General features: G+C 50.9%; 193 protein-coding genes, 2 tRNA genes and 2 riboswitches (1 of these 197 only partly in view). Of the genes, 91 read left to right on the top strand and 104 right to left on the bottom strand.

The features are described from left to right. Nucleotides 1-31: 31 nt before the first annotated feature. Nucleotides 32-1,486 (bottom strand): MAC/perforin domain-containing protein, encoded by a 1,455-nt coding sequence (locus tag HF324_RS13010; RefSeq protein ID WP_168859953.1) that lies wholly within the window; start codon nucleotides 1,484-1,486, stop codon nucleotides 32-34. Between the two features lie 332 nt (nucleotides 1,487-1,818). On the opposite strand from HF324_RS13010, the gene HF324_RS13005 reads away from it, so the two are divergent. Next, nucleotides 1,819-2,922: a T9SS type B sorting domain-containing protein gene (locus HF324_RS13005; RefSeq protein WP_168859952.1), complete on the top strand. Its 1,104-nt coding sequence runs from the start codon at nucleotides 1,819-1,821 to the stop codon at nucleotides 2,920-2,922. On the opposite strand, the gene HF324_RS13000 is transcribed toward HF324_RS13005, so the two are convergent. Beyond that, entirely contained in the window at nucleotides 2,914-3,666 is a 753-nt protein-coding gene (locus tag HF324_RS13000; protein ID WP_168859951.1) for a sensor histidine kinase, read from the bottom strand. The genes HF324_RS13005 and HF324_RS13000 overlap by 9 nt on opposite strands. A 377-nt stretch (nucleotides 3,667-4,043) precedes the next feature. Here HF324_RS13000 and HF324_RS12995 point away from each other — a divergent pair, with 377 nt between their 5' ends. The 22 genes from HF324_RS12995 (at nucleotide 4,044) to HF324_RS12890 (ending at nucleotide 28,420) form a co-directional block, all read left to right on the top strand. Continuing rightward, nucleotides 4,044-4,763: a response regulator gene (locus HF324_RS12995; protein WP_168802875.1), complete on the top strand. Its 720-nt coding sequence runs from the start codon at nucleotides 4,044-4,046 to the stop codon at nucleotides 4,761-4,763. A gap of 127 nt (nucleotides 4,764-4,890) precedes the next feature. Then, complete coding sequence (locus HF324_RS12990; RefSeq protein ID WP_168859950.1) at nucleotides 4,891-5,697, top strand: polysaccharide biosynthesis/export family protein; 807 nt, start codon at nucleotides 4,891-4,893, stop codon at nucleotides 5,695-5,697. A gap of 3 nt (nucleotides 5,698-5,700) precedes the next feature. Continuing rightward, the gene (locus tag HF324_RS12985) at nucleotides 5,701-8,052 is read left to right on the top strand and encodes a GumC family protein (RefSeq protein ID WP_168859949.1); all 2,352 of its coding nucleotides are present in this window, start codon (nucleotides 5,701-5,703) and stop codon (nucleotides 8,050-8,052) included. A gap of 109 nt (nucleotides 8,053-8,161) precedes the next feature. Then, on the top strand, nucleotides 8,162-8,668 hold the full coding sequence (locus tag HF324_RS12980; protein WP_168802872.1) for a transcription termination/antitermination NusG family protein: 507 nt from the start codon (nucleotides 8,162-8,164) through the stop codon (nucleotides 8,666-8,668). Between the two features lie 19 nt (nucleotides 8,669-8,687). After that, nucleotides 8,688-9,422, top strand: coding sequence for a sugar phosphate nucleotidyltransferase (locus HF324_RS12975; RefSeq protein ID WP_168859948.1), 735 nt, complete (start codon nucleotides 8,688-8,690; stop codon nucleotides 9,420-9,422). Further along, nucleotides 9,398-9,709 carry a hypothetical protein gene (locus tag HF324_RS12970; RefSeq protein ID WP_220101367.1) on the top strand — a complete coding sequence of 104 codons (312 nt, stop codon included), beginning with the start codon at nucleotides 9,398-9,400 and terminating at the stop codon, nucleotides 9,707-9,709. The genes HF324_RS12975 and HF324_RS12970 overlap by 25 nt, the downstream gene beginning before the upstream one ends. A 16-nt stretch (nucleotides 9,710-9,725) precedes the next feature. Then, entirely contained in the window at nucleotides 9,726-10,670 is a 945-nt protein-coding gene (gene fcl / locus HF324_RS12965; protein WP_168802870.1) for a GDP-L-fucose synthase, read from the top strand. 11 nt (nucleotides 10,671-10,681) lie between these two features. Continuing rightward, nucleotides 10,682-12,028, top strand: coding sequence for a UDP-glucose dehydrogenase family protein (locus HF324_RS12960; protein WP_168802869.1), 1,347 nt, complete (start codon nucleotides 10,682-10,684; stop codon nucleotides 12,026-12,028). A gap of 56 nt (nucleotides 12,029-12,084) precedes the next feature. Further along, nucleotides 12,085-13,182, top strand: a complete 1,098-nt coding sequence (gene gmd, locus HF324_RS12955; RefSeq protein ID WP_168859946.1) for a GDP-mannose 4,6-dehydratase — start codon at nucleotides 12,085-12,087, stop codon at nucleotides 13,180-13,182. Nucleotides 13,183-13,192: 10 nt separating this feature from the next. Then, nucleotides 13,193-14,746 (top strand): lipopolysaccharide biosynthesis protein, encoded by a 1,554-nt coding sequence (locus tag HF324_RS12950; RefSeq protein WP_168802867.1) that lies wholly within the window; start codon nucleotides 13,193-13,195, stop codon nucleotides 14,744-14,746. A gap of 4 nt (nucleotides 14,747-14,750) precedes the next feature. After that, nucleotides 14,751-15,914 (top strand): glycosyltransferase family 4 protein, encoded by a 1,164-nt coding sequence (locus HF324_RS12945; RefSeq protein WP_168802866.1) that lies wholly within the window; start codon nucleotides 14,751-14,753, stop codon nucleotides 15,912-15,914. Then, entirely contained in the window at nucleotides 15,898-17,163 is a 1,266-nt protein-coding gene (locus HF324_RS12940) for an O-antigen ligase family protein (RefSeq protein WP_168802865.1), read from the top strand. The genes HF324_RS12945 and HF324_RS12940 overlap by 17 nt, the downstream gene beginning before the upstream one ends. A 19-nt stretch (nucleotides 17,164-17,182) precedes the next feature. Beyond that, complete coding sequence (locus tag HF324_RS12935) at nucleotides 17,183-18,328, top strand: glycosyltransferase family 4 protein (protein ID WP_168859945.1); 1,146 nt, start codon at nucleotides 17,183-17,185, stop codon at nucleotides 18,326-18,328. An 11-nt stretch (nucleotides 18,329-18,339) separates the two neighbouring features. Beyond that, nucleotides 18,340-19,266, top strand: a complete 927-nt coding sequence (locus HF324_RS12930; RefSeq protein ID WP_168802863.1) for a polysaccharide pyruvyl transferase family protein — start codon at nucleotides 18,340-18,342, stop codon at nucleotides 19,264-19,266. A gap of 2 nt (nucleotides 19,267-19,268) precedes the next feature. After that, on the top strand, nucleotides 19,269-20,627 hold the full coding sequence (locus HF324_RS12925) for a hypothetical protein (RefSeq protein ID WP_168802862.1): 1,359 nt from the start codon (nucleotides 19,269-19,271) through the stop codon (nucleotides 20,625-20,627). Continuing rightward, nucleotides 20,624-21,700 carry a glycosyltransferase gene (locus HF324_RS12920; RefSeq protein WP_168859944.1) on the top strand — a complete coding sequence of 359 codons (1,077 nt, stop codon included), beginning with the start codon at nucleotides 20,624-20,626 and terminating at the stop codon, nucleotides 21,698-21,700. Before HF324_RS12925 ends, HF324_RS12920 begins: the two co-directional genes overlap by 4 nt. Before the next feature lie 10 nt (nucleotides 21,701-21,710). Continuing rightward, nucleotides 21,711-22,841, top strand: coding sequence for an XrtY-associated glycosyltransferase XYAG1 (locus HF324_RS12915; protein ID WP_168802860.1), 1,131 nt, complete (start codon nucleotides 21,711-21,713; stop codon nucleotides 22,839-22,841). Beyond that, nucleotides 22,842-23,747, top strand: coding sequence for a glycosyltransferase family 2 protein (locus tag HF324_RS12910; RefSeq protein ID WP_168802859.1), 906 nt, complete (start codon nucleotides 22,842-22,844; stop codon nucleotides 23,745-23,747). Nucleotides 23,748-23,753: 6 nt separating this feature from the next. Continuing rightward, a complete protein-coding gene (locus HF324_RS12905) occupies nucleotides 23,754-24,335 on the top strand; it encodes a WcaF family extracellular polysaccharide biosynthesis acetyltransferase (RefSeq protein ID WP_168802858.1) in 582 nt (193 codons plus the stop codon). Then, complete coding sequence (locus tag HF324_RS12900) at nucleotides 24,332-25,765, top strand: capsule assembly Wzi family protein (RefSeq protein ID WP_168802857.1); 1,434 nt, start codon at nucleotides 24,332-24,334, stop codon at nucleotides 25,763-25,765. Before HF324_RS12905 ends, HF324_RS12900 begins: the two co-directional genes overlap by 4 nt. An 18-nt stretch (nucleotides 25,766-25,783) precedes the next feature. Further along, a complete protein-coding gene (locus HF324_RS12895) occupies nucleotides 25,784-27,007 on the top strand; it encodes a WcaI family glycosyltransferase (protein ID WP_168859943.1) in 1,224 nt (407 codons plus the stop codon). A gap of 27 nt (nucleotides 27,008-27,034) precedes the next feature. Next, complete coding sequence (locus HF324_RS12890; RefSeq protein WP_168802855.1) at nucleotides 27,035-28,420, top strand: undecaprenyl-phosphate glucose phosphotransferase; 1,386 nt, start codon at nucleotides 27,035-27,037, stop codon at nucleotides 28,418-28,420. A 10-nt stretch (nucleotides 28,421-28,430) separates the two neighbouring features. On the opposite strand, the gene HF324_RS33580 is transcribed toward HF324_RS12890, so the two are convergent. From HF324_RS33580 to HF324_RS12865, 3 genes are all read right to left on the bottom strand, one after another. Further along, on the bottom strand, nucleotides 28,431-33,158 hold the full coding sequence (locus HF324_RS33580) for a beta-L-arabinofuranosidase domain-containing protein (protein WP_258539508.1): 4,728 nt from the start codon (nucleotides 33,156-33,158) through the stop codon (nucleotides 28,431-28,433). A gap of 24 nt (nucleotides 33,159-33,182) precedes the next feature. Further along, the gene (locus HF324_RS33575) at nucleotides 33,183-36,341 is read right to left on the bottom strand and encodes an amino acid permease (RefSeq protein ID WP_246269523.1); all 3,159 of its coding nucleotides are present in this window, start codon (nucleotides 36,339-36,341) and stop codon (nucleotides 33,183-33,185) included. A gap of 191 nt (nucleotides 36,342-36,532) precedes the next feature. After that, nucleotides 36,533-38,461: a glycoside hydrolase family 97 protein gene (locus HF324_RS12865; RefSeq protein ID WP_168859942.1), complete on the bottom strand. Its 1,929-nt coding sequence runs from the start codon at nucleotides 38,459-38,461 to the stop codon at nucleotides 36,533-36,535. A 164-nt stretch (nucleotides 38,462-38,625) separates the two neighbouring features. Between HF324_RS12865 and HF324_RS12860 the strand changes: the two genes are divergently transcribed. Beyond that, nucleotides 38,626-39,486 carry a hypothetical protein gene (locus HF324_RS12860; RefSeq protein WP_168859941.1) on the top strand — a complete coding sequence of 287 codons (861 nt, stop codon included), beginning with the start codon at nucleotides 38,626-38,628 and terminating at the stop codon, nucleotides 39,484-39,486. Between the two features lie 86 nt (nucleotides 39,487-39,572). Then, a complete protein-coding gene (locus HF324_RS12855; protein ID WP_168802852.1) occupies nucleotides 39,573-39,989 on the top strand; it encodes a DUF6841 family protein in 417 nt (138 codons plus the stop codon). A gap of 102 nt (nucleotides 39,990-40,091) precedes the next feature. Here HF324_RS12855 and HF324_RS12850 read toward each other — a convergent pair whose 3' ends face one another. Further along, nucleotides 40,092-41,327 carry a cation:proton antiporter gene (locus tag HF324_RS12850; protein ID WP_168859940.1) on the bottom strand — a complete coding sequence of 412 codons (1,236 nt, stop codon included), beginning with the start codon at nucleotides 41,325-41,327 and terminating at the stop codon, nucleotides 40,092-40,094. A gap of 320 nt (nucleotides 41,328-41,647) precedes the next feature. Here HF324_RS12850 and HF324_RS12845 point away from each other — a divergent pair, with 320 nt between their 5' ends. From HF324_RS12845 to HF324_RS12825, 5 genes are all read left to right on the top strand, one after another. Then, complete coding sequence (locus HF324_RS12845) at nucleotides 41,648-42,229, top strand: RNA polymerase sigma factor (protein ID WP_168859939.1); 582 nt, start codon at nucleotides 41,648-41,650, stop codon at nucleotides 42,227-42,229. Nucleotides 42,230-42,322: 93 nt separating this feature from the next. After that, on the top strand, nucleotides 42,323-43,267 hold the full coding sequence (locus HF324_RS12840; RefSeq protein ID WP_168859938.1) for a FecR family protein: 945 nt from the start codon (nucleotides 42,323-42,325) through the stop codon (nucleotides 43,265-43,267). 210 nt (nucleotides 43,268-43,477) lie between these two features. Then, on the top strand, nucleotides 43,478-46,738 hold the full coding sequence (locus tag HF324_RS12835; RefSeq protein ID WP_168859937.1) for a TonB-dependent receptor: 3,261 nt from the start codon (nucleotides 43,478-43,480) through the stop codon (nucleotides 46,736-46,738). Between the two features lie 69 nt (nucleotides 46,739-46,807). Beyond that, nucleotides 46,808-48,301, top strand: coding sequence for a RagB/SusD family nutrient uptake outer membrane protein (locus HF324_RS12830; protein ID WP_168859936.1), 1,494 nt, complete (start codon nucleotides 46,808-46,810; stop codon nucleotides 48,299-48,301). An 18-nt stretch (nucleotides 48,302-48,319) separates the two neighbouring features. After that, a complete protein-coding gene (locus tag HF324_RS12825) occupies nucleotides 48,320-49,192 on the top strand; it encodes a glycerophosphodiester phosphodiesterase family protein (RefSeq protein ID WP_168859935.1) in 873 nt (290 codons plus the stop codon). A 68-nt stretch (nucleotides 49,193-49,260) separates the two neighbouring features. On the opposite strand, the gene HF324_RS12820 is transcribed toward HF324_RS12825, so the two are convergent. Beyond that, nucleotides 49,261-52,005, bottom strand: coding sequence for a glycoside hydrolase family 2 protein (locus HF324_RS12820; RefSeq protein ID WP_168859934.1), 2,745 nt, complete (start codon nucleotides 52,003-52,005; stop codon nucleotides 49,261-49,263). A 140-nt stretch (nucleotides 52,006-52,145) separates the two neighbouring features. Here HF324_RS12820 and HF324_RS12815 point away from each other — a divergent pair, with 140 nt between their 5' ends. Both HF324_RS12815 and HF324_RS12810 read left to right on the top strand, forming a co-directional pair. Further along, nucleotides 52,146-52,691, top strand: coding sequence for a BON domain-containing protein (locus HF324_RS12815; protein ID WP_220100737.1), 546 nt, complete (start codon nucleotides 52,146-52,148; stop codon nucleotides 52,689-52,691). A 27-nt stretch (nucleotides 52,692-52,718) separates the two neighbouring features. After that, nucleotides 52,719-53,138: an SH3 domain-containing protein gene (locus HF324_RS12810; RefSeq protein WP_168802844.1), complete on the top strand. Its 420-nt coding sequence runs from the start codon at nucleotides 52,719-52,721 to the stop codon at nucleotides 53,136-53,138. A gap of 589 nt (nucleotides 53,139-53,727) precedes the next feature. Here HF324_RS12810 and HF324_RS12805 read toward each other — a convergent pair. Then, nucleotides 53,728-53,811, bottom strand: a tRNA-Leu gene (locus HF324_RS12805). Between the two features lie 141 nt (nucleotides 53,812-53,952). On the opposite strand from HF324_RS12805, the gene HF324_RS12800 reads away from it, so the two are divergent. Then, nucleotides 53,953-55,164, top strand: coding sequence for an NAD(P)-dependent oxidoreductase (locus tag HF324_RS12800; protein WP_168802843.1), 1,212 nt, complete (start codon nucleotides 53,953-53,955; stop codon nucleotides 55,162-55,164). Here HF324_RS12800 and HF324_RS12795 read toward each other — a convergent pair. The 5 genes from HF324_RS12795 to HF324_RS12775 all read right to left on the bottom strand — a co-directional run bounded on the left by HF324_RS12795 (nucleotide 55,159) and on the right by HF324_RS12775 (nucleotide 60,895). Next, complete coding sequence (locus HF324_RS12795; protein WP_168859933.1) at nucleotides 55,159-55,824, bottom strand: tRNA1(Val) (adenine(37)-N6)-methyltransferase; 666 nt, start codon at nucleotides 55,822-55,824, stop codon at nucleotides 55,159-55,161. The genes HF324_RS12800 and HF324_RS12795 overlap by 6 nt on opposite strands. A gap of 63 nt (nucleotides 55,825-55,887) precedes the next feature. Then, nucleotides 55,888-58,014, bottom strand: a complete 2,127-nt coding sequence (locus tag HF324_RS12790; protein WP_168859932.1) for an alpha-L-fucosidase — start codon at nucleotides 58,012-58,014, stop codon at nucleotides 55,888-55,890. Between the two features lie 233 nt (nucleotides 58,015-58,247). Beyond that, a complete protein-coding gene (gene tsaD, locus HF324_RS12785; RefSeq protein ID WP_168802840.1) occupies nucleotides 58,248-59,252 on the bottom strand; it encodes a tRNA (adenosine(37)-N6)-threonylcarbamoyltransferase complex transferase subunit TsaD in 1,005 nt (334 codons plus the stop codon). 64 nt (nucleotides 59,253-59,316) lie between these two features. Next, nucleotides 59,317-59,616 (bottom strand): hypothetical protein, encoded by a 300-nt coding sequence (locus HF324_RS12780; protein WP_168802839.1) that lies wholly within the window; start codon nucleotides 59,614-59,616, stop codon nucleotides 59,317-59,319. A gap of 25 nt (nucleotides 59,617-59,641) precedes the next feature. Beyond that, the gene (locus tag HF324_RS12775) at nucleotides 59,642-60,895 is read right to left on the bottom strand and encodes an ABC transporter permease (RefSeq protein ID WP_168802838.1); all 1,254 of its coding nucleotides are present in this window, start codon (nucleotides 60,893-60,895) and stop codon (nucleotides 59,642-59,644) included. 102 nt (nucleotides 60,896-60,997) lie between these two features. Between HF324_RS12775 and HF324_RS12770 the strand changes: the two genes are divergently transcribed. Further along, nucleotides 60,998-62,581, top strand: a complete 1,584-nt coding sequence (locus HF324_RS12770) for a peptide chain release factor 3 (protein ID WP_168802837.1) — start codon at nucleotides 60,998-61,000, stop codon at nucleotides 62,579-62,581. A 105-nt stretch (nucleotides 62,582-62,686) separates the two neighbouring features. Here HF324_RS12770 and HF324_RS12765 read toward each other — a convergent pair whose 3' ends face one another. From HF324_RS12765 to HF324_RS12735, 7 genes are all read right to left on the bottom strand, one after another. Beyond that, the gene (locus HF324_RS12765) at nucleotides 62,687-63,178 is read right to left on the bottom strand and encodes a DUF6265 family protein (protein WP_168802836.1); all 492 of its coding nucleotides are present in this window, start codon (nucleotides 63,176-63,178) and stop codon (nucleotides 62,687-62,689) included. Further along, nucleotides 63,150-65,069, bottom strand: a complete 1,920-nt coding sequence (locus tag HF324_RS12760) for a menaquinone biosynthesis decarboxylase (RefSeq protein WP_168859931.1) — start codon at nucleotides 65,067-65,069, stop codon at nucleotides 63,150-63,152. The genes HF324_RS12765 and HF324_RS12760 overlap by 29 nt, the downstream gene beginning before the upstream one ends. Nucleotides 65,070-65,176: 107 nt before the next feature. Continuing rightward, entirely contained in the window at nucleotides 65,177-65,497 is a 321-nt protein-coding gene (locus HF324_RS12755; RefSeq protein ID WP_168802834.1) for a hypothetical protein, read from the bottom strand. A gap of 134 nt (nucleotides 65,498-65,631) precedes the next feature. Beyond that, on the bottom strand, nucleotides 65,632-65,916 hold the full coding sequence (locus tag HF324_RS12750) for a hypothetical protein (protein ID WP_168802833.1): 285 nt from the start codon (nucleotides 65,914-65,916) through the stop codon (nucleotides 65,632-65,634). Between the two features lie 269 nt (nucleotides 65,917-66,185). Then, on the bottom strand, nucleotides 66,186-67,049 hold the full coding sequence (porG, locus tag HF324_RS12745) for a type IX secretion system protein PorG (protein ID WP_168859930.1): 864 nt from the start codon (nucleotides 67,047-67,049) through the stop codon (nucleotides 66,186-66,188). 176 nt (nucleotides 67,050-67,225) lie between these two features. Beyond that, the gene (locus HF324_RS12740; protein WP_168802831.1) at nucleotides 67,226-67,573 is read right to left on the bottom strand and encodes a DsrE family protein; all 348 of its coding nucleotides are present in this window, start codon (nucleotides 67,571-67,573) and stop codon (nucleotides 67,226-67,228) included. 49 nt (nucleotides 67,574-67,622) lie between these two features. After that, complete coding sequence (locus HF324_RS12735) at nucleotides 67,623-67,979, bottom strand: hypothetical protein (RefSeq protein WP_168802830.1); 357 nt, start codon at nucleotides 67,977-67,979, stop codon at nucleotides 67,623-67,625. Nucleotides 67,980-68,351: 372 nt separating this feature from the next. Here HF324_RS12735 and HF324_RS12730 point away from each other — a divergent pair, with 372 nt between their 5' ends. Next, nucleotides 68,352-69,278: a helix-turn-helix transcriptional regulator gene (locus HF324_RS12730; protein WP_168802829.1), complete on the top strand. Its 927-nt coding sequence runs from the start codon at nucleotides 68,352-68,354 to the stop codon at nucleotides 69,276-69,278. A 280-nt stretch (nucleotides 69,279-69,558) separates the two neighbouring features. On the opposite strand, the gene HF324_RS12725 is transcribed toward HF324_RS12730, so the two are convergent. Beyond that, nucleotides 69,559-70,650, bottom strand: coding sequence for a family 20 glycosylhydrolase (locus tag HF324_RS12725; RefSeq protein WP_168802828.1), 1,092 nt, complete (start codon nucleotides 70,648-70,650; stop codon nucleotides 69,559-69,561). A gap of 129 nt (nucleotides 70,651-70,779) precedes the next feature. Here HF324_RS12725 and HF324_RS12720 point away from each other — a divergent pair, with 129 nt between their 5' ends. Further along, the gene (locus HF324_RS12720; RefSeq protein WP_168802827.1) at nucleotides 70,780-71,922 is read left to right on the top strand and encodes an AI-2E family transporter; all 1,143 of its coding nucleotides are present in this window, start codon (nucleotides 70,780-70,782) and stop codon (nucleotides 71,920-71,922) included. A gap of 69 nt (nucleotides 71,923-71,991) precedes the next feature. On the opposite strand, the gene HF324_RS12715 is transcribed toward HF324_RS12720, so the two are convergent. The 5 genes from HF324_RS12715 to HF324_RS12695 all read right to left on the bottom strand — a co-directional run bounded on the left by HF324_RS12715 (nucleotide 71,992) and on the right by HF324_RS12695 (nucleotide 79,681). Next, a complete protein-coding gene (locus HF324_RS12715; protein WP_168859929.1) occupies nucleotides 71,992-75,111 on the bottom strand; it encodes an efflux RND transporter permease subunit in 3,120 nt (1,039 codons plus the stop codon). Between the two features lie 18 nt (nucleotides 75,112-75,129). Continuing rightward, nucleotides 75,130-76,200: an efflux RND transporter periplasmic adaptor subunit gene (locus tag HF324_RS12710; protein WP_168859928.1), complete on the bottom strand. Its 1,071-nt coding sequence runs from the start codon at nucleotides 76,198-76,200 to the stop codon at nucleotides 75,130-75,132. Nucleotides 76,201-76,260: 60 nt separating this feature from the next. Further along, on the bottom strand, nucleotides 76,261-77,541 hold the full coding sequence (locus HF324_RS12705; protein ID WP_168859927.1) for a TolC family protein: 1,281 nt from the start codon (nucleotides 77,539-77,541) through the stop codon (nucleotides 76,261-76,263). Between the two features lie 71 nt (nucleotides 77,542-77,612). Beyond that, nucleotides 77,613-78,983, bottom strand: a complete 1,371-nt coding sequence (locus HF324_RS12700) for a sensor histidine kinase (RefSeq protein ID WP_168859926.1) — start codon at nucleotides 78,981-78,983, stop codon at nucleotides 77,613-77,615. A 2-nt stretch (nucleotides 78,984-78,985) separates the two neighbouring features. Continuing rightward, nucleotides 78,986-79,681: a response regulator transcription factor gene (locus tag HF324_RS12695; RefSeq protein ID WP_168859925.1), complete on the bottom strand. Its 696-nt coding sequence runs from the start codon at nucleotides 79,679-79,681 to the stop codon at nucleotides 78,986-78,988. 157 nt (nucleotides 79,682-79,838) lie between these two features. On the opposite strand from HF324_RS12695, the gene HF324_RS12690 reads away from it, so the two are divergent. The 3 genes from HF324_RS12690 to HF324_RS12680 all read left to right on the top strand — a co-directional run bounded on the left by HF324_RS12690 (nucleotide 79,839) and on the right by HF324_RS12680 (nucleotide 81,413). Next, entirely contained in the window at nucleotides 79,839-80,396 is a 558-nt protein-coding gene (locus HF324_RS12690) for a GNAT family N-acetyltransferase (RefSeq protein WP_168802821.1), read from the top strand. Between the two features lie 62 nt (nucleotides 80,397-80,458). Beyond that, nucleotides 80,459-80,962 (top strand): GNAT family N-acetyltransferase, encoded by a 504-nt coding sequence (locus tag HF324_RS12685; RefSeq protein ID WP_193114993.1) that lies wholly within the window; start codon nucleotides 80,459-80,461, stop codon nucleotides 80,960-80,962. Nucleotides 80,963-81,002: 40 nt separating this feature from the next. After that, nucleotides 81,003-81,413: an EamA family transporter gene (locus HF324_RS12680; RefSeq protein WP_168802820.1), complete on the top strand. Its 411-nt coding sequence runs from the start codon at nucleotides 81,003-81,005 to the stop codon at nucleotides 81,411-81,413. Between the two features lie 88 nt (nucleotides 81,414-81,501). On the opposite strand, the gene HF324_RS12675 is transcribed toward HF324_RS12680, so the two are convergent. Beyond that, nucleotides 81,502-82,155, bottom strand: a complete 654-nt coding sequence (locus tag HF324_RS12675; RefSeq protein ID WP_246269521.1) for a helix-turn-helix transcriptional regulator — start codon at nucleotides 82,153-82,155, stop codon at nucleotides 81,502-81,504. Nucleotides 82,156-82,292: 137 nt separating this feature from the next. Here HF324_RS12675 and HF324_RS12670 point away from each other — a divergent pair, with 137 nt between their 5' ends. The 15 genes from HF324_RS12670 to HF324_RS12600 all read left to right on the top strand — a co-directional run bounded on the left by HF324_RS12670 (nucleotide 82,293) and on the right by HF324_RS12600 (nucleotide 101,526). Further along, nucleotides 82,293-82,862: an NADPH-dependent FMN reductase gene (locus HF324_RS12670; protein ID WP_168802819.1), complete on the top strand. Its 570-nt coding sequence runs from the start codon at nucleotides 82,293-82,295 to the stop codon at nucleotides 82,860-82,862. Nucleotides 82,863-82,901: 39 nt separating this feature from the next. Beyond that, nucleotides 82,902-83,228: a HesB/IscA family protein gene (locus tag HF324_RS12665; protein ID WP_168802818.1), complete on the top strand. Its 327-nt coding sequence runs from the start codon at nucleotides 82,902-82,904 to the stop codon at nucleotides 83,226-83,228. A gap of 13 nt (nucleotides 83,229-83,241) precedes the next feature. Next, nucleotides 83,242-84,687 carry a Fe-S cluster assembly protein SufB gene (gene sufB / locus HF324_RS12660; protein ID WP_168802817.1) on the top strand — a complete coding sequence of 482 codons (1,446 nt, stop codon included), beginning with the start codon at nucleotides 83,242-83,244 and terminating at the stop codon, nucleotides 84,685-84,687. Between the two features lie 44 nt (nucleotides 84,688-84,731). Then, nucleotides 84,732-85,496, top strand: a complete 765-nt coding sequence (gene sufC, locus HF324_RS12655; protein WP_078670616.1) for a Fe-S cluster assembly ATPase SufC — start codon at nucleotides 84,732-84,734, stop codon at nucleotides 85,494-85,496. A 13-nt stretch (nucleotides 85,497-85,509) separates the two neighbouring features. After that, entirely contained in the window at nucleotides 85,510-86,820 is a 1,311-nt protein-coding gene (gene sufD, locus HF324_RS12650) for a Fe-S cluster assembly protein SufD (protein WP_168802816.1), read from the top strand. An 11-nt stretch (nucleotides 86,821-86,831) separates the two neighbouring features. Beyond that, nucleotides 86,832-88,079 carry an aminotransferase class V-fold PLP-dependent enzyme gene (locus tag HF324_RS12645; RefSeq protein ID WP_309475671.1) on the top strand — a complete coding sequence of 416 codons (1,248 nt, stop codon included), beginning with the start codon at nucleotides 86,832-86,834 and terminating at the stop codon, nucleotides 88,077-88,079. A 15-nt stretch (nucleotides 88,080-88,094) separates the two neighbouring features. Beyond that, the gene (locus HF324_RS12640; protein WP_168802815.1) at nucleotides 88,095-88,523 is read left to right on the top strand and encodes a SufE family protein; all 429 of its coding nucleotides are present in this window, start codon (nucleotides 88,095-88,097) and stop codon (nucleotides 88,521-88,523) included. Beyond that, complete coding sequence (locus HF324_RS12635; RefSeq protein ID WP_078670620.1) at nucleotides 88,520-88,831, top strand: DUF59 domain-containing protein; 312 nt, start codon at nucleotides 88,520-88,522, stop codon at nucleotides 88,829-88,831. The genes HF324_RS12640 and HF324_RS12635 overlap by 4 nt, the downstream gene beginning before the upstream one ends. A gap of 500 nt (nucleotides 88,832-89,331) precedes the next feature. After that, the gene (locus tag HF324_RS12630) at nucleotides 89,332-90,642 is read left to right on the top strand and encodes an SWIM zinc finger family protein (RefSeq protein ID WP_168859924.1); all 1,311 of its coding nucleotides are present in this window, start codon (nucleotides 89,332-89,334) and stop codon (nucleotides 90,640-90,642) included. A gap of 204 nt (nucleotides 90,643-90,846) precedes the next feature. Then, a complete protein-coding gene (locus HF324_RS12625; RefSeq protein ID WP_168802813.1) occupies nucleotides 90,847-92,313 on the top strand; it encodes a DUF5691 domain-containing protein in 1,467 nt (488 codons plus the stop codon). Nucleotides 92,314-92,326: 13 nt separating this feature from the next. Continuing rightward, nucleotides 92,327-93,406: an ATP-binding protein gene (locus HF324_RS12620; RefSeq protein ID WP_168859923.1), complete on the top strand. Its 1,080-nt coding sequence runs from the start codon at nucleotides 92,327-92,329 to the stop codon at nucleotides 93,404-93,406. Between the two features lie 15 nt (nucleotides 93,407-93,421). Continuing rightward, nucleotides 93,422-95,791, top strand: coding sequence for a DUF5682 family protein (locus tag HF324_RS12615; RefSeq protein ID WP_168859922.1), 2,370 nt, complete (start codon nucleotides 93,422-93,424; stop codon nucleotides 95,789-95,791). Continuing rightward, the gene (locus HF324_RS12610) at nucleotides 95,792-96,925 is read left to right on the top strand and encodes a VWA domain-containing protein (protein ID WP_168802810.1); all 1,134 of its coding nucleotides are present in this window, start codon (nucleotides 95,792-95,794) and stop codon (nucleotides 96,923-96,925) included. 18 nt (nucleotides 96,926-96,943) lie between these two features. Further along, the gene (locus HF324_RS12605) at nucleotides 96,944-99,871 is read left to right on the top strand and encodes a DUF4132 domain-containing protein (protein WP_168802809.1); all 2,928 of its coding nucleotides are present in this window, start codon (nucleotides 96,944-96,946) and stop codon (nucleotides 99,869-99,871) included. 68 nt (nucleotides 99,872-99,939) lie between these two features. Beyond that, nucleotides 99,940-101,526 (top strand): beta-N-acetylhexosaminidase, encoded by a 1,587-nt coding sequence (locus HF324_RS12600; protein WP_168802808.1) that lies wholly within the window; start codon nucleotides 99,940-99,942, stop codon nucleotides 101,524-101,526. Between the two features lie 107 nt (nucleotides 101,527-101,633). On the opposite strand, the gene HF324_RS12595 is transcribed toward HF324_RS12600, so the two are convergent. Together HF324_RS12595 and HF324_RS12590 are read right to left on the bottom strand one after the other, a co-directional pair. After that, nucleotides 101,634-102,269 carry a hypothetical protein gene (locus HF324_RS12595; protein ID WP_168802807.1) on the bottom strand — a complete coding sequence of 212 codons (636 nt, stop codon included), beginning with the start codon at nucleotides 102,267-102,269 and terminating at the stop codon, nucleotides 101,634-101,636. Between the two features lie 3 nt (nucleotides 102,270-102,272). Continuing rightward, nucleotides 102,273-102,449 carry a hypothetical protein gene (locus tag HF324_RS12590; protein WP_168859583.1) on the bottom strand — a complete coding sequence of 59 codons (177 nt, stop codon included), beginning with the start codon at nucleotides 102,447-102,449 and terminating at the stop codon, nucleotides 102,273-102,275. 277 nt (nucleotides 102,450-102,726) lie between these two features. Between HF324_RS12590 and HF324_RS12585 the strand changes: the two genes are divergently transcribed. Beyond that, nucleotides 102,727-103,005, top strand: coding sequence for a hypothetical protein (locus tag HF324_RS12585; RefSeq protein WP_168802806.1), 279 nt, complete (start codon nucleotides 102,727-102,729; stop codon nucleotides 103,003-103,005). 32 nt (nucleotides 103,006-103,037) lie between these two features. On the opposite strand, the gene HF324_RS12580 is transcribed toward HF324_RS12585, so the two are convergent. Genes HF324_RS12580 through HF324_RS12570 form a run of 3 tightly spaced genes read right to left on the bottom strand, consistent with a single transcriptional unit; the run spans nucleotide 103,038 to nucleotide 105,845 of the window. Further along, nucleotides 103,038-103,709 carry an MgtC/SapB family protein gene (locus tag HF324_RS12580; protein WP_168802805.1) on the bottom strand — a complete coding sequence of 224 codons (672 nt, stop codon included), beginning with the start codon at nucleotides 103,707-103,709 and terminating at the stop codon, nucleotides 103,038-103,040. Between the two features lie 49 nt (nucleotides 103,710-103,758). Further along, the gene (locus HF324_RS12575; RefSeq protein ID WP_168859921.1) at nucleotides 103,759-104,622 is read right to left on the bottom strand and encodes a pirin family protein; all 864 of its coding nucleotides are present in this window, start codon (nucleotides 104,620-104,622) and stop codon (nucleotides 103,759-103,761) included. 11 nt (nucleotides 104,623-104,633) lie between these two features. Further along, a complete protein-coding gene (locus tag HF324_RS12570) occupies nucleotides 104,634-105,845 on the bottom strand; it encodes a hemolysin family protein (protein WP_246269519.1) in 1,212 nt (403 codons plus the stop codon). A gap of 485 nt (nucleotides 105,846-106,330) precedes the next feature. Here HF324_RS12570 and HF324_RS12565 point away from each other — a divergent pair, with 485 nt between their 5' ends. Beyond that, nucleotides 106,331-107,311 (top strand): sulfite exporter TauE/SafE family protein, encoded by a 981-nt coding sequence (locus tag HF324_RS12565; protein WP_168802802.1) that lies wholly within the window; start codon nucleotides 106,331-106,333, stop codon nucleotides 107,309-107,311. Nucleotides 107,312-107,322: 11 nt separating this feature from the next. Here the strand turns inward: HF324_RS12565 and HF324_RS12560 are convergent, their stop codons facing one another. Beyond that, nucleotides 107,323-107,652: a NirD/YgiW/YdeI family stress tolerance protein gene (locus HF324_RS12560; RefSeq protein WP_168859920.1), complete on the bottom strand. Its 330-nt coding sequence runs from the start codon at nucleotides 107,650-107,652 to the stop codon at nucleotides 107,323-107,325. A gap of 147 nt (nucleotides 107,653-107,799) precedes the next feature. On the opposite strand from HF324_RS12560, the gene HF324_RS12555 reads away from it, so the two are divergent. Continuing rightward, nucleotides 107,800-109,011, top strand: a complete 1,212-nt coding sequence (locus tag HF324_RS12555) for a dicarboxylate/amino acid:cation symporter (RefSeq protein ID WP_168802800.1) — start codon at nucleotides 107,800-107,802, stop codon at nucleotides 109,009-109,011. Here the strand turns inward: HF324_RS12555 and HF324_RS12550 are convergent. The 3 genes from HF324_RS12550 to HF324_RS12540 form a co-directional block, all read right to left on the bottom strand. Then, the gene (locus tag HF324_RS12550) at nucleotides 108,962-110,140 is read right to left on the bottom strand and encodes a trans-sulfuration enzyme family protein (protein ID WP_168802799.1); all 1,179 of its coding nucleotides are present in this window, start codon (nucleotides 110,138-110,140) and stop codon (nucleotides 108,962-108,964) included. The two genes, HF324_RS12555 and HF324_RS12550, sit on opposite strands and share 50 nt — an antisense overlap. Before the next feature lie 181 nt (nucleotides 110,141-110,321). After that, a riboswitch (SAM riboswitch) is annotated at nucleotides 110,322-110,432 on the bottom strand. A 71-nt stretch (nucleotides 110,433-110,503) separates the two neighbouring features. Then, entirely contained in the window at nucleotides 110,504-111,424 is a 921-nt protein-coding gene (locus tag HF324_RS12545) for an NAD-dependent epimerase/dehydratase family protein (RefSeq protein ID WP_168802798.1), read from the bottom strand. Between the two features lie 61 nt (nucleotides 111,425-111,485). After that, nucleotides 111,486-112,709 carry a YdcF family protein gene (locus HF324_RS12540; protein ID WP_168859919.1) on the bottom strand — a complete coding sequence of 408 codons (1,224 nt, stop codon included), beginning with the start codon at nucleotides 112,707-112,709 and terminating at the stop codon, nucleotides 111,486-111,488. A 259-nt stretch (nucleotides 112,710-112,968) separates the two neighbouring features. On the opposite strand from HF324_RS12540, the gene HF324_RS12535 reads away from it, so the two are divergent. Together HF324_RS12535 and HF324_RS12530 are read left to right on the top strand one after the other, a co-directional pair. After that, nucleotides 112,969-115,095: an ATP-binding protein gene (locus HF324_RS12535; RefSeq protein ID WP_168859918.1), complete on the top strand. Its 2,127-nt coding sequence runs from the start codon at nucleotides 112,969-112,971 to the stop codon at nucleotides 115,093-115,095. A 39-nt stretch (nucleotides 115,096-115,134) separates the two neighbouring features. Then, nucleotides 115,135-115,821, top strand: a complete 687-nt coding sequence (locus tag HF324_RS12530; protein WP_168802795.1) for a uracil-DNA glycosylase family protein — start codon at nucleotides 115,135-115,137, stop codon at nucleotides 115,819-115,821. A gap of 9 nt (nucleotides 115,822-115,830) precedes the next feature. Here the strand turns inward: HF324_RS12530 and HF324_RS12525 are convergent, their stop codons facing one another. The 8 genes from HF324_RS12525 to HF324_RS12490 form a co-directional block, all read right to left on the bottom strand. Further along, nucleotides 115,831-116,157, bottom strand: a complete 327-nt coding sequence (locus HF324_RS12525; protein ID WP_168802794.1) for a hypothetical protein — start codon at nucleotides 116,155-116,157, stop codon at nucleotides 115,831-115,833. Nucleotides 116,158-116,351: 194 nt separating this feature from the next. Further along, nucleotides 116,352-116,825 carry a hypothetical protein gene (locus HF324_RS12520; RefSeq protein ID WP_168802793.1) on the bottom strand — a complete coding sequence of 158 codons (474 nt, stop codon included), beginning with the start codon at nucleotides 116,823-116,825 and terminating at the stop codon, nucleotides 116,352-116,354. Nucleotides 116,826-116,951: 126 nt separating this feature from the next. Beyond that, a complete protein-coding gene (locus tag HF324_RS12515) occupies nucleotides 116,952-117,230 on the bottom strand; it encodes a hypothetical protein (protein ID WP_168802792.1) in 279 nt (92 codons plus the stop codon). 1 nt (nucleotide 117,231) lies between these two features. Further along, nucleotides 117,232-117,876, bottom strand: coding sequence for a hypothetical protein (locus HF324_RS12510; protein WP_168859917.1), 645 nt, complete (start codon nucleotides 117,874-117,876; stop codon nucleotides 117,232-117,234). A gap of 13 nt (nucleotides 117,877-117,889) precedes the next feature. Then, entirely contained in the window at nucleotides 117,890-118,729 is an 840-nt protein-coding gene (locus tag HF324_RS12505; protein ID WP_168859916.1) for an NAD(P)H-binding protein, read from the bottom strand. Nucleotides 118,730-118,736: 7 nt separating this feature from the next. After that, nucleotides 118,737-119,672 (bottom strand): adenosylcobinamide-phosphate synthase CbiB, encoded by a 936-nt coding sequence (cbiB, locus tag HF324_RS12500; protein ID WP_168859915.1) that lies wholly within the window; start codon nucleotides 119,670-119,672, stop codon nucleotides 118,737-118,739. After that, nucleotides 119,657-120,679 carry a pyridoxal phosphate-dependent aminotransferase gene (locus HF324_RS12495; RefSeq protein WP_168802788.1) on the bottom strand — a complete coding sequence of 341 codons (1,023 nt, stop codon included), beginning with the start codon at nucleotides 120,677-120,679 and terminating at the stop codon, nucleotides 119,657-119,659. The genes cbiB and HF324_RS12495 overlap by 16 nt, the downstream gene beginning before the upstream one ends. After that, nucleotides 120,676-122,157 carry a cobyric acid synthase gene (locus HF324_RS12490; protein ID WP_168859914.1) on the bottom strand — a complete coding sequence of 494 codons (1,482 nt, stop codon included), beginning with the start codon at nucleotides 122,155-122,157 and terminating at the stop codon, nucleotides 120,676-120,678. Before HF324_RS12490 ends, HF324_RS12495 begins: the two co-directional genes overlap by 4 nt. A 53-nt stretch (nucleotides 122,158-122,210) precedes the next feature. Between HF324_RS12490 and HF324_RS12485 the strand changes: the two genes are divergently transcribed. Then, complete coding sequence (locus HF324_RS12485; protein WP_168859913.1) at nucleotides 122,211-123,512, top strand: cobyrinic acid a,c-diamide synthase CobB; 1,302 nt, start codon at nucleotides 122,211-122,213, stop codon at nucleotides 123,510-123,512. Here HF324_RS12485 and HF324_RS12480 read toward each other — a convergent pair whose 3' ends face one another. From HF324_RS12480 to HF324_RS12465, 4 genes are all read right to left on the bottom strand, one after another. Then, nucleotides 123,513-124,667: a hypothetical protein gene (locus HF324_RS12480; RefSeq protein ID WP_168802786.1), complete on the bottom strand. Its 1,155-nt coding sequence runs from the start codon at nucleotides 124,665-124,667 to the stop codon at nucleotides 123,513-123,515. It abuts the gene before it with no gap. Nucleotides 124,668-124,744: 77 nt separating this feature from the next. Continuing rightward, nucleotides 124,745-125,926, bottom strand: a complete 1,182-nt coding sequence (locus HF324_RS12475) for a hypothetical protein (protein WP_168802785.1) — start codon at nucleotides 125,924-125,926, stop codon at nucleotides 124,745-124,747. 93 nt (nucleotides 125,927-126,019) lie between these two features. Then, a complete protein-coding gene (locus HF324_RS12470) occupies nucleotides 126,020-128,641 on the bottom strand; it encodes a M1 family metallopeptidase (RefSeq protein ID WP_168859912.1) in 2,622 nt (873 codons plus the stop codon). 285 nt (nucleotides 128,642-128,926) lie between these two features. Beyond that, complete coding sequence (locus HF324_RS12465; protein ID WP_168802783.1) at nucleotides 128,927-129,493, bottom strand: HdeD family acid-resistance protein; 567 nt, start codon at nucleotides 129,491-129,493, stop codon at nucleotides 128,927-128,929. Nucleotides 129,494-129,727: 234 nt separating this feature from the next. On the opposite strand from HF324_RS12465, the gene HF324_RS12460 reads away from it, so the two are divergent. Further along, nucleotides 129,728-130,597 (top strand): acyl-CoA desaturase, encoded by an 870-nt coding sequence (locus tag HF324_RS12460; RefSeq protein ID WP_246269516.1) that lies wholly within the window; start codon nucleotides 129,728-129,730, stop codon nucleotides 130,595-130,597. 153 nt (nucleotides 130,598-130,750) lie between these two features. Then, nucleotides 130,751-131,752: an L-glyceraldehyde 3-phosphate reductase gene (mgrA, locus tag HF324_RS12455; protein ID WP_168859911.1), complete on the top strand. Its 1,002-nt coding sequence runs from the start codon at nucleotides 130,751-130,753 to the stop codon at nucleotides 131,750-131,752. A gap of 18 nt (nucleotides 131,753-131,770) precedes the next feature. Here mgrA and HF324_RS12450 read toward each other — a convergent pair whose 3' ends face one another. Next, nucleotides 131,771-132,844, bottom strand: a complete 1,074-nt coding sequence (locus HF324_RS12450) for an NADH:flavin oxidoreductase/NADH oxidase (protein ID WP_168802780.1) — start codon at nucleotides 132,842-132,844, stop codon at nucleotides 131,771-131,773. 119 nt (nucleotides 132,845-132,963) lie between these two features. Between HF324_RS12450 and HF324_RS12445 the strand changes: the two genes are divergently transcribed. Continuing rightward, complete coding sequence (locus tag HF324_RS12445) at nucleotides 132,964-133,680, top strand: phytanoyl-CoA dioxygenase family protein (protein WP_193114992.1); 717 nt, start codon at nucleotides 132,964-132,966, stop codon at nucleotides 133,678-133,680. Nucleotides 133,681-133,836: 156 nt separating this feature from the next. On the opposite strand, the gene HF324_RS12440 is transcribed toward HF324_RS12445, so the two are convergent. The 4 genes from HF324_RS12440 to HF324_RS12425 form a co-directional block, all read right to left on the bottom strand. Further along, nucleotides 133,837-135,642, bottom strand: a complete 1,806-nt coding sequence (locus HF324_RS12440; protein ID WP_168859910.1) for a RagB/SusD family nutrient uptake outer membrane protein — start codon at nucleotides 135,640-135,642, stop codon at nucleotides 133,837-133,839. A 28-nt stretch (nucleotides 135,643-135,670) separates the two neighbouring features. Beyond that, on the bottom strand, nucleotides 135,671-139,216 hold the full coding sequence (locus HF324_RS12435; RefSeq protein WP_168859909.1) for a SusC/RagA family TonB-linked outer membrane protein: 3,546 nt from the start codon (nucleotides 139,214-139,216) through the stop codon (nucleotides 135,671-135,673). A gap of 76 nt (nucleotides 139,217-139,292) precedes the next feature. Continuing rightward, nucleotides 139,293-140,309 carry a FecR family protein gene (locus HF324_RS12430; RefSeq protein ID WP_168802777.1) on the bottom strand — a complete coding sequence of 339 codons (1,017 nt, stop codon included), beginning with the start codon at nucleotides 140,307-140,309 and terminating at the stop codon, nucleotides 139,293-139,295. A gap of 66 nt (nucleotides 140,310-140,375) precedes the next feature. Continuing rightward, nucleotides 140,376-140,987 (bottom strand): RNA polymerase sigma factor, encoded by a 612-nt coding sequence (locus HF324_RS12425; RefSeq protein ID WP_168859908.1) that lies wholly within the window; start codon nucleotides 140,985-140,987, stop codon nucleotides 140,376-140,378. Nucleotides 140,988-141,087: 100 nt separating this feature from the next. Here HF324_RS12425 and HF324_RS12420 point away from each other — a divergent pair, with 100 nt between their 5' ends. Both HF324_RS12420 and HF324_RS12415 read left to right on the top strand, forming a co-directional pair. Further along, a complete protein-coding gene (locus tag HF324_RS12420; RefSeq protein ID WP_168802775.1) occupies nucleotides 141,088-141,255 on the top strand; it encodes a phosphatidate cytidylyltransferase in 168 nt (55 codons plus the stop codon). A 180-nt stretch (nucleotides 141,256-141,435) separates the two neighbouring features. Then, nucleotides 141,436-141,509 (top strand) — tRNA-Pro (locus HF324_RS12415). A 343-nt stretch (nucleotides 141,510-141,852) separates the two neighbouring features. Here the strand turns inward: HF324_RS12415 and HF324_RS12410 are convergent. The 17 genes from HF324_RS12410 to HF324_RS12330 all read right to left on the bottom strand — a co-directional run bounded on the left by HF324_RS12410 (nucleotide 141,853) and on the right by HF324_RS12330 (nucleotide 169,190). Next, nucleotides 141,853-143,316, bottom strand: coding sequence for a serine hydrolase (locus HF324_RS12410; RefSeq protein WP_220101306.1), 1,464 nt, complete (start codon nucleotides 143,314-143,316; stop codon nucleotides 141,853-141,855). Between the two features lie 141 nt (nucleotides 143,317-143,457). Next, on the bottom strand, nucleotides 143,458-144,297 hold the full coding sequence (nadC, locus tag HF324_RS12405; RefSeq protein WP_168859907.1) for a carboxylating nicotinate-nucleotide diphosphorylase: 840 nt from the start codon (nucleotides 144,295-144,297) through the stop codon (nucleotides 143,458-143,460). A gap of 769 nt (nucleotides 144,298-145,066) precedes the next feature. Further along, on the bottom strand, nucleotides 145,067-146,476 hold the full coding sequence (locus tag HF324_RS12400; RefSeq protein WP_168859906.1) for a TlpA disulfide reductase family protein: 1,410 nt from the start codon (nucleotides 146,474-146,476) through the stop codon (nucleotides 145,067-145,069). Beyond that, nucleotides 146,473-148,152, bottom strand: coding sequence for a S1 family peptidase (locus tag HF324_RS12395; protein ID WP_168859905.1), 1,680 nt, complete (start codon nucleotides 148,150-148,152; stop codon nucleotides 146,473-146,475). The genes HF324_RS12400 and HF324_RS12395 overlap by 4 nt, the downstream gene beginning before the upstream one ends. A 3-nt stretch (nucleotides 148,153-148,155) precedes the next feature. After that, nucleotides 148,156-149,337: a TlpA family protein disulfide reductase gene (locus tag HF324_RS12390; protein ID WP_168859904.1), complete on the bottom strand. Its 1,182-nt coding sequence runs from the start codon at nucleotides 149,335-149,337 to the stop codon at nucleotides 148,156-148,158. A 40-nt stretch (nucleotides 149,338-149,377) separates the two neighbouring features. Then, on the bottom strand, nucleotides 149,378-150,643 hold the full coding sequence (locus tag HF324_RS12385) for a TlpA disulfide reductase family protein (RefSeq protein WP_168859903.1): 1,266 nt from the start codon (nucleotides 150,641-150,643) through the stop codon (nucleotides 149,378-149,380). An 88-nt stretch (nucleotides 150,644-150,731) separates the two neighbouring features. Next, nucleotides 150,732-151,817, bottom strand: a complete 1,086-nt coding sequence (locus HF324_RS12380) for a TlpA disulfide reductase family protein (protein WP_168859902.1) — start codon at nucleotides 151,815-151,817, stop codon at nucleotides 150,732-150,734. Between the two features lie 62 nt (nucleotides 151,818-151,879). Further along, the gene (locus tag HF324_RS12375; RefSeq protein ID WP_168859901.1) at nucleotides 151,880-153,367 is read right to left on the bottom strand and encodes a RagB/SusD family nutrient uptake outer membrane protein; all 1,488 of its coding nucleotides are present in this window, start codon (nucleotides 153,365-153,367) and stop codon (nucleotides 151,880-151,882) included. 19 nt (nucleotides 153,368-153,386) lie between these two features. After that, nucleotides 153,387-156,875, bottom strand: a complete 3,489-nt coding sequence (locus HF324_RS12370) for a SusC/RagA family TonB-linked outer membrane protein (protein WP_168859900.1) — start codon at nucleotides 156,873-156,875, stop codon at nucleotides 153,387-153,389. Nucleotides 156,876-157,129: 254 nt separating this feature from the next. After that, nucleotides 157,130-158,047, bottom strand: a complete 918-nt coding sequence (locus tag HF324_RS12365) for a TlpA family protein disulfide reductase (RefSeq protein WP_168859899.1) — start codon at nucleotides 158,045-158,047, stop codon at nucleotides 157,130-157,132. 14 nt (nucleotides 158,048-158,061) lie between these two features. Beyond that, nucleotides 158,062-159,225: a FecR family protein gene (locus HF324_RS12360; protein WP_168859898.1), complete on the bottom strand. Its 1,164-nt coding sequence runs from the start codon at nucleotides 159,223-159,225 to the stop codon at nucleotides 158,062-158,064. A 165-nt stretch (nucleotides 159,226-159,390) separates the two neighbouring features. Continuing rightward, nucleotides 159,391-159,978 (bottom strand): RNA polymerase sigma-70 factor, encoded by a 588-nt coding sequence (locus HF324_RS12355; protein WP_168859897.1) that lies wholly within the window; start codon nucleotides 159,976-159,978, stop codon nucleotides 159,391-159,393. A gap of 735 nt (nucleotides 159,979-160,713) precedes the next feature. Further along, nucleotides 160,714-161,640, bottom strand: a complete 927-nt coding sequence (locus HF324_RS12350; protein WP_168859896.1) for a helix-turn-helix domain-containing protein — start codon at nucleotides 161,638-161,640, stop codon at nucleotides 160,714-160,716. A 12-nt stretch (nucleotides 161,641-161,652) separates the two neighbouring features. Then, nucleotides 161,653-162,579 carry an NAD(P)H-binding protein gene (locus tag HF324_RS12345; protein WP_168859895.1) on the bottom strand — a complete coding sequence of 309 codons (927 nt, stop codon included), beginning with the start codon at nucleotides 162,577-162,579 and terminating at the stop codon, nucleotides 161,653-161,655. 1 nt (nucleotide 162,580) lies between these two features. Beyond that, nucleotides 162,581-163,471: an SDR family oxidoreductase gene (locus tag HF324_RS12340; protein WP_168859894.1), complete on the bottom strand. Its 891-nt coding sequence runs from the start codon at nucleotides 163,469-163,471 to the stop codon at nucleotides 162,581-162,583. A 292-nt stretch (nucleotides 163,472-163,763) separates the two neighbouring features. Continuing rightward, on the bottom strand, nucleotides 163,764-167,558 hold the full coding sequence (locus tag HF324_RS12335) for an HYR-like domain-containing protein (protein ID WP_168859893.1): 3,795 nt from the start codon (nucleotides 167,556-167,558) through the stop codon (nucleotides 163,764-163,766). 813 nt (nucleotides 167,559-168,371) lie between these two features. Beyond that, on the bottom strand, nucleotides 168,372-169,190 hold the full coding sequence (locus tag HF324_RS12330; RefSeq protein WP_168802749.1) for an HAD-IIA family hydrolase: 819 nt from the start codon (nucleotides 169,188-169,190) through the stop codon (nucleotides 168,372-168,374). Between the two features lie 438 nt (nucleotides 169,191-169,628). Between HF324_RS12330 and HF324_RS12325 the strand changes: the two genes are divergently transcribed. After that, entirely contained in the window at nucleotides 169,629-173,060 is a 3,432-nt protein-coding gene (locus tag HF324_RS12325; protein WP_168859892.1) for a SusC/RagA family TonB-linked outer membrane protein, read from the top strand. 34 nt (nucleotides 173,061-173,094) lie between these two features. After that, on the top strand, nucleotides 173,095-174,786 hold the full coding sequence (locus tag HF324_RS12320; RefSeq protein WP_168859891.1) for a SusD/RagB family nutrient-binding outer membrane lipoprotein: 1,692 nt from the start codon (nucleotides 173,095-173,097) through the stop codon (nucleotides 174,784-174,786). A 101-nt stretch (nucleotides 174,787-174,887) separates the two neighbouring features. On the opposite strand, the gene HF324_RS12315 is transcribed toward HF324_RS12320, so the two are convergent. After that, the gene (locus HF324_RS12315) at nucleotides 174,888-175,649 is read right to left on the bottom strand and encodes an LOG family protein (protein WP_168859890.1); all 762 of its coding nucleotides are present in this window, start codon (nucleotides 175,647-175,649) and stop codon (nucleotides 174,888-174,890) included. 135 nt (nucleotides 175,650-175,784) lie between these two features. On the opposite strand from HF324_RS12315, the gene HF324_RS12310 reads away from it, so the two are divergent. Both HF324_RS12310 and HF324_RS12305 read left to right on the top strand, forming a co-directional pair. Next, a complete protein-coding gene (locus tag HF324_RS12310) occupies nucleotides 175,785-176,189 on the top strand; it encodes a hypothetical protein (protein ID WP_168859889.1) in 405 nt (134 codons plus the stop codon). Nucleotides 176,190-176,230: 41 nt separating this feature from the next. Beyond that, nucleotides 176,231-176,989: an SDR family oxidoreductase gene (locus HF324_RS12305; protein WP_168859888.1), complete on the top strand. Its 759-nt coding sequence runs from the start codon at nucleotides 176,231-176,233 to the stop codon at nucleotides 176,987-176,989. A gap of 12 nt (nucleotides 176,990-177,001) precedes the next feature. Here HF324_RS12305 and HF324_RS12300 read toward each other — a convergent pair whose 3' ends face one another. The 3 genes from HF324_RS12300 to HF324_RS12290 all read right to left on the bottom strand — a co-directional run bounded on the left by HF324_RS12300 (nucleotide 177,002) and on the right by HF324_RS12290 (nucleotide 179,500). After that, nucleotides 177,002-178,177 (bottom strand): epoxide hydrolase family protein, encoded by a 1,176-nt coding sequence (locus tag HF324_RS12300; protein WP_168859887.1) that lies wholly within the window; start codon nucleotides 178,175-178,177, stop codon nucleotides 177,002-177,004. A gap of 83 nt (nucleotides 178,178-178,260) precedes the next feature. Continuing rightward, nucleotides 178,261-178,779: a Crp/Fnr family transcriptional regulator gene (locus tag HF324_RS12295; RefSeq protein ID WP_168802740.1), complete on the bottom strand. Its 519-nt coding sequence runs from the start codon at nucleotides 178,777-178,779 to the stop codon at nucleotides 178,261-178,263. A 19-nt stretch (nucleotides 178,780-178,798) separates the two neighbouring features. Then, on the bottom strand, nucleotides 178,799-179,500 hold the full coding sequence (locus tag HF324_RS12290; protein WP_258539502.1) for a DUF1826 domain-containing protein: 702 nt from the start codon (nucleotides 179,498-179,500) through the stop codon (nucleotides 178,799-178,801). Nucleotides 179,501-179,635: 135 nt separating this feature from the next. Between HF324_RS12290 and HF324_RS12285 the strand changes: the two genes are divergently transcribed. Continuing rightward, on the top strand, nucleotides 179,636-180,589 hold the full coding sequence (locus tag HF324_RS12285) for a terpene synthase family protein (protein WP_168859886.1): 954 nt from the start codon (nucleotides 179,636-179,638) through the stop codon (nucleotides 180,587-180,589). A gap of 96 nt (nucleotides 180,590-180,685) precedes the next feature. On the opposite strand, the gene HF324_RS12280 is transcribed toward HF324_RS12285, so the two are convergent. The 4 genes from HF324_RS12280 to HF324_RS12265 all read right to left on the bottom strand — a co-directional run bounded on the left by HF324_RS12280 (nucleotide 180,686) and on the right by HF324_RS12265 (nucleotide 183,238). Further along, nucleotides 180,686-181,978, bottom strand: a complete 1,293-nt coding sequence (locus HF324_RS12280) for a DUF3108 domain-containing protein (RefSeq protein ID WP_192023249.1) — start codon at nucleotides 181,976-181,978, stop codon at nucleotides 180,686-180,688. Between the two features lie 221 nt (nucleotides 181,979-182,199). Then, complete coding sequence (locus tag HF324_RS12275) at nucleotides 182,200-182,394, bottom strand: hypothetical protein (RefSeq protein WP_168802738.1); 195 nt, start codon at nucleotides 182,392-182,394, stop codon at nucleotides 182,200-182,202. Between the two features lie 115 nt (nucleotides 182,395-182,509). Further along, nucleotides 182,510-182,698, bottom strand: coding sequence for a hypothetical protein (locus HF324_RS12270; protein ID WP_168802737.1), 189 nt, complete (start codon nucleotides 182,696-182,698; stop codon nucleotides 182,510-182,512). A 303-nt stretch (nucleotides 182,699-183,001) separates the two neighbouring features. Continuing rightward, nucleotides 183,002-183,238, bottom strand: coding sequence for an acyl carrier protein (locus HF324_RS12265; protein ID WP_168802736.1), 237 nt, complete (start codon nucleotides 183,236-183,238; stop codon nucleotides 183,002-183,004). 163 nt (nucleotides 183,239-183,401) lie between these two features. Here HF324_RS12265 and HF324_RS12260 point away from each other — a divergent pair, with 163 nt between their 5' ends. After that, nucleotides 183,402-183,758 (top strand): bleomycin resistance protein, encoded by a 357-nt coding sequence (locus HF324_RS12260; RefSeq protein WP_168802735.1) that lies wholly within the window; start codon nucleotides 183,402-183,404, stop codon nucleotides 183,756-183,758. 335 nt (nucleotides 183,759-184,093) lie between these two features. Here the strand turns inward: HF324_RS12260 and HF324_RS12255 are convergent, their stop codons facing one another. The 3 genes from HF324_RS12255 to HF324_RS12245 form a co-directional block, all read right to left on the bottom strand. Further along, nucleotides 184,094-185,017, bottom strand: coding sequence for a leucine-rich repeat domain-containing protein (locus HF324_RS12255; RefSeq protein ID WP_168859885.1), 924 nt, complete (start codon nucleotides 185,015-185,017; stop codon nucleotides 184,094-184,096). Nucleotides 185,018-185,043: 26 nt separating this feature from the next. Continuing rightward, on the bottom strand, nucleotides 185,044-189,186 hold the full coding sequence (locus HF324_RS12250) for an RHS repeat-associated core domain-containing protein (RefSeq protein WP_168859884.1): 4,143 nt from the start codon (nucleotides 189,184-189,186) through the stop codon (nucleotides 185,044-185,046). Between the two features lie 138 nt (nucleotides 189,187-189,324). Continuing rightward, nucleotides 189,325-189,972 (bottom strand): class I SAM-dependent methyltransferase, encoded by a 648-nt coding sequence (locus HF324_RS12245; protein WP_168802732.1) that lies wholly within the window; start codon nucleotides 189,970-189,972, stop codon nucleotides 189,325-189,327. A 282-nt stretch (nucleotides 189,973-190,254) separates the two neighbouring features. On the opposite strand from HF324_RS12245, the gene HF324_RS12240 reads away from it, so the two are divergent. The 4 genes from HF324_RS12240 (at nucleotide 190,255) to HF324_RS12225 (ending at nucleotide 192,960) form a co-directional block, all read left to right on the top strand. Then, nucleotides 190,255-190,725: a cupin domain-containing protein gene (locus tag HF324_RS12240; protein WP_168802731.1), complete on the top strand. Its 471-nt coding sequence runs from the start codon at nucleotides 190,255-190,257 to the stop codon at nucleotides 190,723-190,725. Nucleotides 190,726-190,776: 51 nt separating this feature from the next. Then, nucleotides 190,777-191,673: a dihydrodipicolinate synthase family protein gene (locus tag HF324_RS12235; RefSeq protein ID WP_168802730.1), complete on the top strand. Its 897-nt coding sequence runs from the start codon at nucleotides 190,777-190,779 to the stop codon at nucleotides 191,671-191,673. Between the two features lie 11 nt (nucleotides 191,674-191,684). Then, a complete protein-coding gene (locus HF324_RS12230) occupies nucleotides 191,685-192,011 on the top strand; it encodes a 2Fe-2S iron-sulfur cluster-binding protein (protein ID WP_168802729.1) in 327 nt (108 codons plus the stop codon). Nucleotides 192,012-192,219: 208 nt separating this feature from the next. Next, nucleotides 192,220-192,960, top strand: a complete 741-nt coding sequence (locus tag HF324_RS12225) for an alpha/beta fold hydrolase (protein WP_168859883.1) — start codon at nucleotides 192,220-192,222, stop codon at nucleotides 192,958-192,960. A gap of 9 nt (nucleotides 192,961-192,969) precedes the next feature. On the opposite strand, the gene HF324_RS12220 is transcribed toward HF324_RS12225, so the two are convergent. Next, nucleotides 192,970-194,346 carry a serine hydrolase domain-containing protein gene (locus HF324_RS12220; RefSeq protein WP_168859882.1) on the bottom strand — a complete coding sequence of 459 codons (1,377 nt, stop codon included), beginning with the start codon at nucleotides 194,344-194,346 and terminating at the stop codon, nucleotides 192,970-192,972. 166 nt (nucleotides 194,347-194,512) lie between these two features. Here HF324_RS12220 and HF324_RS12215 point away from each other — a divergent pair, with 166 nt between their 5' ends. The 5 genes from HF324_RS12215 to HF324_RS12195 all read left to right on the top strand — a co-directional run bounded on the left by HF324_RS12215 (nucleotide 194,513) and on the right by HF324_RS12195 (nucleotide 197,606). Continuing rightward, on the top strand, nucleotides 194,513-194,821 hold the full coding sequence (locus tag HF324_RS12215) for a hypothetical protein (RefSeq protein WP_168802726.1): 309 nt from the start codon (nucleotides 194,513-194,515) through the stop codon (nucleotides 194,819-194,821). A 175-nt stretch (nucleotides 194,822-194,996) separates the two neighbouring features. Then, on the top strand, nucleotides 194,997-195,941 hold the full coding sequence (locus tag HF324_RS12210; protein WP_168802725.1) for a hypothetical protein: 945 nt from the start codon (nucleotides 194,997-194,999) through the stop codon (nucleotides 195,939-195,941). Between the two features lie 9 nt (nucleotides 195,942-195,950). Beyond that, nucleotides 195,951-196,745, top strand: a complete 795-nt coding sequence (locus HF324_RS12205; RefSeq protein ID WP_246269513.1) for a helix-turn-helix domain-containing protein — start codon at nucleotides 195,951-195,953, stop codon at nucleotides 196,743-196,745. Between the two features lie 82 nt (nucleotides 196,746-196,827). Continuing rightward, nucleotides 196,828-197,247, top strand: coding sequence for a MauE/DoxX family redox-associated membrane protein (locus HF324_RS12200; RefSeq protein ID WP_168802724.1), 420 nt, complete (start codon nucleotides 196,828-196,830; stop codon nucleotides 197,245-197,247). Between the two features lie 2 nt (nucleotides 197,248-197,249). Beyond that, nucleotides 197,250-197,606, top strand: a complete 357-nt coding sequence (locus tag HF324_RS12195) for a cupin domain-containing protein (protein WP_168802723.1) — start codon at nucleotides 197,250-197,252, stop codon at nucleotides 197,604-197,606. A gap of 268 nt (nucleotides 197,607-197,874) precedes the next feature. Here the strand turns inward: HF324_RS12195 and HF324_RS12190 are convergent, their stop codons facing one another. The 5 genes from HF324_RS12190 to HF324_RS12175 are packed head-to-tail and all read right to left on the bottom strand — an operon-like array spanning nucleotide 197,875 to nucleotide 202,529. Continuing rightward, a complete protein-coding gene (locus HF324_RS12190; RefSeq protein ID WP_220101305.1) occupies nucleotides 197,875-198,987 on the bottom strand; it encodes an NAD(P)/FAD-dependent oxidoreductase in 1,113 nt (370 codons plus the stop codon). Next, complete coding sequence (locus HF324_RS33390) at nucleotides 198,921-199,124, bottom strand: FAD-dependent oxidoreductase (protein ID WP_220101304.1); 204 nt, start codon at nucleotides 199,122-199,124, stop codon at nucleotides 198,921-198,923. The genes HF324_RS12190 and HF324_RS33390 overlap by 67 nt, the downstream gene beginning before the upstream one ends. A gap of 9 nt (nucleotides 199,125-199,133) precedes the next feature. Then, complete coding sequence (locus HF324_RS12185; protein ID WP_168859881.1) at nucleotides 199,134-200,135, bottom strand: 4-hydroxyproline epimerase; 1,002 nt, start codon at nucleotides 200,133-200,135, stop codon at nucleotides 199,134-199,136. Nucleotides 200,136-200,177: 42 nt separating this feature from the next. After that, complete coding sequence (locus HF324_RS12180; protein WP_168859880.1) at nucleotides 200,178-201,605, bottom strand: aldehyde dehydrogenase (NADP(+)); 1,428 nt, start codon at nucleotides 201,603-201,605, stop codon at nucleotides 200,178-200,180. 9 nt (nucleotides 201,606-201,614) lie between these two features. Further along, a complete protein-coding gene (locus HF324_RS12175) occupies nucleotides 201,615-202,529 on the bottom strand; it encodes a dihydrodipicolinate synthase family protein (RefSeq protein ID WP_168802720.1) in 915 nt (304 codons plus the stop codon). A 200-nt stretch (nucleotides 202,530-202,729) separates the two neighbouring features. On the opposite strand from HF324_RS12175, the gene HF324_RS12170 reads away from it, so the two are divergent. Continuing rightward, entirely contained in the window at nucleotides 202,730-203,626 is an 897-nt protein-coding gene (locus HF324_RS12170) for an AraC family transcriptional regulator (RefSeq protein ID WP_168859879.1), read from the top strand. Nucleotides 203,627-203,708: 82 nt separating this feature from the next. Here HF324_RS12170 and HF324_RS12165 read toward each other — a convergent pair whose 3' ends face one another. From HF324_RS12165 to HF324_RS12150, 4 genes are all read right to left on the bottom strand, one after another. Beyond that, nucleotides 203,709-204,149: an Hsp20/alpha crystallin family protein gene (locus HF324_RS12165; protein WP_168802718.1), complete on the bottom strand. Its 441-nt coding sequence runs from the start codon at nucleotides 204,147-204,149 to the stop codon at nucleotides 203,709-203,711. A gap of 125 nt (nucleotides 204,150-204,274) precedes the next feature. Next, on the bottom strand, nucleotides 204,275-205,282 hold the full coding sequence (locus HF324_RS12160) for a zinc-dependent alcohol dehydrogenase family protein (RefSeq protein ID WP_220101303.1): 1,008 nt from the start codon (nucleotides 205,280-205,282) through the stop codon (nucleotides 204,275-204,277). A gap of 12 nt (nucleotides 205,283-205,294) precedes the next feature. Beyond that, a complete protein-coding gene (locus HF324_RS12155) occupies nucleotides 205,295-206,014 on the bottom strand; it encodes a polysaccharide deacetylase family protein (RefSeq protein WP_168859878.1) in 720 nt (239 codons plus the stop codon). 2 nt (nucleotides 206,015-206,016) lie between these two features. Then, nucleotides 206,017-207,063 carry a hypothetical protein gene (locus tag HF324_RS12150; RefSeq protein ID WP_168859877.1) on the bottom strand — a complete coding sequence of 349 codons (1,047 nt, stop codon included), beginning with the start codon at nucleotides 207,061-207,063 and terminating at the stop codon, nucleotides 206,017-206,019. Nucleotides 207,064-207,248: 185 nt separating this feature from the next. Here HF324_RS12150 and HF324_RS12145 point away from each other — a divergent pair, with 185 nt between their 5' ends. Both HF324_RS12145 and HF324_RS12140 read left to right on the top strand, forming a co-directional pair. After that, a complete protein-coding gene (locus tag HF324_RS12145; protein ID WP_168802715.1) occupies nucleotides 207,249-208,757 on the top strand; it encodes a DNA polymerase III in 1,509 nt (502 codons plus the stop codon). Nucleotides 208,758-208,856: 99 nt separating this feature from the next. Next, complete coding sequence (locus tag HF324_RS12140; protein WP_168802714.1) at nucleotides 208,857-209,477, top strand: succinate dehydrogenase/fumarate reductase transmembrane subunit; 621 nt, start codon at nucleotides 208,857-208,859, stop codon at nucleotides 209,475-209,477. On the opposite strand, the gene HF324_RS12135 is transcribed toward HF324_RS12140, so the two are convergent. Both HF324_RS12135 and HF324_RS12130 read right to left on the bottom strand, forming a co-directional pair. Next, on the bottom strand, nucleotides 209,474-210,298 hold the full coding sequence (locus HF324_RS12135; protein WP_168802713.1) for a sigma-70 family RNA polymerase sigma factor: 825 nt from the start codon (nucleotides 210,296-210,298) through the stop codon (nucleotides 209,474-209,476). The genes HF324_RS12140 and HF324_RS12135 overlap by 4 nt on opposite strands. After that, nucleotides 210,299-210,688 (bottom strand): winged helix-turn-helix transcriptional regulator, encoded by a 390-nt coding sequence (locus HF324_RS12130; protein WP_168802712.1) that lies wholly within the window; start codon nucleotides 210,686-210,688, stop codon nucleotides 210,299-210,301. Nucleotides 210,689-210,772: 84 nt separating this feature from the next. On the opposite strand from HF324_RS12130, the gene HF324_RS12125 reads away from it, so the two are divergent. Beyond that, nucleotides 210,773-212,194, top strand: coding sequence for an MFS transporter (locus tag HF324_RS12125; RefSeq protein ID WP_168859876.1), 1,422 nt, complete (start codon nucleotides 210,773-210,775; stop codon nucleotides 212,192-212,194). 13 nt (nucleotides 212,195-212,207) lie between these two features. On the opposite strand, the gene HF324_RS12120 is transcribed toward HF324_RS12125, so the two are convergent. The 3 genes from HF324_RS12120 to HF324_RS12110 are packed head-to-tail and all read right to left on the bottom strand — an operon-like array spanning nucleotide 212,208 to nucleotide 214,300. Continuing rightward, nucleotides 212,208-213,044, bottom strand: a complete 837-nt coding sequence (locus HF324_RS12120) for a putative universal stress family protein (protein ID WP_168802710.1) — start codon at nucleotides 213,042-213,044, stop codon at nucleotides 212,208-212,210. Nucleotides 213,045-213,063: 19 nt separating this feature from the next. After that, on the bottom strand, nucleotides 213,064-213,897 hold the full coding sequence (locus HF324_RS12115) for a universal stress protein (protein ID WP_168802709.1): 834 nt from the start codon (nucleotides 213,895-213,897) through the stop codon (nucleotides 213,064-213,066). A gap of 10 nt (nucleotides 213,898-213,907) precedes the next feature. Beyond that, nucleotides 213,908-214,300, bottom strand: coding sequence for a hypothetical protein (locus HF324_RS12110; protein ID WP_168802708.1), 393 nt, complete (start codon nucleotides 214,298-214,300; stop codon nucleotides 213,908-213,910). A 163-nt stretch (nucleotides 214,301-214,463) separates the two neighbouring features. On the opposite strand from HF324_RS12110, the gene HF324_RS12105 reads away from it, so the two are divergent. Together HF324_RS12105 and HF324_RS12100 are read left to right on the top strand one after the other, a co-directional pair. Further along, nucleotides 214,464-216,056 carry a PAS domain-containing sensor histidine kinase gene (locus tag HF324_RS12105; RefSeq protein ID WP_246269508.1) on the top strand — a complete coding sequence of 531 codons (1,593 nt, stop codon included), beginning with the start codon at nucleotides 214,464-214,466 and terminating at the stop codon, nucleotides 216,054-216,056. A gap of 4 nt (nucleotides 216,057-216,060) precedes the next feature. Continuing rightward, entirely contained in the window at nucleotides 216,061-217,119 is a 1,059-nt protein-coding gene (locus tag HF324_RS12100) for a response regulator (protein ID WP_168802707.1), read from the top strand. On the opposite strand, the gene HF324_RS12095 is transcribed toward HF324_RS12100, so the two are convergent. Next, a complete protein-coding gene (locus HF324_RS12095; protein ID WP_168859875.1) occupies nucleotides 217,116-217,493 on the bottom strand; it encodes a hypothetical protein in 378 nt (125 codons plus the stop codon). The two genes, HF324_RS12100 and HF324_RS12095, sit on opposite strands and share 4 nt — an antisense overlap. Nucleotides 217,494-217,651: 158 nt before the next feature. On the opposite strand from HF324_RS12095, the gene HF324_RS12090 reads away from it, so the two are divergent. Both HF324_RS12090 and HF324_RS12085 read left to right on the top strand, forming a co-directional pair. Beyond that, nucleotides 217,652-218,455 (top strand): hypothetical protein, encoded by an 804-nt coding sequence (locus HF324_RS12090; RefSeq protein ID WP_168859874.1) that lies wholly within the window; start codon nucleotides 217,652-217,654, stop codon nucleotides 218,453-218,455. Nucleotides 218,456-218,645: 190 nt separating this feature from the next. Beyond that, nucleotides 218,646-219,782 (top strand): glycoside hydrolase family 172 protein, encoded by a 1,137-nt coding sequence (locus HF324_RS12085; RefSeq protein WP_168802704.1) that lies wholly within the window; start codon nucleotides 218,646-218,648, stop codon nucleotides 219,780-219,782. A 132-nt stretch (nucleotides 219,783-219,914) separates the two neighbouring features. Here the strand turns inward: HF324_RS12085 and HF324_RS12080 are convergent, their stop codons facing one another. Then, nucleotides 219,915-221,021, bottom strand: coding sequence for an ABC transporter permease (locus tag HF324_RS12080; protein ID WP_168859873.1), 1,107 nt, complete (start codon nucleotides 221,019-221,021; stop codon nucleotides 219,915-219,917). Between the two features lie 98 nt (nucleotides 221,022-221,119). Here HF324_RS12080 and HF324_RS12075 point away from each other — a divergent pair, with 98 nt between their 5' ends. Then, complete coding sequence (locus tag HF324_RS12075; protein ID WP_168802702.1) at nucleotides 221,120-222,193, top strand: DUF2238 domain-containing protein; 1,074 nt, start codon at nucleotides 221,120-221,122, stop codon at nucleotides 222,191-222,193. Here HF324_RS12075 and HF324_RS12070 read toward each other — a convergent pair. Continuing rightward, the gene (locus tag HF324_RS12070) at nucleotides 222,159-222,893 is read right to left on the bottom strand and encodes a LuxR C-terminal-related transcriptional regulator (protein WP_168802701.1); all 735 of its coding nucleotides are present in this window, start codon (nucleotides 222,891-222,893) and stop codon (nucleotides 222,159-222,161) included. The two genes, HF324_RS12075 and HF324_RS12070, sit on opposite strands and share 35 nt — an antisense overlap. A gap of 592 nt (nucleotides 222,894-223,485) precedes the next feature. On the opposite strand from HF324_RS12070, the gene HF324_RS12065 reads away from it, so the two are divergent. Together HF324_RS12065 and HF324_RS12060 are read left to right on the top strand one after the other, a co-directional pair. Then, on the top strand, nucleotides 223,486-224,049 hold the full coding sequence (locus HF324_RS12065; protein WP_168802700.1) for an AAA family ATPase: 564 nt from the start codon (nucleotides 223,486-223,488) through the stop codon (nucleotides 224,047-224,049). 33 nt (nucleotides 224,050-224,082) lie between these two features. Continuing rightward, on the top strand, nucleotides 224,083-224,538 hold the full coding sequence (locus tag HF324_RS12060; RefSeq protein WP_168802699.1) for an NUDIX hydrolase: 456 nt from the start codon (nucleotides 224,083-224,085) through the stop codon (nucleotides 224,536-224,538). Nucleotides 224,539-224,592: 54 nt separating this feature from the next. Here the strand turns inward: HF324_RS12060 and HF324_RS12055 are convergent, their stop codons facing one another. From HF324_RS12055 to HF324_RS12035, 5 genes are all read right to left on the bottom strand, one after another. Beyond that, entirely contained in the window at nucleotides 224,593-225,522 is a 930-nt protein-coding gene (locus tag HF324_RS12055) for a PKD domain-containing protein (RefSeq protein WP_168802698.1), read from the bottom strand. 34 nt (nucleotides 225,523-225,556) lie between these two features. Next, entirely contained in the window at nucleotides 225,557-226,708 is a 1,152-nt protein-coding gene (locus tag HF324_RS12050) for a DUF5074 domain-containing protein (protein ID WP_168859872.1), read from the bottom strand. Between the two features lie 254 nt (nucleotides 226,709-226,962). Next, nucleotides 226,963-227,178, bottom strand: a riboswitch (cobalamin riboswitch). Between the two features lie 80 nt (nucleotides 227,179-227,258). Continuing rightward, entirely contained in the window at nucleotides 227,259-228,428 is a 1,170-nt protein-coding gene (locus HF324_RS12045) for a PKD domain-containing protein (protein ID WP_168859871.1), read from the bottom strand. Between the two features lie 12 nt (nucleotides 228,429-228,440). After that, nucleotides 228,441-229,592, bottom strand: a complete 1,152-nt coding sequence (locus HF324_RS12040; RefSeq protein ID WP_168859870.1) for a YncE family protein — start codon at nucleotides 229,590-229,592, stop codon at nucleotides 228,441-228,443. Nucleotides 229,593-229,597: 5 nt separating this feature from the next. Further along, nucleotides 229,598-230,686, bottom strand: the 3' portion of a protein-coding gene (locus tag HF324_RS12035; protein WP_258539498.1) for a TonB-dependent receptor. 909 nt of this gene lie beyond the right edge of the window; the window shows 1,089 of its 1,998 coding nt (coding positions 910-1,998); its start codon lies beyond the right edge, outside the window; the stop codon is at nucleotides 229,598-229,600.

Here is a 230,686-nt window from a genome sequence, read left to right as displayed (position 1 = left end):
CTTGTTCGTAATAGGATTGCTTCAATACGGCTTAACGGATGTAAGGCGTTTTGAAAGCGTAGAAAGCGACGCCAAGGTAAGTCCAGCCGTTCTGCTCATAAGGGTAATCATACCTGTTGATCGTATAGGTATGGTCGTTATTTCCCTGATGGTAGAACGCGTGTACCGGCAGGCTGCCGGCTACCTGTGTGGTGAAGGCGTAGAATGCAGGGCCAAAATACTGGAACCCGTTCTGCTCATAGGGCCAGTCGAACCGGTTGATGGTAAACACGTGGTTGTGATTGGTCGGATGATAGAACTCATGCACCGCCTGGCTTCCTTCTACCTGGGAGGTAAAAGCATGGAAGTTGTTACCAAGGTAAGTCCAGCCATTACCGGCATAGTCATAATTGGTCGGGTCGATGGTCATGGTATGGTTGTTACCGCCGTAGTGATAGTACACATGCACCGGATCAGTGCTGGTTTTCACCTGGTGATCGATGAGGTATTGAGTAACATAATCTTTCACCGCGGTTCTTTTTACCGGATCGGAGATCAGGTCGTAGATAGGTATCAGGCCGTTGAAGTTGATATCCACCAGCTCTGAGTTGGCCAGCGTTGCGCTGGACTGCCAGGCGGAAACATCAATCTTGGGAACGGTCTGGTTCGGGTTATCGCTCAGCACGATGGTACCGAAAAGCCCTTTGGTAGGATCGCCGCCAACAGTCTGGTAATACAGGCGCTGGTAGAAGTTTTTGCTGGAATAGCTGGAACTGGCCGCCCCCTGCACGTTTACGCTGAAGATGGAACCTGCAGCCACGTTCAGGCCCGCAGAAGCGGCGCGGAAGCGGTCTTCATTGCGTGTCTGCGACTGATACAGGAAATTCAGTTTGGCGCCCAGCAGGATGCCTGACATTACGTGTGTACCATAGCGGCTCACCAGCGCGGCTGGCGTACTGGCTACGATATCAGCCTTGAACGCAGGCGTCAGGTATTTCCTGAGCAGTGAAGTGTCGGCTGCGAATTTCAAGGTACGCTGCTTGATCAGGACGTTGTAGCTGCTGTACACAAATTTGGACGAATAAGCGCTGGAGTCGCTGAAAGCGCTCTTCAGGGTGGTAGAGAACATTTTCAGTTTAGCGGTTACTTCCAGCCGCAAAGACAAACTCTTCGTATAGTCTTCACAGTTAATACCAGAAACCAGTTGCTGGTCCTGTCCCTGTGTCTGGATGATCTCCACACGGCCTGGTTGTTCTGTGTTCAGGCGTGCAACGTCGATGATCTGGTAAGTGGCAGAGGTAGCGCTGGCATAGTTACCGGTGAGGTCGTAGCCAAAGCCCAGCAGGTTAAACTGCGGGTCTGCGAAGGACCTGAGTTCTGTAACGGATACGCCATTGAGCGCTTCCGGCTGCAATTGGTCATTTTGTGTGAACTGTTTGCTACAGGAAGTTAACAAGCTCCCCAGCAATGCAATTGCCGGCAGCATTGCGAGCTGTTTTTTGTTCATAGAGGGTGATGGTTTAGTGAGAAAAATACAATAGGTTATATTTTGAGTTCAGGTACTACGGGACACAACTATTGACAAATGGTTTCACATAGGCATACGGACGGTCACAAACGGATTTCTCCTTCGGGTTTTATCATATGGTCGCACAACCAAATATAATTAAAAACTTTATTTTTTACTTTAATTTTTTCAGGCCGCGCCGGTGTCCTGCAAACACCGGCACAGCAGATCGTCAGGCGTACATCATGGCCTGGCGCACGGTACACAAACTACTAGTTTGAGTATATGCTCCCATTACCATAACCGGTAATTTTGGGCAGCAAATCAGCGGTATGTTTTCAGGACACGGAATTGTTTATGGAATAGTTTTATACGGTTGTTTTTTCCTGACGTTTACTATCCGGTCGGAAGCACAGCATATAGCGATGGGTAATCCATCGATGGAAGGGCGGCCCGGCAAGGGAATCATACCTGCTCCCTGGTTTATTGCAGCAGGTACGCCTGATACGCAGCCAGGTATTTTGGGTATTCTGCAGCCGCCGTCGGCGGGCAACAGCTACATTGGCATACACAGCGGGAAAGAGTTCCTGGAAGGCTTCGGACAGGAATTACCGCAGTCACTGACGCCGCGCACCACCTATGTGTTGAGCTTTGATATGGCTTTTACAGCCTATTATCTTTATCCCGCCTGCTATGGCAACCTGGCGATCTATGGAGGCAACACGCCCGGAGATACCGCGGCTTTATTATGGTCGTCGGGCAGCTTTACGCATACGGACTGGCAGCGGTATCATGCCGTATTCAGCGCCAGTGCCGCATGGCGTTATATTTCCTTCTGGGCTTACCCTGTAGCCCCCTGTAACAAAAGCCAGTTCGGCATTGCATTGCTCATAGATCATTTCTCTGCGATAGATGAATTGATACTGCCTGTGGCAACAGCTACAGTAAAACCATGTAGCTGCGGAGAGGTAACAGATGGCCGTATCGTGCTGCATACCGCCGGTGGCGTGCCCCCCTTCCGGTACAGGCTGAATAAAGGAGCATGGCAGGCAGACAGTGTTTTTACACGCCTCGCAACCGGGCCATATACCGGTGAAATTATCGACAGCCATGGTTTTGGCGCCAGTATTGATACCGTTGTGACATCGCCGTGGAGAAACTGCCTGGTGGTGCTTCCTACGGCTTTCACGCCCAATAACGACGGACAAAATGATATTTTCCGGCCCAAAGTATACGATGACATTCATGACTACCAGCTACGGGTATACGACAGATGGGGCAACCTGGTATTTGCCAGTCAAACGCCTGGCACCGGATGGGACGGTACTTTCAGGGGATCACCCGCAGGCGCGCAGTCCTACGTATATATTTGTTCCTACACAGACAGCCGGCAGGAAACGCACCTTCAGAAGGGAAGCGTGCTGCTGCTACGCTGAATGCCCGCCAGGATTATTATCGGGCGCATAAGGAAATACAATCGTAAAAACGGTGCCGGCCGCGCCGCTGCTTACGGCAATAGTACCGTTGTTCGCCGTAACGAAACGCTTTACGATGGCCAGCCCCAGGCCAGTGCCTGCCCTGGTGCCCACATTCCTCCCTCGGAAGAATGGTGTAAACAAAAACGGTATATCCTTCTCCGGTATACCGATACCCTTGTCTTTCACTTTAATGTAAAGCCCCTTTTTCCCGTAATGCAAGCGCAGTAAAGGCCCCTGTCCCTGCGAGTATTTGAACGCATTCCCGACAAGATTGGTAAGGATGCCTGTCAGCTGACTTTGATCGATGTAAATATGACGGCGCGCCCCGGAAACCCGGATACTGAGTTGCCGCTTGTCAGCGCGCTGGTGGAAGTACTGATGTCTGACCATGCCGGCAAAAGCAACAACGTCCGTGGCTTCAGGGCGTGCCACCAGGCTGCCGGACACCATGCTGCCGCTGATGAGAATGTCATCCACCATGTTGGCCAGTAATGTTATCTCCTCTTTAATGCGGGATAAATTCCGCTGGTAAAAAGGTAACATCAATGCATCCAGTTCCATTTTTGTCTCCAGCAATTCTATAGAAGATGCGATGGCGGTAATCGGCGTTCTAAACTCATGTATGGCCATGGAGATGTATTCAGACCGCATTTCCTGTAATGATCTCTCCCGGGCCGCACGCCCGTTGATAGGTTCCCGCATACACTGGCTTTTCGGTTGATAGAAAAAAGGTTATTTCGAATGATATGGATTTAGTCGCACTAACAATATATGGATTGTTTTCAACAAAAAATTACATCTATTTATTTTTAATTCGAACAATGTATAATCTATACTATTAAAAATCAGCCAATTAATATAAAACTTTCATTAAATATTGATTTTTCAATAATCCCTATAAAGACATATATATTTTTTTATACTACAATTATAGTATAACAATAATGAAAAATATTATTTGTTTTTATTTAAAAAACAATTAGTTAAAATTTATCTCTAGCAGCCTATCAATTTTACGTTTATATTTATATCAAGATTATATAATTATACCATATCAACCGAAAACCTCCCTCCTTAGTATGCTTAACATTGGAATCATTGAAGACAATCATTTTCTTTTGAACAACTATCGTGAATTTCTTGAGGACTTTCAGGAGTGCAAAGTTGTGTTTGCCTGCCAAACGATAGAAGAATTTATGGCACTGTCGGTGACCTACCCGGACGTTGGGGTTATATTGGTGGACATCACCTTACCCGGCATGTCAGGTATTGAAGGAATAACAGAAGTGAAGCAGCGCTATCCTGAAGCCAAAGTGATCGTATTATCCGGCCACGACGGTAAACAATACATTATTGAATCCATTAAAAAAGGCGCCAGCGGCTATATTATTAAAACAAGCCGCCTGAGCGATATCTACCAGTCTGTAATGGACACCGTACAAAGCGGCGCTACCTTATCTCCCAGGGCAGCCCACATGCTGATCAGCCATCTTAACGAAAATCCGCTGGAAAGTATCAAGGACAAACTTACCCGCAGGGAATATGAATTGGTGCAATTACTAAAGGAAGGTTACTCATATAAGGAAATGGCGGAGCGCTTGTTCGTTACGGTGTTTACTGTGAACCAACACCTGAAAAAAGTATATCAGAAACTGAATGTTTCGTCCAAATCGGAATTGATTTCAAAAATCTGGTCAAATAATTTATCCGCTCTCGTTTCTTTTGGGATTATCTCCGGAAACTTTCTATATTTTTCTTTTAATGATATGTTGACTGGTTTTGCTGCCGGTCTACTTTAATGAGTAGTAACACTGCTGCCATAACAGCAATTTGTACTGTAGTAAGTAATTGATTGCGGGTCGTAACTGGAGTAATATTGTATGGAGCGGAACGGAGGGTGCAAGTGATGATGTTAAATGCCATATAATGATATTGAAAACCTGCTTAACCTGGATAGGATGGGGACTACTATGCTTCAATTGTTTGTTTACTTCCTGCACGTCAACCAAAAATGCTGTTTATTTCAGTGACGTAAAAGACACCGTACTATCACCGGTGGATGGAAACTTCGAACCGAGGATACAAAAGAATGATATACTGCAGATCAACGTGAGCAGCCTTAATCCGGAAGACGTTATCATCTATAATGTGTCCAACATGACTTCAGCGTCTGGCGCAGGAGGAGCGAATGCAGGAGCGGGCGCTATGCTGGGAGGCTTCCTGGTGAATGACCAGGGATTTATCCAATACCCGGTACTGGGACCTGTTAAAGTAGCCGGTCTTACTAAAAAAGCACTTACCGACTACCTGCACGACCAGCTCACAACACGCAAACTGCTGGTAGACCCGGTAGTGAGCATCCGGTTTCTGAACTATCGTGTCACCATACTGGGAGAAGTCAGCAAACCAACAGTAGTGAATGTTACCAACGAAAAAATATCCATACTGGAAGCGTTGGGAATGGCAGGCGATATAACGGTGTTCGGCAAACGAAACAACCTCCTGCTGATACGGGAGGTTGACCACGAACGGATCATCCGCCGCATCGATCTCAATGACAAACGCATCCTTAATTCTCCCTATTATTTTCTGCAATCCAACGATATACTATATGTGGAACCCAACAAGTCAAAGATAGCAACGGCCGACCGGTCCCGGCAAATATTGCCGATTGCGCTCAGCAGTTTGTCATTACTCGTTATTATCCTGGACCGTTTAGTTATCAATAAGTAGCATATGCAAAAGGTAAATGGAAATAAAACCCAGCCCGGTGATACGCCACAGAGCCTGCTAACGTTTATCCGTTCGCATTATCTGCCCTACTGGCCCCTGTTTGCAGTAGCGCTGGCGGCCGCCCTTGCAGGTGCGTTTCTGTATCTCCGCTATGCTACGCCACTGTATAAAATTTCCGGGGTACTGCTGGTACAGGAAGCATCGAACGGCCTTGGCGCCAGCGATATGCTGCAATCGCTCGACCTGATGGGCGGCAGCAAAACAATCATGGAAAATGAAATTGAGATACTGAAGTCGCGCACCTTAACAAAAGCGGTCATCCGAAATCTTAACTTATACGGAGAAGTAATAGAGAAAGGAAAAATAAGGGATGTGGTGCTTTATAAAGACAGTCCGCTGAAATTTACTTTCCTGGAACCGGAGGCCATACAAATGGCCACAACAGGCACCTGGCCGTTTTCCTATGACGAAGCTGCCAGGCAGGTAACTATCGACGGCAGCAAATATCGTGTAGGCGATACCGTACAAACACGATGGGGCAAACTGCTGATACGATCGCAGGGCAAACACGCGGATACGGCCGTCAGCTATTCCCTGCACCTGATGACGGAAAAACAGTGGATGCAGCTGTTACTGGCTACCATCAAAGTGACGCCCGCCGCCAAAGCCGGCAGCGTGGTAGACCTGGAGTATACCGATGCGGCACCGGACCGTGGCGAAGACATTGTAAATGAACTGATCCGGGTATATAACAAAGCGGCTGTGGAAGACAAAAACAGGACATCCGCCAATACCATGAACTTCGTGGAAGAAAGGCTGCGTATTGTAAGCGCCGAGCTGGGACAGGCAGAAACACAGGTGGAACGTTTTAAAACAACGGAAGGAATAGTGGACATCGGCGAACAGAGCAAATTGTTCCTGGCCAGCGTACAGGAAAATGACCGCAAGATCAGCGAAGCCAATATACAGTTGTCCATACTGGACGCTATCGAAAAATACGTTACCAGCCAACATCCTGCCGGTAATATCGTACCAGGCACCATCGGCCTAACCGATGCCGTACTGCTGGAACTGGTGGCCAAACTGTCAGAAACAGCATTGCAACTGGAACGGCTGCGTAAAACAACCGGAGAAAACAGTCCCCTGCTGGCCAGCCTGAACCGGCAGATGGAGCGGCTGAAGCCGGCCATCCTGGAGAATATCGGCAGCCTGCGCGCTAACCTGCAGGCCGGACTAACACGGCTGCAGGCAGAAAACAGCCGGAACATGAGCATTATACGCAGCGTGCCCGGAAAAGAAAAAGCTTTGCTGGAAGTCAGCCGGCAACAGGCCATCAAGAACAATATTTACACCTTCCTGCTGGAGAAACGCGAGGAGACAGCGCTGGCTTATGCCGCCGCTGTATCGGACAGCCGGATCGTAGACGCCGCCGAATCGGCCGCCTACCCCTTCAGCCCGCAGAAGCCGATGGTACTGGGCATTTCCGTGCTCGCCGCACTGGCCCTGGTAGTGGGGTTCGTTTCCCTCAAAGACATGATGAACCGGGAAGTGATGTTCCGTGCAGATATTGAAAAAGTAACGACCGCCCCTGTTGCTGCGGAGATTATGCATCACAACGGCAAAGATCCCGTGGTGATGAGCAACAACAGCCGGACTGCCATCGCGGAACAGTTCCGGGCCCTGCGAACCGCTTTGTCCTATATCGGGTTGAACGGTGACCGTAAAACACTCATGATCACCTCTTCCATTTCCGGGGAAGGCAAAAGCTTTATTTCAGTCAACCTCGCGATGAGCCTTTCGCTGGCAGGCAAAAAAGTGGCGCTGATGGAATTTGACCTCCGCAAACCCATGATCAGCAAAATGCTGCATATGCGCGCCAACCCGGGCATCAGCAACTACCTGGTAGGTACGGCGTCGTTGCAGGACGTTCTGCAGAAAGTAGGCGACAACGGATTTCTATACCTGCTATCGGCCGGCATCATGCCTCCCAACCCCAGCGAACTGATTCTCAACGGTCAACTGGAAAGCCTGTTGAACGAACTAAAAGAACGTTTCGATTACATCATTATCGACTCCGCCCCGGTAGGACTTGTAACAGACGCCAGGCTGATCGCCCCGTTCTGCGACGCCACCCTGTATGTGGTGCGCCATCAGCGTACCCCCAAGCACTACCTTAAACTGGTGGAAGAACTTTACCAAAACAGGGAACTGGGAAAACTGAATATTGTGTTCAATGGTATAAAACGGCAAGGTGTGGCCGGTTACGGATATGGGTCCGGATACGGCGACATTAACGGCTACGGCTACACTGAGCCGGTCAAAAAATCAGGCTGGTTCAAACGCAGCACAAAATAACGACTGGCATACCCGGTCATACTACATATACGATCAACGGGCAATCAAGGCCCCGTCCCGCCTTTATAAACTCCACACGAACTATCCGATCACCTTAAAACCGGCTCTTATGTTTAATGAACAACCATTAGCATGGTATGCGGTATATACCAGGGCTAAATGCGAAAAGAAAGTAGCTGATCTGCTCACCCGCAAAAAAGTGGAGCATTATTACCCCGTCAAACAGTTGGTCCGTGGCCGTAAGATCGTTGAGGCGCCCCTCTTCCCTTCTTACGTATTCGTTCACATCCCTGAAAGCAGAAGCTGGGTAGTGCGCGAAACGGAAAACGTGGTGAACTTCGTCTACTGGCTCGAGCAACCGGCCATTATCCCCGATCACGAAATCGCGCTGATCCGGCACTTCCTCCGGGACTATGAAGAGGTATCTGTAGAACATTTTCCCATACAGGCAGGCAGCGAAAGAACATCCTCCTCCGGCGGCAAGATCATACAACTCGGCAGCAGCCGGGTAAAAGCAGAGCTAAGCAGCCTGGGTTGTATGCTGGCAGCGCGCGTTCCCTCAAGGGAAGTAAGGGTGATCGCCGGAAACAAAACAGCCAACGGACATCATTACTGATTTAAACCAACGATACCTTATGATGCAGCATATCATTCTCTGTGGCGGTTCCGGCACCCGGCTATGGCCGCTGTCGAACCAGCAAACACCCAAGCAGTTACTCACCCTGTTCGACGGCTACAGTCTCCTCCAGCTGGCTTTCCGGCGAAACCGTTTTGCCTGCGACAAAGTAATGGCCATCGTCAACGAACAGCAGGCGGCCATCGTAAAGGAGCAGCTGGAACAGGCCGGCGCATCGGCACCGGTATGCCTAGCGGAACCCGTAGGCCGCAATACCGCCGCCGCCATCGCACTGGCTGCATTTGTGGCCGACCCGGACACTATTTTACTGATCACCCCTGCCGACCATCTCATCGGCACTCCCGACCGGTACGCGACCGCTATAGAAACCGCCGGCATACTGGCCGCGGGGAACTATATCGTTACCATCGGGCTGGTACCCACCTATCCGGAAACAGGGTTCGGCTACATCAGCTACTCCGGCCATGACGTGCTGCGGTTTGTGGAGAAGCCCGACCGCGTAGTGGCAGAGGCCATGCTGGCAGCAGGCGGATTCCTGTGGAACAGCGGCATCTTCTGCTGTAAAGCCCGCGTACTGCTGCAGGAACTGCAACAACATGCGCCCGCTGTATATGAAGCAGCAGCCGTTGCCGCCGCTGAATGGAAAAGCACCGGCGCCTTACGCAGAGAAACGATGGAAGCCATCCCCCGGACAGTTTCGATTATGCCGTGCTGGAAAAAAGCGGCATCGTAAAAGTAGTGCCCACAAAAATGGACTGGAGCGATGTAGGCAGCTATGAAGCGCTGGCGGACGCACTGTCGCGGCATTACCAATACCGTAACCACCAGGCGGTATTTATCGAAAGCGACCCGCATAAAAACATCGTGATCGGGAAAGACAAACTCGTAGCGCTGGTAGGCGTCGAAAACATGGTAGTAGTCAATACCGCCAGCGCTCTCCTCATCATGAAACGCGGCCGGGGCCAGGATATCAGGCAACTGCATCAGTGGGTAAGGGATAACCGCCCCGAATTACTTTAAACATCAACGAAAACATATGAAAGCAAATGATCCCGTGTATATAGCCGGCCACCGCGGCATGGTAGGCGGCGCCATCAAAAGAAAGCTGGAAACCCTGGGCTATCATAACATCATCACACGTAGCTCCGGCAGCCTTGACTTACGCAAACAGGAAGATGTGGACGCATTCTTTGCCGCTGAAAAACCCGCCTATGTATTCCTGGCCGCCGCCAAAGTAGGCGGCATCCACGCCAATAATACCTATCGGGCCGAGTTCCTCTACGACAACCTGATGATCGCCGCCAATGTGATACATGCAGCCTGGAAACATGGCGTCACCAAACTGATGTTCCTGGGCAGTTCGTGTATATATCCCCGTATGGCGCCGCAGCCTATCAAAGAAAGCTTTTTGCTGACAGGACTGCTGGAACCGACCAACGAGCCTTACGCCATCGCCAAAATTGCCGGCATCAAATTATGCGAGGCTTACCGCGATCAGTATGGCTGCAACTTTATCAGCGTAATGCCCACCAATCTCTTTGGTATTGGCGACAACTACCACCCTCAAAATGCCCATGTGCTGCCGGCACTGATCCGCCGCTTCCATGAAGCCAAAATGAATAATAAACCATCGGTCACCGTATGGGGAACGGGAACGCCCAAACGGGAATTCCTCTTCGCCGACGACCTCGCCGACGCCTGCGTATACCTCATGCAGCACTATAATGAAAAAGAACCGGTGAATATCGGCAAGGGAGAAGACCTGACCATTAAACAGCTGGCGGAGCACATCAGGGAAGTGGTTTGTTATAAGGGAGAAATAATATTCGACGCGGGCAAACCGGATGGCACGCCCCGCAAGCTGATGGACGTGTCCACGCTGCGCAGCCTGGGATGGAAACACAGCATCAGCCTCAAAGAAGGGCTGGTAATGGCCTACAGGGACTTCCTTCAGCAGGACCAGTTAAAATTACAAGCTTAAACACCAGTAGTATGAAAATAGTCATCGCGGGAACAGGATACGTTGGCCTGGTAACAGGAGCCTGCCTGGCAGAAGTAGGCACAGAAGTGGTTTGTGTTGATGTAGATGCGGCCAAAATAGCCCGTTTACAAAACGGCATCCTCCCTATCTACGAACCCGGCCTGCAGGAAATAGTAATGCGTAACCAGGAGAGCAGGCGGCTGTCCTTTACCACCAGTATGGCTGCGGCACTGCCCGGTGCGGAAGCCGTCTTCATTGCCGTAGGCACGCCGCCGGGAGAAGACGGCAGCGCCGACCTGCAGTATGTGCTGCAGGTAGCCAGCCAGATAGGCCAGCTGATGGACCAGTACCTGGTCATCGTTACCAAAAGCACCGTGCCGGTAGGTACCGCCGTCCATGTCAACCGCGCAGTGAAGGAAGCCTTATCCGCCCGGCATCGCATACTTGACTATGATGTAGCCTCCAACCCGGAATTCCTGAAAGAAGGCGCAGCGGTAAACGACTTCCTGAAACCGGACCGGATAGTCGTTGGCGTTAATACCGCGCGGGCCAGGCAAACGCTGGAACAACTATACCGTCCTTTCCTGCTCAACGGGCATCCTATCCTCTTTATGGACATCGCTTCTGCCGAAATGACCAAATATGCGGCCAATGCCATGCTGGCCACCAGGATATCCTACATGAACGATATCGCCAACCTGTGCGGGCTGGCAGGCGCTGACATCAACCAGGTACGCAAAGGCATAGGCAGCGATCCGAGAATTGGTAAACACTTCCTCTACCCCGGCATCGGCTATGGCGGGTCCTGCTTCCCGAAAGATGTAAAGGCCCTGCTGCAAACAGGCCGGGAATACGGCTACCAGCTTCGTATCCTCGATGCGGTGGAAGCCATTAATGAAGATCAGAAACAGCTGTTGTTCCGGAAAGTGCTCCGTCATTTTGACGGCGATATCAGCAACAAAAAATTCGCCGTATGGGGACTATCGTTCAAGCCCAACACAGACGACATGCGGGAGGCGCCGTCGCTCGTACTGATCCGCAGCCTGCTGGAAGCCGGGGCCACCGTCAGCGCATATGACCCGGTAGCCATGAAAGAAGCAGCGGCTTACCTCGGCAACAGCATCACCTTCGCGGACGACATGTACAGCGCCGCGGAAAACGCAGCAGCGGTATTGCTGGCCACAGAGTGGAATACGTTCCGCATGCCGGACTGGTTACGCCTTCGCAGCCTCATGCAATCTCCCCTGCTGTTCGACGGCCGCAATATTTATGATGACGTGCAGCTGGTCAAACTGGGCTTCACCTACTACGGTATCGGTAAATCGGCCGCTTCCACAATAGACGCACTGATGCGATAGCTGATACCCGCATGCCCATAACAACTATTTCTATCACCCACTAAAATTACGATTGTATGAAAGTAGCCCTGATAACAGGCATCACAGGCCAGGACGGCGCCTACCTCGCAGAACTGCTGCTCGAAAAAGGATATATGGTCCACGGCGTAAAACGGCGCGCCTCCCTGATCAATACAGAACGTATCGATCATTTATACCAGGATATGCACAGCGAAAATGTACGCTTTCGTTTACACTATGGTGATATGACCGACAGCACCAACCTGATCCGCATTATCCAGGAAACACAACCTGACGAAATTTACAACCTGGCCGCCATGAGCCACGTAAGGGTAAGCTTCGACACCCCTGAATACACCGCCAATGCCGACGGCATCGGCACCCTGCGGCTGCTGGAGGCGCTGCGCATCCTGAAAATGGAGAAGAAAACCCGCATCTACCAGGCCAGCACATCGGAGTTATATGGCCTCGTGCAGGAAGTGCCGCAACGCGAAACCACCCCCTTCTATCCCCGCAGCCCTTATGCCGTGGCTAAATTGTACGCCTACTGGATCACCGTTAACTACCGCGAAGCCTATGGCATGTACGCCTGCAACGGCATCCTGTTCAACCACGAAAGCCCGTTACGGGGAGAAACCTTTGTCACCCGCAAAATCACCAGGGGAGCGGCCGCAATCGCACTGGGCCTGCAGGACAAACTATACCTCGGCAACCTGGATGCCCAACGCGACTGGGGACACGCAAAAGATTATGTGGAAGCCATGTGGCGCATCCTGCAACAGGAACAACCCGACGACTACGTCATTGCCACCGGCATTACCACTACCGTACGCGAATTTGTACGTATGGCGTTCGCCGAACTGGGCATTACCGTCTCTTTCCAGGGCAGCGGCGCTGCGGAAACAGGTGTTGTTACCGCCTGCTCGAATGAAGTATATACGCTACCGTTAGGAAAAGAAGTGGTAGCCATCGACCCCCGCTATTTCCGCCCCACGGAAGTGGAACTGCTCATTGGCGACCCTACAAAATCCAAAACGGCCCTGGGCTGGGAGCCCGCCTACGATCTCCCTGCGCTGGTAAAGGAAATGATGGCCAGCGACGTGGAATTGTTTGCCAAAAAAGAAGTCACACAACTGGAACATTTAATCGGGTAAATCAGGGACCATGCAGGCTGCTAACAGGGTAATATTGAATACAGGCGCGCTTTACGGACGGATGCTCCTCACCGTTTTCATTTCGTTGTACGCCACCAGGCTGATACTGAACCAGCTGGGTGCGGCCGACTACGGGTTGTTTAACCTGATCGGCGGCGTGATCACTATGCTGTCGTTTCTCAATATTGCCATGACCATCAGCACGCAGCGGTATATGTCGTTCCACATCGGCACTAAAGACAGCCATAAACTAAAGATGGTATTCAACGCCAGCGTACTGCTGCATCTCATACTGGGCATAACGATGGTAGTGCTGTTTGAAGCAGCTGGCAGCTACCTGTTTGATCATGTGCTGAACTACCCGGCAGAACGGACCATGGCGGCTAAGCTTATCTACCAGTTCATGATCGTCAGCGCCTTTTTCACCATCATTTCGGTGCCCTGTGACGCCACATTGATAGCGCAGGAGAATATGGTCATGGTGGCAATACTGGGCGTCGTTGAATCCCTGGGGAAACTGCTGATCGCCATAGCACTGCAATACACCGGCCATGATAAACTGATCGTTTACGGCGCCATGATGGCATCGCTGACCATACTGCTGCTGCTGTTCAAACAGCTATACTGCGCTGTGAAGTACCCCGAGAGCAGGATCAGCATCAAACGGTATTTCGACCGGCACCTGCTGACAGAAATGTTCGCTTACGCAGGGTGGAACATGTTTGGCGCAGGCAGCGTGGTGGCGCGTAACCAGGGACTCGCCCTGGTGCTCAATGTTTTCTTTGGCGCTATCGTCAACGCTGCCTACGGTATCGCCAACCAGGTAAATGCACAGTTGAGCTACTTCTCCGTTACCCTGCTAAGGGCATTAAACCCGCAGATCATAAAAAGTGAAGGCAGCGGCGATCGCCCGCGGATGCTGCGCCTCGCCATGATCGCCAGCAAATTTTCGTTTTACCTGCTAAGCTTCTTCGCCGTTCCCATGATGATGGAAATGCCCTTTGTATTACAATGCTGGTTGAAGCAGGTGCCGGAATACACCGTCATGATGTGCCGCCTGATCGTCATTGCCACGCTCGTCAACCAGTTGTCCGCCGGCATACAGGTGGCCGTACAATCCGTTGGAAAGATCAGGAAATACCAGGTAGCTGTAAGCACCATCGTGTTGCTTAACCTGCCCGTCGCCTGGTTGCTGCTTTCGGCCGGCTACCCTCCTTCCGCCGTTTTGATCAGTACCATCGGCATAGAGGTGGTAAGCGGAACCTATCGCATGATGGCCGCACAAAAGCTCACCGGCCTCTCTCCGCGGATATATACAAAGCAGGTACTCCTCCGCGCCGTAGTGCCGGTACTGTTATCTGCGGCCATAGCAGGCATCCCCCAATGGTGCCTGCCCCAGGGATTTATCCGGCTGGGCGTCACCATGATAGTGGGCGCACTGGCCATGGGCATATGGATACGGCTGATAGGACTGACGCCGGAAGAGACTACAAAACTGGAACAATTGTTCAGCCGGGCGTTTTCAAAACTACAGGCAAGACTGATCGTATTAAAAGCGAACTAACAATATGCATATACTCTTCTTCACAGACATATCGCCTTTCCCACAAAACGGGGGAGAAAGAATCAGGAGTTATTACCTGATCAAAGCCCTGTCACAACTGGGATACGAGGTAATTGCCGTGGTGCGGAACGTGGAAAAAGCAGATCCGGCGCTTTATCGTCTCCCTCATGTCACGTTCCATACGTATGAAGTAAAAGATTTTGACCTGCTGACGCGCATTACCGGCAAGCAGTACTTCCAGCGCTCCCCCGTCATCATGGACATATTCCGGAAAATATGCCAAGAATACCCGATAGCTGCCGCTATCCTGGACTATGGCTATGTAGGCCATTACATCTCCTTCTTTTCTGCCCGGAACATCCCCGTGATACTGGGCACCCACAATGCGCAACCGATGATCACCTGGCAGCTGCCATCGGGCAGCCTGCCGGACAGGTTGCGCAAGCTGCAGCTCTTTAGCATGGAGAAACTGCACGAACGCCTCTACTTTAAAAAGGCAGCGGCCGTACTGGTAGTCAGCGATGACGACCGGGCCTATCATACCCGGTTCCTGCCGGAAAAAAAAGTATTCACCGTACCCAATTTCCTCGATCAGAAAGACTATCTCCTGTCGGGCAAAAAACAACAACGGGTGCTGGTAATGACGGCCAACTTTGGCGTATACATGAATTTTGCCGGCCTGAAATGGTTTATTGAAAATGTATGGGATAACGCGCTCGCCGCCAAATACGACCTGTGGCTCGTAGGCAGGGGTTCAAAGGAAGCGCTGAAACGCATCACCGGCAAAGAGGAATACCAGAATATTGTAGCCTTCGGCAAAGTAGACGATGTAAAATGGTATATCTCCGTGGCCGCCGCGGTCATCATCCCCCTGATACACGGTAGCGGCACCCGGTTAAAATGCCTGGAAGCCATGGCGCTCAGCACACCGGTCATCAGCACATCCAAAGGCGTGGAAGGCGTCAGGAGCAACCATTTCATCGTGGCCGACGGCCCCGCGGCCTTTAAACAGTCACTGCTCAGTTTCGACAGCAATACAGACAAAGGCGTCCTGCTGCAGAAAGATTTCCGGAAAGAATACAGTCTTGAGGTCAACAAGCAGCGCTTACAGCAGATTATTAACTACGCCGTGCGCGGTAAAATGACAACCCATGCTCAACCGGTTTAAGATAGCGCTATATACTTTGCTCAGCGGCGTGAATGTAGCACTGGTAGGACAGCTGAAACTGAATGAAATCATGGTGCTGCTCTCCGCCCCGTTTGTATTTGACATCCGCGACTTCAGGGCTTTCCCGATGTTCCGCAAAATCATTGTGGCACTGACAGCGTTGTTTGTTTTTCAGGCAATCACCGACTTGTTCATCGTGAACAGCACAGCTGAAAATTTCATGCGCGGATGGGCCGCCATTATCATGTCCATACTCTCTTTTCTCTTTCTGTTCAAAATAATGAAAGATGATACCGTTATCTTCTTCTTTCTGTGTATGACCCTCATAAAGAACATTATATGGACAGACGACAATGCAGACACGGACATGTCCTATTTCAAATTTAAAATGGTGCCCATCCTCTCCTACGGCGTATATGTCCTTTCCTTTTTATTGTACCGGAAAGGCCACTGGAAAGCTGTTCTGGCGCTGTTGCTCTCATACTGCCTGCTGTGTATCGCAAGGGACTCCCGCTCAACAGGGATGATCTTTTTCCTGGGCGCTATCATCATTTACTGTTTTAACAGCGGGATGCAACTCACCCGCGACCGGCTCCTGGTATTTGGCATAGCGGGGCTGCTGCTCTTCCAGTTTGCCTATGGATGTTATGTGAATGCCGTATTAAACCATGAGTGGGGCGGAGAACATGCATCTGAGCAAATAGAGCGCCTGGACAATCCCTACAACCCTTTGGAGCTGCTGATGACAGGCCGTGGTGAAACCTTTGCGGCACTGGCAGCCATCGGCGACGCCCCTTTGTTCGGCCATGGTTCCTGGGCGAAAGACGATAACCTCAAATATTACCGCATCCTGCTGCTCTACCAGAATGAAGAAATGAATGAGCAGCTGGCCACTTCCACCGACCACCTCATCCCCAGCCATTCGATTTTGCTGGGGGCCTGGGTCAACTGCGGGATCGGCGGATTCCTGGCGGTACTGGCAGTGTTTATCCTGCTGCTGAGGATGGGATTCTACCTGATAGGTAATGCCGCAGACACCGCATTGTACCCGGTGCTGGTACTGATGACCCTGGGAGTGATCTGGACCTTCCTTTTTTCACCGATACAGCAGCTGCGGTTCAATATCCCGGCAATCGGCGCTATCCTGCTGCGGGCATACTATGAATGCATCACGGAAAGAAATGAAGCAGCAGCTATGGAGCCTGCATCCCAAACAATGGCTTTCATCGCCCCGAAGGGGGAAATATAAACGGCAAAAAACAGGCACTATGAAAATATGCTTTATTACACTCGGCGACATTAAATCCATTGCCACCATGAAACGGGCCATCGGCATGGCCAACCCCCTCCTGTCCATCGGCTGGGAGGTGGCTATCATTGCACAGGACAGTGACGAGAACAGAAAACGCATTGCCATGGAATGCAGTGATGCCGTGCAGGTACATTACTATCCCGAAGGTACGGCAACAGCAGAAGTACGTATTAAAACAGCATTGGTAAATGAAATAGGCCCTGACTACATTGTCTTTTGCTCTTTTAGCTTCCGCAACCGGATCTTAAAAAACAAACTAAAACACAAGCCCGTCATACTCATTGAACACTCGGAATTACCCTCCGGCATCCCGGACAACAAGGGCCTGCGTAAATATGCCATGCTGGCGCTGGAACAGTGGTCGGTATTGTATGCCGACGGGCTATTATGCGCCAGTCAATACCTTTGTAAGACCTATACGAAAAAAGCCGCGCAGCTCTTCCGGAAGCAGTTACCCATACTCTACTCCCCCTATGCTTTCAACAACGACGTGGTGGAATCTCCCCGCGTCCGTTACCAGGAGTTAAAGGAAATGTATGCCGGTAAAACGCTGTTGCTCTATATGGGCACGCTTACCCGTAACTATGGGCTGTTTAGCATGTTGCAGGCCATGGAAATCATTTGCCGCGAACGTCCGGACACAACCCTGCTGCTGCTGGGACGGGGGCGCCACCAGGAAGAGGCCAGCGCTTTTGTGAAAGAGAAGGGATTGTCTTCACAGGTGCAGTTCCTGGGTTATACGCCGGAAGAGGAACTGAGCTCCTATTTCGCTGCCGCAGACGCCTTTATATCTCCACTCAACGATACCGTACAGGATTGGGCGCGTTGTCCCAGCAAAATCTATATGTACATACCTTTTAACAAACCTGTGTTTACCGGCAATATTGGCGAGCCTGCGGAGATATTCGGCAGGGATGGACATTATTTCGACAACCAGGCGCCGGCCTCACTGGCTGCGCTTATCAGCCGGCTGGCATCGGGGGAACTGAAGCCGGCGCCGGTGGATAAAGCGGCACATAGCTGGGAAAAGCGCGCCATTGATTTTACCGCATGGACCAACACCCACTACGCCTCTAAAGCCTTACCCATTGCTAACCTATAAATGATTGCAACGTGAATTATGTTTATTACAGAGATCCTAAAGGTAATTTCGGGGATGACCTGAACGGTTGGCTGTGGCCGCAGTTGTTTGGCGAGGGAAAAAATGACGATCCCGATGTGTTCCTCGGCATTGGCTCTATCCTGTACGATGGCTCTCCCCTGTTCCGCGACCTGGCAACACAGCGCAAAATTGTATTTGGCACCGGCGTCCGGCCCACCCATAAAACATTTCAGCTCAACAGCCGGTGGGATATCCGCTTTCTGAGAGGGCCGTTATCGGCCTATGCTTTCAACAACCAGTTTCCCTATATCGCCGATGCCGCTTATGCCATCCGTCAATTACCGGAGTTCAGCAGCCTGTTGCATCTGCCTAAAAAATACAAGGTGAGCGTAATGCCTTACTTCAAATCGGTACCTTTTTTCGATTGGGAAAGCCTCTGTTTCCGGTTGGGGTTCAACTACATCTCTCCACGCGCCGAAAAGGGCGTATTGTACACGCTGCAGGAGATAGCCGCTTCCCGGTATGTGATCACCGAAGCCATGCACGGCGCTATCCTGGCCGATGCATTGAGGGTCCCCTGGCACAGGTTTTTGTTATCCACCCCACATACAGAAGGCAGTGGCGTATCGGAGTTTAAATGGATGGATTGGCAGACGGCCATCCATCTCTATAATATCAACGCCACACCGGTAAAGCTATACCGTAAATCATTCCTCCATCAGAAAATAAAGTCGCTCTCCGGCAATCGTATCAGCGCGGAATTTCTCATCCCGGAGCGGGTAAAATCCGAGTTGCTGAAAACGCTGGAAAACATAGCAGAGTTCTATCTGTCGGAGGACGCCGTGATCAGGCGTATTGACGATAAAATTCATGACCAGACCGCATTATTGCGAAGCGAACAGTCCATAGATACATCCTCATTTATTACAACACATTAGTTATGCAAAGGGAATTCATTTTATCAGCCGGAGAGGGACATTTCTTTTTTGGATTTCATGACCTGGTAGCATGGAATGCTGCCGGCGATAAGCTATTGGCTTTGCAGGCGCCGGACATTACGGCGCCGCCGGACCCGCAGGTAGCATGCGGCATTGGCTATTTTGACGCCTCGAAGCAGTTTCACCGGCTGGGCAGCACCTATGCGTACAACTACCCGCAGGGCGCCCGGCAGCAGTGGATCGGCAGCACAGACACTTTTATTGTAAATGATCGCGTAGGAAATAAATGGGGCGCCCGGATCTATGATACGGGCGCCGGCCGCTGTGTATCCACATTACCATTGCCTGCACATGTGATTACAGACGAAGGCATTGCTTTTGGATTAGACTATGCGCGGTTATTCCGTGTTGGTGGATATGGTTATACCGGACTTCCAGACAAACAGGCGCATATCCATGCGCCTGTGGATTCCGGGATCACTAAACATAATATATATACCGGAGAACAGTCACTGTTGCTATCCGTGGCAGCAGTGGCTAACTACCGGATGAACCCATCGCTCGGGCAGCATCATTACATCACCCACCTGGTGCTGAACCCCTCACAAACAAGGGTGGCGTTTTTACACCGGTATAAGCTGAAAGACGGTGGTGAAACGACACGGCTGATGACCGTCGGCACAGACGGCAGCGGGCTCAGATGCCTGTCCACCGGTTTTCTCAGCCATTTCGACTGGAAAGATGACAACCATATCGCCATCTGGGGAAGGACCGGCAGCGGCATCGAAAAACTCCGCGGGTCATTGCTCTATAAAATGATGCCCGCCGGCCTGATCGCCAACGGTAAAAAAGTATTGAAGAAACTATTGTATACACGCGGGAAAGGCGCTAAAGCGGTAGCGCCCTTTAACTGGCTGCTGCTCGAAGATACGGACGATGCCATGCCCGCTATGCTGGCGAAAGACATTATCACGGAAGACGGGCATCCTATGTTTTGCCCGGCCGACCGGGATTGGATGATCTGCGACACCTACCCCGACCAGCAGGGCATCCGCACACTGTTTCTCTTTCGATACAGCACACAGCAGAAAACCACGCTGGGCACCTACCGGATGATCGATACCAAACCAGACTTACAGCTGGCCGATCGCCTGCTGCAGGGAGTAGATGAAGGCGTGTTAAAAGCATTTTCGCTGGAGCAGCTGGCCTTCACCAGAAGTGGCCTGCACTGCGATCTGCACCCGCGCTGGAAACGCGACGGCAGCATTGTGGCTTTCGACTCTATTCATGAGGGCAGCCGGCTGATCTATGGATATGATGTGAGCAGTATTATTCATGCCCATAAAAACATGCCGGTATGATAGCGATCGTACAACCACTGGTACCACATTACAGGGAACATTTCTTCAACCGCCTGCGGGAGCAGGCACCGTTTGACCTGTATTGCTATCACGGGACGAAAGCGCTGCAGCAACAAAACCTGGCTGCCGGCAGCACTTCCGTTAAACCGCTGTCAGCCTGGAACATAGGACCGTTTGTACTATACAACCCACTGCGGTTTTTTAAGTCGGACTACAAAGTACTGGTGCTGATGCTCAATTTCGCCCACCTGTCTACCTGGATCATCCTGCTGCTCAAACCATTCCTGAAACAAAAGGTGATCCTCTGGGGGCACGGCATATCCGTCAAACGATATGTACAGGAAGAGCAGCAACCCAGCCGGCTGCTGAAATGGATGATGCAGCTGGCCGACGCCACCTGGTTTTATACCCCCCGTGAAATGGAGCTGTGGCGCAGGATTATGCCCGGTTTAAATGCCGTAGCATTGAATAATACCATTTCAGAAGTAGAGCGGATCATACAACAGCCGGTCGCCGACAAGGCATCGCTACGAAAGAAATACGGCATTACCGCCGGCAGGGTATTGATTTACTGCGCCCGGTTTAACGAAGCTGGCAGGCGTATTGACCTCCTGTTAAAGCTCATCGCGGAAACCGATCCCGCAGCCTACAATTTTATCATTATCGGGGCGGGGAAATACAAACCTGACTTCCGGCCATACCCCCATGTGCTGGACTTTGGCGCGGTATACGACACTGCCACCAAACAGGAGCTGTTCGGACTGGCAGACCTCTACTTCCAGCCCGGATGGATCGGGCTGTCTGCCGTGGAAGCAATGGCTTATGGTAAGCCGGTATGCACATTCAGGCGCAGCGAAGCTGTATTGCAATGTGTAGAGTACAGCTATATCCGGGATGGCTATAACGGGTTGATTTTCGAAAACATGGACGAGTGCCTGTATATGCTGGACACTCTTTCGGACGAAGAAATTGCCGCCATGGGCGGGCAGGCCAGGGGATTTGTAAAAGACAACCTGACCATGACCACCATGGTGAATAACGCGGCGCACTCCCTGCACGCGATGGACCAATAATACTCATTTTATGAAGATACTTTTTATCGTTCCTTCTTATAAACCCGCCTATATATACGGTGGCCCCGTTGTCGTGATAGCCCGGCTGGCAGAGCAACTGACGCTGATGGGCCACCAGGTGGAAGTGTATACCACCACCGCCAATGGCGACAGGGAACTCGATATAGCGGCCAACAGCACCGTGATGATGGACGGCGTAAAAGTGACCTATTTCAAACGGATCACCGGCGACCATACCCACGTATCACCGGCGTTATGGAAGGCGGTGTGGACCAATGCCGGGCAGTTCGATAAAATACATATCCACTCGTGGTGGAATCTCCTGGTAATCGGAGCTTCCTTTATTTGTAAATGGAAAAAACTGAAACCATTGCTGTCGCCACATGGCATGTTCTGTGACTATGTGCTCACGGCCAGGAACAACCGTAGCAAACAACTGCTGCACAGAGCGATGGGCAAACGCCTGCTACGCAGCACCTATCTGCATGTTTCATCGGAACTGGAGTGGGCAGAGTGCCAGCAGGTGATCAAAGGCTGGGAAGGAGGACTGGTATTTAACCTTGTAGCGCTACCGGAAGGGAGTTATACCCGTACAGAAAACAGCGTGTTTACTATCAGCTTTTTATCGCGCATAGACCCGAAGAAGGGGCTCGATTTGCTGATCCTTGCGCTCTCCAGGGTATCTTTCCCTTACCGGTTGCTCATTGCCGGCACCGGCGACGACAAATATGTAAGAACGCTAAAGACGCTGATAGCTTCACTGGACATGAGCGGCAACGTTGAATGGGTAGGTTGGAAAGGCAGCGGGGACAAGTTTGATTTTCTGGCCGGTACCGATCTTTTCGCCCTCACCTCCCGCAACGAAAACTTTGCGATCGTGGTAATCGAAGCATTATATGCAGGCACCCCGGTACTGATCAGCGACCAGGTCGGACTGGCAGGTTATGTACGGGACCATGATATGGGCTGGGTGACATCGATCAGCACCACGGAGGCTATCAGCGATCAGCTCGAGGAGGCGTACCGCGATAAGCTCAGGCGGACGTACATCACCCGTAACGCGCCCGGACGAATCCGGGATGATTTTAATGATGCCCGGCTGGCATCATCTTATGTACAACTCTATAAAAAATACAATTAGATGGATTTGGCCGTAGTGATACTCACCTATAATGAATCGTTGCACCTGGCGCGCTGCCTCGAAAGCCTGCGGCAGATAGCCAACGCCATTTATGTCGTGGATGCTTTTTCCACAGACGATACGGTATCCATCGCGGAAAGCTACGGGGCAAGGGTCTTTCAGCGCAAATGGATCAACTACGCGGACCAGTTTCAATGGGCGCTGGACCATGCGGGCATTACCGCTTCGTGGGTAATGCGGATGGATGCGGACGAATACCTCGAACCTGGGCTGCAACAGGAAATAGCTACGCGCCTGGACACAATTGCCGGCGATATCACGGGAATATATATACGCCGGAAAGTGCTGTTTAAAGGAAAGTGGATCCGCTACGGAGGTTTTTATCCGCATACCCTGCTAAGGATCTGGCGCAACCGGGTGGGCAGCATCGAACAACGCTGGATGGACGAACACATCGTATTATCTGAAGGGAATACCATACGGTTTAATGAACATATCGTAGACGATAACCTGAACTCTATCCATTGGTGGGTAAACAAGCATAACAATTATGCGATCCGGGAGATGGTGGACCTGCTGAATATCCGTTACGGGTTCTGGCAAACAGACGACCGTTTGTTAAGAGCGCAGGGATCGCAGGCTAAACGCAAGCGGTTCCTGAAGGAAAAGGTGTATGCTGCACTATCGCCCGGGGCGCGGGCTTCAATGTATTTCCTTTTTCGCTATGTCCTGCGTTATGGCTTTCTGGACGGGTATAAAGGCTTTTTGTTTCATTTCATGCAGGGGTACTGGTATCGTTTGCTCGTGGACGTAAATGTACAGGAGTTTCAACAGAAGCTAAAAGGCAGCGAAACCAGGGAAGATGTTGTGGCACTGCTAAAACAAGATTATAACATTCATATCTGATATCACATGAAAACCAATCTTGCAGCTTTTAACACCGGCACCTACCATGCCGGTCCCAAATGGAAAGTGCTGGCCTGGTACTTTTGCAACTACTATGTGCTCAACAGCGCCCTCCCCTGGCCCTATGCGATGAAAAGGGGGCTGCTAAGGCTATTTGGCGCCACCATCGGCAAAGGGTTGGTGATTAAAACAAAAGTGCGGATCAAGTACCCCTGGCGGCTGACCATCGGTGACCATTGCTGGTTGGGAGAAGGCGTCTGGATAGACAACCTGGAAGATGTAACGCTGGGGGACGATGTCTGTATCTCCCAGGGCGCCCTGCTGCTGACGGGCAACCACGACTACAAACGGCCTGATTTCCCTTACCGGTTGGGAAAAATCCATATCGAAAGCGGGGCCTGGATTGGCGCTATGGCGGTAGTCTGCGCAGGCGTGACATGCGGCTCTCATAGCGTGCTGACCGTAAATGCCGTGGCATCAAGGGACTTACAGCCCTGGATGATTTATTCCGGTAATCCCGCGCTCCCCGTCCGTACCCGGGAAATGACATCTCATTCGGTCACCTTTCTAAATGCAGCGGCCATATGAAAATGAGCACTGCACTATTACTGCTGATCTGCGTGAGCTATGGTTTGCGGGCGCAGCAAAGGCTAACAGACTCGCTTAAAGTCCATGCCGGCGCAACAGGGACCATCGCTACCAAAGATTACATGCCGCTATGGCTGCTGTCCAACCGCTTTGGGACCATCAGCGACCGTAAAGGAGATGTGTCTGTACACGTGGGCTTCAGCAACCAGCAGGTATGGCAGGAACATTTCTATGTAAAGTATGGGCTCGATGTCTATAACAACAACCACGGGGGGCACACCTTTATCGAACAAGGTTACGTAAAAGCAGGATATAAAAACTGGGAGATCAGGGCGGGACGGTACGAAGAAATCATTGGAGAATCAGATCCGTTGCTGGGCAGCGGCTCCCTGGGCGTCAGCGGTAATGCGCTGCCCATCCCGAAGGTAGGGCTGGCGGTAACCAAATACACAAATGTCCCTTTCCTCAACGGCTGGCTGCAGTTCAAAGGCCTGATCAGCCACGGCTGGATGGGAGAAAAACAATTCATCAAAAATGCGTGGCTGCACGAAAAGAATTTTTATCTCCGTATCGGGAAAAACAAACTCAAACTATTTGGCGGCATACAACATTATGCCGTATGGGGAGGACACCGTAAAGACCTCCCTCCCATCACCCGCAGCTGGCAAGGATTTATGGACGTATTGCTGGTGAAAACAAAAGACGACGGCACCGTAGGTAACACGGCGATACAACCCAACAGACCGGGCGATCACCGGGGAGTCATTGAAGGCGGAATAGACTGGGAAAACGAACAACTGGCGCTGCACCTCTATCAGCAGACGCCCTTCGAATCGGGACAGGGCATCGATATCCGGAACATCGACCGGCTGCTGGGCATCGCCTTTACCAATAAAAAACCGCGCAGCTGGCTGAAAAAAATAACCGCAGAATTTATTTACACCAAACAGTCGAATGACTTTTATCTGCAACGGCTCAGGGAAAGCTACTATAACAATGGCGTGTACCTTACCGGTTGGGATTACCACGATCGCATTATTGGCACACCGCTGTTCATAGACAGAAACAGGGGACAACATTATTTCGCCGGCATCAAGCCGATGGACTGGGACCTGCCCAAAGATTCCCTCCGCGGGAAAGGCGGCAATATCATCAATAATCGTATCGTAGGCGGACATATCGGGCTGCAGTACCAACTCACGGCACAGCTGGCAGGCAGAACGCTGATCACTTATACAAAGAATTACGGTACTTATACCAACCCGGCACTTTTTACCCCGGCCAAAAGCCAGTGGTATATGCTGGAAGAAGTCCACTACGTGCTGCCCGGAAAAGGGATCACACTCACCGCAGCCGTAGCGGTAGACAAAGGCCAGCTGACCGATAACGCCGGGTTTATGATGGGGATACTGTGGAGCTGGAAGAAATAGGATCTAAATATAACGTATATGGCTAAACGCGTACTACTGATAGGCGGGAATTTTTCACCGGAGCCAACCGGCATCGGAAAATACAATGGTGAAATGATCAGCTGGCTGGCAAATAATGGTTATGACTGTACGGTTATCACCACCTATCCTTATTATCCGCAATGGGCGGTGCAGCCTCCCTATGACCGCATAAAAAAGCGGTTTAAAAAAGAAGTGGCCGGGAACATTACCATATACCGGTGCCCGCAGTATGTGCCAGCCACGCCTTCCGGCAAGAAGCGGATATTGCAGGACGCATCCTTCATTGCATCGGCCTTTATAAAAGTCCTGCAGCTGATAGGCGCCCGCAAATTTGACATCGTCATTACGGTAGCTCCTCCGTTCCACCTGGGCCTGCTGGCAGTGCTTTACAAAAAGTTGCGCGGCGCTGCCGTTGTATACCATGTGCAAGACCTGCAGATAGAGGCCGCCAGGGATTTAGCCATGATCCGGTCAAAACGCCTTATCAGCATGATGCTGAAACTGGAGCAACTGATCCTGCGCAATGCAGACCATGTAAGCAGCATCGCGGATGGCATGATCCGGAAAATAAGCGATAAGACCGGTAGGGAAGTCCTGCTGTTTCCCAACTGGGTGGACATAACAAAGTTTCATCCCTTAACGGACAGGGCGGCTTTGAAAGAAGCATTTGGGTTTTCGGCCACCGATAAAATTGTGTTGTATTCCGGTGCCATCGGCGAAAAGCAGGGACTGGAATCATTGCTGCACGCAGCGGCAACATGGCAACATCGCCCGGAGGTAAAATTTCTGATCTGTGGTTCCGGACCTTACAAGATCAAACTGGAACAGATGGCAGCACAAATGCAGTTAAAGAACACAATTTTCTTACCACTGCAGCCTGCAGAACAGTTCAATCGTTTCCTGAACATGGCCGACGTGCACCTGGTCATCCAAAAGTCACACGCCAGTGACCTGGTAATGCCGTCCAAACTCACTACCATACTGGCAGTAGGCGGCATAGCACTGATCACGGCCAATGCCGGCACCGGTTTGCATGAACTGGTACGCAGCCATAACATCGGTATACTAATAGACGCCGAAAACCAGGAAGCATTGCAGGCTGGTATTGGGAAGGCACTATGGGAAAACACGGCTGATATTGCGAGAAACGCTCGCGATTATGCAGCGGCCCACCTCTCCATTTCGGCCGTAATGACACGCTTTAAAGAACAGGTAGCATAGCTTTTTTATTGATCAACCATCTCTTTTATGTTGAACCGATATCTTAAAATTTGCAGCATCCAGTTGATCGTGCTGGACTTTATTTTCCTGAATGCGCTGTTTTTCCTCAGCAGCGCCTGGCTACAGCGATATGATCGCATGCAGGACATCAACGCAGACATTTTCCTTGTAGCGTCCAACCTCTCCTGGATGGTGGCGCTGTATACGACCGGCATCTATTTCCTGAGCCAGCAATTGTCGTTTGACCGTATCGCGCGAAAAACGGTACAGAGCATACTGTTGTATTTACTATTGTTGCTGCTGTTCCTGTTTCTCTCCAAACAACTGTACTCCCGCCTGTTCATTCTCATTTATTGTACAGGCTTTATCCTGATGGCGTTACTGGGCCGCTGGACTTTTTACCGGGTCACCAATCACATCATGCATCGCAGGGGGGTAGAGAAAAAAGTGGTGATCCTGGGATATAACGATCTCTCGAAAGAGCTGGCGGGCAAACTGCTGGAAGACAACAGCAACCTCAAATTCGAAGGTTATTTTGAAGAACACAGCAATGTGCATGAGCTGTCGTACTACCCGGTGATCGGCAACCTGGAAGCATGTGTACCTTATGCGCAGTCCAATAACATCCGCGAAATCTACTCTACCCTATCGCCCGAGAAATTTCCGTACCTGTATACCCTGGCCAGGGAAGCTGAATTGAACCTGATCCACTTCCGCTTTGTGCCGGACTTCAAGTTGTTTGTAAACCGGCAGATCTTCGTGGACTATTTCAATAATATCCCGATTATCTCGTTGCGCGCTGAGCCACTGGACGATATCGCCAACCGGATACGGAAACGGATATTTGATATTGTATTCAGCAGCTTGGTGATCATCTTCATCCTAAGCTGGCTGATTCCGTTGCTGGCGCTGCTGATCAGGCTGGAATCGGCAGGACCGGTATTCTTTATCCAGTATCGTACCGGCCGCAATAACCAGAATTTTCCCTGTTTGAAATTGCGCAGCATGCATGTGAACAAGGATGCTGATGCCAAACAGGCAACGCGGCACGACAGCCGCTTCACACGGATAGGCCGTATACTTCGTAAAACCAACCTGGACGAGATGCCGCAATTCCTCAATGTCTGGATGGGACATATGTCGATAGTAGGACCACGGCCCCATATGCTGCGTCATACCGAAGAATACTCCCGGGCGATACAACAGTATATGATCCGCCATTTCCTGAAACCAGGTATCACCGGCTGGGCACAGGTCAGCGGTTTGCGGGGGGAAATCACCGACGAATTACATCTGCGCAGGAGAATTGAGCATGACATATGGTACATGGAAAACTGGTCCCTGTACCTGGACCTCCGTATTATATTTTTAACGGTCCGGAATACCATCCGCGGAGAAGAAAATGCGTTTTGATGGCCGTCCGTCACTTCACCCGCCATTCCAGTATACCGGAAGAATTTTCGGCCGGCAGCTGCACCTCCATTTTAAGCGCGGATGTTTTCACCGGCTCAAACTGCACGGAGTTATACCCGTCTTTCGCAGTACCGTAGTTGCCGGTATTCTTTACCGGCAACCATTCTTCGCCTTTTTTGTAAAACAACTTCCAGGACGCCGGTACGCGGCAACCGCCGAAAGGACCGTCATCATACCAGTACACACCGGAAGAAGAAACAGTATATTCCTGGTCGAAATCGTACTGTACCCATTCCTGTGTACCTTGTTTGGGCCACCAGTGAAAATACGGAGCGCTGTTGTCTTTTGAAGACATCGGATCATACTGGTCGTTCAGCGCCACATACATTTTTTTGTTGGTAGCGGAAGCGCTGACCTTACTTTTTGAAGCGATGGAGGGCGCCGGTGTAGGGCGGGCAGCCGACGCTTCATAGGGGACCCATACCGTCATTTCGCCGGGACCGCGGTTAGCCCAGGCATAATACGGGATAGCCGTTACCGTTTGTACCGACTTTACCAGCGCATCCTTGTTTGCCTGCCGGCGGGACGACGTGCCTTTCATTTCCAGCACCGTAACCCCATTCAGCAGAGAAGGTTTGTAAACGGCCTTCACTGCTGCATTTTTATCCACCACGATATTCTGTACGGCGCCGTCTTTATTGTCCGGCCCTTCGAGGCAGTACACCAGCGGCCCCCGCTGTAATGCAAAACGTTTTTTGTCCGCTTCCACCATACTGTCGGCCATCAGCTTTTGGACGTCCATCGGGAAATCAAGGCTGATCTTGTCTCCTGCTTTCCAGGTGCGCTCCATGACGGCGTAGCCTTTCTCCATACGGTATTGCGCGGGTTGTCCGTTCAGGAGGATGCTGATCTTTTTCTGCTGTGTTCCGGGCGCGTCGAAGTATAGATCTCCCGGTATCGGCCTGTTGGCCGCCCAGCCCGGGATGCGGATATGCAACGCAAAAGCGGCAGCCCCGGAAGGAAGGATAGCGATGTCCGTCTTCCCGTCCCATGGATAGTTGGTCTGTTGGGTGACCGTCACCTTTCCGGCGGGCAATGTTATATCCGCTGTATTGCCCACAAAGAGGTTTACATACAGGTCATTCCCGTTCTGTCCGTAGATATATCCCGGCATAGAAGGCAGGAAGCGGGTCATATTGGAAATACAACAGGCGCAGCCAAACCAGGCGCTGCGCTGATACTGGCCCATGGAAGCCAGCGGGTTGGGATAAAAAAAGCGGTCGCCGCTGAGCGATACGCCACTGAGCAAGCCATTGTACAATGTGCGTTCCATTACATCGATGTATTTGGCGTCGCCATGCAGGAGGAACATACGGCTGTTCCAGTACACGTTGGCAATAGAGGCGCAGGTTTCTGCGTAGGCCGACATATTAGGCAGCTCGTACGCCTGCCCGAAAGCTTCCCCGTTGCCCGTAGCGCCGATGCCGCCGGTAACATATAATTTCTTCTCCACCACATCATGCCAGATATCATCGATAGCCGACAAATACTGCCGGTCGCCGGTCAGTGCTGCCACGTCGGCCATACCGGTATACATGTAGGCGGCTCTCACGGCATGTCCTACCGCCTCATGCTGCTCTATCACCTTTTTATACGACTGGTTGTATTCCCCGCTGTTAGGCTTACCGGGCCCGCGGACATCGAGGAAAAATTTAGCCAGGTCCAGGTACTCCTTCTTCCCGGTCACCCGGTACATTTTAGTGAGCCCGGTTTCCACGATCTGATGACCGGGAAAACGTTCTTCCCTGCCAAAGCCGAATACGCTGACCAGCAGGTCGGCATTTCTGATGGCGATGTCCAGCAGCGTTCTCTTGCCGGTGGCCTGGTAATGCGCTACCGCAGCTTCAAACAGATGGCCGGAATTATACAGTTCATGGCTCAGGTCTTCTTCCTTTTCCCAGCGCCTGGCGCCCATCCAGGTATGAGGATGGGAGGCGTTCATCGTCCGGAAAGTATACAGGTATCCGTCTTTTTCCTGTGCGGCGCCGATAATGCCGATCAGGGTATCCAGGTATTTTTCCAGTTCGGGGTTTTTCCGTACCTGCAAACCATAGGAAGCGCCTTCGATCACTTTGTACAGGTCGGTATCATCAAAGGTGTATTCCGTCATTTTATCATCGCGGAGCTTGCCGGACGCTCGTAGGAAATTGTCGATGCGCCCTGTTTTTTTGCATTGCTCCAGCGTATACGGAATAGACACTTCGGCATTCACTTTTATCTTGGGCGCCCAGAAGTTGTCGGAGACATGTACCTGCGTAAAAGGTACCGGCTGAATAGGATAATCCGTCTTCCCTTCTCCGGCCCCCGGGAAGGCGCCCCTGATCGTTCTTACGGGGCCGTATACGGGTCCGGCACTGTTGCCGGGATGGGCCTGCAGCTTTACGGTCACCGTTTGTTTACCACGGGTAACGGCCAACGGCAAAGGATAAACGATTTCATAGAACTTGCTGGCTTTATACTTGTTCAGATCTTCGGTGGCCACCTTTACGTTGTCGATAAAGATATCGAAAGCCCGGTAACGGTTGTCCATCCCCCAATAATTGCAAAGGAGGCTGTTCGCAGCGCTGCTGTCCACCTTCATAGTGAAAGTCATCGCTCCCCCATCGTCGGCCATACGCCATTTACGGCCGTGGTCTTCCCCGGTATTGGTTTTATCCGCAGTAAAATGATGGTCCCTTTCCGGCTGCATTTCGCCGGGGCGCAATATATCTACCGTACTGGCTTCTATCTCCTGTTGTCTTTTCTTCTCTGCGGCATAACGTTCCTGCTGTACCGCCCATTCCTGCGGTGTGAAAATGTCCCAGTAAACACTGTAGTGTTCATGCTGTACGGTGCTGAAGGGCACCAGTCGCAGCTCCTGCGGCTGGCCAGCCTTGCTGGTATGGAATACCAGCGGTTGCTGCGGATCGCGGGTAACCCATTGGGCAGCGTCCCGTTCCGGCGTTACCAGCACCGGGATACCGGTAACAGGGTCGGGCTCTTTTTCCCCGAGCGTGCCGGCCAGCACTACCGGCCCGTAAAGCAAAGCGATACGGCCGGGATTGTCCGGCATGGCCTCACTGTAGATGCCCATCGGCAGCTTCAGCGTCACCTGGTCGCCGTCCTTCCATGGGCGGTCCAGCGAAATATAACCATCTGCGCCGGCATGGACGTCTGTTTGTGGCTGACCGTTCACCAACACCTGCATTCCCTCTTTTACCCAGCGCGGCTTACGGATGCGCAGCGGGAAAGCAGCCGTTTTCTTCCGCGTGCGGATGGTGAACAGTACCTGGTCGTTCGCCGGCAGTTGCGTAGTCTGTTCTATGGTCAGGTCCCTATCGCGCCAGTGCAGACGGGAAGGAATGAACAGGTTCACATACAAACTGCCGTCCGCTCCTTCGAAATAAATACTTTCGCCGTATTTCACATGGTTCTCCATGCCGGAGCCTACGCAGCAGGTAAATGTATGGAGAGAATCACTGAACTCCTTGCGGGCGCCCATCCTCAGCGGAACAAAATAACACATCATGCCGTTCTGATGGTTTTGTGAAGCCAGGATATGGTTGTACAGTCCGCGTTCGTAATAATCCATCAGGTTAGCGGCGGGACGCAGCGCAAACAGGTGCCGCGTCAGCTTCAGCATATTGTACGTATTGCAGGTCTCCATGGTATTGTCGGTGAGCTGGTCGTTCAGTTTGTCCGCAGGTCCCAGGTATTCGTAGTTGCTGTTGCCACCCGGCGCATAGGAATGGTGGCTGGTCACGGTGTTCCAGAAGAAAGCCGCGATGGTGCTGTCCTGCCTGCTGCCGGTGAGTTCATAACGACGGATGCAGCCTATTACTTTTGGTATCTGTGTATTCGAATGTTTGCCGGGCAGCACGTCCAGCTGTGCGGCCAGGGAGTCCAGGATGCGCCGGTCGTGGAAGCGGAAGGACATGTCCAGGTATTTTTTTTCGGCAGTCAGCGCATAGGTATTGACCAGCACATCATTCATGCCGCCATACTCACACAACAGCATTTTTTGTATCAGTGAGTCCGGCAGATGATCAACGATGGTGCCGGTCCAGTCAGCCATTCCTTTTTCGATGGTCAGCGCCTTTTTATTATCGCAATAGAGATAGGCGTCCAGCAGGCCGGCCATAATTTTGTGTACGGTGTACCAGGGCGACCAGCCGCCGTTGAGGTCAAATCCGCGGGAACGGATATTGCCGGCCTTCACCTGCGCCCACAGGGTATCTTCTCCCGGGATAGCGCCCATGTAGCCGGTTTTGCGGTGCCGCTGGCATTCCTCCAGCTCCTGTACGATGTAATTAACCCGGTCCAGGAACCGTTTGTCGCCGGTGGCTCCGTAATGCATGGCGCAGGCCGACAGGTAATGCCCCAGCGTATGCCCGGCCAGGCCGGTGGATTCCCAGCCGCCATAACGTTCTCCTTTTGCTTTTAAGCCCGCATGATTGCGGAAATCTGCCAGCAGCCTGTCCGGCGATATGACCAGCAGGTATCCTGCATCCGCCTCCATGGCTTGTTTAAACGGGCCATCGAGCAGCTGTACGTCGCCCGGGCGGAAGGTATATGCGTGTACCGGTACGCCGGGGCTGACTTTTATCTTCGTATCATGACGGCCGGGCACATAAGACTGGGCAGAGAGAGGCACTGTTCCTGTACACAGCGCCAGCAAAGCAAAAAGTAATTTCTTCATAATAACTACGGTTAATAAACCAGGTCAGCGCCGGTAAAAGCGCCAGCTTGTTTTAAAATCTTTTTCTATCGTTTTACCGGTCAGCAACGCACGGATCAGTTCCACCGGTAACATATTTTCTTTCAGGACCGCGTCATGGAACTGGCGGTAACTCATCTTCCCGCTGTCCACCAGCTCCTGTTTCAATGCCATAAACTGAAGGCCGCCGATCATGTAGGCCACCTGGTACAACGGGCTGTAATCGCCGGCGAAAGAGCGGCGCACCTCTCCTTCCGCATTGGCCCGCTCGTGTCCTACCCTGTTGACCAGGAAGTCCACGCATTGCTGTGGTGTCCATTTGCCCAGGTGATAATTCAGGGAGAAGATAATGCGCGCGCAACGATGCATGCGCCAGAACAACATACCCACGCGGTCTTCCGGCGACCGGGCGAACTTCATGTCCCACAGCAGCATCTCCCAGTACAGCGCCCAGCCTTCTATCCAGAAAGGCGTTTCAAAATGGCGGTATGTTTTATACCGGCTGGTCATAAACTGTTGCAGGCCATGGCCGGCGATGAGCTCATGGTGCACGGTGGCGCGTGACAGGTGCGGGTTATTACCGCGCATGCTCATCAGCTTGTCAGCTTCGCTCATACTGTCTGTTGGATAAGAAATGCTCAGCTCCTCGCCGCCGGTAAAGAACGGGTTTACCAGCTGCCGCTCCGGCGTCATCATGATCATCCGCCACGTTTCTTCCGCCATGGGCGGGATCGTCAGCAGATCGTGTTCTTTCAGGAAATTAACGGATTCATGATATAATTTCATGATGGCCTCCGGCTGCCCGCCGGCAGGCACATAACTGTTTTTGATTTTCTCCAGCGCCTGTTTCCAGTCTTTCCCCAGGCCCATATCTGCCGCCGCTTTCAGCATTTCAGCATCACAATACGCGAATTCTTTGTTGGCGATGTCTATCAGTTCTTCCGGCGAATAAGGGACCATCTCATACTGCAGCTGCCGCACCAGCTCTTCACGGCCGATAGGGTGACCGGTGATACCGCTGCCATCATCTTTTCCGCCCGGCGCGGTGCTGATTTTTTTTGCCCACAGGGAGGCATAACTTTTCAGCGCGGTATCCAGTTCCCGGTAAGGGCCGGGCGCCCACCAGGAATATTGCGGATCATAGCCGTTGTAAAAAGTATGTACGCTTTCCAGCGCGGCCTGCAATCCCCGGGTGGTACCGGCGGCCCTGCGCAGCAGGTGAATGTCCGGCGAATGGTTTCCTTCCAGCTGCTTTTCTTTCTCCCGGATGAGGAGGGCCGCCCTGTGATACGCAGCCGCTACTGCGGCAGCATCCGGTCTTCCGCCTCTCCTTCTTGCCTTTTCAATGGTGTAAATATCACCGGCAAAGGGAAACCATGCATCCAGCTGACGGCACTGCTGTGTTTCTGTTTCCAGCAGGCGCAGTTGTTCCTGCAGTTCACGGCGGAACAGGATATAGTCTACCCGCGAACCAGGAGGCAGCGCATCAAAGTTCACTTCCTGCAATTGCCGCAGGTAGCCGGTATACAGCTGCTTTAAGCGTTCCCGGCGCTCAGGGGAGTTTTCAATAAAGTAATATCTTTCGAGATTTCCCTTGTCCGCATAGTACGGCACCATCAGGTTATTGATTTCGCTGGTTTGTTCGTACAGCGCATTTGTTGTTGTTTGTTGTGCCGTGGCGTGAGCGGAAATACCGCCGGAAACCGTTATCATGACTAAAATTTTTACCAGTTGACCGCTACCCGGAGCAGATACCTGTTGCAGACGCGCCTTCCGGTACCAGGCATACACCGGGATCCCCAGCAGCACGATCCCCAGCCCGGGCCAGGTATACAAAGGTTTGTACACCAGTAAAGCGAAGCAAATAACAGCGGCGCTGATGATGTACAACAGCGGCAGCCAGGGATAACCAAAAGCTTTGTAAGGGCGGGGAATGTCGGGCCGTTTGCGGCGTAACCGGAAAATACCCGCGATCGTGAGGATATAAAACAACAGTACTACAAAGATGACATACTCGAGCAGCTGTCCATAACGGCCGCTAAGGCAAAGCATGGACGCCCATATGCATTGCAGCCATAAGGCTTTCCCCGGAACGGCGTTTTTATTGAGCGATCCCAGCTGGCTGAAAAACAGGCCATCTTTTGCCATGCAATAGCATACCCTGGCGCCGGATAAAATCAGGCCGTTGTTACAGCCAAAAGTAGATACCATCAGCAGCACGGCGATGATCACCGTACCCTTTGCGCCGAAGATATACCGGGAGGCCGCCACCCCTACACGGTCGTTTTCAGCGAAAGCAATTTCCTGCAGCGGCATAACGCCGAGGTACATCAGGTTGGTAAGCACATAAATGGCTGTCACCATCAGCGTGCCCAGGAAGAGGCTCAGGCCGATGTTACGCTCCGGTCTTTTGATTTCACCGGCGATAAAGGTGACGTTGTTCCAGGAATCGCTGCTGAACAGGCTGCCCACCATACTGCCGGCGATAGCTCCCATGACGGTGAACCCGGCATATGGCAGCAGCTGTGAATGACCGGCCTCCAGTTTTCCCAGCGAAAACCCGCTTTGCCAGTTGGCGTTCCAGGTATGCTGGCTGGCAGTCATCAGCCCCACAACGATCAGCCCGATCAACGCCGCTATTTTGGTAAGCGTAAAAACCGTCTGGATGACTTTCCCTTCTTTGACACCCCTTGTGTTAATAAACGTCAGGAACACTATTAACAGGATGGCGGTGAGCTGTGCGGAAGAAATGGTGATAAACCCCAGATGGGCGACCACATTCTTCTCGCTTAAAGCTGGGAAAAGATAAGCGGAGAACTTCGCAAAAGCCACACCGACGGCGGCGATGGAGCCGGCTTGTATGATGGTGAGAAAACTCCATCCGAACAAAAACGCCGGCAGCGGACCAAAAGCTTCTTTCAGGTACACATACTGTCCGCCCGCTTTCGGGAACATGCCGCTCAGCTCCCCGTAACTCAGGGCGGCGGTAAGGGTTAGCAGGCCGGTAATGGTCCAGATGAGGACCAGCCAGCCCGCAGAGCCGGTGTTGCGGGTAATGTCCGCACTGACAATAAATATTCCCGAGCCGATCATTGAGCCGGCTACTACCATGGTGGCGTCGAGCAGACCGAATGAACGCCGGAAGGATTTTGGTTGATCTGACATAGATTATTTTTATCGGGCAACCCGGTTAGAAATGGTACCTCTCCTTCAAAAATATCCTAATCATTTTCAGCCTGGTTACCCGATTGTAGTTAATTGTTACCTTATTTTAACCTGTTCCGGCCAATATCTTCCTACAGGCTGGTACAAAAACGGCACAAATTAATGTCAAATTAACAATTACTAAAGATCATTTACTCCAATACCATCAGCAACCCGCCGGAGGCTTTGATTTCCACCGATTTTGCCTGGCTGACTTCTTCAATATTGAAAGAGAATGCGTCTTTTCCTTCTGTGATCAGCCGGCCTTTTGTTTTACCCAACACAGTGGGATCAATCAATACCTTTTGTGCCTGCGGCTGTGAATTGATGCCTGCGACATACCACCTGGTGCCCGCTCTCCTGGCCACGACCACGTACCTGCCGGGATAGCCGCCGAGGAACTTCACCTCGTCCCAGGCATCGGGTAGCGCTCTTAGCACCGATTTAACGGCTTCGTCAGTTTTTGACATGCCTTCCGGGGATTCTGCATAATGTTGTACGCCGGAAAGAAACAAAACAGACAATGCCAGCTGAAACGCATTGGTGGTTTTGCGTTGGGTGTTGGAGTGCACTTTATAAAGGTTGACAGGCGTATAATCCATCGGATCAAAAGCATTCCTGGTGAACGGCAGCATGGTGCAGATCTCTGCTTCCCTGTCTGCGTCGTTCTGACCGAAGGTCACGTTTTCAAAGCCTCTCACCGCCTCGGCAGTCAGCAGGTTCGGATAGGTACGCGCCCAGCCTCTCGGCAGCGTGGCGCCGTGGAAATTGACCATTAGCCCGTTGGCCGCGGCATCATTCAATATATCGATATAGTATTTTATCACTGACTGCCCGTCGCCCGCAAAAAAATCGATCTTCACGCCTTTAATGCCCATTTCGCTGATGCGGGCAAATTCTTTCATGCGGCTTTCGTGCGTCAGCAACAGGTTTTTAGGCGTATACTTTACCGTGTTCCAATCGCCTGCGGAGTTGTACCAGAGCCATAAAGCCACATTTTTGCTTTTTGCGTAATCAGCCAGCTTTTTTATGCCGGCGTAACCGATTTTCCGGTCCCAGTCCACATCTATCAGGCAGTATTGCCAATGCATATCCGCCGCCAGATCGATGTACCGCACCTGTTCATCATAGGTGATAAAATCATCCTTGGAACTGATCCAGCTCCAGGAAGCCTTGCCGGGTTTGACAAAGGACGTATTGGTAAGAACAGCGGGTTTTGCCAGGTCTGTGCCGGCGGTGGAAGTGATGATGGTTTCCAGCGAACCGATCGTCACCACCCGCCAGGGCGAGGAAAAGGGCAAGGTGCCATGTGGCAGGTAGTCTTTACCGGGAATTGTCTCCCGGGGGTCGGAAAACCCAACGGTAAAATGCCCGGGGGTAGCTTCCGATATTAATCGCGTAGCGCAGTAGTTGCTGTCCAGCCCCGATTCTGTCAGCAGCGCCCAGCTGTCGCCCACTTTGAACAGTGCCGGGTATACCCAGCCGGTTTTGTTCTCTCCCACCTTTTCAACAGGAACATCGGGGCGATAATGCTCTTCATAAGCAGGGTTAACGCTTTCCCATCCTGATCTCGCCACCTGCATGGGCTGCAGCCAGGTGGACGTACCTTCCGGGAAACTAAAACCGGTGTTTTCTTTTACTACCTGCCGGATGCCTGCCGGTTTACCGGTCAGCAGATACCTGAATGCCACCGCATCGTTGGACACCCTGAACACGACAGCCAACGGCGCATGCTGCTTATTGACATAATGCAACTCCCTTTGATAGGCTTTGTAGCTGACCATGGATTTTTTACCAAAGGCCAGCCGGTAGCTGTCATTGACCGGGCGGGCAGCAGAGACGGACACCAGGTTGAGCTGCCGCGTCCAGTCTGCATCCGCCAGCGTCAGACCGAGAGAGGAAGTGTCTATGACAATGGTGTTGCGATGCTTCACCAGGTAGCGGATATCCCCTTCCGCGCCGCTCCATACGGACACCTGTATTTGCTGGTCCGGACTGGAGATCTGCACGGCTTTCGACTGCGAAAAGGCTTGTGTAACGGAGAAGGTAAAGATAACGGGGACGATTTTTATCCAATTCATAATAAAACGATGCTTTAAAACGGTTCATAAACGTGGTACCGCTAAAGATAAATAATAAATGTCAATTTGACTATTATTAATTATAACCTACTGGTTTAGAAGCAGGAAGATCCGCGATGATGTTATTTCATTATCTTTAGCAACATAAATTTCGCAGCGACGATATGACACCCAAACAAATTGTGGCAGCAATGCTGTTGTTGATCAGCGCTTCCGCTTCCGCCCAGTTCACAGGATACTACACCGCCGAGTCCGTGGACGGCTCTAAAGAAAAGGCGCATTTTATCCTGGATGAAGCGGGACGGTTCTATGTTTTCATCGGGAACATGTATGTCGACGGCCAATGGAAGCCGGTCAATAAAAATAAGGTCAGCTTTGAGTTTGGGCAGCCGGACCTGGTCGACCTGTACGCATCCGCCGGAAACAGCCACGGCGGACAAATATGCTTCAGCGGTTTTGCCGATAAAGATGCCTTTGTACGGATAGGCCCCGGCGGTCCGGGAACGTCCTTCCGGCGGGTGTACCGGGAAGAGCCCAAATGCAGCTACAGCCTATACGAATACGTGAGGGTAAACCGGCAGGAATGTAACGACATCACTGTCGCGATAAAACTGCCTCCCGGCGGAAAAGACACCTCCGCTTATGTATATAGCTATCAAATCCCCGAAAAATACGATGAAATTTATCTCCTGGTAAACAACAACGCCTTCCCCCGGGGGCAACGGAATGTGAGCATTGAATACAAAGACGGACGCTACCTGCTGGGCAACATTGAGCTGCAAAAGCAACCCAACGCACCGTCATCGCTTCCGCAACTGCTGGTCACACGATACGAACAGTTAAACCAGGACAGGATTAAAGCCTTCCGAAAGGAACGATACGTTAAAAACGGCCCCGTCGAAAAAATAACACCTCAGAAAAGCCGTCAATCCATTGCCGTTGTGGACGAGCCTGTGATCAGCATCGCTTGTCCGGATGAAAACGCTTTCCCTCCGGTAACCCTTCCTCCGGGCAGGAAACAATAAGCAGCCTCCACTTTTACACCGGAAATGACACGGTTTTTGTGCCGCGTAATGGAGCCTGTTGGTAGTATTCACCCAAATTTTCAGCCATGGAAGACAGTAAAAACCTGAAAGCATTCTTTGAAAGATATGCTGCCGCGAACAACAACAATGACCTTAACAGCATTGCCGGTTTTTATGCGGAGAGCTTTATTGCCGCCGCGCCCCAGGGCAATGGCGCGTTTAAAAACGACGACAGCTTTATCCGTTGGCTGGAACAGGTGGAGCAGTTCAACCGGCAAACAGGGATGCGGCACCTGCAGGTCGTGAACATAAAAGAAATGCCTATCAGCACCGGCTATACGCAGGCGACGGTGACCTGGGGAGCGAAGTTTGAAAAGACGGGCGATGAACTGATTACCTTCGATATTTCCTATTTTCTTTATTTAACCGGTGGGCCGAAGATTATTATGTACATCTCTCATGAAGACCAGGAAGTGGTGATGAGACAAAAAGGATTATTGTAAAAAATCACATTCCCCTGCAAATATTTTAAAACCGGAACTGATATCGGTTACTTTTCTCTTCCAGGGATAATCTTCCTAATCTCCTCCCAGATTATCCGGATGCTATCTGTTTAGCCGTTTGATCAACTTACCGATGGTGAATCCCTGAACAAGAATAGAAAACAGGACAACGATAAACGTAACCGGAACAATAACACCCTTATACTGGTTTGCCGGCAGCGAGAGCGCCAGGGCAATGGAAATGCCCCCTCTCAGGCCTCCCCAGGTCATTATGGCCAATGTTTTTGTGCCAAGCTGTTTTTTAAACCTGAACGCAACAGCAGGGATATAAAGCGAGATAAACCGGGCCAGGATTAATAATATGGTAGCCAGTATTCCGATGACCAGGTATTGCGTTTCAAAAGTCACCACCACTATCTCCAGGCCGATCAACATGAATAAAATCGCATTCAGGATTTCATCCGTCACCTCCCAGAATTTACCTAAATAATCCCGCGTAACATCACTCATGGCAAGCGCCTTCCCCCTGTTTCCGGTCATAATGCCGGCTACTACCATGGCCAGCGGCCCCGAAACATGGATATAGTGACAAAAGCTGTAGCCTCCCATCACCATCGCTATAGAAATAAGGATTTCTGTCTGAAAATGATCAATGGATTTCATCAGTTTATATCCGGCAAAACCGATAACCAGCCCCGCAAGGATGCCACCTACTGCCTCCTCCAAAAAGAGCAACCCAATATCGCCGGCACCAAAATTTTCCACACCTACTGCCGCTATCTGCAGCAAAGTAGCAAATATCACCACACCTATGCCATCATTAAAAAGGGACTCTCCGACAATATTTGTTTCAATCGTTTTGGACAGATTGGCCTTGGTTAATATCCCCATAACGGCTATCGGATCTGTAGGTGAGATCAGTGCACCAAAGAGCAGACAGTATATCATGGGTACGGGCTGCTGAAATAACAGCATTAACCCGTAGAGCGCGGCGCCCACCAGCATGGTGGAAACCAGTGTACCTACTACTGCAAAGACAGTAATACTCCTGGCTGACTTTCGCAAGTCAGCTACGTTAACATGAAGCGATCCGGCGAATAAAAGAAAACTCAACAAAATCCCCAGCAGGAATTCAGAGAAGTCGATCAATGCCAGTTTATCTTTTACAATTGTGCTGAAACCTGAAGAAAAATGTCCGGTGACAATTACTCCCAGCGACGCCATCGTGCCCATCAGCATCAGGCTGATGCCCGAAGGAAGTTTGATAAACTTAACGTTTATGTAAGAGAAGAAAGCTGCCAGCGTGATGAGCACCGAAAAAAGGATAAACAATTCCATGTCCTGCAGATTAGACTTTTAGTTAGCGATATAGGGTACGTTGTTTTTGCTATAGCAGAAAAAACAGTGTTTACATTTGCCATTCCCGGATGAGCAATACACCCTTGACAAACCATACTACTATCCTTTCCGGACCAGCGAATTTACAAAGCTTTTGCCAGAAGGAAGAATCTGCATCCGGGCTTCTGCGTGCATCGGCAGCTTTCCCCTTAAAACCCGAAAAATAGCCTGCTGCTTACAATTATTTAATATACAATGTCTGCAGGCCGCATTACCTTTGACCGGTACACCAGACTGCCAGTCTGCCTAAAAAGGCCTGTATGCATCCATCCACTTATACCAACCAGCTCGATAACCTGAGTGACGAAGCCTTGTTGGAGCAGTTCCGTCAGGGCAGCGCCGCTGCGTTTGAAGAACTATATAAGCGGTTCTGGGGAGTGCTCTATCTCCAGGCATACCGTATATTAATACACGAAGAAGATGCACAGGATATTGTGCAGGAAGTATTTACCACCCTGTGGACCAAAGGCAGAAGCATTGAGCTCTCCGGCTCCCTGGCAGCCTATTTATACGTAGCTACACGGAACAGGGTACTGAATATGCTGGCCTCCAAACGCACCTACCGTCACCACCTGTCTTCCCTGAAACAGTCCCTCTCCGCTGCTGATAACAATTCCCTGCAGTACATCACAGAAAAAGAAATTACGGTCCGCATGGAGCGGGAAATAAACGCCTTGCCCGCCAAAATGCGGGAAGTATTTGAGTTAAGCCGGAAATCGGCGCTTACCCATAAAGAAATAGCCCATCAGCTGCAATTGTCGCAGGAAACCGTCAAGAAACAAATCAGCAACGCCATTCGTACGCTCCGGCATAAAATGGCCCATTTCTCGCTTTTTTGCTGATCCGCCGTTAATTTTAAAATAATCTGCCGGCATCTACCCCTCTTTTTATTTTCATCTGTCTTATAGAAAAGGTACATGCCTTTTAATATGCCTATGCATGACATCAAAAAGCTGCTGAAAAAATATGTCGCCGGAAAATGTACGCCGGAAGAACAACGGTTGATAGAACAATGGTATCAGCAGGAAAGCGATGCCAGCAAAGCAGATACGTCCGGACTCCCTTTTGAGCACCTGGAAAAAAACATATGGCAAAAGGTGCAGCAACAAACAGCAGCGCCAGCAAAACGGGTGGCCATGCACCGGTATACGTTGCTCAGGATAGCAGCATTGCTGCTGCTGATAGCAGGCGCCGGTACGCTGATGTGGATGCGCCGGCCCGTCCGGGAAAACTGGCAGGAAGTATTTGCCCCGAAAACACAATCCCTGCAGCTGGTACTCGACGATGGCACACGGGTATGGCTAAACGCAGGCGGCGGAATGCGGTACCCCGCCCATTTCACAGGCGCAGACAGAAAGATAGAACTCCTGTCCGGCGAAATGTGCCTGGATGTAAAACAGGACCCGGCACACCCGTTTATGGTAAAATCAGAACAGATCAACATCCGGGTACTCGGTACGGTGTTTAATGTGCGCCATTACCCGCAACGGAATTTCCTCCAGGTAACCGTACAGCAGGGAAAAGTGGCTGTCCCGCTGGCCGGAAAGGAAGTCGTGCTGCTGCCTGATGAACAGGTAACCGTCCACACCGGCTCAGCTGCATTCAGCAAAGCCTCGGTAGACGGAACAGCCATAAACGGATGGACCACCGGCAAATTCCTGTTTAACAATGAAAGACTGGACGTAATCGCACTATCGCTCGAAAACAGGTACGGTATACAGATATCCTTTGCTGACAGCAGCCTCGCAGCCTATCGGATTACCGCCGGTATTGAGACGACGGATTCCCTGTCAGATGTACTGGATATGCTTTGCCTGGCGAATAAACTAAACTGCACCGCTAATGGCCAACATATTATTTTCCGAAAACAAATACACTAAAACCACCGCCTATGCCAGTTACATGAACTCATTAAAAAAGCCGGGGGAGGTAACCCCACCGGCCCGCTCCAGGAAAAAGATCAATGCGTAACGCCAATCACTTATTGATCTCTCCTGCTGGATTTTATTAACGATCTGATCAATTATTAAAACCCGTATAAAGGTATGAAAATTTATACCAGGATCCTTGCGTCCCTAACCCAACAGGCAATGAAAAAGGGAAGCAGGCTGTTTTTCCTTATGCTCATGTGCTCCCAGTTGTTGCTGGGCGCAGCTTCCAATGGCCAGTCGCCAGCCGGTGATGAAACCATCGACTACACTTTCTCCGGGCAATCGCTCAAAGAAGCGTTTGCCGTTATCCAGCAAAAAACAAACTACCTGTTTGTTTACAATGAACAGTTGATAGCACCTTACAAAGCAGGAAACCTGCAGGTAAGGCAGCAAACAGTGGCATGGACAGTCAACGAGTTGCTCCGTAATACCCGGCTGACTTATAAAATACAAAACAATAAAATAATCATCCTGGAAAAAGCGTCCGCGCCTCCTGCCCCCACGGTTTCCCCTGCCGCTCCTGCGGAAAAGATAAAAGGTAAAGTCACCGATGAAAAGGGTACGCCCCTACCCGGTGTAACCGTCGCCGTTAAAAACGCCGGCAGGGGCAACATCACCAACGATGAAGGCATCTTCTCCGTAGACGCCGCCGCTGGTGATGTACTGGTCTTTTCTATGTCCGGGTATATTCGCCGGGAGATAAGCATTTCCTCCGGCCAGCTGCCGGCGATCGTACTCCGGGAAGATGTAAAAGGACTGGAAGAAGTAGTGGTAGTAGGATATGGCACCCAAAAGAAACGGGATATCACCGGTTCCGTGTCCTCTGTAAAAGCACGTGACATTGCAGAACAACCTACTACCAACGCCGCGCAGGCATTGAAGGGCAAGGTGGCGGGCCTGGATGTGTTCAGCAGTGGCAATGAGCCCGGCGCCGGCGCCAATATACTGCTACGCGGCCAGCGTTCCATTAAAAACGACAACAGCCCGCTGATCGTATTGGATGGCATACCGATGGTCGGTGGTTTCAATGAAATCAACCCCAATGATATCGCTTCCATAGAAGTATTAAAAGACGCTTCCTCTACCGCCATCTATGGCTCCCGTGCCGCCAACGGCGTATTGATCATCACCACAAAAAGAGGTAAAGCAGGCAAAACAAATGTTGCCTATGACGCCTACTACGGTGTTACTGCCATCACCAGGAAACTGGACCTGATGAATGGAGAGCAGTTTGCCCAACTTCGCAGGGAAGCCGCCAGAACGGCCAATCCCAACAACAGTTATCCGGCTGACGCCACCCTCTTCGATGATATTGCACTGCGCTCCCTCGCGCTGGGACGGTCCACCGACTGGCAGGACCTTATTTATCATAACGGCGCCAAACAAAACCACCAGTTGTCGCTTACGGGCGGCAAGGAAAAAACGCAATTCGCCGTTTCCTTTAACTATTTCAGGGAAAAAGGGATTATAGACAAAACGGATTTTACACGGGGAGCCTTGCGTATTAACCTCGATCACCAGGTGAATAGTAGCATCAGGATGGGCGTATCCACCCTGGCCAGCATGTCTGCACAGAATATAACAGACAATACAGTATTCGACAACGCCCTGCGCTTAAACCCGCTGGGGATCCCTTACGACAGCACGGGTAAACTGTTGTTCCGTCCCAATAACGATGAAGGACAGCGGGTAAACCCATTAATGATTATCCAAAACACCATCAACCAGCGATATAAAACGCGCGTATTTGCCAGCATGTACGGAGAATGGGACATCTTCAGAGACCTCACCTACCGTTTGAATATAGGGCCGGAAATGGAAGCATCCAAAGAAGGCTACTTCAAAGGCGCCGAAACGGATGATAACCAGGGAGGAAATGCCACCGCGGGTTTGAGCAATTCAGATATGTTCTCTATAACGGTAGAGAATATACTGAAATACACCAAACAATTGTCAAAATCGCAACGGCTGGGCATCACCTTATTGCAAAGCTCCCAGCAGCAAACAGTCAACAGTTCCGGGATCAAAGCCAACAAGTTGCCTTATGAAACCCAAAGTTACCACAACCTGGAAACGGCAGGCGAAGTAACCGGTATCACCAGCGACTACCGCAAATCACTGTTACTGTCCTACATGGCTCGTATCAATTACGATTATAAAAACCGGTACCTTCTCACGATCACCGGCAGAGCAGACGGCTCCTCCGTTTTTGCCGCCGGCCATAAATGGGGGTACTTCCCTTCCGCCGCCGTCGCCTGGCGCATCGATGCCGAACCATTTATGCAGTCGCTGCGCAAAATAAACACCTTAAAACTGCGGCTCAGCTACGGCAGCACCGGCTTTAACGGCATTCTTCCCTATGGCACTTTCAGTACGCTCAAAAAAAGCAGCTATGCTTTTGGAGAAACAGGGATGAATGGCTTTCAACCCGCCACCATCGCCAATCCTAATCTCAAATGGGAATCTACTACCTCCCTGAATGCCGGGATCGATTTCGGCTTTTTCAATGACCGTATTACCGGTACCGTTGAACATTATATTGCCAACACCAAAAACATCCTGCTGAAAAGAAGTATCCCCGGCAGCAGCGGTTATACGGAAGTACTGCAAAACATCGGCGCTACCCGCAACAGCGGATGGGAAGTAACCCTGTCGACCGTAAACATCAATAACGACAACGGTTTTCAATGGACTACCGACCTGAATTTCTCTGCCAACAAGAACCAGATCGTTCAGCTGTACGGAGACGGAAAAGACGATGTCGGCAACCAATGGTTTATCGGTCAGCCGATCAAAGTGTTTTATGATTACAGGAAAACAGGCATCTGGCAAACCAGCGAGGCGGCCACAGCGAAGGAATATGGCACCAAACCCGGACAAATAAAACTGCTGGACAAAAACGGAGATAAGCAATACAGTGACCAGGACCGCATGATCCTCGGTTCTGAGTTTCCCGGATGGATTGGGGGTATGGCCAACCGCTTCTCCTATAAGGGGCTGGAGTTAAACATCGTCATCAATACCCGTCAGCACTACCTGATCTATTCCCGGTGGTTTGAAAATAACAACCGGCTGGCCGGCAGGTATAACAACATCCATGCAGACTACTGGACACCGGAAAATCCTGCCAATGACAATCCCCGTCCCGATAAAAACCAGGAAAGCGTATACCTCGGTTCAACGCTCGCCTATAAAGATGCCAGCTTCATAAGAGTAAAAAACCTGGCGTTGGCTTACTCGCTTCCGCCATTGTGGTTGCAGCGGGCTGCCATCAAAACCTTAAAAATCACCCTGAGCGCCGAAAATCCATTTACGATCACCCACTACAAAGGCCAGGACCCGGAATTTGAATCAGACGGTACCCGCGCCATGTACCCTACGGTAAAAATGTATGCCATCGGCCTCAATGCTGCTTTCTAATGATTAAAAAAACAGGTTATGTTATTTATTAAACCGCTTCATATAATTACTGCCATATCTCTTAGCTGCTTGTTTTTCACGTCCTGCAGCCTGGATGAAAAAGATCTGTACAAACCGGTGCCGGAAGCTATCTACAGCACTCCTGCCGGCATTGCCAACGGCGTTACCGGGGTGTACAGCAAACTGAGAGGACTATACGGCTCTCAGAAGGGATTTACCGTCACCACCATGGGCACCGATCTTTTCCAGCACGGAAAAGACGGAGGATATAAGTTCATGGACGACTATTCCTCCGCGCTCAACCCCGCTGACGACTATCTGAATGCTATATGGAACGATTGTTATGCAGGCATTAATGCTGCCAACACCGTCCTTGACAGGATAGACCAGGTGGCGATGGATGATAAGCTCAAAAACCAGTATAAGGCAGAAACACGTTTTTTACGGGCGCATTACTACTACTGGCTGACGCTCCAATTTGGGGACGTGGTGTATTCCGCCCATGAAACCAAAGGCGTGGTAACAGATGCCGGCAGAACTGCCAAAGAAGACATCTGGAAAAAGATGCTGGAAGATACACAGTATGCCGTCGATCAACTGGGCTGGACATCTCCGGAGTACGGGCGCATTACCAAAGGCGCTGCCCTTCATCAGCTGGCAAAAATTAAACTGCTGCTGAAAGATAATGACGGTGCTGCCGCCGCTGCGATAAAAGTAATTAACGAAGGTCCTTATCAGCTGGTAAAGACTTACAGCGGGGTATTTGATTACAACAATCAGCGAAATACAGAAATTGTATTCGCCGTACAATACCTCAACAACGCCCTGTTTAATGACGATGGTAACCAGGGGCATGCCTTCTTTACGCCTGCCTATGATCAGTACCCGGGTTTAAAACGCGACCTGGAACAAGGCGGACGCCCTTACACCCGTTTCAGGCCTACTGCTTTTTTCCGGGAGCTGTTCGATCAGAATGATGCCCGTTTTGACGTCACCTTCCGCTATACCTGGACCTACAACAATACCGCTACACTACCGCCCGGAAAAAAGACAGGTGACACCGTAGTATGGCAACTCTCACCCGGCGTCACTTCTGTGATTGCCCCGAACAATGACAACATGCACTGGGGCATCAAAAAACATGACGATCCTACCCGTGCCAGCGTACAGGCGCTCAACGGGTTCCGCGATTTTTTTGTGTACCGCTTTTCAGAAACGTACCTGCTGGCTGCCGAAGCATTGATACTGGCCGGAAAACCCAATGATGCACTGCCCTATTTCAATGCTGTCAGGACCAGGGCCGCCAAACCAGGCAAACAGTTGCCGGAGGTGACCGCCGCACAGCTGAACATAGACCAGCTCCTCGATGAACGCGCACGGGAACTGGGCGGGGAAGGTATGCGATGGATGGACCTTGCCCGCACCGGTAAGCTGATAGAGAGAGTGAAGAAGTACAATCCCAATGCGGTGAACATCAAAGACCATCATGTATTACGCCCTATCCCGCAAGCGCAGATAGATCTGTCCACCGTTAACTTCCCTCAGAACAAGGGATATTTTTAATTTAAAAAACACGCATCAATGAAACGCAGTCTCTTTATTGCACTGATATTTTGCAGCATCCGGGGCACCCTTCAGGCGCAAACACCGCCACCTTCACCTGAAAAAATTGATCTTATATTAGAAGACTTCACCCAACACCCGGAGCGGATACTGGTGACCGCTCACCGGTTAGCCCACACCAACTACCCGGAAAATTCCCTGGGCGCCCTTCAAGAGGCGATCAGGCAGGGTATTGATATCGCGGAACTGGACATACGGCTCACCAAAGACAGCGTACTGGTGCTCATGCATGATAAAACCATTACCCGCACCACGGGGCGGAAAGGAAATGTCAGCAGCTATACCTACGCAGAACTGCAGCAGTTTCCATTGCTGCACAACGGTCAACCGACAACTGAGAGGATCCCCTCTTTCAAAGATGCACTATTACTGGCGAAAGGTCAGATTATGATAGATGTGGACTTCAAAGCCGATAGTGAAGAAGCTGCGCGGATCGCCTATGAACTGATAAGATCTACCGGTACCACACGGCAGGTCCTCTTCTTCATCTATGACTACAAGGACGCCACTTTTCTGCGCCGTCTTGATAAACAGGTGCCCGTCATGCCCCGGGCGCATGATGCCACAGAAACGGCTGCCATCCTTAAGATGGACAAGTTTCCCGTTGTACATGTGGACGAGTCTTTTACAGACAGCCTGATGAACAATATCCGCAAAGCAGGATCACGAGTATGGATCAACGCGCTGGGCGATTTTGATGCCATGGAGAGAGTGGCCGAAAATACCGGCTTCGACCTGTTGCTCTCAAAGTATAAATATGCGAATGTTATACAGACCGATTTACCGGAGATGCTGCTGCGGTATTTAAGAAAAAAGGGACTACATCAGTAATAACAGCCAGGGCTTCATCCGCTATTGTCAGAAGAAGCCCTGGCTGTTACAATTTAAGACGTGCTCTTTCACGGTAAATCAATCCAGACAGTACCCTTTACAGGGGTATAATTCAGCATCAGGTTATTTTGACTTTCAGGTCCCATTTGCGCTGCATTCTGAAACTTGGTACCAATAGGAGCAATAGCGCTCAGAAAGCCAATATCCCCCTCAGGAAAGGCCGGATGGGTGTTGTTATTAGATGCGCCTTTGGGTGCCTGTGGCCTGAATACCTGTAAAAACGTACCGGCATTGCCGGTATAAAAAGTAACAGGTTGTTCCGTGGTATGAAACGTAGCCTGGTATACATTGGCATGATACCCTTTAAACTCGGGGTACACCCAGCTTTCACCTGTTACCGTATTATTATAGGCTTTATACCAGCTGCCAAATAAATTTCCGTGTAACCGGTTTTTCCATACGCGGTAGGGACCATCACCCTGCCACGACAGCCCTGTTACCTTTTCCTCCGGATAGCGGAAGGTGATCCCGCTAAAAGCAGCTTCTCCTTTAAAACTGTAGCTATAATCCAGTTTTACCGGCACGCCCGGCTGGAAAGTCCATTTTACCTGCAGGAAGCCATTGCCCTCATACCGCGCCCAAACAAAAAATCCGCTGGAATCGGCACCTGACCTGAACTCTTTTAATTGTTGAGGAATCCCCGCCAGCACCGGGCCGCCGCTTAAAGATATCTTTCCTTTAGGCGTAAGTATCTGTAATAACAGCCCGCTGGTACGACTGAAATAATAGACACCCTTGCCATTATCTACTGCAAGCGTATCGTTTCCTGATACCACATTCATCTTGCCGACTGGCGCCGAAAACTGTCGTACTACATCGGCTGGCGATTGCAGAGGCCAGCTACGGGTAATAATTTCACGCCCATGATGATCCCAGGCTGTAACCTGTAAAGCATCTGCCTCCTGCCAGCCGGCAGGCAACTGTAATGACAAAAAACCTTTCGTGTGTGGCGCCAGATCGGGTGGGTTGATCGTACCGGTGGCCAGCGTGTCTGTTTTTTCTTTTCTACCGGCTGACGGGAACCGCAGCAATTGCCAACCGAATCGGCATTGGGCCAGTGACGTATAGTCATAGCGGTTCTCGACAGGAACAAGGCCGTTAAAGCTGGTGGTGATAGCGGACAAGGTTATATGTACCGGCGACCAGATTTCCCGGATGGTATAAAAACTCCCTTCTTTTTCACGGTGTGGGCCCAGAATTCCATCGGGGGCATGGTTGCCATCGGTATCCATCAACCCGTTTTTATCGGTACGCACCAGACCTTCATCGGCAAACGCCCAGAGAAAACCACCTGCCCCACGAGGGTGCAGCAGCATGCGTTGCCAGAAATCAGCCAGCCCTGCTCCCATACCTCCGTCATACAGGCCATGCATAAACTCCGTTGGCAAATAAATGTCCTGGTCATATAAACTTGCATTGACCAGGTAATTAAAGTCAGGATAATGTTTGGTATCCACGCCATTGTACCTTTCCCAGGGGTGCAATACCGGACGTTTTTGTGGGTCATACTTTGCATAATCGCCATCCAGCGTCCTGTTAAAGCCACCTTCATTACCATTATCCCACGCAATTACTGAAGGATGATTAACATCCCGTTCCACTAATTCCTTTACGAGTTTGCGCCCTACGATGGTGTCGTATGCTGCCTGCCACCCGGTCAGTTCATCCAGCACAAATAACCCCAGCGAATCGCAGACATCCAGAAAATGCACATCCGGCGGGTAATGAGACATTCTCACCGCATTCATGTTCATATCCTTCATGAGATTTACGTCCTGGATGCTGATAGCTTTGCTAAGCGTTCTCCCTGTTTCGGGCCAGGCACTGTGCCGGTTAACACCTTTAAAAATAACTTTCACATCATTTACATATATACCATCGTGTGGTCTGATTTCAATAGTACGGAAACCAAAGGGCTGTGTGATACGGTGAATGGTTTGGTTGCCCTTTTTTATTTCTATCACCGCCTGATAACGATTGGGCGCTTCTGCGCTCCAGGTGGCCGGATGGTCAACAGATTGTGTAATAGTGTATGCATTGGTGTTATTCCCCGGCACAGCTACTGCTTCCTTCACGGCTTTACCGGCCATCGTCTGTACCTGTGCGCTGATCGTATACTCCCCGGACAGCGCGGTCGTATAGGCGTGTACGGTAAACTGACCTTTTGCCGTAGCATCGATCGCCACGCGATCGATATGCACTAGTGGTTTTACCTCCAGGAACACAGGCCGGTAAATGCCGCCCAACACCCAGAAATCGCCGTTGCGCTCAGCGTTGTTGACACCCGCATTCGCCGACATCTTGTTTACTTTCACTTCCAGCAGGTTACTGCCGTTATGCAACAATTTGCTGATGTCATATCTGAAACGGTAAAAACCACCCTGATGTACCGGTCCCGCAAGTTTACCGTTTATCTTCACTTCGGCGTCTGTCATCACCCCTTCAAAAACAATATCCACCCGTCTTTCACGCCAGTTCTCCGGTGCGGTGAACCGGTAGCGGTACAGACCGTACTCGTCCGTCTTCACCTTGTCGTGGCCATAGTTGTAGCTGCCAAACCCCTGCTGCTCCCAGTTGGACGGAACGGCAATAGTCGTCCACTGCCCCTTGCGCTGCCCTCCGGAACAATAAAAGTCCCATGTTACCGTATGATCTTTGTCCGTACCCGAGAGGTATTGATATTGGTTTTCCTGAGCCGTGGCTGTCTGCAGGCAAAGAATACCCGTAAACAGCAATAGAAGTCTTGCTGACATAAGTGGAATTTTAAAATGATGCTAAAAATAGAAAAAGAAATGAGGATTTAACATGTCTGATAACCGGATTATCAGATATCGACCACTCATAGTGTCTTTAATGTTAAATCATAAGTATTTGACCGCGTCTTTATTGCAGTATGAAAAAAGATACTTATCTTTTAATGAAATTTATCAACTTTAAAACAGCAGACATTATGAAACTCAGGTATCTGACAACTTCCGCCATGGCAATTGGGCTATTTTTCATGATTGCTTGTAAAAGCAAACCGAAAGATTCGGAAATCATGAAGACTGCCAGTACCGCAGTTCAATCTATTCCCGGAGTAACTGCCGATGTAAAAGAAGGAGTAGTAACATTATCCGGTACAGTAAGTACTGAAGAAGAAAAAGCATCTGCTGAAAATGCAGTTAAGTCTGTAAAAGATGTTAAGAGCGTAGTGAATAACATCACGGTGACGCCTCCTCCTCCACCTGCAGCCCCTGTAGCAGTAACGGCAGACGATTCCCTCAAAACAGCAGTAGCTGATGTGGTAAAAGATTTCCCTGGCGTAAAAGTAGAAGTAAAAGATGGCGTATTAACGGTTACCGGCGAAGAGAAAGCAGCTCGTTGGAAAACCTTAAAGATGGCATTAGATGCATTACATCCTAAAAAGGTAGATGCAAAAGGTCTGAAAATAAAATAAGTCATTCCATTTTAAACTAGCATATTTATGGCATTACAGGATAAATACAAAGATTTGCTGGATACAGCGAAAGCATCCGGCGTTTCAGATCTGCAAGTGGCAGAACTGGATGGCGTATTGCACATTAATGGCACTGCTCCCAGCGGCGATGTTAAAGATAAACTTTGGAATATCTACGGACAGATAGATCCGAACTTTCTTACCGGAGATGTTGTAATGGATATTGAGGTAGCTACCGCAGTAGCCGGAGCTAAAGTGAAAGTAATCACTGAATCAACCAATCTCAATATTCGCAAAGGGCCGGGAACAGATCAGCCAATCGTTGGAAAGGCTGCACATAATGAAATCGTTACACTCATCAGTAAAATGAATGAGCAATGGTGGTTAATTCGTACAGATGGCGGTGCTGAGGGGTATTCTTATGCGCAATATTTACAACCTGTCTGATGACTATCCAAAAGAACAAAAATGTGATTTTGAAAAGTTGACGGTTAAATAATTATCCCGGTTGTCTTTGGCGACCGGGATTTTTCGTTTCATGTACACATTCAGGCGTCTTAAAGCTGAGTGCCGGATGTGGTCTTTTGCTGTTATAAACTCTGATGGCCTGCCCGAAGTTGCAATTTACAATTGCACCCGCAGCACAAGAGCAAGATGCCGGTCATAACGGCATATAACCGGCATTTTCATTAACCTGGTATAATGCCGCCTACTCCGTAGCCGGAGGAGCGTAAGAACAATCGGGTGCTGATTCGCAACCGGCAGGAGTAGCGCAGTCACCCACAACATGACCTGCATGTTGCCTTTAACCGCTATAGCAGAAAGAGTGATCACGGGCAGAGTTATTAACGCCTGCATCCATAACAGGAAAATAGTCAGCGAAAAAGCCGCGCAAAAAAAATGGCTGTCAGTATAATCCATTCACTAATACAAAGCCGCATCTATTCAGTGGAATATGGGCAAGGAAGGGTACCGGCACTTCGGCCAAACAAAAAAGGCCCTCTTCCGAGAGCCTTTTCCTTTTGGTAGTTTCTTGTGCCCAGAACAGGAATCGAACCTGCACTCCGTTGCCGAAACAAGATTTTGAGTCTAGCGCGTCTACCAATTCCGCCATCTGGGCAATCTTTTTCAAGACCTTTTCCGCGTCAAGCGGGATGCAAATGTAGAAAAACTTTTTTTAATCCACAAAATATATTTTTAAAAATATGTTCGTGTAATCCGCCCGGTTACAACGGCATTAAAAATTACAGTAAATTCAAAGATGGAAAAAAGGATTTCAATAGGGCTCATCCGCGAAGAGAAACAACCACACGACAACCGCGTGGCTTTCACTCCCCGGCAGTGCCAGTGGATCATGGAACATTACCCCCAGGTGGAAGTACTGGTACAACCCTCACCGCACCGCTGTTTCAGGGATGAAGAATACCGGAAAGCGGGCATCACGCTGCAGGAAGACCTCAGCGGCTGCGCGCTGCTGCTCGGTATCAAAGAGGTGCCGCCGGAGTTCCTGGTCGCGGGCAAGACCTACCTTTTTTTCAGCCACACCAAGAAAAAACAACCGCACAACCGACATATGCTGCAGGTGATCCTGGAAAAAAACATCACGCTGATCGATTACGAATGCCTCGTACATCCGGACGGACAGCGCATCCTCGGCTTCGGCTTCTTCGCCGGCGTAGTCGGCGCCCATAACGGACTGCTGGCCCTCGGCAGGAAAACAAACGCCTTCTCCTTCAAACCGGTACATACCTGCCACGATTTCCAGGAACTGATCACGCATTATTTTGGCGTGAAACTGCCACCGATGAAAATTGTGGTGACCGGCTCCGGCCGCGTGGCCGCGGGCGTGCTGGAGATCATGGGACTGCTCGGCATCAAGTATATCCCGCCGGAAGAGTACCTGGTCAACCAATACGCGTACCCCGTTTACACGCAACTGAAAGCGGGTGAACTGTACCTGCGGAAAAACGACAAGACCTATAGCCGTGCCGATTTCCACGCACATCCGGAAGCCTATGAATGCCGCTTCCTCCCCTATGTCACCGTCAGCGATGTGCTGATGAACGGCATCTACTGGGACCATAACATCCCTCCCCTGTTCAACGCGGCTGACCTTAAAAAAGAGAACTTCCGCATCAAAGTGATCGCGGATATCACCGACGACACCAATGGCTCCGTTCCCTGCAACCTGGGCGACAGTACCATCGACGACCCGGTGTACGGCGTCGTCAAAGAAACGATGGAACAAACAGCCCCCTATCTCCCGGATACGGTAGACATGATGTGCGTCAGCAATCTGCCCAACGAACTGCCCCGGGATGCTTCCCAGTACTTCGGCGACCAGATCATGAAATATGTTTTTGAGGAACTACTGAAAGAACACAGCACCATGATCGAAAAGGCGACCATCGCGGCCGGAGGCACGCTCACTCAGCATTATGCGTACCTGGAAGATTATGTACACCCGCTATAACTTCAGGTAATAGGGCCGTAACAACGCTTCAAAAGCAGGAGTGTAACGGTTGTTTTCATCGTAAACAGACAATTCAGAAGTATCGGTATCACCCGCGGTTTTGCTGAAAATGCCCACCGCACGGAAATACCCGTGTCTCACACTCTGTTTCACCATCAATACTTTCCGGAGATGATAGCCTTTTGCGGATGCCAGCCCCCGGAAGACTTCAAACTCCACATAAGGCAACAACACCGAACACTCCCCTCCCGGCGCCAACTGCCGGTCTATCACGGTCAACAGCTCCCCGTACCCCAGGTTGGTGGCATGCATGGCCTGGTCCTTCTGCGCGTGACCGCTCTTTAACGCCGCTTCATAAAAAGGCGGGTTGGTAATAATAAAATCGTACGGCGTACCCTCCGGCATTTTTCGTATATCCTGCTGCGTTAGCACCAGCCGGTCGGCCCACGGCGAGGCCTGAAAATTGGCAGCCGCCTGCGTCGCAGCGGCAGGGTCCAACTCCACGGCGGTAACGGGCACGGATACCTGCTGCGCCAGCATCAGGCTCAGCAGCCCTGTACCGGCGCCGATGTCCAGTATAGCCGACACCGTTATAGCGCCGGAAGCCAGGTACTGCGCCGTGAAAGCGCCCTGTATGCACGCATCGGTACACACCTTCATAGCGCAGTGCTCCTGGTCTACATTAAATTGTTTGAATCGGAAATAGCTATTCCCCATATGGTATTACTCCATCACAATTGATAAATTAGGCATCCGCAGGTTACGGTGTACGGACACCGGCTTCGCCTGCCTCACTTCCACCGCCTGCTCACGGCCACTACCGGTCAACTGCTGTGGCAGCGGCTGCACATACATCTCCTGCGGCACCTGGCGGTGAATACCCCACGAAGATGTTTTGGCAAAACGGCTGTAATATTTCACCACCAGCTGGTTCTTACCAGCTTTCAGCGGCAACAGCAACACTTCCTGCTGCGTACCGGCCCGCTCAGGATTGTTATACACTACCTGCTCTTCGCCGTTCAGATATACGGCAATCCCGTCGCCACTGGTAAACCCTACCAGGTAGTCGCCGGCAGTAGGCGCAGTGACCTCCTGCAATACATACCACCCCAGGTTACGATCGCCGGGCATCGTGTAAACGGAATCGTTCTTCCAGTCTGTACGCAGCTCCCAGGGCTTATTGGCCCGGGCAGACAACGGCTTTGTTACGTCAATATTTTTCAGGTCGCCATGTTTGCCGTCAATAGCAGACCAGTAAGGACCGGAATAATACATCGGTCCCCATTGCAGTTGCGCTGCATTGTTGTGGAGCGCTTTCACCGTACCGCTGTTCAACACCACTTCCTGCACCACGCCATTCAGCGTCAGCTGGAGGGTCTTACCCCGCTCCGCTGCGCTGTACACCACGCTCATACGGGCAGGACTCGCAGTCGTGAAAGCCCAGCGGTCGCCCACCTCGCTGCGGTAATAACTGTCATAGTCGATACCGGAGAAGCTGTACAACGGAACGGCGTTATGCCTGTTCAGCACCACCGGATTTTTCAACAGATGCAACGGTGTTATGTGCACACCACCTTTACAGCTCAGCGCCAGCACCTGTACAGACTGCGGCGGCAACTGAAAACCGGCGGGCAACTGGATCGTGGTGTTCCCGTTGCGGCTACTCACTTTGCAGGACAGCTTTTTGTTGCCGTCCAGCAGCTGCACCTGCGTCACGGGACTGGTCAGCCCCGGCAATACGATCGTACCTTCAGCGGGCTGTTGCAACAAGTGCAGGTATAATTTGCCGGGTTTGGTGGTCACCTCGCCCCAGGCGAACGTGGTATCGAAAGGATTGGCATGCGCACCGTAAATAGCTTCGCCGTTATGTTGCAACCACTGGCCGTTGCGCAGCAGCACGTCTTTTTCAAATTCCACCACGGAACCATCGCCGCGCGGACCGATGTTCAACAGGTAATTACCACCGCGGCTCACCACTTTGATCAGGCCCAACAACTTTTCGTGCGCTTTTTCAGCAGCAGGGCCATGCTCCTGCCAGGAACGGTAACCCCATGTTTCATCATATACCGAGGCAGGCGTTTGCCACGCGGAAGCAATCTTATAATCGGGGTACTGGTTGTCGCCCATCACACAAAAATCACCGGCGTCATTGCCCAACCGGCCGCTCACCATACAGCCAGGCTGCAGTCTATGTACAATATCTGCCAACTCCCGGCTCTGGTCGGCCGTCAGAGAGCCCATGTCAAACCAGATCTCCGATACCGGACCGTAATTGGTCATCAGCTCTGTCACCTGCTTTTTATTGAATTGATGATGCTCCGGTGTAATAGGATCGCTGTTGCTGCTGGAGATCGGGTATGCCTGCGGAAAATGCCAGTCTATCAGCGAGAAATATAATCCGAACTTCAACCCGTGGCGGTGACAGGCATCCGCGAGCTCTTTCAGCACGTCGCGGTGAAACGGCGTAGCATCGACAACGTTATAGTCCGTATAACGGGAATGGAACATGCAAAAACCGTCATGGTGCTTGGAAGTCATCACCACCGATTTCATGCCCGCCGCTTTCGCCAGCAACACAATGGAGTCGGCGTTCCATTGCGCAGGATTGAACCGTTTGGCCACGTCGCCGTATACGTCGCTGTAAATACCGGCGTGCGACTGTATCTGTTCACTGTACCCGCGGGTAACCGGCTTACCTTCCCATACGCCTCCCAGCGTGGAATAAATCGCGCCCCAGTGGATAAACATCGAGTACTTCTGGTTTTTCCAGCTGTGCTGCAATACAGTGTCCTGCGCATAACCGGCTACCGTCAGGGATAATGCCCACAATAAAATGCTGATCTTCTTCATATAACGAACGTGTACTTTTAAAAACCTTCTTCTCCTCTTCCCGCTGCCTGCAAAGCCTTTTCCTCCGCCTCCTTCTCCGTTTCAGTCTAAAGCTAAATCGTTTAACGCACACGGAGGGATACCATCTTCTCTTTTTTTAGTGGTAAATAAACACCGGCTTCCTGTACGGCACAACGGCACGTACCGGCATTGCTGTGCGGGCAGGACATATCCGGTCAACGGACAACGGGAGCTCAGAAGGCAGCCCTTGCAGTAGGCACTGCGTCCAGCGCGGTAAAGGCGCCGGCCAGGTACTTATAGTACGCTGTAATGGCGATCATGCCCGCATTATCGGTGCAATATTCGAATTTAGGAATAAAGGTGCGCCAGCCGTATTTTTCGCCGTATTCCTGTAAGGCTTTCCGCAAACCACTGTTGGCGCTCACACCGCCGGCAATGGCGACATCCCGGATACCCGTTTCCTGGGTGGCTTTCAGCACCTTGTTGAGCAGGATACTGATAATACGCTGTTGGATAGATGCACAGATATCCGGCAGGTTCTTTTCAATGAACGCCGGGTCCTGCTGCTGGTTTTCCTGGAGAAAATAAAGGATGGCCGTCTTCAGGCCGCTGAAACTGAAGTTCAGCTCAGGGATACGCGGTTCGGGGAATTTAAACCGGCCGGGATCGCCCGTTTGGGCATATTTATCAATCAACGGGCCGCCGGGATAGGGCAGTCCCAGTAACTTCGCGCTCTTGTCAAACGCTTCGCCTGCAGCATCGTCGAGGGTTTCGCCGATTACCCGCATGCTCAGCGGACTTTCGCACAGTACGATCTGGGTATGTCCGCCGGAAACCGTCAGGCAGAGAAAAGGAAAGTCAGGTTTGGGATCATCGATGAAATTGGCCAGCACATGCGCCTGCATATGATGCACGCCGATCAGCGGCTTGTTAAGGGCCATAGCCATGGATTTGGCAAAACAGCTACCTACCAGCAGGGAGCCAATCAGGCCGGGCGACTGGGTAAAGGCGATGGCGCTCAGCTCCTCCGGCTTCACCCCTGCGGTCCGCAGGGCGATATCCACTACCGGCACTATGTTCTCCTGGTGCGCACGGGAGGCCAGCTCCGGGATCACCCCACCGTATTGTTCATGTATTTTCTGATTCGCTATATGGTTGGAGAGGATCTTTCCGTCTACCAGCACGGCTGCACCGGTATCATCACAGGAAGATTCTATCGCTAATATTTTCACTGACATAAGCGGCAAAAATAAACAAAAAAGGCGGGAATACTCCCGCCTCTTCGCATATACTTACTATCCATTATTTCGTTTCCTCAATGCATTCTATGCGCACTATCCGGCCACTCATACAGGTCGATGCCCGGTCTTTCAGCTCCATAAAATCGAACCTTACCGCCTGCCCCGCCTTCAGGGTAAACCCCGGAACGGCAAACTCTGCCGGCTGCAATAAAACGCCACCTTTCATCTCGATCATCAGCCCGCAGCCGTCAATACCGCTCAGATCCTTTACCACACCGGCATACCGGCAGCTACTGGCCGGCGGCGACGTCTTGCACGCTGCAAATATAAACAGAACCGCGCATAGGCACACTGTTTTCATACCAGATTATTTGAGGGGATGTTCTTTAATTACTCCTGATGGCCACCACCGGGTCCAGTTTGCTGGCAGACCAGGCCGGTATAAAGCCGGCAAGGACCCCGACCACCGCAGAAATAGACAGTCCCAGGATAACATTGTTCATAGACAGGTACATCTGGAACGTACTTGCCAAATTTATGACAACTGTACAGAGATATACCAGCACCAGCCCCAAAGATCCCCCGATAAGGCACAAAACAACAGCCTCCATGAGAAATTCGGCCAGGATAATACCCCTTCTGGCGCCAATGGCTTTTTTCAGCCCGATAATCCCGGTCCGCTCTTTTACGGATACGAACATAATATTGGCAATCCCAAAGGCGCCCACGATCAGCGCGAAAACGGCAATGAAAAAGCCGCCCACGTTGATGGCGCCGAAGATGGAGTTCAGGCCCTCGCTGGCTGAACTGATCTCATTAAGGGCAAAATCGTCTTCCTCCCGCGGCTTCAGCCGGTGCGACGCACGTAAAGTGCCCCGCAGCTCGTCTTTCAGCTGGTCCATAGACACATTGGCCCGCGCCTTCACCTGGATATAAGGGTCCGCATACCGCCGCTCGTCCACCAGCGTACGGGCAAACCGGTACGGCAACATGATCGCATTATCGTAGTTCGGCCCGCCGATCATACTCTCCCCTTTCTTCTTCAATACCCCTATGACCTTTACTTCACGTCCCATCACCCGCACTACCTTACCCAGGGCCTGCTCCGGCGTCCGGAAAAGACCGTCCCAGATAGTAGCACCCAGGATAGCCACATTGGTGCCGCCGTTACTTTCCGTATTGGCAAAGAAGCGCCCCTGCACGATCGCCATCTGCTGTATCTTGTCAAAATCATTGCTGACAGCCATCATCGTCACCCCTTCCATATAATCATCCCCATATTCTACCTTCTTGCCGGAAACATCGAAATTAAATGCAACATAACTGGCGCTCTGCACCTTGTCCTGGATAATCCGGAAATCCTTGTACTCCGGCACCGGCCGGTTCATATATTTCCACCACGGGTACTCCCCGCTACCACCCCATGGCCATTTCTGGACGTAAATAACGTCGTCCCCCAAAGCGGCAAGATCGCTCCGGATATTCCTCTCCAGGCTGTTGGTAAGCGTAAAAACGGTAATAATGCAGAAAATGCCAATAGTGACGCCCAAAAGCGACAAAAAAGTACGCAGCTTGTTCACCCGCAACTCGTCAATCGCCATCTTCAAACTGGTCAGTAATATTTTAAGGGTAGCAATCATATTCCAAATTTAACGGATTTATAGGCACGCTCCTCGCCAATAAACACGAAATATAGCCGGAAAAAAAATTTAGTTACCTTTGCAGCCATTTTTTGGTTCTATATGAAGTACGCTAACGAAATAAATAAAAGAAAATCCTTTGCTATCATCGCCCACCCGGATGCCGGTAAAACCACGCTGACAGAGAAATTCCTCCTGTTCGGCGGCGCTATCCAGACAGCCGGCGCGGTGAAATCCAATAAAATCAAGAAGCACACCACTTCCGACTTCATGGAAATTGAACGGCAAAGAGGTATCTCCGTGGCCACTTCCGTTATGACCTTCGAATATCGCGATATCCTGGTCAACCTCCTCGATACCCCCGGTCACAAGGACTTTGCGGAAGACACCTACCGTACCCTCACCGCAGTGGACAGCGTGGTACTGGTGATCGACTGCGTAAAAGGGGTGGAAGAACAAACCGAAAGACTCATGGAAGTATGCCGCATGCGCGACACCCCCGTGATCATCTTCGTCAATAAAATGGACCGCGACGGTAAATATCCCTTCGACCTGCTCGATGAACTGGAAGAAAAACTGAGCATCCGCGTAAGGCCCCTCAGCTGGCCCATCAACATGGGCAAAGACTTCAAAGGAGTATACAACCTGTACGACAAAAGCTTCGTGGCCTTCCAGCCCAATAAAAAAGCGACCGACGAAGACGTGGTGGCCCTCCCCGACCTCACCAGCAGCTTCGTGGACGAACACTTCGACGCCAAAGACGCCGCACAGCTGCGTGGCGACGTGGAACTGATCGAAGGCGTTTACGATGCGTTCAATAATGAAGAGTACCTGCAGGGCAAACTCGCCCCGGTGTTCTTCGGCAGCGCTGTCAACAACTTCGGAGTGAAAGACCTCCTCGACACCTTCGTGGAAATAGCCCCCACTCCGCGCAACCGCGAATCCAGCACCCGGGAAATCGACGTGCACGAAGATAAGTTCAGCGGCTTCGTCTTTAAGATCCACGCTAACCTGGACCCACGCCACCGTGACCGTATCGCCTTCCTGCGCGTATGCTCCGGTAAATTCGAAAGAAACAAATTCTATCATCACGTGCGCCTCGATAAGGACGTGCGCTTCAGCAATCCCTACAGCTTCCTGGCCCGTGAGAAAAATATCGTGGACGATGCCTACCCCGGCGACGTGGTAGGGCTGTTCGATACCGGCAACTTCAAAATCGGCGACACCCTCACCGAAGGCGAAAACTTCTATATCACCGGTATCCCCAGCTTCTCGCCCGAACTGTTTAAGGAGCTGGTCAACAAAGACCCGATGAAGACCAAACAGCTCGAAAAAGGTATCCGCCAGCTGACAGACGAAGGCGTTGCCCAGCTGTTTACCCAGCACGGCGGCAACCGTAAAATCATCGGCTGCGTAGGCGATCTCCAGTTCGAGGTAATCCAATACCGCCTGCTGCAGGAATATGGCGCCGCAGCCCAGTTCAACTCGCTGCCGTTCTATAAAGCCTGCTGGATCACCGGCCCTAAAGACAAAATCGACGAATTCATCCGCTTCAAATCCGCCAACATCGTGGAAGACAAAGACGGACACCTCGTATACCTGGCCCAGTCAGAATGGTACCTCAATACCGAAAGGACCAACAACCCGGACATACAGTTCAACTTTACTTCTGAAATTCACAAATAATTACGAATTACGAATTTAAAAAGCGAAGACCTGAGCCAATGATATATCGCTCAGGTCTTCGCTTTTATCTCCTCTTATCAATTCGTAATTCGTAATTATTTAAAGTTATTCAGTCCGCCGGTACGGGAAAAGATACTCCTCGATCGTTCCGTCGCGTTCTCCCACTACTTTCGCGTCCAGGTGCTCCTCGTCCGTGAAACGGTAGGTCACCTTCTGCGGGAAATCATTCGTCGTGTCTTCCGCTACAAAACCCACCGCCTTCAGCACCCGTACCTTCAGCCGGATCGGCGTAGTCTCCGTACGGCCTTCATAAACGGGGATGAAAAAGATATCGCTGCCCTGGCGTACCAGCTCAACAGACTGCTGCAAGGTGGTGTCCGTGCCGTTCACCCGCCATGTCCTGCCGGTCCAGGTAGAGTCATTGGTGCGGGACCAGGTCTCCAGCACAGAGCCCAGTTTGGTCTTCATTTTCCAGGTGCCGGCCAGTTTGTCCAGCAGCCGGAAATCGGCAGGGCGTACCTGCGCGGCAGCGGAAATACTGCCTGTCAACAGCAGCAACAGCACAAGGCTATTGCTCCACCACTGCTTCTTCGCCATATATCTGATGTTTGTATTTGAGAGAAGGAGAAGCCACAAAAGGTCCTATTTGCAGTTCCTTCCAGAGGCTGTCTACTTTACGGATAGTCGCATCGTCCGCCACGATAATATTGGGCCAGTCTCGCTCGAAGTTATCCAGCAGCCTTGTTTTCAGCGTGCCATCCATGCCAATGGCGCCAATGTAGCGGCCATTTCCTGCCGGCTGGCGCACCACAAAGCTGTCGCGTTTCGGGTCCATATTATTGCAGAAGCGCCACAGGGCGGAGGCCAGGTCGGTCACGTCCACCGTATGTTCCACATACAGCACCATCTTAATCCCTGCCAGCGCCGGCAGGGTATACAGCTGCTCGTTCAGCTCCCTTACATGGAACGGCCGGTTCTTCTGCACCGATACCAGGATACAGGGGATGTCTATGGACAGCAGGCTGCCGTTGATCCCTTTTATTTCGGGGAATTGCTGCATGATAGCGGCCCCGTCCAGCGTTTTAGGTGCTGGCGCCTCCTGGTAAGTATTGTCGGTTTCCTCCTCGTACTTGCGGGTACCATCGATACACATCTTACCTCCAAAGCCCATTTTGGAGCAGGAGTGGTCCAGCACGTCCATAGGGCCCTGGCTCAGGTAAATATCTGTAGCCGGGTTGAGATTGCGGAATACATACTGTGCCAGTTTTTTATAGTCGGTGATGCTTTCGCCTTCGTCGCTTACCACGAGGATTTTGTTAAACATCATCTGCCCGGCGCCCCACATGGCGTTCATCACTTTCTGCGCCTGTCCGGCATAGTCTTTTTTGATCTGTGAGATCACCAGGTTGTGAAACACCCCTTCCACGGGCATTTCCATGTCTATAATTTCCGGCACCAACGTCATTTTGATGGGCGCCAGGAAAATACGTTCCGTCGCTTTACCGATCCAGGCGTCTTCCTGCGGCGGAATGCCTACTATCGTGGACGGGTATACGGCGTCTTTACGGTGGGTAATGGCCGTCACATGAAAACGCGGATACCAGTCGGCCAGCGAGTAGTAGCCGGTATGATCTCCGAAAGGCCCTTCCCAGATCAGCTCTTCACCGGGGTCTACATATCCTTCTATCACAAAGTCGGCATCTGCGGGCACTTCTATCTCCGGTTGACTGATACATTTCACCAGTTCCACTTTTTTCTTGCGAAGGAAACCGGCGAGCATGTATTCATCCACGTTTTCCGGTAGCGGAGCGGTGGCAGAGTAGGTATACACCGGGTCGCCCCCCAGGACTACGGCCACGGGCATACGTTTGTTCAACTTCTTATACTCCATGAAGTGTTTGGCGGAAACCTTATGTTTATGCCAGTGCATACCGGTCATATCTTTTTCGAACACCTGCATGCGGTACATGCCTACGTTGCGGCTGCCGGTCAGGGGATCTTTGGTATGGATCACCGGGAGGGTAATGAAAGGACCGCCGTCTTTAGGCCAGCAGGTCAGCACCGGCAGCTTGCCGAGGTCGGGATTGGCCATCACCACTTCCTGGCAGGCGCCTTTCCCACCGACTACCTTCGGCATCCAGGAGGCAAATTGTCCCAGTTTAGGCAGCATGGCCAGCTTATCGAGGATGCTTTCTTTAGGCTTGGACAGCAGCTTAAACAGCGCTTCAATCTCTTTCGATACGTCATCCAGTTCCTGCACGCCCAATGCCATGCACATCCGTTTGTAGCTGCCCATGGAATTGATCAGCACCGGAAAATCGTAACCGGTATTTTCAAACAGCAGGGCTTTGCCCCCGCCGGGCATTTTACTTACCCTGTCGGTGATTTCCGCTATTTCGAGCTTCGGGTCCACATAAGTGCTGATGCGCAGCAGTTCGCCTTCCTGTTCCAGCTTCTCTATAAAATGCCTGAGATTTTTATATGCCATTGTTAATTTATCTAATAACCAATGAACAAAAGTAAACATCCCGCGCCGCAATAAAAAATGCCCCCCGGAATAAACCGGGAGGCATCTCATTTATCTGTTCTCAGTTATCAATTGACGATCGTAACGCCGGCATGGAACACAGCTCTGGGCCGCGGGGCGTAGTAAGGTCTTGGTGGTGGCGGCGGCGGAACGGGCACAGGCACCGGGTAGTAAGCCGGTTCTGCATATACCACCCTTCTTCTCGGACGGTAGTAGTCATCGCGGCAATCCCTGTCTCTCCAGTATCTCTTTTCCCATTTGTCATAATGTTTATTGTGACCATATCCATGGCCATGCCCATGTCCTCTTCCGCGGTCCCAGCCTCTCTGGGCGTAGGTAGTAGCTACGGTACCACCCAACAGCAGCATCATCAGCAGTACTTTTTTCATGTTTCTTGGTTTTTGTTAAGATTGGTTGGCAAATAAATGTTGTAGTGTGTTACATGATATACAGTGTAACGACGGAATTAGCCGCATATTGGGCGCCAGGATATCCGGCGTAGCTGTACCTGTGTTTATGATGTTTATATTTCCTGTAGTGTTTCCGGTGAGGCGGCATCGGTGGACGCGGCGGTCGTGGTGGCCGGTGTACATGATGCGGGGGCCTTGGTGGTCTCGGCGGCAACGGTGGCCGTGGCGGTAAAGGCGGATGCGGAAGATGTCTTGGAGGTGGCGGCGGAAGCGGCGGAGCCGGTGGCCGGTGCTGTGCGGAAAGGTGGATCGTTCCTGCCAGCATCAACACAACCGTCGCATATATTATCTTGTTCTTCATGACACTTCGATTTGACCTTTACAACAGGAGAATGCATACCAGCTTATTTTACAATTCTGTGTTTCATTACTCTCTCCGCGATTTCTGAACTCTTCTTCAGCTACTTTAAGCTGGTTTTTGCGATTCTTTACCTGTTTAAACAGATAAAACCAACAACTATGCCAATAATCCCAATCCCTTTACCACAAAAGAAATCCCGGCTTTATAGGGCCGGGATACAGTTTATAAATGGACTTTATTGGGGGTTGAAAGTCGGGAGAAAGAAAACAAACTTTATGCCATAACTCACTATGATGGCCATCGCCGTTACCGTAATATCGGGCACCTGGTGGCTTTTACCTTGCCCCAGCCGCTGCCACCGCCGAGGCGGTAGGTAATGGTAAAGCCAGAGAAACCATACCAGTCCTTGTATTTTTTGGATCCGCGAATAGACCCGTCTGGCGGATAGGCGTTAGGCGTCTGTTTGCCGGCCAATTCATCGCCGCGATAAGCCATATCCACGGCTTTCTGTCCCCGATAAGCCAGCAATGTGTTTTGGTCCACGTAATTAGTACTCACGTCGTCGAGATAGTCGGTGGTGGTGGGTCGCAGCCCTATTTCAAACCCGAGGGTCCATTTGTCGTTCAGAATAGCTTTCACCCCTGCCCCCATTGGGAAAGACCAGGCAAAGAGGTCATAAGGCTGCCGCTGCGGATACTGGGGAAGCCCCTGCCCTTCCGTGCCCAGAGGACGTAAACGCACTTTGTTACCGGATATGTCTTTGGCAGTAGGATCAAATCCAAAACCACCCACACCGATAAACACAAAAGGGGTAAATCCTTTTTCATCGAGGTCCAGGAAATTGATCTCGGCAATCAGGCTGCCTTCGAAAACATTGCTTTTGAAGCTCAGGTTACGGGCGACAAGACTGGCCTCTGTATTAGTACTGTCAGCGGCGGCAACAATCCCCCAGGTAAAACCGGCCCTCAACGTAAGGTAACGGTTAATGTCTTTTCTCACCAACAGGCCCAGTGCCGGCCGGGTGTATTTCAGGTCTACCTTCTGTTGAACAAGATCACCGCTGTAGTTGGAAATACCGGCAAAAGCACCTACATGCCAATCCTGCGCGAAGCTAAAAAAGGGTACTGCCATGGATAACAACAGTATTCCGGCAAATTTTCTGAATTTCAAAGTATTTTGGTTTTAAGAGGTTAGTCCTGCTCTATTTAACGTTCTAATTAACAGTTTTATTTGGTGGGCCCAACGCAAAAAAAGTCTGCGCCCTCAAATCAACCGTTAAAGATGTAAAAATAAACTAATAAACCAATTAAGTAATACGCTGTGAAAAACTAATAAGGAAAAACAGGCTAACATCGGATATAAGCCCAGCCCTCCGCCTGCCGCTCCACCAGGTGGGCCACCGCTGCAGGCACTACTTCCACGAAGGGCAACAGCTGGTCCATCTTCAGCTGTTTGCCATTGATCGTATTCTGGCAAATCAGCCAGCCCACCGACCGGGCGTGCAGGTCTTTTACGGTGCCGGCAAAAGGATTACCGGCAGTAAACAATAGCGGATAGGCGTCGCCATGCACGGCCACCTCCACGGTTATACGGGACTGCCGGTCATGATAATACTGTAACAGGTTGTGAAGCTGGCCCAATAAAGCCTTCTGTGCCTCCGATGCAGCCGAAGTGATCTGAAAAATAACTTGCATGTTAACAAACCTACTGAAATACAGGTAAATACAAACAAAAAATACCCGGTTATATTTCCGGGATATCCTCCTCTTCCGGGAAAGGGTTGCCGGAAGGACTACCGCCCTGCGAAACATCGGCCCGCTGCTGCAAAGCCTTGTACCGGCGGGATGCTTCGCGCAACTGAAAGACCAGCGTGGCAGAACGGACCTCCTGCTGATGCAGGCTCACCTCCGCCAACAGCAAAGCTTTACGCTGACGCACCATTACCATCCAGCATATCAGTAACAAGGCACCCACCAGCAAAAACAAAGGCAACAGTATAAAAAGCGCCAGGGTAGTGCCATCACCGGCAGCCTGCGACGGTGCTGTGCCTTCCCGGATAGTATCCCGGCCGGCACAACCCCATAACAGGATCGGCAACATAAAGTATCGGATGGAAATAACGCGTTGCAATGTCTTTTAATCGTGGTTACCTGGCATTAGCCTATCGCTAAAATTATCAAATCAGCCGGATAAAAACTTGTCCAATCTGGCTTTTTTTACACCCCCTGGGCGGGTAAAAATCAGGGGCATCCAATCGCAAAAAACCCACATATGATTAAAATAAATTCATTTTTCTGATTATACATCCCTGGTTATCAACCCGTAATTTTTTTTCTCAAAAAAACAAACAGGTTACCACCAAAAAAAATTAATTTGGAAGATAACTTTAATACATCCGTGCCTATTTTTTTCAAGGACAAATGATAAGGACGAAGCGAATTACCCATCCCGTGAAGTAACCAAAAATCGAGTATGTCAAAATCTGCTGTTATCACCAAACAACAACTGGAACATCTTGCCCTGCAGGGAATGTCCTATGCTGACGACCACGTCGGCGACACCTTCAGCATCAAAGACGTGTCCGACCGTCTTGGTATCTCTTATTCCTATTTCTATCACAACTTCGCCGATTACATGGGAGAGCCGTTCTGGCATTATGTAAAACGTCACCGCCTGGAACTGTCCGCCGGCCTGCTGCGCCATAGCGGCCACTCTATCGGCGTCATCAGCGACCTATGCGGATACGCTACCACAGCGGCCTTCAGCAAGGCTTTCAAACAGCACTTCAAAGAAAGCCCCAAAGAGTTCCGCCGCATACCCGAACTACCCAACGAAAAAAGGACCATCCAGATCATTGAAACCATCACCACCACCACCGGCACAGACATCTTCGGAAATTTCTTCCGGTACGACCGCGGCGAAAGAGTACAACTGCCCGACTCCGTACTGTACTACACCCTGCTGTCCCGCGGCCAGAACCCGATCGGTGAAATGATCGCCAAAATGAACCAGTATTACAACGCCATCAGCAAAATACTGGGACAGATAGAAATCGCTACCGCTAAAATCATCACCGGCACCCTCGATTCCGTACCGGTGACCGACTACGAAAAAATATCCATCTACGCCGGCCTCAGCATACCGCTGCATGCCGCCGCCGCCCACCAGCATATGGAAACCAACTACGGTTACCTGATGCGCAAACGCATCCCCGGCGGCACCTACCTGCGGCTGCCCGTCCCCATGGACTTTGCCACCGCCGGTATCCCCATGTATAACTTCATTAATCAGAATTGCAAAGAAGGTAATTTCAAAATGAGCGGCAATCACTTCTTTATGGTACTTAACGGCACCACCGCCTGCGAAATTTATATCCCGCTGCTGCGGAAACATTATTAATCCAGGTTCCCGGGGCTCACGCCCCGGGCTACAATGTTGTTCAATTCCTTTAACAGCAGGGTGTGTGATTAAACGCACAGGGCTTGCCTCATTGGCAAGTCCTGTGCGTTTTCATTTTGAGAGATATACTTTTCCTGCTTCAGGATACTTTTTACTTTCTAAAACATCTTTCCTATTTTAAAAGACAGCTTTCTGCTTTTTTTTTTAGACAGCCTTCTGCTTTTTTAAAGATAGCTTTCTGCTTTTTTAAAGACAGCCTTCTGCTTTTTGAAGACCCGTTCTACTTCTTAAAGACAGCGCGGAAACAGTTGGCGCTAGTATTCACAGTGTCTGCCTGCTGCTTACCACGGCCATAGAATTCATCAAGGAAATGACCGGCATCAGACCATACCGTCTGCATCATCCCCTGGTAACGGGGTTTCATCTCCGGTGTAGCGGAACTACGGAAATCATACATGTCTTCCAGCTGCGCCACGGCATTATCGGGCTTGCGCCACGGACAGGTAATCACCTGCAGTCCCTTGGAGGCGAAATAAACCGGCGACTTGTCAGGACGCTCATAGTGCCAGTCGCAGATCATAATGTCTTTCGGCACAAGATCAATAGCGCGGTGGGTATTGTTCATACTCGCCTCCCACATGCCCATACCGGTGGTTTTGCCATCCAGCAGACGGTCGCCCCAGATCCATAACGTACGGCCTTTCTGCGCCAGATGGTTACGGACCTTCCATACCTCGCCGGCATACAGCTCCGCCTTGTCACGGCCCCCGCAACGCGGACATTTGTCCTCCCCAAGATAAAACACCTCATCCATACCGGCATGAAATGCTGTCGCTTCAAAAGCGTCCATCACCTCATCTACCAGCTCAAACACCACTTTGTGCACTCCCGGATGCAGCGGGCAATAGCTTTTGCAATACAGGCCGTCGGCATTAGGCCACTCATATTTGGCCGGCATCTTCACCCAGGGCGTTTCATCAAAATCAGGATATACCTTCAGCAGGTTCATCGTAGTGCCGGCCCACGACTGATGCCCCAGCAGATTGATCTGCGGAATCAGCTGAATGTGATGCTGCCGGCACACCTGCACCAGCTCCTTCACCTGCGCTTTGGTCAGCGCGCCAGGATCACGCAGCTCAGGATGAGAGGTATACTCATAGTTGAAATCCACCCGCAACACCAGTGTGTTAATATGCCGCGGTGCAAGCTCTTCCCGGATGAATTTCAGAAAGGGAGCCAGACCGGCACCAGTAGGCGCCGCAATACAAAAGCCGCGCACAGGCAAGGTATCTTTCGGTAAGGCATTGGAAGAAGATGGGTACAGTACAGCGCTGCCCAGCAGCAGCAATAGCATGGTCAATAGTTTTTTCATAAAGGGCAATTTTCCAACGTTTCAGACAAAATAACAAATGCATCGCTTTTTCTATAGTGAAATCCGGCATTAGATAATTTTACATGCAAAAACATATGATTTTTAATAAATTTGGCTAAAAGCAAATCCATGACCGAGTTTAAGCTCCCTTTTAATGCGCGGCTTACGTTTACCCTGTTATCGCTTATTTTACTGGTATACATCGCCCATACGGCCAGCAGCATCATCATCCCGCTGCTGTTTGCGTTCCTCATCTCCATCATGCTGCTGCCGGTAACCCATTTCCTGGAAAAACGCAAATTTCCCCGGGGATTGGCCGCCGCCGTTGCCGTACTGCTGTTTATCATCGTTATCCTGTTGATCATGCTCCTGATGGGCACCCAGATGCAGGCCTTCATTGCAGACTTCCCCCAGCTGGAAAAGAAATTGCTGGACACCGTCACCTCCCTGCAGGAATGGATCGACCACAAATTCCATATCAGCTCCAACGCCCAACTCAGCTACCTGCAAAAGGCTGCGCTGGGAACACTCGGAACAGCTACCAGCTTCATCAGCCAGACCTTCCTCTCCCTGTCTTCCCTCATCGTGTTTATCGTGTTTGTACTGCTGTATTCTTTCTTCATGCTGTTTTACCGTAAACTGCTGGTGACTTTTCTCGTCAGGCTCTTCCAGGAAAAACACCGCGACACGCTCCTCGATGTGCTCGCCCGCACCCGCTACATCATCAAAAGCTACGTCGGCGGCCTGATGATCGAAATGGTGGTAGTGGCCGTTCTCAATACCGCCGTATTCCTGATACTCGGCATCAAATACGCGATACTGCTGGGCGTGATGGCCGCTATCTTCAACATCATCCCCTACATCGGTATCTTCACCGCCCTCATCATCAGCATGCTGGTCACGCTGACTACGGGCACGCCTATATCAGCGCTGCAGGTAGGCATCGCACTCTTCCTGATCCACCTGCTGGACAGCAACGTGCTCCTGCCCCGCATCGTTGGCTCCAAAGTGAAAATCAATGCACTGGTAACCATCGTTGGCGTAGTCATGGGCAATATGCTATGGGGAATACCCGGCATGTTCCTCGCCATTCCCATCATCGCCATCATTAAAATCGTTTGTGAGAGCGTAGATTACATGAACCCATGGGCCATCCTCCTGGGAGACGAACAAGAGGAGAAAACCGCGAAGGTGAACCAGATTGCCGAACAAAAAGGCCAGCCCGGTGTAGACGATATCGCAGAAAGCCCTTCATCGCCCGAAAAAAAATAAATACTTAAAAAGCCGCGGGAGACAAACGCTCCGCGGCTTTTTTCATTTATAAAACAACCAACTCAACTGCTACGCTCCGGCTTTCCTCAGCGTCCTGCGATATACCCAGTAAAACACGATCGGGAATATAAACAGGTTGAACAACGTATCGGTGATCAAACCGCCGATCACCACACGCGCCAGGGGCCGCGCTGTCTCCGCCCCGATACCATGGCTCATCGCAGCAGGCAACAACCCGATAGCCGCCATCATCGCCGTCATGATCACAGGCCGTATCCGCGACTCCACGCCCTCACGTATGGCCACTGCCAATGAGGCATCGGAATAGGGATGTATGCTCCGGATATTCGTCTTGAATTTCGTCAGCAAAATCACGCCGTTTTGCACACAGATGCCAAACAACGCAATAAACCCGATACCCGCGGAAATACTGAAATTGACACCGGTGAGCCACAACGAAAATATACCGCCGATAATGGCAAACGGTACATTGTTCAACACCAGCAAAGCGTCTTTCATCCGTCCGAAGAGAATAAAGAGAAACAGGAAAATCAACAACAGGCTAATGGGCACCACCTGCATCAGCCGTTGGGTGGCCCTTTGCTGGTTCTCGAAATCGCCGGCCCACTCCAGGAAGTAATTTTTCGGCAACGCCACCTGCGCATTTACCTTCTCCCGCGCTTCTGCAATGGTACTGCCCAGGTCACGGCCGCGAACGGAAAACTTGATCGCACCGTAACGCTGGTGCTTGTCCCGGTAAATCATACTGGGCCCTACAATATGACTGATCTCCGCAATTTCCTTCAGCGGAATTTTGTTGCCCCGCAAAGTAGGGATCGTCAGGTTGCCAATGGCGACCTCATTCTCCCTGAAGCTCTCAGGGTAACGGATACGCAGGTCAAAATTCTTTTCGCCTTCATATATTTTGGTAGCCGCTTTACCACCTATCGCCATTTCTATCACGGAGTTGGCATCCTCCGTAGTAACGCCATAGAGCGCCATCTTCTGTTGATTCAGGTTGATGCGCAGCTCCGGCTGGCCAATATTGCGCAGGATACCCAGGTCCTCAATGCCCCTGACGGTTTTGAGGATTTTCTCTATCTGCTCTTCGTGCTTTTCCACTGTCTTAAAATCATCGCCAAAGAGCTTCACCACAATGGAACCTTTCACCCCTGAGACAGCCTCCTCCACATTGTCCATGATAGGCTGCGAGAAATTAAGCGTTACGCCGGGCGTACCGTCCAGCTTCGCATTCATCCGGTGAATCAGTTCTTCTTTGGAGATCCCGCTCTTCCACTGGTCCTGCGGATAGATGTCCACATGAAACTCGATATTATAAAAGCCCGTAGCATCGGTGCCATCATTGGGACGGCCTGTTTGTGACATTACCTGTCTTACTTCAGGGAACGTCAAAATTTTCCTGCGCATTTCATCAGCCACTTTCACCGATTCCTCCAGGGAAGTGCTCAGCGGGCCCGTGGCCCGGATATAGATAGCGCCTTCATTGAGCTGCGGCAGGAACTCCGTTCCCAGGAACCGGAAGCAGTACAGGCCGGCAACCAGCACGATCATAGAAAAGATAAATACTACCCGGCGGTGATGAAATGTATAGTTAAAGATGCGGGAAGTGGAACGGTGTATAAAGGCAAGGAAGAAATTATGCTTCTCTTTCACATTTTTGCGCAGCAACACGCTCGCCATAGCGGGCACCAGCGTAAATGTCAGTATCAGCGCTCCCAGCAGCGCAAAGCCCAGTGTCCATGCCAGCGGAGAGAACATTTTTCCCTCCACTTTTTCAAAAGTGAAAATGGGCAGCAAGCCGGTGATGATGATCAGCTTGGCGAAGAAAATACCTTTACCGTTTTCCATGCAGGCTTTACGGATCATACCCAGCTTGCTCTGGCGGTTGAACCGCTCCATGCCCACCTGGTGCGCTTTCCTGTCCAGCATCACAAAGATTCCTTCCATCATCACCACGGCGCCGTCTATAATGATACCAAAGTCGATAGCGCCCATCGACAGCAGGTTGGCGCTCATCCCCTTTAACTTCAGGCAGATGAAAGCAAACAGCAATGACAGCGGTATCACCACGGAAACAATTATGGTCGTACGCCAGTCGGCCATGAAAATGAAAACAATCACCGTAACGAAGATGATGCCTTCGATCATATTGTGCAGCACCGTATGCGTGGAGAAATCGATGAGGTCTTCCCGGTTATAGAAGGTCTTGATCTTCACATCATCCGGCAGGATGCGGGTATTCAGCGTGGCTATCTTTTTTTTCAGTTCCACGATCACGTTGGCGGGGTTCTCTCCTTTGCGCATCACCACAATCCCTTCCACCACATCGTGATCACTGTCACGGCCCACCTGCCCCAGGCGGGGCAATGCAGCGATGGACACATCGGCCACGTCCTTTACGAGGATAGGCGTACCACCGATATGGTCCACGATCACATTTTTAATTTCCTCAACGTTGTTCAGCACGCCAATGCCGCGTACCACGTATGCCTGGGCATTTTTTACGATCACATCACCGCCTACGTTGATATTACTCTTGGAGAGCGCCTGGAACATTTCCTGCGCGGTAATGTCGTATTGTACGGCCTTGTCCGGGTTCATGGTCACCTGGTAAATTTTCACTTCGCCGCCGAAACTCACAATGTCGGCCACACCGGGTACGGCCAGCAGGTTACGTTCCACCACCCAGTCCTGCAGCGTCTTCAGCTGTTCGATATTGAGTTTGCTGCTCTCCAGCGTGTAACGGTAAATCTCCCCGGTAGGCCCGTAGGGCGGCTGGATCTCCGGTTCTACGCCATCGGGCAGGCTGGCCGAAGCGATGTTGTTATTGATCTGCTGCCGGGCAAACGTGTCATCCACCTCGTCGTCGAAGATCACTTTCACGACAGACAACCCGAACAGGGACGACGAGCGGATATGCGTTTTTTTCTGCGCCCGGTTCATGGCTATTTCGATGGGACGGGTCACAAATTTCTCCACCTCTTCAGCACTGCGGCCCTGCCATTGGGTGATGATGGTCACCGTGGTATTGGTCACATCCGGGAAAGCGTCCACCCCTATCTGTTTGAAGCTGACATAGCCCGCCACGGCCATAATGCCTGCAGCAAAAAAGATGAAATATTTATTCTTCAGGGAAAAAGCAAGTAGCTGCTTAATGAATCTGTTCATAATGCTGGCCTTTAGGGTTTACTGCTGGTCGGTCAGTGTGTCATAAATAAATACCTGGCGGGAAGCGACGATACGTTCCCCTTCTTTTAACCCGGAGGCGATATAGGTACGGTTATCCACTGTTCTGGCGATTTGTATTTCGCGGATGGCTACGCCAGGCCTGGCTGTTGTCAGCACCAGCACATAGTATTTATCATGGTCAAAGATGATACCGCGGGAAGGGATGCTCACCATGTTGAAGTCTGCGTGGCGTTTGGCTTTGGCGCGCACAAACATCTCCGGTTTCAGGAAATAGCCGGGATTGTCCACTACCACCCGGGCTTTCATCACCTTGGTCTCGGGGTCCAGTACGTTGTAGATCTTGTCTATTCTGCCGATAAAGGTTTTATCGGGATACGAAAGGGTGGACATCTCCACCGGATCGCCCTCCCGGATACCGGAAATATCGGATTCAAAGATATTGATCATGGCCCAGACGTCTTTCAGATCGGCCACTACAAAAATGGGATCGGAGTTGTCCGGCCGCCACTGCATACTTTCGGCTGCCCGTTTGCTGATTACGAACCCGGGCACCGGCGCTTTCACCATGTAGCTGGTCTGATGCGCGCCGCCGTTGATCTCCAGTACGGCGCTGGATTTGTTGTAAGCCGCAACGGCCTTATCGTAGTTGCTTTTGGCTTCCTCATAGTCCTTCTGCGAGTTCAACCCGCTTTTGTAGAAAGACTCCGCCACTTCCATGTTGCGTTTGGCGGTAGCCATATCGCTGGCGGTTATACGCTGATCCGCGGTAAAGCCTGCCATTTCAGGGCTTTTGATCACGGCGAGCACCTGGCCTTTCTGAACAAAATCGCCGGAATGCACTTTCACTTCGCTGACGATACCGCTGACCATCGGGAAGATACGGGCGGTTTTGTCTTCGTTTTCACTGATCTTTCCGGTCAGCAGCATTTCGTTATCGGCGGAGACGGTGGTGGCAGTATCCACCACCAGCGTGCGTAGCAGCGAATCACTGAGTACCCAGCGGGCCGTCTGTTCAGGAGCCGCTTTGCTGCCGCAGCCGGTGAGGATAATGCCCTGAATGGTTATCATAAAAACAGCTGCAGGTATATAAAGCTTTTTAATGTATTGCATGATGCTGGTGTAATTGGATCAAAGATGAAAGATGGAGGCCCCGGTAGCGAAGTTGATTTGCTCCAGCGCATTGAGTCGGTCGTATTTAAGCTCATTCATTTTAAGCACGTTATTACGGTAGGCGTCGTACAGGTCTATGAACTCCAGTAACCCGAGATGATGCAGCCCGTAATTTTTTTCCACTTCGTGCATCATGGCGGTGTATTCTTTTTCAAACCCCGGATCGAAATCCTGCAACAGCTTTTCCGTTTTCAGCGCCTGTTGCAGACTGTTCATAACATCATGCTCCAGCTGGTCCTGTGTGCCGTTGAGCTGCAGCTTGCTGTTTTCCAGTTCGGCTTTGGCCATTTTAATATTGCCCTGGTTACGGTTAAAGAAAGGCAGCGGCATAGAGAGGTTAAGGCCGTTGTAATTTCTTTCGAAGTTGCCCTGCTTATCATAGGAGAAACCCAGCTGTACATCGGGCACGGCGAGTGACCGTTGCAGGCGGAGGTTCATATGGTTGTACTGCACATTTTCCAGCGCTATTTTAAGATCGTAACGGTTGGCTTTAGCGGTATCCAGCAGGGCCTGATACGACAGGGCGCCTGCTGACAGCTGTGGCAAAGGGTCCGGCAGCTGCGGCTGAATACTGACGGTGGCGGGCACACGTATCAGCAGCGCCAGGTCGGACTGCGTCTGCTGAATATCCTTTTCCAGTTCCAGCGCGTCGTGCTGCAGGTCGTACAGCAAAGATCTGATACGGATGATCTCTTTGGGAGCGATATTGCCCAGGGCCTTCTGCTGTTCGAATACTTTGACGATCTGCTGCAGGAAAGCGATCTGGCGGCCGAAAGTTTGGAGGGACCGCTGTTTGTAGTAGAGATCATAGAAATTGTCGTGCAGGGAAAAACGGAGGGTGCGCAGCAGATCGAAGAACTGGTATTCCGTCATCCGTACGCTGCTTTGCGCCAGCTTTACCGCTTTGTTGCGCTGACCGGCAATCTTGAACAGCTGCTGTACCTGCAGCGTGTTTTGTCCTTCGTAGGAGAAATCGAACCACTTTTTGGTGGTATGGTTATACAGTACATTTTCAACGGTCACCTGGGGATTGTCCCACAGGCGGGCGGTGAGCACGGCTGCTTTGGCCGCATCGATGTTGAATTTCTGCGCCAGCAGCGGGATGTTTTTCTGAAGGAGCTGCGTTTCGGCCGCCGGCAGGGTAAGTTTGAGGGTATCCAACGGCTGCGCATGCACGCAGCAGCTCCATAGGACGCCCATCAGTACAGGGAAGGCTTGTAAGGCTAGTCTGATCGTCATACAACTTTAATTTTCGTTGCAAAGATGACGACAGGCTATTAGGCACTCATTAGAACGATGTTAAAACCAAATTAGATTTTGGCAGTTGTGGGGAAAAAGATGTTAAAGGTGGTGCCTTCTCCCGGCACACTGCTGACGGCAATGGTAGCCTGATGGAGCTGAAAGATACGCTGGGCCATGGCCAGACCGATACCATATCCTGAAAACGTATAGGCGTTACCGGCACGGTAAAGCGGCAGGAATATTTTGTCCAGTTCATCGGGAGCGATGCCGATGCCTTTATCGCTGACGGAGATAACAATGCAGTCAGCATCGTAGCTCAGGCGGAGGCTCACAGGCTGGTTATACGAAAACTTGAAGGCGTTGCGGACAACGTTCTGTAATGCCAGCATCAGCAGCGGGCGGTTGCCGCGGATAGCCAGCCGGGAAGCGTCATCGGGCAGGTTGCTCATGACTACGTCTGCCTGATGGGAAGGGGTTTTATATTGCCAGTGTTCCCGGATCTCCCACAACAGTTCGTCGAGCCGTATCTGTTCGGTATTGGCCGGGGTAAGGATCACGTCTACGCGGGTGAGCTGTAGGAGCCCGTCGGTGATCAGTTTCAGTTTCTCCGACTCGTCCAGCACGGTGCCCAGCGTGGAGATGTATTCCGCTTTGTCGCGCTCCCGGTGCAGGGTGACTTCTATCTCACCGATGATCGTTGTCAGCGGCGTTCTTAGTTCATGAGAGGCGTTGGACACGAAGGAACGCTGCATTTCAAAAGCCTGTTCCAGGTGTTGCAGCAGTTCATTAAAATTACCGGCCAGTTCGTCGATTTCATCTTTGTTGCGTCCTTGTTCCACGCGCATGTGCAGGTTGTTGGAACGTATTTTTTTCACCTGCCTGTTGATGCTTTGGATGGGCTGCAGCGCTTTGCTGGCAAACCATTGGCCCAGGAGGAAAGTAACGATCAGCGATACGCAGAGCATGATGATCAGTATCAGCGCGAGATATTGCAGTTGCTGTTCGCCTGCTTTGTTACGGGCCGTCACGATCACCACAAAGTCGCCCTGGTTGTCCGGGTAGAACATGCCCACGCCATACTTTTCCTTGAAAGTAAAGCGGTAGGTACCGGATTTGCGGATGGTGTTCAACAGGGAGAGCGGCCAACTGTACTTTATTTTCTCCAGGAAAACGGGCTGGTCTTCCTGGTCGTAGATGTTGCTGGATTCATCGGGGATGCTCTGGCGGTAGCTTTTTTCTATCTCGATGAATTTCTTTTTGGTCAGTTCATCTTTTTCGAGATACACCTGGGCGGTGACCAGCGCCCTTACCTGCAGCAGTTTATAGAAGCTGTTCCGGATATACTGGGCGGACAGCAGGTATATCAGGATGAACACACCGGTAAGAATGATACCGGTGATGAGGGTAAACTGAAGCGATAATCGGTGTCTTATCTTCATAGCTATGGCTGCCAGGTGCTTTTAACTTTCATGACGTATCCCATGCCGACTACAGTATGGATCAGCTTTTCACCGCTGAAGCCTTTTTCGATTTTATTACGGAGATAGTTGACATATACATCGATGGTATTGGTGCCGGTATCGAATTCCAGTCCCCATACCGCCTCAGCGATGAGCGCGCGGGACAGCACTTTGCCGGTATTTTTCAACAGCAGTTCCAGCAGGGCGTATTCTTTGGCGGTGAGCGTGATCTCCTGCCCCTCCCTGCTGGCGGTTTTAGACGTTGTGTCCAGCCGCAGGTCCGCCAGCGTGAGTATTTCTTTTTCCTGTTTGAAATTGTTCTTACGGCGCGACAGGGCGTTGACGCGGGCCACCAGCTCGGAGAAATGAAAAGGTTTGGCGAGATAATCGTCGGCGCCGGCGTTGAGGCCGTCTACAATGTCATGGGTGGCGCTCAGGGCCGTGAGCATCAGTACCGGGGCGGTGACGTCGCGCATGCGGAGGTGTTTGCAAATAGTGAGACCGTTAATGCCCGGCAGCATGATGTCGAGTATGATCAGGTCATAGTCCTGCTCCAGTGCGGCTTGCTGGCCCTGCAGGCCGTCCGTGTGCACGTCCACCTGGTGGTGATGTTCTTCCAGTCCTCTCTTAATAAAGGCGCCTACTTTGGATTCGTCTTCTACAACCAATATTTTCATACTTGAGGTATTATCGTACTATGATCTGTGCAAAAGTAGGAATGTTTCTTTTGGCGGGCATTAAAGCGAGATTAAAACATTCAATTTGAAAATTTAAAAATTTAAAAATTTTCAAATTGGTTTAGTTTTGCAACAACCTAAAAACAGGCACCGTATCATGCAACAACCCATCCTAAGCACAGCACAGCTGGTGCTCCGTCCGATTACAGAAAAAGATACCGCTGCCTTGTTCTCCCTCTTTTCCAATGAAGAAGTGACCCGGTACATGGATATTGACGCCTTTTCCAATATTACAGAAGCGACCCAGATCATTACCTTTTTCCGTGAACGCTGGGAAAAACAGGAAGGGATGCGCTGGGCCATCACCTTTAAAGATAAAGATGAACTCATAGGTACCTGCGGGTTTCATCACTGGAATAAAACACATTATAAGATAGAGCTGGGATATGATCTGCAACCGGCATACTGGGGCAGGGGCATAATGACAGAGGCGATCCCGCTGGCGTTGAAGTTCGTGTACCAGGAGCTGCAGTTCAATCGTGTGGAAGCGTTCGTGGACCCGTTGAATGCCGCGTCTTCCCGTTTACTGGGGCGGCTGGGCTTCCGTCATGAGGGGATGCTGCGCGATGCTTTCTTTGAAAAGGGAAAATTTGTGGATGCGGACCTGTACAGTTTACTCCGCCGGGAATATGACCGGGAGACTATCTGGCAGTAATTTATTTTTATCAGACATATGACCGGGAGACTATCTGGCAGTAATTTATTTTTATCAGACATATGATGCATTTGCAGTACCGGGATGCGGTCCCGGAGGATTTACCACAGATTGTCGCTATTTACAACAGCACCATTGCCGGCAGGATGGTGACGGCCGACACTTCACCGGTAACGGTGGAGAGCCGGGAGGCGTGGTTCCGGGCGCACAATCCGGAGCGCCGTCCTTTGTGGATGGTATATGATGGCGCTGAGCTGGTGGGGTGGATCAGTTTCTCTTCTTTTTATGGCCGGCCGGCATATGACGGCACGGTGGAGGTGAGCATTTACCTGGCGGAAAGCGCCCGTGGCAAGGGCTACGGAAAGGCGGTGCTGCAGCATGCCATCGATATGGCGCCGCAGTATGCGATACACACCTTGCTGGGATTTATTTTCGCGCACAATGTCCCCAGCCTGAAGCTGTTTGAGGCCAAAGGCTTTACGGAGTGGGCGCATCTCCCCGATGTGGCTGTACTGGACGGGCATGCCCGGACATTAAAAATCCTGGGACTTAAAGTCACTACGTAATCTTCCCGTCATCATTCGTAATTCGTAATTCGTAATTGTTATGTGGTGGATATATGCATTGTTATCGGCCGCTTTTGCTGCGTTGACAGCGATTTTTGCCAAGATAGGGGTGGCGGGCGTGCCTTCCAACCTGGCCACGGCTATCCGTACCATTATTATTTTGCTGGTGGCGTGGGGGATTGTGCTGGCGAGGGGAGAATATAAAGGGGTGACGCTTACGCGGCATACGCTGGTGTTCCTGGTGTTGTCCGGGCTGGCGACCGGTTTTTCCTGGATCTTTTATTTTAAGGCGTTACAGGTGGGCAAGGTGTCGCAGGTAGCGCCGGTAGACAAGCTGAGTGTAGCGTTGACGATCATCCTGGCGGCTGTTTTCCTGCACGAGGCGATCACCTGGAAAACGGCGATCGGGGCCCTGCTGATTATTTCGGGCACCCTGACACTGATCATTTAGTTATTTGGGTATTTGTGTATTGGGTTATTTTTTTTAATTGCAAAATGACTATTATAATGCAGTACTAAATAACAAAATAGCTAAATAATCAAATAGCTAAATGTGCCGGTTTGATTTTGTAAACACAGCGGCGGGCGCCATTGATGATATGGTCGAGGCGGGTCACCTGCACTTCTTCGCCGATGACGCTGATGAAGGTGTTCATCTCTGAAGTACAGATATTGTCGCAGGTAGCGGCGGCGCAGCAGATCGGGCAGTGGTTTTCGATGAAGAGGAAGATATCGCCTTCTTTTCTCCATTCTGCCAGGTAGCCTTCACCGGTGCGGATGGCCGCGAAGGCGGTCAGCCTGTTTTCGATACCGGTAACGCCTGCCAGGGCGGTATTATATTTTTCCTGTTGGTTCTTTTCGCGGGCGAGGATGACGTTGGCCAGTGCTTCCGGCCCCAGTACCGTTTTAATGGTCTGGATGATGTCTACCGTGAGTTCGGTATGGCTGTCCGGGAAGCGGGCGTTGCCAAGCGGGGTCAGGCTCCATATTTGCATGGGCCGGCCGACGCCTTTAGAGATACTTTCAAACTGCAACAAACCCTCTTCAGCCAGCTTTACCAGCTGCAGGCGGGCTCCTTCCGTGGTGATACCCAATTCACCCGCCAGTTCGGCAGCAGACAGGGGGCCCTTGGTCTTGATGAGCATCAAAAACCTGTCAGCGGCATTTTTGGTTCGTGTTGGATATTTTTCCAAGTTATTACTTGTTTTATTGTAAATGTCGTAATTTTGTGGGAGCTAAAAAAAAGAAATTTGGGATTTAGATGATTTTGGGTCCATTTTCGTCACCATTAAATCTCATAATCTTTTAAATCTCTAAATCTTAGGTATTAATGAACGTACTCATATTTAATGGCGCCACTGACACCCGCCCCGAAGCTACCTCTAATAGGCTGGCAGCTTACCTGTCAGATGCCTTAACAGAGAAGGGGTTACCGACCGAGATTTTCAGCCTGGCCGAAAAGCAGATCCCTTTCTTTTCGATGGCCGAAGCAGCTAAAAAGCCGGAGAGTGTGGCAGCTATGTGTGAGTCGTTCTGTAAAGCGGACCTTCAGATCTGGATGACGCCATTATATCATGGCAGCATGACAGGGGCCATGAAGAACAGCCTGGACTGGCTGGAGCTGACAAGCAAACACCAACGGCCATATTTAACCGGAAAGGTTGTAGCTTTGCTCTCCTGGGCCGACGGCACACAGGCCATGCAGGGGATCAACGCCATGGACGCCGTGGCTAAAGCATTGAGAGCCTGGGTACTGCCCTACTCTCTGCCTGTCCTGAAAAATAATCTTTATGACCCGCAGACCAGCGGGTTTACTGCATTTTATAAAACCAAGCTGGATATGATGGTTTCCCTGCTCTGCGCTGCCCAGTCACATGTGACAGCCGGGACAGCGAACTGAACCACTAATACAGCCGTATCAATCTAAAAATTCTGAATTATGATAACCGTTTCAGAAAAAGCAGGAGCATATATTAAGACGCTGATGGAGAACGAACATCATGCCCCCGGTACTTTTGTAAGAGTAGGCGTGAAAGGCGGTGGTTGCTCCGGCCTTGAATATGTGATGAAGTTTGAGACAGAAGAACAGGAAGGAGACCAGGTATTTGAAGACAAAGGCGTAAAGGTAGTCGTACAGATGAAAAGCCTGCTTTACCTGTATGGTACAGAACTGGACTACTCCGACGGCCTCAATGGCAAAGGCCTTTTCTTCAACAACCCGAATGCAACGAGAACATGCAGCTGCGGCGAAAGCTTCGCGGTATAAATATCAAAATCGTATGATGAACAGTAACGAAATAATAGATGATATAGCCAATAAGGAGTACGAGTTTGGCTTTACCACCGATATTGAAATGGATATCGCTCCTCCGGGGCTGAATGAAGATATCATCCGCTTTATTTCCGCTAAAAAGAATGAACCGGAATGGCTGCTGGAATGGCGTCTGAAAGGTTTTGCCGCCTTTAAGAAAATGCAGTTCCCCACCTGGCAGCACTTTGAAATGCCGGAGCTGGACCTGCAGGCCCTCTCCTATTATGCCGCGCCGAAAAAGAAAAAACAACTGAACAGCCTCGATGAAGTGGACCCGGAACTGCTGGCCACTTTTGAAAAGCTGGGTATTCCGCTCAACGAGCAGAAGGCCCTGGCCGGTGTGGCCGTTGACGCCGTATTTGACAGCGTGTCCGTAGCCACCACCTTCAAAGGCAAACTGAAAGAAATGGGCGTTATCTTCTGCTCTTTCGGTGAAGCGGTACAGGAATATCCTGACCTGGTAAAAAAATACCTCGGTACAGTAGTGCCGCACTCTGACAACATTTTTGCCGCGCTGAACTCCGCTGTGTTTTCTGACGGCTCTTTCACCTATATCCCGAAAGGCGTACGCTGCCCGATGGAACTGAGCACTTACTTCCGCATCAACGCCCAGAACACCGGTCAGTTCGAACGTACGCTGATCATCGCCGACGAAGGCAGCTATGTAAGCTACCTCGAAGGCTGTACCGCTCCCATGCGCGATGAAAACCAGCTGCACGCCGCAGTCGTGGAACTCGTTGCCCTGGACCACGCGGAAATCAAATACTCTACCGTACAGAACTGGTACCCCGGCGATAAAGACGGTAAAGGCGGTATCTACAACTTCGTGACCAAAAGAGGTATCTGTAAAGGCAATGCCAGCAAGATCTCCTGGACACAGGTAGAAACCGGCTCGGCCATCACCTGGAAATATCCCAGCGTGATCCTGCAGGGCGACTACTCTGAAGGTGAATTCTACTCCGTAGCGGTAGTACGCAACAAACAGATTGCAGACACCGGTACCAAAATCCACCACATCGGTAAAGGTACCAAAAGCCGTATCATCTCCAAAGGCATCTCCGCCGGCAGAGGCGATAACAGTTACCGCGGACTGGTAGCCGTTGGCCCCCGTGCCGACAACGCCCGTAACTTTACCCAGTGCGACTCCCTGCTGATCGGCAACGATTGCGGCTCCCACACTTTCCCGTATATCGAATCCCGCAATAAAACCGCGATGATCGAACACGAAGCCACCACCTCCAAAATCGGGGAAGACCAGATCTTCTATCTGAACGCCCGTGGCATCGATACGGAAAAAGCCGTAGCCCTGATCGTAAACGGTTACGTGAAGGAAGTGCTCAACCAGCTCCCCATGGAATTTGCCGTGGAAGCACAGAAACTATTATCTATCACACTTGAAGGAAGCGTTGGATAATTCGCTTATCCAATTAACTACATACAGAACGAAATAAAACAATCATGCTGACGATTAAAAATCTGCACGCAGAAGTAGAAGGGAAACAAATTCTGAAAGGCATTAACCTCGAAATAGGTAAAGGCGAAACACATGCCATCATGGGCCCCAACGGCTCCGGCAAAAGCTCGCTGGCCTCCGTGCTCGCAGGCCGTGATAACTATACTGTTACCGAAGGGGAAGTATGGTTCAACGGTAAAAACCTGCTGGACCTGTCTCCCGAAGACCGCGCGCGTGAAGGCGTATTCCTGGCTTTTCAATACCCTGTTGAAATTCCGGGCGTATCCAACCTGAACTTTCTGAAAACAGCCCTCAATGAAATCAGGACCTATAAAGGACTGCCTACCATTGAAGGCCGTGACTTCCTGAAACTGACCAAAGAGAAGCAGCAGCTGGTAGACTTTAACGCCAACCTGATGAACCGCTCCCTGAATGAAGGTTTCAGCGGTGGTGAAAAGAAACGCAACGAAATATTCCAACTGGCAATGCTCGACCCGCAGCTGGCCATCCTGGACGAAACAGACTCCGGTCTGGACATCGACGCGCTGCGTATCGTTTCCAACGGCGTTAACAAACTCCGCGACGCAGAAAAATCTTTCGTAGTCATCACCCACTACCAGCGTCTGCTGGAGTACATCGTGCCTGACTTTGTACACGTACTGTACAACGGCCGTATCATCAAAACCGGCACCAAGGAACTGGCCCTGGAACTGGAAGAAAGAGGCTACGACTGGCTGAAGGAAGAGTTACATTTGAAAGAATCAGTATAAGAAGCATACAATTATGACGAGTGATATTACATTGCCTTTTTACCAGGCGTTAACTACCGATGTGAACGCATTATCGGCCTGCCAGGCGCAGGACGAATTGCAGGGCATCCGCCAGGAGGCTTTGGACCGCTTCTCTGTGATGGGCCTTCCTACCCTGAAAACAGAAGCATGGCGTTATTCCAATATACAACGCTACCTCAAGGAGTTCCCTTATGAGCTGTTGTACGCCACCACTACCGTACCTGCCTCCGTGATAGCCCAGGCGGCTGTACCGGAACTGGACTGCTACCGCATTGTGCTGGTCAACGGCCACCTGCAGGCAGACCTCTCTGAACTGCCCGCCGGCAAAGGCATCACTATCGGCGCACTCAGCGCCCATACGCAGGCCCCGGGTTTCACCAGGTGGTTCAACAAACAGCACCACCTCGCCCAGGAGTCGCTGGCCACCCTCAATACCGCCCTCTTCGCAGACGGACTGTATATTGAACTGGCCGCCAATACGGTTATCGACAAACCGGTACATATCGTTCATGTATACACCGCCGCACAGCATGCCTTCATTCAGCCCCGCCACCTGTGGGTACTGAACAGAAATGCTGCCGCTACCATCATTCAAAGCTCCATCCATCCGGACACCAACGCCACGGCTTTCGCCAACAGCGTACTGGAAACCGTGATAGAGGAAAATGCGGAACTGTGGCATTACAATATCCAGCAGGGCGACCAGCACTTCCGCGAAGTGCACACCACCGCCGCCCAGCAACAGGCCAACAGCCGTTACCATCACTTCAATTTCACCCTGCCCGGCACCCCGTTCACCCGCAACAACCTGAGCGTGGCCCTCAATGGCAGCTATACGGAAACGAACCTGAACGGCCTGTACATTGCCAACGGCAGCCAGCATGTAGACAACCATACTTTTATGGACCACATCATGCCGAACTGCAACAGCAATGAACTGTACAAAGGAGTACTGCTCGACAGCGCCAACGGCGTTTTCACCGGCAGGATCCTGGTACACCAGGAAGCGCAGAAAACCAACGCCTTCCAGCAGAATAATAACCTGCTGCTGGGCGCCAAATCAGATATCAACTCCCAACCGCAGCTGGAAATTTACGCCGACGACGTAAAATGCAGCCACGGTTTCACCGCCGGCCAGTTCAGCGAAGAATCCATGTTCTACCTGCGCTCCCGCGGTATCGGGGAAGATGCTGCCAAAGCACTGATGGTAAATGCCTTCTCCCATGATATTACAGACGAAGTGAAGGTGCCCGCCCTGCAACATTACCTGCAGGAACAGATTGCCGCCATCATGAACAACTAATTACCGATCCAATGGAACATATTGCTAACATAGAAACCGCAGCCCTGGACGTAAAGCAGATCAGGAAGGATTTCCCTATCCTGCAGGAACTGGTGCACGGCAAACCGCTGGTATACCTCGATAACGGGGCTACCACGCAGAAGCCGCTGACGGTCATAGAAACAGAAGCCCGGTATTACGAAGAATATAACAGCAATGTGCACCGCGGCGTTCACCACCTGAGCCAGGAAGCCACCAACGCCTACGAGAAAGCCCGCGAAATTGTAGCCGGCTTTATCAATGCAGCGCATACCCATGAGGTCATCTTCACCAAAGGCACCACCGACGGGATCAACCTGGTGGCCAACACCATGGGCCGCCGTTTCCTGAAGGAAGGCGACAGCGTGATCATCTCCGCCATGGAACACCACTCCAACATCGTGCCCTGGCAGATCGCCTGCGAGGAAAGCGGCGCCACCCTGAAAGTGATCCCCATCAATGAAAAGGGAGAACTGAAAATGGACGCGTTCTCCGCCCTGCTGGACGATACGGTGAAAATGGTAGCAGTGACTTATGTTTCCAATACGATGGGTACCATCAACCCGGTAGAAGACATCATCGCACAGGCACATGCCCGTAACATCCCCGTACTGCTGGACGCCGCACAGGCCATCCAGCATATGACGATCGACGTGCAGGCCCTGCAGGTGGATTTCCTCGTTTTCTCCGGACATAAAATTTACGGTCCCACCGGCATCGGCGTACTGTACGGTACCACCGAATGGCTGAACAAACTGCCTCCCTACCAGGGCGGCGGCGATATGATCAAGACCGTTACTTTTGCTAAAACGATCTATAACGAACTGCCCTATAAATTCGAAGCAGGCACCCCGCACATCGCAGGCGCCATCGGTTTAGGGGCAGCGATCCGCTACCTGCAGCAGACAGGCCCCGACAAAATCCAGCAGTGGGAAGAACAACTGCAGGCTTATGCGCTGGAACAACTGCGGCAGATAGAAGGTATCCGCTTCATCGGCGATGCCGCCCGCAGAAGCGGCGCCATCTCCTTCCTGGTACACGACATTCACCCGTTTGACTTAGGTGAACTGCTGGACCAGCAAGGGATTGCGGTGAGAACAGGACACCACTGCTGCGAACCGCTGATGGATGAGTTTAAAATCCCCGGCACCGTTCGTGCATCGCTCACCTTCTACAATACAAAGGAGGATATCGATAAACTGGTAGCCGGCATCAAACGGGCCGTGTCCATGTTGCGGTAAAAGGAGACTACTATTATGACGATTAACGAAAGACAGGATGAAATAAAGTCCGACTTTGAAGTAATGAGCAACTGGGAGGATAAGTACGAATACATTATCCAGCTGGGCAAAGATCTGCCGCTCATTGCCGAAGAATACAAGACGCCGGAAAACCTGATCAAAGGCTGCCAGTCACGCGTGTGGCTGCACACCGAACTCAGAGACGGCAAACTGTATTTCACCGCCGACAGCGACGCCGTGATCACCAAAGGGCTGGTAAGCCTCATGATCTACGTGCTCTCCGGACATACGCCCAAGGAGATCGCCTCCGCGGACATCTATTTTATCAATGACATCGGCCTGAGCAGCCATCTCTCGCCCACCCGCTCCAACGGGTTGCTGAGCATGCTCAAACAGATGAAACTTTATGCAGTAGCCTACCAGGCAAAAACAAACCAGTCATGAGCGAAGAAGCATTAAGGGAAAAGATAGAAGAACAGCTGAAAACCGTATACGACCCGGAAATCCCTGTCAACATCTGGGAACTGGGACTGGTATATGCTATCAAGATCAAGGAAAACAACCGCATTGGCATTGATATGACCCTCACCGCTCCCGGATGCCCGGTAGCCGGCGATATCATCCGCGAAGTGGATGAGAAGGTCCGTAACATCGAAGGCGTATCCGACGTAGATGTGCACCTTACCTTCGATCCGCCATGGACGAAAGAAATGATGAGCGAAGAAGCCAAACTTGAACTGGGTTTTCTTTAAACCTGAATAAATATTTGCTGAAAACGTCCCGCCCCCGGGGCGTTTTTTTTATTTTCTGAGATCAGGTTTCGGTTTCCCCTACCCGACAATCGGGGGTGTTCCCCTCCACGATCCCGCCTGCCCGGTTCTCCCGGATTCCCGGTTTTTAGTTTCCTGCTTCCGGTCTTCCGTATCCCAGCTGCTGTTTCTATCTGTTTTTATTTATTACACAATGTTAATTTAACATCTGAAGTAATTAATAATCAGACAGTTACAAAATTTTAATCTACCGTATAAATAACAAGGTCCACCGATTTACTTTTTCGGTAAAACCTTATTTTTAGGCCGGAAAATGTGGCGTTACTATATACATTGCGTAGTATTCACCGATATTTGACTTTTATTTTATGAAATTATTTAATTTGTAGCATTGTTCATCAACAGCTACTTTAGCGATTTTTGATGCCATGCCACGGATTAGATAAATGAGCCAATAACCAAATAATAAAATAACTAAATAATTGGACCTAACGGAAGAACAGGTGCTGGCGATGGCACCCGATGAATCGTCCCGCAAAGCGGGAAAAGAGCTGGCCAAACCGGCCAAATGGGTCAGCAAGGGCTTCAGTGAAGCTGCGCTGTGGGGCGAATGCCAGGGCAGCGGCAGCAAACCCTATCAGACACAGGTAGACATCAGCGCCATGGCTTTCCGTTGCAGTTGCCCCAGCCGCAAGTTCCCCTGTAAGCACGGCGTGGGCCTTTTATTATACTACGCCCGGGAGAAAGCCTCCTTCACCCGGCAGGAGCAACCGGCATGGGTAACAGAATGGATCAGCAAACGCACGGAGAAAGCAGAAAAGAAAGCGCAGCAAGCCACCGACGCCAAACCGGTGGACGAGGCCGCACAAAATAAACGGCAGGAGGCGCGGCACCGCAAAGTAAGCGACGGACTGGACGAACTTCTCCGGTGGATAAAAGACCTGGTGAGGAACGGCCTGATCGGTTTGCCTGACAAAGGCGCCGACATGTGCGAAAACATGGCCCGCCGCATGGTGGACGCGCAGGCGTCCGGCCTGGCAGCCATACTCCGCGAAATGGCGGAAATCAGCTACTACAGCGACGGCTGGCAGACCGCTTTTATGGACCAGCTGCTGCGGCTCTACCTGGCCGCAAAAGCTTATCACCACCAGGAGCAGCTGGATCCTGCCCTTCAGCAGGATATCCGGTCGCTCATCGGTTACTCCCAGTCACAGGAAGAACTTAAAGCACAAAACGGCATCACGGACACCTGGCTGGTACTCGGCAAAAAGAGCACCGAAGACGACCGGCTGATCACCGAACGGTACTGGCTATACGGGCTTACCACCCGCCGGCCGGCACTGGTGCTGCAGTTTACCATCCGCCATCAGCCACAGGTACAACTGATGCCCGCCCCCGGCAGCTGTATCCGGGCCGAACTGGTCTACTACCCTTCTGCCGCGCCCATGCGGGCACTGATCAAAACGCAGCAGGCCGCGCCGGCAGATCATCAGTTCCGCGGATACGCCGGCTGGTCAGAAGTACTGACCGCTCAAACACAGGTCAGCAGCCGGCTGCCGCTCTATAACGACCAGGTATATACGATCGGGGCCCTTACGCCGGTACAGCGCAACGGGCAGTGGTGGCTGCGCGACGAGCAACAGCAGGAAATGCAGCTAAAGCCCGATTTCAGAAGCCTCTGGAAACTGCTGGCCCTCAGCGGCGGCTCCCCCCTGCCAATGGCTGTCATCGGCCGCGAAACACAGTATGAGCCTATCGGCGTATGGTATCAGCAGGAATATAAAGTGCTGTAAACTGACGAATACCAGTATAGGCGTGACCGTTATAAGACGCCCGGACAGACAACAGACCGGCCGTCTCCCGGAAGAAAAGGCTTCAGGACAACCGGCGCCATAACAGGCAAAGCCCGTCAAAGGCACGCCCTGCCGGGAAAAGCCCGTCCGTCTCCCGGAAACAAAAAGACAACCGGCCCTTTAACAACTTTTAAGTAAACGACGATGCAGTCCTGGAACGACATCATAAACATAGCCCTGCTGGGCACGGCCAAAAAACAGCCGGACACCAACAGCCTCCCCGGTCCCCTGCAGGCTGCAGCCGGCACCGTGCTGGCAGCGCCGGGGACAGACCGGGAAGAGCAGTTCCTGCAACTCGCCTCTCTTGTATTTAACTACCGGCAAAGCGGCGCCATGGCCACGGCCGGCGGTCCCTCCACCATGACGGTATGCCCGCCGGAGACCAAAGCCTATTGCAGCGCAACCGCCATCCAGGCGCTCCATCATACGCTGGACAGCGAAAACATCCCGCTGCTGACCCTCTGGATGGAACTCTGCACCCGTCACCAACAGGTGCTTCCCCCGGAATACCTGCCTCGTATCCTGGAAAATGCCAGCCGGCATAAATCCCTGCGTAACCTCGCAGCAGCCTGCTGCGGTAAACGCGGCGAATGGCTGGCGCAGTTCAACCGGGAGTGGAACTTCTCCGTTGCCGCCGACACCACCGAAGAAATGTGGGAGAACGGCACCACCGCCCAACGCCTGGAAGCCCTGACCCGCATCCGCCTGGAGCAGCCGGCTGAAGCCCGTGCCCTCCTGCAGGCCACCTGGCCGCAGGAAAGCGCCGCCGTAAAAGCAGAACTGCTCAGCGCCCTCTCCACCGGCATCGGCCTGGAAGACGCCCCCTGGCTGGAAACACTGCTCAACGAAAAAAGTAAACAGGTAAAAGAAGCAGCCCTCACCCTGCTGAAGAAAATTCCCGGCAGCAGCCTGCATGAACAATACCGGCAAATACTGGAAAATTCCATCCGGACAGACAAAGGCAAAATAACGGTAACAGCCGCCATTCCGCCGGACACGGAGATCTTTAAAACCGGTATCGATAAACTCAGCAACAACGCCCGCATCTCTGACGATGAATATATCCTGTCACAACTGGTGGCACTCGTACACCCAAGGATGTGGGAAGAACATTTTAACGCCTCCTTTGAAGAAGTGGCAGACCTGTTCCATCAGCAGCAATCGCTGAAACCTTTTGTGCCCTCGCTGGTACAGGCCATCAGCTGGTTTGCAGATGAAAAACGCGCACTCTCCATGGTGCAGCACAGCGATACCTTCCACATGACGTTGCTGCCGCTGTTGCCCGCCGATCAGCAGGACACCTATATCCTGCAGCATTTCGACGCCCACGCCAACCTGGTGATGAACTACGTAGGACAACTGCAACAGGTATGGAGCGAGGAACTGGCCATGAAGATCCTCCGCTTCTGTGCTAAAAACCCTTACACCTATTCACAGCGGACGATGGGCGATTTTATCACGCTCATCCCCTCTTCCGTGAAATCAGCACTGGATGAGATCTCTGCGGAAAACGAGAACTACCAGACCTATTGGAAATCCATCTCCATGCACCTGGTGGGACTTTTACAGATCAAAACATTCATACAACAATCATTTACAAAAAACAGTTAAATTACGATATACCATGTCTGACACCTTACGCCAACACGCAGAGGCACTCTACGCCACCGAACTGGAAGAGCTGAAAAAACAGGACAGCGGCAAACGGCCCCATAACTGGCTGATGTCGCCGCAAGCCGTGGTGACTTACCTGATCGGCGGTAAACTGAAAAACGGATTTGAGGTGAGCCCTAAATACATTGGCAGCAAAAGACTGATGGAAATTGCTGTCGCCACCCTGGCCACCGACCGCGCCCTGCTGTTGTACGGACTGCCCGGCACGGCCAAAAGCTGGGTCAGCGAACACCTCGCCGCCGCCATCAGCGGCGATTCCACCCGCATTGTACAAGGTACCGCCGGCACCAGCGAAGAGAGCATCCGCTATGGCTGGAACTACGCCCGCCTGCTGGCAGAAGGCCCTTCCCGCCAGGCGCTGGTGGAAACGCCGGTCATGCGCGCCATGCAGGAAGGTAAAATCGCCCGTATTGAAGAGCTGACGCGTATCGGCGCCGACGTGCAGGACACGCTGATCACCATCCTCTCTGAAAAAACACTGCCCATCCCGGAACTGAACAGCGAGGTACAGGCGGCCAAAGGCTTCAACCTGATTGCCACGGCCAACAACCGCGACAAAGGCGTCAACGACCTGTCCAGTGCATTGAAACGCCGTTTTAATACCGTGATACTGCCCGTTCCCGGCACCATGGAAGAAGAGATCGACATCGTAAAGAGAAGAGTGGAAAGCTTTGAGAAAGTGATGGAGCTGCCCGCCGAAAAACCCGCGCTGGAAGAAATACGCCGCATTGTCACCATCTTCCGCGAACTGCGCAACGGGGTGACGGAAGACGGCAAAACAAAAATCAAATCGCCCGGAGGCACGCTCAGCACCGCTGAAGCCATCTCCGTTGTCAATAATGGTTTAACCCTCGCCGCTTACTTCGGCGACGGCCGCCTCACCGCCGCCGACCTCGCCGCCGGTATCATCGGCGCCGTAGTGAAAGACCCGGTGCAGGATAAACTGGTGTGGCAGGAATACCTGGAGACTGTTGTCAAAACCCGCGATGAGTGGAAAGATGTATACCGTGCCTGCCGCGATTTGCAATAACCTAACCGTGTAATCATGTCTGTTCATATACTTGGAATCCGGCACCATGGGCCCGGCTCTGCCAGGAACGTCAAAAACTTCCTGGAAGCGCTGCAACCCGATATTGTGCTGGTGGAAGGCCCGCCGGAAGCTGACAGCATCCTTTCGTGGGCCGGCCATGAAGCGCTGAAACCACCGGTGGCCATACTGGTGTACCAGCCCGATAACCCGCAGCACTCCTGCTTTTACCCATTCGCCGAATACTCCCCCGAATGGCAGGCTATCGGCTATGCCCAACGGCAGCATATCCCCGTACGGTTTATGGACCTGCCGCTCACACATGTTTTTGCCATCGGGAAAGAAAAACAAGCCGCCGCAGGCCTGCAGCAACAGGAAGCAGCGGAACAACCCTCCGCGGAAACAGATGACCCCGCGCCGGAAATAACCAACGCCAAAGTCCGCTCCCTCCCCGGAGGACCCGACCTGGTAGCCGTAGCCGACAGCGATGATGAAGACCTGCCGGTCCAACAACTCGTCCCGGCCGCCTTCCGGCATGATCCCATCGCCTACCTCGCCCATGCCGCAGGGCATGACGACGGCGAAAGATGGTGGGAGCATATGTTCGAATACCGTCAACAGGACGACCAGATATTTGAGGCCGTGAGCGACGCCATGGGCGCCCTGCGCGACGAACTACCCTCCCGCGATAGCCGCATGGAACGGCTGCGCGAAGCCTGGATGCGCAAAATGATACGGCAGGCGGAAAAAGAAATGCATACCCGCATTGCGGTGATATGCGGCGCCTGGCACGCGCCTGCCCTGAAAAATATGCCCACGCAGAAAGCAGACAACGACCTGCTGAAAGGACTGCCAAAAGTTAAAATTGATTGTACCTGGATACCCTGGACGTATAGCCGTTTGAGTTACGACAGCGGCTATGGCGCCGGTGTGCCTTCTCCCGGATGGTACCAGCATGTATGGGACCATCCCGCCGACGACGGTACCCGCTGGATGGCGCTGGTAGCCAAACTGTTCCGCGAGCAGCAGAAAGACACCTCCGTTGCCCATGTGCTGGAAGCCGTACGGCTGGCCAACGCACTGGCATCGCTGCGGCAATACTCCAGGCCCGGCCTCGAAGAACTCAACGAGGCCACCCTCAGCGTATTGTGCAACGGGGAAGATGTGCTGATGCAACTGATACAGGACGAACTGATCGTCAGCAACCGCATCGGGCAGGTGCCTTCCGACATCCCTAAACCACCACTGCAGGCCGACATCGAGCGGCTGCAGAAAAAGCTGCGGCTGCCGCAGACAGCGGATTTTAAAGACTATGTGCTCGACCTCCGTAAAGACACAGACCTGGACCGCAGTATCTTCCTGCACCGGCTGGAACTGCTGGGCATCCGCTGGGGCGACCGGCAGCAAACCTCCGGCAAAGGCACCTTTAAGGAACAATGGCGCCTGCAGTGGGACCCGTCATTTTCTGTAGACATCATTGAAAAAGGCAGCTGGGGCAATACCGTACTTGAAGCGGCGACACAATATATCCTGGACGTATCCGGTAAAACAGCGACCCTCCGGGAAGTTTGCCGGATGCTGGAATCCGCACTGCCGGCAGAACTGCCCAAAGTGGTGGACGCCCTCATATTGCGGATCAACAACCTCGCCGCCGCCGCGGGCGATGTGCTGCAACTGCTGGAAGTAATACCATCGCTGGTCAACATCACCCGCTATGGCAACGTGCGTAAAACAGACGCAGACCTGGTGCTGAACATCGTGGAAAGCATGATCAGCCGGGTATGTATCAGTTTACCCGCCGCATGCACCGCTGTGGGAGAAGACGCCGCGCTGGAACTGCTGGAACAGTTTCAGGCCATGAACGATGCCATCAACCTGTTACAGCACGCCCACCTGACCACCGCATGGACAGACACCTTACAGGCCATTTCGGCCAACAGCCAGTCGGCCCCGGTGATCGCCGGGTATGCCTCCCGCCTGCTGTTCGACTTTAAGATACTGAACAGCGAAATGCTTTTCAACCGCTTCAGTATAGCCATGTCCGTAGCCAACGCACCCGCCGTGGCCGCCGCATGGCTGGAAGGCTTCCTCAAAGGCAGCGGTACCCTCCTGCTGCTGGACGATACCCTCTGGCAGATGGTATGCAGTTGGGTAGGACAGTTGGAAAATGATATTTTCATGCAGATATTGCCGTTATTACGCCGCACCTTTTCTAACTTTACCGCCCCGGAAAGAAAAAAGCTGGGGGAAAAAGTGAGGAAAGGAACCGATGGCGGTCCGGCGCCAACCACCGTGGCCAACGGCATAGACGATACACGGGCAGCCCTCGGCATCCCGGTGGTGATGAAGATGTTGGGATTTTTTCACCCTGAAAACCAGGCAGAATAAATGGAAGAAAATATACGACGATGGCGGCTGATCCTGGGAGGCGATAATAATGACGGTACAGCTTTTACCCTCAACAAAACCGACCTTCAGGTAGACAAAACGCTGGAAGCCCTTTACGACAGCAACCGCAGGGGCGGGCTGGGCGCCTCATCGCCCAACGTCAGCCGCTGGCTGGGCGACATCCGCAGTTATTTCCCGTCCTCCGTAGTACAGGTGATGCAGAAAGACGCCCTCAAACGGCTGGACCTCACCTCCATGCTGCTGGAGAAGGAAATGCTGCAAAACGTAGAACCCGACGTACACCTGGTCGCCACCCTGATGACCCTCAGCCGCGTGATCCCGGAAAAAACCAAAGACACCGCCAGGCAGGTGGTGAAAAAAGTGGTGGACGAACTGCTCAAAAAGCTGTCGCAGCCCATGCAACAAGCCATTACCGGCAGTCTTAACCGGAGCATCCGCAACCGGCGGCCCCGTCACCAGGAAATCAACTGGGACCTGACCATCCGGAAAAACCTACAGCACTATCAACCGGAATATAAAACCGTTATACCAGAGACGCTGATCGGTTACGGCCGTAAGAGGTCTGCGCTGAAAGACGTGGTGTTATGCCTTGACCAGAGCGGGTCTATGGGCACCTCTGTGGTCTACTCCGGCATCTTCGGCGCAGTGATGGCTTCTATCCCTGCCGTACAAACGAAAATGGTGGTGTTTGACACCGCGGTGGCCGACCTGACCGAAGAGCTGCAGGACCCGGTGGAATTGCTGTTTGGCGTACAGCTGGGCGGCGGCACCGACATCCATCTGGCGCTGCAGTACTGTCAGCAGCTGATTACCCGGCCGGCGGATACCGTGCTGGTAGTCATTACCGACCTGTTCGAAGGCGGCGATGAAGCCGGCATGCGCAAGCGCTTTACCGACCTGGCCGCCAGCGGCGTACAGGTAGTGGTGTTACTGGCGCTGAATGATGAAGGCGCACCCTCATATGATCATGAAAATGCACAGTTCCTTGCTACGCTGGGTATCCCGGTATTTGCCTGCACACCCGACAAATTTCCGGATATGATGGCCATGGCGCTGAGCAAACAGGACATCGCTCAATGGGCTGCCAGAGAGGAAATCGTCCTGAAAAAATAAAGAACCTATTTAAGCCTTATGCCATATACTAAGGAAACTATACTACCTTTTATCGAACGACAGCAACAGCTTTATGAAGACGGCGGCCAATCCGGGCTGCTGCAGGACGGGGTAGCTTTCCTTACCGGGCAAACCATTCACCCGCCGGTATGCACCGATGCAACGGCCGCCCGCGAAATGGGCGTCTTTGTACAGCTGCTGAAACTACCCGACCAATGGGATGACAACGACCGGCTGGTATTACAATTGCTGGCCGATCCCCTCGTCTGGCAGCATTGCCGGGAACGTTTCCTGCAACGCGTGGTGCCCATGCTGGACACACCAGGTTCCGCATCGGCCATCGTACTGCGCTTCAGCTACTTCACCAACTACCTGCAGCAGAGAGGCTGCACCACCGAAGAAATCGGTTCTATCCTGATCGTCTACTCCGGCGATGGCAACAATTTCGACCTGACGCCGCTGAAATTCACACCGCTGCGCAAATTCTTGCAGGACCTGATCAAAAGCGCCGAGTGGCCTACCGTAGATGCCTACCTGCGTACCTGGAGGGAACACGGCTGGAACTCCCTCTTCTTCCGGCTCCTGTCCAAAGGACACCCGGACCGCGAAATGGAGTACCTGGAGCATATCCTTCACCAGCCTGACAAGGGGTTTGTCAACGTGGAGCTGTCGCGGGTATTGCTGCAGCTCAACCCGGACAAATACCGGCCGCTGATAGAAAGGTCTGTCGCCCATCTGGCCACTTTGCCGGATTATACGGCGCAACTGTGTGGTTACTACCTGCTGGCACAATATCAACCGGAACAATATGACCCGCTGCTGCTGACAGCAGCCTACGCCTACCTGCAGGAACACAACAACAGCTTTACCAGCCAGGACTTCCGACAGCAGCAGGCCGCTATGGGCGGCGCAACGCGGCTGCCGGCGCCCGATGTGATGGCGGTAGCGCAACTGCTCCGCCAGGACCGGCAACAGGCGCTCTCCTGTCTCGACACCTATGTAGACGAGCGGAAGTACCTGCACCCGGAGGTGTTCCAGCTCGTACAGCAGGAGCTGGGCAACCAGTCCGTTCCCCTGTTGCTCAAAGCCATCGACAACGATTACGAAGCCAAACATATTTTCCCGCTGCTCACGCAGCTGGACGACTCCCTGTATGCCGAAAGGCTCTGGGATTTCACCCTGCACAAACTGAAGTCGGTACGTACCCTCGTAGCCGTTATACTGGCAGACCATCCGCAGGCACTGGAACGTGCAGGTGCGCTATTGCAGCATAAAAAAGCAGAACAGCGGCTCACCGCCGTGCAGATACTCTGCAGGCTCAATACGCCCGAAGCCAAACAGCTGCTGCAACAGGCCCTCCAGCAGGAAATCAACGACGACGCCCGCGACCTGATGCTGGAAACACTCGGCCAGACGTTAGCAGAAGACGACGATGTCCTCACAGCCCAACAGCTGGTGACTTTCGCGAAAAAGCGATTCAAGCTTTCCCGTCCCCTTGAAAAATGGCTGGACGACAGCGCGCTGCCGCCGGCATACCTGGTCAACGGCACCGCGCTGACCCAGGATATGAAGCGTTTTCTCCTTTACCGCATGTCGCGTGTAAACGATTTCCGTCCCGATATCGAAGCGCGGCCGCTCCTGCGGCTGATAGACCGCTCCCGCAGCGGCGAATTCGCCATGCACCTCTTTCAACTGTACCTGTCGCGCAACGGCGACGCCAAAGCAAAATACCTGCTGGCACTGGCCGGCCTTACCGGTGACGATGCGCTGGCGGCAACGCTGGAGCAGGCCGTCATCCAATGGATCAGTGAAAAAAGGCTCCGCATGGCCGAACACGGCGTTGGCGCACTGGCGCTGCACGGAAGCAAACAGGCCCTGCAAACAGTGGAGTACCTGTCCCGCAAATACCGCGTCCGCAAAGCCAACATCGGAGCGGCCGCGTTAGCCGGTATGCAGTACGCCGCCGCAGAACTGGGCATTACCATGCACGAGCTGGGCGACCGCATCGTGCCTGACTTTGGCTTTAAAGGCATGTTCCTGCCGTTTGAAGTAAAAGGAGATATCTATCAACTGTATATCGATCAGCAGTTCAAACCGGCTGTTATCAATAACAGACAAAGGAAACTGAAATCCATCCCGGTGGCCACCCCGGCCCATACCAAAGAGGCTATCAAACAGCTGGGCAAGGCCATTGCCGAAACCGTGAAGCTACAGACCGCCAGGCTGGAACATTTTCTCGTAGTACAGCGCAAATGGGAACCCGCGCAATGGCAACAATGCTTCCTGCAGCATCCCATTATGTTCGTATATGCCACCCGGTTACTCTGGGCTCTGTATGATGCACAGGACCAGCTGATTACCGGGTTCCAGTGCCACGATGCCAACCGCCTGACGGACCTTCACGGCCAACCTGTAACGATTCCCGCCGGCGCTTCCATCCGCGTGCTTCATCCGCTGTACCTCAGCAGCGAAGCGCTTGCCCAATGGAAACAACGCTTTGCCGAAGATGGCATCGAAGCCGTGTTTCCGCAGCTGGACAGGCCCGTGGCGGCCATTCCGCCGCAGCAGGCCGATACTACGCTCGTACATGATTTTGAAGACATCGCGCTTGAAAGCACCCTGCTCAATAAACACATGGAACAGAAAGGCTGGAAGCTCAGTGAAGGCAGCGACGGCAAATACGTATACGCCTATCACAAAACAGATGACGAAAACCAGCTGGAAGTGATCGTGGAAATGAGCAGCATCTACAAAGAAGAAGGTTTCCGGTACAAACTGGGCACCCTCTATTTCGTAGACAAAACCAAGATGCGGCAGCGCTGGTCCAGAAATCCGGATAAAGAAACGGACGACTGCCTCCTGCCCCTAGGACATGTACCGCCCGTGTTCTATTCCGAGGCGATCACCGATATCGCGGTTTCACGGCAAAAGGTAGAAGTGGCCTGAGGCATTTAAATATGATATTTTTTTTGTATTTTATCGCTCGTTAGATTTGTGAACAATAAAATACATATATGCTCAGATTTCAATCCATGGTTATCAGCAGTTGCCTGTTGCTGGCCGTGACTGCCAAAAGGTTGCACGCACAACGCCTTATACCGCAACCAACGCAGGTAACCACCACCACCGGCGTTTTCAAACTCTCCGGTACTACTGCCATCGTCGGTGGCAAAAGTGCCGGAGAGGCTAAATACCTCCAGGAAGCCCTTAACGACCGTACCCAACTGAAGCTTCCGTTACAACCTGCCGCTCAGCACAACTATATCCGTTTATCACTGGACGAAAAGCTGGACTCTACCCTGGGTAAGGAAGGCTACCTCCTGAAAGTCACCCCTGCCGGAGCCACCATCACCGCCGCTACCAATGCCGGCGTGTTTTATGGCATCCAGTCCCTGCAACAGCTGATCGGTTACAAAGACAATGCTTACGTGATTGCCGGCGTTGAGATAAACGACAAACCGCGCTTTGGCTGGAGGTCTTTTATGCTCGATGAAGGGCGCCATTTCAAAGGAGCGGCAGCCGTAAAAAAACTGCTGGATGAAATGGCCTTCCTGAAAATGAACACGTTCCACTGGCATCTGACAGACGACCAGGGCTGGCGCATTGAAATCAAAAAGTATCCCCTGCTGACCAAAGTGGGCAGCCACCGCGACTCTACGCAGACCGGCAGCTGGAACAGTACCACCTACGACGGCAAACCGCATGACGGCTTTTATACGCAGGAACAGATCCGCGATATCATCGCCTATGCAGCGGCCCGTCATATTACCGTTGTCCCCGAGATAGAGATGCCCGGCCACTCTGCCGCAGCCATCGCGGCCTACCCCTGGCTGGGCACCAAACAAACACCTATCAGGGTCCCGGGGAAATTCGGCGTACACTATGACGTATACAATGTAGCCGATGCGAAAGTAGTCTCTTTCCTGCACGATGTGCTGGATGAAGTGATGCAGCTCTTCCCTTCCAAAGTTGTCCATATCGGGGGTGATGAAGTCAAATACGACCAATGGAAGGCCGACGCCAACGTGCAGGCATATATGAAAGCACATCAGCTGGCGACTCCGGCCGACCTGCAGATTTATTTCACCAACAGCATCTCTGCCTACCTTGCCGGTAAACAGCGCCGGATGATGGGATGGAATGAGATCATGGGCGCCAAACTCCATGAGTACAATGACAGCAAAGACGCAGGCACCACACAACTGGCCCCCGGTACGGTTGTACAGTTCTGGAAAGGAGAACTGAAACTGATCAACGATGCCGTATCAAAAGGATACGATGTGGTCAACTCCTACCATGCCGCCACCTACCTCGATTACAACTACGAACAGATACCACTGGAAAGAGCATATAGCTTCGACCCCATCCCCGCCGGGCTGGATGCCAAATATCATAGTAAAATCCTGGGTATGGGCTGCCAGATGTGGGGAGAATGGATCCCTGATGAAGTGTCTATGGAAGAGAGAGTATATCCCCGCATTGCAGCATACGCGGAAGACGGCTGGACATTGCCCGTCAACAAGAATTTCAAAGCATTTGAGAAAGCGTTGCAAACCTTTTATGCCCGCTGGAGCAATAAAGGAATCGTTTATCACAGATAACTGGAATTTGGGGATTTACGGATTTACGGATTTTGGGATTTTGGGAATGATCAAATAAATGTGTCCCCAAAATTCCAAAATCCGTAAATCCCTAAATCCCCAAATAATTATTGGGTTTTCAGCGTATAGCCGTTACCGGATTTTACCAGCTTGTACCGGATGGTTTTACGTGTATCCGTTGTCAGCGTGTTGCGCTGGCCTTCTTCAAAAGCGGGGTATGTACGTACCAGCTCATTATGCTGAACATAAAAGGAATCCCTTCCCTGGTAGTCTTTGACATTTAGGGTGTCAATCTCACTGGTATTAATTTTCAGCGCTCCTTTCTTTTGGATGACGAGGCCGTATACTCTTCCGTTCAGGGCGGCGCCGCCTGAAGTACTAAAGACATACACCTCGGGCTGACCGTCTTTGTCGAGATCTGCCATTGCTACCCCACCGACGTTTCCCTTGATATCATTTTCAATGATGGTATCCATCCGGGTAGAATCTTTAATGGTGCCGATGCCTACATACAAATTGCGCAGTGTGGCATCTCCCCGGGTGGAGATGCTGAAGCGGTAATCTTTATACGTTGTATCCAGCTTAAAAGTAGGCCTGTCTTCCCTTGGCGCAGGCGTGGGCGCTCTGGTGGTGTCGTTCGCCTGGTCCTGCTGATTGGCCTTTTGTTCTGTCATTTGGTTACAGGCGGCGAAGCCGGCGGCTAAACAGCCATATGCCAGCCAATATTTTATATGCTTCAACATACTTTATTTTTTGTGTTTGACCGATTTGTGTTCCTTTCGATTATGGGTGGTATCTGAACCTTTAAAATCCTGCTCTTCATTTTTACGGCTGTCGAGGTTATCGCGGATTTCAGGTTTGGGCAGTTTGCTCAAAGGCATCTGCTTGCTCTGATGGGTGTTTTCACTTCTTGTACTTTTCATAAACCAGTATTTTGAGGTGAGTAATACAGGAAGGGTCACAAATGCAGTGCCTTAGTAGCGTATTGGCGACTGACAGCGGTTTTACAGCTCCGCCATTGTCTCGGCGGTTCCCCTGAATGACGGTCAAAATCCACACTATGGGCCGGACCGGTCCCTGTAATCATGTTTGGGTTTGCTTGTCACAACAGGTCATTCTCAATAGCTTATCGTCATCCTTTGGGGGATTATAAATTTCAGCATGATATTGGTCACCTGTTTTCAGACAAAAACAGATTTTATGAAGAACCTTCCTGCTACAATCGGACTCATGATCGTATTGTTTGTATTCTTTCTGTTCCAGGGCAACGCTGACCGCACCGTACAGGCTAATCCCATGAACCAGGATGAGCTGGTGGCACAGGCCGGGTACCAGGAGCTGCGGCAGGACACCCTTCCGCCTAAGATGAGGGATACTATCAGTCCTGCGCGAAAAGCGAAGAAAGAGAAGAAAGAGATGAAGAAAGACATGAAAAAACATCACCGGGATAGCACCTACAAAAAGGACTCGATCATGTAACGTACTTTCGCCCTGACAATGTCAGGGCTTTTTTATGCGCTCCAGGAAACTTCCTTCACACCGTTGTCTGCCTGAATATCCGCTACCAGGGCGGCAAGGGTGGCTTTATCCAGGTTTTTGAAACGAATACTCAGCAGGAAGAGGGTATCTGTCTGTTCAATATTACAGGCGGTGATGGTGAATGTGTTGTTGTTGAAAAGCTTGTCGATCAGTTCTACCGATTTACTTCTTTCGTAGGTGACGATGCGGATGCTTTTGTGTTCAAAGCGGGAGAGAAATCTTTTTTCGATGGGTTGCAATGCCCAAAGGATAATCAGTGCGATCATGGTGGCGATCAGTGCCGCGAAATACATCCCGCCGCCGGTGGCCAGTCCGATAGCGGCTACCGTCCAGAGCCCTGCGGCAGTGGTAAGCCCCCTGATGACCCCTTCTTTCAGAAATAGGATAGTGCCTGCGCCGATGAAGCCGATGCCGCTGATGACCTGCGCCGCTACCCTGGAGGGGTCCAGTACTACGTCCGGCCTGCCAAGAATATCTTCAAAACCATAGGCGGACACCATCATGGTGAGAGCAGCGCCTACGCACACCATCATATGGGTACGTAAACCGGCAGCCCAGTCTTTACGTTCCCGTTCCAGCCCTATCATACCGCCGAACACTGCGGCAAGCGCAAGCCTTAACAGTATTTCCGTCCATGGGATCATACTGTTAAAGTTAGTGCATTATTCTGTAACGAGAATGGCTGTACGTTAATTACGCTTCCAGGGTACCGAAGAGCCCATTTTTATAATCCGCGATCGCCTGGTCCACTTCTGTGGCCGTGTTCATGACAAAGTTGTCTTTCGCCGCCACCGGCTCGTTGATCGGTTCAGCGCAGAGATAAAGGATGCGGGCCGTTTCACTGCAGGAGATCTGTATGTCTTCAGCGGCGTCTTCTTTGTCGAAGATCACGAGGTGATAACCATTAACCGCCGTGCCGTTGACCGTGAGTTGTCCGTCCACCACGTACAGCAGTGTCCAGTATCCCGGCGTAGCTTTGAGGGTGACAGTCTTCCCGGCGTTAATGTTGCCCCAGATGGCGATGATGGGGGTGAAGTTTTGCAGCGGACCGGTTTTACCTTCGTAGTCACCGCTGACGAGCGACAGCTGCACCCCGTCGGCCTGCGCCACGGGCGGCATATCTGCGCCTTTTACATATTGATAGTAGGGATCGTCGCCTTTGCGGGCGGCGGGTGCATTGAACCATAACTGCAGCAGTTCATAGTTGCCGCCTTTACGGAGAAAATCTTCGGAGGGGCCTTCGCTGTGGAGGATGCCTTTACCGGCGAACATCCACTGCACATCGCCGGCGGTAACGGTCATGGCGTTGCCTGCGTTGTCGCGATGATAGCCCTGTCCCTGCAGCATGAAGGTCACCGGCGCAAACCCGCGATGCGGATGCGGGTGCAGCCGTTCCGCCGGAGCGCCCGGCTCATAGTATTTTGCCGGCATATGGTGCAGCACAATAAAAGGGCTGGCAAAGCGGAACTGCATGGAAGGCAGCGGTTGTCTTACTACTTCGGTGTCGGTGATGTGTTTTTCCCGGCCTTCGATGACGTGCAGGATTTTCTTTTCCATATGGCAATCTTTTATCGGATCAACTTTAAACGCGCTTTTTCAACTGAGCTACGGAACATCTTGAGAATCAACACTTCATAATCTTCCATTACCAATACTTCGCCTTCTTTAGGGATGTTACCGTGGATATAGTTGATTAAACCGGAGAGCGTCTCATAATGTTCGCTTTCCGGCAGCGGTACCGGCAGCAGTTCATTAATATCTGCGATGTATTCGTGGGCATCCACCAGGTAGGTGTTTTCGTCCTTTTTCTCTACGATGGGCGTTTCCTGGTCATGTTCGTCCTGGATATCGCCTACCAGTTCCTCCAGGATGTCTTCCATGGTCACGATACCTTCCGTATCGCCGAATTCGTTGGTCACCACGGCCATTTGCAGGCGCTGGCTCTGGAAAGTACGGAGCAGGTCCTTGATTTTCATGCTATCCGGCACGTAGAAGCAGGGTTTGAGGATATCCTGTATGTTGGTCAGCGTTTTTTCGAGGACGCCTTTAACGAGGTCTTTGGTATAAATAACCCCTTTCAGTTCATCGAGGGTATTGCTGTATACCGGGTAACGGGAATAGCCGTCTTTGATCACCTGGTCTATCAGTTCCTCGAAGGGTTTGGTGATATCGAGCGCAGAAATGTCTTTCCGGTGGGTCAGAATTTCTTTTACGCGGCTGTCGTCGAATTCAAACACGTTCTGGATAAGTTCGCGTTCGGTTTCCTCGATGGCGCCTCCTTCCTGGCTCTCCGAGATGATGAGTTTCAGTTCCTCTTCAGAATGGATTTCTGACTCGCCTGCCGGCGCCAGGCCGATCAGCCGGAGGATACTGTTGGCCAGGCCGTTGAGCAGCCAGATAAACGGCCGGAAAATCACGAAAAAGAACCGCAGCGGCAGGGCTACCGTCAGCGTGGTAGGCAGCGGTTTGCGGATGGCCATCGATTTGGGGGCCAGTTCACCGAAAACGATGTGCAGTATGGTGATGGTGAGAAAAGCGACCGGAACGGCGATATTATGCGCCGTACTTTCCGCCATCCGGATATGGAGGGTGTCCATCAGGCGGAGTATCAGGGTAGTTACCACAGACTCTCCCACCCAGCCGAGGCCGAGGGAGGCGAGGGTAATGCCCAGCTGTGTGGCCGCCAGATAGCCGTCGAGATTGCCCAGGATGTGTTTGGCCGCTGCTGTGGCCCTGTTCAGGCCGCCTTTGCTGTTGATCTGTGAAGAACGTACTTTCACGATGGCAAATTCCGCCGCTACAAAAAATCCATTTAATAAAACTAGAAAACAAGTCAGAAAAACCTGCAAAAGCATGAATGTGGTAATTGGTTCGCAACCCCAAATATAGGTAAATCAATTTTTATGCGTCTGTTTTTCTCGCAAAGCATGGAGTTCCCGCCAGTTCTCGCAAAGCACGCAAAGGAGCAAAGAGCGCAAAGATTTTTTAAGATTAAATAAGAAAGCAAAGGAGCGGAGATCAAATTTGGTCTATCTTGCTTTAGTCTATATTGCTTTGGTCTATCTTGCTTTGGTCTCTTTGGTCTTCGCTCCTTTGCTTTCTCTGCTCGCTTATATTGTTCTTTGCGCTCTTTGCTCCTTTGCGTGCTTTGCGAGAACTGGCGGGAACTGACGAGAACCGGTGGCAAAAAAATTTTCGAAATAGTCTACTAATTTCATAGAGTTTATGTATTTTGTGAAGAATTTGGCTGGCATATTTTTTTTAAATGGAGAAAGAAACAACTTCACTGGTCACCACGGTGCCTGCGGAAGAAGCGGCATTGAAGCCCTTGCTGGTTGGCGGGGCGGTGACAGGCGGCGATACTGCCGCCGCGGTTAAAAAGCAGCGATGGATTTACTGGTTAACGGGCATTCTGCTCCTGGTGGTCACACTGGTCCTGGTATGGTACCTGGTGCCGGAGTTCAGGGTGCATGTGGAAGATGTGCCGCCCACCTTTTATTATTTCCTGGCAGCAGGCTTCCTGTTTGCCATGATCGATGGGGCGATCGGCATGTCGTACGGTATTACCTCCACCACCTTCTCCCTCAGCATGGGCATCCCGCCTGCTTCAGCCAGCACGGCGGTGCATATTTCGGAGATCCTCAGCAACGGCATCGCCGGATGGATGCACTTCAAAATGGGCAATGTCAACAAAAAGCTGTTTAAAATCCTGATCATTCCCGGTATCACCGGTGCTGTGATCGGCGCCTACCTCCTCTCCTCCCTCGAGCATTATTCGATGTATACCAAACCGGTAGTGTCGCTGTACACCCTGATCCTGGGCTCCGTGATCTTCAAAAGGGCGATTCAGGCGCAGCGTGCGCGGAAAACCGGGAAGAAAATAAAGCGTATCGGGTTACTGGGCTTTGGCGGTGGCTTCATCGACGCCATCGGCGGCGGCGGATGGGGGTCCATCGTGTTGTCTTCGCTGATTGCCGGCGGCAGGCATCCGCGTTTTTCACTCGGCACGGTAAAGGCTACCCGTTTTTTTATCGCCATGCTCAGCTCTCTCACCTTTGTGGCGGCCCTCTCCCATGTTCACTGGGATGCGGTGCTTGGACTGGTGATCGGCAGCGCGGTGGCATCGCCTATCGCAGCCAGGGTGTCCAATAAAATTTCTGCCAAAACCATTATGATGGCCGTATCGCTTATCGTGATCGCCGCCAGCATCAAGAGTATCTACACCTTTGTATTTAAGATATTGTAATCAGCATCTGTCTAATCATGCGTTACAGGCCGGTTAGCCGTCAGGGTGACCGGCCTGTTTATTTCATATTGCACCAGCGCTTCCACGATCACCTCTTCCCGGTCGCTGAAAGGCTTGCCCGGCAGGTACTTATCGGCGATGTCCACCCGTATCTCCGCCGTGCGGTCTTCCAGCAGATAAGTGGACTTACCGACCTTGCCGGTAATATATCCCCGGATCTTTACCGTTACGCTGTCTGTCGTCAGCTGGCGCGCATATTTCAGGACTTCTCCTACGGTATAGTATTTTTTCTGCGCCGAAAAACACAACGGTAATAATAAACCCAGTAACAAACATTTCATATGGTCGATGTTGGTTTGATAGTGTAACAATCAAAAGGGAGAAAAGGTTACACGTATAGGCGCCGGCGTTGTGACAAACTGCTGAAATTCATATTTAAATAATATGAGTGAAATGTACTAGCTTTCGGGGGTAATAAATTTCCTTTTATGGAAGTCCTCAAAAACTACCGTGGTATATTCTGGCTGCTGGGCGGAATTATCGCCGGTTCCGTCGCCGGACTGCTATTGGGTCCCCGTGTGGAGATCATCAAACCTGTCGGTGATATTTTTCTGAACCTTTTGTTTACCGCTGTCATACCGCTGGTATTTTTTGCCATTGCCTCCGCTATCGCGCATATCGACGCATCGCACCGGCTGGGCAGGGTGTTGGGCGTGATGTCGCTCGTATTTCTGAGTACGCTGCTTATCGCCGCTTTCCTGACTATCGTTGCCGTATGGGTATTTCCTATTCATCAAAAAGTGGTGCTGGCACCGATTGCCGAACCCGGCAGCACCGGAACTTTCGGGGACCAGCTCACCCGCCTGCTCACTGTCAGCGAGTTTTATGAATTGCTTTCCCGCAGGAACATGCTGCCGTTTATTATCTTTTCTGTATTAACCGGGATGGCCGCCATGCGGGCGGGAGAACGGGGTGCCTCTTTCCGGCGGTTCCTGCATTCGGGCAACGAGGTAATGAAAGACCTGCTGACATTACTCATGAAGGCGGCCCCGCTGGGGCTCGGCGCTTATTTCGCCTACCAGGTGGGCACTGTGGGACCACAACTGTTCGGTACCTACGCCCATTCACTGGGTATCTATTATGGTTTCGGTACTATTTATTTCCTGGTCGGTTTCAGCTTCTACGCCTTTGTAGCCGGTGGTTTCAAAGGAATAAAGATCTTCTGGAAAAACAACATCATTCCCACCCTTACCGCTGTGGGCACCGGCAGCAGTATCGCTACTATCCCGGCCAACCTCGAAGCGGTACACAAAATGGGCGTGCCTGCGTCTGTAGGCAATGTGGTGGTGCCGTTAGGCGCCACGTTGCACAAAGATGGCTCCAGCATCAGTTCCATCATCAAGATGGCGGTGGTTTTCGCTATGTTCGGCAAAGGGTTCGACAGTGTCAACGTCATCGTCATGGCGCTGGGCATTACCGTCATTGTCAGCATCGTGGAAGGCGGTATTCCCAATGGCGGTTACATCGGTGAACTGCTGGTGATGTCTGTATATGGTTTTCCACCGGAAGCGCTCCCGCCGCTGATGGTCATCGGCACGCTGGTAGACCCGCTGGCCACCATCCTGAACGCGACGGGAGACAACGTGGCCGCTATGCTGGTAAACCGGTTTCTGCCAAAGCGGCCTGCGGTAAGTGTTTGAAGGCCTGCTCCAGATCGGCGAGCAGGTCGTTCGCTTCTTCAAGACCTATCGATAAACGTATCAGGCTGTCGCTCACACCGGCAGCTTTTCTTTTTTCCGCCGGAATGGATTTATGCGTCATGGTAGCGGGATGACTAAGCAGGCTTTTAATACCGCCCAGGCTCTCCGCCAGCTTAAAGTAACGGGTGTGGGTGACAAAAGCCGTGGCGGCTTCCGCGTTGTCGTCTTTCAGGGTAAAAGAGATGATGCCGCCGAAACCTTTGCTTTGCTGTTTCGCCAGTGCGTGACCAGGATGTGAAGGCAGGCCGGGATAAAACACCCTGTCCACCGCCGGATGCTGTTCCAGGTATTCAGCGATCACCTGCGCCGTGGCCACATGCTGGCGGATGCGCAGATGCAATGTTTCGATGCCGCGTATCAGCAGGAAGCTGTCGAATGGCGACAGGATGGCGCCACAGGCATTCTGATAGAACTTAATCTCCTCTCCCAGTTGCGGTGTTTTGGAGACTACTACGCCGGCAATCAGGTCACTGTGCCCGCCGAGGTATTTGGTGGCGCTGTGGACCACCAGATCTGCGCCGAGGGCCAGCGGCTGCTGCAATACAGGCGATGCGAAGGTATTGTCCACACAAAGCAGACAGTTGCTCGCTTTGGCGATGCGGCTGATAGCCGCGATATCGGAGATCTTCAGCGTAGGATTGGTGGGCGTTTCCAGCCATATCAGGCGGGTATTGGGCGTAATGGCCTGGAATACCGCCTGTGTATCGGAGGTGTCCACATAGTGTACTTTAATACCGAATTTCTCGTACACCTTATGAAAGAGACGGAAAGCGCCGCCATAGATATCATCTACCGCAACAATTTCATCTCCGGCTTTCAGCAGTTTGATAACTGCGTCTATGGCTGCCAGACCGCTGGCAAACGCAGATGCGGCCGCTCCGCCTTCAAGGCCGGCAATGATTTTTTCTGCTGTTTCGCGGGTGGGGTTGTTGGACCGGGCATAGTCATATCCTTTGTTAACGCCGGGAGCATCCTGTACAAAAGTGGATGTCTGGTAGATGGGAACAGCGATAGCGCCTGTTTGCGGATCTACGGGAATAGAATGGATCAGTGATGTGATGGTGCTCATCTTTACTTGTTTTTTAATTTGATGAAAAAATGAATAAACAAGTTCTTATGCAGCGCCAATCAATTTCGGGATTTGGGTATTTTGGAATTTAGGGATTTAAAAAAAATGCAGCGAAGAAATGGTACTCTTCGCTGCATTTTAAATATCTAAATATGAAAATCAATAAATCTCTAAATGTAGATACTTATCTTTCCCGGTTTCGCCGGGATGGATGCAGCACCTTTCATCAGTGCCCTGATGAAGGTTGCTAAGGTATCGTCGGGCCATTTCCCTCCTCCTTTCTTGATAAGCGATTGAAAGAACTGGTGCAAAGATAGGACACAAATTCAAACTGCCAAATTTATTTCCTACAAATTTTGTAGACTATTGATATTCCAGGGTGAGCCTCACCCCTTCTTCGTATGAAGTGGGTTTTACATTAAAGTGTTGTTCGAATTTGGATGAATCAAAGATATAGGGGTAGTTATTTTGATACAGCATCTCTCCCAGTTCCCGGATGGTGGTATCGAACAAACCGGTAAGGCCGATCAGGAATCCGTTCAGCTTCATATACTTCGGCTTTACGCCCATCTGTGCAGCGATGAGCGCCATATACCCTTTCCCGTCCGGAGCCGGATTGCTGGTGGGCAGGTGCCATACCTGGTTGAACGAGGATTCATCCTGGGAAAGCAGGTAAAGTCCTCTGCCTGCATCTGGGGTGAAGGTGTAGCTGTGCGTGACGTTATCTTTCCCGAGCCACATGGCGGAACTGTTTTTGCGGAATTTATCGATGATCAGCAGGTTGAGGAAGCCGGTCTTATCCGCGCCGGGGCCGTAGAAATCCGCTGCCCTTGCGATGGTAGCGGTAAGGCGGCCGGCTTTTACCTCGTCCATCAGCTGGGTAGCGATGGCGGCGCGGATCTTTCCTTTTTTGCTGACGGGGTGATAGGACTCAGATTCTTTCATGGGCCCGTTGACTAACCCGTAGGGGTATACGTTATCGAAGAAAATCAGTTTCGCGCCTTCCGCTTTGCAGGCATCGATGACGTTGGTCATGATGCGGGGCCAAAGGGCGCCCCAAACCTTATGGTCATATTTCAGGCCGGCGGTGAGGAAGACTACTTTGGCGCCGGTTACGGCGCGGCGGGTTTGGGCGGCGTCCGTAATATCGGCAGCCACCAGGTCGGTGATACCGGCAACAGCTTGCGGGGAGCGGCTTACCAGGCGTACCTGTTTTCCGTTTTTTACCAGTTCTTTTGCCAGTTCGTTAGCGATTACGCCACCGGCGCCGAGGATAGTGTACATGTTGTGTGTTTTATGAACAGGAAGAAAGACGATTTACCATAGCACATATTGTATATCACGATCACGGATCGAGGGGATCCATGGAATTGGCCTGCAGCGATTGCAGGTCCGGCATAAAAGAGAGATAGTACAGGTCGGCCTGCTGTATGTCAACCGCCGGCTGGTAGTTCAGTTCCTCTTCACAGCGTTTGCCGAACACCGGGCTGCTCACATAATAGAGTTGCATCGCATCTGAAACGCACAGCATCCGTTTTTGCAGGGGCATGCCGCTTTTCCAGGCGATGCGGACGGCATTGCGCACATTGGTGGTGGTATGCCGGGCATGGGGTTCCACGATGATGGCGTTTGCCGGTACTTTCAGTTCATCGACCATATATTTCTTCATCTCTACGGCTTCTGCATAAGGCGTTCCGAACGGATGCACATGTCCTCCGGAGACGATGATAAACGGCGCGCTCCCTTTCCGGTACATCTCCGCCCCGATACGGCAGCGGTTTTTGCCGGCGTCGCTGATAGGATCGTTGTTACCCGGACCGGCGCCGGGGATGAGCAATGCAGAGTAGGTGTATTTGTCCCAGTTGACCGACTTCACTTTCGCATAGGCGCCGGCGTTAGTTTCTTCCAGGGGCATGTACCGGGCGCACTCATCGTGTTTGTTGAGCAGCAGCAGCCCGATCGCCACCTCCAGCGACGACTGGAAAAACAACGGGGCACGTGTTTTTTTCCGGGTGCTCAACAGCTGCGTCAGCGAGTCCTTATAAGCCGGGCTTTCTACGTAAAAGGCGGCTGAATCTATTTTAGGGTACCGGAACCCTTTATTGGTCGTATAGGCGTTGAGGATATAGTTCACGCCACGGGCGGCATCCTGCCAGGCTTTTGTCAGCAGCGTGCTGTCGGGGCTGGCGGCATACAGTTGGAAAAAACCGGAGCGGCGCATGTGCTGCAGGAGGACACCCATTTCCCGGGGGTGTTGCTGCAGCAATTGCGTCCAGCGGGTGCTGAACCGGGCGACCGTTGCGTCGTCAAACCGGAGGTCTTCCGGTGTGCGGGACGACCGGAGCTTTCCGCGGAAGATATTGTTCCAGCGTTGCTGGACAGTGTCTTTCACCAGGAGGTCACTGACCGCCGGCAGTTGTTCCAACAGGGTAAACAGGTAAAAGTTCCTGTTTACGATGATGTTCTTTGCATTCAGCTGGCGGTAACCGGGATCCGGTGCAGGGGATTGAGCAGCAGCAGTCAGTATGCCGGAGCAAATCAGGGCTATGATCCAGAGATAGTACTTCATATCGTCCACGAAAGTGTTATTGATGCAGAATAGAGGGCAATGTACAAATTACCTTTAAATAACATTTACTTGAATATAGAATTTAAAAAACGAATAATACATACATAATAATAATATATATAACATTTGTATTCAAAACACATACCCATCAACATATTCACTATAAGTGGCTTTTACCAGCGATACGGAAAATGAGTTAATTTCACATCGCCGGAGAGTGACATTGACTCTTTCGTGCCAACTACCAATCCATGCAATAATGTACAACGCCCACGAAAGAAAAAGTTTTTTCCGGTTCGCAGTCGTCATCCTGATGGTAATCATCCTGGTTACTTTCTTTATGATTATTGTGCTGCGCAAGCGGGCTTCCGACCAGTTGAGTGCGGGTGTGAGGGACCTTGTGGCCACCAAAACGGACGCGGGGCATATTGACCAGGCCGTGCAATTGTTATATGCAGCTGACAATGATTTCCGTTTTTACACCCTTACTTACGATCCGGCTTATCTCCACTCGTACGTAGCTTCCCTGGAGGCGGTGAGTTCTCATATTGATACTGCTATCGGCACAGTCTCCAAACAGAAACAAGTGCAGGAGCTGCTGGCAGACAAGGAAGCGAAGACACAGTTGTTTCTCCATACCCGGCTGTATGTGGACTCCCTGCTGCAACTGTCGCAGCAATGGGATACTACCGCCACGCCGGTCGTGATACAGGAACTGAAAAAGATAAAACTGCCGCAGCGGGAACAGATAGATACCATTATCACTTCCTCGTCTTCCACGGTAAAACCTAAAAAGAAACTGCTGGGCCGCATCAAGGACGCCATTTCCAACAAGGCGGCGGTGCAGACCAACCAGGAAATAAAGGTCATCAAACGGGATGCCGGCGGCGACAGCCAGGGCACCGTGATTTCTGCGGCAGACCTGAAGCGGATGCAACAGAGTTACCAGCAGTTCATGCGGCAGGCGGCGCAGAGTCATGCCAATCTTAACCGTAAAGAATATGCGCTGGTAATGGCCAATCAAAGGTTATTCAACGCCCTTCAGCAGGTGCTGGCCAATCTGCGGAAAAACATGGTGGCGGAAACGGACAAGAAACGGTCCCTGTTGAGCCAGAACATCGGCAACTCCCTTTACACCATGGACCGGCACACCTATTGGGAAATTCCTTTATTGTTATTATTGACCGGTATCATCATTTATGGTATCATCCGGTTGTACCGGTATGATCTCGCCCTGCTTCGTTCCAAGCAGCAGGCGGAGAAATTCGCGCGGCAGAAGAGTGAATTTGCCTCTACCATGAGCCACGAAATACGGACGCCGATCCACTCCCTGCTGGGTTATACCAGCCAGCTGGAGCGGGAGCAGCCCGGGGAGACTTCCGCCGCTATCCGCAATTCCGCAGAGATGCTGTTGTCGGTGGTTAATAATGTACTGGATTACACACAGATGGAGAGCGGCAAACCTTCGCTGAAGCAGGAGAAATTCTCACCCCGTATCGCCATCGAAGAGGTCTGCAGAAGTTTGCAGGTGCAGGCCAATATCAAATCGCTCCGATTGCAGCCGTGTATTTACTTCCCCACCACACAAATGGTGTACGGAGATGCGTTCCGGCTGAAGCAGGTGCTGATCAACCTGGTCGCCAATGCCATTAAATACACCAGCAAGGGGGAAGTGACGGTTACGGCTTACCTGCGTGACGGCGAGCTGTTGCAGGTGTCTGTCAAAGATACCGGCAGCGGTATCCCTGCAGACGTCCTCCCTACCCTGTTTGACGCGTTTACGCAAGGCAGCAACGGTATTGCCAAAGGCAGCGGCCTCGGGCTGTATATTGCCAAAAAAATTATCGATCTTCATGACGGAAAAATTGAAGTGAAGAGTACTCCCGGAAAAGGCACTACGTTCAATTTTGAAATAAGGTATCCCGCTGTTGTACAAACACCCGGTACCATAAAAATTACCATGCCCGTGAACAACACTACCGAATCCCCTGACACCCCAGCCACACCTGCACAGATCAAACTGCTGGTGGTGGAAGACAGTGTGCTGAACCAAAAACTGCTGGCCTTGCTGCTGGACAGGCTTGGGATCTCACATGTCATCACCGGTTCCGCCGAAGAGGCGCTGACCATCTATTCCCGCGAATCTTTCGATATGGTCCTGACAGACATCGATCTTCCCGGGATGGACGGTATCGCGCTGACACAACAGATACGGCAGCTGCCGGACAAGAAAAAGGCCGGCGTCACCATCATCGCTATCACCGGTAATATACTGGACGATGATGTGGCCAGCTATATGAACAGCGGTCTGAATGACTACATCATGAAACCATACCGCGAAGAGGACATCCTTGAAAAAATCGCCGCACACGGCCTGCTGGTATAAACTTCAGGATATTCCCGGTTTCTGTTATATCTTGAGCGAATGACATTTGCAGACCAGATCATCGATTTTAATAAAAACCTTGTATTCAGCGGACGCCTGCCCGCCGGTATCCGCATTATGAACCCGTTCCGCGAAAACCCGGAGATCAACGGGATCATGGAGCAGTTTTATAAGAAATATTACGACGATCATTCCCGCCGCCGGATGATACTGGGCATTAATCCCGGCCGCCTTGGCTCCGGCGCTACGGGCGTGCCCTTCACCGACACCAAACGGATGGCCGAAAAATGCGGCATCAACATACAGGGGTTTAAAAGCCATGAGCCTTCATCGGTATTTGTTTACGACGTGATAGACGCCTATGGCGGCGTGAAAAAGTTCTATCATCAGTTTTACATCAGCGCCGTATGCCCGCTCGGCTTCACCAAACTGCAACCCGGCGGTAAAGAGATCAACTACAACTATTACGACAGCCCGGCACTGACGAAAGCCGTCACCCCTTTCATTATAGAAAACCTCCGCACACAGCTTGCCTGGGACATCGACACTTCCATATGCTACGTGATGGGCACCGGCAAAAATGCCGCTTTCTTCGAAGCCCTGAACAAAAAAGAACAGTTCTTCGAAAAGGTGGTCCCACTGGAGCATCCCAGGTTTGTGATGCAGTATAAGAGTAAGACAAAGGAGACGTATGTAGATAAGTATCTTACCGCCTTCGAACTGTAATGGACAGGATTATAGCTTTTCAAGACGGCAGTCCCACACTCTTTTGGCAGGCTCCAACTGCCCGGTTTCTTTTTCGGTGCTTTTTTCGGGCAAAACGCCGGTAATCTTGTACAGGCTTCCCTCTTCGCGCTGGATACGGTCGCCCGGCTGCGGACAACCGTCGTCTTTGAACTGTACGGTGGCCATAATGCCGAAAGAGGTATAACTGTTTATTTTCAGGATGCTGGCTGGCCGCACCGGGGTCAGCATACGGCTTCTTTTGCGGGCATTGCTTTTGTACTGGAGGTACAGCAACCATAGGGACAAGGCGATAATGCCTATGAATAGCAGGTTCACGGCTACGTTTAGGTTTAGAGTTTAGGTAAATCAGAGAAATGGCTGTCGTTGGCATTAAACAGCTATACAATTTAATGTTTTTAGCTGACAAAAAAACACGCGGCCGGGACGAACGGCAAAATAAAAAAGCCCACTGCGAAAAGCAGCAGGCCCGATTGATTCCATGTAACAATGTGGACAATGTTCGCAGCTTATTAACCGCGCCTTACCGGTGTTAGCGGCGGCGTGCGGAAGGGTACCCATTCCGCGATTTTCCCGATGTCTTCCCGGATGATGCACAAGACACTGTCCAACGCCTCAAAACGAAGATCTACCACGCTAAAGCGCATGTCTACTTTGGCTTCCAGTGAACCCACTTTCTTTTCCAGTGAATTCATGCGAAGCTCCATCGTTCCCATGCGATTTTCCAGTGAACCCATATGCCCTTCCAGTGAGCACATACGGACTTCCAGTGAACTGACGTTAGTCTCCAGTGAGTTGACGTGAGCTGCCAGTGAACTGACGTTAGTCTCCAGTGAGTTGACGTGAGCTGCCAGTGAACTGACGTTAGTCTCCAGTGAGCTGACGTTAGTCTCCAGCGTGCCGATCTGCGTTTCCAATGCGTTAAACCTGCGATCGAATTTTTCATCCAGGACATCCAGTTTGGTTAAAATCAGCTGTAACTCCATGATCAAAAAATTATTATTGTTTCGCTAAATTAAAGCATCTTTTTACACCAACCATCAAATGACAGAAATCCGATCACGCTGATAATAAATCTATCAAAACCCCTTACACAGCAGCATTTCCAAAGATTATCCCAACAGATAATAATACCCAAACGCAACACCACCCAATAAAAAAGAAAGGAGTCCTACCGAAATCAGACAACGAAAAATCAAGGGATATTTCCGGTAAAAAAGGGGACTGATCATCGCATAAAAGAAAGCGCTCCAGAGGAGCGAAGCTCCCAGCCACCAGTTATGCAGCAAGGGAATGGGGTCCTGAAAGCTGAACGTCAGCAATGCCGTCACGAACAGCGGGAACACGGCGATCACGCCTGAGCAACATATTTTTCTGACTAATGATACCATGTTATTGCAGGAGTTTTTGTGCGGCCGTCCTCGTTATCATCATATCGGCGTCCTTGCCGGGTGGAAAAAGCAGCCGACCGACGGCCTGCTTTTCGAGTTCGTTTTCGACAACAACACATCGGTAAGAGCGGTAAAGGCTCATACTGTCATGATATAGCTGACGGCTATCAGAAAGCAACAAAGTATGATTGTCCTCATTAAGCCAGACATGTGGCAAGGCAGTCCTGTAGTCTCTTTCGGACACCTTTCCGCTTCGGAGGTTAATGATATATAATGATAATCCATTGGATACATGATTGATCAGGGGCAGCAGTAACAAGCTATCCCCTATCAGACCGGCCGGGGCAGCGGTATATCCGTTCTTATGCAAAACCGCTATTCCCTCCGCAGGAAATGCCACACCGGTGTACAACGGATACCGGAACCCCACATGACGGTGCATCGTATCTGTGGGTAGTTGGTACGTTAACGTTATACTGTCTTTTCCTGCGGTCGCAGTAAGCCACAATCCGTTGTAAGAGAAAGATAAGCTATCCGGAGAAACAGGCGCCACGCTGTCAGCAGCAGACTTTGTCTGAACTGGAACCGGCGGGTGACCGCAACTTGCCGCCAGACAATAGCAGAGCAGGTACAGGGATTTTTTCATCTGTCTAAAATACTCATTTTCCCATTCCCCACACATCAAATATCCTCAACGGATCATCGTAGATAAACGTATAGCCGAGCCGTTGTTTCAGCTTGTCGGAATTCACCGTTTTGAAGGGCAGTGCGGCAACCGGTTGTTTCTCCGGCAGCGGCAGGCCAAACGCCCGGGCAGCGGCGCTGTAATACTCGTAGCGGAACGGATGACCGGTGGCGCAGGCGTTAAAGACTTCGCCCCAGACATCTTCTTCTATGAGCCGGCAAATGATGGCGATAGCATCGTCCCGGTGTGTGACGTTCATCGGCACATCGTTGTTACGGCGCGGGGACTGTAATATTTCCGCTGTGGGCACGCGGTCGTAACCGATCAGGCCACCAAAGCGCAGTATGGTAGTACGGAAAACCGGGGATTGCAGCAGCACTTGCTCCACCTCCCGCAAAGCAGCGCCATTAGGTGTATCGGGCATGACCGAATTCGTTTCTGTGACTTCCCCGTTGACATCGGCATATACCGATGTGGAACTTACGAAAAGTACCTTTTTAACGGCGGTGGTCTCCAGCTTTTCCCGCAGCGCACGGACCTCCTGTATATGTGCCTGTACCTCCCTCTCCCTGTTACGCGGCGGTACATTGACAACCAGCACATCGGCATCCCAGAAGGCATCAGGCGCTTCCGGGCGTACCTCGTTTAACACCACCACATACCCCTCAATTCCTGCTGCCTTCAACTCTTCCACGCCTCCGGCAGATGTACGGGCGCCCTTCACGGCATGTCCCCTGCGTTGCAGCTCCAGTGCCAGCGGCTTGCCCAACCAGCCGCAGCTTAAAATGCTTATTTTCTGAAAAGGTTGCTTCATATCAGCTTTAGATAATAAAAAAGGCTATCAGACCTGTCATCAATACCATCAACAGCGTAGCTGCATGGTTAACATACCGGACTTTCCGGAAGTCGGTATGCGCAATATCACGGGCCTGTTCGCCAATGTAAGGCTTCACTACCACACGGCCGTGGTAGGTATTGGGGCCACCGAAACGGCAATCAAGGATACCGGCCAGTGCGGCTTCCGGATATCCTGCATTGGGACTGGCATGCGCGTGGCCAAAACGCAGCACATACCATACCGCCCGGCCGCTGCCCGTCACCATGACCATCAGCAATGCGGTCAGCCTTGCCGGGATAAAATTGGCCACATCGTCCAGCCGGGCAGCCACCCTGCCGAAATACAGGTACTGGTCATTCTTATAGCCGATCATGGAATCGAGGGTGTTGATCATTTTGTACAACATCATCCCCGGCACTCCCAGCAATGCATAATAAAATAACGGAGCAATGACGCCGTCGCTCAGGTTTTCAGACATCGACTCCATTACGGCGGTGCGTATTTGTCCGGGCGACAAGGCGGAGGTATCACGCCCTACGATCCAGGAAAGACGTTTACGCCCGGCTTCCACGCCCTGCTGCTGCAGCGTATCAAATACTTCGCCGCCCTCCTGCAACAGGCTCCTGTTGGCCAATGCAAAAAATACCATCCCCGATGCAAACAGTACCTGCATCCATGGCCATGGCGCCAACAGATGTTGCGCGGCATAAAAAAAGAAAAAGACAGCGATGCATAAGCCGGCAGTCATCAGCGCTCCTTTCCACAGCCGTCCTTTTCCGTGATTAAGCCGATGGGTGAAGAAAGCAATCAGCCTCCCGTAATATTTTACCGGATGCGGCCAGCTTCTGGGATCTCCCAGCAGCAGGTCCAGCATATAGCCTAACCATAACGGCAACACGAATCTTACGAAAGGGTCCATTTACGGAGCGCTGTTAATAATAACGTATTATCTTCCCGGTTGCGGCAGGCGATCCGGCAATGTCCCTGTTCCAGCCCGTAGAAATTGGACGCATCCCGGATAAGGATGCCGTAGTTGTTGACCAGCCACAACTTCAGCGCCGCAGCGGTCCCTGTCAGCGTTTCAAACAGAAAATAGTGGGTATGCGTAGGATACACCCTGAACTCAGGCATTTTCCGCACGCCTTCCCACAGCTGGTAAGTATCCGCCAGCAACGCATCCACGGGCACCTCAAACTCCGCCGGATGGTCCATGATATAATGCCCGGCTTCCAGCGCCAGGCTGTTGACCGACCAGGGCATACGGAAGGCCCTTACCTTGTCGAGCAATGCTTTCTGCCCTGCCAGGTAACCCAGCCGCAGTCCGGGGATGCAGCAGGACTTTGTCAGCGACCGCAGGACCAGCACGTTGGGCAGCCGGTGCAGATGCGGCAACAGGCTGTCGGCGTTGCGGGTAAATTCTATATAAGCTTCATCGATGATAAAAGTGCTGCGGCTGTTGAACTGTACCAGCTGCAGCAATGTTTCTTCGTTCATCGCCTGGGCGGTAGGATTGTTGGGATTACAGAGAAATACCAGGTCTGTGATAAAACGGGTATCCGGCTCCAGTTTCTCCCGGAAAAAATAACTCACCTCGTGCCCGTGCAGTTTACAGGCATCAGTGTATTCGGCGAATGTGGGCACTACCACCGTAGTAGTGGCGCCGCGGAAAGCCTGTGCCACCAGGTAGATGGCTTCCGTGCCGCCGTTGGTGACCATCACCATCCCCGGCGTCAGTTCCGTACGCTGCTCAATCTGCCGTTGAAGCTTGCCCCCTTCCGGGTCCGGATAATGGCCGGCGTCGCGGATATGGGCTGCAACATGCTGCGCCAGTTTCTCCTGCATGCCGCCATAATATACATTGGAGCTGAAATCAGCCACAATGGGGCGGTCAAACAGATAAGCATCATCTCCGTGTCCTTGTATCATAAGCGAATAGCGTTGTAGACCGCGTCCATGTCCAGGTGTTGCCGGATATGGGCGGCCAGTTTATCGTATTGGGCTGACCGGAAGGCCTTATAGTCGAAACCTGCTGCCGCGCTGAGTTGCTTACCGCACGCCGACAACAGGTCGTCCAGTACGGTGGTATTGTCCAGGATGCCGTGCAGGTAAGTGCCCCAGCATTTGTCGTGCAACAGGTAACCGTCGGGTGTGCCATCGTCCAGTATCGTGAGGGGCGACGGTGTTTCGCATTCCGTCACGCCCATGTGTATCTCGTAGCCTTCACCGGTACCGGTATGCTGCCGGTAAGTGAAGCGGCGTTGCCGGGTGACTTTTTCGCGGGTAAGGACCGTCGACACCGGGAGTATTCCCAGGCCCGGCATACTGCCCGGCTCCCCTTCCACCCCGTATGGGTCTGCAATGGAACTTCCCATCATCTGATAGCCGCCGCAGATGCCGATCACCACTTTACCCCGTTTATGCGCTTCCGTGATAGCCCGGGCTGTTCCGTTGTTTTTGATCGCCACCAGGTCGGCCAGCGTGTTCTTGCTGCCGGGGATGATCACAATATCCGCTTCCATTATCTCCGCCGGGTTATCGGTATAAAACAGGTTGACCCGCTCATCTTTCTCCAGCACATTAAAATCGGTAAAATTCGACATATGCCGGAGCAGCACCACGGCGACATTGATCCGTCCTTCCGTGAGCCTTTTTTGTTTGAGGGACAGGGCCACCGAATCTTCTTCTTCGATATGAATATCGTGATAATAGGGCAATACCCCTGTTACCGGCACGCCAGTAATAGCTTCCAGTTGCCGGCGGCCATCTTCAAAAAGACGGATATCGCCACGGAATTTGTTGACGATAATGCCTTTGACGAGCGCTTTCTCTTCCGGCGGCAGTAACGCGAGGGTGCCATATACGCTGCCGAACACGCCGCCTCTGTCGATGTCCGCGATGAGGTATACCGCCGCGCCGGCGTGCAGCGCTATCCGCATATTGGTGATGTCGCGCTGGCGCAGGTTCAGTTCAGAGATACTGCCGGCCCCTTCCATCACTACCGGGTGGTAGCGTGCCGACAGGCGGTCGAAGGATGCTTTTATTTCTTCGAACAACTGCCTTTTGTCGTCCTGCATGAAATACTCCCATGCCGTTTGATTCCCTGCCGGCCTGCCATGCAGCACCAGCTGGGAAGTCTGGTCATTGGTCGGTTTCAGCAGCACCGGGTTCATATCGGTATGACAGGGCACGCCTGCCGCTTCAGCCTGCACCGCCTGCGCACGGCCTATCTCGAGGCCATCGGGCGTAGCATAGCTGTTGAGCGACATATTCTGTGCTTTAAAAGGCGCAGGGTGGTATCCATCCTGTTTGAAGATACGGCAGAACCCTGCCGCGATCACGCTTTTCCCCACATCAGAAGCAGTGCCGACGAACATCACCGGCCGGAGTTGTTTCCTGGTATCCATAACATCAAGTGGCAACGAAGATATTAACTTTCACAAACTTATCTTTGTCGGGCATGAAACCACAGTTCCTCATTGCCGCGCCTCACAGCGGCGCCGGTAAAACGACCGTCACCCTTGCTTTGCTGCGGGCGTTGGAGCGCAGCGGCCGACGGGTACAACCTTTCAAATGCGGTCCGGATTACCTGGACCCGAAACATCATACGCTGGCTGCCGGGCAGGAGAGCGTCAACCTCGACGCCTTTATGATGACGGCGCAGCACCTGCCGGAGGTGTACCAGCGGTACACGCAGCAGGCAGACGTCAGCATTATCGAAGGGGTGATGGGACTGTTCGACGGCGCCCGGAAGATGGAAGGCAGCAGCGCCGCGCTCGCCGCTCTGCTGGATGTTCCGGTGATACTGGTGGTCGATGCGCAGGCGATGGCTTACTCTGCCGCCGCCCTGTTATACGGCTACAAACACTTTTTCCCGGACATCACGCTGGCCGGCGTCATTTTCAATTTCGTGAATGCTCCTGCCCACTATCGTATACTGGAAGAAGCCGCCGCCGATGCCGGTGTGCCGGTACTGGGCTACCTGCCGGAACGGGCGGATATCCGGATTCCCTCCCGCCATCTCGGATTACACATTTCCGCGGAAACGGATTACAACGCTATTATCGACGCGGCAGCCGGTCATCTCAGTGCGCATATCGATATAGAACGGTTACTGCAACAGACGCTGCGCCCGGTAGCCACACCGGTGACCGGGGCTGCCGGCTCCTCCGGCGTGCTACGGATCGCGATCGCAAAAGACGAGGCTTTTAATTTTACCTACCGGGAAAATATCGCCGCATTATCACAGCTGGGCGTTATTCATTATTTCAGTCCGCTCACCGATACTACGCTGCCTCCCGCCGACCTCCTGTACTTTCCCGGCGGCTACCCGGAGCTGCACCTCCCGCAACTGGCTGCCAACACCGGCTTATTACAACAGCTACGGCAGTACGAAGGACGGATACTGGCCGAATGCGGCGGCATGATGTATCTCGGCGAAAATATCGTCGATGAAACCGGACACCCCTGGAACATGGCGGGCCTGTTGCCCGTCAGCACCAGTATGCAACAGCCGGCACTCACAATCGGCTACCGCGAGGTCCATATCGGAGACGTCATTTTCAAGGGGCATGAATTTCACTATTCTCATTATGTGAAGGCGCCAGACATCACCGATCCGGCTATACGCGTATGGAACGCGCGGCAGGAAGTCATTCCGGGAACAGTGTTTCACACGCCGCGTTTACTGGCAGGCTATATGCATTTTTATTGGGGAGATAATGTGGCAGGGTTACAACGGGTGCTGGGATTACCCGGATGATTATTCTCTTTTCAATACCCCCGGCGTATACCAGGGCACTCCCAACGCCCCCTGGTGCAATTCCATTTTTACCACTTCACCGACGGCAGTTGCCTCGTACTTCTTCTTTTTAACCGCAATAGACACCGCGGATTTCACCGGCCCCCACGGCCTCACCATCAAAAAATAGCTGGTCATCCTTCGTTTGCTGATTCTTTTGTCGTAAACGGTTGTTTCAAATACTTGCGGAGGGCTATGATCGAAGAAAGTATTCAGGTAAACAAGCGAACTATAAGATGCCGGGATAAAGAAAACCAGAAAGCCAATGACGGCCCATAATTTCCTCAAGAAGATCGTTTTCCAGTGCCGGATAGCGAAAACAACAACTAAGGTAAACACACCGGTGATGATCAAGGCAACTTTGAGCAAAACCCATTGCTCCAGGCTGAATACCGGTACGCCAAATACAAATAAACCGATGGCACAAAATGCAATGGTCAATGCAACACTGGGCAGGGTTGTTCTTTTCCGTTCATCCAGAATAATCAGCAAGCCTTTATGATATTCCAGCGCCGCTACCGTGACCGGCAACAAAAGCATAAGCAGCAAAGGCAACCACGGCAGATATCGGCCCATAAAGATACTCAGCAACATCAGCACGAAAGCAGTTCCGTTCAACAGCCATGCAGTATTTCTGGCCATCCTCAGCTCATGCTGAAGATAAACATCTGTCGGCAATACCTCCTCCTCCTTCGATTGTTCCGTCAGGTCGGGATAACGGGCCATGATCCATCGTGCCAGGCTATCATAGTTCACCCGCCTGGTGGCAATTTTGAATTTTCGTTTAGCGCTGCCTGCAGGCAGCAGCACCAAGCGACCTGCTTCCAACCGGTAGCCTCTCACCTCCTGCCACAGCAGTTCCCGGCGAAACAGAAAAGACCGGTAACGGAGACCTTTTTCATCGGAAGAAACTACAGACAATATTTCACTGATAACATAGAACACCACCGCGATACAAGGTATCATACCGATAAATCCCCAGAGGGTATCTTCCCGCGACTGGACTCCGGCCACGATGGTTACGCCAATCGTCGTCAGGGGTATCAGGGCAAACGGGGATATCAAACACAAAATAAAGATGCGGAAGCCGCGGCTGTAGGTATATACTTGCTGCATAAAGGGTTAATACAATAAAAACTGACGGCAAACATAAGCAAAAAAGACGAATAAGTGCTGTTATACGGCAGCAACGATCAATAATGTGACGGCATCAATGGCCGGTACCATGGCAGCCCCAAAGCCCCCTGGTGCAGTTCCATCCTTATCGTATCGTTGATCGCGGCCGCATCGTATTTTCTCTTCCCGACAGAAATTGACCTCCCTGATTTTTCCGGCCCCCATGGTAACACCACCAGGTAGTAACTGGTGAATTCCCCTGTGCTGATCCTTTTCCCGGAAACAGTTGTTTCAAAAAACTGTGGCGTACTACGATCGAAGAACGTATTCAGATATACGATTGACCCGAAGGAGGCCGGGATAAAAAAAATCAAAAAGCTGATGATCCCCCAGATCTTATTGCCGACAGAGATTTTCATACGCCGCGAAGAGAAAACAACCAGTAAAGTGAATACCGCAGTAACCCCCAAAGCGTCCAGCCATAATGTGTGCAGCCGGAGGCTGTAGACATGGGCACCAACAGCAAACAGTCCCGCTGCTGCAAACAACACCGCCAGTAAAACGGCAGGCAGTGTTCCGTCCTTTTTGTTTTCCGAAACGATGAGCCACCCTTTGTGATATACCAACGCTGCCGGTATGGCCGTCAGCACCACAATCAGCAGTAACGGTACCCAGGGCAGCGTAGTGGTAAAGGGTAAAGGACGAAAAAAAGGCAAACAGGCTACCATTAATGCGAAAGCCGCGAAGTTAAATCCTCTGGCTGTATACCTGGCCATTCTTATTTTATGGGGATAGTCAGGATCTGCCTGGTACGCCGCCAGGCGGACGGCGTCCGTTACTTTATCGCTCAGATCAGGATAACGGGCCATGATCCAGTCGCTTATTTTGTAGCAATGACGGCGCTGGCCGGATACCCTTACCTTCTTTTTACCTTTAAAAGCGGGCATGAGTATCAGTGTCCCTTCTTTCCACCGGTACCCTCTTATCTCATCCCACAAAAGTTCCCGCTTATATAAAAAAGACCGGTAGCGTATGCCGTCACCATCCGACGTTACCACAGACAACATCTCGTTGATACAGTAAAGCACTAAAAGGACACCGGGCAGGATGCTAACAAACGCAATAAAAGCCTCCTGCAAAGACTTAATACCATAGATGATAATAGCATAGAAGGCCATCAGGGGCATCGCGGCAACCGGTGCCATCAAACAAAAAACAAAGATGCGGAAACCGCGGCTGTAGGTATAGTGTTCCTGCATATTGGGTTACTACAATAAAAATCCGGCAACAAACATAAGGAAAAAAGCGTTCCCCTATGCCCGTTACCGGACCTTATCTTGTAAGCAGCGCGTTTATTGTTTAAATACGTCGTCGCTGACGTTGCTGTTGATCACCGCTTTCACCACTTTTACATCGGTATCGAAGCCGCCGGCGGTGGTACGGTACCGGAACGGTATCTGTACGCCGCTGACATCGCGGTATTCGAGGTAGTCAATAACAGCGTTTTTGCCAGGAGATCCTTCCTGCCCGCTGAGCGTGGCAGCACGTACTTTCAGACCTGTTTTGATGCTGTAGTAGTTTTTGAGCAGGCTGCCATCGGGCGTGGCGATGGTCAGCACGTAGGTCTCTTCATCATTGACCTGTTCTGTCAGGGGCGCCAGTTCCATCTTTACGGCATCCGGCGATTCCAGGAAAGTGAGTTCGGGGAAGAGCAGGTTTCTTTCTTTCAGCATGCTTTTTTCCGGGGCTGTCAGGGGTGTTTCGCGGCCCATCTGCCACAGCCTTACGGAGTCGCCGTTGATGATCAGTTTATGCACTACGCCGTTGATAGCCGGTACATTTACCGCCTGCCAGACCTTGCCGGGCATTTTATTGATCAGTTTAAGTTCCACTTCAGTGCCCTGTGCTTCTCCCTGTGCATCCACAGACAGATCTTTGACGTCCTTCAGTTTTTCTTTGCCGCCGATCGCGTCCACGTAACGGCTCAGGACAGTAGTGGCGGTCGTTCCTGCCGGCACCGGTTTACCGGTTTCTGCTTTCCAGCTGTTATTGGCGGGGTTTACGTCCGGCATTTCGCCCTGGGGATCGATCACAACGCTGGCCAGTTTTACTGTGGACGGGTGGTGATAGGCCCAGGTAGACCCACGCTGCCAGATTTCCACCGGCAGGCGTACGGTATCGCGCTGACCGTTTTCATCGCGGATGGCCAGTACCACCGGCATGGGCAGCTGCTCCAGGTTCTGCAGCGTGATGATAGCTCCATTCGCCGGATCGTTGCCTTTATAGCTCACACTTTTAACCGCCTGGTCCAGTTTCCAGGTGTTGAAGAACCATCCGCGCCAGAACCACGCCAGGTCCTCTCCTGCCGCGTTCTCCATGGAGCGGAAAAAGTCCCACGGCGTGGGATGTTTAAAGGCCCAGCGTTTAATATATTCTTTGAAGGCGTAGTCAAAACGCTCGGGGCCCAGTATGTGGTCCCGCAGCAATTTCAGGCCCATGGCCGGCTTATAATAGGCAGCGATGCCGTTGTAACGGAGGCCGATCACGTCCGGCGTATTCATGATAGCTTCCGCATTGGAGCCGAATATCATGGGTGCTGCACGTTGTGCCGATTGATCGGAGTTGAATTCTCCTTTGTTGAATGCTGCCGCGGCGATACCATTGATAAAGGTGTTGAAGCCTTCATCCATCCAGGCATACTTACGTTCGTTGGAACCCACGATCATGGGGAACCAGTTATGTCCGAATTCGTGGCTGGTAACGCCCCACAGTCCGCCTTTGGAAGATTTCCAGGAGCAGAACACGATACCGGGATATTCCATGCCGCCTACTATGCCGGCCACGTTGGTAGCTACAGGATAGGTGTAGGGATACCATTGCCGGGAATAGTGTTCGATGCTTCCTTTGACAAACTCGGTGGAGCGGCGCCATGCGTTGGGAGCAGATGATTCCGCCGGATATACCGACTGCGCGAGCGCTGTTTTTCCGCCGGGCAGGTTCATGCGGGCGGCGTCCCAGATAAAGGCGCCGGATGCAGCCCAGGCCACATCGCGGGATTCTTTGCACACAAAATGCCAGGTGCGGTTACCTTTCACGGCTGCATGATGAAACTCGGTAGTGTCGCGGATCATTACAGTAGCGTCGCTGTTGCGCGCCTTCGCTATCCTTGCCGCTTCCGTGGCGTTGAGCACCTGTGCTTCATTGACCAGCGAGCCGGAACCTGCTACCACCATGTTGGCCGGCGCGGTAATGGTGTAGTCGAAGTTGCCATATTCCAGGTAAAACTCTGACGCGCCCAGGTAAGGAATATTGTTCCAGCCCAGCACATCGTCATATACCGCCATCCGGGGGTACCACTGGGCAATTTCGTATATCCATCCGTGACGGGTGTTCAGCCTGCCGGTACGATCGGTGCCGTATTCGGGTATGGTGTAGCTGTAGTCTATTTTAAGCTGCAGGCTGCCGCCGGGTTTCATGGCGTCTGTCAGCCGTACCTGCATACGGGTATCGTCTACCAGGTAATTGGCCGCACTGCTTTTTCCGTTGCTCACCACCTCAACTGACTTCAGCTCAAACCCATTGGAATAGCTGCGGTTGGCAAAGCGATCGCCGGTAGCGGCTACCGTAGCCGTGCCGCGGGAATCCTTACGGTACACGTTCTGGTCCATCTGCAACCAAAGGAAAGGCAGACGGTCGGGGCTGTTGTTTTTATAGGTGATTACTACGGTGCCGGATACCCGGTGTTGCAGGGTATCGAGGGTGACCGCTATCTTGTAGTCAGCCGCATTTTGCCAGTATTTAGGCCCGGGTTGCCCGCCCGCGCTCCTATACTCATTTCCGTTGGCCGGATAAAATAAAGGGGAAAATGCCTCGTGATGGTCATACCGGGAAACCGGTGTGTTCTGTGACAGGCCTGACTGTGCTATCCCGCACAGTAACAGGGAAGCCAGCGAATAAAGCTTGCGTAGTTTCATCTGGTAGCGATAAATTAGATTTTGTGGTCTCTAAATATACAGCGTTTTACCGGGTTTAACCTTTACGGATTTTGACCATTATCCAATTAAATCAGGCCGGCAGAGCGGTATATCCGTCATCGCCAGCCTTTTACCAGGAAAACAAAGCAGGTTATGGCCGCGTCGGCACATGAGCAAACGCAGGCGGAGAACCAGGCCCCCGTCTTTTCGTTTCACGGAATTAACGGAAACGGCTATACTGCCGGATATCCGGCCCCCGTACTTTTCGTTGCTGTCAGGAAACAGCTACTGAAATAATTTCTTTACATGTTTCAACCGGAAAGCGAAAATAATGCTCAATACGCCGGTCACCCAGAAGGCGGCGGCCATTACACCCAGAATGGTAGCCACGCCCAATGCGGGATTGTCGAGGATCACAATGGAGATCATAATCAGCAGGATACCGCCCAACAATACCCAGCCCCAGTTGGGGACCTTGTCTGTGCTGAGCGCTATGGCGAACACAATCAGGCTGATGCCTTTGAACATGAACCAGAAGCCCAGGAAAATAGGGATGACGGCCATACTGATGGCGGGATACAACATGAGGATAAAGCCCACTACGAGGTCGATAATACCGGAGGCCAGCGACCATCCCCAGCCATGCATGGACCTTCGGTTACCGGTAGCGAAAATGATCTCAAAAATGCCTGTCACAAACAGGGTTACACTGAAAAAGATACTGAGCAACACGTAGCTGCTGAATGGATTACTGAAAACAATGAAGCCCGCAATGATAAAGATGATGCCGTTGAGCAGATAAAGCCACCAATACTTTACATTGCTGCGGATAGCTGACAGGACCTGTGACATATATTAGTTTTATTTAAATGGTGTAAAATACTTATAACACAATGAGTATGTATAAGTTGGTTAACAGTTATCTGCCTAAAAAGTTCAGGATGAGGAAGGAAGGAATCGCCGGTGAAATGCCCTAACTTTGTCAAAATGATTTAAATCATAATTTTAATAGACCACGGAAACTATATTTGCAGAATGAATAAGGCGATCAAGCAAGACAGAAAATCACCAAACTGGTGGCATCAAGTGGACTTTCTGGGAATTCACGCGGTTCCCCTGCTGGCTTTCTTTACCGGCACCACTGCTTTTGACTGGATACTGTGCGGCGTATTGTACGTAGTGCGCATGTTTTTTGTGACGGCCGGTTATCACCGGTATTTTTCTCATCGCGCTTTTAAAACGTCGCGATTTTTTCAATTCATCCTTGCGGGCGGAGCACAGAGCAGCTTACAGAAAGGTGCGCTCTGGTGGTCAGCCAATCACCGTATTCACCACAAACACAGTGATACGCCGGACGACCCTCACTCTGCCAACATCTATGGTATCTGGTACGCCCACATCGGCTGGATCATGGGCCCTGAATACAAACCTACCCGTTTTGACCTGATCAAAGACCACAAAGCGAAAGAATTGTTCTGGCTCAACAAATGGCATATGGTGCCTGCCGTTATACTGGCGATCGCGGTATATTTCGTGGGCAACAAAGTAAACGGCACCGGATGGTTCGACTGGACAGCGGGTCTTTCTACCCTGCTGATCGGTTTCTTCCTGAGCACCGTTATCCTGTATCACGGTACTTTCACCATCAACTCCCTGATGCACAAAATCGGCAACCAGCGTTATTATACCGGCGACCAGTCCCGCAACAGCCTCATTCTGGCGCTGATCACCCTGGGAGAAGGATGGCATAACAACCACCACTACTACCAGAGCGCTGCCCGCCAGGGCTTCTACTGGTGGGAAATCGACATCAGCTACTATGTGATCAAAACACTGGGCTGGCTGGGCATTGTATGGGATATCCGTCCTGTACCGTCCAAAGTACAGAACAGCAATAAGCTGAAAGATATCAAAGAAGGACGTGTAGCCGTGCCCGAAGCACAATTGCAGGATTAATTACGAATTACGAATTTCTTAAGCGAAGACCTGAGCGAATCATCGGCTCAGGTCTTCGCTTTTATGGTTCAGAAATTAATCTCCCATATTAATTCGTAATTCGTAATTCATTCCTGATTTATTATCTTGTTTGCCGGAAAAAAATCACCCTCCATGCAATATACACCCGCTACTGACAGATATGACGCCATGACGTACAACCGTTGCGGCAAAAGCGGCCTGCAACTGCCGGCCATATCACTTGGCCTGTGGCACAACTTCGGCTCCATCGACAACTATGAAAATGGCCGCAGCATCATCCGCCGGGCTTTTGACAAAGGAATCACCCATTTTGACCTTGCCAACAACTATGGCCCGGTGCCAGGCAGTGCTGAAGAGAACTTCGGACGTATCCTACGGCAGGATTTCACCGGGCATCTGCGCGACGAGCTGGTGATCTCCACCAAGGCGGGCTACCTGATGTGGCCCGGCCCATATGGCGACAAAGGCTCCCGTAAATATCTCGTCTCCAGCTTAGACCAGAGCCTCCGTCGTATGGGGCTGGAATATGTAGACATTTTCTATTCCCACCGCCCCGATCCGGAAACACCCATAGAAGAAACCATGGGCGCGCTGCACAGCATCGTGCAACAAGGGAAAGCGCTCTATGTGGGCCTTTCCAACTACACCGCAGAACAGACAAAAGAGGCCGTCGCCGTACTGAAATCACTGGGTACGCCCTGCCTGATCCATCAACCTAAATACAGCATGTTTGAAAGGTGGGTAGAAAACGGTCTGCTTGATGTGCTGGAGACTAACGGTATCGGCTGTATTCCGTTCTCTCCGCTGGCACAGGGCCTGCTCACCGACCGCTATCTGAACGGTATTCCTGCAGGGTCACGCGCCAGCAAGCCCAGTGGCTTCCTGCAGGAAAATGAAGTATCTGAGGAGAAGATCGCTAAAATCAGCCAGCTCAACAGCCTCGCGCAGGAGCGCGGACAGTCCCTTGCCCAGATGGCGCTGGCCTGGATACTGAAAGACAAACGTATCACCACGGTATTGATCGGCGCGAGTTCCGTCGCCCAGCTGGACAACAACCTGGATACGCTGAAGAACGTGTCTTTCACCGCTGAAGAACTGGAGAAAATCGAAAATATCCTGCACGGCCGGGGCTAACGCCCCGGGCCGCAGGCCTTACCCGCGGGGTTTTGCTCTTTCATATTGTACCGGCCATTTCACGCTGGTATCGCCCAGCTGATGTGCCGCCCGTAAAGGAAAATAAGGATCGCGCAGCAGTTCACGCGCCAGCAGCACTATGTCTGCCCGTCCCTGTTCAATAACAGATTCTGCTTCCTGCGCCGTGGTAATCAGCCCTACCGCGCCGGTCGCTATCTTTGCTTCTTTTTTGATTTTCTCCGCGAAAGGCACCTGGTATAACGGTCCGACGCTAATTTTCTGATGCGGCACCAGTCCGCCGGACGAACAATCGATCAGGTCCACTTCCTCCTCTCTGAGCAAGGCCGCCAACCGGGCAGACTGCTCCGGGTCCCAGCCGCCGGGCGCCCAGTCAGTTGCAGAAATGCGCACCAGCAGCGGCAGTTCCGCAGGCCACACCGCCCGCACCGATTCTACTGTCTGTAACAGCAACCGTATCCTGTTTTCAAAACTTCCGCCATATTCGTCGGTCCGCTGGTTGCTCAGCGGCGACAGAAAACTGTGCAGCAGGTAACCATGCGCCGCATGTATCTCCACAACTTTAAAACCGGCCTGCAGCGCCCTGGCGGCCGCTTTCCTGAAGTCGTTCAGCACATCCAGTATTCCTTCCTGCGTGAGGGCTACCGGCATCGGATATACGTCGTTGAACGGAATAGCACTGGGGCCGTATACTTCCCATCCGCCATTCTCCGGCGCCACTTTACCGCTTCCCTCCCATGGCCTTAATGTGCTGGCTTTTCTGCCGGCATGCGCCAGTTGTATGCCCGGCACGGCGCCCTGCGCAGCTACAAATGTTGTGATGCGCTGCAGCATGGAAATATGTTCATCTTTCCAGATGCCAAGGTCCTGGGGGGAAATACGGCCTTCAGGAGATACGGCCGCTGCTTCTGTCAGCACCAGGCCGGCACCGCCTACCGCCCGGCTGCCCAGATGTACCAGGTGCCAGTCGTTGGCAAAGCCATCCTCCGAAGAATACTCACACATGGGAGAAACAGCGATGCGGTTACGCAGCGTAACGGTCCTCAGCTGCAACGGACTAAATAAATGCGCCATGGGCTCTCGATTTAACAATTTAAAAATAAGGTATTCTTCCCGAACAGCCATCTTACCAGGTATGGCTAATTCACCGGGCAAATGAAGCAACATTCAACAAATAACGCCTACATTTGAAGATGATACCGAATATCGAAATGCACCGGCAACAGCTCGCCACACAGGGATACACTGTGCTGGAAAACGTGTTTTCCGGCGATGAAGTACAGGCCATCCTGCACCTGATATCACAGGCAGATATGAGCCAGGCCGTATTCCGCAAAACGGCCGACCTGTTTGCCATCCGGCAGTTCCTGCAATCGGTGCCGCATGTGCGGCCTGCTATCTTTACACCAGCGCTGACCTACCTTATTCATACGTTGTTCGGAGAGGATTATGTGCCGGTGAAATCCATCTACTTTGATAAACCCGGACAATCCAACTGGTTTGTGGCCTGGCATCAGGACCTCACCATTTCTGTGAAGGAACGGCTACCGGTGGAAGGTTTCGGACCGTGGACCGTCAAACAAAACCAGTTTGCCGTACAGCCTCCGTTGTGGCTGCTGGAGAATATCTATACCATCCGTCTTCATCTCGATGATACCGACGCGCAGAACGGTGCGCTGAAAGTAATCCCGGGCACGCATTTACAGGGCATTGTCCGTCCGGATACCCTTTCCCCGCAGGAAACACCGGAAGTCAGCTGCGGCGTTAAAAGCGGCGGGATCATGATCATGCGGCCATTGCTGATGCATGCGTCTTCCCGCAGCACCAGCGGCTCCAACCGCCGCGTGGTACATATGGAATTTTCCAATCGTAGTCTGCCCGGCGGGCTAAGCTGGTCAGAAAATATTTAGGAATTCTTTGATTTACGGATTTCGGGATTTCAGGGATACCTGAAAAAAAGATAAAAACAAAAGGTCGAAGCAATGTGTATCGCTTCGACCTTTGTTTGTTTTATGCGCCTTTTAATTCCGGAAATTCCAAAATCCGTAAATCAAAAAATCCGCAAATCAATATCCGGGATTTTGTTGCAGTTGTGATATGCCGTTTTTCACGCTCAGGTCTATCTGGCGCTGTGGGATCGGATAGTATTTGTTCCTTGCCGAGAAGTTGCCGGTGGCAATATCTGAGGTAACCGTTTTCTCATAAGCGAAGTAGCGGTTAATTTCGGTCTGTGCCAGTCCCCATCTTACCAGGTCGAAGAAACGATGTCCTTCCATGGCCAGCTCCAGTTTACGTTCGAACCGGATGGCTTTCAGGGCATAGTCTTTCCCGCCGCCGGCAAAGGCTCCGGCGGGGTACGGGCTGACGTGGTAATTAGCCGCAGGTTCTTCGGTATTGCCTCCCATCGGGTCTTCAGGATCGATATATTGCTTCACCCACCCTACCGGGTTGGCGGCCCGTTCTCTGACCATATTTACGTATGTCTGCGCTTTTTCGAGGCTACCGGCATTGGCCTGGCATTCGGCGGCCATCAGCAGTACGTCAGCATAGCGTATCAGCACGTAGTTGATCGCATTACCGGGCGCCCAGGAGTTGCCGTCGTAGAATTTGTCCTGGTTCACCTGCATGTATACGTTTTTGAGTGCGGCGTACGGACCGGCGGATTGCTGGTTACGTACCCATGCCATACCGGGATGCAGGCCCCAGTCGAGGAAAGGAATGCCTCTGCGGCCTACGGTCCAGTCGAGGCGCGGGTCCAGGTAGCCGTTATCCGGTGTGAAGGCAACGGTATCAGGCACGCCCATATCATTTTTAACCGGATGCAGGTTAAAATCATCGAGATAAGGCAGGCCTTTATCGGTGGTGCGGAAAGAGTTCACCAGGTCCTGGGAAGGCTGATAGAAGCCGCAGCAGCTGAAGGGGCCGTTGTACGGATAGTTCAGCATCTGTCCCTGGTTGGCGTTGCCGGTACCGCCGGAACCGTCGTTGGCGCTGTATTGTATGGAGAATACGGCCTCTTTGTTGTTTTCCGTGAAAGCGTCGAAGTTATCATGGAAATGTTCCATGAGGCCGAACTTCACGCCTTTGGCGGTGACGCCGGAGCTGATCACGTCTTCCAGCAGCGGCATGGCTGCGGCAAACTTGCTTTGGTAGAGCAATGTTTTAGCGAGGTAAGCCACTGCAGCCCATTTATTGGCACGTCCTATCTCCTTCTGTGTTTCAGGCAGATGATCAGCGGCATACTTAAAATCCGCCTCAATCATCGGCCAGATATCTTTATCATTCGGCAGTTTAAAATCGTCTACGATCAGTTTCTGGTAGCTGGTGGAGTTTTCATCCACCCAGGGTACGTTATTGAACAGTTTCTTCAGGTCGGAGTAGTAATGTCCGCGCAGGAAGCGGGCTTCCCCGGCTATCACCTGTTTTTCCGCATCTGTCATGTCTTTTACGTTGGCGAGTACGTGCAGCGTGAAGTTACAGCGGCGGATACCTTCATAGTTTACCCGCCATTTATCGTTGAAGAAGCCGTTGCTCGAGTTGGCGGCGAAGGTGACGATCTGGAGGATGGAAGCGGCGTCGCTGGGGTCGCTGCCTTTGTGGGCATCGCCGCCGGCCACGCTGCCGTAGATCCAGTTGTCCGGAGATACAGCATAACCGCTGCCGCCGGAGAGGTTGATCATGTCATCGTTGTAATCCTGTCCGTCGAGCGCGGCATAAGCGCCTATGAGCAGGGTGTTGACGCCTTTTTTATTGGTCAGGGCTTCTTCCTGTAAGGTAGATTGTGGCTGACGCTCGAGGAAACTCTTGCTGCAGCCTGCTAGTAGCAGTACGGTGAAAGAAGCGCCCAGTGCTATATGATACAATGTTTTCATGGTCCTGTTTTTTTAGAATGAGCAACGATTAAAAGGCCAGGTTCACCCCGATGAGGAACTGGCGCTGGTTGGGATAAGCGCCTTCATCCACGCCGAAGTCGGTGATATTGGAACCACCGATTTCAGGATCTATACCGGAGTATTTGGTGATGGTGAACAGGTTGGCCGCCTGGACATATACCCGGAACTTCTGTACGTGTAGCCGTGACAGTGAACCAGCGGGCAATGTATAACCGAGTGTTACGTTTTTAGCACGCAGGTAGGCGCCATTTTCCACCATGTAAGAGTTGGGGACGCCTTGTGTGCTGACAGAGCCGTCCACTTCCTGGATAGGCGCTTTAGCGTTCTGGTGGTCGGGACGCCAGGAGTCATACAGGGCAGTTTTGCTTTTGGCGCTTTCAAAAGATGAATAGAAATCGCGCCACCAGCGTACGTTATTCCAGATCTGGTTGCCGTGGGTACCGAAGAGGAAGATATTGAAATCGAAGTGCTGGTAGTTTACGCCGATGTTGATACCGTAGGTGAAGTCCGGGTTGGGATTACCGAGGAAGGTGCGGTCATCCGGCGTGATGCGGCCGTCGCCGTTGACATCTTTATAGCGGAAGCGGCCCATACCGGCGCCTTCCTGGTAGAAAGCTTCCGGATCGTTGGTGGCTTTTTTCACTTTATCATCGGCGTCGGTCACTTCTTTGGCGCTGTTCCAGAAGCCATCGATCTGGTAGCCGAAGAAGGAGGAAACCGGCTGTCCTACCGCATTGCGGATGATGTTGCTGCCATCGAAGCGGCGGCTGTCGCCGTCGAAGTAGTCTACTCCGTCGGCGATTTTCATGATTTCGTTTTTGTAGGTGGTGAGTGTACCGGTGACGTTCAGTTTCAGTTTTTTGCTGAACTGTTTATGCCAACCGACGGAAAAATCGAAGCCATGATTTTTCATCTGCGCGATGTTGACAAAGGGCTGTGCGGCGGTGCCGGCGAGGCCCGGCAGTTCGGGATCGTAGAGCAGGTCTTTGATATCCTTGCGGTAATAGTCGAATGAGAAGTCCAGTTCACCTTTGAACAGGGAAGCGTCCAGGCCGATGTTGGCGTTGACGTCGCTCTCCCATTTAGCGTCGGGGTTGCCGATCTGCATACCTGCGAAACCCGCGTTAAGGCCGTTGTTGGTGCCTGCGAGATCGTAGTAGGTGGCGCTGCGTTTGCCGCCGTAGAGGAAGTAACCGTTGTTGACGCTGAGATTGAGCTGGTTGCCCATGATACCCCAGCCGCCGCGGATTTTGAGGTCGGTGATCCAGGTGAGCTGTTTCATGAAGGCTTCTTCGGAGAGGCGCCAGCCGGCGGTTATTGCCGGGAACCAGCCGAAGCGGTTGTTGATGAATTTGGAGGAACCGTCGCGGCGTATGGTAGCGCTGACGAGGTATTTATCGCGGAAGGAGTAGTCTACCCTGCCGAGGAGCGAGTAGAGCCCTTCCTGTGCGCGGCTGCTGTAGTTGGTTTGCGTGCCGGTACCGGTGCTGAGGTCCGGGAAGTTGGGATCGAACGTAAAGTAGTCTTTGGTGGTCCCGCCAACGGAGCGGCTACGGCTGTCGAATGCTTCCGTGCCGGCCAGTATTTTCAGGTCGTGGGTATTGTTGAAGCGCTGATGATAGGTGAGCGTATTGGTCCAGGTCCAGCTGTGACCGTTGTTGGAGCCTTCCGAGTAGGAGTTGGAGGTGTTGTTCTCTTTGTTCTCGTACTGCGGGTAGGTGAAGGAGTGGGACCACCCGGAATAGATCTCACCACCGAAGCTGGTGCGGAAGGTGAGGTATTTCAGGAAGTCCACTTCTCCGTAGATGTTACCAAACAAACGGGTGTTAAGGCCTTTGTTGTTTCTGGTGCGAGCCTGCATTGCTACCGGGTTCTGGGCGTCTCCGAGGGCATCGCCCCAGGAGCCAGCAAAATTGCCCATAATGTCGTACACCGGTATGATGCTTTGTTCGCGCATGGCGTGGCCGATGGCCGCGTCGGAGCTGTTAATTTCCACAGCAGGGTTTTCCGTCATCGAAAAAGCGAGATTTTCCCCCACTCTGATGTGATCAGTGATGTTGTACTGGGTATTGGAGCGGATCGTATATCTTTTCAGATAGGTGTTCAGCAGCGTACCCTGTTGATTAAAATAATTGAGGGAAAAGAGGTAATTGCCGCGATCCCCGCCACCGCTTACCGCGACGTTGTGGCTGGTGATGGGGGCCGGGCGGAAGACTTCGTGATACCAGTCAGTCCCGGCCTTGTTGGCACGTACAATACGGTGAAAGTTGTTATAATCGTTTTGATCAGTAAAGTTGGGATTCACATAATATTTGGAGGGGTCGGTGTCGGGATCTCCTTCCATGCCGCCGTCGGGCGTGATATAGTCCGGGATGACCGGTGCGTTGCCGTTACCATATTGAGGGGTATGCGGATTAAGGCCGGAGTTGGTGTAGGCCATCCAGCGGAGCTGAGCCTGTTCGGTGGGATTGAGGGTGTTCCAGACGTTGCCTTTTTTCGGGTATTGGCGGCCGTAGTATCCGTCGTAGTGGACAGATATTTTACCGGAGCCTCTGCGGGTGGTGATGACGATCACGCCGTTGGAAGCCCGGGCGCCGTAGATGGAGGCGGCGCCTGCATCTTTCAGTACCTGCAGGCTGGCCACATCGTTGGGGTTGAGGTCGGCGATGTCTGTCGTAGGAACGCCGTCTACCACATACAGCGGGGAGTTGGAGCCGAAGGTGTTTATACCGCGGATCCGGATCTGGGGTGCTTCCCCTGGTTGACCGGAGCCGATGACCGTTACCCCGGAGGCCTGTCCCTGCAGCTGTTCTGTTACCTGTGCGGTGGGCTGGCGGTTCAGTTGTTCGATGTTGACCACTGCTACCGCGCCGGTGAGGTCTTTTTTCTTCTGGGTGGTGTAGCCGGTGACCACAATTTCATTGAGCGCGCTGGCGCCTTCTTTGAGGACGAAGTTCACCAGCTGCCTATCGCCGACGGCTACACGCTGTGACTCAAAGCCGATGAAAGTCACTTCCAGCTGATCGTCGCTTCTGCCGGGGACGGAAATGGAATAGACGCCGTCAGCGTTGGTGACGGTGCCGATGCTGGTGCCGGGTACTTTTACGGTAACGCCGGCGATGGGGTTTCCCTTTTCATCTTTCACCGTGCCTTTCACCGGGCGCTGCTGCACAGGGGCTGAGGAGGCGGCGGGTGCGGTGGCCGCCGGCTTTTCGGTGATCATGTAAAAGTGTTCCCTCAGCTTTTCGAAATGCAGGTTAAATGGCGCCAGTGCTTTATGCAGCGCTTCTTCCGGTGTCTGGCAGCTGGTGACGGACAGTTGTACCCGTTTACTTTTTACCAGGTTGCTTTTGTAAGCGATAGATACATTAAAACGTTCTTCTATCAGGTGCAGCACATCTTTCAGGGAAGATTCGTCGGGTTGGTCCATGTTCCCGGGATGCAGGGGGACCGTCCGGTTGCTTCCTGCGGCCAGAGCCGGGGCCGCAACCGATTGAAACAGGAAATACAGGGCTAAAGAGGGCAGTAGCGCCACACGTAAACCTCTCTTCATGTGAACAGGTTTTGACGATTAATATAATTATGAGACTTTGGTTGCTGTAAAAGGTGGCCTGCCTTTTACGCGGGTATTATTTCTTTTGAATCCAGACTTCGTCGCCTTTTTGGTTGAATTTCATTCGGAAAACCTTCTCCAGCTGAACCAGCATGGTATCAGCATTATAGATGATGGGCATGGAGCCCGACACTTTATATTTCAGCAGCTGGGTATCCGGAACGATGATGGTTTTACCGAACACCTGTTGCATGAAGGTAGCGGCATCGGCGAGGGAATAGTCTTCCATGACGAGGCGGCCGGTATGCCAGGACACATACTGATCGGCATTGACGCTGCTTTTGGTGAAATCGCCGTCCTGTTTGTTGTACCGTACGATGTCTCCCGGTTGCAGGGCGAGAGACGTATTACGGCCTTCAATGCTAAGCTGTATTTTCCCTTGTTGCAATACCACCACCACTTCTTTTCCGGCGCTGTTGACATTAAACTGTGTGCCCAGTACTTCCACATGAACGTTGTCATAGGTATGCACAATAAATTTCCGGTGGGACGCCGTGTGTTTTACATGAAAAAAAGCTTCACCGTCGATCCATACTTCCCGGTGTTTGCCCGTGGAGGCGTATAACAGGCGGGAATTGGCGTTGAGCGTTACTTCCGAACTGTCGGGCAGCAGGAATGTTTTCACCTCTCCGAGGCGGGTATGGGAGCTGAGAATGGTATTTTTCGGCGCAGCTTTCCACCAGTACCATCCGCCGGCGATCAGCATGCCCAGCAGCAGGGCGGCCGCGTATTTCCACAGTTGCCGCCAGTTGGTGCGGGCGGGCTCCTGTGAGGATGGCGCCTCCCCTTCCAGCCCGCCGCAGATAGCCTCCCACAGCGCTTCCTTCTGCCCTGTTGAGAGCTGAAACGATGTGAAACTGATGCCTTGCAGCAGTTGCCGCGCTTCGCGGACATCGTTTTCCTTTTCAGGGTGCTGTTCGAGCCATCGTTCCCAGAACACGTTCCGGGTGGCCGGTTGCAGTACCCATTGCTGGAAATCTTCGTCCAGGGCAAAGTCACGGGCGGTGTAGGATGAATAATCTTTACGGGCCAAGTAGCGGTCTTTTTACTAAAGAGCAGGTAACGGGTCTTTTCTCATCATTTTTTGGAAAGATTTTTTTCATCTTCCTAAAAACAGCAACAGCAGCGGGAAAGGGAGGTTCTTTTTGAGGATAGCGATGGCTTTGGAGATGGTGTTGTACACGGAATCCACCTGCATGGACATGATACCGGCGACTTCATTATAACCGAGGTTCTGGTAGAAGCGGAGATAGATGGCCTCCCGTTGCCGGCGGGTAAGGTTGCCCAGGGCGGCCTGGAGTAATTTTTTTTGTTCAGCCGCAGTCTCTTCGAGTATCAGTTTATTCTCCTGCGGAGTGGTGAACTCGAATTCGAATCCCTCCCAGGAGTCGCGGTATTGCCATCGGCGGTCGCGCTGCAGGGAACGAAGCAGGCGGCGGCGCAGGCTGCTGATCAGGTAATAGCGGATATGCTGTACCTGCGGGCTCAGGTGTTCCCTGGTAAGCCAGAGGTCCTGGAACAGGTCCTGGATGTTGTCGTTCACCCTTTCATGATCGCGGCAGAAATGCATGCCGTAATGATAGAGGTGGTCAACATGGGTTTCATATATTTCGGCGAAGGCGTGGCGATCTCCCTCCAGTAGTCGTCCCCAAAGTGAGGAATGGGAAGGCACCACTTTGAGGTCTGTTCGTACTGCTTTCCCTGTGTTCATAACAATTTTGGTTGAGTTGGATAAAGCTGTGCAATTATTCTGACAAATACAAATATTTTTTGGTACGGGATGTGTATCGCGTTCATTTAAAAATACATCCATGAAAAAGCTCTCTTATCTTCTGTTAGTAATGATCGCCATATCGATGGCCAGCTGTGAAGTGGTTGGTGGTATCTTTAAGGCCGGCGTATGGACCGGTATCTTTATCGTGGCGCTGGTAGTAGGATTAATTATTTATTTCATCACGAGGGGTTCGCGGAGAGACTGATTATCAGTCAGGAATGAATAAATCTGCGTTTAATATTCGTTATTCCTACATTGTTTTGCAAAGACAACCAAGTAGTTAAACCAACTTTTTTTGAAAAAAAGTGTGGCAATATTTTTTTAATTCAAATAATTACCTACTTTTGCATCCCCGTCAAACGGGAAACACACCGGAAAAAAGTTTCGGGACGTAGCGCAGCCCGGTAGCGCACTTGCATGGGGTGCAAGGGGTCGCTAGTTCGAATCTAGTCGTCCCGACTATACAAATGAAGCACTTACATATTATTGTAAGTGCTTTTTTTTGTTTTCAGTACCCTCCCAGTAACCTCCAGCCCATTTTGGAAGCCTTATGAGAGTAGTTTTCAGTATAATTGGATGGGAAATCATTGGCAGACCTACATGTGAAGCAATCCAATCAGTGTATATATTTCCGTAACATCTTTTATCTGGATACTACTCAGCGCTTCAATTTGCGGAAGGCGATATGAGAAACCCCTAAACGTCATTCACCAATTAATTCTGAGCTATCAACAGGCACTAGGCGATCTGCGGCTTGTCGCTGAGTTAGGTGCTTTGTTGAAAGGGCGGCTGGACAAATGGCTTATTCACCAGATCTGAGCTTTTTTATATGTTGGTCTGCATTCTTATTTTGAGGATCCAGTTTCAGAGACTGTTCATAATTTTTAATAGCGAGTTGAGAATCGCCCAGCTCTTCACAGATCTCGCCCAGGCTATCAAATGCATTGGCGCTTGCGGGATACAAATAAACATTCAGCTTAAATATTTCCAGCGCCTCAGCGATCCTTTTTTGTGAGATCAACTTATATCCCCAGCTATTTATTTCTTTCTCCATTGCAGTAAAGCCACTCTTTGTTTTCTTCAGTTTCTTTACTTCTTCTATGGCATTTTTGTATCCCACCTTATCCAAGGTAACTTTTAACGATCTTAGGGATGCTGAAAGGCCAAAACCATTCGCTTCTTTCATATCCGGAATAAACAATCCGGCGAGTTCGTCAATGAATACATCCGGCGTCGCCCCAGATAGATTTGTAAGCACGATAATGGAAAGATTATCATTGGGGTATACAAATACAGCCGAACGATTACCACCAACGGGTGCCAGAGCCGGATGATCTGTTCTTTTAACAACCGGCCAGCCTGCGGCATATCCATTAAGCAAGCTGCTAAAACCAGCTGTTTCGCCTGTATTCAGTACTGCAGGTGTCCAGAGTGTCCGAAGGCTTTCCGTTTTTTTTAATAACTGCATACTTTGTAAAGCAATGATCCAATCTGCCAGTTCTTTTGCTGTTGAGCTCATTCCGGCAGCAGTTTGCAAGAAAGGCGGAAACGAAAAGAACATATTCCTGAGTTGACCTTTTTGATATTGGTAACTACAAGCTGCATGGGCTACAATGTTCTTTGTAGCACCAAAACCTGATTGTATGGTCTTCGGCATACCTACTTTTTCCAATTGTTCTTTGGTAATGAACTCCTGGAACGACATACCGCTTAATTTATCGATAATGCGGCCGAGAAGTAAATAATTGGTTTGGTTATAGCTAAATTTCTCTCCAGCCTTAAACTCATTGGGCATTCGAAGTATGGCATTCCAGGCTTCTTCCGGATCGCCGCTTATTAAAACGGATTCTTCTTCATTTACAATATCCGGGATGCCCGAAATATGCGACAAGAGTTGCTGAACCGTTAATGACTTCCATGTGTCAGGCAGGTCAGTAAGGTATTCAGAAATGGGTGCATCCAATTTTAGTTTCCCGGCTTCCAGCAATTGGATAATAGCAACACCCGTAAATGCCTTCGTGATTGAATTAATAGTAAAAACAGTTTTGTCGCTTACCGGGATTGAGTCCTGCAGATTTGCCAGTCCATAATTACCCGTTTTAATAATTTTTCCATGTTTTACAATCGCTAGTTGTAATCCGGGAATTCTGCGCTCCTGCATCTGGTTTTGAAGAAAAGAATCAATACTGTCTACCTGCCCCACAGCACTAACCTTACAAGAGAAAATCAGCAATGCTATAAGGCCAGCCTTCAACATGCTAGTCATAATGGATGAATTTCCTCCAAGAAAACATTTTTTTACCATGCTATTTATATTACAATGATGCGACAATTAAAGGGTATAATTACCACTTCTGCCTGTGTATGCCCAATTTTGGGTTGATGGTGAATACAAGGAGCTTCTTCATCATACCAATTGAGCTTTTAAACTGAGGTCCATGCTCACGGCATGATTTATAATAGCGCCGCAAGATACATAGTCTACACCAGTACGGGCGTATGAAATAATATTGTCGAGATTGATGCCGCCCGATGCTTCTGTTTCGTACCTGCCGCTGATCAGCTTAATTGCTTCTTCTACCATCTCGGGCGAGTAGTTATCGAGCATGATGCGGTGTACATTGCCTACGGCAAGCACACGGCGCACATCATCCAGGTTGCGGGTTTCCACTTCTATTTTCAGGTCGAGATTGTTGGCCGCCAGGTACTCGTTGGTTTTTTGTATGGCTGGCTCAATGCCTCCGCAGAAATCGATATGATTGTCTTTCAGCATGATCATATCGTACAGTCCCATGCGGAGGTTGTAACCACCACCAATGCGCACCGCCTGCTTCTCGTATTCGCGGAACAGCGGGGTAGTTTTGCGGGTATCGAGTATTTTGGTTTTGTAGCCATTTATCTTATCAGCATACCTATTGGTAAGGGTGGCAATACCGCTCATGCGCTGCATGCAATTCAGCACCAGGCGTTCGGCCTTTAGTATGGTGTGCACACTCGATTCAACGGTAAATGCGGTTTCGCCGTTGTCCACCGCATCGCCGTCCTTTTTAAAAAGGGTAAATTTTGCGCTTTCTTCCAGGTGATGGAAAATTTCCTGTGCCAACTGCATACCTGCCAGTATGCCCTTTTCCTTTATTTTGAGTGCAGCTTTGCCTTTTGCATCGGCCGGGATGGATGCCAGCGTAGAGTAATCGCCGCTGCCCACATCTTCCAGCAATGCTGCGGCAATGAATTCTTGTGTTGTCATGCGCTTTATTATTCCGGATGCGAAATTAGTAAATGCCAGTCTACTGATAATAATTGATCTAATTGCAAAGACTTTAAATAAATCAGAGATTAAGCCAATTATGCTGAGGAATTCGGCAGAAAGTTGTTTATAGGTAAAGAGAAACCATTGCCAGCTTGAAAATCAACAGCAAACTGCGGCAGCTGACGGGGTAACAGCAGCATGTCGCCCATCCAATGGTGACCCTACCTATGATGATCCAAAGGCCGGTTGCATAACCCGCCCAGGTCCTGGAGCTACTAAGTACACAGGCAGATGTTGGACCGTCTGTCGAATTGCTTAAATAACATTCTAGCCGCAGTCTGTTGTTTCCGTTAAGCAAACGCTATTATTATCTATATTCAAGATAATTTTAGATCCAATCAATCACAGTTAGACTATCCAGGCTATACTACTCTATCCTTTTGTCATTCCTCCAGTACCCTCTCAGTACCCTCCAAAGATAGGCCAAAGTAGTTTAAAACAACTTAAATTAACAAATTAAATATTATGTAAACAGCTATAATATAAGAATATTATTGCTAAATTGGCTTATTTTAAATTCATTACAGTTCGCATGGGGTGCAAGGGTCGCTAGTTCGAATCTAGTCGTCCCGACTTCACAAAAAAGCACTTACATATAATTGTAAGTGCTTTTTTGTTTTTAGTACCCTCCTGCTCATTTTATGGCGCTTTTTCCGGAGCGGATGAGCTATCTCTTTTTCGCCGACTGTATTAAGTTTGGTCATAGCTATTTGCGGGCCATTTCAACCATCTGTACAACTTCTTCTGCCGCGACCTCAGCCTTCCCGTCAAATCCTGATACTTTAAACCTGATCCTTCCCTTACCATCAATGATAAATTTGGCTGGGATCCCATCAATTTTGAAAGCATCTGCAGCTGCACTCTGCTTGGTGTCTGGATTTCTTGGATCCAAATACAAATCGAAGGTATAGTTGCGACTGGCCAGAAATTTTTTGCCGTCATTCAACAAATCCGGTACGTTATTCCAGGTATAAATGAAAAGAAATTTTACATCCGGGTCATTAATATAGCGGTTTGCAGCCATCTGCATAGCCGGGAATGACTCCACACATGGACCACACCAGGTTGCCCAAAAATCCAACACAATGGTTTTGCCTTTAAAATCCGCCAGCGAAACTTTTTTCCCGTTCACATCTGTTACCGTAAAATCAGGTGCCGCTTCATGAACCATCATTGAAGAAATATTTGCCCTGATTTTTTTGATAAATGTATTTTTCAACCCCTCGACGTAGGCATCCGCATCCTTATCGGGGTTTAGCTTTGTATAACCTTTTTTGACCTGGTCGATGTACTTCTGCTCGAACTTCCCTCCCTCTACCGCTTTTGCCAATATGGGTAAAGCCTGTACGTAGTCACCTTTCAGGCTGGACAGAAAAGCATAGTTTTCAATCAGTTCCTCGTCCTTTTTCTTAATGTTATGATAAGCTTCCGCAGTATAACGGAAGGCTTCTTCATTTTTTCCGGCTTTAAAGAGTAGCTTACCATAGAGGTTAATAAAATTATCATACGCAGATTTGGGATCTATTTTCCGCGGCCCATTTAAGGCTGTCATATCTTTCATTTTTTTGGCACTTTCCAATTCGCCGGAGGCAAACTCCAGGGCCTTTGTATTATTTATTGCAGCCATTTCCTCAGTGGCCGCTAGTAAGGCCTGTAACCGAAATCCCGGATCGTCAATGGAGTTCAGATATTGCAGTATTTTCGCAGTATTCATCTCATTAGCGTACATATTGGCCACAAAGCTTTTCTCCAAATCTAAATTGACATTAGGGTAATCTTTGATCATGTTTTGCAGATGAGCTTCTATGTCCTCCACTCCTTTGAACTTAAGAAAGGAAGTGATTCTCGCCATTTGGGCGTTTTTACTTTGGGGATACTTTTGAAGCAGCATCCTGGTGACCGCATCTTTTTTAACTTCATTTTTATCATAATACTGGATCAATGTCCACAAGTCCTGATCGGAACCATTTTCCAACGCTTTTATCTTCTGGTTAAGGAGCGTCTTATCTTTTGTATGCTTTAATGAGGCTAATGCAGAATTTGTATCTTTTTTGCTTTGTTGTGCCACTGTGCTCAAGCAGCTGAGCATCAGTACAGTAAAAACTATTTTTTTCATTTGCTATTTGTTAATGTTTTTAAAAATTGTGAGAGTGTGGCTACGGGCATTAGCAGCGTTGAAGTGCGACTTCGCCGGGCAATATTTACACCATAGAAATTGCCTTCGCTGTCAAATACCGGACTCCCGCATTCAGTTGCTTTAATGGCTGCATCATGGACCAATACATTCCTGAAACCGTCTGAACGGGCACTCCTTCCGCCTGGATATGCGTAAGAAGCATGGCTCTCTGTCGGCTGACCTTCAAGGTAAACGCTCAACTGCATGGGCTTACCTTTTCTGACGATGTTCATAGAAATTGAATCGGCCGCCAGATACTTAGCAAATTCCCGATCATAATCTGCCGCCGTATTCACCGCAACACCATTGATTTTAATAACCTGGTCCTTTTGCCTCAGCAATGAAGCCCCGCCTGCACTATTTTTGTCAATTCGCCTGATGGTTATTTTTCCATCCTGATAAGCTGCACGCGCACCCAGATAACCCTGACTCGCATTTAAAGGCACATCAACATAGGTGGCGCTGAGCACCCCAATTTTAATTGAATCGTTAGCTATAGCCGAGAGGAGTATCTTACCCAGATCGCCTTGCTTCAGGACCGGATCTTTAGCGTCAGTTGCTAACCTGATCCCACCTCCCACCTTTCCGGATACACTTAACAGTACAAGGTCATTCTCTTTATCTCTTTTTAGAATCTGAGCGACCACGGTGCTATTGCCTGTTTTAACCCTGGGGTTGTTTCCAACCATAGAACTCTTACTGACAATATAGGTAGCCCCGTTGAAACCAAGCAGGGTCCCCTGAATCGATAATTGTTGCGTCCCACGGCTACTCCTCAGCATCACCACGCTTTTTCGGTTTTGCACTGAAATTCCGGCCACCTCTTCCAATGAAGGAACGGTTGGTATCAGTATGGAAGACGCTGCGGCTGGAAACTCGTCGGCGGCAGGAAATTCTGTATAATCTTTGGCAACATTCAGTGCTGTCCAGTATTTAAGAAAATGATCAGCCGGAACATCATAATTTTGATCCTCCTTTTCCTTGATCCAGCTGTGTACCCCCACCACCCGTCCTTGCGCATCAAACAAAGGACCGCCGGAATCACCAGGTTCCATTTTAGCTGAAGACTCAATAAAACCGTCGCTCATATCTATATCAGAGATTCGCCCGAAGCGGACATTTGGCGTTTGCTTAAAAAACGCACCTGGATAGGAGATGCTCACTACCGGCTGGTTTATTTTTAACTCCTGGCTGGGCGCCATCCTGGAGAAAGGCCATTTTCCAGGCTTCAGGATTTTGACCATTGCCATATCATAATCTTTTTCCCCATCCTGTAATCCGATCCGGCCCAGGCCAACGGCGATATGTTTGCTCCCATCCGGAAATGATACCCTATAAATTTGGTTGGGCATTGCGGCATGTGATACAGTCAGAATGTGCCCTTCAGCAGAAACCACTACTCCTGTGAAGCCACTTGTCTCATCAATGTCCTTTTGAACCTGATTTTTTAACGTGTCCCATTCGATGATGTAAACGCTGCTTGCCATTGCCTTGTCAACCACATTCGCTATGAGCTTTTCAATGTTTCCAGCTGCTGGATTAGGTTGCGCGCTACAGCTTGTGAGAACAAAACAAAACAGGCTGATTAAACTCAGTTGTAAACCCTTTAACATCATCCATCAAGATTTTGCTTTGGCAAGTTCCACCATAGCTTTCAACTTATAAAATTCCTTGTCATCCGAACCGGCATAACCTATTCCTGTTTGAGTGATGTTTCCCTTCGCATCAATGATAAATTTCTGAGGAGTACCCAATGCGCCCAGCGCTTTGAAAATTGTTTCATCCTGATCAAATAACACATCCAGTTTGTACCCTTTCTTTTCCATAAAGGGTTTCACGATCTCCGGGCTTTCCCCCTCATTGATCACAAACAACTGGAAAGGTCCCTCACCATACAAGTCGATCACACGCTCGAATGCCGGAAATGCGGCAACGCATGGTTTGCAAGCTGTACTCCAAAAATCAATTACCACAATTTTACCCTTGTAATCAGTTAACTTAATGGTCTTGCCATTCAAATCTGTTAAAGAGACATCCGGTACAGGTTTAGTATCGGCCATCCAGGCTTCGGCGACTTCCTTTGCAATTTTTTGATAGGCTTCCTCCTGTAGTGAACTGATAAATTTGTCCATCCCGGCTGTGCTGCCTTTTACCTTCTGGTAGGCCAACTTTAAACTGGTAATTGTTTTTGGCGTGGAGACGGCCGTACGCACCGCGTTAGACAAGGTATCAAATGCCTGTTGATGTTGGCCAGCTGCCATTAAGATTAAACTCAGACGGTTCAGGTAATTGGCATTGGAATTTCTGAAGTAAGGCATTTTCCTGAACATGGCATTTTTATCCGACTTTTTGATATTCTCCATCGCGATAGCCAAGTTGCCAAGTTTGGCATTGGCCAGGGCATTCACTTCAAGCAAAATCTCCTGTCGGTCAAAGTTATCATCGTGTCTTTTGAGCGCGATTTCGCCCAAAACCTGTTCTGAGATTTGCTGTACCCATTCAATATGCTGATCATCGTCGACCCAGGATTCAAGCAGGTTAGAAAGTTCAAACAATTGAATGCTCGTAAATTTGGGATTGGTGTTCTTGTAGAAATGATATTTATCTATATTCCCTTTCCTCAGCCAGTCGACTGCCAACTGCGCACGATATTCACCATACGACGCTGGCTTTGCCGGGTCAGCAGGATATTTTGAGCGGAGTTCATTATAGAACCGTTCCTGGTCCTCAACGTTTACAAGGGCATTAAATTTTTTAGCATTCTCCTTTTGCGACTTCTGCCCGTATACATACGTGGACATCAGTATCATCATTACAACTAATATTCTCATATCCTTTCGACTAACTACGTGCTTTTATGATTTCGACCATGGCTTTCAGCTTATAGTATTCCCGGTCGGTAGACCCGGCATAACCGGTGGCGAAGAACCTGATATTCCCCATCGGATCAAACACGATTTTAGTTGGCGTTGCGCGAACATCGTATCCCTTATTCTCTTCATCCCTTAAGACGTCAAGTCTGACGGGTTTCTGTGCAGCAAAAGCCTTAACGGTCTGGTCGTTCTCAAACAAGTTCACAACGAACAACTGGAATTCATCTTTCCTGTAATCAGCAACCACTTTCTCAAATCCGGCGAAAGCCGCAACGCAGGGCGTACACAGGGTGGTCCAAAAATCCAGCGCAAGGATCTTTCCCTTTTGATCGCCGAGATCAACCATTTTTCCCTCGAGGTTATTCATAGTGACCCCGTGAACGGGTTTTGTAGCACGGAAGGTGGTCAATTTTTTTCTGGCATCGTTTGGATCAGGAATGATTCCATCCAGGGTCTGTCGTGCAGACGTCACATAGGACTTCTCAACTTCTTTATAGTATTTTTGGTAAGCTTCCCTTTTCAGTGATTGGAGCTCATCTTCAAATCCGTCCTCCGTTCCTTTTACTTTTTTAAATGCTTCTTTAAATGTATCCACCATATACGGGTTGCTCTCGGCCTCTCTAAAAGCTTTGACGAGGATATCGTAGGCTTGTTGATCCTCTCCCGCAGCCAACTTTACGATAGCCAGGCGATTCAAATAATTCGATTGAGAATCCTTGAAATACTTAATTAGCCGGTCCGCACTTCCTTTATCAGCATCTGACCTGGCTATCTGTTTTTTGGCCACATCTACATGGCCCAGCCTGGCATTGGCAGCCGCGTTTACCTCCAACAATACGCAAGTCCTTTCTGTGCCGGCGTCGTTTAATAGTTCCTGGGAAATTTGCGCGGCGTCCTCATACTGCCGTTTTTCATCAAGCAGTTTCTCTACGGCGTAAGATAGATAAAGCGCCTGGCGGAAAGAAAATTTCGGCTTGGTCGCTTTATAAAACCTATAACGTTCTACATTCCCTTTCGCCAACCACATATAAGCCAGTTCCGCCCGAAGATCATTTAAGGCAGTAGGTGTCAGGTTTTCAGCAGGCTCTTTAAGAACTTCATTGTATTTTTTTTCCTGGTCTTCAACCCTCTCTATCAACATGAACTCATTGATCCCGTATTTGTTTTTTTTTGCAGTCTGTTGTGCCCAGCCAGTGCTGGAAATCATCAAAAGCAAAAAGACTATTTTTTTCATCAGTATATATTTTTTTAAATTATTATGAAGACATCATAGGCATATTCATTGCCGTTTGTAAGCTGGTATGCCTATGATGGTTTCATATTTATTTGATTAATGCTGCCAGGCGGTCATGGAGCTCACCGCCTCTAAGGTCTTTACCCACAATTTTGCCGTTGGGATCGATCAATACATTGGAGGGTATACTAGAGATCTCGTAGGCCTTTGCAGCCTTACCTTGGTCAGCCTTAAAGTCGCAAACCTGCCTCCAGGGCAACTTATCTTCCTTGATGGCTTTTAACCACAACTTTCTGTCAGTATCCAGCGAAATACCCAATACTTTAAACCCCTTGTCCTTATACTTTTCGTAGGCGGCTAAAACATTGGGGTTCTCCTGACGACAAGGCACGCACCAGCTGGCCCAAAAATCAACCAAAACATAGTTGCCCCTGTAAGCACTTAAGGAAACTGGCTTACCTTGTGTATCATTAATGGTAAAGTCAGGAGCCTCGACATTACCGCTTACAAGATCTCTTGCCTTGTCCAATTTCGGTTTCCATTTCAGCACCTTCTCAGATTGCTGCATGCGCTTGCTCAATCCATCATACATCGGTCCGACAAGGTCAGGATTAATAGCTGCCTGGGTAAAAATATCTAATAGATCAACGCTGACGTAACTGTCGGGATAGTTACGGATCACATCCCTGGCTGCATCCGCAACAAGCGCTATACCGTCCGTGTTTTCATCTGCAGCTTTTGATCGTTTGCTAACCTCACTCCCATAATACTGCCATGCTTTTTGTTCATTTCCCCCACCCGCATAGGACGCCATTCCTTCACGATCGAAGGTTACATTGATGTCCCCGTCAAGGTAAAATAAGCCCACATTTTTCATGTTTCCACCTTCGTCTGATGATTTTTGCCGATCCGGCTTCGCCTTAGAACGCGGCATGATTAAGTTGAGCTCAGCAAGTTGAGGCCTTCCGATCTTACCGCTGAACCCAAATTGTCCATTTGTGATCAGCGCGGTGTCCGATTTATATTCCCCTCCTTTATCATCAGGCGGGTAAGACATGACCGCTTTAACTGCCTGATGGCCAGTTGGCAACTGTCCTTCAATATGATAAGTGGTTTGTGCATTTGACAACACTGGCAACATACAAACTGCTGCCCAGATCATTAGTCTATTCATATCGCTGTTGAATTTCAAATTGCTGCCTATGTCGGCAGCAATTTGTTTATTGTTATTTTATGCTATGGATTTTCTTCTAAACCTTTGTTTTCATTAAGCATCCGCTCTCCAAATTTAAGGGCGAACCTTTCAGGCTTAAGTTGATACGTAGCCGTCACTACGCCGTTCGGACCGTAAATCCGGTGTGTAAAATCAATGTGATTGCTGTATACCGGGTCGACAGAAAGACGACGCATATCCAGCCAGCGTAAACCAGTGATGGCGAATTCGCGAATGCGTTCATCCAAAATAAATTTTACAAGCGCTTGTTGGCTTGCAGCAATGCCGGAAGGAACAACGGCGGCTGGGCCAGCAATTCGTTTGGTGCGCAAAACCTCCAAATCGGTTACTGCCCCGGCCAGGTCATTTGACCTAGCCTTACACTCTGCACGCATTAAATATAAATCAGGTAGCGAGGGGCCTACATTTATTCCGTCAAAGAAATTTGTATTCCGGCGTCTCATTCCCAGTGGATATGCTGTAGTCGTAGACAACTTGTAAGGAGAATACAAGTTTAGACGGCTGTCAGTTGGAGCATATAAGGCAGCGGTTTGCGGACTAAAAACAAATGCATTAACAGCTTGAAATTGAAACCAACCTGCATTGATATTATAAATAATTTCTGTATTGTTGGCTGCAATAGGGACATTGGACAGACCTAAAGGGCCTTCCGGAAACCAGGATCCTGCTGCACCTGGATTTTTGGGGTCCAGAACCACTGTATAATCATACAGTTTCATAGGAATCTGAGCCTTTTGAACCTCTACAAACGCGGCGTCAAGATGTGTCTTGGCTGCGGCGAAATTATTCATCGTCATATAAACCCTTGAGAGGTAAAATTCTGCAGCCAATCTGGAGATCTTGCGGCGATGGGTAAGCGCACCCAAATCAGGCAAAGATTCAGTTAAATCACTTATTACCAGATCATATCCTGCCTGCAAAGTACCTCTTTTAAAATCCTTTTGATTTACATCTGCTACAGTAAGGTTTGGGATACCCAAATCGGTGCCTGCAGTAGCAGCATTATAGGGTTTGGTGAAATCGGATAAGAACATGAAGTTACATATTGCCCGCCCCACCCTGGCTTCAGCGAGCAATGCACGTTTCTGTCCTTCGCTTCCGCCTTTAGAATCCATAACTTCATTAATGACTTTATTAAAAAGATAAAGTTTCCTGATATAGTTTGTTTCCCCTGTAATCTCGCTGGGCAAGTCAGCAGCATTATATACCCGCGCTTCATACCTGAACAAACGTTGCTGCCGAAGCAAATCAGTGCCATTCAGGTTATTAAAATCAGGTTGCAATGCTGCCATCTCATCGCCCTGATATACACCTGCCGTGAACTCGGTTGCCAAATAATTGGCATTCAATAGTTTCTCATAGTCGGCTGTGGTGATAGCAATCGCCTGACCTTTAGGTACAATTTCCAGGAACTCACGTTTACAGGATACCGAAATTAGCAGTACCGTCACCGCGAATGAACCGAAAATGTATTTTCCAAAAATTTTCATATCTGACTTTATTTGATAATTAAAAACTAATGTGTGCACCCAGACTGATTGTTCCCTGAGCGTCCCGTGTCGTTCCTAAAAATTCCGGATCTATGCCGTTTTTATTGGCTGTCCATAACAATAAATTATTCACCTGGAACCGGAAGGAAACACCCTGTGCAAGAATTGATTTTACCAACGTTTGTGGAAGGCTATAGGACAAAGTGATGTCGCGGAGTTTGATATATGCTCCGTTTAAGGCGTATCGCTGAGACTGATTAAAGTAACCGATATTGCGGGCACTTGCCAGGTCACCCGAAGGTACATATCTTGGTATATCGGTTCTTTGCTCATCACCCGGGACCTTCCAGCGGTTCAAAAATTCCAATGGCAGCCCATTGGTACCGAGAATGGATTCATTTGTTGCGGGATTGCTGTTGTTGGTGATGGTATAACCTCCGCTGTAAATTATGCTTGCACTCAGATTGAAGGATTTATACCGAAAATTATTCTGAAGCCCACCTGACCAGACGGGTTGGGTAGTACCTGCGTAAAGAATATCTTCTGGTTTAGTTACATTGATTTCGGAGGTTACTGTACCATCTGCAAGTCTAACTTGCGGATCCCCATTAGCATTTAAGCCTCCATAATTGTAAATGAAGAGTGTATATAAAGGATAACCTACCATCCTTTCCCGCAAAGTCAGTTCATCTCCTGTAACCGGCGGATTCTGACGCAGAAGCGTCAATTTGTTTTTATTGTAGCTAAAGGTCAGCCCTGTAGTCCAGCTAAAATCACTAGTGCTGATGTTTATGGAATTCAATCCAATGTCTATCCCTTTATTATCTAAATTACCGTAATTGCCAATGACATTGTCATAACCAGACAGCGGCGAAGTGGCCAGTTGACCAATCAGGTCTTCTGTTTTCTTAATATATCCATCAATTGATCCGCTCAACCGATCTTCAAATATGGAAAAGTCCACACCAACATTGTAAACCTTTGTGCCTTCCCAGGTCAGTCTGGTGTTGCGAGGGGAACTTAATAAATAGCCTGCTCCCGTCACATAATTAGGAGCACTTTGAGCAGTCAGGATATCGTAAGACGCTGCCGCTCCCACAAAAGGGGCATTACCGGTAATTCCATAGGTCATACGAACATCCAGTTGACTGAGCCAGGTCGCCGTTTCCATAAATCCTTCACTACCTAAAGCCCATTTACCGCCAATGCTGTAAACTGGCCTGTTCTGTGCAGATTTATCCCGCCCGAACAAATTACTCTCATCGATTCTCCAACTGGCGTTCAAAGTATATTTTCTATCGAAAGTATAACCCAGGTTAGCAAAATAGGAAGTGGTCCTGGCAATGCGTCCCTCTGAACCACCAACGTTGTTGGGTAATGTTGCCAGTCCGCTGACCCCATTAATTCCTTCACCTAAACGTGCCAGATCTACTGGTCTTGAAGTTTGCAGCTGATCTTCCCAGCCATAATAAGTTGCTGTTGTAGTAACCGGCGTGCTGCTGGTGGCTTGTTGTCCTGCCATGAGGGTGAACTGATGCTGCTTCCAATCGCGGTTAAACACCAATTGGTTTCTTATTGTCCAGGCCCTGGTGGAGCTGGTCGTGGTAATCAAGCTGCCGCCTATTTGTGGAAGGTTGTAAACGGGAGTGGCTGTAGCGTCTTCTGCTTGCGTAAATTCCACCACCTGGGTCCTCATTTCATAATTGTCTTGCAGCCTCACTGTCCGTGTATTGGTGTTGCCCAGGTTATAACCATAAGTACCCTGGAAATCCAGTCCCTTCAAAAGGTTTACCTTGACTCCCCCGACCAGTCTGGCAAAAATCCCATTGCTGCTACTGTAAGCCCTGTCCTGTTCAAGCACTGGATTATAGTCGAGGTTGATGCGGCTTAGTGACTGGTAGAGGGCCCTGATGGAATCCGGAAGGGGAATATTTTTATAGTTGCCTAAATAATTAATGTTCAGAGGATTGCCATTTGCATCCTTGAACATTTGATAAGGAACAATGTTACGGTCGGCCTTATAGGTATTACTGTTTCTGGTCACTGTGTTGGTCAGGTCTGCATTGATGAAAGCCGTTATTCTCTTATTGATGATCAGGTTGTTGTTCAGATTGATTTTGTACTGATTGTATTGTTCTCCCGGTGTATTGCTCTGCGTACCAATGTGATTTAATGAACCATAAAAGGTATGCACCTTTCCTCCTCCGGAAACCGATAATGTCTGGTTTATCGTGCCTGCGTTTCTAACAAAAAAATCTGCAATCTGACCGGTATTGGAGAGTTTGGCCAGACTGTCCAGTTTAAAATCCGCCTGCGCCTGGGTAATCAGGTTTCGGGCGCGGTCATATTGTATCTGCAGATGAGGCAGGTTTCCAAAGGTAGTGTTAACAGTTTCCCAGTCCGGGAAAGATGGAAAAAATTGTGGAAACAGTTCCCTGGAGAGGGCGATAAACTGCTGCGAATTCATTCGCTTTACATAATCAAGGTCCGGACGCCCCTGAAAGGCGTAATAGCCGTCGTAATTGAACGTCAGCCGATCACCTGCTTTTCCTTTTTTTGTGGTAATTACGATGACGCCGTTTGCTGCTTTTGCACCCCAGATGGAGGCTGAAGTTGCATCCTTCAAGATGGTGATATCTTCAACATCCTGCTGGTTCACCTGTTCAATGTTTCCTTCAAATTCAATCCCATCAATTACAATTAAGGGTCTGGTAGTAGTTAAGGGGTTGTCGCCGGTTGGCAGAGAGCTCTGGCCGCGTACAAGTAAACCGCCCGGGCCACGGGTAGTCAAGCCCGGAACCAATCCTTCCAAACGCGTTAAAATATTTGGAGTACTGGTCCGGTTAAGCATCACTTTAAGATCTGGCTTCGCAAACGATCCAGCGGCGCGCTCCCGGGATATTTCCTGGTAACCCGTATTGAATTTAATTTCTACTTCCTTCAGGTTGCTGGTTGAAGGCGTCATTTGAATTGTTCCCATATCGCGTGAAGCGGTACGCTGGACCGGCTGGTAGCCAACATAACCAATCAGTACAGTGGCACTGTCTTCCACATTTTGCAAGAAAAATTCACCATCTTTATTCGTGGTCGTTCTGATCTCGGAATCCTTGATAAACACAGAGGCTCCCGGTAAAGGTTTGCCTTGCTCATCAGCCACTATTCCCTTTATATCTATCTTAGCAAACAGAGTAGTGACCTTATCAATAATTGAAGGCATACTTTTCCGGATGGTCACGATTTTACCTTCTATGGTATAGCTGAGTGAAGAGCCAGCCAAAATCTTTTTGAGTGCTTCGTTGATGTCAGCATTTTTCAAGCTGATGTCAACCAGCTTGTTTTTAGGAATTATTTTCCCGTCATAAAAGAAATCATAGCTGCTTTGCGCCCGTATTTCTTTTATCAGCGACTCTAAAGAAGCATTTTTCCGGTCGATGGTGATTTGCTGGCCGAATGTGGAAGCACTGACCTGCATAATAGATGCTATTAGTATGACGGTGGTAAATCGCATTATCCACATGATTTTAAACCTGAGAGGATTGCGTGCTCCCAGGTAGCTGTTAGAATTTTTGTACATTCGTTTAGTTTGGTTGATCACAGCGTGCCTTGACTTTCCACGGACCAGGCTGCTGTAGTTACATTTTTAGTTGATTCCAGGCTATACCAGTCCCAACTAAGTGGGACTGGTTCTTTTTAGGGTTTATGGTAATTTCCCTGCATGTATGGTTGGTTTATGTTTATAGTCAGGCTTAGGCATTCTCTATATTATATCTTAAATAATTCGGCGAGTTTGGCTTCCAGCGCCTTACCATGCAAGTCCATGGCAATAATATTCCCCTTCCGATCAATCAATAGGTTTCTGGGGATCGCAATAATGTTATATTTTTTACTGATCGGCGATTCAAAGCCCTTCAGATCACTCAAATTCGTCCAGGTATAGCCATCAGCCTGCGTTGCTTTCTTCCAGGCTTTGACGTCAGTATCCAGGGATATCGCAATTACATCAAAACCTTTAGATTTATAGTTGTTGTATATCGGGATCAATTCCCGGCCTTGCGCCCTGCATGGAGCACACCAGCTTGCCCAAAAGTCAATAAACGTATACTTATTTTTTGAAGTAATATTTTTAGAAGCTATCGTTTTCCCTTCCATGTCAGCCATCTTGAAATCCTCATATTCAAAAGCCACCGTCTCTTTAGATGGTCCAGCCTCTTCTTTTTTAACTATTACAGCTTCTTTGCCCTGATCATCCAATTCCAACGTAAAGTGCTTTTTTGACGGCGGAAGACACATCTGATTGGTACAGGCCATATATTTAATGGCAAAGGCTAAAGTGGTCTTCCTCTCAGACTTCAGTTTGAGTATCTGTGTAAAGGTTACTCCTTTTGCGTAATAAGTCAGACTCTCCGTACCTTTCTGCTCATCTCCTTTCTCTTCCATCTCTCCAACAAATTCTACATGGTTATCCTCATCAAACAAAAATTCTGTAGGCATTCCCATACCACCTGCTGAACCTTGTGGGTAAATGTGATAGGGCTCCCGAACAGAAGCGTGCAATTTGATTTGATAAGTTAAGGGCGCTATCTTTGTACTACTGAATTTCCAGGAAACCGGATGATTTTCCTGAGCAAAGGTTGAAATGGCCGCCAGAAAGATGATTATAAAAAAAAGAAGTCGCTTCATATTATTCTATTAAATTATTGCATTACATAAATTTTTCGGCCTTCAACCCTGAACTTTACCAATCCTGACGCTTCGATAGACTTAAGCACGGCTGATAGCGGCTGTTGTCTGGATATCCAGCCACCAGACTCCAGGTTGTCCGGAACACCCTGGTCATAGACAACTTCCATATCGTACCATCTGGCAATCTTTCTCATGGCTGTTTTAAACTCGACGTGATTCAGTGCAAAGTCACCGTTTTTCCAGTCAATAATATTGTCAACTTCAACTTTCTGTACGGCCAGCCGCCCGGCGCTTGATTGCGCCTGCTCACCCGGATGGATCTTTTTCTTCTGCCCACCTGCAGTGATGCTCACAGACCCTTTAAGTAGTGTCGTGGCCACCACAGGCTCATCCGCATACGCATTGACATTGAACTGGGTGCCGAGCACTTCAATCTGCTGATCTTTGCTTTGAACAATGAACGGGTGCGCCTGGTCTTTGGTGATGCTGAAATAGGCTTCTCCTTCAAGTTGAACGGAGCGCTTCCCATCACGTAACAGGTCTGGCGCGTAGCTAAGACTGGAAGCAGCATTCAGCCAGACATCGGATCCATCCGGCAGGCGGACCTGGTAAGTTTCGCCGTTGGCGGTGGATAGTTTATTGATCCCTCCGTGTCCGGAATTTCCTTTGATCTCATATATAAGCTGCCCTGTGGGCGACTTACTGATCACTACACCGGCATCCGCTGCCAGTTTGCCACTGGCCGCATCAGAAAGCCTGATGGCCCTGCCATTAGAAAGGGTAAGCGTCGCGCTGTTCGTGCCGGGTGCGCCAAGTGTCTGATTTCCCGGCTCCATAGCAGCTTTAAATTTATGGGGAGTAAAGAACAGAGAAATGCCCAGAGCGATGATACCGACGGCGGCGGCGGCAATGGCGATGCGCGGCAAGAGCCTTACCTTCCGTGCCTTGGGCAGCGGCTGACTGATAATCCTGCCGAATAGCTGATCCGCCTTATTTCCCGGCAAAAAAACCATCGCATCCTCGGTTAATTCATTCCAATGTCTTTCCATTCGCTCGTCCAGCATATCTTCTCTACCGGTATCGAGTATGAGCAGCCGAAACTCCTCCAGCTCCTGTGGAGACATGTTTTTTTCCAAATATCGCTTATACAGTGCGTCAATGTTATTGGTATCCATATGATAGAAGAACCGTTTGGCGGCTTATTTCATATATAGACACCTGAGCACCTAAGTTCGAGGTACAGCGTTCGAAGATTTTTTTTAAAATATTTATGGCCGGTTTAAAAAGCCGCATTTGCCTGGATAAAAGCCCGTCAGAGAAGGAATAAACCCGGAAAATAATCAGACCAGCTTTAATATAATCAAAATGGCCGCTATGTCGGTATTAGCTTTGACGAAAGCGCGCACGGACCTCAGCGCACGTTTAACATGGGTTTGTACAGTCAAAGGGGAAAGGTTCAGTTGTTGAGCGGCCTCCTCATATTTTAATCCCCGTTGTTGACATAATATATAGGCCTCCTTCTGTTGTTTGGGTAAAGATTCGATGGCACGGTTGAGTATATCGCGTACATCCTGAATAAGAATTTCATCTTCCATCTCAGTATTTTCCTCCTTCCATTCCTGGCCAAGGGCTTTTTCCATTCTCCCTTCGAGCACGAGCCTGCGCAGCACGTTTAAAGACCGGTGTTTCGTTGTTGTCCGCAGATAGGATTCCAGGTTTCCTATTTCAAGGATGCGATCGCCCATGAGCCAGAGCTTCAAAAAAACATCCTGCACCATTTCTTCCGCTTCTGTCTCCGAGTGCAGCAACTGTAAAGCGTAGGTGTATACCTTCTTGCCGTAAGTATCATAGATCATACGGAAAGCTTTTTGATCTCGCCGAGCAATATCAGCTAAAAGCTTTCCATTGTCTTTAGGGGAACCACCCATTGCCATCGATTTCGCTAATAAAAACCTTGATTGATCAGCAATGATAATTATAATTCCGGAGTAATACAATAATCCGCAATTAATGAACTGTTGAGTTCCCCGGTAAGTGGTTAACCTGTGAGCAAAAGGATATATAGGCATCAGCGAAGCTTCGACTCTTTCAATAAATAGATTTTTTACATTATATGATTGTAAGAAAAGGTTTGTGGTTGATAAATACCGTTGCTCGTCAACCCAAATCCCCCATAATCACTCTCAGTATCGCCCCAGTATCCTCCCAATATCCTCTACAGATAGGCCAAAATAATTTAGCCAGATTTAAATTACATAAATTATAATATTTAATTAGCTATTTATCAATATAAATATATTCAACTTGAGCTATTTATATTCTATATCCATTTGCATGGGGTGCAAGGGGTCGCGAGTTCGAATCTAGTCGTCCCGACGAGCAAAATCAAGCACTTATGACCTTGTACCGAAAAATCGGGCAGTTTAAAATTAGAGAAAACGGGCAAGCCGGATGGCGCTGTGGAATGTGATGGTGTATTCAAGACGGACTACAACTGTAGTTATAATGATGTAACAGATAGTTTAGTCAGCTGCGCTTTAAATGATGAAGCGACTATAAATGTTTCCCCGGCCATGGACCTGTTGCGCTATTACAGCCCGACTTATTGGCAAGTTAATCGATTGGGGGTATTCCAGGCAGTCCTGCAGCGTATCCGGGCCACTTCAATTGAATGACGTCCGAAATTCCAGCGGCGACAGGTTGGTCTTCGTTTTAAACAATTTGCTGAAGGACTGCAGGTGCTCAAATCCGAGTTCATAAGCTATCTCGCTGATGCTGAGGTTGGTGGTGGTGAGTTTTTCCTTGGCCAGCTCTATCAGTTTATGGTGCAGGTGTTGCTGCATGTTTTGCCCGGTTAGCGTTTTGAGGATGCTGCTCAGGTAACCTGGCGAAATGTTCAATGTTTCGGCGATACGCGTTACGCTTGGCAAGCCCTGGCTTGCTAAAGCACCGCTGTTAAAATAACTGCTCAGGTAATTTTCCAGGCGTGTCAGCAGTTCATGATTGGCTTTTTTATGGGTAATAAATTGCCGCTGATAGAACCGTTGAGAATAGGTTAACAATAACTCCAATTGTGCAATGATCACATCCTGGCTGAAGTGGTCAATAGCCGTGCTGTATTCGTGTTCGATCTGATTCACGATCGCGGTAAGCATCAATTCTTCCTTTTCGGAAAGATACAGCGCTTCGTTCACTGAATAGCTGAAGAACTCGTACTGCTTGATATTTTTGGCAAGCGATGTATTCCATAAAAAATCAGGGTGGATCAGGATCATCCAGCCTTCGGGCTTTTGAAAATCCGCCGCATGCTCCACACTTTCCACGCCAAACAACTGACCGGGTGACATGAAGAACAACACGCCTTCATCAAATCCGCCGGTTTGCTGACCGTACCGGAATTTAATATGCTGCTTCCTTTTCATCGAGATCCAGTAAAAATCACCGACCAGGCGGAAGGGGATCTCGGCAATGGGCATATTGACATTTTCCAAGCGGACAACACTGATCAGCGGGTGCGCCGGTTTGGGCAGGCCGGCGGCACAATGATACTCACTGATTGCGCTGAAACGAAGAAGCGATGTATTGCTCATGATACAAGGTAATCATTTTTGCTGGTATGCCTGGGCAAACTCCTTTGCGAATGCTGAAAGTTTAACTTTGCCCATTTTCGGTTGATTCCGATGAAAATTTTCCAGTGGTTTGCCACTGTGCATGGCAGCCTGCATCTCCACTAAAGTTTCGGCTAGCTTTCCGGGCACGTTAGCCATTTTTAACCCCTGCAGCATGGCTTTATCTGTCAGCAACACCCATTTCAGCCAGGGCTTGTTAATGGCCGTTCCAATGATGCGGGCCGCTTCGTTACAGGTCAGTTCCTCACTGCCCACATACCGGATAGTGTTTTGCGCTGGTATCAACACAAGTTCTTCGGCCACTGCATCGGCAATGTCTTTTGGCGAGACAAAAATGATCCGGTCATCTCCGCCATAGTTGCCCATCAGCAGGCCGGTCTTTCCGGTCAGCAATGCCCAAAGGCCGGAATAGCGCAGCGTAAGCAGTTTGCCCATCAGCCCTTTCCCTTTGATCAGGTCGATGCTCTGATAAAAGTTTGTGTAAAATGATCCGGGACGCATAATGGTCATAGAAGCCTCCAGGCCTTCAAACTCGCTTTCCACACTTTCGGCTTTTATCAGATCGGCTACCCAACCACTCATTACGACTACGCGCTTCGTCTTTGCTATCTTTAACGCCTGGACATAGTTCCGCGCCATCCGGCGTAAATAATCGCCCAGGTCCGGTTCTGTAAAGCTGAGCGGGATCATAGCATAAACCGCATCCGCGTCCCGGAATATGGCTGTAAGGAAATCAACATCGGCAATGGAGCCGATGGCAGCCGAAGCCCCCAGGGCTTCAATGGCTGCCTGTTTATTCCTGTCACTGCTCACTACGGTTACGTCGTGTCCCTGGGCTACCAATATTTCCGTCAGCGGTTTGCTGATATTACCCAAAGAGCCAGTTACAATAAGCTTCATTTTATTGAGTATAAATGCCGTTATCGATATCATTTAACAGGAGCGGGTTTGACGGGCGCCAGTTCAGGTGCTCCTGTGTCCACTTGCTGGAAGATGGACAGTCGATCGCTGCCATTTGGGCAAACCAGCCAAAATGCTCGGCGGCTTGTTCAGCGGGGATGGACTTTACTGGCAGGTTCAATTGTCGGCCAATGGCTGCGGCAATGCTTTTAACGGTTACACCTTCCTCTGTATTGGCGTGGAAACGTGCTCCGGGCGCCGCTTGCTCCAAAGCTAAACGGTACAGTAGCGCAGCGTCCAACCGGTGCCCGGCATTCCAGCGGTTCTGGCCTTCGCCGATGTAGGCTGAGAAACCTTTTTCCCGTGCCAGGTTCACCAGGATGGGGATAAAGCCGTGTTTATCTTCCTTCCCATGTACCGAAGGCGGCAAACGCAGTATAGCCGCACGCACGCCTGCAGCCGCAGCTGCTTCCGCTGCCCGTTCGGAAGCACGGGGCCAGGCGGGGTTGAACGGTGAAGGCATGTCTTCAGTCGCCACGGCCCCAGGCCTTACCAATGCGGTCCCTGAAGTGACAATTAATGGACGGTCTGTACCCGCCAGTACGCTGGCTATCGTTTCTATGGCCCGCTCATCGATGGCGCAAATTTCGGCAAAGCGGGTAAAATCGTGGACAAAACCGCAATGGGCCACACCATCGCTTTCGGCTGCGCCTTGTCGAAGACTGTCCAGGTCTTCCAGGTCGCCGAGATGAGCCTGAGCGCCCGCCGCTTCCAATTTGTCTGCTGATGCTTTTGAACGTGCCAGCCCCAGTACCTGGTGGCCGGCCTTTATTAATTCCTGCACAACAGCGGTACCTACGAACCCGGACGCTCCCGTAACAAATACTTTCATGTGTTGATTGCTTTTATTGACACAAAGTACCGCTGGAAAAGGGAGAAAAATTTATCCAAATCCATGTTTGGTTTAGCCGAAACCATACTTTTTGTCGGCGTAGCAGAAATGACAGCTTTTGGGGTTGCGCTAATGTGCTTTGTGGCTACGGCCTGCCGTCCATTGACTTACACTACAGCCTCATCCATACTTCCCTACTTTTCAGTACCCTCCTACCGCAGGCTTACAAACCAGGAAGCCCCGCTTTAGGGCGGAGCTTCCTGGTAACCTGTCTATTTATCCCGGAGTCAACTTATTTAAAAGGAACAATTTTTCCTGTAGTGGTAGATTGTCCCACGGTTAATTTATAAATTAATACCACCCTGTTATTGTCCGGCACACGGTACTCTATCTGCTGCATACCGCCCTTGCTAACTTCACCCCTGAAGGCAACAGCCAACAATCGTCCCTGGAGATCATACAGTTCCAGCTGTACCTTACCGGCTTCCGGCGCTACATAACGGAACGTGATCACATCTGAGTACGGATTCGGGAATACACTAACAGTCAGCTTCGATACTGCCGGTTTCTCATTGATTATTGCCTGCTCCTGATTGACGGCCATAACAACGGCAGCATTATTAAGCGTTGTTACAGATTTACCCCATCCTACCAATACGGCACATTTATCAAATCCATTATTGATTGCATCTACCGCCGCGTTTACATCTGAAACACTGATTCCGGTGACGGTTTGGCCTCCCAGGTACTGGTTAGCCAATACATACAAGCCCTGTACGGTAGACTGTCCTATAGACCCCAGATAGTTTACCACATTTTTAGGCAACCTGAAGGTATCTATTTTGGATACCGGTGTAGTGCTGCCGCAAGCGGTGAGCTTGGCGGTGAACAAGGTGTCTCCCTGGATCGTTAACCCTGACAGTGTCGGAGTAACGCCCATATTAAAGAACAGGGCCATTGTCTGTGCCAGTAATGCATTGTTAATCTTACCGAAGGTAGACTTAGCAGTTGAAATCGGCACATTACTCCAGGTGGAAGGTTTGCTGTAAGTAGCATATCCTTTCAGTGCAAGCGGTGTACTACCGCCCGGCAACATGTAGAATATGTTATCACTGGTGATGTCGCTCAGGAAAAGGGTAAAGAATTTACCTGTTGTTTTCAGTCCGAAGAATACAGAATCACCCGCCTGTGCATCCAATACCTGCGTCATCATTTGTTTAGCTGTGAAGCTTCCGCCTCCCGGAGTGCAACCCAGTCCATTCTTGTTACCATAAAATCCCTGTGTATAGGTGCAATAGCTGGCGCAGCAGCTAACGGTAATAGCCTGTTCTACATAGGTAGCATTGCCGCATTCATCTGTAGCTGTCCAGCGCCGGATATAGGTGAACGGACAATTGCTTCCTTCTTTCCTGTCGTTGGTAGTTACATATACCTGACCACCACAATTATCGCTAAAGGTTGGTGTATCAAATATGACAGCCGCTCCGCAATTTATCAGTTTATCATCTCCCTTAGTTACCACTACCGGAGCAGTGTTATCATTCACCACAATGGTTTGTCTAAGCGTATCAGACTTATTGCCACAGGCATCTACCGCCCACCATTTGCGTGACAGTGTAAACTTGTTCACACAGGTGCTGTCGGTTGTTTCCGCACTGTAATAAACAGTCGCATTACCGCAATTATCTTTGGCGGTTATTGTTTGCGGGCCGGGTATGTCTTTGGCGCAACTCAGTTGTAAATCTGTTACTTCACCGGAGAGTACCGGTGCGGTATTGTCCTTTATATGGACAGTTTGTTTGACGGAGTCGCTGTTACCGCAAACGTCTGTGAATATCCAGGTACGGACAATCGTTGAATCACAGGCGCTGCCGCTACCGATTTCACTATACACCGGTGTAAGGGTTGCATCACAATTGTCTGTTGCCGTAGGCGCAGGCAATGCCGGTATGTCGCCCAGACACTGTACGCTCACTTCTTTATCAAAGTCCGCAGTGATCACAGGTTTGACGTTGTCATTTACAGTGATCGTTTGTTTAAGCGTATCAGAGGTGTTGCCGCAGGCATCTACCGCCCACCATTTGCGTACCAGTGTAAACTTGTTCACACAGGTGCTGTCGGTTGTTTCCGCACTGTAATAAACAGTCGCATTACCGCAATTATCTTTGGCGGTTATTGTTTGCGGGCCGGGTATGTCTTTGGCACAACTCAGTTGCAAATCTGTTACTTCACCGGAGAGTACCGGTGCGGTATTGTCTTTTATATGAATAGTTTGTTTGACAGAGTCGCTGTTGCCGCAAACGTCTGTGAATACCCAGGTGCGGACAATCGTTGAATCACAGGCGCTGCCACTACCGGTTTCACTATAAACCGGTGTAACGGTGGCATCACAATTGTCTGTTGCCGTAGGTGCAGGCAATGCCGGTATGTCGCCCAGACACTGTACGCTCACTTCTTTATCAAAGTCCGCAGTGATCACAGGTTTGACGTTGTCATTTACAGTGATCGTTTGTTTAAGCGTATCAGAGGTGTTGCCGCAGGCATCTACCGCCCACCATTTGCGTACCAGTGTATACTTGTTCACGCAAGTACTGTCTATTGTATGCTGGCTCATCTGCACCTGCACATTTGCCAGGCAATTATCAGAAGCTGTTATTACCGGTGCAGCCGGCAGATCTTTAGAACAGCTGATATTCACGTCCGCTGCAGTACCGGACAAAACCGGTGCGATGGTGTCTTTTACATAAAATGTATGTTCGCAGGTCTTGGTTACCTTGCCATCGGGAGAGGTGGTCATCAATTGCAGCGTGTATGCACCGCAGGTATTTCCGGCCATTACGGTTACAGTATCTTTAGTGGTAGCACCGGTGATGCTTCCATTACCGGTGATGCTCCATTTATAGGAACCTACCCCGGACAGAGGACCCTGATAAACGTTCACTGAACCCGGACAAACCGGATCCGGGCCATCAATTAAGCACGGCGCTTCCGGATGCTGGACAACAGTTATTACTACGGTGTCTTTGCCGGAGCAGCCATTCTTGTCAGTAGCAGTTACCACAAACTGGAATGTTCCTGTAGACGGTGGCACAAATTCGGGGTTGAAAATATTTGGATCGGAAAGGCCTGTAACAGGGCTCCAGCTGAATGCATAAGGAGTTGTGCCCCCGCTTGCTGATGCACTCAGGAAAGCGGTATCAAGATTGGTGATAGTCTGATCTGTACCGGCATTCACCATCACTTTCGAGATAGTGACAATATCACCCGGGGAAACATGCGAGTTCAGATAACAGGTATCGGAAAGCCCGTTGCGGGTAACAATCAACCGAAGTGTGAATGTTCCTGCTGTAAATGCAGCACCCACAGGCACCACCTGTATATTGGCAACGGTGTTATTGACAATCTTGGCGTTGGCAGTATTACTTCCGGTAATACTCCACAGGTAGGTGAGCCCTGACGCATCATCTACGGTTGATGTGTAGCTGAGTGAAGTTGTCTCTACGCAACCGGTAGTGGGCCCGCTGACAGTGCATTGGGGCGGAATGAAAACAGCATTGGTTTTCAGGGATCTGTCCTGATTACCGATGCTGACGACATTACCATCAATGATCCAGTTTTTCAACCGCATGTGGTAAGGGGAACCATTGATAGCGGAAGCAGAGTTGGTTTCACCGGTAACCGGATCTTTCCCCCAGTCGATCACGCTGGCAATATGGCCTCCCCATGCCAATACAACGGTTTCTTTTAATGCTATAAAAGTAATATTGACCACAGTTTCAGATTGCGAAGCGGTAAGGCTGCCTTCAGACGCATACACAACGCTGGTTATATTTGCGTTGTACCCTGTCATCACCCTTTCGGCAGCCGGCAGGGAATTGAAACTGGCAGTGGGCTGTCCGGCAACGGGCGAACCCGCACTGGATGGCGCCGGAATAGGTTCAACATCCGTGGAGGTAAAATAACCGGGAGGAAAGCCGGTAATATTCAACAACGGATTTACAGTTTCTGCCGCATGCAGGAATACTCCATGAGGCTCCAGCCGCTGAAAATGGGTAATGTAATCCAGGGCATGTTTCCCACTATTCATGACGTCTAGTCCAATAACCAGTGTATAGGTTTTATTAACCACCAGGTTCGTTAATACCGCCCGGTAGGGAACAGAATACCCCTCCAGGAAATGCGCCTGCTGGTCGTTCAGATTACCATTTACCCAATCTACAGGTGATACAGGAGCTGTTAGTTTGCCATTGGCACCCTGATCTAAATTGGCTGATTGAGCGTTGATCTGTGAGATAGTTCAGTTGAAGAAAATGACGGATAAGAGAAGGATTAGGCATCTCAGATGTAAACGTGGAGTAAGAAAAAGATAATTGGTTAGAGATACTGCGTTCATAAACATCGATTTTTTTTGTGAACAAAAAAATACTCCGTGCTGTAAAGAACATGTATTCCGAGAGGAGAGTAAATACCGCAACCGGCTGTACTGTTGAAAAACACAGTATAACCACATAGGTATATTATTCGCCGGACGCGGTGCGTTAAATAGTTAGGAGATTCAAGAATATAGCTAAAAAGGGGGAGCTATAGGAGATATAGCTTAAATAACAATCAAATAAAAGACAATCTTAAAACCGACACCAATTTGCTCTCGGAACAAAATGTCGCTTAAAGTCATTTGGCTCTCAATTCTATCACAAAGGTTAATGTTTTTTTTTAGTTAAAAAAAACATTAACATATCATTATCATAAAGGAATTTCCAGGGCAACTACCCGTTGTTCCCTGCCTCTCCGCTTCGGTTTAGGAAGCGGAAGGAAAGACCTAATCAAGGGGCATGCCTGGCTGGGAACAACTTGTAACCATCATACCGAAGCCTGATGGTTACAAGTTCCTCTAATCCGTTTAATATTCATTTGTAACGAGTGCAGATGCTCCCATCACCCGCATAAACAGTTCTTCGTCCAGCAAGTCTTTAATAGACCGGATAACAAAATCAGGAGCATAGCCGAAATGTTCCAGGTCTTCTTCCCGGGTCACCCCTGTTAATGTAAGTACGGTAGTGAAACCCATGGAGCCTGCCCCCAGGATATCCGTTCCCATGGTATCTCCTATCATCACTGTTTCATCTGTGGTGAGCTGCAGCGCTTTTCTTGCCATGCGCATCATCACCGGGCTTGGTTTTCCTACGCTGAAAGCTTTGATACCAGTGGCAAATTCGAGCATGGCTACCAGTGCGCCACAGCCAACCCGGTACTTGCCGCCTCCCATCGGGCAATTGGGGTCCAGGTTGGTGGCAATGAGCTTAGAGCCCTTCATGATCATATTAATAGCCTTATCCACAGATTCCAGCATGATCGTTCTGCCTTCGCCGATAATCACATAATCCGGCTGGTCATCTACAATGGAATAACCCGCATTGTGCAATTCTGTCAGCAAGCCCCCCTCACCTATCACATAGGCGGTACCGTTTTCCTTCCGGGATGCCAGGTACCTGGCTGTGGCCATGGCACAGGTGAAAATATCTGTATCATTGACCCTAAAGCCCATTTTATTCAGCTTGTAACAAACATCCCTGCTGGTTCTCTGGCTGTTGTTGGTGAGGAAGAGGAAAGGCAACCCTTTGTCTCTGAGACCGTTGATAAAATCTACCGCCCCGGGAATGGGCTCACTGCCTTTATAGATTACGCCATCCATGTCAATTAGAAATCCCTTTTTTTTCATAGCAATCAGATGTTTGGTTAATTATATTCAATAAATAAATAAGCGAACGCTATCAGAAAAAAATGGAATAAATAAAGGCAGGATGGAATGAATAAAGGCAGAAAGACAGATACACCTGTTGCAGATACAGGCATCCGCCTTAAAGATAATTATTAATTCCGGATTGTTTTATTTATTTTCAAAAAAAATGCTGCAATTGCTGTCGCTTCATCAGTGACAATGACCACGAACATTAATGGATGCCGTTTGTTATATAGTACGACGACAAGACTCGTGAAAAGCAAATAATAATACCTTCTTTCCTCCGGCGTAATGTTATCCTGCATTTTCCTATACACAAAACATTACCGTAAATCTCCCTTATGAACGCAGTGAATCAATAGCACGCAAATCAGGACACTTATAGTTTTTTTATTATCAACCATCAAAATAAAATGTATGTGGACATGTTCACGCCCCTGCAGATCCGGGGCAATAGTATTGTATCTGTTACTCTACTGGAGCACAGTAATGGCACAAACCGGCAAAATCATCGGGAAAGTCAGCTCCGTCAGGGGCGAACCCATTCCGGGAGTATCCATTATGCTGAAGGATTCAAAAACCGGGGCTGTAACGGACGCCCAGGGTAATTACATTATCACCGCGCCTGGTAGCGGCATCCTGGTGTTTAATGCCATTGGCTATCTTAAACAGGAAGTACCTATCAACAACCGGAGCATCGTGAATGTAACGGTTACGGAAGATAACAAACAACTCGGAGAGGTCGTTGTAACAGCCCTCGGTGTAACCAAGACGAAGAAAAGCCTGGGATATGCCACCACGGAGATCAAAGGCGCCGACCTCGCCGTTACCAACGAGGTAAACCCGGTAAATGCCTTACAGGGTAAGGTGGCCGGGGTACAGATTGACCAGGGCGGCGGAGGACTCTTCGGCAGCTCCAAAATTGTGATCCGCGGTAACTCCACACTGGGCACCAACAACCAGCCCATATTTGTGATAGATGGGGTGATCGTGGAAAACAATACCTTCAGCGGCACGGGCCGTGACTTTGGTAACGACCTGAAAAACCTGAACATGGAAGACTTTGAGTCCGTTACCGTACTGAAAGGCTCTTCCGCAGCGGCTTTGTATGGCTCCAGGGCCATCAACGGCGTGATCCTCATCACCAGTAAAAAAGGACGGGAACGAAAAGGAATAGGCGTTAACGTTAGCCAGACGTTCAACACCTTCCGTCCCTACGCCGGCCCGGACTTCCAGAACGAATTCGGGGGCGGCACCGTAGGTTACTTCTTTACCGACAACCGCGACCCCAATTATAAATCGAATGAACGCTGGAGGACCAAGGTATTTCCCACAGACCCCACTACCGGCAAACCTTATATCGATAAACAGATAGGCCGTGAGCTGGAAAACTGGGGCCCCCGTTTCGCCGGGCAGGATGTCCTGAATTACGATGGCACTCCCACTAAATATGTAGCCCAGCCCGATAACTTCATGGATGCATTCCAGAACGGGAATGGCTCCGCGACCAATATAGCCCTGGATGGCGGTAATGACAGATCAACCTTCAGGGTATCCTATACCCGCGATCAAAGCCAGGGGATCGTCGCCAAAAACAGCCTGTTAAAAAACAGCTTCGACGTACGGGTTACCCATACCATCAACAGATTCCTCAGTGCCGACATCAGCGCCAACTACACCGACTTTGCCGGCAAAAACCCTCCCCGGCTCGGCGGACTGGATGCCTTCGCTTCCTATAACTTCGGGAAACTGTTTTCGTGGGTCCTTCCCCGTAACTACGATACGAAATACTGGATGCAGAAAGCCCACTACACCAGCGTGCTCGGGGGAGCTCCCAATCCGGCAGACCCTAATGAGCCCAACAAGGCGCCGGAATCCCGTTTCTGGTTCAGCCTCTTCGAAAACGAATACCTGCAGAATGAACAAACCATCCGCGGACGTATAGCCCTTACCGCTACTATAACCCCCTGGGCTAAACTGTTACTGGAAGGCAACGTCAATAACCTGTATACTAAAAATGAAAACAAGGAACTTGGGCAAAGCCCCGATTTCAAAGGCGGTCTTTATGGCCTCGGACATACCAGCAAGGAAAGCTATTTCCTCAAATGGATGCTGATGATCAATAAAACCCTTATGAAAGACCTGGACCTGAGCGGTTACATAGGCGGCGAAACCCAGCGTTTCCAGACGACCTTTAACTACAGCGAAACCGTCGGCGGACTGAACTACCCGGGGCAGTTCTTCCTGGGCAATTCTGCACAAAAAATGGAACCCAAAGGTGGACTTAAAACCAAAAAAGCTTTTAATTCCCTTTATGCCAGCGCCGACCTGGCCTGGAAAAATCAGCTGTTCCTGCAGGCCACCTTCCGGGGCGACTGGTCCTCTGCCCTGGCCTACACCAACGGTGGCGGTAACTTTTTTTACAACTACCCGGCCGTCAGCTTGTCGTGGCTATTCTCCGAAACATTTAAACTGCCTTCATGGATCAGTTATGGTAAGCTGAGAGGAAACCTTGCTGCACTGGGTAACGACACCGACCCGTTCACCATCAACCCGGGATTCACCTTCAACGGCTTCACTTCGTCCAACGGAACCGATATTCCTATGTCGACGTATAGCCGCTACCGCGACCCGCTCACCGGTAAGTTCATGGTCATACAGCCTAACCTGAGGCCGCAACGGAAAGTAGCCAAGGAATTAGGCGCCGAAGTGCGTTTCCTGCAAAACAGGATTGGTTTTGATATATCCGTTTACCAGGACAATACCAGGGACCAGATCCTGGATGTGGCCACCCCTCCCGAAAGCGGACAGGAAGGGATTATCATCAATGCAGGTAATATCCAGAACAGGGGACTTGAACTGATGATCGACGGGACACCGGTTAAAACAAAAAACTTTGAATGGAGCACCAATCTAAACTACTCCTTCAACCGCAACCTTATTAAGGACTTATACCCCGGGCGGACAGAATACGAGCTGGGAGCCAATATCGGCGAAATAAGCACCTGGGCGGTAGTAGGCAAGTCATATGGCGTGTTACGCACATTGATCCATTCCAGCCCGTACCAGGCCAAAGATGCCAATGGCAACCCGGTAGATGACCCCAACAACGGCAAACCGGTACTGGCCTGGCGCTCTGATGCCCGCGCCGCATTCCCGGCCCGCAGCAATACCTGGCAGGACGTAGGCGATATCAATGCCAAATTCAGGGCCGGCTGGGGCAATACCTTCCGTTATAAAGGTTTCTCCCTGAATGTGCTGCTGGATGCTAAAATAGGAGGCGATTTCGTGCTCCTTACCTACCGCTACGGCACCCACACCGGCGTGTTCCCCAACACACTGGCAGGGCGCGATGCCGCCACCGGCGGTATTACCTGGACCAGCAAATACGATGGCCAGACCTACGACGATGGCCTGATCCCGGATGGCGTATTCCCGAAAGGCCAGATGATAACACAGCCTGACGGATCACAGGTGGACGTAGGCGGCATGACCTATGCACAGGCCTACGAAAAAGGATATGTAGAGCCTACCCATGCGCCGCAGTTCTACTACCGCTATGGTTCTTCCTCCACAGGTGTAGCCGATTACTGGATCAAAAAGAATACCTGGGTATCATTACGGCAGGTATCGCTGGCCTATCAGTTCCCGGCCAATATCTGCAAAAAACTGATGCTGAATAACCTGAGCGTGGCTGTTGTAGGCCGCGACCTGTTGTACCTCTATAACAGCCTTCCCTACAACTACAACCCCGCTTCCAACAACTCCAACAACACCGCTTACGCTGGTGAAGAAGGATTTTTACCTATGATCCGCTCGATTGCAGGTACTATCAGGGTAGGATTCTGATGAATGGTTTATGGCAACATCAAAAAACAAGATCATGAAAAATATAAAACACCGATATATAAAGGTTTGCATAGCACTGGCCCTGCTGGGCGCCGCATCCTGTTCCAAAAATTTTGGCGATATCAACACCGACCCAAGCCTGGTGAGCAAACCGGATGTAAAATTCCTGCTCAGCTATTCGGAAGACAAAATCTTTACCTACCAGGGTACCGAATGGGTATGGGAAAGCATGGAACAGCTGATGCGCTTTACGCAACATGTGACTTCCAGCCCGTATGAAATTACCAACAACGTAAATACACGGTACAATAATTACTACCTCCAGGTATTACCCAATCTGAACGAAATCAGGCGACAGGTGGACGCTATGCCCGACAAGGAAAAGTACCAGAAAATAAAGGTAGTGACCAACATCCTGATGGTGCTGCACGGCATCAAAGTAACAGACATGAACGGGTCTGTGCCCTTTAGCGAGGCAGTAAGAGGACGGTATGAACAGAAATACAACCCGGTTTATGATGAACAGCCGGCCCTTTTCGCCAACTGGCTGGGGCAGCTCGATGAGGCTATTAAAGTACTGTCTGACAATTCCATGGTAACGCAAATGGTGTACGGACCATCTGATATTTTTTACCAGAGCGACTGGGTAAAATGGGTGAAACTGGCCAATACGCTTAAACTTCGTATAGCCGCCAGGTTAGAGAACGCAGACAAGGCAAAATGCCAGGCCATCTTCCAGGAAGTAATGAAAGATGCTATCGGCCCCATTAGCGACTATGACTCGCAGGTCAGGTATGTGAATGCCACCTATGTTCCTTTCGGCACCGGGGGAGATATCGACTACCGTAGCCGCAGGTACGCCAGTACGTCTATCATGAATTTCCTTAAGAAAACCAATGATCCCCGGTTACCGGTATATTTCGAAAAAAATGACCTGGTGGGCAGTTATAAAGATTCATTGGCTAAATACCAGGTGTCGCTTCCTGCATTCATTGATCCGAACGATCCGCTGATCATGTACCAGGGAGGACCTGCCGACTGGACCACCAATCCCGACGTGGCGTCCTATATCGGGAACCCGCTGCCTGTGAGCCAGTTCACAAAATACTCCCTGATCTCCCCTATCAACCGCAGGTTTTTCTCTCCTCAACTAAACCAGGCAACCGGTAAGTTCCTGGATGTTGCCGTTACCCATGCAGAAACCTGTTTTTATATCGCTGAGTTTATCCAGAAAGGTTATGCCGGCGGAGTGGATACCAAAGGCAGCGCGGAAGACTGGTACAAAAAAGGAGTCGCCTCCTCGATACAGACCATGAACGCCATAGCAGTAGCCGCAGGCTCCACCACCGCTTATTCCGGCGATGGAGCAACAGAGATCAACAACTACCTGGCTAATCCGCTGGTGAAATTCAATGGCGTCAATAACCTGGAAAAGATCTATATCCAGCAATACCTGGGAATGTACCGGCAGCCTAATGAGGCATACGTATTTTGCAGACGTACCGGATACCCGAAAACCGGTTCGGCCTACTATGGCAGGGAACCATTCCACGAGCTGGTCCCACGCCGTTTCTGGCTGATAGATCCCGGAGAAGTGAACAGGGCCAACTGGTCGGCCGCCATGCAGCAACAGGGATTCACCCCCAATGCGCAGGACTTGCCTACCCTGAGTTCACAGCGCATCTGGTATGATAAAGCCGCTCCCGACTTCGGGAAAGGGCAGTAACATAAAAAGAAGCACTTACATATAATGGTAAGTGCTTCTTTCTTTTCAGTATTCTCCGGCGCTTTGTGCAATTTTCCGAAATAGCGCATGCCGGCAGTTGCCTATTCTCCGAAAAGCGCAATCCGGCGGAATTCCTTTACCCGTTTTGCATGATACTGCTCGACAGCATATTGCTGAAGATGTTTCATCGCATCGTCAATGGAATCCGTTATCAGGATATACTTTAAATCATCGGGTGATATCATATAATTTTCGATCATTTTATGAAACAATGGCATCAATGGTTCCCAATATCCGCGATTCATCAACACCAATGGGAAATTGAGAATTTTATGGGTTTGAATCAAGGTAAGCGCCTCAGAAAACTCATCCAGGGTACCTACTCCTCCTGGCAGGATAACGAACCCGTAAGAATATTTGAACATAAGCACTTTACGCACAAAAAAATACTTGCAATTATAACGCAGGTCCAGGTAGTCATTAGCCATCTGTTCCTTCGGCAGACTAATATTACAACCCACCGATTTACCACCAGCTTCTTTGGCGCCTCTGTTAGCAGCCTCCATAATCCCCGGGCCGCCACCTGTCATGACGGTAAAACCAAGTCCTGCAATACCCGCTCCTGTTTTTCGCCCCAATTCGTAATAGTCTGATCCCGGTTTTACCCTTGCTGATCCAAATACAGCGATACAAGGTCCGGCAAAATGCAATACCCTGAACCCACGTATAAATTCAAACAACACTTTAATAGAAAAGAACAATTCTTTTAGTCTCGAGCGCGGGCCTTCCAAAAAGTACTTCTCTTCATACCCGGGTAGTTCCTTCTTAACCGCAAGTTGCGGTGCTTCGCTATTTATAATCATAGGTTAAACATTAAGAAATCAATTTACCACAATTGCATCCCCGATATTATGACCGCTATCATGAAACAGTGTGATTACCCTCATTTTCCTATACCCAAAACGATGCTATAATTGTATTAAAACAAACCCGTTTTTATGCAGATATATATTAGCGAAGAAGCGGTTGTAGCGGACATACAGGACAGGTTCCAAACCATATATCCGTTCCTGAAACTGGAGTTTTTCAGGAAACCACATGCCGAAGGTGAATACTCGCCTGAGGACGAGAAAATATCGCCGGACACGCTTATCGAAAAAATACGAACGCGGTATGCCTGCGGTTGGATCGATATCAGCTACTATCGCACAGCTGCTGCAGTAGAATATGACTTTAGCCACATCTTCGGGCTGAACGTGCAAATACTGCGTAAAGCAGGAACGTTATGGCTGGAAACCATCAGGACAGATAACTGGACCCTGGAAGAGTTGAACAATGCAGGCAAACCGGCAAAAAGCCGCCCATTTCAATTACCGGATGCATCGGACAATGACAATGAATGATGATGATATTTGCATTGTACCAGAATATAAAATCTTAAACCATGGCAATATTTCATAATAAAGTGGCCATTATTACGGGCGGGAGTTTCGGTATTGGCCGCGCTGCAGCCATCGCCTTTGCTCAAGAGGGTGCGGCAGTGGTCATTGCAGATTGCGTGGAAGATCCGGACAGGGAGACGCTCCGCCAAATAGAAGCGAATGGTGGCGAGGCCACGTTTATTAAATGTGATGTGAGCAAGGATTCTGACGTTGCGGCGATGGTCGGCAAATCCGTTGGCATATACGGCAGGGTCGACTTCGCGTTCAACAACGCAGGCATCGAGGGGGTTTCCGCCACTACACAGGAGTGCACACAGGAGAACTGGCAAAGAACGCTGGCTGTGAACCTGACCGGCATTTGGTTATGTATGAAACATGAGCTCTATCATATGTTACAACAAGGTAGCGGCGCCATCGTTAATTGCGCATCTGTAGCCGGACTGGTCGGCTTTCCTTTACTCCCTGCCTACGTAGCCAGTAAACACGGTGTTGTAGGGCTTACCAGGACGGCCGCGCTGGAGTATGCTAAATCCGGTATCCGTGTAAATGCTGTTTGCCCGGGCGTTATAAAAACACCTATGATAGACCGCTTTACCGGGAATGACAAACAAGTAGAACAGCATTTTCGGGAAATGGAACCGGTGGGACGTATGGGGGAACCTGCAGAAGTGGCGGCAGCCGTAGTATGGCTTTGCTCCGATGCCGCATCATTTGTTACAGGCACTGCCCTCCCGGTTGACGGCGGCTGGACCGCTCAATAACGTTATCTTTCATTATTTGCCTGCAACACCCGAATAAAATTGCCTGATATCCTGAACCAGTAATTCCGGCGCCTCCATGGCCGGAAAATGACAACCGCTGCCATAGAAGGCCCATCTATCCGGCACTCCCATCAGCGACGTCAATTTTTTCAGCAGAGACTCATCTTCCTTTTTACCAAAGCAGGCGATGGCCGACGGAATCTTCGGCGGTGCCCATTGACTGGTTTTCTGTGAACTGTCACCACACCAGTCAAAAGCCATGCTCATATTTTCGGCAAGGACCTCTGCGGCGGACGCTCCTGTTTGATTGAACCAGTACAGGGAAACGTTTGTCAATAGCTGATCTGTATCGATGGCGTCCTCGGGCAGTTTTTTGTCCGCATCTGTCCATTCTTTATATTTCTCCACCATCCAGGCCAGCTGCCCAACCGGGCTGTCCGACAATGCGGAGCCAATAGTATGAGGTCTTGTAGCCTGGATGTCCAAATAGGCCGTTCCATCTTTTTTGTAGGCTTTCATTCGGTCGAGCCGCACGTTTTCTTCCTTTGTAAAAGACGATGTGTCGGAAGGGAACATTCCCAGTCCTGCTACCGCAAAGAAATCAGTATTTATATGCGTGCCGATCAGGTTGTATGCGGCCACACCAGACATGATACCTGCAATGCCGGCTCCCATATCACCCCCATGAACTGCAAACTTTTCGTAACCCAGCTGCGTCATTAAAGTAGTGAAAGCAGTCGCAATTTTTATCATATTCCACCCCTTTTCTTTTACAGGCGTGGAAAAACCAAAACCCGGGATAGATGGAATAACCAGGTCAAAAGCTATTTGGCCGTCCTGCGGATCGGTAAGCGGCCGGATAACTTTGATAAAATCTGCAAAAGAACCCGGCCAGCCATGAATAAGCATCAAAGGAACAGCCCCCGGCTTCGGTGATTTAACATGCAGATAATGGATATTCTGTCCATCAATGGTTGTTATGAACTGTGGGAACTGATTGAGAATAGCCTCTTGTTTTTTCCAGTCAAATTTATTCAGCCAATAGCCAGTCATTTCTTTCAGATAGCCGGCAGGTACACCTTTTTCCCAGCCGCTTTCAATTGCGGAGTCAAACCAACGGGCATTGGAGAGTCTTTGATGAAGATATTCAAGGTCCTTGTCAGGAATCCGGATCGTGAACTTTTGCATAGCTTTCAAATTTTGATTGTTTAATTTCTTAGGTCAAAATTCATCATTATACAAATGGAGGACGATAACAATTGTTAATTAATCTAACGCCTGTTCCTGATCCGGCTGAGTGAAACAGAAGTGATGCCCAGGAAGGAAGCAATATAGTGTTGCGGTACTCTTTGAAGGATCCGGGGATATTGCTGCAGCAGTTCCCTGTATCGTTCTTCGGGACTGTTTTTGATCCTGGACAGAAAAAGCTTCTCCACATAGGCAAGCCGCTGAAAAGTCTGTTCTTCCATGTCTTGTTTAATAACGGGTGAGCTTTCAACGATTGTAAGATAATCTGCTTTCGTGAGGGAATGGACGACAGATGGCTCAAGGCTCTCTATGGAATAGAGACTGGGTTTATCGTACCGGAAACTTTCGGCAGAGGAAACACCTTCCCCCTCAAAGAAAAACTGGAAAGTAATATCTTTACCATCGTTGTTGAAAGAAAGCCTGCAACATCCCTTTTCAATAAAATAAACTTTTCTGGCAATCTCTCCTTCCTGTAATAAGACCGTTTTTGCAGGTATTTCCTCCCGCTTGAACAGGTGACTGAATTTTTGCCATTCTGCCATCTTAATATAACATTTAAAGTCAGCAAATCAACAATAACCTGCTCTCCCCGGGCCTTTCCTTTGGCGCACGATGCAGGCAGGGTGGCACCTTGCTTTCAGGATGGTCCACCGCCAGCCGCCACAGGTTACCAACCCCTAAGTTTATGGGACGCGCCTCAGGCTTAGCCTGATAATGCAGATCGAAAAAATTATCACTCAGGAACGATTCAAAACCTTCCTCAGCTCCATGATACAGCTTCCTGAGCTGCGCGCGTATTTCCGGGATAAGCACTTTTTTTTCGCCTTGTGCATTAGGCAATATATCACTCGCCGCGCCATAGTAGGTGCATAAAAAGGTATCGGTAGGTATCGGAGAGCGATCTACGTGAAAGGAATAAACATCGGTCGGAAAAAACGGGTAGGCATCATCCCTGTCATAGTAGTTGATCACATTTAGAACGGGCAATGCCCCATGTACTTTCAATAGCGCCATATCTTGTAACAGCATGTCACGGGCAAGCGCTCCCTCTTCGCTCAACTGAAGTCCAAGAAGTTCCGCAGGTTCAATCTCCGTTATATTTCCGCTCTGCGTTACCTTACTGACGATCTCAGAAAAATCGCCGGTTAGTTCACGCGCCCAGCAAATTGCATTTATTTCTCCACTAAACGGCGTGGCGACCAGGTCCTGAAAACTCCCTACACAGCGAATATGTTGTTCACCACCGGATAAATCTATCATCATAGTTTACATAAAATCAACGGGCAACGATAACCGACCGCTGCCTTCATATAAAGGTAGCCAATGATAATTATAAAAGACGGATACCACGTCAATGAATTTTCCCCGCGGTGAGACAATGTATTTTTATTTGTGACGTTGAATTTAACTAAAGCCTATGTCTACCGTATCACTGCCCCCTTACAGTATCCTTATGATACGGACGGGGAACCGCTTCGCCATCCGCTGGAAGCGCAAACAGAGGAAGAAACCAGCAATTGGATAGACCATGAATACCTGTTTCTCACAGATACGCAGCGGACATTCTACAAACAATGCCGTTTTGGGATGATTTCCTCCTGCTTTTATCCCCAGGCCACCAGTAAGGCATTAACGATAGGCGCCAGACTGGTATTGCTGTTATTCATTCACGATGATTATACTGACAACATCGATATCTATCAACTGCGGCCTTACCTGCTTAAAAGCGAAGCCATCATGGCGGGGCAGGATGTCCCCTGCCAGAGAGGGGACCTGCTTTACCAGTTTAAACTGTTCAGAGATGCGCTGCTGCCGCTGGCGCCGGCAGCATGGATGCAACGCTGGTGCTGTAACCTCAATTATTTTTATGAAGGGATGATCATGGAGCGTTGTTTTACGCCTGACCATTATCCCTCCGTCCCGCATTATATGTTCCTGCGCGAGCATTTGATCGGCATATATATTTACCAGGACATCGTGGAGCTCTATATGTCATCCTTTATGCCTTATGCTTTGCTGTCCCATCCGCATGTCAGGGAACTCAGGCGGCACGCCGCGCTTATAATATCCTGGTGCCACGATTATTATTCCGCCAAAAGGGAATTGGCCGCGGGACAGATGATGAACCTGGTACTGGTGATCAGGCAGGCGTATCAATGCAGCCTGGAAGACGCCTATGCCGAAGCCGCACGTATCCATATTGAAACGGTGAAGACATTTTTACAGCTCAAAGAAAACCCGCCGGATTTTGGGCCCTATAACGGGCTTTTCAGGGAGTATGCCGGCCACCTCCTGCACATGTGCAAAGGCAATCATTTATGGCACCTTCATTCAGGAAGATATGATCAGTAAGACCTCTCCCTTCTCCATAATAAGGAAGCCTTCCGCTGTAACAGACGGAAGGCTTCCTTATTTATTCCTTTTTGGAAAGATGTTCCTCAACAGTTCTTACCGCACATCTTTCAGATTAACATCTACTTTATCACCATCTTTCCTGATAGTCACTTTCATTTCAATCTCTGCCGTGGCGCCCGTAGCACCGCTTCCATGGCTGTAAACAGGGCTGGATGACAGCACCGCTCCACTCGGGTGCACCAGGTTGGAGGTGCCTGACTGGTAGCTGTAAGAATAACGGTGCGTATAGCCAAAAGTAGTGAGCAATATATATTCACCCGGCATCAGGTTAGTAAACTCGAAATGGCCTTTGTCATCATACACGGTCGTTTTCTTAATACAGGCGGCAACGTTAGGATCGATCGGCACTTCGGGGATTTTTTTACGTTTCCGGATTTTCCGGTTTACTTCTTTCCATTCTTCGATATAGGCCGAATTAGGAAGAATGCTCACCACAGTGCCTTTGGGAGCGTATTGGGCCCTGTTGATATTCACCACCTGTAATTTACTTCCGCCGCGGTCCCTGGCGAAAGCGGTACCAGTGATAACACTGTTGCCTTTCTCCAGCATGCGCAGGTTTTCCTCTTTGTCAAACTTCGCCGCTATCGGCTGGTAATCCAGCTCCTCGTTCACGCAGATCTCTATGGTCCCTTTGCCTACCGGCATCTCCCGCTGCCAGATCCGGTGATCTTTTTTATCGATGATATACGTGTAAATAGCGCCGGACTCTTCTTCCAGCACATTCACCAGCCAGCTTTCATGGTTTCCGGTTTTAGGAGAACGCTGTATGTAGCTTTTTACGTCTTTTATCACGTAATTGGATAACACGCTGTCCGGACTGGAGCCATAGTAAAACTCCGGAACAATGGCTTTATAACCTACATCCAGTGGTAACGTGGTAAAAAGAAGCTCGGACACGTTAAAGTCAACGAACTTACCCGCCGGCTTTATCGTCAGCTGCTTATCCTTGCCACCTTTCTCGCGGTACTTACCGGTAACGGTGCTTCCGAAAGTAAGGTCCAGCGAGTTTTTGAGTCCTTCAGACTTATAGCTCACGGGGCTAAGCGTTTTAGCATCTGCTACAGAAGTCCTTTTCCTGTACCACTCTCCTTTTTCATCGATGTAATCGGCCACAAATCTCAGCTGATTATCTGAAACCGATAGTTCATGGGTAAACGTTCCCTTCTTTGTCCAGTTATTGTCTTTCACATAGTAAATGGTGAACAATGACTTTCCGGGTTGCAAACGGCTGGTATTAATGTCTGGGCTACCGGGTACAACAGTTTTCTGCGCAAAGCTGGCAAATGGCAATAACAGCAGCAGAACAGATTTCAATGGAATTTGCATGAAGTCCTTATTTTCTTACCAATTATAATTATAACTTATATTTAAGTCCTTTCTGAATGGACAAAAATAAACGATTTCCGGCAAATTGGCAGGACAACATCCGGCACGCCATAACTAGATAAGTATAACACTCATCAAAGACAAAACCCGTAAGGCGTTGAAACCTCACGGGTTTTTAAAGTACCTCACAAGACAACGGCGAAAGGCCGGGGGGCTATTCTTTAATCTTTCTGCAGGTTCTTACCGCCCATAAGGTATAGGATGGCTCCCAGGACGATAAGGCCAATCTTGATAGCCCAGGCCGGACCATTTCCCCATTCGTAGATCCAGGCCAGGATACGGGGCACGCGGTTAAAGAAATCGAGGACTATAGCCACCAGGCCGATAATAACTAAAAAGGAGCCGATTCTTTGCATAATGAATATTGCTTAATTGGATTGAAAAATACGATTGATTGTAATACAAAATTAGTGTCGGTCGTCATCTGCGATATCCCCGGAAACAGCGATTCTTTTTGCTGCAGGGGTTATATCAATTTATCCGTTGCTCCAATGGCGGGCCTTTTTGCGCCAGCACGCCGCGCAGCGAATCCTCCCGTGTTTGGGCAGAGACAAAAGCAGCCATCAGCAACATGATCAGCAGCCGGCAGGTCATACGTAAAGGCCTGCCTTCATACCTTCTTTTCCTGCTCCTCACTATTTTACCAGATAATTTTTTCAAAACTGCCATTCCTAAAGCGGTCCATAATAGCCGGTTGGGGGTTATGCCCTTAATACAGAACGTTATTCTCGAATTACAAACATAGCGTATATGTTCCAATGCCGCAAGAAATACTACCTCCGCTGTTTTGTCTGCTCATCGATGGCTGTAAAGATAACCACCCCGTTCGGAGGGCATATCCACGAATACAGGTTTTTTTTCTGTCATAGGGGCATTGCAGGCCGACCCGGCACAAACGAAAAAAGCATTATACCTTCCCGTATAATGCTTTTCATGTTGGTGAAATTTACCTGATACGTTTCTTTACTTAGCCCTGCTTTCAACGTAATCAACGATCTTCCCCACTGTTCCCATCCGGAAAATCTCTTCCGGGGCAGCCTCTACGCCAAACTGCTGTTGTAATTTTGAGCACAGCTGAACTGCCATAATGGAGTTCAGCCCCAGGTCGTCCAATGACCGGTCGGCAGTGATAGATTCCTGGGGAATGCCGGCAGAACTGCTGATAACGTTAATGACTTCTGCTGTGATCGGGTTTTCCATATGCGATGGTTTTTTTGAAGGGTAAACTGTTCATCTCAGGGTCATGCCCGGGAGAACTGATGAAGCAATAACGCTTTTCAGGCTGAATAGTTCAAAATATTTACGAATTTACGTATATACGGCACTGTAATACTTACATTCGTAACAACCTAAAACGAAAAATATGCTTACTGCCATTCATCCGAAGCTGCCCATGCGCAGCAAAGCCCTGACAAAGGATTTCTACGTCGGCCAATTAGGCTTTCAGCTATTCGGAGACGTCGATTACACAGGTTATCTGATGATCATAAAAGACGGTCTGCAAATTCATTTTTTTGAGTTCAAAGAACTTGACCCCAAAGAGAACTACGGACAAATTTATATCCGGACCAATGACATAGATGCTTTATACCAGTCACTGCTGGATAATGGGACAAACATTCATCCAAATGGGAAACTACAGGTTAGGCCCTGGGGGCAGAAAGAGTTCTCCCTCCTTGATCCCGACAACAACCTGCTAACCTTTGGACAAGGCGCATAGAAAAATGAACGGGCAGCATGCTGCACTAACGTTATTACCGGCTGCCGACTATTTACCCTGATTTTCCCGACAGGGCCGCTGATCTCCCCGCAAGCTATCTAAATGATAAAAGCCTTACAGCAATGTGTTGCTGTAAGGCTTTTGGGCGTTCACCAATATTTTTTTTTAATCCCACTGCACCTGTCAAACAATTTGGCTGTCTTTATTAGAAAGACGACAATCGACCACATTATATTTTTTTGGTTTTCTAGATGATAAAAGGATTAGGCTAAAAGAGAAACCGCCTCCCTGTCCAGGGAAGCGGTACTTTTTATCTTTAAAAGCAGTGTTTCTGCTTATGCTTTTCTCCATATCTCCAGCAGCGAGTAGTTGCCATCCGGCTCAAACCGTATTTTTTCAAATCCGGCTTTGGTAAATTTTGCCCTGATGTCATCGATGTGCGTGGTCCAGGCTTTGCCGCTCTCCATAATACGGAACCACTGCAGGGTTTTGATATGCATAATATTCCCGAGGTGCTCCAGTTTGGAACAGTCTGAAATATCCAGTTGTTCCAGTTTGGAGAGGTGCTCCAGCCCTTCCAGCGAGGTGAGTTTTTTGTTCCATTTTATTTCTGCGTCGCGCACCTCACCATAACCTTTCAGTCCTTTGAAATCTTCATGCTTGCCTTCCATCCAGCCGGCGAAACGCAGGGAGGCGGCGCCTGCCTGGCTGAGCGTCTCCACGGTATCTGCCTTATGCAGGAAGAGATTTTTCAGTTGTTTGCATTTTCCGATTTCAGAAGGGTCCAGTTTTTTATTGCCCAGGGTAATCGTGAGCGTATTGGAAAGCCCGGGGAAGTTGCCGGCATGGAAGTCAGACATCACGCGGCCCATATCCAGCAGGGTGATATCCGGCAGTACCAGGTCCTTATTCCAGTTCACCTTTGGTTTGTTCTCGCTGTTGACGCCTATCTGCAATGCTTCCAGGCCGCGTGGCAGGTCTTCCGCTTTGAGGTGCGGCACAAACCAGGAAGGGATGATCAGTGTTTTCAGGTTGGGCAACGTGGCCACTACGGGTGGTATGGCGGTGGTGCTGTTATCATCGGGCCATAGCTCCAGGAAATCGATGTCCGCCAGTTTGCTTTTTTCGATGACGCCCCATTCCAGTCCTCTGTCCTTGTACCCTTTAAACTTTTCTTTGTCTGCGGTGTGCAGTGTTTGCCCCATAAGCCACCGGGGAGCGCCCGATGGGATGATTTTACCGATATAGCTGATAGACATTCCTGATGCTTTTAAATATAAATGCGTTATTCAATCCAGTCTGCGCCGGCCGTATTACGTTCTCCCAGGAACTCGTCCACCCTGTTTTCTGAAGCTGCCCGGATAGAGTTCTGTGATCCGTTCATCTTCGGCACGTTGCCCTGGTCATCCATTACTTCCTGTTCAAAGCTGCGCAGCACGTGGTTTTTAGCTCTTTTTTCCGAGATGGGCACCTTGCTGACATCTCCCATATCCACTTTTTTGATGGTGAGGGTCACGTCATCTCTCAGCTTACCTTCCGCGTCGAAGAGCATTTCTGTCGCCTTTTTGTGTTTTTTCTCACCGCTGGCCAGCCTTTCCAGCAGATTATCCGCAGAGCCCGTATATACTTTACCGTCATGTTCGATATGATATACGCCCGGTCCTTCCGGCACGCCCAGTTCCCTTAACTGCGCCTTGCGGCATTCCAGTCCGAACGGGTCAATATAGGCATTGGGGTCTTTCACATAAGCGTACAAGGTAGTACCGTTGCCCACCAGGCCGATAGGGTCCTGGCTGATATACTGTCCTTCTTCAGGGCTGTAGTAACGGAAACGGTTATAGTACAAACCGGTCTCCACATCTTCATACTGCCCCTGGAAACGGAACGGCACGAAGTCTTTGCTTCCTTCGAACTTACGCACATTTCCATAAATATCCAATTCGGCGCTCCATATTTTCTCACCTTCACGGTTATACGCTTCACAGGGGCTGCCGATATGATCGGTGATGATAGCATACTGGTCTGTGGCAGTGAGCTTGGCGGCCGGGCACATCGTACCTTCGTCAAATACCCAGGTGACGAGGCTTTCCGGCGGCACCGGCTCGGGCCGGTCCATCACCAGCTCGCCATATTCATTGACGGCCGTCACCGGTTTTTCGGTTAACGGGTATGACCATTCGTGCAATAGTTTGTTGGTATCCCAAACATAGCGGGTAACGCGGCCGTTGAAGACCTTCTCTGTCCTCCGGGCCAGCGCATCATAACGGAAAGACACCGTTTTCTGGTCGGGGCGCAGCACGGCCTTCAGCATGCCGTTGGCATACCATTCATACTCCCATAGCTGCGGCGTGCCGCCTGTCGTCACGATCTTTTTGCGCAGACGGCCCTCTTCGTCATACTGGAAGCGGGCTTTGTCTGTTTCCACCAGGCGGCCCCCTTCCCCGTATTTGCGGTCTTTCCGGGTTTGTGTTTTATAGAGATTCCCTCCTTTATCGGGCAAACGGTAATCGTAGCTGCCATCTTCGTATTGCGCCCATGCCAGCTGGCTCCATTCATCGTAACCGTAGTTGACGGTGCCGCGTGTAAGCGCATCGGTGGCCTGCCGCAGCCGTTGGTTGGCATCCCAGTGATAGAGGCGATGGCGGGTGGTCCTGCCGTTGCTGTATACCTGATGCGCATCCGGCGTACCGGCAGCAGACGAGCCGGGAAGGTAGTTCCAGTTGCTTTTCACGCCGCCCGGCAAAGTACGTTCTATCTCCAGTCCCAACAGGTTGCGCTGGATATGGGCTGTCCAGGGGTCCTGCTCTCCTGTGGCGGCGGTAATGCCGGTCAGCGCACTGAAGCTGTCCCATTGCATTTTGATGTCCGCGCCCAGGCTGCTTTTCAGCGCTGTACGTTTACCATCGGAATTGTACCGGCTGTTGATCACGCAACCGTCCTGCCATTCCGTGAGGATATTGCCGGCCCCATCTCTTTCAAACCGCACCTGGCTGTGATTGTTGGTCGCTTCTATGATCTGGCCGTTGCGGTTGTAGTTGAATGTTTCAAAGCTGCCGTCGTTCCATTCCACCCGGGAAAGCTCCCCGTTGGTGCTGTATTCGAAATGGGTCCACTGGTTACCGGGGCGGTGTACCCGGACCACGCGCCCGGTACCGTCGCGCTCAAAATGCCGCACCAGCCCGTCGAACCCTGTCTCGGAAACGATCTGGCCTGCTGCGTTGCGGACGAAGCGATAAGTCTCTCCCAGCGGGTTCACGATAGCGGTCAGCTGCTCGTCGGTATTATAAACGTAATGTGTTTTCCGGCCGTTTTCATCCCGCTTTTTCAGGCTGCCCAGCGCGGTGTATTCGTAACGTATCTCATGTTGTTTGTCCTTCGCCGTTACTACTTCGCTGTAGGCGTTATATTCCAGCTGTATATGATTACCGTCAGGCAGCCAGATATCGGTGGTGCGGCCCAGCAGATCATAGCGGAACTGCTGCTGCTCCCGGAATGGATTGGTCACCTTCAGGCACTGTCCCCAGGCGTCATAACGCCATTCGCTATGGGTGCCGTCCGCCATGGTGACGCTTTGCACGTTGTAATCTTCATCATAGGAGATGGCGGTATAGCTGTCATTCTCCTCTTCCACCCGGCTTATCAGCTGATGTTCATTATACCGGTAGATCCGTATGCGGCCGTCACCTTCCGTAATGGTATGCAGCAGCCCGGAGCCGGCGTAGTAGATAAAGGTGCGGCTGTTTCCCTCCGCGTCGGTGACGCTGATCAGTCTTCCCTGCTCGTCGTAGATGGCCCTTGTTTCACTGCCATCCGGTTTTACCATGCCTGTTTTATTGCCTCTTTCGTCATACGTGTAACCGGTAACGTTACCTTCGGCATCAATCACCCGGTAAATTTCCATGTCGTCCGTGTAATCATAGAAAACGGAATTGCCAAGCGGATTTTTTACCTGGTGCACAACAAAGTCCGGTGTATAGTAGTAAGTGGTCGTATGTCCCTGTGCGTTGGTCACTTCATTATAGCCTTCTTTGGGATGATAGGCGATGAAGCCCTCCATAACGCCGCCATCGCCATAAGAATGCACGCAGCGGCGCTGCTTGTCGTATTCCCAATAGAAAGACACCCCGTCACGTCCGGTCTTTTTTACCATCAGGTGGTCTTCGTAGGCGATATGCGTTGTCTGGTCGAGCGCGTCTGTCACCGCTACCAGGTCACCCTCTTCGCTGTAGGCGTATTGCACCAGCATCTTTTCTTCTCCCCGATGGCGGCCGGTGACACGGAGGATACGTCCCCGGGGATCGCTGGTGATCAGCAGATGCCGGCCGGCGCTGTCGGTCACCCGCAGCAGGTGCCCCTCCGCATTGTAATGGAAAGTGACCAGGAAATCGGATTCCGTGCTGATGCTCATCAAACGGTACTGCTCATCCTGCGGATGTACTTTACGGAAAATACAGGTGTAGCGGTTGTCCTGCTGAAACAGTGCAAATTCGTCATGATGGGTGCGGGTAAGCTGTAGCTTCTCATGCCGGTTGTAGTCGGTGTTGCCGGCAAAAGGCAGTGCATCAAAGACAGCCGTACGGCCGTCTCCCAGCAATACTGCCGTAACGCCTTCCTGTGGCAGCTCTTCCAGCCGCATATCGTACTTCAGGTGATTACCGCGGCCCAGCAGCCCTTCAAAGGGACTGTCGCTGTTCCAGGAACGCTCCCATTTGAGTGGAACAGGCCCCGGCAATTCAAAGTCCGTATAATCGTAGATAACGATGCCCTGCACCAGGTCCACCGGTTCCAGTCCTTTCTTACAGAGCATGCTGCTCAGCTTATTGCTGCCTATCTTCTTTTGCAGTTTGTGATTGAACTTGGTCAGTGCTTTCTTCCCCAGTTTACCGGCGCCTTTCAGCAGCGCTCCGAACCCGAACGACATGATAAGGTTTAGCAACACACCGGCCCAGTCCGGCACAAAAGGGCCGCCAACCATCACCGGTTTGCCAAAAGACAGCGGGATGGAATACGAAGTAGGCAGGTACAGGCTGGGGATGGGAATAAATTTCTTACCGGGCTGCAAAGACAGCGGCATGCCGATATCATTGCAGGTCATCAGCATGTGCCCGGAAGGACTCATCAGGTTACCTTCCACTTTTACTTTTTTACTGCCGAAGAAGTTCACGGAGTCGTGCCCGATCATCGGCGCCAGCAGGAACGGGCCTCCCATCGGGATGTGAAAAAGAAATACCAGCATGCCGCTGGTGTCGCTTTTCCCCCGTGGCACGTGGTTGATGCGCGTGGTAGCGCCCATGAAAGGGATATAGTCCATCGGATCTATTACCAGCCCGATGTAGGGATGTGGCAGCGGCACCGGGAAACCAAGGAGGATCACAATGTGAATATCCAGTCCCAGGACAGGCGTAAAGTGTTTATTGGTTACCAGCATCGATATGGTTTGGGGGTCTTTCAGTTGACCGGATTAAACAAAATGGATTCGGACAGTTTATGGTATATAAATATAAGTATTCCTAACCAGGAACGGATATTCCGGGCATAAATTAATTATTTGATGATATGGGTGAGATTATTTTGTCGCCTCCAGCGCGACGGCGTTTTTAAACCGTATTTCTTCTTCTACCAGCCGGAACATTTTATCAGCGGCGTCGTTGAACGCGCAACGGCGCACCTCCCGGAAGCCCGCCTTCTGCAACTGGTGTGCCAGCGAAATATGGTCCCACATGTAAAGGTGTTCCCTATTACCGAAAGCTGACTGCACCAGCTGCCGTATACCGCGCTGCCGCTGCAGTCTTCCCAGCAGGGTTTCCTCCATGAACTTCATATTGGCTTCGCTGTCTTCCACATGCAGGTTATGGAGGTAGTTCCGCGCAGCTGTTTCCAGGTCGGGCAACACACAGCGGAAACGGCCACCGGGCTTCAGCATGGCGTAGGTATTACGGATAGCCGTAAGACAGTCCTCATATGACAAATGTTCCAGCACATGCGAACAATACACGCCATCACAGGAATTGTCCCTGACCCCTGGCAACCCTTCAAGAATATCTCCCCGCTGCACGTCCGGATGGAAGGTAACATGCATCCGCTTTTTCAGTAAAGATCCGATGAGCGGCAACTGCTGCAGCCGCAGGGTAGGCGAAGCGTCAAAGTTCTTCCAGCCCGCAGGCGCGGAAAAAGGTCCGCTGCCATACTGTACATATAATTTTCCTCCTTCCATAAACGACGTAAACATATTTTTTTATAAGCAATAAGGTGACAGGGCCCGCGAAAATGGTACAGCTTGCCTTTTTCATCGGGATAGCGTCCATCCGGGTATAGGGCAGCAGGGCTTACCAGGGTTAACCCATCAGCAGAATAACAGCAGACAAACACAATTTGTTGGCCTGCCTCCGCATCCTGTGCCTGGACTACCGGTCTTTATAGAAACTGTACCAGTTGGCCCTGCCGGATGCCCTGTACTTTTGTTTTGCAATCGTGCAATTACAAAAAACTTTCAGCTATGTCAAAAACGGAAGCAGCACAAAAACAATTCAGTTCAAAAGATTTTCATCAAACCTTCGCCAGGCCAACCTACGTCAAACCCTCCCATGTTATCCACAAGAATGTGGAGCGGGCGGGCGTACACAGCCAGTTTTCCGCCGAAAGGAAACATCCGGTATTTTTTGTGGACCTGCCGAGCAAAAACGTAAGCCTTACGATCGGCGGTTTACTTCCCGGCCAGAAAACCCATCGCCACCGCCATACTTACGAAACCCTGCTGTATGTGCTGGAAGGCAAAGGCTGGACGCTGGTGGAAGATGAGCGCGTGGAATGGGAAGCCGGCGACGCCGTGTACATTCCCTCGTGGGCGTGGCATCAGCACCAGAACCTGAGCGACAGCGAACCCGCTAAATACATTGCCTGCGAAAACGCACCGCAGCTGCAGAACCTGGGCGTAGCCCTCCGCGAGGAAGAAGGCAGGGATTTCTAATGATTCATCCGGCGTCTTCCCCGGAAGACGCTTTCTTTAAAACAAAACACTATGAATAAAACACCATTTAAAGGGGTGATCGCGTATCCTGTTACGCCGTTCGACAAAGAAGAAAAAGTGGACATCCCGCTGTTTAAAAAACAGGTGGAACGCCTGGTAGTCGCCGGCTGCCACGGCATTGCACCCCTGGGAAGTACCGGCGTGCTCCCCTATCTTACCGATGAAGAGAAGGAGGCGGTCACCGTTGCCGCCATAGAACAGGTAGCGTTCCGTGCCCCAACGCTGGTGGGTGTTTCCAACCTCACCACGCAGAAGACCATTCACCATGCGCAGTTTGCAGAACGGGTGGGCGCCACGGCGGTCATGATCATTCCCATGAGTTACTGGAAACTGACCGACAACGAAATCATCAGACACTATGATGCCGTTGCGTCGAAAATCTCCATTCCCATTATGGTGTACAATAACCCGGCCACCAGCGGGGTGGACATGTCGCCAGCGTTGTTGAAGCGATTGCTGGAAATACCCAACGTAACGATGATAAAGGAAAGTACCGGCGACGTGCAGCGCATGCATTTTTTAAGAAAGACGCTGGGAGAAGAGGTCGCGTTTTATAACGGTTCCAATCCTTTGGCCCTGGCAGCCTTTGCCGCCGGAGCGACGGGGTGGTGCACCGCTGCGGCCAACCTGGTCCCGGAACTGAACATAGCGCTGTACGAAGCGGTGCAAAGCGGCGATCTGCACGAAGCTCAAAGACTGTTCTACCGGCAGGTCAACCTGTTAAAATTCATTGTCGCCAAAGGCCTTCCCAGATCGGTCAAAGCCGGACTGACACTGCTCGGCGTGGAAGGCGGCGAGTTCAGAAGCCCGCTGCAACCGTTGTCACCGGAAGAAATAACTGAACTCAGCCACATCCTTGACGAGGTAAAAGGCGCCGTGACGGCTTAAAGCAGACGACCATGAACACCGATACGTTGAAAACGGACGGACCGGACAGCGCTACGGCCGGTATCACGGTGACCGTGACGCTGGGAGGCGTGACAAGCCAGGTGACGTGGGACGAACAGATTCCCCTCCTCGATGCCCTGCTCAGCGCCGGGATAGCCGTACCATATTCCTGCTGCCGGGGGCAGTGCGGCACCTGTGTATGCCAACTGCAGGAAGGGGAAGTCCGCCTGAGAAGGAACTATGTGCTGTCAGCAACCCACCTGGAAAGCGGCTTGATCCTAACCTGTGTGGCCAGCCCGCAAAGCAGTCATATCAGGATAAATTACGACACTTTGTAGCCGCCCTTCTCAGATTATTTAGGTATTTTTGTGCCGGTTCTTTTTAAAATCTGTTTAAATTTAATTCCCGACAAAAAATATAATATATTAAAAAATAAAAAAGAGAGACTTATGAATGTAAAAATTCATAAGTCTCTCTTTTTTAGGCCGTTTCCTGAATTTTCTGCGCACAGCGTTCCGGTGAATTCAGGTAAAATTAAAAGAGGTTATGGCGCAACGTGTGAAAGTGGTTTTTGCTGTTTTATTCCTGTTCATCAGTTTCCACGGGTTTTCTCAAAACCCTGCCGACACTGTTAAAGAAGCACAAAAGACGATTTATTTTTTCAGTGGTATCGGAGCGGATTCCACAGCTTTTATGAACCTGCAGCTGCCGGGTTACCGCAGGGTCTATATTTCCTGGATACCGGCATTGCCCGACGAAACGATTGCACAGTACGCAGGACGGATCAAAAGCCAGATCACGGCGGAACATCCCTATATCATCGGGCTGTCCTTCGGTGGCATTGTGGCCGTAGAGGTTTCCAAACAAATCAGGATAGAAAAAATGGTATTGATCTCCTCTGTCAGAACAAAAGATGAGTTGAACAAATTCCAGTTCTTTTTCATGAAACTGGGCCTGTACCGGATCATTCCGGGCTCGCTGCTGAGAGGCACCAATTTCCTGACGAACAGTTATTTTGGCGCCAAAACCCGGGTGGACAAAAAAACGCTAAAGAAACTGCTGCAGGCAACAGACGTCTCTTTTTTCCGCTGGGCGCTGAAGAGCATTGCCTACTGGGATAATAAACAGATGCCCGAACGCACCATCCAGATACATGGAACGGCCGACAGGGTGATTGCCAGCAGGCTGGTACATCCCGACTACCGCATTAAAGGCGGCGGGCACATCATGGTTTTTAATAAGGCTGATATCATCAGTAAGATTATCACGAAATATTTTAACGAATAACACAGGTTGCTATTTCTCCATCTCCGCTACCAGGTTTTTCGCATTGGTATTCCCCGGGTCCAGCGCCAACGAGCGCTTATAATTCGCCAGCGCTTTTTGCTTGTCCCCTTTTTTGTAGTAGGCCTCTCCCAGGCTATCGAAGACATTACCGGAAGAAGGGAACAGCCGGGTATTGTATTCAAAAATGGCAATGGCATCATCTGTTCTGTCGTGACCAAGGTAATAATAGCCGATGTTATTAAGCGGCGCTTCGCTGTCAAAGTTGTACTGGTCCGTGTGTTGTTTTTTCAACTGTTGATACAGTGCGAGGCACTGCTGTGCGTTCAGCGTGTCCAGCATTCCTTTAAAGAGAAGTTCCGCCGGCTTTTTGGGCTGTTGCCAGGGTTTTCCGTCGAGAATAGCCTGGATAGCGGCATTCAGCTCATATAAATTCCCCTGTTTGTTATTGGTCATCAGGATGATGGTACGGCCTTTGGGCGGATCGCTGACCAGTAATGCATTGAAGTGCAGGCTGGAGCCATCGTGCATATGCCGGACGATGCGATCGCCTTTCATCTCTCCTCCACCGAGTCCCGCCTGTTTGTTCGGCCCTGCGGGATACAGGATGGTGCGGGTATCTTCCGGAGACAGCAGCCGGAAACCGTCGATGCTCTGCGACCATTTATAGAAATCATCCAGCGTAACGGCCGTCCAGCCGGAGATCGGATAAAACAACGCGTCCGGTTTGCGGTCATCACTAAAAGCGATGGCCACCAGGCTGTCTTTTTCTGTCGGGTCTATCAGCGAGGCGGTCATCCCGCAGGGTTGCAATTGCTGCTTTTCCACGAACATATTAAACGGCATACCGGTGACCTTTTCAATGATCCGCCGCTGCAGGAATACGTTCGCATTGTTATAGGCATAGTTGCTTCCCGGCCGGAACATCAGCTGTGGCAGATCTTTCAGGTCCTGCAGGATGTCGGCATCGGATTTTGCCGTTTTCCAGTTGATATCCGGCAATCCGCTGGTATACTGCAACAGGTGCTGTATGGTGATACTATCCGCCCAGGAAGGCAGTCCCGGTACATACCGCGACACTTTATCCCCGAGGCTTAACTTCCCTTGTGCTTTCAGCATCATGATACCCACGGCGTTAAATTCTTTTGCGATGGAGCCGATATGAAAACGGTGCTGTACCGTCAGCGGTACGTTGCCCGTGACATCTGCCGCGCCGATCGCCGTTTTATACAGCACTTTGTGACGATCGGCCACCAGCAAGTTGCCATTAAACACGCCGAGGCGGTGCGCCCTGCGGACCATAGAATCGATCATGGCCGCCTGCCGGGACTGGGCGGTGGCAACGCCGCATACGGCGGTGGTCAGCAACAAAAGGGGAACGAGCTTCATATAGTGGAACAAGTTTACGTATAATAGCAATCGTCAAAGCTGCCGGGCAGCATAGGCTATATGAAAATACTATTTTCCGGAGATTGTACCGCTTTTCCTATCTTCGCTCCAAACCTATGTCATGAAAAAAACATTCGACGCCTTGTAGCACCAAATGTGTTTACAAGTGAGCAAACTTAAAATCCTGAAAACAACTGACCATCGGAGAACGTACAATCTCGTAAGAAAAGAAATGTACGCCGCATGTCCGCGTTGCAGGTGGCACGCTATCTTCCAGAAGAGCTGCCCTGACTTTCCTTACGAAGGGATGCGATACTATGAAGATGGCATAGACAAGCCCGAAAAGCTGAAATACAGGTTTCATCCCAACTGGAAGCTGGTATCTAAAAACAAGAAACAGTGGAAGAAGAAGAAATTCCTGTCCGAACGAATCGATTTCCATGACGGTACTTTTTACATCCGCTTTGGCTGGTAAAACAGTGAGCCTTGCAACGCGGTTGTAAGGCTTTTTACCCCTCCATAACACCACGATAAGAAAATCAAAATAAAACCCGACATTTACACCGCCGGAGCATGATCCCAGTCCCACCTGCGGGCGGAAGGCATTTTTCTCCCGCCTGTCAACCATTTCCGATAGTAAACGATCACACATGAAACCATTCCTGTCGCTTTGTCTGTTATTATGCATGGCAGCCGGCGCCCGCTCCCAGTACAAGCTGGACAGTATCATCCGCAATACCAAAACGGCCCGGCATGTACGTATCCCCGGTACGCATCTGTATATGATACCGCCGGCGCAGTATACTATCGCCAAAAACTTTATCGGCCTCCATCACAAAGAGAGGGGCATGATCAATGTGTACGACCTGCCGGGCGGTAACTTCTATACCAACGCCGCCTCCTTCAGCAAAGCCGCTTTCGTTGAAAAAGGCGCCACGGTGTACGATTACCAGGAACTTAATATCGATGGCTACCCTGCCAAATTCGTGGCGGCACAGGGCGCTCCTACCCACATCACCCTCGGACTTGTTTTCGGAGACACCACCTTTTCCACCTCTGTCATGGCGGTATACCCCACGGGCAACGAAACCGCCCGGAAGGAAATGCTGGCCTGCCTCCGCAGCATCTGGTACGACCCGCAGCAGATAATAGATCCTTTTGAAACGGCCAATTTTACCATGGACACCAAAGAAACACCTTTCCGTTTCTTTAAATATGCCGCCAGCCTCTATATTTACACCGTCAACGGGGCAGACACCAAAGAAGATCCCGACGGCCCGTTTGTGATGGTGGCCCAGTTTCCCAATGACAACACCGCGCCTCCGAAAGAAATTGCCGCGATGATGGTGGGAAAATTCCGCGAGTATGGCCTTACCGACCCGGAGACAAAACAGGAAAGCAGCGACCGTATCAATAACAACGAAGCTTACCAGGTTGAGATACAGGGACAGCTCAAAAACAAACCCGTGACCGCCTATTGCTGCGTGGTGGTAAAAGGCGACCAGGCCATTGTATTGCAGGCCATCAGTAAAAAAGATACCACCGGCGACCTTCAGCATTTTAAAAAAATGGCCGCCTCCATACAGGTTAAATAATTTCATTTTATGCCGATGATCACCATTACACCACTCGACCAGTACCCGCTTCCGGACAAACCACGCCGCATCATGCGGTATGTGTTGCTGTATTGCCATACCGGCTCGCTGGTGGTCTCCGTCGATCACCGTGACTTCCCTTTGGGGGCCGGCGATGTGATCACCATCACCTCCGGGCAGATACATCATATCCGGGAAAACCACCAGGCTACAGGCTACCTGCTGGAATTCACCCTCGATTTTTTCTGTAAGGATGATAACGACATAGAACTGATTTTCCACAACGGCCTTTTCTGTCATTTTGCGATGAACGAAGTGATATCCGTCGGCAGTGGCGTGGCAGACAGGCAGCTGGCGCTGATACAGGAAGAAGTGGCCCAACAGCCCTATCAATACCTGATCTCCGTACATAGCCGCATAACACTGATACTGGTGGCCATCAACCGGGCCAAGGTACAACGGGGCGATGAGATCTGGAAACCCGACGCGCTTTTCCTCCGGTTCCTGGAAGCTGTGAGAAACAATTTTGAGCATAATTACACCCTGAAACAACTGGCCGTTCTCCTGGGCACTACTGAAGCCAAACTCAACGAGCTGGCCCGCCTGCATGCCGGCAAAACCGCCCAGAACGTGATCTATAGCCTCGTTACTTCGGAAGCCAAGCGGCTGCTGACCTATGGCAGCCTTACGGTAAAAGAAGTCGCCTATAAACTGGGCTTTAACGACCCTTTCTATTTCTCCAATTTCTTTAAAAAACAGGCTCAGTTATCTCCCAAACAGTATAAAGAACAATACGCCCTGTAAATGTTACATGTTTTTTACAGGATTCTCTATTCTCTAACCCCTCCCGAAAAGCCAACTTTGTACTGTCAAAAACAAACAGTACATGAAATCATATCAGGACATCGCCGCTTTGCTGCTGCGGCTCTCACTGGGAGCCGGCTTCCTGTCGGCCGTGGCCAGCCGGTTAAACCTCTGGGGAAGCCACTCTTCCGGCTGGAATAACTTTCTGCAATACACGGCACAGGTCAACTCCTTCGCCCCTTCCCGAATAATACCCGCTATCGCTGTAGTGGCCACCTTCCTGGAAGCATCACTGGGCATTATGCTGCTGACGGGATTCAAAACCCAGCTGGCCGCCTGCATTGCGGCAGCGCTCACCCTGTTGTTCGCCGCGGCCATGACATACTCCTACGGAATTAAAGAGCCGCTGGACTATTCCGTATTCGCCTTCAGCGCCGGCGCTTTTTTGCTGGCCACCCTCCCCTCCTATCGCTGGAGTATTGATCAATTATTAAATTCATAATCATGCATACAGACATCCAACACTACATTACGCACAGTAACCAGCAAGACTGGCTGCCGCTCATCGAAAAAGGCATTCACTACAAAGGTATTTTTGTTAAGTCATTGCGGTATGACGAAGCCAGTCAGCGGTCGAAAACGATCCTGCTGAAATTTGAGCCGGGCGCTGTCTACCCGTATCATAATCATCCTGCGGGAGAAGAAATTTTTGTCTTAAGCGGGGAAGCGGTACTGGAGCAGGTTACTTTGTCGGCCGGCGACTACCTGTATACGCCGCCGGGATTTAAACATTCCGTTAGCAGTCCTTCCGGATGCACACTCTTCTTTGTGATCCCGGAAGAAGTGGAGATACTGGGATAATATCTCGCGCCCCGGCGTTGCTGCGCCGGGGTGTTTTACCTGTTATTAAAAGCGTCGAAAGCCGTTTTCGTATAGGGTGGTTCCATTTTAAAACGGTATACATGCACTACCTGCTCTTCTCATTCCTTCAAATGCCCTATTCACCGGCAAAACAGGTGATCTTCATCATGACGGCCCCATCAATCAGCAGGAGTCCTTATAAGCACAAAAAAGCCTTTAAACGGGGTAGTTTAAAGGCTTCTTTTGTTGTTTCATTTTATGCGGGCTTTCACCGCCCAAACCTTTCGGGATGGAAAGGCCGCAGGTCCATCGATGCCGGCTGTCCGGCCACCAGTTCGGCCACCAGTTTCCCGGTAGCCGCGCCGAGGCTGATGCCCAGCATGGAATGACCTGTGGCAACTGTTACATTGGGATAGCGGGACAGGTTCCCGATATAAGGCAGACCGTCGGCGCTGCAGGGCCGGTAGCCGTACCATACCTTGTCTGCCGGCGGAACTGCCATATCAAAGCCGGGGAAGTACCGTTTCACCGAGTCGAAGATGCCCTGCACGCGCCGCATCCGCGGAGGGGTATGCAACGGGGTGATTTCCATCGTTCCTCCGAAGCGGATTTTGTTGCCATCCATGGGAGAGATAGCCACCCTTGCTTCGCTGAGGATGATGGAATGATGTACTTTGAACGGCGTATTTTCAAACGTAACAGAATATCCTCTGCCGCCTACCATGGGGATATTGAGTTTCAATTCCCTGGCGAGGGCGGTGCTCCACACACCGGCGGCCAGCACCACATGGTCCGCTTCCAGTGTGGCGGCGGCAGTACGTACACCGGTGATCCGGTTGCCGGTGGCTGTGAAGCCGGTCACCTCCTGGTGCGGCATGAACTGTACGCCCTGTTGCTCCAGGTAAGCCAGCAGGTTGCGCATCAGCAGGTTGGGATACAACTGCGAGTCGCCGGGAAAATACACTGCGCCCAGCGCTTCCAGCGGCATATCCGGTTCCATTTGCGACACCTGTTCCCTGTTCAGCACGCGGGCTTCAATGCCCAACTCCGCCGCCTCTTTCACTGTTTCATGGGCATGGTGGGCGTTCTGTTCTGTCTGGAACAGTTCCATCATACCGATAGGCGCATAAGCGAAATCCAGGCCGGGCACAGTGTTCCACGACTCATACAGCTGTTTGCTGAGCAGGGCGATATCGCGCAGCGGAGCTGCCGAACGCGCTACATGCTGCCGTGTGGCGCTCTTCATAAATTTCAGGCCCCAGTTGACCAGGTCGCGGTTAAGCGAAGGCTGTATATAAAAAGGGCTGGACGCGTTCAGCATCCATTTGAGGCCCTGCCGTACAATGCCGGGAGTAGCGAGCGGCACAAAGTGGCTGGGCACACATATCCTGCGTTGCCGTAGGAACAGCCCTGCAACATATCTGTCCGGTCTACCACCGTCACGCTGTAGCCTGCCTGTTGCAGGTAATAGGCGCTGCCCAACCCGATAATACCGCCGCCGATGATGATTACTTTCATAGTCTGTTATCAGATTACCTGTAGTCCGTAAGCGTAAGGATCGTCTTCCGGATCGATGGAAATAGTGTTGTAGCCGTATACTCTTGCCCATCCTTCTATGCTGGGGCGGATGGCCGGCATGCCGCCCACGGTGGTTTCTTCTTCTATCCTGCCGGTAAAGCGCGAACCGATGATGCTTTCATGTACAAAAGCGTCACCACTTTTCAGTTTGCCTTTGGCATACCATTGCGCCATGCGAGCGGAAGTGCCTGTACCACAGGGAGAGCGGTCGATGGCCTTGTCACCGTAAAACACCGCATTACGCGCGGTGGACGTGGAGTCCATGACCGCGCCTGTCCACAGCACATGGGAGCAGCTATTGATATTCGGATTGTCAGGATGCACGAAGCTCCTGTTTTCGTTTACCCGTTTACGTAATACCCTCGCCCATTCTATCAGCTGGGAGGCCGTAAAATGTTCCAGTCCGGGGAAACGGTCCTGTACATCCACGATGGCATAGTAGTTGCCGCCATAGGCCACATCTACGGTGAGCGGGCCCAGGTCGGGGCAGTCCACCACGATACCGGTGGCAGCCAGGTAAGACGGTACGTTGGTGAGCTTCACGCTTTTCACCTTGTTGCCCTGCTGCTGGTATTTTACCTCTACCAGCCCGGCAGGCGTTTCCATTCTCACCCTGCCGCGTACCTTCGGGTTGATCAGCCCTTCTTCGATGGCGATGGTGATGGTACCGATGGTACCGTGGCCGCACATAGGCAGGCAGCCGCTGGTTTCGATAAAGAGCACCGCCACATCATTGGCAGGGTCATGAGGCGGGTAGAGAATACTGCCGCTCATCATGTCATGCCCGCGGGGTTCGAACATCAGGCCTTTACGGATCCAGTCATATTCCCGGAGAAAATGGTCGCGTTTTTCGCTCATATTGGCGCCCTGCAGGACGGGGCCGCCGCCGGCCACGAGCCTGACGGGATTGCCACAGGTATGTGCATCGATGCAAAAAAAAGTATGCTTCACGATGGTTATATTTGCTGGTTAATAAAATGGTGGCGCCTAACGTTAACGGGCATACTGGTTATCGGTCAACCGCCATATGCCGCGCGGGTTACCGTCTTTGAGTTCATCGGGCAGCAGTGCATCGGGAAACTGCTGGTAGCATACAGGCCTTACCCAGCGCCGGATGGCAGCAGTACCTACGGAAGTAAAACGCGCGTCGGTAGTAGCGGGAAACGGACCGCCATGCACCATGGCCGCACATACTTCCACGCCGGTAGGCGCTCCGTTCAGGATGATACGGCCGGCAAGCGTAACCTGTATATCGATCACCTCCCGCCATTGGGCGAGGTCTTCTTCGGTAGCCATCAAACTGGTGGTGAGCTGCCCTTTCAGCCCTTTGAGCACCGCCAGCAGCTCTGCTTTGTCTTTACAGGCTACCACAAGGGCATGCGGCCCGAACACCTCTTCTTTTAGTGCCGGGTTAGCCAGGAGGGCAGCGCCGGAAGTGAGCGCCAGCGAGGGGCGTACGGCATTGGTGTCAAAATCCGGCACCGGCTTGGGCGACAGGCTCACTTCCTGGTGGGCCAGCATACGGGTGCGTCCTTCCAGGAAAGCGGTATGAATGCCGGGGTGCAACATTTTCTGGGGAGGTGTTTTCTCCAGCGCAGCGCCCAGCTGCTGCTGAAATGCTGTAAACGCGGGACTTTCCAGCCCTATCAGCAACCCGGGATTGGTACAGAACTGTCCCGCTCCGAGGGTGATGGAGGCGGCAAACGTCTCTGCCAGTTCAGCGCCGCGTGTCTCCAGCGCCTGCGGCAGGAACACCACCGGGTTGACGCTGCTCATTTCGGCAAAGACAGGGATAGGCACCTCCCTTTCGGCCGCATAGGCGCAGAGGGCTTTCCCCCCCTGCAGCGAGCCGGTAAAGCCCACACCTGTGGTAAAAGGATGGATGACCAGCGCTTTGCCGGTATGATAATCGCCCGTAACATGCTGCACGGTATGCGCAGGCATACCGCTTTGTACAATAGCAGCCTGTATGGCTTCAAACATCGTTTGGGAAGTACGCGGGTGTGCCGGGTGCGCTTTTACCACTACTGTAGCGCCGGCCGCCAGCGCGCTGGCGGTATCGCCGCCCGCCGTGGAAAAGGCAAAAGGAAAGTTACTGGCGCCGAACACCACCACGGGCCCTACCGGCACCAGCATCCGGCGGATATTAGGCTTAGTGTCTATCACCGCTTCTACCCAGCTGCCTTCTTTTACCAGGTCGGCAAACTTCTGCAGCTGGGTAGTGGTGCGCACGATCTCACCGTTCAGCCGCGCCATGGGCAGGTTCGTCTCCTCGCCTGCCGTTTTCACCAGCACCTCACGGCGCGCCGTGATCTCCGCCCCGATGGCTTCGAGAAAAGCGGCGCGCTGCGCCGGCGGAATCTTCTTGTATTGTTCGCAGGCTGTGGCAGCCTGCTGCATAATCTGATCTATCTGCGTCATACGGGAGAATTATAAAGAAAGATAATCCGGCAATACGGGACGGTTGGCCACTGCGGTACGGATCACCTGCAGCACGCTTTCCCTTTCTGCCCCTTCGAGCGTCAGGCGCGGCGCCCGCACGTATTCGCTGCCCAGCCCTACTTCCGCTTCGGCCAGTTTAATAAACTGCACCAGCTTGGGATACAGGTCCAGCTCCAGCAACGGCAGGAACCAGCGGTAAATCTCCACCGCTTCTTTTATCCGGCCGGCTTTAATTAACCGGTAAACAGCTACTGTCTCCGCCGGGAAAGCATCTACCAGTCCGCCTACCCATCCATGAGCGCCCAGCACCATCTCTTCCAGTGCTAACGTATCAAGGCCGCATAATATTTTAAACCGGTCGCCGAAACGGTTGATCATACGGGTAACGTTGGACACGTCGCGGGTGGATTCCTTCACCGCCTGTATATTAGGCAGCTCCTGCAGCTGATCGAAGATATTCAGCGTTACTTCTATCTTGTAATCCACCGGGTTGTTATACACCATCACCGGCAGGTCTGTGGAACCAGCCACTGTTTTGAACCAGGTGGCCGTTTCGCGTTCGTCACTTTTATAGCGCATGGGCGGCAACAGCATAATTCCGGCCGCGCCCCATTTCTTCACCAGCGCCGCCTGTTGTATGGCGTCGCGGGTGGCGCCTTCCGCGATATTCACGACCACGGGTATTTTACCGGCCACTTTCTCTACGGTGAACTTTGTCAGCGTTTCTTTTTCAGCAGTCGTCAGCGTGCTGGCCTCTCCGAGGGAGCCTCCCAGGATAATACCATCAATACCCGCCGCCAGCTGCGCCTGCAGGTTTTTCTCAAACAAAGGCAGGTCCAGTTCGTCGGCTGCAGTGAATTTGGTAGTGATGGCGGGAAATACGCCTTTCCATTCGATAGACATGATATTCTCTTTTTTCCTCAAAAATATCCCGGACACCCGCAGTTGGCTTTCCCGATTGTAATCAATTATAGCCCGATATTAACCAGTTTTGAAAAAAACGGGGTTACCTTACCGTTTTTTAACCAGTTCACCCCATATGAAGTTACAATACGGTTAATATTCGTAATATTGATCCCGTTCAACATTAACCAGGCAATGTTATGAAAGTCTTACAGTTTACCGTACCTGTACCCCTCGATAAAACCATCATCGTGCAAAGGGACGTGCTGCCCTACTTTTATCCACACCTGCACCGGCACCAGGAAGTACAGCTCACCTGGGTGCAACAGGGAGAGGGCACCCTCGTGGCAGACAATAATATGCATGCTTTCCGGCCGAGCGACATCTTCTGGCTTGGAGCCAACCAGCCGCATATCTTCAAAAGCGACCCGTCTTATTTTGCACCGAGAAGCCGCAAAAAGATCATGGCGCTGGTCATCTTCTTCAACCCCGACGGCAACCTGTCTGCCCTGTTTAACCTGCCGGAAATGAAACCGCTGAAAAACTTTATACAACAACAGCAATGCGGCTTTAAAGTACCTTCCCTGCAAACGCCGGACGTCTCCGCACAGATGCTCCGGATCGCCAACAGCAACGGCCCCGAGCAACTGATGCATTTCGTGGAACTGCTCCGCCTCCTGTCCGGATACCCGGATATTAGCCCGCTGGCTGCCGTCAACAAAAAGGTTACCGTCAGTGACCATGACGGTATCCGCATCGGCAATATCTACAACTATATCATGCACAATTACGAACATCCCATCACGCTGGAAGACGCGGCCAGCCAGGTACACATGACACCGCACGCCTTCTGCCGCTTCTTCAAAAAACATACGCTGCATACTTTCGTCTCGTTTCTCAATGAAGTACGTATCAACGAAGCCTGCAAAAAACTGACCGACGGCAATTATGATAATATTGCTACCGTAGCCTATACCAGTGGGTTTAACAGCATCACCAATTTCAACCGGGTGTTTAAATCCGTGACCGGCAAATCACCCAGCGAGTATCTCAACAGCTACTTCCAGCACGTGGAGAAAACCGGGCAGCAACAATGATATACAGACACAAAAGTGCCGCCCTCCAAATGAAAGGCGGCACGCTGTTCATGTTTCGTGTGTCCGTTATAGTAAGGTGGGGTTACTTCACAGGTATTTCCAGGTTTCTACCGTTCTTTTTCGCATCTTCACTCTTAGGCAATTTGATTTTTAATACGCCATCATCGTATTGCGCTTCAATTTTGTCTTTGCTGACGCCTTCCGGCAGATGGAAGCTCCGGGAAAAGCTGTTGTAGTTATATTCCTGCCGGCTGTATTTTTCGTCCTTTTCTTCTTTCCTGCTTTCAGATTCCGCGCTGATGGTCAGCATAGCGCCGTCCAGCTCGATTTTAAAATCCGATTTCTTTAAACCCGGCGCAGCCATAGACAGCTTATAACTGTCTTTATCTTCTGTGACGTTAACAGCGGGCACAGTCAGTGCATGTACCCCATAAAAATCGCTTGCCCAATCTTTCCAGGGGCGGAAAAAATCATCAAATACTGATGGTAATCCTGTACGTTTGGTGAGTGTTTGTGTGGCCATAAGTACCTCCTTTTTTTTAACAAACTTACAGCAGCAGCTACAGGAGAAAAATGAGATCTGTCAGTATACCGAATGATTTAAATCAACCATAGCCTGTCCCTGCAGTTATAACATTCGCCCCATGCTCACATCACCAATACGGCGGCCCCTTTTATTTCACCCTTCCGTAACGCCTGCAAGGCTTCGTTGGCCTGCTCCAGCGGAAAGGCTTGTACCATAGCAGACACCGGCACGTGTTGAATCGTCTCCATCAGCAACGCTCCGTCTTCCCGGGTGAGATTGGCCACCGAATGTATGGAACGCTCTTCCCATAACAATTGATAGGGAAACCCGGGAATATCGCTCATGTGAATACCGCCGCAAACGACAACACCGCCTCTGTCCAATTGCGATAACGCCTGCGGCACCAATGATCCGTCGGGAGCAAAAATAATGGCGGCATCCAGCAATACCGGCGGCGCGTCCAGCGAGCTGCCGGCCCAGGTGGCGCCCATTTTCAGCGCAAAACTCTCTCCCGCTTTATCATCCGGACGCGTGAAAGCATAAACGGATTTGTAATGATACCGCGCTATCTGTACAAGGATATGCGCAGCAGCGCCAAATCCATACAACCCGATATGTTGCGCATGTTCCGGCACCATGCGCCAGGAACGGTACCCGATCAGGCCGGCGCACATCAGCGGTGCTCCGCCGGGGTGCGCATATTGCTCCGGCACGCGCAGACAATAATCTGCCAGCGCCACCACATAATCTGCATAGCCGCCATTAACACTGTAACCGGTAAAGAGCGCCTGCTCACACAGGTTCTCCTGGCCCAGCGAACAATATTTGCAATGGCCGCAGGTATAGGCCAGCCAGGGCACGCCCACTTTCACCCCTACCGGCAGGGTGGTCACCCCTTCTCCCGCAGCCACCACTTCGCCGATGATCTCATGTCCCGGAATCAGCGGCAATGCCGGAGACGGCAACTCCCCGTCCAGAATATGCAGGTCTGTCCTGCATACGCCGCAGGCGATCACCTTTATTAATACCTGTCCCGCTCCCGGTACAGGCACCGGCACTGTTTGCAGCGTCAGCGGCTGCCCTTTCTTTTCCATCACCATAGCACGCATGGTGGAAGGTATACTGTTCATTATACCAACATTTTACGGTGTTACATACCTGCTGATTTCACGCAACAGCTGCGTACCGGACCAGCGGCCGTCGACCAGCATACGGCGCAGCGTATACAGCTCATTTGACGCCTCCGGCCGCCGGTTGAGCTGGAATGCCGCCTTATAGCCCGCCTGTTTTACATGCGCAATAATGCTGTCGTTATACGCTCCAAAAGGATAAGCGATATACCATACCGGCCTGCCCGTGATTTTTTCCAGCTGCCGCCGTGGCAGCAGCAGCTCTTTATCCCAGTCCTGATATCCATCCGGACGGGGATGGTCCCACGTATGGCTGGCGACTGTATGCCCTTCGTCTGACAACGCTTTTATATTGGCCGAAGAAAGGTAATGCGGCTTGTTCAGGGTAACTGTCATCACAAAAAACACGCCTTTAAAATGGTAGCGCTGCAACAAGGGCGCCGCTATCGAATAATGGACATCGTGGGAATCATCGAAAGTGATCATTACGGCGCGTGCGGGGAACGGCTTATGCTGTTGCAGCAACGCCACCATCTCATCCGGCAGGATGGTATGGTAACCGCTGTCGGCCAGTGTTTTCAGCTGCTGCTCAAACTGACGGCTGTCAACATGCAACAGGTCGTTCTGATGTTGTCCCGGGGTGGTGATATTGTGGTAACACAACACCGGCAGCTGCTGCGCGGCTGTAGCGAGGGACAGGCAACAGCCCCAGAGCGCAAGGAGCTTTTTCATAGCTATTGATATTGAATGTAAATGGGACGGGGAAACAGGGCCAGCACTTCGTCCGGCCCCATCAGGTGGCCGCCGGTCGCGACATCTACCTGGTAAAACAATTTAAAACCGGTGAACTGTACCGGTTGCCGGGCAATCCAGCTGCGGTAGGTGTCTTTCTTTTTAGCCACCCCGCCAAAACCGTCCATGTCCATCACGATCTGTACTTCGGGCCGCAGGCGGATATTTTTGTAGTTCGTCACCATGCCCTGCGTAAAACGATGTATTACCAGTATTTTAGGCGGCAGCCGGTGCTGTTTCACCAGGCCGGCCAGCCAGGTGGCGGCGTAATTGATGTCTTCCGCATCGAGAGTGCCGATCACGGAGCAGGGCACCTGTCCTCCTTTCATGGAGTACTCCGGATCTATGCCCAGGTGCACTTCCGGCCGTACCAGGTATTTCTCCAGCTGCGGCAGTTCCTCCTGTAACGTACTGTGACCGGGTTGTATGTCCAGGAAAACCAGCGCATGCGCCTGCGCCGCCAGCTCCAAAACTTTATTGATAGCAGCTTCCGGCATACGGAGCCTGTATTTGCCGTCTTTACCGGGGCTACGCTGCGCCGTTACCGCGATGTAATGAAATGCGGGCAGCACCGGTGTAGCCGTATCTGCCGCCTGCCACATGGCGACCGTGGCGGACAGCCGCGCCAGCATGGAATCCACAGGCACGCTCCCTAAGACCCCCAGTTTAGGCGTGTAAAAATTTCCATAGTAAGCCACGATACGATGAAACGGCAGTAACGCACCGGGCGCCGGGTAGTCCCGCTGGTACGGCCAGGCAGCTACGGCGGAGTCATGCAACAGCTGCAGCATCTTTTGCCGGTAAGCCAACGTATCGGTGGCAGTGCCTCCAGGCGCCGGCTGGCGAACGACCGCCTCTCTTTCCGGAAAAGCCCCTTTACCATAAGTCTCCGGATGTTCGATCTTAAAATGACGGGACGGCGTCCACAGTATCCATACCAGCAATATCGCCACCACTGTTTCCAACGCCAGTTTACCTATGTATCTCATCTCCCTGTTTTTATGGTCCGAAACTACCCGGTTTTCCGGACCTCCCCAATGACACTACTCATAACAAATGTTGACACTGGTCAGTTGCCTGCTATCCTGACCATAATCACCCCTGCAGGTAATACACGTCATATGATGCCGCTATTAATCCTCCTAATTTAGTAGAGATCAAAACCGGGCTATATATGAAATCACCGCTTAAAAACAGTCCGCCTATCCCGGCGTCACTAGCCCCGTTGGGCCGTATCCGGGACATTACCCCGCGGGAAGTACAGGCCATACAGCAACAACTGGGTGTCAAAAGTATACGGGACCTGGTGGCCGCTATAAACAACGGGCAGCTGGAAACCGTAGACGGTCTCAAACCGGTACAGATAAAAAACATCAAACGCGCCTTCAAACTTTATAAAACGGCGGGCAGCCGTGTTCCGCTTTGGGACGCCCGCCTCGCCGGAGAAGAACTGCTGCGCGCGCTCTCCCAGTTTCCCGAAGTGGAAAGGGCAGCGCTCACCGGCAGCCTGCGAAGAGGCAAAGACACCATTGGCGACATCGACATACTGCTGCAGGTCAGCGAAGCAGACCACCGGAAACTGCTTTACAAACTCGCCAGGATGGCGCAGACGGACCGTATCATCGCGATCGGCCCCCATCACGTTTGTATCGTACTGCGCAACCAGCTCCAGGCCGACATCCGGCTGGCTACACATAAAGACTATGGCGCAAGCCTGTTGTATTATACAGGATCTGCACAATATGGCGACAACCTGAAAAACCTGGCGACAGAGAAAGGGTTCCGCTTTGGGCCACAGGGACTGGTAGACAACCAAACCGGCGAATATGTGGCCGGGGCGCAGGAAACAGACGTCTACCAACGGCTGGGCTTATCCTTCCTGGAACCGGAACTGCGGGAAGACCACCAGTCCATGACGGCATTGCAGGCACTTCCGCCGCTGATCTCTTTCAATCAGCTCAAAGGCGACATGCAAATACATACCAACTGGAGCGATGGCACGGATAGTATCGCCGCCATCTCCAAATACCTTTCCCACACCTTTCCCCAGTACCAGTACATTGTCATCACCGACCACATTTCCTCCAGGCGCCCCAACCATGTACTGCCGCCGGAAGATATTTTCAGGCAAACCGCAGAAATAAACCGCGTCAACGGCCTGATGGGATTTGATTATATCAGGAAGGGTATGGAAACAGACATCCTCGAAAACGGAGAACCGGAACTCTCAAATGATATCCTGCAACAGTTCGACTGGGTGGTAGCTTCTATTCATACCGATTTTACAAGGGATAACACCGACCGGTTAATCAGGGCCTGTGAAAATCCGTTCGTGCATTGCATCGGCCATCCGAGCGGAAGGCTGATCGGTATCCGCCCGCCTTATCCGGTGAACTGGGAGGCAGTATTTGAAGCAGCCGCCCGGACCGGCACTGCCATGGAGATCAATTCCAGGCCCAACCGGCTCGACCTGAACGATGAGCTGGTACGCCAGGCCGTCGCCAAAGGCGTTAAGTTGGTTATTGACAGCGATGCCCGTACGCTTGCCCACTTCGATTTTGTGAAACTGGGCGTGTCTATGGCACGGCGCGGCGCCTGTTGCAAAAAGGACATTCTCAATACCGGCAGCTGGGAAGACATTGAAGCGTTTAAAGCCGCCAAACTGCAATTACTCAAAAAATAACCACCCATTATTTTTGTTGCCCTTCGGGAGATGATTTATTTTTTTTGAATGCTGTCACAAAAAATCCGGGTTGCCTGTCTATGCTGAAATGGATTTTTTATGACTAAAAGCGAGATATCAGCATTCACCCGGACCGGGCACTACTGGTCGGGTCTTACCCTGTCCGTCTTTATCGGGTTTCATCTTTTTAACCAGCTCACGGCGCTTATGGGGGCAGATGCGCACATTGCCGTGATGCAGGGGTTGCGCGCCGTATACCGCCACCCGGTGGTAGAAACCGTTCTGCTGGCGGCGGTGGTGTTCCAGATCACGACAGGGCTGCTGATGATTTTTAAGCAGCAACGAAGTACCGGGGCAGAGAAAATACAGGTTTATTCCGGGTTATACCTTTCCTTTTTTTTGCTGGTCCATGTGGGCGCCGTACTATATGGCCGTTCGCTGGGGCTGGATACCAATTTTTACTTCGCCGCGGCGGGGTTGAATGTATATCCGGTGACTTTCTTTTTCATTCCCTATTACCTGCTGGCCGTATGCGCTGTCTCGCTGCACGTAGCCGCCATCCATTACCGCAAAACAGGTTCGTTACGCTGGTCGCGTGCCATAGCGCTGGCAGGTTTGCTGGCGGCGATACTGATCATCAGCGGCTTCACGAACGGTTTCCGGTGGCGGCCGATGCCACCGGCCAACGAGCAGTTCATCCGGCAGTCTTTTGGCGTTTAGCGGAGCTTGTCCGGGTTACGGACGAAATACACTGTGTGGATGCCGTCTGTGTCCATAGACAGGATCATGACGGTATCCACGGCGCCGGTGGCATCGCGGAAGATCACGCCTGTTTCCCCGTTGATGGTAGTCACTTCCAAAGAGAGCTCCACACCTCGTTTGGCGTAGATGCCCAGCAGGAAAGCTGCGGCGGCCGTGCGGCCTGTCAGTGGCGCTCTTGCGGCAGAAACCTTGCCGCCGCCGTCTGAATAGATGGTAATATCTTCTTTCAGGCAGGCCATCAGCCGGGCGGTATCACCGGTGGAGCAGGCTTCTGCAAAAGCCTGGAACAGGGTGCTGCGTTGTTCTCCGCCGGGTATGTACCGCAGCTTACCGGCTGCAATCTTTACTTTGGCCCTATGAAACAGCTGCCGGCAGTGGTCCTGCTCCAGGCCGAGTATGGCGGCCATTTCCGCATAGGAATAGCTGAAGGTCTCCCGCAGGATAAACACGGCGCGTTCCCATGGGTTCAGCGTCTGCAGCAGGATCAGCAGGGCGAAGGAGATATCACTATCATGTATATACGAAAAACGTTCCCGAAAGAGCGGCGAAGGCAGGTCGATGCCGGGATAGACGGTCTTTTTACGGGCTTCCAGCAGGGAAAGGCAGCGATGCATCACCGCTTTGACGAGATAGTTTTCCGGATGAACGATCGTTGCGGCGTCCTGCCGGGAATACGCAAGGAATACGTCCTGCAGGATATCTTCCGCATCCATGGCATTTTTGGTCATCTTGTAAGCCACCGCAAACAGCGTGGGCCTGTACTGTTCAAACGCTGTCATCTAGCAGCTTTTGGGGCCTTGTAAAGCATGGTATTCATCGCCCCAGTCGCACAGCGCCTGGATGGTGGGCACCAGTTTCTTACCGATAGTTGTGAGTTTATATTCCACACGGGGCGGTGTTTCGGCATATACTTTTCTTTCGATGATACCGTCGCGCTCCAGCTCCCGCAGCTGCAGCGTCAGCGTAGCGTGCGTGATGTCCTTCATTTTCTTACGCAGCTCCCCAAAGCGCATGGGGCACTCTTTGCGGATGGCGTTCAGCAGGAGCAGCTTCCACTTTCCGCCGATCACCTTCATCGCTTTTGTCATGGCACAGTTATTTTCCTCCTCCCATACATCTTTCTCAGACTGTGTATCTGCCTGAATATCATCAATAGTATTTTTTTTCATACCAGGTATTATTCTTTAAACTACTTGTTACAATCCGTTACCGGCTGCACCTTTGGCGGCAATAAAGTTAACAAATTGGCTATTATGAACCGACTACAATTGAAATGGCTATCGTTGCTGATCGTATCCGCGTCCGTATTTCTGGCGGTCATCGATATTTTTATAGTGAATGTGGCGCTGCCTTCCATCCGGCAGGGCATACAAGGCAGCGAATCGGATATGCAGCTGATCATCGCGCTGTACCTGCTGGGGTATGCCGCCTTTCTGATCACCGGCGGGCGCCTGGGCGACCATTACGGCAGAAAGCGGGTGTTCATGGTGTCTATGCTGGTATTTACGTTCAGCTCCCTGTTGTGCGGCATGGCGCAAACCGCGTGGCAACTGAATACCGCGCGCTTTGTCCAGGGTACCAGCGCGGCTTTCATGATACCGCAGGGCATCAGCTATATACATATCCTGTTTCCCGAACATAAAGAGAGGATCAAGGCGCTGGGCGTTTACGGGAGTATTGCCGGTTCGGCATCGGTGATCGGGCAGTTCCTGGGAGGGTTGCTACCGGATATCCACTGGACCGTGGCGGGCTGGCGGCTGTTGTTTTTGATCAACCTGCCGCTGGGGCTGGCAGCGGCGGCGCTGGCCGGCCGTTACCTTACCGATACGGAGCAGCACCGCGAAGGCCGTTTCGATATCAGCGGCGTAGCGTTGCTCACCGTGGCGCTCTTTGCACTGGTATATCCGTTGATCCGTGGCCGTGAGTTAGGCTGGCCGTTGTGGAGCCTATTGTCACTCTCGGGCGCCGTGATGGCGCTGTTGCTGTTCGGCTATGACCAGCAGCGTAAACTGGCGGCGCAGCAAAACCCGCTGATCAACATCCGGTTGTTTTCCTACAAGGATTTTAATATCGGGCTTTGTGCGGTACTGTTTTATTTTATGGTGCAGGACTCCTACTTCCTGATCAACGCCATTTTCATGCAGACAGGGCTGGGATATAGTTCCTCAGCAACGGGCGTCCTGTTTGTGTTCCAGGGCGTGGGCTACGTAGTGGCGTCACTGTTATCTATTCCGCTGGTGAAGCGTTACGGTAAGCGGGTATTGCAGGGCGGCGTGCTGATCATGATAGTGTCGCTGATCATGCACCTGGTCTTTTTTCGTTCCGCCGGCATGCCGGGAAGCATATTGCTGGCTACGCTCTTTTTTTACGGAACCGGTTGCGGATCGGTACTACCGTCCCTCCTGACAATGGCTTTAAAGAGCATCCCGGTGCATTTTGCCGGCGCCGCATCCGGCACGTTCTCCACTTTCCAGCAGACAGCGGTGGCGCTGGGCATCGGCGTTACGGGCGGCATTTTCTTCAGTCTCCTGGGCGATGCCCCTTCCCTGCCGGCGTATATGAATGCGTACCAGATCGCCACCGGCATCAACATCGGGTTCCTCGCGCTGGTCAGCATCTTCCTGTACATCCTGCCCGAAGGGCAGCAGACTATAACGGGAATGGCTATACATTAATTTTGTCCTACCGCTAAGGGTGTGTGATGAAAACGGGAATGTCTACGGTACGCAGCACATTCTCCGCATCACTGCGGTGAAAGAAGCGGGACATGCCGCTGCGGCCATAGGCGCCGTAGGTAACGATACAATCATTGCGGCGGATCAGGTATGCCAGGAAAGCCCTGGCAGGATCCCCTTTAAGCACCTCGGTCGTCACCTGGTCATAATGAAGGGATAAATAGCTGATGATCTTATCTTCATAAGGAATGTGAGGGTTGTTTTTTTCCTCGACATACAACAGTTTTACCGGTATACTGTAACACTCCGGAAAGAGCGCCGTAAAAGTCCGGATAGCATAGGTGGAAGAGAAAGTGCCGTTGTAGGAAAATATAATTTCCCGGATGGCAGACAATGAATTGGGAAGCACCATCACCGGGCATTCCGCGGTGGCCAGCGTTTCCTTTACAAAGCGCGTAGGCACGCTGTCAGGCAGGCTGCCAAAGGAAGTGTCGGCGCTTAACAGCAACAGGTCTGCAAAGCGACTCTCTTTTACAATTTCCTGGACTGGGTTACCATTTGTTTCCACTATCCTGAGACAGATAGCGCCGTCCTCACAAACCTCCTTCAGCTTGCGGATATTGTCGTTCCGTTGCCATTCCAGCGAAGCCCTGCTTTCGGCCGTAATCTGCGCGTAATTGACGGCATACGACTCCGGGTACATGGTGGTCATTGGTTCCAGTTCCGCAGTGAAATTGTCCAGGCATATGATCGTCAGCCGGGCATTCTGTTCACGGGCGAAATAACGGAAGGTAGCTACCTGGGAAGGGGAAAAATGCAGTGCATCTACCGCAGCAATCATCTTTTTCATGGTAACAGCTTTTATGATGTTAATGGTGAGCGACAAATACAGGCTGACTGACCAGTTTTACCACTGGTTTCATGGGGTTGGGCACGAACAGGTTGGATAACTGGTTTCTGCCAAAAGCGCCCATGACGATCATGACCCTTTCTTTCATAAAGAGATGTTCCAGCAACCGCGCCTGTACGTTATCATCCTCCAAAACCATCAGGGAACTGTCCGGATAGTGCATCCCCAGCCATTCTTTCAGTTTTTCCGTGTCTCCCTTCACCGGTTGCCCTTCGGGTGTTACACTGAGCACCGTCGCTTTTACGCCAAATAACTGCGGCAGCAGATAGGTGAACTGTTTGATCGCGTACATGGAGGCGTTACTGCCATTGTAGGTGAAAATAATCTCGTCTATTCCCTCAAAATTCTCCGGTGCAATCACCACCGGGCATTCAGACCGCTCCAGTATCTCTTTCACAAACGAGGAAGGCGCAGATTCCGGCCGCCAGGAGAATGATGTGGCCGCGTCCACCACCAGCAGGTCAGCGTACCTGCTTTCCCTTAATACCGCCGTCAGCGGAATACCGGTATGCTGATGGATAGTACAGTTCACGCCGTTGTTCTCGCAATGGTCTTTAAAGCGTTTAATGTTCTCATCGCGGTACAGCTCTTTTTGCTGTTCAATCGGTGCGCCCGGCACAGGCGCTATCACTCCTTTCTCACGGATATCTTCCACCCCGCGCAGCTCCATCGCCTGGTTTTCCAGGAATACGCCGGTCAGCCTGGAATGGGTAAGATTACCCAGGTAACAGGCGAAATCAAGACAACTTTTGCTCATGCATACAGCATCCGTTACAAATAATATCTTTTCCATAACAGGCAGATTATTCGTTTTCAGGTTCTTCCGGCAGTTCGAACACGGCTTTTTCCGCGTCGCCGGCATTCAGTTCTTCCAGCGTAAGGTGGCCGGTGCCCGTGGTTTGCAGCCAGAGTGCGCCGGCTTTGTGCAGCACCTGCGCATGCAGGCCAAAAAGGCTCTTCAGGTCATGCTCCACCGCCACCGCCGTACGGTAGTGACTTACATCCAGCCAGCCGAAGCTGTGCTGCATCCGGACCTTTTCGATGGGAGTATTGGCAGGCAGCTTGTCTTTTTCGGGAGAGCAGGCGCCCGGGGCATGGGGCTTGCGGAAAAACTCCAGTTTCAGCCGCGGATACAGGCGATGAAATCGTTCCTGGATGTCCCCGATGATCGCTTCTTCACTTATATAGATTTGCATAACCCATAGCTTTAAATGCTGATACAATATTACGCCAGCCTCGTTTTCCCGGAAATGAGATCAGTCAGCACAGCAGATGACAGTGGTCATATACTTTGCCACCATCGTATAAATGCTTAACTTTCCGGCATTACCGCATCTTTACCATTAAGACTCAACGATCATGAACCTACATGTCAGCGATCTGGACATTGATCTGCAGCTCAGCATTTTCGCCGCCGTGATGGAGCGGACCCCGGGCCTGGTGGCCGTCAGGGAGATGGCTTCCGGGAAATTGAAATATATCAATGAAACCGGCATCCAAATGTTGGGTACCGACGATTTTCCTTCGCTGGAGCTGCTGCTGGAACAAAACCAGCTGGGTACCGGTACAGCAGTGTTAAGCAACCAGCTGCCACAGGAAGAATCCCTGTTACAGGAACGGCCCTGGAAAAATATCCAGGGAGAAACGTTCATTGGTTTGTATGAAGAAATGGTACTGAAACACAAAAAAGACCAGTACTGTTTTTTCCGCATCACCGACAGCCAGTCCGACCGCCGGTATAAGCTACAGCTGAGCAGGGAACTACAGCGTTTTGGCGCATTGTTCAACTACGCCAGCATTGGCATTATTGTCACCAACCAGGAGGGCGATATCATACTGATCAATGATTTTGCGCTCAACCAGTTCGATTACCGGCGGGAAGAGCTTATAGGGCAAAAAGTGGAGAAACTGATCCCCCGACGCCTGCATCACAAACATATCGGCCACCGCGAAAGATACAACGCCCACCCCCAGAGCCGGCCGATGGGCATCGGGCTCGATCTTTTTGCCGTACGGCATGACGGATCGGAGTTTCCGGTAGAAATCAGCCTAAGCCACTATTCCAACGAAGAAGGGCATTTTGTGATCGCGTATATCAACAATATCACGGAAAGAAAAAAAGCGGAAGAGCGTATAGAACGGCTCAATGACGAGCTGGAAAGCATGGTGGAGGAACGTACCCAGCAACTGGTAAAAGCGCTGGCCGACCTGGAAGCATCCAAAGAAGACCTCACCATCGCCCTCAGCAAGGAAAAAGAATTGGGCGACCTTAAGTCCCGTTTCGTGTCGATGGCATCTCATGAATTCCGCACGCCGCTGAGCACCATCCTTTCCTCCGCATTTCTCGTAAAACACTACGCTGCAGAAACCGAGCAACCGGTACGCAACAAACATATCCAGCGCATTGTAAACGCCGTAAGCTTCCTCACGGATACCCTCAACGATTTCCTGTCTGTCGGAAAAATTGAGGAAGGCAAGCTGCAGGCGCGGTACTCCATGTTCCAGATCAGAGAGTATTTCCAGACCATCATACAGGAGATGCAGGGCATCATCAAAGAAAAACAAACGATCCGTTATGAGCATACCGGTGAAGACATTTGCTGGCTGGACACCTCGCTGCTGCGGCATATCGCCATGAACCTGCTGGGCAACGCCATTAAATTTTCCGCCCCCGACAGTACCATCGAGATGGACACCCGCATGGAAGACAACCTGTTTACCCTCATGATCAAAGATTATGGCATCGGGATGTCACAGGAAGACCAGCAGCATCTCTATGAACGGTTCTATCGCGGCACCAATGTGAGCAATATCCAGGGCACCGGCCTTGGACTGCATATCGTTCAAAAATACAGTGAACTGATGAACGGCGCCATTTCCTGTGCCAGCGAGCTGGGTAAAGGCACCGTGTTCACCATCACTTTTCCTGCTGATCCTATAAATATTCCGTAAGCATATGAAAACGATCCTGCTAATAGAAGACAACGAAGAACTGAGAGATAACACGGCAGACATCCTGGCCATCGCCGGCTATCACGTACTGACCGCAGAGAACGGGATGACCGGCTTCGAGAAACTGCTGGAACACAAGCCCGACCTCGTCATTTGTGACATTATGATGCCGGTGCTGGATGGCTTTGGCGTACTGCACCTGATGCAACAGCACGAAACCCTCAGGGATACGCCTTTCATCTTCCTGACCGCCAAAACAGAGCGGGCCGACTTCCGTAAAGGGATGGGCATGGGCGCCGACGACTATCTGACCAAACCTTTCAGTGGCACGGAACTATGGGAAACTGTCGCTAACAGGTTGCGTAAAGCCGCCATCCGGAAGAAAGAATTCGCGCCTAACCTCGAGGGCATGAGCAAGCTGATGTATGAGGCTACCGGCAAAGCCACGCTGCAGTCCCTGGCCGAAGGACGTAACATCGACAAATACCGCAAAAAACAGGTGATCTATACAGAAGGGAACCATCCCACCCGCCTCTTTTTTGTACAGAAAGGAAAAGTAAAAACCAGTAAGACCAACGACCAGGGCAAGGAATTGGTGTTGGATATTTATACAGCAGGCGATTTTCTCGGCTACAACGCCCTGCTGGAAGGTTCCCTGTACAAGGAAACGGCCATCGCCATGGAAGACAGCGAGATCGCTCTGATCCCCGCTACCGATTTCCAGGAACTGTTGAACAACAATCATGAAGTAGCTTCCCAGCTCATTAAAATGCTGGCAAAAAATGTCAGCGACAAAGAACAGCAGTTATTGGGGCTGGCCTACAACTCCCTGCGCAAAAAGGTAGCAGAAGCCTTGCTGAACCTGCTGAAAAAATACAACCCTCCCAAGGATACCCCGCTGGTGATTAATATCAGCCGGGAGAACCTCGCCAATATCGCCGGTACAGCCACCGAATCGCTGATCCGTACCCTGAGTGATTTCCGGGATGAGCAAATGATAGAGATCAAAGAAGGGGCGGTGGTTATCCTGAACGAAAAAAAACTGGCCAACCTGCTTGCCTAGACCTGGGGAAAAGCCTGTCGCAGGTAGTGGTGAAAGTCAACATCCAGCACGTCAAAATGCTGTTGTACCATGGTAAACCGCCTGTCTATCATCTGTTCCGACGCGATAGCCTCTTTCAGACTTTCTTTGGCAGGCACAGACGCCAATATCCCCTGCTGCTCACTGATCTCGTGGCGCAGCAGGGCAATCTGCTCATCCATTTTCAGAAACCGGCTCTGGAAATACTCCAGCCGCCCCAACTCCCGCCGGTCAAAGTCCGTTGATAAAATCCGGGCCAGCTTCAGCTTGAAATGAATATTCTCATCTTCCAGGACCTTCAGCAGATATTTACGCGATTCATGTTGCGCCCGCAGTTCTTCCAATTTGTCCTTCATCCTCCGTTGTTTATAGTAATCCGGCACAAATTAAAACAGGCCGGCTTCCTGATCCATGACCTGAATCACACCGTGTCCTGATATCCGTCATTGCGCCGTCCCACCGGCCATACGACATTTGGCAGAGGTTATTTGCAGTGTCTTATAAATACCAGATTATGAAAAAGATATTACTGGCCGTTGACAATGGCCATTTCCCTGAAGGCGCTTTCCGTTTCGCCCGGAAATTCAATGAGATGGAAGCTATTACCCTGTGCGGGGTATTCCTGCCCGACCTGGACTATGCCACCAGCATCAGTTATGCGCCCGTCCTGATACCCCTGACGGAAACCTATGCCATGGGCTCCATTCAGCAAAGCATGCAAACTTTCCGTGAGTATTGCAACAGGGACGATATCCACTACCTCGAACATCATGATGTTACGGAAACGCCGCTGAAAGTGCTGCGGAAAGAATCGCTCTTTGCAGACCTGCTGCTGTTCAGCAGCGAAAAGTTTTACGCGGATTTGTTATACGGTCCCGGAGGTTTTCTGGGCAACGCGCTTCATGAAACGGCCTGCCCCGTGATCGCCGTTCCTGAAAATGCGGCTTTCCCCGAAAGCGTGATCCTCACCTATGATGGCAGCGCTTCTTCCGTCTTTGCCATCAAGAGTTTTGCCAGTTTGTTCCCACAGTTGTGTGAACTGAAAACGACACTGCTCTATGGCGGCACGGGAGACTCCCTTCCACCGGATGCATCCGGCATACAGGAACTGGTACAGCACCACTTTCCGCATCTGACCATGGAACCTATCCAGACGATCCCCGAAGATTATTTCAACACCTGGCTGAGTGAAATTCCCAACCCTATCGTGGTAAGCGGCGCTTACGGCCGTTCACTGCTGTCACGCGTGTTCCGGCGCAGCTTCGTGGAAGACACCCTGCGCGCCCACCAGGTGCCGGTGTTCATTGCACACCGCTGACCGAACATGTATGTTTCTTCAGCGTACGGGCCGCTTTGTCCAATGCAGCAGTATCTGTGGCAGGAAATAGGTTTATCCCTGTGGTAGCAGTATCGCATACCGCTTGTAAAAAAGTACGGGCAGCGCTTGCATACTAAAACGTTTAACCTTATTTTTAAACAGACTGCTGCAAACTTCTAAATTCCACGACATGAAAAAGTTCCTCCTGGCGATAGCTGCAGCCTGCATACAGCTGTCGGCCTACGCTCAACAACCTTTCAACGGTCTTGATATGAACATGGGCAACCTCTCCCGGTTGTCGGACGCCAAAACCCGCTCCATCAGCCCGGAGAACATCACCGGCGAAGCCGGCAAAGGCGGTATGGCCACGCCGGAACAGGGCAATGCCCGTCATGCCGCCAGGGAGCTGGGACAGGGCTGGAAGGTAAATCCCTACATCTTCATAGAACCTGGTAAAACCGTTACCCTGGCCGAGATCACCGGCCCTGGCGCTATCCAGCACATCTGGATGACACCTACCGGCAACTGGCGCTACTCTATTCTCCGCTTCTATTGGGACGACGAGACCACCCCTTCCGTGGAAGTGCCCGTAGGCGATTTCTTCGGCATGGGATGGGGAGAATATGCCCACATCAATTCGCTCGCGGTGTGCGTCAACCCCGGCAGCGCTTTCAACTGCTATTGGTCTATGCCCTTCCGGAAAAAATGCCGGATCACCATGGAAAATATCAACACGGAAAAAATGACGCTGTACTACCAGGTCGACTATACGCTGACCACTGTTCCGGAAGATGCGGGTTATTTCCATGCGCAGTTCCGGCGCAACAACCCGGTGAAAGACGCCGTTTACACCCTGGTAGACGGTATCCGCGGCAAAGGCCAGTACGTAGGCACTTATCTTGCCTGGGGTGTCAATAACAACGGCTGGTGGGGAGAAGGAGAGATCAAGTTCTTCATGGACGGCGACAATAAATATCCTACCATCTGCGGCACAGGCACAGAAGATTATTTCTGCGGGTCGTATAATTTCGACCTCAAAGGAAAATACCAGGAGTTCTCCACGCCCTATGCCGGGTTACCGCAGGTGATACGTCCTGACGGGCTGTATAAATCACAGCAGCGCTTTGGGTTGTACCGCTGGCATATCATGGACCCTGTCCGCTTTGAAAAAGAGCTGAAAGTGACTATTCAGGACCTGGGCTGGCGCAGTGGCGGCCGCTATCTGCCGCAACAGTCCGATATCAGCAGCGTTGTGTACTGGTACCAGCGCGAGCCACATGCACCGTTCCCGAAACTCCCGGCGATGAACGACCTGGAAGTCAATTGAGAATTACGAATTACGAATTACGAATTACGAATTGAGGGTTCTTTTTCAGGAAGGTTATTAAGTAACCGCTCCAGGAAAGAACCCTCAATTCGTAATTCGTAATTCGTAATTCGTAATTCGTAATTCCCTGCGTTATTCCCATTTAAACATCTTTACAGACAACACAGCAACAATAGCTGCCCATACGGTCAGTCCGCCCAGCTGCACGGGCACCTGCCAGATATGCGCGCCTTCAAAGGCGATCTTCCGCAGGCCGTCCACAAAGAAAGTGAGGGGCAGGTATTCACAGAAAGTGCGCAGCCATACCGGGTAGTTTTCTACCGGGAAAAAGAGGCCGCACAGCAATATCTGCGGTACCGTGATGGTATTGGCCACCGGGGCGATGGAGCTTTCGTTGCGGATAACGCCGCTGATCATAAAACCGATGCCGGTAAAGATCACCAGTCCGAACACCGACAGCAGCAGCATCTCCAGGAAAGTGAGGATACCGTTGACCAGCGTGAAGTCAAACGCGAAATAACCCAATGCAGTGATGATGATAAAACAAATGATCTGAAACACGAGGCGGCTCATCATCTCTCCAAACAGCAGGGAGGCGCGGCTGACAGGTGTTACGAAAATGCGTTTCAACACCAGCGTATGCCGCAGGTTGAACAGCAGGAAGGCGGAACCGAATACGCCCGCCATTAACAGGGAGAAGCCCAGCTGTCCCGGAAGGATAAAATCGATCTGGCGGTATACGCGGCCGGGGACCGTTACCACGTCGAGCTTTGCGGCGACGGGCTGCCCCTGCAGCACCTGCTGGTTGATGCGGCTGGTTACTTCCTGCAGCGCTGCCTGTATCAGCGGGCGTTTATCAGCCACAGCACCGGAGCTGAACAGGGTAAGTCCATATTGAGGTACCGGCGAAGTGAGCACCGGCGCCGGCACATGAATGATACCGGCTATGCGTCCTTTCTTCAGGGCATTAAGTTGCGCCAGCGAGTCGGTTTCTTTCGACAGGCTGAAAATACTGATCTCTTTTAAAGCATGGTATACAGGACTGCTGGTATCGCTGCCGGGAGCGATGGCTACAGGGATTTTCACCGCAGTATTATCTACCATGGCGCCGAACACCGTCACAAAAATGATGGGAAACAACAGGGCGAATACAACCGAAGTAGGGCTTCGAAGGGTAGCGATCAGGCTTGCCCGGGCCATCACCAGGCCGGCCCTGAGCTGACTATATTTTTTTGTCATAGGAAACCAAAGCTACAGCATTCTTTCAAAGATTCATTTTCCGGGAACACATTATATTTGCCATTCATAATGCGGAACCCTAATACCCAAGGCTACTCATGAAAAAAGTGATTACAGGCAAAGATATCGTCCGCCAACTGAAAGCAGATCTGATCGGCAAAGACTCCTACCGCGGAGTGACGCTGACCTATACCTGGCTGGCCAACCAGTTCGGGCACTTCTCCCTGGGCTTCATCCCCACCTTTGTGGGATACCTGGTCCTGAAAAGACACCTTCCGGAGCAACAGGCCTCCCTCTACGCCGCACTGGCAGTGAGCCTGTTCTGGCTGACCTTCGAAATCTTTAACTTCCTCGGCCCGCTGCTGTCCGGCAAGTCCAGGAGCAGCTATATCTTTCAGCCCGCCTGGGGCAACATTGCCTTTGATACCGTCACCGACCTGATGTATTTCTGGTCAGGCGCCTTTATGGCCTCTATCCTTTGCGCCTATACGACAATTGCGATGGCGGTGCTGGCAGTGCTTACCCTGCTGGTGCTTTACCCGGCCTATTACTGGTATCTCACTAAAATGTACCTGCAGGTGCCCTCCTATCCTTTCCAGTTCAGGCTGAGCCAGTGGAGCACCAAACATATCCCGGAAGAAAACATCGCGCTGGTGCGCCGTTTCCTGGACAACAAGGAACAGGGCATGCACCTGTTCCTCTTTGGCCCTAAACGCAGCGGCAAAACAAGCCTGAGCGTGGCTATCGCTACAGAAATGTCTATCCGCCACCGCTCCGCCGTATATACCTCCGCCATGAAACTGTACTGCATGTTCTTTGAACATGACGACGACAGCGCGGCCAACGTACTGTGGACCTGGCGCAAAGCTTCCATTCTTGTCATCGATGATATTAATCCGGGAGACCCGATCAAGGAAGATATCATCAGCCCCGAACGGTTCCTGAGCTTTGTCGATACCTTCTCCACCAACGATATTAACCGCACGGTGCTGCGGCAGACCAATGTGATCTGGGTACTGGGCGATGACGACGCCTCCCGGAAACTGTCGGAAAGATGGCAGGACATGCTCACCGGTATCGGTGTGGAGAAAGAGAAACTGCTGTCTCTCAATCTCCAGTTATACAACGAAGCCCCTGCTAAGGCAGAATATGATTTGCGTATGCAAAGCTGATCAGGTGCGTCAGGCTCTTCACTTCAAAACGCTTATACATCGGGATGATCCGTTTTTCGATGGCCGATTGGGACACCCCGAAGCGGGCGGCGATCTCTTTGAAGGAAAACCCTTCCGCTACAAGCGATAAAGCCTCTTTTTCCTTTTCGGAGATGGCGTAGTGGCGGAACAGCTGTTTATTCAGCTCTTCCTCAAAGGCCGATTTTTCGGGGCCATAGGCCGCGTAGCGCATCACATTGCCCAGCTGGATACTCTCATTTTTCTGGGAATGCCCGATGATGGCTGTTACCCGCCCTTCTTCCGTGGCAAACACCCCTACTTTGGAAATCAGCGGTACATGCGTACCGTCTTTATGGATCTTTTTCAGCTCAATGGTAAAGCTGTATTGCTCGAGGTCTTTTGTTTTGTTGTGTAAAAACATCAGCGCCTTATCGTTCAGCTCATTGGAGAAAGGCGCGTATTCCGGCGCCGTGATGTTGACGATGGTCATCATGGTGATTTCATCATCCCGGTAGCCCAGGAGCGGCTCCCAGCCATCGGCGTACATCATGCGGTTTTCCTTGAATGAATAGATATAAATCGCCTCATCCGGGAACCGCCGGATGGTTTTCTTGAAATGCTGTGCCTCCGGACTGCTCAGGTCAGCCGGTACGTCGGTAATAAATGTTTTGGAATAGTGCCCTGGCTTATCAGAATCCATTCGTTTTTTGGCATAAAAATAAAAATAATATCACAACCTGCGTAATTACACAGTTGACTGATTATGAACCTACTGGTAATTTTGCGCCTGTAAACCATCCGAAAGGGATTGGCAGGAAAAACCGCTCAGGAGGCCTTTTATCCAGCTTATTCACCCGGCTGAAGCCAGGCAAGGAGGCAATAGCCGGAGGCTACAGCAGGGATTGGTTACAACCCGGAAGTTGACTTAAAGGAATGTGTTAAAAACCGAGGAAAAGTTTGTTAGAAAAAACCCCATCCTCATTGATGCAATGTCCCCAAAGGGGATACAGCTACGGAGCATGGGCCGGTTCCATCCGGGTCCATGCCTGTACTGCCCCCAACCGTTGACCCTAAAAGTTATTGATTTTGTGTTAAGGTTGTCATGATTTTTTTGACTGTTGAATTACCCCCGATTTGTTAATCCCACTTTTTTTCAATTGTGAAGCAGTTTGGCGGGACTTCGGTCCCGCCATTTTTATTTTCACCAGCTTATCATGATCCTTGTCATGATAAAAAAAAGATATGAGTATATTTGTTATATCCGATCGTAACACCCAAAGCAATCCACCAACATGAAGATCATTATTTTCGGAGCTTCCGGCGCCGGCGCCAGCACCCTGGCCAAAGCATTTGCCAGAGAAAACGGCTACGAGCAGCTGGACGCGGACCATTACTACTGGCTTAAGACTGAACGTCCGTACGAAACCAAACGCGACCCGGCCGAACGGAACAAACTGTTCCTGGAAGCCCTTCACCAGCACGATAAAGTGGTAGTGGCCGGTTCTGTGCTCAACTGGGACCCCACCATCCCCGGCCTGTTTGACCTCGCCGTTTTCCTGTGGCTGCCCCCCGACATCCGGATGCAGCGGCTCATCCTCCGGGAAAAACAACGCTATGGCTCCCTGCTGGAATCCGACCCGTGGCTCAAAAAAGAAAGCGCCGCTTTTATCGCCTGGGCCGCCCGCTACGACGAGCCCGGCTTCTCCGGCCGCAGCCTTACCCTGCATAAAAAACAGATCGCTCAACTGAAAATACCCGTCCTGGAGATAAACGGGGATTTTCCGTTGGCAGAAAGACTGCAGCGGGTGCAGGAAAAAATCGCCGCCATAAAATACCAGGCTGCCACCCGGCGGTAAACCGCTCCCCTCTTTCGGGAAAAAAGTAAGCCCATGAAACAAAGTGCGGGCATTCTGCTCTACAGGAAAAACAAAAAAATAACGGAGTACTTCCTGGTACATCCCGGCGGTCCTTTCTTCCGGACAAAAGATGCCGGCTGGTGGAGCATACCCAAAGGAGAAATAGGGCCCGGTGAAGCGCCCCTGCAGGCGGCTATCCGGGAGTTTGAAGAGGAAACCGGCTACCGCCCGGAGGGAACGTTCGTGCCCCTGCAGCCCATCCGGCAGAAGAGCGGTAAACAAGTGCTCTGCTGGGCCACCGAAGGCGATCTCGATCCGGAAAAAATTGTCAGCAACCTGTTTGAAATAGAATGGCCACCCCGTTCCGGCAAAAAGAAACAGTTCCCCGAAATAGACAGGGCTGCATGGTTCGATGCGGAGACCGCTAAAAAAATGATTTATCCGCAACAGGCGGCGTTCATCGAGGAATTATTGAAAGCCCGGGGCTAGTGCCCCGGGCTTTGTTGTGCTATAAGCAAGGTAGCCGTTGTTTCAAAGCGGAGATTATAAATGTAAATCACGCGCTCCTCTCACTTCTGTGGAAATCTCTCCCAACATAGCGCCTGCATTGCAGTTCTGGCCGGTATATACCTTTACAAAATCAATGGCGTTCAGCGTCACCGCCTGACCGCTCGCATTCACAGCGTTGGCAATATCCACCGTATTGTACCCCAGCGTGGCGTACTCACCGGAATAGCTGTCACTATACCCCCAGGCGAAAGCCAGGTTGGTAAGGATACCGCCGGACGTCAGCGTGTTTACCAGTTTGGTGCCGGTAAAAGTCACGGAGTCCTGGTTAGGCGCCATAGCCGGATAGTAGTTGTTGGCCGTATGCCAGGCGTTGGCCTGTACATAACCGCTGTTGCCCTGGTTGTCTTTCCAGTTAACATTGGTACCGGCGGCATGAGGGTTATAATACGTGACGCTGTAATTTTTAACGGTACCGGAAGCGCTGTATTCGCTGCCTGCCAGTTCATACCAGGGGTCGTCGGGGATGCCGTTGGCGTTGAGGTCCTGGCTCACCATTACAATACCCGGCTCAGACCATTGGTACGTAGGGCCTGACGGATTGCCATAGATGCCGATATCTGCCCCTGCGCCGTTTACTACGGAATGGTCAAAACCGAAAACGATGTAACCACCGTAGTTGCCCAGCGACACCATGTTGGTAGTGCTGCCCACCAGCGCCTGCGCGGCGGTAACGGAGCCCAGGCCGGATTCATTGATGAACTGCCCCGGTGCCGGCATATATGTGTATACGGTACTGATCAGCGGACTGCTGGTCAGCGTGGCCGGTCTGACCGTCACATGGCTGACAAGAGCGGTACGGGAGACTTCGGAGGTCTTCCACTCATCGGTCAAAGCATCTTTACGGCAGGAAGCCGAGAACAACAGGGTGGCCAGGGTTAATGCCTGCCAATAGAAATTTTTCATATGATTTAAGGTTTGAGGGAGAAGAAAAAGCAGATCAATAGAATACCGGTAATGCCGGAAAATAGTATCCGGAATACCTCACTGTTTCTTTCAGCGCAGCAGTGCCGGGGTCGTACATCAGCCAGCGGTTATCGTTACTGGCGCCAAATTCGTCAGTGAGCGTGATCACGAGCAGTTCATTACGCGCCGCGTTATACCGTACGGCAGAACCGTAAAAATACTGGCCGGAAGGTACCGTCAGGAAGGGCGCTGACAGGGACGCTGCATTGCCGGGCACATAACGGTATAATTTTGTGCCGCCATATTCGATGTTGCCACCGATACCGGCGGTTGACTTACGCTCAGCGATAAACACAGCGGTGCCGTTGGAAGTCAGTGAACCGGAGCGCCAGGACAGGTAAGCCCACGGGTTGGTGGTAGCGAAAGGCAGCTTCACGCGGGACACCGCCAGCGAAGTGGGATTAATCGCTACGAGCGAATCCTTACCGGTTACCCATACAGTGCCGTCGTTGGTGCGGGCGAAGCCGGCGTCGCCGATACCGAATTTTTTTGCGATGCTGTAGTCGGAAGCATTCAGCGCCACTACCCCGTCGTCTTTGGTCATTACAAATACATAGTTGCCCGCCAGCAGCATATCACCTGCAGGACCGTTGATGCCCGCCACTTTAGTGCCCAGCGTGGGACCGGAAAGACTGATGCGGTACACGCCGTCTACCGCGCTCAGCAAGCCTCTCGATGCATCCACCCCTACAAAAGCATAGCCTTCGCTCTGCGGCAGATTGGCAATCCTGCCCGTTTCCACGAGTGTATGCGCATCCGTTGCTACCAGCGGCCCTCCTACTTTCACCACCATATATACCTTGTTGTTAAAGATGGAGGCAAACTGCAGTGTGGAGGTAGTAGGTCCCAGGTTCTTCGTGGGGTTTTCCTTTTTGTAGATGTCTTTTGCCACCTTGTTACTGTCATAGCTATAGTACCAGAGATCGCCGTTGTTGACACCGTACTGTCCTTCATGTACCATCAGGAAACCGTTTTCATATTTCCCGAATGCGTTCATGCCAGCCTGCGCGGTCACAGCGTTTTCTTTGGGGTGCAGTCCTAATCCGGAATCTGCATTTTCTTTTTTACAGGCGGCAAACAGGGTTAGCAGCGAGGCCGCCAGGGCCAAACACTTGATTGATTTCATAGTTTACAAATTGTGTGGTTATTTTTAATAAAAAAAAACACATCATAGGGCATCCGGGCCTTCAAACATGGCAAGGGTTTTCTATTTTGTTTTCAACTTAAAAACAATTTGCTGCTATTGCTGCTCTTGTGACAGCCTAAGAAACAGTACAGGTTTCTTCTCCTGTACCTGCACGCAGGTGAAACAAAAAAAACAAATACGTGAATATAAAGCCGGCAGGGCCTACATTCTTGAGCCTTTCACCCGAAAGCGACGAATGGTGATCACAGCTGGCAGGTCTTCTGGCTCTCCTGCTTTTCCGGAAACCTTCCCATCTGCGACAGCAGACAGTGGTATGGAGCGCACTCCGGAAAAACGTTGCCGGTATTGGCCGGCGGCAGGATTACAGCTACGGGGATAGCTCCGGTCTCGCACCGGATTCCCTTTTAATGTTCTGCATGAACAGAACAACCAATTGTGGTTACAAACGTACGTTAACTTCCCCGTATAACCAATAAAAAATCCCGGAGAAATAGCTCCGGGATTAAAATATTTTTTGGAAAAATCCTGCTTACAGGTTGAGGTCCTTCACACCGGAAACTTCCGTGGAAATCTCGCCCAGCCAGCCGCCTTCAGCACGCATACCGGTGTGTACGCGGATAAAATCCACGCCCGGCAAACGTACGGAAGTGCCTTTTTTATCTACTGCCCAGCTGATCTTAATGCGCGCTCTGTCATCGGCGTTGCACCAATTGTCAGCATAACCAAAAGGAAACGCAGGGCTTACAAAATAAGTACCGGAGCCTGACTTATCGATGAAGTTTTCATCCGTCAGCCGTGTGCCGGTGAAGCTGATGCTGTCTCCTTTCCACTGCGGATAATAAGGCTGGTTGTGGAAGGAATTGCGGGAGAGGTAACCGGACTTGCCCTGGTTGTCTTTCCAGCGGATATAGGTAGTGTCGGTCAGGTATTGATAGTCATTATTCGGAGTCCTGACTTTATTTTCATCCGGCTTGTAATAAGTGATTTTATAGTCACGGATAGTTTTAGGGCTGTTGTATTCAGAACCGGCAATTTCAAACCATTCGTCGTCGGGTTGTCCGTTCCCGTTGGCATCGTACGCCACCTGGATAATTCCCGGCTCTGCCCAGTTGGCGAAGGCATTGCCCAGGATGGTGAAGCTGAAAGAATCCGGTACGTTCACGATGGTATGGTCAAAACCCATCACCACATAACCGCCGAATCCGCCGAGGTGTATCATGTTACCGCTTTTCAGCGACTCTTCCGCTTTGGCGGTCATTTTCGCCTGATCATCGCCCGTTTCCCATTTCGGCAGGTCATGCACGAACTGCCCGGGAGCCGGCAGGTAATCAAACACGCGCGCCACGCCGTTGGTGTAGGTGCCCGCAGTGACTTTAACGGGAACATCTACACGCTTTTCGCCGGCGGCATTTTTTGCGATGAATGTCAGGGTATACTCGCCTGCTTTCGTAAAGGCATGTACCAGCTCTTTGGTGGAGGCGATCGTATCGTTACCTGTTTTCCAGAGGAAGGTGGTACCCGCGCTTTCGTTTTTCACGGTAGCGGTGAGGCGTACGATTTTCATGTTAGCCGTAGACACGCCACCCTGTGGTGTGTTGACCGTTACATCCGGCGCAGTGGCCGGTGTGTCTTCAGATTTGGAACAGCTGCCGGCCAGGAGGACAGCCAGCACGGAAACGGGTAAAAGTGTATGTTTCATAATGGTTGGTTTTTATTTGTTTGCAGGAAGGAAGGCAAAGTGCGCAGGAATATCGCCGGTAACTACCGACCACTTCTTTTTACCACTTTTATCAAAACAATACAGGATACCGGGAGATACATAATCACGGGCATCTGTTACGTAGATGTCTTTTGTCTCCGGGTCCACCATGATGCCATAAGGCATTTTTATATTTTTTTCCGTGCCATCGGTGATAAAATTACCCGGTAACATCGTCTCTGTTTTTACGTTGATCATCCCGTAGTTGATTTTCCAGGAGGCGCTGATATAGCTGTATTCAGAGCCATACAGGTAACAGGTATCGCCGGAGATGCAGATATTGCTGGCTGCAACGGCAAACCGTTTTTTCACTGCATCGGTTTTGGTGTCCACCACATACAAGGCGGAGGGCCGCTGGTAGTAGTCTCCCCTGCTGGTCACATACAGATCGCCTTCGCTGTCGGCCTTCAGCCGGTGCAGGTTGATGTCCACATGGATTTTTTTGATCTCTTTAAAAGTGGCCAGGTCGATCACGGACACGGTGCTGTCGTAGCCCGGCGGCCGGTAGCCACCGGAATTGGCCACATATAACTTGTTGCCAACTACGGCCATCTCCTCCGGCTGATAACCTACTTCGATCTTACGGGTAATCTGCAGCGTGGCCGTATCCACTTCCGCCACGATGCCAAGGGGTGAACGGGGATCTATCACCACCGGGCCCGCATAGGAACTGATATAGGCTTTCCCGTTAGCGAAGGTGATATACCGGCAGTTGAGCAGGTCTATCTGCCTGATACGTTTAGCAGTAGCGGCATCCATCACCTCCACCTTGTTGGACACATTGATCACGGCATACAGCTTGCTGCCGTAAATACGGATATCGTTGCCCACATCGCCCAGCTCTTTTACTACCGTGGGATTAGCCTCTGCATAGATATTTTTTTTGTACACGCCTGCACTGAAGTCAAAGAAATCCAGGGTAGCCTTGTTGCTGCCCATGTTCCCCTCGTTCAACAGGTAAAAGCCTTTGTATTGTTGGTGAGCCACGGGCGTATCTACCGGTGTTATCACCGGTGGCACGATGTCGTTGCCCGTGCGGCAGCCGGCAATCCCCAGCGATGTCAATGCTGCAGCTACTCCTGCAAAACGCAATTGTTTTATCATCCTCGTTAAATATTTACAGATACAATGAATTTGAAATTCCTTCCCGGCATCGGGTAGCTGAGCACTACATCGTAGTATTGGTTGAACAGGTTATTCACCTGTGCGCTCAGCCGCCATTTCGCCTGCCGCACCCTGCGGTTATACGTCAGCGTAATGTCGCTGGTATACCAGGGCTGCATGTAGTTTTCAGGATTGTTTTTCTTGGCGTTGTAACGTTCCCCGGTGTAGATGAAGCTGTAGTTCAGGTCCCATGCGCCGTAGTCAGCACCGAATATCAGCGAGCCGCTGTGTTTGGGAATGTAAGGAATCTGGTCTCCGTAAAAAAGCTCCGACTTGTCGGTAAAGTCGCGCGCTTCCTGGAAGGTGTAGGTCGCTCTGGTGCTCAGCAGGAGATCATCCAGCACTTTCCATACGGCTTTGGCTTTTACATCCACGCCTTTTATTTTCACGAAACCGAGGTTCATCATGGTCCACCGGAACTGGCTGGCAGCCGGTACCGCCACGATCTTGTCCGTCACTTCGATGTAGTAGGCGTCTGTTTCCAGCCCCAGCTCCTGCAGTGTTTGGCCGGGGAATGTATGATTGAAGGTGAGGCCGGTATTGTATTGCGTGGTATACTCCGGTTTCAGGTTGGAGTTCCCGAGATCGGTGTAATAGAGATCGTTGAAGGTGGGCATCCGGAAGATACGTTTGTAGAAAGACCGCCAGGTAAAAGGCACGCTGCCGAAGGGCTGCCAGGATACAAAAACGGCGGGTGTCAGCTCCCGCTTAAAAGGGGCGGCGGCGTTCTTCTTCGTTTCTTCGTTCATGATCGTGTTCAGCAGGCTGGCCTGTGCGCTGAAACGTTTGAAGTTGACCGAAGAAGCCAGCGCCACCAGGGTGGTGAAACGTTGGGGATAGGAGAAATTGGTCATATCCGCCGTCATCTTGTTCCACTGGAAGTCGCCGGAGAGGCCGAGGTGCCACCAGTTGGTGAGCACAAACTGGTTGGCCGCCGAGAAGTAAGCTTCCTGCTGATGGTAGCGGTTATCTACGTACCGAACGGTGTCCGGCGCGAGATAGTGCGTATAGTCGTAAGCGTATTTTCCGTTCAG

It is taken from the genome of Chitinophaga oryzae (assembly GCF_012516375.2).
Classification (GTDB): Bacteria; Bacteroidota; Bacteroidia; order Chitinophagales; family Chitinophagaceae; genus Chitinophaga; species Chitinophaga oryzae.
The sequence above is the reverse complement of the archived record's forward strand: the minus strand, read 5'-3'. Positions and strand labels throughout refer to the sequence as shown.

What these genes read in the sequence shown, in the direction of transcription:
- HF324_RS13010 (WP_168859953.1), bottom strand. Translation starts at nt 1,486, where the DNA reads ATGAACAAAAAACAGCTCGCAATGCTGCCGGCAATTGCATTGCTGGGG.
- HF324_RS13005 (WP_168859952.1), top strand. Translation starts at nt 1,819, where the DNA reads ATGTTTTCAGGACACGGAATTGTTTATGGAATAGTTTTATACGGTTGT.
- HF324_RS13000 (WP_168859951.1), bottom strand. Translation starts at nt 3,666, where the DNA reads ATGCGGGAACCTATCAACGGGCGTGCGGCCCGGGAGAGATCATTACAG.
- HF324_RS12995 (WP_168802875.1), top strand. Translation starts at nt 4,044, where the DNA reads ATGCTTAACATTGGAATCATTGAAGACAATCATTTTCTTTTGAACAAC.
- HF324_RS12990 (WP_168859950.1), top strand. Translation starts at nt 4,891, where the DNA reads ATGATATTGAAAACCTGCTTAACCTGGATAGGATGGGGACTACTATGC.
- HF324_RS12985 (WP_168859949.1), top strand. Translation starts at nt 5,701, where the DNA reads ATGCAAAAGGTAAATGGAAATAAAACCCAGCCCGGTGATACGCCACAG.
- HF324_RS12980 (WP_168802872.1), top strand. Translation starts at nt 8,162, where the DNA reads ATGTTTAATGAACAACCATTAGCATGGTATGCGGTATATACCAGGGCT.
- HF324_RS12975 (WP_168859948.1), top strand. Translation starts at nt 8,688, where the DNA reads ATGATGCAGCATATCATTCTCTGTGGCGGTTCCGGCACCCGGCTATGG.
- fcl (WP_168802870.1), top strand. Translation starts at nt 9,726, where the DNA reads ATGAAAGCAAATGATCCCGTGTATATAGCCGGCCACCGCGGCATGGTA.
- HF324_RS12960 (WP_168802869.1), top strand. Translation starts at nt 10,682, where the DNA reads ATGAAAATAGTCATCGCGGGAACAGGATACGTTGGCCTGGTAACAGGA.
- gmd (WP_168859946.1), top strand. Translation starts at nt 12,085, where the DNA reads ATGAAAGTAGCCCTGATAACAGGCATCACAGGCCAGGACGGCGCCTAC.
- HF324_RS12950 (WP_168802867.1), top strand. Translation starts at nt 13,193, where the DNA reads ATGCAGGCTGCTAACAGGGTAATATTGAATACAGGCGCGCTTTACGGA.
- HF324_RS12945 (WP_168802866.1), top strand. Translation starts at nt 14,751, where the DNA reads ATGCATATACTCTTCTTCACAGACATATCGCCTTTCCCACAAAACGGG.
- HF324_RS12940 (WP_168802865.1), top strand. Translation starts at nt 15,898, where the DNA reads ATGCTCAACCGGTTTAAGATAGCGCTATATACTTTGCTCAGCGGCGTG.
- HF324_RS12935 (WP_168859945.1), top strand. Translation starts at nt 17,183, where the DNA reads ATGAAAATATGCTTTATTACACTCGGCGACATTAAATCCATTGCCACC.
- HF324_RS12925 (WP_168802862.1), top strand. Translation starts at nt 19,269, where the DNA reads ATGCAAAGGGAATTCATTTTATCAGCCGGAGAGGGACATTTCTTTTTT.
- HF324_RS12920 (WP_168859944.1), top strand. Translation starts at nt 20,624, where the DNA reads ATGATAGCGATCGTACAACCACTGGTACCACATTACAGGGAACATTTC.
- HF324_RS12915 (WP_168802860.1), top strand. Translation starts at nt 21,711, where the DNA reads ATGAAGATACTTTTTATCGTTCCTTCTTATAAACCCGCCTATATATAC.
- HF324_RS12910 (WP_168802859.1), top strand. Translation starts at nt 22,842, where the DNA reads ATGGATTTGGCCGTAGTGATACTCACCTATAATGAATCGTTGCACCTG.
- HF324_RS12905 (WP_168802858.1), top strand. Translation starts at nt 23,754, where the DNA reads ATGAAAACCAATCTTGCAGCTTTTAACACCGGCACCTACCATGCCGGT.
- HF324_RS12900 (WP_168802857.1), top strand. Translation starts at nt 24,332, where the DNA reads ATGAAAATGAGCACTGCACTATTACTGCTGATCTGCGTGAGCTATGGT.
- HF324_RS12895 (WP_168859943.1), top strand. Translation starts at nt 25,784, where the DNA reads ATGGCTAAACGCGTACTACTGATAGGCGGGAATTTTTCACCGGAGCCA.
- HF324_RS12890 (WP_168802855.1), top strand. Translation starts at nt 27,035, where the DNA reads ATGTTGAACCGATATCTTAAAATTTGCAGCATCCAGTTGATCGTGCTG.
- HF324_RS33580 (WP_258539508.1), bottom strand. Translation starts at nt 33,158, where the DNA reads ATGAAGAAATTACTTTTTGCTTTGCTGGCGCTGTGTACAGGAACAGTG.
- HF324_RS33575 (WP_246269523.1), bottom strand. Translation starts at nt 36,341, where the DNA reads ATGTCAGATCAACCAAAATCCTTCCGGCGTTCATTCGGTCTGCTCGAC.
- HF324_RS12865 (WP_168859942.1), bottom strand. Translation starts at nt 38,461, where the DNA reads ATGAATTGGATAAAAATCGTCCCCGTTATCTTTACCTTCTCCGTTACA.
- HF324_RS12860 (WP_168859941.1), top strand. Translation starts at nt 38,626, where the DNA reads ATGACACCCAAACAAATTGTGGCAGCAATGCTGTTGTTGATCAGCGCT.
- HF324_RS12855 (WP_168802852.1), top strand. Translation starts at nt 39,573, where the DNA reads ATGGAAGACAGTAAAAACCTGAAAGCATTCTTTGAAAGATATGCTGCC.
- HF324_RS12850 (WP_168859940.1), bottom strand. Translation starts at nt 41,327, where the DNA reads ATGGAATTGTTTATCCTTTTTTCGGTGCTCATCACGCTGGCAGCTTTC.
- HF324_RS12845 (WP_168859939.1), top strand. Translation starts at nt 41,648, where the DNA reads ATGCATCCATCCACTTATACCAACCAGCTCGATAACCTGAGTGACGAA.
- HF324_RS12840 (WP_168859938.1), top strand. Translation starts at nt 42,323, where the DNA reads ATGCATGACATCAAAAAGCTGCTGAAAAAATATGTCGCCGGAAAATGT.
- HF324_RS12835 (WP_168859937.1), top strand. Translation starts at nt 43,478, where the DNA reads ATGAAAAAGGGAAGCAGGCTGTTTTTCCTTATGCTCATGTGCTCCCAG.
- HF324_RS12825 (WP_168859935.1), top strand. Translation starts at nt 48,320, where the DNA reads ATGAAACGCAGTCTCTTTATTGCACTGATATTTTGCAGCATCCGGGGC.
- HF324_RS12820 (WP_168859934.1), bottom strand. Translation starts at nt 52,005, where the DNA reads ATGTCAGCAAGACTTCTATTGCTGTTTACGGGTATTCTTTGCCTGCAG.
- HF324_RS12815 (WP_220100737.1), top strand. Translation starts at nt 52,146, where the DNA reads ATGAAAAAAGATACTTATCTTTTAATGAAATTTATCAACTTTAAAACA.
- HF324_RS12810 (WP_168802844.1), top strand. Translation starts at nt 52,719, where the DNA reads ATGGCATTACAGGATAAATACAAAGATTTGCTGGATACAGCGAAAGCA.
- HF324_RS12800 (WP_168802843.1), top strand. Translation starts at nt 53,953, where the DNA reads ATGGAAAAAAGGATTTCAATAGGGCTCATCCGCGAAGAGAAACAACCA.
- HF324_RS12795 (WP_168859933.1), bottom strand. Translation starts at nt 55,824, where the DNA reads ATGAAGGTGTGTACCGATGCGTGCATACAGGGCGCTTTCACGGCGCAG.
- HF324_RS12790 (WP_168859932.1), bottom strand. Translation starts at nt 58,014, where the DNA reads ATGAAGAAGATCAGCATTTTATTGTGGGCATTATCCCTGACGGTAGCC.
- tsaD (WP_168802840.1), bottom strand. Translation starts at nt 59,252, where the DNA reads ATGTCAGTGAAAATATTAGCGATAGAATCTTCCTGTGATGATACCGGT.
- HF324_RS12780 (WP_168802839.1), bottom strand. Translation starts at nt 59,616, where the DNA reads ATGAAAACAGTGTGCCTATGCGCGGTTCTGTTTATATTTGCAGCGTGC.
- HF324_RS12775 (WP_168802838.1), bottom strand. Translation starts at nt 60,895, where the DNA reads ATGATTGCTACCCTTAAAATATTACTGACCAGTTTGAAGATGGCGATT.
- HF324_RS12770 (WP_168802837.1), top strand. Translation starts at nt 60,998, where the DNA reads ATGAAGTACGCTAACGAAATAAATAAAAGAAAATCCTTTGCTATCATC.
- HF324_RS12765 (WP_168802836.1), bottom strand. Translation starts at nt 63,178, where the DNA reads ATGGCGAAGAAGCAGTGGTGGAGCAATAGCCTTGTGCTGTTGCTGCTG.
- HF324_RS12760 (WP_168859931.1), bottom strand. Translation starts at nt 65,069, where the DNA reads ATGGCATATAAAAATCTCAGGCATTTTATAGAGAAGCTGGAACAGGAA.
- HF324_RS12755 (WP_168802834.1), bottom strand. Translation starts at nt 65,497, where the DNA reads ATGAAAAAAGTACTGCTGATGATGCTGCTGTTGGGTGGTACCGTAGCT.
- HF324_RS12750 (WP_168802833.1), bottom strand. Translation starts at nt 65,916, where the DNA reads ATGCATTCTCCTGTTGTAAAGGTCAAATCGAAGTGTCATGAAGAACAA.
- HF324_RS12740 (WP_168802831.1), bottom strand. Translation starts at nt 67,573, where the DNA reads ATGCAAGTTATTTTTCAGATCACTTCGGCTGCATCGGAGGCACAGAAG.
- HF324_RS12735 (WP_168802830.1), bottom strand. Translation starts at nt 67,979, where the DNA reads ATGTTGCCGATCCTGTTATGGGGTTGTGCCGGCCGGGATACTATCCGG.
- HF324_RS12730 (WP_168802829.1), top strand. Translation starts at nt 68,352, where the DNA reads ATGTCAAAATCTGCTGTTATCACCAAACAACAACTGGAACATCTTGCC.
- HF324_RS12725 (WP_168802828.1), bottom strand. Translation starts at nt 70,650, where the DNA reads ATGAAAAAACTATTGACCATGCTATTGCTGCTGCTGGGCAGCGCTGTA.
- HF324_RS12720 (WP_168802827.1), top strand. Translation starts at nt 70,780, where the DNA reads ATGACCGAGTTTAAGCTCCCTTTTAATGCGCGGCTTACGTTTACCCTG.
- HF324_RS12715 (WP_168859929.1), bottom strand. Translation starts at nt 75,111, where the DNA reads ATGAACAGATTCATTAAGCAGCTACTTGCTTTTTCCCTGAAGAATAAA.
- HF324_RS12710 (WP_168859928.1), bottom strand. Translation starts at nt 76,200, where the DNA reads ATGATAACCATTCAGGGCATTATCCTCACCGGCTGCGGCAGCAAAGCG.
- HF324_RS12705 (WP_168859927.1), bottom strand. Translation starts at nt 77,541, where the DNA reads ATGACGATCAGACTAGCCTTACAAGCCTTCCCTGTACTGATGGGCGTC.
- HF324_RS12700 (WP_168859926.1), bottom strand. Translation starts at nt 78,983, where the DNA reads ATGAAGATAAGACACCGATTATCGCTTCAGTTTACCCTCATCACCGGT.
- HF324_RS12695 (WP_168859925.1), bottom strand. Translation starts at nt 79,681, where the DNA reads ATGAAAATATTGGTTGTAGAAGACGAATCCAAAGTAGGCGCCTTTATT.
- HF324_RS12690 (WP_168802821.1), top strand. Translation starts at nt 79,839, where the DNA reads ATGCAACAACCCATCCTAAGCACAGCACAGCTGGTGCTCCGTCCGATT.
- HF324_RS12685 (WP_193114993.1), top strand. Translation starts at nt 80,459, where the DNA reads ATGATGCATTTGCAGTACCGGGATGCGGTCCCGGAGGATTTACCACAG.
- HF324_RS12680 (WP_168802820.1), top strand. Translation starts at nt 81,003, where the DNA reads ATGTGGTGGATATATGCATTGTTATCGGCCGCTTTTGCTGCGTTGACA.
- HF324_RS12670 (WP_168802819.1), top strand. Translation starts at nt 82,293, where the DNA reads ATGAACGTACTCATATTTAATGGCGCCACTGACACCCGCCCCGAAGCT.
- HF324_RS12665 (WP_168802818.1), top strand. Translation starts at nt 82,902, where the DNA reads ATGATAACCGTTTCAGAAAAAGCAGGAGCATATATTAAGACGCTGATG.
- sufB (WP_168802817.1), top strand. Translation starts at nt 83,242, where the DNA reads ATGATGAACAGTAACGAAATAATAGATGATATAGCCAATAAGGAGTAC.
- sufC (WP_078670616.1), top strand. Translation starts at nt 84,732, where the DNA reads ATGCTGACGATTAAAAATCTGCACGCAGAAGTAGAAGGGAAACAAATT.
- sufD (WP_168802816.1), top strand. Translation starts at nt 85,510, where the DNA reads ATGACGAGTGATATTACATTGCCTTTTTACCAGGCGTTAACTACCGAT.
- HF324_RS12645 (WP_309475671.1), top strand. Translation starts at nt 86,832, where the DNA reads ATGGAACATATTGCTAACATAGAAACCGCAGCCCTGGACGTAAAGCAG.
- HF324_RS12640 (WP_168802815.1), top strand. Translation starts at nt 88,095, where the DNA reads ATGACGATTAACGAAAGACAGGATGAAATAAAGTCCGACTTTGAAGTA.
- HF324_RS12635 (WP_078670620.1), top strand. Translation starts at nt 88,520, where the DNA reads ATGAGCGAAGAAGCATTAAGGGAAAAGATAGAAGAACAGCTGAAAACC.
- HF324_RS12625 (WP_168802813.1), top strand. Translation starts at nt 90,847, where the DNA reads ATGCAGTCCTGGAACGACATCATAAACATAGCCCTGCTGGGCACGGCC.
- HF324_RS12620 (WP_168859923.1), top strand. Translation starts at nt 92,327, where the DNA reads ATGTCTGACACCTTACGCCAACACGCAGAGGCACTCTACGCCACCGAA.
- HF324_RS12615 (WP_168859922.1), top strand. Translation starts at nt 93,422, where the DNA reads ATGTCTGTTCATATACTTGGAATCCGGCACCATGGGCCCGGCTCTGCC.
- HF324_RS12610 (WP_168802810.1), top strand. Translation starts at nt 95,792, where the DNA reads ATGGAAGAAAATATACGACGATGGCGGCTGATCCTGGGAGGCGATAAT.
- HF324_RS12605 (WP_168802809.1), top strand. Translation starts at nt 96,944, where the DNA reads ATGCCATATACTAAGGAAACTATACTACCTTTTATCGAACGACAGCAA.
- HF324_RS12600 (WP_168802808.1), top strand. Translation starts at nt 99,940, where the DNA reads ATGCTCAGATTTCAATCCATGGTTATCAGCAGTTGCCTGTTGCTGGCC.
- HF324_RS12595 (WP_168802807.1), bottom strand. Translation starts at nt 102,269, where the DNA reads ATGTTGAAGCATATAAAATATTGGCTGGCATATGGCTGTTTAGCCGCC.
- HF324_RS12590 (WP_168859583.1), bottom strand. Translation starts at nt 102,449, where the DNA reads ATGAAAAGTACAAGAAGTGAAAACACCCATCAGAGCAAGCAGATGCCT.
- HF324_RS12585 (WP_168802806.1), top strand. Translation starts at nt 102,727, where the DNA reads ATGAAGAACCTTCCTGCTACAATCGGACTCATGATCGTATTGTTTGTA.
- HF324_RS12580 (WP_168802805.1), bottom strand. Translation starts at nt 103,709, where the DNA reads ATGATCCCATGGACGGAAATACTGTTAAGGCTTGCGCTTGCCGCAGTG.
- HF324_RS12575 (WP_168859921.1), bottom strand. Translation starts at nt 104,622, where the DNA reads ATGGAAAAGAAAATCCTGCACGTCATCGAAGGCCGGGAAAAACACATC.
- HF324_RS12565 (WP_168802802.1), top strand. Translation starts at nt 106,331, where the DNA reads ATGGAGAAAGAAACAACTTCACTGGTCACCACGGTGCCTGCGGAAGAA.
- HF324_RS12560 (WP_168859920.1), bottom strand. Translation starts at nt 107,652, where the DNA reads ATGAAATGTTTGTTACTGGGTTTATTATTACCGTTGTGTTTTTCGGCG.
- HF324_RS12555 (WP_168802800.1), top strand. Translation starts at nt 107,800, where the DNA reads ATGGAAGTCCTCAAAAACTACCGTGGTATATTCTGGCTGCTGGGCGGA.
- HF324_RS12550 (WP_168802799.1), bottom strand. Translation starts at nt 110,140, where the DNA reads ATGAGCACCATCACATCACTGATCCATTCTATTCCCGTAGATCCGCAA.
- HF324_RS12545 (WP_168802798.1), bottom strand. Translation starts at nt 111,424, where the DNA reads ATGTACACTATCCTCGGCGCCGGTGGCGTAATCGCTAACGAACTGGCA.
- HF324_RS12540 (WP_168859919.1), bottom strand. Translation starts at nt 112,709, where the DNA reads ATGAAGTACTATCTCTGGATCATAGCCCTGATTTGCTCCGGCATACTG.
- HF324_RS12535 (WP_168859918.1), top strand. Translation starts at nt 112,969, where the DNA reads ATGTACAACGCCCACGAAAGAAAAAGTTTTTTCCGGTTCGCAGTCGTC.
- HF324_RS12530 (WP_168802795.1), top strand. Translation starts at nt 115,135, where the DNA reads ATGACATTTGCAGACCAGATCATCGATTTTAATAAAAACCTTGTATTC.
- HF324_RS12520 (WP_168802793.1), bottom strand. Translation starts at nt 116,825, where the DNA reads ATGGAGTTACAGCTGATTTTAACCAAACTGGATGTCCTGGATGAAAAA.
- HF324_RS12515 (WP_168802792.1), bottom strand. Translation starts at nt 117,230, where the DNA reads ATGGTATCATTAGTCAGAAAAATATGTTGCTCAGGCGTGATCGCCGTG.
- HF324_RS12510 (WP_168859917.1), bottom strand. Translation starts at nt 117,876, where the DNA reads ATGAAAAAATCCCTGTACCTGCTCTGCTATTGTCTGGCGGCAAGTTGC.
- HF324_RS12505 (WP_168859916.1), bottom strand. Translation starts at nt 118,729, where the DNA reads ATGAAGCAACCTTTTCAGAAAATAAGCATTTTAAGCTGCGGCTGGTTG.
- cbiB (WP_168859915.1), bottom strand. Translation starts at nt 119,672, where the DNA reads ATGGACCCTTTCGTAAGATTCGTGTTGCCGTTATGGTTAGGCTATATG.
- HF324_RS12495 (WP_168802788.1), bottom strand. Translation starts at nt 120,679, where the DNA reads ATGATACAAGGACACGGAGATGATGCTTATCTGTTTGACCGCCCCATT.
- HF324_RS12490 (WP_168859914.1), bottom strand. Translation starts at nt 122,157, where the DNA reads ATGGATACCAGGAAACAACTCCGGCCGGTGATGTTCGTCGGCACTGCT.
- HF324_RS12485 (WP_168859913.1), top strand. Translation starts at nt 122,211, where the DNA reads ATGAAACCACAGTTCCTCATTGCCGCGCCTCACAGCGGCGCCGGTAAA.
- HF324_RS12480 (WP_168802786.1), bottom strand. Translation starts at nt 124,667, where the DNA reads ATGCAGCAAGTATATACCTACAGCCGCGGCTTCCGCATCTTTATTTTG.
- HF324_RS12475 (WP_168802785.1), bottom strand. Translation starts at nt 125,926, where the DNA reads ATGCAGGAACACTATACCTACAGCCGCGGTTTCCGCATCTTTGTTTTT.
- HF324_RS12470 (WP_168859912.1), bottom strand. Translation starts at nt 128,641, where the DNA reads ATGAAACTACGCAAGCTTTATTCGCTGGCTTCCCTGTTACTGTGCGGG.
- HF324_RS12465 (WP_168802783.1), bottom strand. Translation starts at nt 129,493, where the DNA reads ATGTCACAGGTCCTGTCAGCTATCCGCAGCAATGTAAAGTATTGGTGG.
- mgrA (WP_168859911.1), top strand. Translation starts at nt 130,751, where the DNA reads ATGCAATATACACCCGCTACTGACAGATATGACGCCATGACGTACAAC.
- HF324_RS12450 (WP_168802780.1), bottom strand. Translation starts at nt 132,844, where the DNA reads ATGGCGCATTTATTTAGTCCGTTGCAGCTGAGGACCGTTACGCTGCGT.
- HF324_RS12445 (WP_193114992.1), top strand. Translation starts at nt 132,964, where the DNA reads ATGATACCGAATATCGAAATGCACCGGCAACAGCTCGCCACACAGGGA.
- HF324_RS12440 (WP_168859910.1), bottom strand. Translation starts at nt 135,642, where the DNA reads ATGAAAACATTGTATCATATAGCACTGGGCGCTTCTTTCACCGTACTG.
- HF324_RS12435 (WP_168859909.1), bottom strand. Translation starts at nt 139,216, where the DNA reads ATGAAGAGAGGTTTACGTGTGGCGCTACTGCCCTCTTTAGCCCTGTAT.
- HF324_RS12425 (WP_168859908.1), bottom strand. Translation starts at nt 140,987, where the DNA reads ATGAACACAGGGAAAGCAGTACGAACAGACCTCAAAGTGGTGCCTTCC.
- HF324_RS12420 (WP_168802775.1), top strand. Translation starts at nt 141,088, where the DNA reads ATGAAAAAGCTCTCTTATCTTCTGTTAGTAATGATCGCCATATCGATG.
- HF324_RS12410 (WP_220101306.1), bottom strand. Translation starts at nt 143,316, where the DNA reads ATGACTAGCATGTTGAAGGCTGGCCTTATAGCATTGCTGATTTTCTCT.
- nadC (WP_168859907.1), bottom strand. Translation starts at nt 144,297, where the DNA reads ATGACAACACAAGAATTCATTGCCGCAGCATTGCTGGAAGATGTGGGC.
- HF324_RS12400 (WP_168859906.1), bottom strand. Translation starts at nt 146,476, where the DNA reads ATGAAAAAAATAGTTTTTACTGTACTGATGCTCAGCTGCTTGAGCACA.
- HF324_RS12395 (WP_168859905.1), bottom strand. Translation starts at nt 148,152, where the DNA reads ATGATGTTAAAGGGTTTACAACTGAGTTTAATCAGCCTGTTTTGTTTT.
- HF324_RS12390 (WP_168859904.1), bottom strand. Translation starts at nt 149,337, where the DNA reads ATGTCCACGTATGTATACGGGCAGAAGTCGCAAAAGGAGAATGCTAAA.
- HF324_RS12385 (WP_168859903.1), bottom strand. Translation starts at nt 150,643, where the DNA reads ATGAAAAAAATAGTCTTTTTGCTTTTGATGATTTCCAGCACTGGCTGG.
- HF324_RS12380 (WP_168859902.1), bottom strand. Translation starts at nt 151,817, where the DNA reads ATGAATAGACTAATGATCTGGGCAGCAGTTTGTATGTTGCCAGTGTTG.
- HF324_RS12375 (WP_168859901.1), bottom strand. Translation starts at nt 153,367, where the DNA reads ATGAAAATTTTTGGAAAATACATTTTCGGTTCATTCGCGGTGACGGTA.
- HF324_RS12370 (WP_168859900.1), bottom strand. Translation starts at nt 156,875, where the DNA reads ATGCGATTTACCACCGTCATACTAATAGCATCTATTATGCAGGTCAGT.
- HF324_RS12365 (WP_168859899.1), bottom strand. Translation starts at nt 158,047, where the DNA reads ATGAAGCGACTTCTTTTTTTTATAATCATCTTTCTGGCGGCCATTTCA.
- HF324_RS12360 (WP_168859898.1), bottom strand. Translation starts at nt 159,225, where the DNA reads ATGGATACCAATAACATTGACGCACTGTATAAGCGATATTTGGAAAAA.
- HF324_RS12355 (WP_168859897.1), bottom strand. Translation starts at nt 159,978, where the DNA reads ATGGGTGGTTCCCCTAAAGACAATGGAAAGCTTTTAGCTGATATTGCT.
- HF324_RS12350 (WP_168859896.1), bottom strand. Translation starts at nt 161,640, where the DNA reads ATGAGCAATACATCGCTTCTTCGTTTCAGCGCAATCAGTGAGTATCAT.
- HF324_RS12345 (WP_168859895.1), bottom strand. Translation starts at nt 162,579, where the DNA reads ATGAAGCTTATTGTAACTGGCTCTTTGGGTAATATCAGCAAACCGCTG.
- HF324_RS12340 (WP_168859894.1), bottom strand. Translation starts at nt 163,471, where the DNA reads ATGAAAGTATTTGTTACGGGAGCGTCCGGGTTCGTAGGTACCGCTGTT.
- HF324_RS12335 (WP_168859893.1), bottom strand. Translation starts at nt 167,558, where the DNA reads ATGAATAGTGGGAAACATGCCCTGGATTACATTACCCATTTTCAGCGG.
- HF324_RS12330 (WP_168802749.1), bottom strand. Translation starts at nt 169,190, where the DNA reads ATGAAAAAAAAGGGATTTCTAATTGACATGGATGGCGTAATCTATAAA.
- HF324_RS12325 (WP_168859892.1), top strand. Translation starts at nt 169,629, where the DNA reads ATGTGGACATGTTCACGCCCCTGCAGATCCGGGGCAATAGTATTGTAT.
- HF324_RS12320 (WP_168859891.1), top strand. Translation starts at nt 173,095, where the DNA reads ATGAAAAATATAAAACACCGATATATAAAGGTTTGCATAGCACTGGCC.
- HF324_RS12315 (WP_168859890.1), bottom strand. Translation starts at nt 175,649, where the DNA reads ATGATTATAAATAGCGAAGCACCGCAACTTGCGGTTAAGAAGGAACTA.
- HF324_RS12310 (WP_168859889.1), top strand. Translation starts at nt 175,785, where the DNA reads ATGCAGATATATATTAGCGAAGAAGCGGTTGTAGCGGACATACAGGAC.
- HF324_RS12305 (WP_168859888.1), top strand. Translation starts at nt 176,231, where the DNA reads ATGGCAATATTTCATAATAAAGTGGCCATTATTACGGGCGGGAGTTTC.
- HF324_RS12300 (WP_168859887.1), bottom strand. Translation starts at nt 178,177, where the DNA reads ATGCAAAAGTTCACGATCCGGATTCCTGACAAGGACCTTGAATATCTT.
- HF324_RS12295 (WP_168802740.1), bottom strand. Translation starts at nt 178,779, where the DNA reads ATGGCAGAATGGCAAAAATTCAGTCACCTGTTCAAGCGGGAGGAAATA.
- HF324_RS12290 (WP_258539502.1), bottom strand. Translation starts at nt 179,500, where the DNA reads ATGATGATAGATTTATCCGGTGGTGAACAACATATTCGCTGTGTAGGG.
- HF324_RS12280 (WP_192023249.1), bottom strand. Translation starts at nt 181,978, where the DNA reads ATGCAAATTCCATTGAAATCTGTTCTGCTGCTGTTATTGCCATTTGCC.
- HF324_RS12275 (WP_168802738.1), bottom strand. Translation starts at nt 182,394, where the DNA reads ATGCAAAGAATCGGCTCCTTTTTAGTTATTATCGGCCTGGTGGCTATA.
- HF324_RS12265 (WP_168802736.1), bottom strand. Translation starts at nt 183,238, where the DNA reads ATGGAAAACCCGATCACAGCAGAAGTCATTAACGTTATCAGCAGTTCT.
- HF324_RS12260 (WP_168802735.1), top strand. Translation starts at nt 183,402, where the DNA reads ATGCTTACTGCCATTCATCCGAAGCTGCCCATGCGCAGCAAAGCCCTG.
- HF324_RS12255 (WP_168859885.1), bottom strand. Translation starts at nt 185,017, where the DNA reads ATGTCTATCAGCTATATCGGTAAAATCATCCCATCGGGCGCTCCCCGG.
- HF324_RS12250 (WP_168859884.1), bottom strand. Translation starts at nt 189,186, where the DNA reads ATGCTGGTAACCAATAAACACTTTACGCCTGTCCTGGGACTGGATATT.
- HF324_RS12245 (WP_168802732.1), bottom strand. Translation starts at nt 189,972, where the DNA reads ATGGAAGGAGGAAAATTATATGTACAGTATGGCAGCGGACCTTTTTCC.
- HF324_RS12240 (WP_168802731.1), top strand. Translation starts at nt 190,255, where the DNA reads ATGTCAAAAACGGAAGCAGCACAAAAACAATTCAGTTCAAAAGATTTT.
- HF324_RS12235 (WP_168802730.1), top strand. Translation starts at nt 190,777, where the DNA reads ATGAATAAAACACCATTTAAAGGGGTGATCGCGTATCCTGTTACGCCG.
- HF324_RS12230 (WP_168802729.1), top strand. Translation starts at nt 191,685, where the DNA reads ATGAACACCGATACGTTGAAAACGGACGGACCGGACAGCGCTACGGCC.
- HF324_RS12225 (WP_168859883.1), top strand. Translation starts at nt 192,220, where the DNA reads ATGGCGCAACGTGTGAAAGTGGTTTTTGCTGTTTTATTCCTGTTCATC.
- HF324_RS12220 (WP_168859882.1), bottom strand. Translation starts at nt 194,346, where the DNA reads ATGAAGCTCGTTCCCCTTTTGTTGCTGACCACCGCCGTATGCGGCGTT.
- HF324_RS12210 (WP_168802725.1), top strand. Translation starts at nt 194,997, where the DNA reads ATGAAACCATTCCTGTCGCTTTGTCTGTTATTATGCATGGCAGCCGGC.
- HF324_RS12205 (WP_246269513.1), top strand. Translation starts at nt 195,951, where the DNA reads ATGCCGATGATCACCATTACACCACTCGACCAGTACCCGCTTCCGGAC.
- HF324_RS12200 (WP_168802724.1), top strand. Translation starts at nt 196,828, where the DNA reads ATGAAATCATATCAGGACATCGCCGCTTTGCTGCTGCGGCTCTCACTG.
- HF324_RS12195 (WP_168802723.1), top strand. Translation starts at nt 197,250, where the DNA reads ATGCATACAGACATCCAACACTACATTACGCACAGTAACCAGCAAGAC.
- HF324_RS33390 (WP_220101304.1), bottom strand. Translation starts at nt 199,124, where the DNA reads ATGAAAGTAATCATCATCGGCGGCGGTATTATCGGGTTGGGCAGCGCC.
- HF324_RS12180 (WP_168859880.1), bottom strand. Translation starts at nt 201,605, where the DNA reads ATGACGCAGATAGATCAGATTATGCAGCAGGCTGCCACAGCCTGCGAA.
- HF324_RS12175 (WP_168802720.1), bottom strand. Translation starts at nt 202,529, where the DNA reads ATGTCTATCGAATGGAAAGGCGTATTTCCCGCCATCACTACCAAATTC.
- HF324_RS12170 (WP_168859879.1), top strand. Translation starts at nt 202,730, where the DNA reads ATGAAAGTCTTACAGTTTACCGTACCTGTACCCCTCGATAAAACCATC.
- HF324_RS12165 (WP_168802718.1), bottom strand. Translation starts at nt 204,149, where the DNA reads ATGGCCACACAAACACTCACCAAACGTACAGGATTACCATCAGTATTT.
- HF324_RS12160 (WP_220101303.1), bottom strand. Translation starts at nt 205,282, where the DNA reads ATGAACAGTATACCTTCCACCATGCGTGCTATGGTGATGGAAAAGAAA.
- HF324_RS12155 (WP_168859878.1), bottom strand. Translation starts at nt 206,014, where the DNA reads ATGAAAAAGCTCCTTGCGCTCTGGGGCTGTTGCCTGTCCCTCGCTACA.
- HF324_RS12150 (WP_168859877.1), bottom strand. Translation starts at nt 207,063, where the DNA reads ATGAGATACATAGGTAAACTGGCGTTGGAAACAGTGGTGGCGATATTG.
- HF324_RS12145 (WP_168802715.1), top strand. Translation starts at nt 207,249, where the DNA reads ATGAAATCACCGCTTAAAAACAGTCCGCCTATCCCGGCGTCACTAGCC.
- HF324_RS12140 (WP_168802714.1), top strand. Translation starts at nt 208,857, where the DNA reads ATGACTAAAAGCGAGATATCAGCATTCACCCGGACCGGGCACTACTGG.
- HF324_RS12135 (WP_168802713.1), bottom strand. Translation starts at nt 210,298, where the DNA reads ATGACAGCGTTTGAACAGTACAGGCCCACGCTGTTTGCGGTGGCTTAC.
- HF324_RS12130 (WP_168802712.1), bottom strand. Translation starts at nt 210,688, where the DNA reads ATGAAAAAAAATACTATTGATGATATTCAGGCAGATACACAGTCTGAG.
- HF324_RS12125 (WP_168859876.1), top strand. Translation starts at nt 210,773, where the DNA reads ATGAACCGACTACAATTGAAATGGCTATCGTTGCTGATCGTATCCGCG.
- HF324_RS12120 (WP_168802710.1), bottom strand. Translation starts at nt 213,044, where the DNA reads ATGAAAAAGATGATTGCTGCGGTAGATGCACTGCATTTTTCCCCTTCC.
- HF324_RS12115 (WP_168802709.1), bottom strand. Translation starts at nt 213,897, where the DNA reads ATGGAAAAGATATTATTTGTAACGGATGCTGTATGCATGAGCAAAAGT.
- HF324_RS12110 (WP_168802708.1), bottom strand. Translation starts at nt 214,300, where the DNA reads ATGCAAATCTATATAAGTGAAGAAGCGATCATCGGGGACATCCAGGAA.
- HF324_RS12105 (WP_246269508.1), top strand. Translation starts at nt 214,464, where the DNA reads ATGAACCTACATGTCAGCGATCTGGACATTGATCTGCAGCTCAGCATT.
- HF324_RS12100 (WP_168802707.1), top strand. Translation starts at nt 216,061, where the DNA reads ATGAAAACGATCCTGCTAATAGAAGACAACGAAGAACTGAGAGATAAC.
- HF324_RS12095 (WP_168859875.1), bottom strand. Translation starts at nt 217,493, where the DNA reads ATGAAGGACAAATTGGAAGAACTGCGGGCGCAACATGAATCGCGTAAA.
- HF324_RS12090 (WP_168859874.1), top strand. Translation starts at nt 217,652, where the DNA reads ATGAAAAAGATATTACTGGCCGTTGACAATGGCCATTTCCCTGAAGGC.
- HF324_RS12085 (WP_168802704.1), top strand. Translation starts at nt 218,646, where the DNA reads ATGAAAAAGTTCCTCCTGGCGATAGCTGCAGCCTGCATACAGCTGTCG.
- HF324_RS12080 (WP_168859873.1), bottom strand. Translation starts at nt 221,021, where the DNA reads ATGACAAAAAAATATAGTCAGCTCAGGGCCGGCCTGGTGATGGCCCGG.
- HF324_RS12075 (WP_168802702.1), top strand. Translation starts at nt 221,120, where the DNA reads ATGAAAAAAGTGATTACAGGCAAAGATATCGTCCGCCAACTGAAAGCA.
- HF324_RS12070 (WP_168802701.1), bottom strand. Translation starts at nt 222,893, where the DNA reads ATGGATTCTGATAAGCCAGGGCACTATTCCAAAACATTTATTACCGAC.
- HF324_RS12065 (WP_168802700.1), top strand. Translation starts at nt 223,486, where the DNA reads ATGAAGATCATTATTTTCGGAGCTTCCGGCGCCGGCGCCAGCACCCTG.
- HF324_RS12060 (WP_168802699.1), top strand. Translation starts at nt 224,083, where the DNA reads ATGAAACAAAGTGCGGGCATTCTGCTCTACAGGAAAAACAAAAAAATA.
- HF324_RS12055 (WP_168802698.1), bottom strand. Translation starts at nt 225,522, where the DNA reads ATGAAAAATTTCTATTGGCAGGCATTAACCCTGGCCACCCTGTTGTTC.
- HF324_RS12050 (WP_168859872.1), bottom strand. Translation starts at nt 226,708, where the DNA reads ATGAAATCAATCAAGTGTTTGGCCCTGGCGGCCTCGCTGCTAACCCTG.
- HF324_RS12045 (WP_168859871.1), bottom strand. Translation starts at nt 228,428, where the DNA reads ATGAAACATACACTTTTACCCGTTTCCGTGCTGGCTGTCCTCCTGGCC.
- HF324_RS12040 (WP_168859870.1), bottom strand. Translation starts at nt 229,592, where the DNA reads ATGATAAAACAATTGCGTTTTGCAGGAGTAGCTGCAGCATTGACATCG.